The organism is Roseomonas sp. WA12, from assembly GCF_054165765.1.
In genome coordinates this window covers 4,490,564-4,721,249 of the sequence record NZ_CM135108.1, presented here as the reverse complement: position 1 = coordinate 4,721,249, position 230,686 = coordinate 4,490,564, and the positions used below count along the sequence as shown (strand labels likewise).

General features: G+C 69.6%; 180 protein-coding genes (2 of these 180 cut by a window edge). 81 read left to right on the top strand and 99 right to left on the bottom strand.

Going from position 1 to position 230,686, the window contains the following annotated elements; genetic code table 11:
* On the top strand, positions 1-1,418 hold the 3' portion of the coding sequence (locus tag ACVBD7_RS22170; protein ID WP_458095406.1) for an amidohydrolase. 181 nt of this gene lie to the left of the window's left edge; 1,418 of the gene's 1,599 nt are visible here — the last part of the coding sequence; the start codon falls outside the window, past its left edge; its stop codon occupies positions 1,416-1,418.
* A gap of 147 nt (positions 1,419-1,565) precedes the next feature.
* Here the strand turns inward: ACVBD7_RS22170 and ACVBD7_RS22165 are convergent, their stop codons facing one another.
* From ACVBD7_RS22165 to ACVBD7_RS22140, 6 genes are all read right to left on the bottom strand, one after another.
* Entirely contained in the window at positions 1,566-3,179 is a 1,614-nt protein-coding gene (locus tag ACVBD7_RS22165) for an ABC transporter substrate-binding protein (protein WP_458095405.1), read from the bottom strand.
* Positions 3,180-3,259: 80 nt separating this feature from the next.
* Complete coding sequence (locus ACVBD7_RS22160; RefSeq protein WP_458095404.1) at positions 3,260-4,162, bottom strand: ABC transporter permease; 903 nt, start codon at positions 4,160-4,162, stop codon at positions 3,260-3,262.
* The gene (locus tag ACVBD7_RS22155; RefSeq protein WP_458095403.1) at positions 4,159-5,112 is read right to left on the bottom strand and encodes an ABC transporter permease; all 954 of its coding nucleotides are present in this window, start codon (positions 5,110-5,112) and stop codon (positions 4,159-4,161) included. Before ACVBD7_RS22155 ends, ACVBD7_RS22160 begins: the two co-directional genes overlap by 4 nt.
* 12 nt (positions 5,113-5,124) lie before the next feature.
* The gene (locus ACVBD7_RS22150; protein WP_458095402.1) at positions 5,125-6,111 is read right to left on the bottom strand and encodes an ABC transporter ATP-binding protein; all 987 of its coding nucleotides are present in this window, start codon (positions 6,109-6,111) and stop codon (positions 5,125-5,127) included.
* A complete protein-coding gene (locus ACVBD7_RS22145) occupies positions 6,108-7,166 on the bottom strand; it encodes an ABC transporter ATP-binding protein (RefSeq protein ID WP_458095401.1) in 1,059 nt (352 codons plus the stop codon). The genes ACVBD7_RS22150 and ACVBD7_RS22145 overlap by 4 nt, the downstream gene beginning before the upstream one ends.
* Positions 7,163-8,776, bottom strand: coding sequence for an ABC transporter substrate-binding protein (locus ACVBD7_RS22140; RefSeq protein WP_458095400.1), 1,614 nt, complete (start codon positions 8,774-8,776; stop codon positions 7,163-7,165). Before ACVBD7_RS22140 ends, ACVBD7_RS22145 begins: the two co-directional genes overlap by 4 nt.
* A gap of 190 nt (positions 8,777-8,966) precedes the next feature.
* On the opposite strand from ACVBD7_RS22140, the gene ACVBD7_RS22135 reads away from it, so the two are divergent.
* The 4 genes from ACVBD7_RS22135 to ACVBD7_RS22120 all read left to right on the top strand — a co-directional run bounded on the left by ACVBD7_RS22135 (position 8,967) and on the right by ACVBD7_RS22120 (position 16,394).
* Positions 8,967-10,628, top strand: coding sequence for an ABC transporter substrate-binding protein (locus tag ACVBD7_RS22135; RefSeq protein WP_458095399.1), 1,662 nt, complete (start codon positions 8,967-8,969; stop codon positions 10,626-10,628).
* A gap of 166 nt (positions 10,629-10,794) precedes the next feature.
* Positions 10,795-12,063 carry a glucose-1-phosphate adenylyltransferase gene (glgC, locus tag ACVBD7_RS22130; protein WP_458095398.1) on the top strand — a complete coding sequence of 423 codons (1,269 nt, stop codon included), beginning with the start codon at positions 10,795-10,797 and terminating at the stop codon, positions 12,061-12,063.
* A gap of 313 nt (positions 12,064-12,376) precedes the next feature.
* Complete coding sequence (gene glgA / locus ACVBD7_RS22125) at positions 12,377-13,819, top strand: glycogen synthase GlgA (RefSeq protein ID WP_458097752.1); 1,443 nt, start codon at positions 12,377-12,379, stop codon at positions 13,817-13,819.
* Positions 13,820-13,907: 88 nt separating this feature from the next.
* A complete protein-coding gene (locus ACVBD7_RS22120; RefSeq protein ID WP_458095397.1) occupies positions 13,908-16,394 on the top strand; it encodes a glycogen/starch/alpha-glucan phosphorylase in 2,487 nt (828 codons plus the stop codon).
* A 41-nt stretch (positions 16,395-16,435) separates the two neighbouring features.
* Here ACVBD7_RS22120 and ACVBD7_RS22115 read toward each other — a convergent pair whose 3' ends face one another.
* Positions 16,436-16,681, bottom strand: coding sequence for a hypothetical protein (locus ACVBD7_RS22115; protein WP_458095396.1), 246 nt, complete (start codon positions 16,679-16,681; stop codon positions 16,436-16,438).
* A gap of 1,026 nt (positions 16,682-17,707) precedes the next feature.
* Here ACVBD7_RS22115 and ACVBD7_RS22110 point away from each other — a divergent pair.
* From ACVBD7_RS22110 to ACVBD7_RS22095, 4 genes are all read left to right on the top strand, one after another.
* Positions 17,708-18,526: a cellulose synthase operon protein YhjQ/BcsQ gene (locus ACVBD7_RS22110; protein WP_458095395.1), complete on the top strand. Its 819-nt coding sequence runs from the start codon at positions 17,708-17,710 to the stop codon at positions 18,524-18,526.
* A gap of 11 nt (positions 18,527-18,537) precedes the next feature.
* Positions 18,538-23,133: a UDP-forming cellulose synthase catalytic subunit gene (bcsA, locus tag ACVBD7_RS22105; RefSeq protein WP_458095394.1), complete on the top strand. Its 4,596-nt coding sequence runs from the start codon at positions 18,538-18,540 to the stop codon at positions 23,131-23,133.
* Between the two features lie 3 nt (positions 23,134-23,136).
* Positions 23,137-26,886: a cellulose synthase subunit BcsC-related outer membrane protein gene (locus tag ACVBD7_RS22100; RefSeq protein WP_458095393.1), complete on the top strand. Its 3,750-nt coding sequence runs from the start codon at positions 23,137-23,139 to the stop codon at positions 26,884-26,886.
* Positions 26,887-26,999: 113 nt separating this feature from the next.
* Positions 27,000-28,313: an LLM class flavin-dependent oxidoreductase gene (locus ACVBD7_RS22095; protein WP_458095392.1), complete on the top strand. Its 1,314-nt coding sequence runs from the start codon at positions 27,000-27,002 to the stop codon at positions 28,311-28,313.
* Between the two features lie 70 nt (positions 28,314-28,383).
* Here the strand turns inward: ACVBD7_RS22095 and ACVBD7_RS22090 are convergent, their stop codons facing one another.
* On the bottom strand, positions 28,384-28,848 hold the full coding sequence (locus ACVBD7_RS22090) for a hypothetical protein (protein ID WP_458095391.1): 465 nt from the start codon (positions 28,846-28,848) through the stop codon (positions 28,384-28,386).
* A 132-nt stretch (positions 28,849-28,980) separates the two neighbouring features.
* On the opposite strand from ACVBD7_RS22090, the gene ACVBD7_RS22085 reads away from it, so the two are divergent.
* On the top strand, positions 28,981-29,982 hold the full coding sequence (locus tag ACVBD7_RS22085; RefSeq protein WP_458097751.1) for an LLM class flavin-dependent oxidoreductase: 1,002 nt from the start codon (positions 28,981-28,983) through the stop codon (positions 29,980-29,982).
* Between the two features lie 7 nt (positions 29,983-29,989).
* Here ACVBD7_RS22085 and ACVBD7_RS22080 read toward each other — a convergent pair whose 3' ends face one another.
* The 7 genes from ACVBD7_RS22080 to ACVBD7_RS22050 form a co-directional block, all read right to left on the bottom strand.
* Complete coding sequence (locus ACVBD7_RS22080) at positions 29,990-33,037, bottom strand: PAS domain-containing protein (RefSeq protein WP_458095390.1); 3,048 nt, start codon at positions 33,035-33,037, stop codon at positions 29,990-29,992.
* Between the two features lie 174 nt (positions 33,038-33,211).
* A complete protein-coding gene (locus ACVBD7_RS22075) occupies positions 33,212-34,717 on the bottom strand; it encodes a Ppx/GppA phosphatase family protein (RefSeq protein WP_458097750.1) in 1,506 nt (501 codons plus the stop codon).
* A 104-nt stretch (positions 34,718-34,821) separates the two neighbouring features.
* The gene (locus tag ACVBD7_RS22070; RefSeq protein WP_458095389.1) at positions 34,822-37,194 is read right to left on the bottom strand and encodes an RNA degradosome polyphosphate kinase; all 2,373 of its coding nucleotides are present in this window, start codon (positions 37,192-37,194) and stop codon (positions 34,822-34,824) included.
* A 9-nt stretch (positions 37,195-37,203) separates the two neighbouring features.
* Positions 37,204-37,950, bottom strand: coding sequence for a chromosomal replication initiator DnaA (locus ACVBD7_RS22065; RefSeq protein ID WP_458095388.1), 747 nt, complete (start codon positions 37,948-37,950; stop codon positions 37,204-37,206).
* On the bottom strand, positions 37,950-39,122 hold the full coding sequence (locus tag ACVBD7_RS22060; RefSeq protein ID WP_458095387.1) for an AI-2E family transporter: 1,173 nt from the start codon (positions 39,120-39,122) through the stop codon (positions 37,950-37,952). Before ACVBD7_RS22060 ends, ACVBD7_RS22065 begins: the two co-directional genes overlap by 1 nt.
* Positions 39,119-39,775, bottom strand: coding sequence for a CDP-alcohol phosphatidyltransferase family protein (locus tag ACVBD7_RS22055; protein WP_458095386.1), 657 nt, complete (start codon positions 39,773-39,775; stop codon positions 39,119-39,121). The genes ACVBD7_RS22060 and ACVBD7_RS22055 overlap by 4 nt, the downstream gene beginning before the upstream one ends.
* On the bottom strand, positions 39,759-40,580 hold the full coding sequence (locus tag ACVBD7_RS22050; protein WP_458095385.1) for a hypothetical protein: 822 nt from the start codon (positions 40,578-40,580) through the stop codon (positions 39,759-39,761). The genes ACVBD7_RS22055 and ACVBD7_RS22050 overlap by 17 nt, the downstream gene beginning before the upstream one ends.
* A gap of 61 nt (positions 40,581-40,641) precedes the next feature.
* Here ACVBD7_RS22050 and purM point away from each other — a divergent pair, with 61 nt between their 5' ends.
* The 3 genes from purM to ACVBD7_RS22035 are packed head-to-tail and all read left to right on the top strand — an operon-like array spanning position 40,642 to position 42,580.
* A complete protein-coding gene (gene purM, locus ACVBD7_RS22045; protein WP_458095384.1) occupies positions 40,642-41,703 on the top strand; it encodes a phosphoribosylformylglycinamidine cyclo-ligase in 1,062 nt (353 codons plus the stop codon).
* Positions 41,691-42,377 carry a phosphoribosylglycinamide formyltransferase gene (purN, locus tag ACVBD7_RS22040; protein ID WP_458095383.1) on the top strand — a complete coding sequence of 229 codons (687 nt, stop codon included), beginning with the start codon at positions 41,691-41,693 and terminating at the stop codon, positions 42,375-42,377. The genes purM and purN overlap by 13 nt, the downstream gene beginning before the upstream one ends.
* 44 nt (positions 42,378-42,421) lie before the next feature.
* Positions 42,422-42,580 (top strand): preprotein translocase subunit SecE, encoded by a 159-nt coding sequence (locus tag ACVBD7_RS22035; protein ID WP_458095382.1) that lies wholly within the window; start codon positions 42,422-42,424, stop codon positions 42,578-42,580.
* 45 nt (positions 42,581-42,625) lie between these two features.
* On the opposite strand, the gene ACVBD7_RS22030 is transcribed toward ACVBD7_RS22035, so the two are convergent.
* From ACVBD7_RS22030 to ACVBD7_RS21990, 9 genes are all read right to left on the bottom strand, one after another.
* The gene (locus ACVBD7_RS22030; RefSeq protein WP_458095381.1) at positions 42,626-43,222 is read right to left on the bottom strand and encodes a hypothetical protein; all 597 of its coding nucleotides are present in this window, start codon (positions 43,220-43,222) and stop codon (positions 42,626-42,628) included.
* A gap of 111 nt (positions 43,223-43,333) precedes the next feature.
* Positions 43,334-43,810 (bottom strand): cupin, encoded by a 477-nt coding sequence (locus ACVBD7_RS22025; protein ID WP_458095380.1) that lies wholly within the window; start codon positions 43,808-43,810, stop codon positions 43,334-43,336.
* Complete coding sequence (locus ACVBD7_RS22020; RefSeq protein WP_458095379.1) at positions 43,803-46,385, bottom strand: DNA translocase FtsK 4TM domain-containing protein; 2,583 nt, start codon at positions 46,383-46,385, stop codon at positions 43,803-43,805. The genes ACVBD7_RS22025 and ACVBD7_RS22020 overlap by 8 nt, the downstream gene beginning before the upstream one ends.
* 228 nt (positions 46,386-46,613) lie before the next feature.
* Positions 46,614-48,029 (bottom strand): adenosylhomocysteinase, encoded by a 1,416-nt coding sequence (gene ahcY / locus ACVBD7_RS22015; RefSeq protein WP_458095378.1) that lies wholly within the window; start codon positions 48,027-48,029, stop codon positions 46,614-46,616.
* Positions 48,030-48,221: 192 nt separating this feature from the next.
* Positions 48,222-50,102 carry a phosphoenolpyruvate--protein phosphotransferase gene (gene ptsP, locus ACVBD7_RS22010; RefSeq protein WP_458095377.1) on the bottom strand — a complete coding sequence of 627 codons (1,881 nt, stop codon included), beginning with the start codon at positions 50,100-50,102 and terminating at the stop codon, positions 48,222-48,224.
* Between the two features lie 61 nt (positions 50,103-50,163).
* On the bottom strand, positions 50,164-50,481 hold the full coding sequence (locus ACVBD7_RS22005; protein WP_458095376.1) for an HPr family phosphocarrier protein: 318 nt from the start codon (positions 50,479-50,481) through the stop codon (positions 50,164-50,166).
* Positions 50,478-50,924, bottom strand: coding sequence for a PTS sugar transporter subunit IIA (locus tag ACVBD7_RS22000; RefSeq protein WP_458095375.1), 447 nt, complete (start codon positions 50,922-50,924; stop codon positions 50,478-50,480). Before ACVBD7_RS22000 ends, ACVBD7_RS22005 begins: the two co-directional genes overlap by 4 nt.
* A complete protein-coding gene (rapZ, locus tag ACVBD7_RS21995) occupies positions 50,921-51,931 on the bottom strand; it encodes an RNase adapter RapZ (protein WP_458095374.1) in 1,011 nt (336 codons plus the stop codon). Before rapZ ends, ACVBD7_RS22000 begins: the two co-directional genes overlap by 4 nt.
* Before the next feature lie 23 nt (positions 51,932-51,954).
* A complete protein-coding gene (locus tag ACVBD7_RS21990; RefSeq protein ID WP_458095373.1) occupies positions 51,955-52,383 on the bottom strand; it encodes an HPr kinase/phosphorylase in 429 nt (142 codons plus the stop codon).
* A gap of 189 nt (positions 52,384-52,572) precedes the next feature.
* Between ACVBD7_RS21990 and ACVBD7_RS21985 the strand changes: the two genes are divergently transcribed.
* Positions 52,573-53,541, top strand: coding sequence for a serine/threonine dehydratase (locus ACVBD7_RS21985; protein WP_458095372.1), 969 nt, complete (start codon positions 52,573-52,575; stop codon positions 53,539-53,541).
* A gap of 90 nt (positions 53,542-53,631) precedes the next feature.
* On the top strand, positions 53,632-54,558 hold the full coding sequence (locus ACVBD7_RS21980) for a manganese catalase family protein (protein WP_458095371.1): 927 nt from the start codon (positions 53,632-53,634) through the stop codon (positions 54,556-54,558).
* Positions 54,559-54,695: 137 nt separating this feature from the next.
* Here ACVBD7_RS21980 and ACVBD7_RS21975 read toward each other — a convergent pair whose 3' ends face one another.
* Entirely contained in the window at positions 54,696-55,691 is a 996-nt protein-coding gene (locus ACVBD7_RS21975) for a P1 family peptidase (RefSeq protein ID WP_458095370.1), read from the bottom strand.
* A 62-nt stretch (positions 55,692-55,753) separates the two neighbouring features.
* Positions 55,754-56,431 carry a DUF1028 domain-containing protein gene (locus ACVBD7_RS21970; RefSeq protein WP_458095369.1) on the bottom strand — a complete coding sequence of 226 codons (678 nt, stop codon included), beginning with the start codon at positions 56,429-56,431 and terminating at the stop codon, positions 55,754-55,756.
* A 134-nt stretch (positions 56,432-56,565) separates the two neighbouring features.
* Here ACVBD7_RS21970 and ACVBD7_RS21965 point away from each other — a divergent pair, with 134 nt between their 5' ends.
* Entirely contained in the window at positions 56,566-58,716 is a 2,151-nt protein-coding gene (locus ACVBD7_RS21965) for a YjbH domain-containing protein (protein WP_458095368.1), read from the top strand.
* Here ACVBD7_RS21965 and ACVBD7_RS21960 read toward each other — a convergent pair.
* From ACVBD7_RS21960 to ACVBD7_RS21930, 7 genes are all read right to left on the bottom strand, one after another.
* On the bottom strand, positions 58,704-58,958 hold the full coding sequence (locus ACVBD7_RS21960) for a hypothetical protein (RefSeq protein ID WP_458095367.1): 255 nt from the start codon (positions 58,956-58,958) through the stop codon (positions 58,704-58,706). The genes ACVBD7_RS21965 and ACVBD7_RS21960 overlap by 13 nt on opposite strands.
* Before the next feature lie 247 nt (positions 58,959-59,205).
* On the bottom strand, positions 59,206-60,189 hold the full coding sequence (locus tag ACVBD7_RS21955; RefSeq protein ID WP_458095366.1) for a Bug family tripartite tricarboxylate transporter substrate binding protein: 984 nt from the start codon (positions 60,187-60,189) through the stop codon (positions 59,206-59,208).
* 61 nt (positions 60,190-60,250) lie between these two features.
* Positions 60,251-61,069 (bottom strand): sugar phosphate isomerase/epimerase family protein, encoded by an 819-nt coding sequence (locus ACVBD7_RS21950; protein WP_458095365.1) that lies wholly within the window; start codon positions 61,067-61,069, stop codon positions 60,251-60,253.
* Positions 61,069-62,229, bottom strand: coding sequence for a dihydrodipicolinate synthase family protein (locus tag ACVBD7_RS21945; protein ID WP_458095364.1), 1,161 nt, complete (start codon positions 62,227-62,229; stop codon positions 61,069-61,071). Before ACVBD7_RS21945 ends, ACVBD7_RS21950 begins: the two co-directional genes overlap by 1 nt.
* Before the next feature lie 2 nt (positions 62,230-62,231).
* Entirely contained in the window at positions 62,232-63,386 is a 1,155-nt protein-coding gene (locus ACVBD7_RS21940) for a Gfo/Idh/MocA family protein (RefSeq protein ID WP_458095363.1), read from the bottom strand.
* A gap of 62 nt (positions 63,387-63,448) precedes the next feature.
* Positions 63,449-64,132 carry a TetR/AcrR family transcriptional regulator gene (locus tag ACVBD7_RS21935; protein ID WP_458095362.1) on the bottom strand — a complete coding sequence of 228 codons (684 nt, stop codon included), beginning with the start codon at positions 64,130-64,132 and terminating at the stop codon, positions 63,449-63,451.
* Positions 64,129-65,565, bottom strand: coding sequence for a mannose-1-phosphate guanylyltransferase/mannose-6-phosphate isomerase (locus ACVBD7_RS21930; RefSeq protein WP_458095361.1), 1,437 nt, complete (start codon positions 65,563-65,565; stop codon positions 64,129-64,131). Before ACVBD7_RS21930 ends, ACVBD7_RS21935 begins: the two co-directional genes overlap by 4 nt.
* Before the next feature lie 294 nt (positions 65,566-65,859).
* Here ACVBD7_RS21930 and ACVBD7_RS21925 point away from each other — a divergent pair, with 294 nt between their 5' ends.
* Positions 65,860-66,816, top strand: a complete 957-nt coding sequence (locus ACVBD7_RS21925; protein ID WP_458095360.1) for an SMP-30/gluconolactonase/LRE family protein — start codon at positions 65,860-65,862, stop codon at positions 66,814-66,816.
* 137 nt (positions 66,817-66,953) lie between these two features.
* Here ACVBD7_RS21925 and glpK read toward each other — a convergent pair whose 3' ends face one another.
* Positions 66,954-68,444 carry a glycerol kinase GlpK gene (gene glpK, locus ACVBD7_RS21920; RefSeq protein WP_458095359.1) on the bottom strand — a complete coding sequence of 497 codons (1,491 nt, stop codon included), beginning with the start codon at positions 68,442-68,444 and terminating at the stop codon, positions 66,954-66,956.
* A gap of 70 nt (positions 68,445-68,514) precedes the next feature.
* Between glpK and ACVBD7_RS21915 the strand changes: the two genes are divergently transcribed.
* The 4 genes from ACVBD7_RS21915 (at position 68,515) to ACVBD7_RS21900 (ending at position 72,688) form a co-directional block, all read left to right on the top strand.
* On the top strand, positions 68,515-69,207 hold the full coding sequence (locus ACVBD7_RS21915) for a glutathione S-transferase N-terminal domain-containing protein (RefSeq protein ID WP_458095358.1): 693 nt from the start codon (positions 68,515-68,517) through the stop codon (positions 69,205-69,207).
* A gap of 7 nt (positions 69,208-69,214) precedes the next feature.
* On the top strand, positions 69,215-70,144 hold the full coding sequence (locus ACVBD7_RS21910; RefSeq protein ID WP_458095357.1) for an AEC family transporter: 930 nt from the start codon (positions 69,215-69,217) through the stop codon (positions 70,142-70,144).
* 104 nt (positions 70,145-70,248) lie between these two features.
* The gene (locus ACVBD7_RS21905) at positions 70,249-71,247 is read left to right on the top strand and encodes a Bug family tripartite tricarboxylate transporter substrate binding protein (RefSeq protein ID WP_458095356.1); all 999 of its coding nucleotides are present in this window, start codon (positions 70,249-70,251) and stop codon (positions 71,245-71,247) included.
* Positions 71,248-71,584: 337 nt separating this feature from the next.
* On the top strand, positions 71,585-72,688 hold the full coding sequence (locus ACVBD7_RS21900) for a GNAT family N-acetyltransferase (RefSeq protein ID WP_458095355.1): 1,104 nt from the start codon (positions 71,585-71,587) through the stop codon (positions 72,686-72,688).
* A gap of 365 nt (positions 72,689-73,053) precedes the next feature.
* Here ACVBD7_RS21900 and ACVBD7_RS21895 read toward each other — a convergent pair whose 3' ends face one another.
* The gene (locus tag ACVBD7_RS21895; protein ID WP_458095354.1) at positions 73,054-75,321 is read right to left on the bottom strand and encodes a glycosyltransferase; all 2,268 of its coding nucleotides are present in this window, start codon (positions 75,319-75,321) and stop codon (positions 73,054-73,056) included.
* 421 nt (positions 75,322-75,742) lie between these two features.
* On the opposite strand from ACVBD7_RS21895, the gene ACVBD7_RS21890 reads away from it, so the two are divergent.
* The 13 genes from ACVBD7_RS21890 (at position 75,743) to xrtA (ending at position 96,202) form a co-directional block, all read left to right on the top strand.
* A complete protein-coding gene (locus tag ACVBD7_RS21890; RefSeq protein ID WP_458095353.1) occupies positions 75,743-76,903 on the top strand; it encodes a glycosyltransferase family 4 protein in 1,161 nt (386 codons plus the stop codon).
* A gap of 58 nt (positions 76,904-76,961) precedes the next feature.
* Positions 76,962-78,086: a glycosyltransferase gene (locus tag ACVBD7_RS21885; protein ID WP_458095352.1), complete on the top strand. Its 1,125-nt coding sequence runs from the start codon at positions 76,962-76,964 to the stop codon at positions 78,084-78,086.
* 323 nt (positions 78,087-78,409) lie between these two features.
* Positions 78,410-83,452: a M10 family metallopeptidase C-terminal domain-containing protein gene (locus ACVBD7_RS21880; protein ID WP_458095351.1), complete on the top strand. Its 5,043-nt coding sequence runs from the start codon at positions 78,410-78,412 to the stop codon at positions 83,450-83,452.
* Positions 83,453-84,410: 958 nt separating this feature from the next.
* Complete coding sequence (locus tag ACVBD7_RS21875; protein WP_458095350.1) at positions 84,411-84,923, top strand: XrtA/PEP-CTERM system exopolysaccharide export protein; 513 nt, start codon at positions 84,411-84,413, stop codon at positions 84,921-84,923.
* Positions 84,924-84,926: 3 nt separating this feature from the next.
* Positions 84,927-86,474 (top strand): XrtA system polysaccharide chain length determinant, encoded by a 1,548-nt coding sequence (locus tag ACVBD7_RS21870; protein WP_458095349.1) that lies wholly within the window; start codon positions 84,927-84,929, stop codon positions 86,472-86,474.
* Entirely contained in the window at positions 86,471-87,430 is a 960-nt protein-coding gene (locus tag ACVBD7_RS21865) for a hypothetical protein (RefSeq protein WP_458095348.1), read from the top strand. The genes ACVBD7_RS21870 and ACVBD7_RS21865 overlap by 4 nt, the downstream gene beginning before the upstream one ends.
* 19 nt (positions 87,431-87,449) lie before the next feature.
* On the top strand, positions 87,450-89,108 hold the full coding sequence (locus ACVBD7_RS21860; protein ID WP_458095347.1) for a TIGR03016 family PEP-CTERM system-associated outer membrane protein: 1,659 nt from the start codon (positions 87,450-87,452) through the stop codon (positions 89,106-89,108).
* Between the two features lie 13 nt (positions 89,109-89,121).
* Positions 89,122-90,102: an AAA family ATPase gene (locus ACVBD7_RS21855; RefSeq protein ID WP_458095346.1), complete on the top strand. Its 981-nt coding sequence runs from the start codon at positions 89,122-89,124 to the stop codon at positions 90,100-90,102.
* Positions 90,099-90,992 carry an XrtA system polysaccharide deacetylase gene (locus ACVBD7_RS21850; protein ID WP_458095345.1) on the top strand — a complete coding sequence of 298 codons (894 nt, stop codon included), beginning with the start codon at positions 90,099-90,101 and terminating at the stop codon, positions 90,990-90,992. The genes ACVBD7_RS21855 and ACVBD7_RS21850 overlap by 4 nt, the downstream gene beginning before the upstream one ends.
* Positions 90,989-92,035: a FemAB family XrtA/PEP-CTERM system-associated protein gene (locus ACVBD7_RS21845; RefSeq protein ID WP_458095344.1), complete on the top strand. Its 1,047-nt coding sequence runs from the start codon at positions 90,989-90,991 to the stop codon at positions 92,033-92,035. The genes ACVBD7_RS21850 and ACVBD7_RS21845 overlap by 4 nt, the downstream gene beginning before the upstream one ends.
* A gap of 1 nt (position 92,036) precedes the next feature.
* Positions 92,037-93,269, top strand: coding sequence for a TIGR03087 family PEP-CTERM/XrtA system glycosyltransferase (locus tag ACVBD7_RS21840; RefSeq protein ID WP_458095343.1), 1,233 nt, complete (start codon positions 92,037-92,039; stop codon positions 93,267-93,269).
* A gap of 444 nt (positions 93,270-93,713) precedes the next feature.
* Entirely contained in the window at positions 93,714-94,367 is a 654-nt protein-coding gene (locus tag ACVBD7_RS21835; protein WP_458095342.1) for a PEP-CTERM sorting domain-containing protein, read from the top strand.
* 422 nt (positions 94,368-94,789) lie between these two features.
* On the top strand, positions 94,790-96,202 hold the full coding sequence (gene xrtA, locus ACVBD7_RS21830; RefSeq protein WP_458095341.1) for an exosortase A: 1,413 nt from the start codon (positions 94,790-94,792) through the stop codon (positions 96,200-96,202).
* A 19-nt stretch (positions 96,203-96,221) separates the two neighbouring features.
* On the opposite strand, the gene ACVBD7_RS21825 is transcribed toward xrtA, so the two are convergent.
* The 4 genes from ACVBD7_RS21825 to ACVBD7_RS21810 form a co-directional block, all read right to left on the bottom strand.
* Positions 96,222-96,965, bottom strand: coding sequence for a YdcF family protein (locus ACVBD7_RS21825; protein WP_458095340.1), 744 nt, complete (start codon positions 96,963-96,965; stop codon positions 96,222-96,224).
* A 132-nt stretch (positions 96,966-97,097) separates the two neighbouring features.
* On the bottom strand, positions 97,098-98,099 hold the full coding sequence (locus ACVBD7_RS21820; RefSeq protein WP_458095339.1) for a glycosyltransferase family A protein: 1,002 nt from the start codon (positions 98,097-98,099) through the stop codon (positions 97,098-97,100).
* Positions 98,100-98,135: 36 nt separating this feature from the next.
* The gene (locus tag ACVBD7_RS21815) at positions 98,136-99,326 is read right to left on the bottom strand and encodes a glycosyltransferase family 4 protein (RefSeq protein WP_458095338.1); all 1,191 of its coding nucleotides are present in this window, start codon (positions 99,324-99,326) and stop codon (positions 98,136-98,138) included.
* Between the two features lie 38 nt (positions 99,327-99,364).
* Positions 99,365-100,333 (bottom strand): hypothetical protein, encoded by a 969-nt coding sequence (locus ACVBD7_RS21810; protein WP_458095337.1) that lies wholly within the window; start codon positions 100,331-100,333, stop codon positions 99,365-99,367.
* Positions 100,334-100,467: 134 nt separating this feature from the next.
* Here ACVBD7_RS21810 and ACVBD7_RS21805 point away from each other — a divergent pair, with 134 nt between their 5' ends.
* The gene (locus ACVBD7_RS21805; protein ID WP_458095336.1) at positions 100,468-101,466 is read left to right on the top strand and encodes a hypothetical protein; all 999 of its coding nucleotides are present in this window, start codon (positions 100,468-100,470) and stop codon (positions 101,464-101,466) included.
* 313 nt (positions 101,467-101,779) lie between these two features.
* On the opposite strand, the gene ACVBD7_RS21800 is transcribed toward ACVBD7_RS21805, so the two are convergent.
* Both ACVBD7_RS21800 and ACVBD7_RS21795 read right to left on the bottom strand, forming a co-directional pair.
* On the bottom strand, positions 101,780-102,751 hold the full coding sequence (locus tag ACVBD7_RS21800) for a glycosyltransferase (protein ID WP_458095335.1): 972 nt from the start codon (positions 102,749-102,751) through the stop codon (positions 101,780-101,782).
* Positions 102,752-102,915: 164 nt separating this feature from the next.
* Positions 102,916-103,938 (bottom strand): GNAT family N-acetyltransferase, encoded by a 1,023-nt coding sequence (locus ACVBD7_RS21795; RefSeq protein WP_458095334.1) that lies wholly within the window; start codon positions 103,936-103,938, stop codon positions 102,916-102,918.
* A gap of 316 nt (positions 103,939-104,254) precedes the next feature.
* Here ACVBD7_RS21795 and ACVBD7_RS21790 point away from each other — a divergent pair, with 316 nt between their 5' ends.
* Genes ACVBD7_RS21790 through ACVBD7_RS21780 form a run of 3 tightly spaced genes read left to right on the top strand, consistent with a single transcriptional unit; the run spans position 104,255 to position 107,438 of the window.
* Entirely contained in the window at positions 104,255-105,163 is a 909-nt protein-coding gene (locus ACVBD7_RS21790) for a polysaccharide pyruvyl transferase family protein (protein WP_458095333.1), read from the top strand.
* A gap of 44 nt (positions 105,164-105,207) precedes the next feature.
* The gene (locus tag ACVBD7_RS21785; RefSeq protein ID WP_458095332.1) at positions 105,208-106,716 is read left to right on the top strand and encodes an oligosaccharide flippase family protein; all 1,509 of its coding nucleotides are present in this window, start codon (positions 105,208-105,210) and stop codon (positions 106,714-106,716) included.
* Between the two features lie 20 nt (positions 106,717-106,736).
* Positions 106,737-107,438 carry a TylF/MycF/NovP-related O-methyltransferase gene (locus ACVBD7_RS21780; RefSeq protein ID WP_458095331.1) on the top strand — a complete coding sequence of 234 codons (702 nt, stop codon included), beginning with the start codon at positions 106,737-106,739 and terminating at the stop codon, positions 107,436-107,438.
* Positions 107,439-107,447: 9 nt separating this feature from the next.
* On the opposite strand, the gene asnB is transcribed toward ACVBD7_RS21780, so the two are convergent.
* The 9 genes from asnB to ACVBD7_RS21735 form a co-directional block, all read right to left on the bottom strand.
* Positions 107,448-109,376, bottom strand: coding sequence for an asparagine synthase (glutamine-hydrolyzing) (gene asnB, locus ACVBD7_RS21775; protein ID WP_458095330.1), 1,929 nt, complete (start codon positions 109,374-109,376; stop codon positions 107,448-107,450).
* Between the two features lie 442 nt (positions 109,377-109,818).
* Positions 109,819-110,790 (bottom strand): NAD-dependent epimerase/dehydratase family protein, encoded by a 972-nt coding sequence (locus ACVBD7_RS21770; RefSeq protein WP_458095329.1) that lies wholly within the window; start codon positions 110,788-110,790, stop codon positions 109,819-109,821.
* A 138-nt stretch (positions 110,791-110,928) separates the two neighbouring features.
* Positions 110,929-113,172, bottom strand: coding sequence for a hypothetical protein (locus ACVBD7_RS21765; protein WP_458095328.1), 2,244 nt, complete (start codon positions 113,170-113,172; stop codon positions 110,929-110,931).
* Positions 113,169-114,278, bottom strand: coding sequence for a glycosyltransferase (locus ACVBD7_RS21760; RefSeq protein WP_458095327.1), 1,110 nt, complete (start codon positions 114,276-114,278; stop codon positions 113,169-113,171). The genes ACVBD7_RS21765 and ACVBD7_RS21760 overlap by 4 nt, the downstream gene beginning before the upstream one ends.
* Positions 114,279-114,555: 277 nt before the next feature.
* Entirely contained in the window at positions 114,556-115,869 is a 1,314-nt protein-coding gene (locus ACVBD7_RS21755; RefSeq protein ID WP_458095326.1) for a putative O-glycosylation ligase, exosortase A system-associated, read from the bottom strand.
* A gap of 9 nt (positions 115,870-115,878) precedes the next feature.
* Positions 115,879-118,695 (bottom strand): XrtA/PEP-CTERM system TPR-repeat protein PrsT, encoded by a 2,817-nt coding sequence (gene prsT / locus ACVBD7_RS21750; RefSeq protein ID WP_458095325.1) that lies wholly within the window; start codon positions 118,693-118,695, stop codon positions 115,879-115,881.
* 14 nt (positions 118,696-118,709) lie between these two features.
* The gene (gene prsR, locus ACVBD7_RS21745) at positions 118,710-120,113 is read right to left on the bottom strand and encodes a PEP-CTERM-box response regulator transcription factor (protein WP_458095324.1); all 1,404 of its coding nucleotides are present in this window, start codon (positions 120,111-120,113) and stop codon (positions 118,710-118,712) included.
* Positions 120,110-122,128 carry an XrtA/PEP-CTERM system histidine kinase PrsK gene (prsK, locus tag ACVBD7_RS21740; RefSeq protein ID WP_458095323.1) on the bottom strand — a complete coding sequence of 673 codons (2,019 nt, stop codon included), beginning with the start codon at positions 122,126-122,128 and terminating at the stop codon, positions 120,110-120,112. Before prsK ends, prsR begins: the two co-directional genes overlap by 4 nt.
* A 28-nt stretch (positions 122,129-122,156) precedes the next feature.
* Positions 122,157-123,494, bottom strand: a complete 1,338-nt coding sequence (locus ACVBD7_RS21735; RefSeq protein ID WP_458095322.1) for an exopolysaccharide biosynthesis polyprenyl glycosylphosphotransferase — start codon at positions 123,492-123,494, stop codon at positions 122,157-122,159.
* Between the two features lie 684 nt (positions 123,495-124,178).
* On the opposite strand from ACVBD7_RS21735, the gene ACVBD7_RS21730 reads away from it, so the two are divergent.
* Positions 124,179-125,219 carry an SAM-dependent methyltransferase gene (locus ACVBD7_RS21730; RefSeq protein WP_458095321.1) on the top strand — a complete coding sequence of 347 codons (1,041 nt, stop codon included), beginning with the start codon at positions 124,179-124,181 and terminating at the stop codon, positions 125,217-125,219.
* 239 nt (positions 125,220-125,458) lie between these two features.
* Entirely contained in the window at positions 125,459-127,405 is a 1,947-nt protein-coding gene (locus tag ACVBD7_RS21725) for a hypothetical protein (protein WP_458095320.1), read from the top strand.
* Between the two features lie 43 nt (positions 127,406-127,448).
* On the opposite strand, the gene ACVBD7_RS21720 is transcribed toward ACVBD7_RS21725, so the two are convergent.
* Both ACVBD7_RS21720 and ACVBD7_RS21715 read right to left on the bottom strand, forming a co-directional pair.
* On the bottom strand, positions 127,449-129,761 hold the full coding sequence (locus ACVBD7_RS21720; RefSeq protein ID WP_458095319.1) for an NADP-dependent malic enzyme: 2,313 nt from the start codon (positions 129,759-129,761) through the stop codon (positions 127,449-127,451).
* 400 nt (positions 129,762-130,161) lie between these two features.
* Positions 130,162-131,757 (bottom strand): ABC transporter substrate-binding protein, encoded by a 1,596-nt coding sequence (locus ACVBD7_RS21715; protein ID WP_458095318.1) that lies wholly within the window; start codon positions 131,755-131,757, stop codon positions 130,162-130,164.
* Between the two features lie 125 nt (positions 131,758-131,882).
* Here ACVBD7_RS21715 and mutS point away from each other — a divergent pair, with 125 nt between their 5' ends.
* On the top strand, positions 131,883-134,582 hold the full coding sequence (gene mutS / locus ACVBD7_RS21710) for a DNA mismatch repair protein MutS (protein WP_458095317.1): 2,700 nt from the start codon (positions 131,883-131,885) through the stop codon (positions 134,580-134,582).
* Entirely contained in the window at positions 134,579-137,308 is a 2,730-nt protein-coding gene (locus tag ACVBD7_RS21705) for a [protein-PII] uridylyltransferase (RefSeq protein WP_458095316.1), read from the top strand. The genes mutS and ACVBD7_RS21705 overlap by 4 nt, the downstream gene beginning before the upstream one ends.
* A 72-nt stretch (positions 137,309-137,380) precedes the next feature.
* On the opposite strand, the gene hrcA is transcribed toward ACVBD7_RS21705, so the two are convergent.
* Positions 137,381-138,430, bottom strand: a complete 1,050-nt coding sequence (gene hrcA, locus ACVBD7_RS21700) for a heat-inducible transcriptional repressor HrcA (RefSeq protein WP_458095315.1) — start codon at positions 138,428-138,430, stop codon at positions 137,381-137,383.
* A gap of 477 nt (positions 138,431-138,907) precedes the next feature.
* On the opposite strand from hrcA, the gene rph reads away from it, so the two are divergent.
* From rph to ACVBD7_RS21675, 5 genes are all read left to right on the top strand, one after another.
* On the top strand, positions 138,908-139,666 hold the full coding sequence (gene rph, locus ACVBD7_RS21695) for a ribonuclease PH (RefSeq protein ID WP_458095314.1): 759 nt from the start codon (positions 138,908-138,910) through the stop codon (positions 139,664-139,666).
* A complete protein-coding gene (gene rdgB, locus ACVBD7_RS21690; protein ID WP_458095313.1) occupies positions 139,663-140,277 on the top strand; it encodes an RdgB/HAM1 family non-canonical purine NTP pyrophosphatase in 615 nt (204 codons plus the stop codon). Before rph ends, rdgB begins: the two co-directional genes overlap by 4 nt.
* Before the next feature lie 65 nt (positions 140,278-140,342).
* Complete coding sequence (locus tag ACVBD7_RS21685; protein ID WP_458095312.1) at positions 140,343-141,392, top strand: flagellar motor protein MotB; 1,050 nt, start codon at positions 140,343-140,345, stop codon at positions 141,390-141,392.
* Positions 141,389-142,255: a flagellar motor stator protein MotA gene (gene motA / locus ACVBD7_RS21680; RefSeq protein ID WP_458095311.1), complete on the top strand. Its 867-nt coding sequence runs from the start codon at positions 141,389-141,391 to the stop codon at positions 142,253-142,255. The genes ACVBD7_RS21685 and motA overlap by 4 nt, the downstream gene beginning before the upstream one ends.
* Positions 142,256-142,275: 20 nt before the next feature.
* Entirely contained in the window at positions 142,276-142,701 is a 426-nt protein-coding gene (locus tag ACVBD7_RS21675) for a PaaI family thioesterase (RefSeq protein WP_458095310.1), read from the top strand.
* Positions 142,702-142,766: 65 nt separating this feature from the next.
* On the opposite strand, the gene ACVBD7_RS21670 is transcribed toward ACVBD7_RS21675, so the two are convergent.
* Positions 142,767-143,534, bottom strand: coding sequence for an SDR family NAD(P)-dependent oxidoreductase (locus ACVBD7_RS21670; RefSeq protein WP_458095309.1), 768 nt, complete (start codon positions 143,532-143,534; stop codon positions 142,767-142,769).
* Between the two features lie 183 nt (positions 143,535-143,717).
* Positions 143,718-144,200: a redoxin family protein gene (locus ACVBD7_RS21665; protein ID WP_458095308.1), complete on the bottom strand. Its 483-nt coding sequence runs from the start codon at positions 144,198-144,200 to the stop codon at positions 143,718-143,720.
* A gap of 204 nt (positions 144,201-144,404) precedes the next feature.
* Here ACVBD7_RS21665 and ACVBD7_RS21660 point away from each other — a divergent pair, with 204 nt between their 5' ends.
* The 3 genes from ACVBD7_RS21660 to ACVBD7_RS21650 all read left to right on the top strand — a co-directional run bounded on the left by ACVBD7_RS21660 (position 144,405) and on the right by ACVBD7_RS21650 (position 147,871).
* Positions 144,405-145,016, top strand: coding sequence for a YqgE/AlgH family protein (locus ACVBD7_RS21660; protein ID WP_458095307.1), 612 nt, complete (start codon positions 144,405-144,407; stop codon positions 145,014-145,016).
* Positions 145,017-145,121: 105 nt separating this feature from the next.
* Positions 145,122-146,951, top strand: a complete 1,830-nt coding sequence (gene aspS, locus ACVBD7_RS21655) for an aspartate--tRNA ligase (protein WP_458095306.1) — start codon at positions 145,122-145,124, stop codon at positions 146,949-146,951.
* Positions 146,952-146,959: 8 nt separating this feature from the next.
* A complete protein-coding gene (locus tag ACVBD7_RS21650; RefSeq protein WP_458095305.1) occupies positions 146,960-147,871 on the top strand; it encodes an EipB family protein in 912 nt (303 codons plus the stop codon).
* A gap of 215 nt (positions 147,872-148,086) precedes the next feature.
* Here ACVBD7_RS21650 and ACVBD7_RS21645 read toward each other — a convergent pair whose 3' ends face one another.
* From ACVBD7_RS21645 to ACVBD7_RS21630, 4 genes are all read right to left on the bottom strand, one after another.
* On the bottom strand, positions 148,087-149,322 hold the full coding sequence (locus ACVBD7_RS21645) for an OprO/OprP family phosphate-selective porin (RefSeq protein ID WP_458095304.1): 1,236 nt from the start codon (positions 149,320-149,322) through the stop codon (positions 148,087-148,089).
* 124 nt (positions 149,323-149,446) lie between these two features.
* Positions 149,447-149,887 carry a hypothetical protein gene (locus tag ACVBD7_RS21640; RefSeq protein WP_458095303.1) on the bottom strand — a complete coding sequence of 147 codons (441 nt, stop codon included), beginning with the start codon at positions 149,885-149,887 and terminating at the stop codon, positions 149,447-149,449.
* 114 nt (positions 149,888-150,001) lie between these two features.
* The gene (locus ACVBD7_RS21635; RefSeq protein WP_458095302.1) at positions 150,002-150,427 is read right to left on the bottom strand and encodes a PaaI family thioesterase; all 426 of its coding nucleotides are present in this window, start codon (positions 150,425-150,427) and stop codon (positions 150,002-150,004) included.
* Positions 150,424-151,854 carry an MATE family efflux transporter gene (locus tag ACVBD7_RS21630; RefSeq protein WP_458095301.1) on the bottom strand — a complete coding sequence of 477 codons (1,431 nt, stop codon included), beginning with the start codon at positions 151,852-151,854 and terminating at the stop codon, positions 150,424-150,426. Before ACVBD7_RS21630 ends, ACVBD7_RS21635 begins: the two co-directional genes overlap by 4 nt.
* Positions 151,855-151,968: 114 nt before the next feature.
* On the opposite strand from ACVBD7_RS21630, the gene ACVBD7_RS21625 reads away from it, so the two are divergent.
* The 3 genes from ACVBD7_RS21625 (at position 151,969) to ACVBD7_RS21615 (ending at position 154,516) form a co-directional block, all read left to right on the top strand.
* Positions 151,969-152,364, top strand: a complete 396-nt coding sequence (locus ACVBD7_RS21625; protein WP_458095300.1) for a hypothetical protein — start codon at positions 151,969-151,971, stop codon at positions 152,362-152,364.
* Positions 152,365-152,583: 219 nt separating this feature from the next.
* Positions 152,584-153,627, top strand: a complete 1,044-nt coding sequence (locus ACVBD7_RS21620) for an alpha/beta hydrolase (RefSeq protein WP_458095299.1) — start codon at positions 152,584-152,586, stop codon at positions 153,625-153,627.
* A 46-nt stretch (positions 153,628-153,673) separates the two neighbouring features.
* Positions 153,674-154,516: a fumarylacetoacetate hydrolase family protein gene (locus ACVBD7_RS21615; RefSeq protein WP_458095298.1), complete on the top strand. Its 843-nt coding sequence runs from the start codon at positions 153,674-153,676 to the stop codon at positions 154,514-154,516.
* 88 nt (positions 154,517-154,604) lie between these two features.
* On the opposite strand, the gene hpxZ is transcribed toward ACVBD7_RS21615, so the two are convergent.
* Entirely contained in the window at positions 154,605-154,985 is a 381-nt protein-coding gene (hpxZ, locus tag ACVBD7_RS21610; protein ID WP_458095297.1) for an oxalurate catabolism protein HpxZ, read from the bottom strand.
* 14 nt (positions 154,986-154,999) lie between these two features.
* Positions 155,000-155,956, bottom strand: a complete 957-nt coding sequence (locus ACVBD7_RS21605) for an SDR family oxidoreductase (RefSeq protein ID WP_458095296.1) — start codon at positions 155,954-155,956, stop codon at positions 155,000-155,002.
* Between the two features lie 182 nt (positions 155,957-156,138).
* Between ACVBD7_RS21605 and ACVBD7_RS21600 the strand changes: the two genes are divergently transcribed.
* Positions 156,139-156,573, top strand: a complete 435-nt coding sequence (locus ACVBD7_RS21600) for a PAS domain S-box protein (protein ID WP_458095295.1) — start codon at positions 156,139-156,141, stop codon at positions 156,571-156,573.
* Positions 156,574-156,585: 12 nt separating this feature from the next.
* On the opposite strand, the gene ACVBD7_RS21595 is transcribed toward ACVBD7_RS21600, so the two are convergent.
* The 10 genes from ACVBD7_RS21595 to ACVBD7_RS21550 all read right to left on the bottom strand — a co-directional run bounded on the left by ACVBD7_RS21595 (position 156,586) and on the right by ACVBD7_RS21550 (position 164,867).
* Positions 156,586-157,341: an aspartate/glutamate racemase family protein gene (locus ACVBD7_RS21595; RefSeq protein ID WP_458095294.1), complete on the bottom strand. Its 756-nt coding sequence runs from the start codon at positions 157,339-157,341 to the stop codon at positions 156,586-156,588.
* A gap of 9 nt (positions 157,342-157,350) precedes the next feature.
* Positions 157,351-158,616, bottom strand: coding sequence for an NAD(P)/FAD-dependent oxidoreductase (locus ACVBD7_RS21590; RefSeq protein ID WP_458095293.1), 1,266 nt, complete (start codon positions 158,614-158,616; stop codon positions 157,351-157,353).
* Between the two features lie 5 nt (positions 158,617-158,621).
* Complete coding sequence (locus tag ACVBD7_RS21585; RefSeq protein WP_458095292.1) at positions 158,622-159,539, bottom strand: NAD(P)-dependent oxidoreductase; 918 nt, start codon at positions 159,537-159,539, stop codon at positions 158,622-158,624.
* Positions 159,540-159,612: 73 nt separating this feature from the next.
* On the bottom strand, positions 159,613-160,578 hold the full coding sequence (locus tag ACVBD7_RS21580; RefSeq protein WP_458095291.1) for a UDP-glucuronic acid decarboxylase family protein: 966 nt from the start codon (positions 160,576-160,578) through the stop codon (positions 159,613-159,615).
* 181 nt (positions 160,579-160,759) lie between these two features.
* Complete coding sequence (corA, locus tag ACVBD7_RS21575) at positions 160,760-161,749, bottom strand: magnesium/cobalt transporter CorA (RefSeq protein WP_458095290.1); 990 nt, start codon at positions 161,747-161,749, stop codon at positions 160,760-160,762.
* A gap of 132 nt (positions 161,750-161,881) precedes the next feature.
* A complete protein-coding gene (gene mtnC, locus ACVBD7_RS21570; protein ID WP_458095289.1) occupies positions 161,882-162,607 on the bottom strand; it encodes an acireductone synthase in 726 nt (241 codons plus the stop codon).
* Positions 162,607-163,146, bottom strand: coding sequence for a 1,2-dihydroxy-3-keto-5-methylthiopentene dioxygenase (locus ACVBD7_RS21565; protein WP_458095288.1), 540 nt, complete (start codon positions 163,144-163,146; stop codon positions 162,607-162,609). The genes mtnC and ACVBD7_RS21565 overlap by 1 nt, the downstream gene beginning before the upstream one ends.
* Positions 163,143-163,787: a methylthioribulose 1-phosphate dehydratase gene (locus tag ACVBD7_RS21560; RefSeq protein WP_458095287.1), complete on the bottom strand. Its 645-nt coding sequence runs from the start codon at positions 163,785-163,787 to the stop codon at positions 163,143-163,145. Before ACVBD7_RS21560 ends, ACVBD7_RS21565 begins: the two co-directional genes overlap by 4 nt.
* A gap of 82 nt (positions 163,788-163,869) precedes the next feature.
* Entirely contained in the window at positions 163,870-164,136 is a 267-nt protein-coding gene (locus ACVBD7_RS21555) for a twin-arginine translocase TatA/TatE family subunit (RefSeq protein ID WP_458095286.1), read from the bottom strand.
* A 212-nt stretch (positions 164,137-164,348) separates the two neighbouring features.
* Positions 164,349-164,867 (bottom strand): CHAP domain-containing protein, encoded by a 519-nt coding sequence (locus ACVBD7_RS21550; RefSeq protein WP_458095285.1) that lies wholly within the window; start codon positions 164,865-164,867, stop codon positions 164,349-164,351.
* A 184-nt stretch (positions 164,868-165,051) separates the two neighbouring features.
* On the opposite strand from ACVBD7_RS21550, the gene ACVBD7_RS21545 reads away from it, so the two are divergent.
* Positions 165,052-165,507 carry a carboxymuconolactone decarboxylase family protein gene (locus tag ACVBD7_RS21545; RefSeq protein WP_458095284.1) on the top strand — a complete coding sequence of 152 codons (456 nt, stop codon included), beginning with the start codon at positions 165,052-165,054 and terminating at the stop codon, positions 165,505-165,507.
* 2 nt (positions 165,508-165,509) lie between these two features.
* Complete coding sequence (locus tag ACVBD7_RS21540; protein WP_458095283.1) at positions 165,510-166,412, top strand: sigma-70 family RNA polymerase sigma factor; 903 nt, start codon at positions 165,510-165,512, stop codon at positions 166,410-166,412.
* Positions 166,413-166,422: 10 nt separating this feature from the next.
* On the opposite strand, the gene ACVBD7_RS21535 is transcribed toward ACVBD7_RS21540, so the two are convergent.
* The gene (locus ACVBD7_RS21535; RefSeq protein WP_458095282.1) at positions 166,423-167,190 is read right to left on the bottom strand and encodes a GntR family transcriptional regulator; all 768 of its coding nucleotides are present in this window, start codon (positions 167,188-167,190) and stop codon (positions 166,423-166,425) included.
* Between the two features lie 98 nt (positions 167,191-167,288).
* Here ACVBD7_RS21535 and ACVBD7_RS21530 point away from each other — a divergent pair, with 98 nt between their 5' ends.
* Positions 167,289-168,284 (top strand): Bug family tripartite tricarboxylate transporter substrate binding protein, encoded by a 996-nt coding sequence (locus ACVBD7_RS21530; RefSeq protein ID WP_458095281.1) that lies wholly within the window; start codon positions 167,289-167,291, stop codon positions 168,282-168,284.
* A gap of 20 nt (positions 168,285-168,304) precedes the next feature.
* Positions 168,305-169,657 carry a 3-carboxy-cis,cis-muconate cycloisomerase gene (gene pcaB / locus ACVBD7_RS21525; protein ID WP_458095280.1) on the top strand — a complete coding sequence of 451 codons (1,353 nt, stop codon included), beginning with the start codon at positions 168,305-168,307 and terminating at the stop codon, positions 169,655-169,657.
* Positions 169,658-169,667: 10 nt separating this feature from the next.
* Here pcaB and ACVBD7_RS21520 read toward each other — a convergent pair whose 3' ends face one another.
* The 5 genes from ACVBD7_RS21520 to ACVBD7_RS21500 form a co-directional block, all read right to left on the bottom strand.
* Positions 169,668-170,066 carry a hypothetical protein gene (locus ACVBD7_RS21520; RefSeq protein WP_458095279.1) on the bottom strand — a complete coding sequence of 133 codons (399 nt, stop codon included), beginning with the start codon at positions 170,064-170,066 and terminating at the stop codon, positions 169,668-169,670.
* A 16-nt stretch (positions 170,067-170,082) separates the two neighbouring features.
* Entirely contained in the window at positions 170,083-170,424 is a 342-nt protein-coding gene (locus tag ACVBD7_RS21515) for a hypothetical protein (protein WP_458095278.1), read from the bottom strand.
* Positions 170,425-171,027 carry a methionine biosynthesis protein MetW gene (gene metW / locus ACVBD7_RS21510; protein WP_458097749.1) on the bottom strand — a complete coding sequence of 201 codons (603 nt, stop codon included), beginning with the start codon at positions 171,025-171,027 and terminating at the stop codon, positions 170,425-170,427.
* 47 nt (positions 171,028-171,074) lie between these two features.
* Positions 171,075-172,226: a homoserine O-acetyltransferase MetX gene (gene metX / locus ACVBD7_RS21505; RefSeq protein WP_458095277.1), complete on the bottom strand. Its 1,152-nt coding sequence runs from the start codon at positions 172,224-172,226 to the stop codon at positions 171,075-171,077.
* Between the two features lie 177 nt (positions 172,227-172,403).
* Positions 172,404-172,610, bottom strand: a complete 207-nt coding sequence (locus ACVBD7_RS21500; protein ID WP_458095276.1) for a cold-shock protein — start codon at positions 172,608-172,610, stop codon at positions 172,404-172,406.
* 335 nt (positions 172,611-172,945) lie between these two features.
* On the opposite strand from ACVBD7_RS21500, the gene ACVBD7_RS21495 reads away from it, so the two are divergent.
* The 3 genes from ACVBD7_RS21495 to ACVBD7_RS21485 are packed head-to-tail and all read left to right on the top strand — an operon-like array spanning position 172,946 to position 175,809.
* The gene (locus tag ACVBD7_RS21495) at positions 172,946-173,788 is read left to right on the top strand and encodes a chorismate mutase (RefSeq protein WP_458095275.1); all 843 of its coding nucleotides are present in this window, start codon (positions 172,946-172,948) and stop codon (positions 173,786-173,788) included.
* Between the two features lie 55 nt (positions 173,789-173,843).
* Complete coding sequence (hisC, locus tag ACVBD7_RS21490; RefSeq protein WP_458095274.1) at positions 173,844-174,926, top strand: histidinol-phosphate transaminase; 1,083 nt, start codon at positions 173,844-173,846, stop codon at positions 174,924-174,926.
* Positions 174,871-175,809: a prephenate/arogenate dehydrogenase family protein gene (locus tag ACVBD7_RS21485; protein WP_458095273.1), complete on the top strand. Its 939-nt coding sequence runs from the start codon at positions 174,871-174,873 to the stop codon at positions 175,807-175,809. The genes hisC and ACVBD7_RS21485 overlap by 56 nt, the downstream gene beginning before the upstream one ends.
* A gap of 4 nt (positions 175,810-175,813) precedes the next feature.
* On the opposite strand, the gene ACVBD7_RS21480 is transcribed toward ACVBD7_RS21485, so the two are convergent.
* Both ACVBD7_RS21480 and ACVBD7_RS21475 read right to left on the bottom strand, forming a co-directional pair.
* Positions 175,814-176,053, bottom strand: coding sequence for a hypothetical protein (locus ACVBD7_RS21480; protein ID WP_458095272.1), 240 nt, complete (start codon positions 176,051-176,053; stop codon positions 175,814-175,816).
* Between the two features lie 151 nt (positions 176,054-176,204).
* Positions 176,205-176,717 (bottom strand): pyridoxamine 5'-phosphate oxidase family protein, encoded by a 513-nt coding sequence (locus ACVBD7_RS21475; protein ID WP_458095271.1) that lies wholly within the window; start codon positions 176,715-176,717, stop codon positions 176,205-176,207.
* 79 nt (positions 176,718-176,796) lie between these two features.
* Between ACVBD7_RS21475 and ACVBD7_RS21470 the strand changes: the two genes are divergently transcribed.
* Positions 176,797-177,618 (top strand): enoyl-CoA hydratase/isomerase family protein, encoded by an 822-nt coding sequence (locus tag ACVBD7_RS21470; RefSeq protein ID WP_458095270.1) that lies wholly within the window; start codon positions 176,797-176,799, stop codon positions 177,616-177,618.
* Positions 177,619-177,645: 27 nt separating this feature from the next.
* Here the strand turns inward: ACVBD7_RS21470 and ACVBD7_RS21465 are convergent, their stop codons facing one another.
* Together ACVBD7_RS21465 and ACVBD7_RS21460 are read right to left on the bottom strand one after the other, a co-directional pair.
* Complete coding sequence (locus ACVBD7_RS21465) at positions 177,646-178,269, bottom strand: DedA family protein (RefSeq protein ID WP_458095269.1); 624 nt, start codon at positions 178,267-178,269, stop codon at positions 177,646-177,648.
* A 2-nt stretch (positions 178,270-178,271) separates the two neighbouring features.
* Positions 178,272-179,948 carry an ArnT family glycosyltransferase gene (locus ACVBD7_RS21460; RefSeq protein ID WP_458095268.1) on the bottom strand — a complete coding sequence of 559 codons (1,677 nt, stop codon included), beginning with the start codon at positions 179,946-179,948 and terminating at the stop codon, positions 178,272-178,274.
* Between the two features lie 97 nt (positions 179,949-180,045).
* On the opposite strand from ACVBD7_RS21460, the gene ACVBD7_RS21455 reads away from it, so the two are divergent.
* Together ACVBD7_RS21455 and ACVBD7_RS21450 are read left to right on the top strand one after the other, a co-directional pair.
* Positions 180,046-180,264: a hypothetical protein gene (locus tag ACVBD7_RS21455; protein WP_458095267.1), complete on the top strand. Its 219-nt coding sequence runs from the start codon at positions 180,046-180,048 to the stop codon at positions 180,262-180,264.
* A gap of 259 nt (positions 180,265-180,523) precedes the next feature.
* Positions 180,524-181,186, top strand: coding sequence for an Mbeg1-like protein (locus ACVBD7_RS21450; RefSeq protein ID WP_458097748.1), 663 nt, complete (start codon positions 180,524-180,526; stop codon positions 181,184-181,186).
* Between the two features lie 180 nt (positions 181,187-181,366).
* On the opposite strand, the gene ACVBD7_RS21445 is transcribed toward ACVBD7_RS21450, so the two are convergent.
* Together ACVBD7_RS21445 and ACVBD7_RS21440 are read right to left on the bottom strand one after the other, a co-directional pair.
* Entirely contained in the window at positions 181,367-183,430 is a 2,064-nt protein-coding gene (locus tag ACVBD7_RS21445; protein ID WP_458095266.1) for a TRAP transporter permease, read from the bottom strand.
* On the bottom strand, positions 183,430-184,407 hold the full coding sequence (locus ACVBD7_RS21440) for a TAXI family TRAP transporter solute-binding subunit (protein WP_458095265.1): 978 nt from the start codon (positions 184,405-184,407) through the stop codon (positions 183,430-183,432). Before ACVBD7_RS21440 ends, ACVBD7_RS21445 begins: the two co-directional genes overlap by 1 nt.
* A 136-nt stretch (positions 184,408-184,543) precedes the next feature.
* Between ACVBD7_RS21440 and ACVBD7_RS21435 the strand changes: the two genes are divergently transcribed.
* Entirely contained in the window at positions 184,544-184,726 is a 183-nt protein-coding gene (locus tag ACVBD7_RS21435; RefSeq protein WP_458095264.1) for a hypothetical protein, read from the top strand.
* Here the strand turns inward: ACVBD7_RS21435 and ACVBD7_RS21430 are convergent.
* Together ACVBD7_RS21430 and ACVBD7_RS21425 are read right to left on the bottom strand one after the other, a co-directional pair.
* A complete protein-coding gene (locus tag ACVBD7_RS21430) occupies positions 184,723-185,970 on the bottom strand; it encodes an MFS transporter (RefSeq protein ID WP_458095263.1) in 1,248 nt (415 codons plus the stop codon). The genes ACVBD7_RS21435 and ACVBD7_RS21430 overlap by 4 nt on opposite strands.
* 19 nt (positions 185,971-185,989) lie before the next feature.
* The gene (locus ACVBD7_RS21425; RefSeq protein ID WP_458095262.1) at positions 185,990-190,774 is read right to left on the bottom strand and encodes an NAD-glutamate dehydrogenase; all 4,785 of its coding nucleotides are present in this window, start codon (positions 190,772-190,774) and stop codon (positions 185,990-185,992) included.
* Between the two features lie 183 nt (positions 190,775-190,957).
* Between ACVBD7_RS21425 and ACVBD7_RS21420 the strand changes: the two genes are divergently transcribed.
* Positions 190,958-191,950: a cupin domain-containing protein gene (locus tag ACVBD7_RS21420; RefSeq protein WP_458095261.1), complete on the top strand. Its 993-nt coding sequence runs from the start codon at positions 190,958-190,960 to the stop codon at positions 191,948-191,950.
* Positions 191,947-192,732 (top strand): OmpA family protein, encoded by a 786-nt coding sequence (locus tag ACVBD7_RS21415; protein ID WP_458095260.1) that lies wholly within the window; start codon positions 191,947-191,949, stop codon positions 192,730-192,732. The genes ACVBD7_RS21420 and ACVBD7_RS21415 overlap by 4 nt, the downstream gene beginning before the upstream one ends.
* Here the strand turns inward: ACVBD7_RS21415 and ACVBD7_RS21410 are convergent.
* Positions 192,729-193,553 (bottom strand): alpha/beta fold hydrolase, encoded by an 825-nt coding sequence (locus ACVBD7_RS21410; RefSeq protein ID WP_458095259.1) that lies wholly within the window; start codon positions 193,551-193,553, stop codon positions 192,729-192,731. The genes ACVBD7_RS21415 and ACVBD7_RS21410 overlap by 4 nt on opposite strands.
* A gap of 163 nt (positions 193,554-193,716) precedes the next feature.
* Here ACVBD7_RS21410 and ACVBD7_RS21405 point away from each other — a divergent pair, with 163 nt between their 5' ends.
* From ACVBD7_RS21405 to ACVBD7_RS21380, 6 genes are all read left to right on the top strand, one after another.
* Positions 193,717-194,691 (top strand): tripartite tricarboxylate transporter substrate-binding protein, encoded by a 975-nt coding sequence (locus ACVBD7_RS21405; protein ID WP_458095258.1) that lies wholly within the window; start codon positions 193,717-193,719, stop codon positions 194,689-194,691.
* Between the two features lie 91 nt (positions 194,692-194,782).
* Entirely contained in the window at positions 194,783-195,823 is a 1,041-nt protein-coding gene (locus ACVBD7_RS21400; RefSeq protein ID WP_458095257.1) for a sulfate ABC transporter substrate-binding protein, read from the top strand.
* A 10-nt stretch (positions 195,824-195,833) separates the two neighbouring features.
* On the top strand, positions 195,834-196,676 hold the full coding sequence (gene cysT, locus ACVBD7_RS21395; RefSeq protein ID WP_458095256.1) for a sulfate ABC transporter permease subunit CysT: 843 nt from the start codon (positions 195,834-195,836) through the stop codon (positions 196,674-196,676).
* A 5-nt stretch (positions 196,677-196,681) separates the two neighbouring features.
* On the top strand, positions 196,682-197,515 hold the full coding sequence (gene cysW, locus ACVBD7_RS21390; protein ID WP_458097747.1) for a sulfate ABC transporter permease subunit CysW: 834 nt from the start codon (positions 196,682-196,684) through the stop codon (positions 197,513-197,515).
* 54 nt (positions 197,516-197,569) lie between these two features.
* Entirely contained in the window at positions 197,570-198,619 is a 1,050-nt protein-coding gene (locus ACVBD7_RS21385) for a sulfate/molybdate ABC transporter ATP-binding protein (RefSeq protein WP_458095255.1), read from the top strand.
* A gap of 197 nt (positions 198,620-198,816) precedes the next feature.
* A complete protein-coding gene (locus tag ACVBD7_RS21380; protein ID WP_458095254.1) occupies positions 198,817-200,388 on the top strand; it encodes an ABC transporter substrate-binding protein in 1,572 nt (523 codons plus the stop codon).
* 12 nt (positions 200,389-200,400) lie between these two features.
* Here the strand turns inward: ACVBD7_RS21380 and rfaD are convergent, their stop codons facing one another.
* Positions 200,401-201,384 carry an ADP-glyceromanno-heptose 6-epimerase gene (rfaD, locus tag ACVBD7_RS21375; RefSeq protein WP_458095253.1) on the bottom strand — a complete coding sequence of 328 codons (984 nt, stop codon included), beginning with the start codon at positions 201,382-201,384 and terminating at the stop codon, positions 200,401-200,403.
* Between the two features lie 161 nt (positions 201,385-201,545).
* Here rfaD and ACVBD7_RS21370 point away from each other — a divergent pair, with 161 nt between their 5' ends.
* Both ACVBD7_RS21370 and hldE read left to right on the top strand, forming a co-directional pair.
* A complete protein-coding gene (locus ACVBD7_RS21370; RefSeq protein WP_458095252.1) occupies positions 201,546-202,679 on the top strand; it encodes an AGE family epimerase/isomerase in 1,134 nt (377 codons plus the stop codon).
* Positions 202,680-202,692: 13 nt separating this feature from the next.
* A complete protein-coding gene (gene hldE / locus ACVBD7_RS21365; protein WP_458097746.1) occupies positions 202,693-204,135 on the top strand; it encodes a bifunctional D-glycero-beta-D-manno-heptose-7-phosphate kinase/D-glycero-beta-D-manno-heptose 1-phosphate adenylyltransferase HldE in 1,443 nt (480 codons plus the stop codon).
* Positions 204,136-204,256: 121 nt separating this feature from the next.
* Here the strand turns inward: hldE and ACVBD7_RS21360 are convergent, their stop codons facing one another.
* Positions 204,257-206,323: a M3 family metallopeptidase gene (locus ACVBD7_RS21360; RefSeq protein WP_458095251.1), complete on the bottom strand. Its 2,067-nt coding sequence runs from the start codon at positions 206,321-206,323 to the stop codon at positions 204,257-204,259.
* A gap of 246 nt (positions 206,324-206,569) precedes the next feature.
* On the opposite strand from ACVBD7_RS21360, the gene ACVBD7_RS21355 reads away from it, so the two are divergent.
* Both ACVBD7_RS21355 and ACVBD7_RS21350 read left to right on the top strand, forming a co-directional pair.
* Complete coding sequence (locus ACVBD7_RS21355) at positions 206,570-207,562, top strand: Bug family tripartite tricarboxylate transporter substrate binding protein (RefSeq protein WP_458095250.1); 993 nt, start codon at positions 206,570-206,572, stop codon at positions 207,560-207,562.
* Between the two features lie 8 nt (positions 207,563-207,570).
* Positions 207,571-208,782 carry a pyridoxal phosphate-dependent aminotransferase gene (locus tag ACVBD7_RS21350; RefSeq protein ID WP_458095249.1) on the top strand — a complete coding sequence of 404 codons (1,212 nt, stop codon included), beginning with the start codon at positions 207,571-207,573 and terminating at the stop codon, positions 208,780-208,782.
* 12 nt (positions 208,783-208,794) lie between these two features.
* Here ACVBD7_RS21350 and ACVBD7_RS21345 read toward each other — a convergent pair whose 3' ends face one another.
* A complete protein-coding gene (locus tag ACVBD7_RS21345) occupies positions 208,795-209,961 on the bottom strand; it encodes a hypothetical protein (protein ID WP_458095248.1) in 1,167 nt (388 codons plus the stop codon).
* 103 nt (positions 209,962-210,064) lie between these two features.
* Here ACVBD7_RS21345 and ACVBD7_RS21340 point away from each other — a divergent pair, with 103 nt between their 5' ends.
* Entirely contained in the window at positions 210,065-210,445 is a 381-nt protein-coding gene (locus ACVBD7_RS21340) for a hypothetical protein (protein WP_458095247.1), read from the top strand.
* Positions 210,446-210,635: 190 nt separating this feature from the next.
* Here ACVBD7_RS21340 and ACVBD7_RS21335 read toward each other — a convergent pair whose 3' ends face one another.
* The 3 genes from ACVBD7_RS21335 to ACVBD7_RS21325 form a co-directional block, all read right to left on the bottom strand.
* A complete protein-coding gene (locus tag ACVBD7_RS21335) occupies positions 210,636-211,025 on the bottom strand; it encodes a Zn-ribbon domain-containing OB-fold protein (RefSeq protein WP_458095246.1) in 390 nt (129 codons plus the stop codon).
* A gap of 5 nt (positions 211,026-211,030) precedes the next feature.
* The gene (locus tag ACVBD7_RS21330) at positions 211,031-212,200 is read right to left on the bottom strand and encodes a thiolase domain-containing protein (RefSeq protein WP_458095245.1); all 1,170 of its coding nucleotides are present in this window, start codon (positions 212,198-212,200) and stop codon (positions 211,031-211,033) included.
* A gap of 186 nt (positions 212,201-212,386) precedes the next feature.
* Positions 212,387-212,968 carry a TetR/AcrR family transcriptional regulator gene (locus tag ACVBD7_RS21325; RefSeq protein ID WP_458095244.1) on the bottom strand — a complete coding sequence of 194 codons (582 nt, stop codon included), beginning with the start codon at positions 212,966-212,968 and terminating at the stop codon, positions 212,387-212,389.
* Between the two features lie 233 nt (positions 212,969-213,201).
* On the opposite strand from ACVBD7_RS21325, the gene ACVBD7_RS21320 reads away from it, so the two are divergent.
* From ACVBD7_RS21320 to ACVBD7_RS21310, 3 genes are read left to right on the top strand one after another with little or no spacing between them, the layout of a single operon-like run.
* A complete protein-coding gene (locus tag ACVBD7_RS21320) occupies positions 213,202-213,699 on the top strand; it encodes a (2Fe-2S)-binding protein (protein ID WP_458095243.1) in 498 nt (165 codons plus the stop codon).
* Positions 213,696-214,754: an FAD binding domain-containing protein gene (locus ACVBD7_RS21315; RefSeq protein ID WP_458095242.1), complete on the top strand. Its 1,059-nt coding sequence runs from the start codon at positions 213,696-213,698 to the stop codon at positions 214,752-214,754. The genes ACVBD7_RS21320 and ACVBD7_RS21315 overlap by 4 nt, the downstream gene beginning before the upstream one ends.
* A complete protein-coding gene (locus ACVBD7_RS21310; protein ID WP_458095241.1) occupies positions 214,747-216,996 on the top strand; it encodes a xanthine dehydrogenase family protein molybdopterin-binding subunit in 2,250 nt (749 codons plus the stop codon). The genes ACVBD7_RS21315 and ACVBD7_RS21310 overlap by 8 nt, the downstream gene beginning before the upstream one ends.
* Before the next feature lie 98 nt (positions 216,997-217,094).
* On the opposite strand, the gene ACVBD7_RS21305 is transcribed toward ACVBD7_RS21310, so the two are convergent.
* From ACVBD7_RS21305 to rfbD, 7 genes are all read right to left on the bottom strand, one after another.
* On the bottom strand, positions 217,095-219,167 hold the full coding sequence (locus ACVBD7_RS21305) for a glycosyltransferase (RefSeq protein WP_458095240.1): 2,073 nt from the start codon (positions 219,165-219,167) through the stop codon (positions 217,095-217,097).
* A complete protein-coding gene (locus ACVBD7_RS21300; protein ID WP_458097745.1) occupies positions 219,164-220,054 on the bottom strand; it encodes an NAD-dependent epimerase/dehydratase family protein in 891 nt (296 codons plus the stop codon). Before ACVBD7_RS21300 ends, ACVBD7_RS21305 begins: the two co-directional genes overlap by 4 nt.
* A 95-nt stretch (positions 220,055-220,149) precedes the next feature.
* A complete protein-coding gene (locus tag ACVBD7_RS21295; protein WP_458095239.1) occupies positions 220,150-221,418 on the bottom strand; it encodes a glycosyltransferase family 4 protein in 1,269 nt (422 codons plus the stop codon).
* A complete protein-coding gene (locus ACVBD7_RS21290) occupies positions 221,418-222,338 on the bottom strand; it encodes a glycosyltransferase family 2 protein (protein ID WP_458097744.1) in 921 nt (306 codons plus the stop codon). The genes ACVBD7_RS21295 and ACVBD7_RS21290 overlap by 1 nt, the downstream gene beginning before the upstream one ends.
* 77 nt (positions 222,339-222,415) lie before the next feature.
* Positions 222,416-226,915: a rhamnan synthesis F family protein gene (locus ACVBD7_RS21285; protein ID WP_458095238.1), complete on the bottom strand. Its 4,500-nt coding sequence runs from the start codon at positions 226,913-226,915 to the stop codon at positions 222,416-222,418.
* Between the two features lie 258 nt (positions 226,916-227,173).
* Complete coding sequence (locus ACVBD7_RS21280; protein WP_458095237.1) at positions 227,174-229,522, bottom strand: glycosyltransferase; 2,349 nt, start codon at positions 229,520-229,522, stop codon at positions 227,174-227,176.
* A gap of 253 nt (positions 229,523-229,775) precedes the next feature.
* A protein-coding gene (gene rfbD / locus ACVBD7_RS21275; protein ID WP_458095236.1) for a dTDP-4-dehydrorhamnose reductase crosses the window boundary here: on the bottom strand, positions 229,776-230,686 show its 3' portion. Its footprint extends 22 nt past the window's final position; only the last 911 of its 933 coding nucleotides appear in the window; its start codon lies beyond the right edge, outside the window; it ends in the stop codon at positions 229,776-229,778.

Genomic DNA, 230,686 nt, shown 5'->3' with positions numbered 1-230,686 from the left:
CGGGTGAGATGCCCACCGCCTTTGCCGCGCGTTGGGGGAATGGCGGGCCGGTGATCGCCGGCTTCTCGGAGTACGACGCAGTCCCTGGCAACTCGCAGCAGGTTGTGCCCTATCCGGCGCCGCGCGCCGGGCTGCACCCCTATGCCGCCGGGCACACGGACCCGCATTCAGTGCTCGGCACGGCCTCTCTGACCGCGATGCTGGCCACCAAGGCGGCCTTCGAGCAGCACGGGGTGAACGCCACGCTGAAGCTGTTCGGCGAACCGGCGGAGAAGGTGTGCGGCTCCAAGCCGATCCACGCCGCCAAAGGCTATTTCGACGGGCTGGATGCCGCGGTGGTCTGGCATCCCTGGCCCAGCAACACCGTGACCGGTGACATCCATTTCGGCGCTTATTGGAGCGCGGTGATCACCTTCGAGGCGGAGCACCCTGAGGGCTGGGTGGACCCCTCCCTCATGCCCACCCAGGCCGCACATGCCGTAGCCCGGTCGCCCGGTGCGCTGGACGCGATGTGCCTGATGTACACGACGACGAAGTACACCAAGGAAGCGATGTTCCCGCATAGCGGGTCCTGGACACTGAACGAGTATGTGCTGGGCGATGCCGGCGCGACCTCCGACAACCTCGCCCCGCGCTTCAGCCAAATCCAGTACTCCTGGCGCTCCTCCTCACTCGCGATCCAGGAGCAGATCTGGCGCGTGCTGGCGAACAACGCGAAGTCTGCGGCGATGGCGACCGGCACCCGCGCCTTCGTGCGCTGGGTGACGAAGACGCGTGTGGGCCTGCCCAACTCGGCGCTGACCGAGCTGACCTGGCAGAACCTGCAGGCCGTCGGTGCGCCGACCTACAGCGAGGACGCGCTGGGTTTCGGGCGGGAGATCCAGAAGAATCTCGGCCTGGAACCGATGGCGAACCCCTTCATCCCCAGCGTGACGACGCTGACCACCCCCGCCGAGAACGATGCCGGATTGCGGCGCACGCTGGCAGGCTGGCAGACGCATCTCAGCGCCGACGACTATGTGGAGTATTCCTGGCATTGCCCGACCGTGCGCCTGCTCGCCGCGCGTCCCCGGCTGCGGCCGCCCTCCCTCGGCTATGCTTACCCCAACTGGGCCTATCTCGCGCTTGGCGGCCATCCGGCGACGGTGGATCCTGGGATGTTCGTGGCGGCGAAAACGATGGCACTGACCATGGTGGACCTGGCGACCAAGCCCGGCGCGTTGGATAGCTGCCAGGCCGAGTTCCGCGAGCGTACCGGCGGCGGCGTCGGCGGCACGGACTGGGTCGGCCCGCTGCTGCCGACCGATTTCAAGCCGGCGGTCGATCTGCGCTGGCCGGAATACGTGACCACGCCGCGTGGCGAGGAGTGGACCTTCCCGACGCCGCATCAGGGCACGGGCGCTGGCGAACCGATCTGAAGAGAAAGGCCGGGGAGAAAGAATTCTCCCCGGACCCCTCATCTTCTTTTGCAAGTTTATCGTCGCGCCGATGACGCTGGTGCACCAGCGCTACCCACAGAAATAGAGGGGGGTCCGGCGGGATACCTCCCCCCTGCCTTCCCAGCCTCAGGCCAGCGTCGTCAAATCCTGGAACCAGTGCTGCGCCTGCACGTAGTTCCGCACATTGCGCCCGAGCACATGCGGGTTGGTGTCGTGCACCACGAAGACCAGAAGCGCCTGGTCCACCACGCGCTCATGCACGCGCGCCATCAGCCGGTCCTGCTCGGCCGTGTCGAAGGATTGCACAGCCTGGTCGATCAGCCGATCCGTCTCAGCGTCCTTCGCGTGGGACCAGTTCACCCCCACCGGCGCGATCTGGTTGGAGTGGAAGAAGCGCACGAGGGCGTAGAGCGGGTCCGAGGTGACATAGGCGACGTTGTTGGCGGTGATGCCGCGCATGGATTCATGCGCCGCGCCGTTGCGCCATGCGGTGTAGAGCACCTCCAGCTCCACGGGCTGGAAGTCGATCTCGATGCCGACCTCCTTCCAGGCCTGCTGGATGTACTCGTTCATCGGCATGGACAGCATCTGGCCTGAGCCGCCGGTCGCGATGAGGAACTTGGTTTTCATCGGGTTGCGCGGGGAGAAGCCGGCGGCCTGAACGAGGCGGCGTGCCTCGTCCGGATCGTAGCGCACCTTGAAGGAGGGGTTGCCGAACCAGGGGGAGGCCGGGTCCACCACGCCCGTCGCGGGCTTCGCCAGCCCGCCGAGAAGCTGGACGATCTCGTCGCGGTTGATGGCGAGGTTGGCAGCCTGGCGCAGCCGCAGGTCGCGCCAGGGTGAGCCCTCGAGCATCGAGAGGTGGTAGTTCCACACATGGGGGGTGACGTTCTCCACCACCCGGTTCCCGGCGGATTTCAGCTGCGGCACCATGTCCAGCGCCGGCGTCTCGATCAGGTCCACCTGGCCGGAGAGCAGCGCATTGCTGCGGGTGACGGCGTCGGGCGCGCAGACCAGCACCACGCGATCCACCTTCGGCATCCGCGCCGGGTTCCAGTAGGCCGTGTTCTTCACCAGCTCCGCCCGCTCCCGCGGGACCAGCCGCGCGAGGCGGAAGGGGCCGGTGCCGGAGGGCTCGGAGGCGAAGCGGTCCCAGGACCGGCCAAGCTTCTCGTACTGCGCGGGCGAGGAGACCAGGAACCACAGCAGCTGATAGGGGAAGAGGCTGTCCACGGCCTTGGTGGTCAGCTCGACCGTCGTCGCATCAAGCTTCTTCCAGCCGGCGAGCGAGGGAAGGCGCGGGCGCACCTGGGCAGCCTGGCGCTGGTCGAACTGCGGCGCCTGCGGGTTCATCACCTTCTCGAAGTTCCAGATGACCGCATCGGCGTCGAAGGCCGAGCCGTCATGGAAGGTCACGCCCTGGCGCAGCTTGAGAACCCAGCGCTTGCGGTCGGTGGGATCGGCTTCCCAGGAGGTGGCGAGGCCGGGGACGAGTTTGCCTGGCCGGTCCGCCACATTCATCTCCCAGGCCACCAGCGGGTCGTAGATGGTGTAGCCGGTGAACTGGTAGGCGCCCGCACCGCGATCCGGCTGGCCAGCGGTGAGCGGGATGTCGGCCATGGAGATGCCATAGCGCAGCACCCGCTCGCCAGCCTGCGCCTGGGCTTCGGGGATGATCAGGCCGGACGGAAGGGTGGCGAGACCGGTGGCGCCCAGCAGGGCGCGGCGCGACAGGGTCATTGGAGGCTCCCGGTTGGTCAGGCCGCTGAAGCAATGCCTGTGCCGCAACGAACCGGGCTGCGCCTCGCCCTCCGCCCTCCCTACCCCCGCACGTCCATCGCCGTGCGCAACCCGTCGCTGACCATGTTGAAGCACATGCTCGTCACGAAGATGCACACCCCCGGCAGCATAGCGATCAGCGGTTGGGTGTAGATCGCGGTACGCAGCGTGTTCAGCATCAGCCCCCATTCCGGTTCCGGCGGCTTGGTGCCGAGGCCGAGGAAGGACAGGCCCGAGGCCAGGATCATCGAGACGCTGATGAGGCTGGTGGCATAGACGAAGATCGGGCCGAGCACGTTCGGCAGCACATGCACCCGCACGATGGTCATCGCCCCGGCCCCGCTGGCGCGCGCGGATTCCACATAGTCGAGATTGCGGACGGAGGTGGTCGTGCTCTCCGCCACGCGGATGATCTGCGGGATGAAGACAAGGGTCAGCGACAGCATCGCGTTGGAGATGCCCGGGCCGAGCGCGCCGGAAATGGCGACGGCCAGCAGCACGGAGGGGAAGGCGTAGAACACGTCCGTGGTGCGCATGATCAGCATGTTGACCCAGCCACCCGCGAAACCCGCGATCACGCCCAGCGTGCCGCCGATGGCGAAGGCGATCAGCACGGGCGTGATACCCAGGAACCAGGAGAGGCGGCCGCCATAGAGAAGCCGTGTCATCATATCGCGGCCCAGCTCGTCTGTGCCGAGGGGATAGCGGCCATCCTGGAACCAGATCGGCCGCAGCCGGCGGATCATGCTGGTCTGGTAGGGATCATGAGGCGCGATCCAGGGCGCGAGCAGGATGGCCAGCGCCATCAGCAGCAGGATAGCCCCGAAGAACAGCGTGACGGGATCGCGCGAAAGGCGGCGGGCGACGCCTTGCCAATAGCCGCGCGTCCGAGCGGGCGGCGCCTGCGGAACGGTGAAGGGGGCTGTGGCGGCGGTCGTGCTCATGCGCGGCGAATCCGGGGATCGAGCGCGGTCTGAATCAGGTCGACCGCGAGGTTGAGCACCACGAAGAAGATGGCCAGTACCAGGATCGTGCCCTGCAGCACCGGCAGGTCGCGCTGGAAGATGGCGCTGTTCAGCAGGAAGCCAGTGCCCGGCCAGGAGAAGACCGTCTCCACCAGGATGGAGCCGCCCATCAGGTAGCCGAGCTGCAGCCCCATCACGGCCAGCACGGAGGGTGCCGCGTTCTTCACCACATGCAGCGCGATGCCCCAGCGGCGCAGGCCCTTGCCGCGAAGAGTGGTGACGAAATCCTGGTTTAGCAGCTCCATGACGATGCCGCGGACCGTACGTGTGACGATGCCCATGGGAATGACCGAGAGGGTAACGGCGGGCAGCACGAGGAACTGGATGTGTGCCCAATCCCAGGCCCAGGAGCCCGAGCCGCCCGGCCCCGCGCCCATGGCCGGCAGCCAGTTCAGCGTCACGCTGAACAGCACCACCATCACCATGCCCAGCCAGTAATGCGGGATGGAGACGCCGGCGGCCGCGAGGCCCACGGCCAGCTTGTCCACCCACGTGCCGCGGAACACGGCGGCGATGGTGCCGAGGAGGGAGCCCATGAGGAAGCCGATCCCGGCGGCCACGAGTGCAAGCCTCAGCGTGTTGCTGACCGCCGAGACCAAGTCCGCCGTCACCGGCCGCCCCGTGGCCAGGGACCGGCCGAGATCGCCCTGTACCACGCGGGAGAGCCACAGCCCGAACTGCACGGGCAGCGGCTTGTCCAGCCCGTAGTCGCGGCGGACCTGCTCCACCACCTCCTGCGGTGCATCGGCGGGAACGATGGCGTTGATGGGATCGCCCGGAGCGATCTGCACCAGCATGAAGCAGACGAGGCCGACGGCGAGGGCGATGGGAACGGCGTAGAGCACCCGCCGGAGGAGGTAGAGGAGCATCGGGCGCCCTCCTCAGGCGACTTGTGTCACGGCGTCATGCACGCGCACGCAGCGCGCGGCATGGCCGGGGACGGGGCTGCGGAATTCGGGCACGCGGGGCAGGCACTCTTCCCCCACGAAGGCGCAGCGGGGGGCGAAGGCGCAGCCCTGGGGCACGCGCTCGAGGTTGGGCGGCGCGCCAGGGATGGTGGTCAGGCGCTCGCCCCGCATCCCGGCATGGACGGTCGCGCCGAGCAGGCCTTGGGCATAGGGGTGCAGCGGGCGGCGCATCAGGTCGCGCACCGGGCCTTCCTCGATGAATTTGCCGGCGTACATCACGGCCACGCGGTCCGCGATCTCGCCAGCGACACCGAGATCGTGGGTCACGAAGATCACGCCCATGCCCATCTCCTGCTGCAGGCGGCGCAGCAGCAGCAGGATCTGGATCTGCACAGTGGCGTCGAGCGCCGTGGTGGGCTCGTCGGCCAGCAGCAGCTTCGGGCGGCAGGAGAGCGCGATGGCGATCATCGCGCGCTGCCGCAACCCGCCTGACAGCTCATGCGGATAAGCGGCCAAGCGGCGCTTGGCGGAGGGGATCTGCACCAGTTCCAGCAGTTCCAGCGCGCGCGCATCGGCGGCGGTCCGGCTCAGCCCCTCGTGGCGCATCACCGTCTCGGCGATCTGGCGGCCGATGGTGAAGACCGGGTCCAGCGCCGTCATTGGCTCCTGGAAAATCATGGAAACGGTGCTGCCGCGGATATCAGCCATCCGGCGCTCAGAGGCGGCGAGGATGTCGTGTCCGCCAACCCGCACCGTGCCGGTCAACTTCGTGCGGCGCGGCGGGTTCAGCCCCATCAGCGCGCGCAGCGTGACCGACTTGCCCGACCCGCTCTCGCCGAGGATGCAGAGGGCTTCACGCTCGGCGAGGTCGAAAGACACGCCGTTGACGGCATGAACCGTGGCGTCGCGCGTGACGAAGCGGACGTTCAGGTCCCGCACATGGACGAGGGATTCGGTCATGCGGCCACCCCATGGGTCAGCTGCGGGGCACGGCTATGCCCGCTGCCCGGCACCACCATCAGGCAGGCGGCCTGCTGGCCCGTGGGCGCCAGGTGCAACGGCGGCACCACCTCCGAGCAGACCGGCTCCGCATAGGTGCAGCGCGTGTGGAAGCGGCAGCCGGAGGGCGGGTTGATAGGGTTGGGCGGGTCACCCGACAGCGGCGGCTCGGTGCGGCGCAGGTCCGGGTCCATGGAGGGCCGGCTGGCCAGCAGGGCCGCGGTGTAGGGATGGGCGGCGGCGGCGTAGATGGCCTCCACCGGCCCTACCTCGGCCACCTTGCCGAGATACATGACCAGCAGGCGGTCCGACATGTACTGCACCACGTTCAGGTCGTGGCTGATGAAGATGTAGGTCAGGCCGAACTGGCCCTTCAGGTCCTGCAGCAGGTTCAGCACCTGGGCTTCCACGGATTTGTCGAGCGCCGAGACGGGCTCGTCCAGGATCACCAGCCGTGGGCGCAGGGCGAGCGCGCGGGCGATGTTGATGCGCTGGCGCTGGCCGCCGGAGAGCTCATGCGGGTACCGGCGCGCGAACTGGTCGGGGTTCAGCCCCACGGCCGCCAGAAGGTCCCGGGCGCGGGCGCGCGCATCGCCCTTGGCCAGCCCGTGCACCTGGGGGGCGAAGCCGATGGATTCCTCGATGGTCAGGCGCGGGTTCAGGGAGGCGTAGCTGTCCTGGAAGACCATCTGCACCTGGCGGCGATACTCCTTCAGTGGCAGCTCCCGGCCGCCCACCACCTCGCCGTCGAACACCACCTCGCCGGCGGTGGCGCCCATCAGCGCCATGATCAGGCGCGAGGTGGTGGATTTGCCGCAACCGGATTCGCCGACGATGCCGAGCGTCTCGCCCTTCAGCACGTCGAAATCCAGCCCGTCCACGGCCTGCACCACTCCGGCGCCACGGCCGAGGAAGCCGGTCTTGAGTGGAAAGTGCTTGGTCAGTCCGCGCACCGTCAGCAGCGGCTGGGCGGGGCCGCCGAGATCGGGCCGCGGGGCGAGAAGCGTCTCGGTCATGCCATCGTCACCGTACCGAAGTCCTGAAACCAGTTCCGCGCCTGCACGAAGCCGCGCACCTTCGGCGACATGGCCCGCGCGTTCAGGTCATGCGCCACGAAGAGGAACATCGCCTCGTCGACGATGCGCTGGTGGCCCCGCGCCATCAGCGCGTCCTGCGCGGCCGGGTCGAAGGTCTCGCGCAGGCCCTTGCAGACCGCGTCCAGCTCCGCATCCTTCAGGTAGCCCCAGTTGGTGCCGCGGGGGGCCACCAGATTGGAATCCACGTGGCGGATGAGGGCCGTGAAGGGGTCCTGGCTGAAGTAGGAGTAGTTCAGCGCGTGCGCTCCGCGCGAGAGCGGGTCCCGCGACCCGGCGCGCCAGGCGTTGATGATGGCGTTCCACTCCATCACCTCGAGCTCGACCTGGATGCCGACCTCGCGCAGGTTCTCCTGGATCGCCTCGTTCATCGGCATGGGCTGCATCATCCCGGAGCCGGAGCCGGGGATCAGCACCCTGGTCCTGGCCGGGTTGCGCGGGCCGAAGCCCGCCTCGGCCAGCAGCTTCCGCGCCTCCGCCGGGTCATGGCGGATCTTGAATGCGGGATTGCCGAACCAGGGTGAGGACGAGGTCAGCAGCCCCAGCCCGGGCAGCATCTGCCCGTCCATCATCCCGGCGATGCCGTCCCGGTCGACCGCGAGATTGGCCGCCTTGCGCACCCGCAGGTCGCGCCAGATCGAGCCGGGGGAGGTGAAATCGAGATGCCAGACCCAGTTATGCGGGTACTCGTTGGTCACGATGTTGAAGCGCGCGGCCTTCAGGCTCGCGGCCACATCCGGGGCGGGGGCCTCGATCCAGTCCACCTGCCCGGCGCGCAGCGCGGCGGCGCGGGTGTTGGACTCCGGGAGCGGGATCAGCACCAGCCGGTCCAGCTTCGCCCGGCGGGCGGGATTCCAGTACTCCCGGTTCGCCACCATCACGCCGCGCTCGCGCTGCACGAACTCGGTCATCCGGAACGGCCCTGTGCCCGAGGGCGCGTTGAGGAAGGCGTCCCAGGAGCGCCCGACCTTTTCCCATTGAGCAGGAGAGGACATGCAGATCCAGGCAAGGCCGTAGGGCAGCAGGGCGTCCGCCTCGGTGGTGCGGATCTCCAGCGTGCGGGCATCCAACGCCGTGGCCTTCGCCACGCTCGGGATGCGGGACCGGCCCTGTGCCGCCTGGCGCGGGTCGAAATGCGGGGCGGCGGGGTCCAGAAGCTTCTCGAAATTCCACTGCGCCGCCCGGGCATCGAAGGCGCTGCCGTCGTGGAACCTGACATCCTCGCGCAGGGTGAGGATCCAGCGCGTGGTGTCGGCCGGGTCCACCGTCCACGCGGTGGCCAGGTTGGGCACGAGGCGCGAGGGCTTGTCGGCGCTGGTGAGGTCCCAGAAAACGAGGCTGTCGAACACGGTGTAGCCGCAGAAGCGCTGCCCCTCGCCGCCCTGATCGGGCTGACCGTTGGGCAGCGGGACCGCCGCGGCGGTCATGCCGATCCGCAGCGTTCCGCCGGGCGCCTGGGCCATCGCCAGGTCCCAGGGCAGCGTGGCGGCCGCCAGGCCGGCGCCGAGCAGGGAACGTCGGCTCGTGGTCATCTCGCACTCCGCCCCTTTGCACCGTGATCGTCCGGCCGCGCGCATCCGCCGGCCGCTACACGTCCTTTGCAGCAAGCCTTGTGCCATCCGGGCGGGTTGTCATGCCCCGATCCGGCCCCGTTCTGGCATCGAACTTGCCTCGACATGGCCAGATCGTAACCTCGATCACCCTGCACGGAGAGAATTTCGGATGAGGAAGACCACGCGGCGGGCCTGGCTGATGGCCGGCGCCCTGTTCGCCGGCCTCGCAGCCCTGGGCGCCGGCCCCGCGAGCGCGCAGGAGAAGGTGCTGCGCATCGGCATGACCGCCGCCGATATCCCCCGCACCTCCGGCCAGCCGGACCAGGGCTTCGAGGGCAACCGCTTCACCGGCATCCCGATGTACGACGCGCTGGTGAACTGGGACCTGTCCTCCGCCGACCGGCCCTCCGTCATCATCCCCGGCCTTGCGACGGAATGGCGCGTGGACGAGGCGGACAAGACCCGCTGGCGCTTCACCCTTCGCCAGGGCGTCAGGTTCCATGATGGCAGCGCCTTCAACGCCGCCGCCGTGGTGTGGAACGTCCAGAAGGTGCTGGACCAGGCCGCGCCGCATTACGATGCCGCCCAGGTCGGCCTGACCGCCAGCCGCATGCCGACGCTGCGCTCCGCCCGCGCCATCTCCGAGTACGAGGTGGAGCTGGTGACGAGCGAGCCGGACAGCTTCCTGCCGATCAACCTCACCAACCTCTTCATCGTCTCCCCCGCCCATTGGGCGACGAAGCTGGCCGCGGTACCGGCGGGCGTGACCGACCCCCGGCAGCGCTCGAACCAGGCCTGGGCGGCCTTTGCGGCCGAGCCCTCCGGCACCGGCCCCTTCCGCGGCACCCGCCTCGTCCCGCGCGAGCGCTTCGAGATGGTCGCCAACCGCGAGTACTGGGACCCGGCGCGCCGCCCGAAGATCGACCGCGTGGTGCTGCTGCCCATCCCCGAGGCCAACACCCGCACCGCCGCCCTGCTGGGCAACCAGGTGGACTGGATCGAGGCACCGGCGCCGGACTCCGTGCAGCAGATCACCTCGCGCGGGTTCCGGATGTACCAGAACGCCCAGCCGCATGTCTGGCCCTGGCAGTTCTCCTTCGCCGAGGGCTCACCCTGGCTCGACCGGCGCGTCCGCCACGCCGCCAATCTCTGCGTGGACCGCGCCGAGCTGAAGACCCTGCTCTCCGGCCAGATGGAGATCCCGAAGGGCACCGTCGCCCCGGGCCATCCCTGGTGGGGCAACCCCTCCTTCGACATCCGCTACGACCTGCGCGAGGCGCAGCGCCTGATGCGGGAGGCCGGCTTCGGTCCGCAGCTCCGGCTCTCGGTGAAGGTGCTCACCTCCGCCTCCGGCTCCGGCCAGATGCAGCCGCTGACGATGAACGAGTTCCTGCAGCAGGCCCTGCGCGAGTGCTTCTTCGACGTGCAGCTCGAGGTCGGCGAGTGGAACGCCATCTTCAACAACTGGCGCGAGGGGGCGCGCAGCCCCGGGGCCCGTGGGGCAAACGCCACCAATATCAGCTTCGCCGCCATGGACCCGTTCTTCGCCATGGTGCGCTTCGTGGCCACGGGCGCGCAGCCGCCGGTCTCGAACAACTGGGGCTATTTCTCCAACCCCGAATTCGATCAGCTCATCACCGCCGCCCGCACCACCTTCGACGGGGCCGGGCGCGACGCGGCGCTGGCGCAGCTGCACAAGCGCATCGTGGAGGAGGCGCCCTTCCTCTGGGTTGCGCATGACGTCGGGCCGCGCGCCATCTCCCCCCGTGTCACCGGGGTTGTGCAGCCGCGGAGCTGGTTCATCGACATCGCCACGATGGGAATGAACTGATCGTCCGGCCCGGCCGGTCCGCCAGGCAACGCATGGCGGCACGGGGCGATCCCCCGTGCCGTTCGCGCCCCGGGCGCCTCACCAACTGATTGTTGTTCGCAACCCCCGTTCCCGACCGCCCAAAAGATGCCATAGTCCGGGCATCGCACGGGAGAAGCACAAAGGCATGTCGAAGAGGCCGGTTCATTCCGGGCCCCTGGCCCGCTCCGCCATGGCCTATGTCCTGGCCGGTGGCCGCGGTTCCCGGTTGATGGAGCTGACCGACCGGCGGGCCAAGCCCGCGGTCTTCTTCGGCGCCAAGTCCCGCATCATCGACTTCGCGCTGTCCAATGCCATCAACTCCGGCATCCGCCGCATCGGGGTGGCGACGCAGTACAAGGCGCACAGCCTCATCCGCCACATGCAGCGCGGCTGGAACTTCCTGCGCCCCGAGCGGAACGAGAGCTTCGACATCCTGCCCGCAAGCCAGCGCGTCTCCGAGACGGAGTGGTACGCGGGCACCGCGGACGCCGTGTTCCAGAACCTCGACATCATCGAGAGCTACGGCCCCCGCTACATGGTCATCCTGGCCGGGGATCATGTGTACAAGATGGACTACGAGGTGATGCTGCAGCGCCACTGCGAATCCGGCGCCGAGGTCACCGTGGCCTGCATCGAGGTTCCGCGGATGGAGGCCAGCGGCTTCGGCGTGATGCATGTGGACGATGAGGACCGGATCGTTTCCTTCCTCGAGAAGCCGGCCAACCCGCCCGCGCTCCCCGGCCGCCCGGATGTGGCGCTGGCCTCCATGGGGATCTACGTGTTCGAGACGCGGCTGCTGGCCGAGGAACTGCGCCGCGACGCCGCGACTCCCGGTTCCAGCCGCGACTTCGGCAAGGACATCATCCCGGCCATGGTCGCGCGCGGCACGGCAGTGGCGCATCGCTTCGAGGAATCCTGCGTCCGCTCCAGCGACCAGGCCGAGGCCTATTGGCGCGACGTGGGCACGCTGGACGCCTTCTGGCAGGGCAATATCGACCTGACGGACGTGGTGCCGGCGCTGGACCTCTATGACCGCGACTGGCCGATCTGGACCTATAGCGAGGTAATCCCGCCTGCGAAATTCGTGCTGGACGATGACGGCCGGCGCGGCATGGCGGTGGACTCCCTCGTCTCAGGCGGCTGCATCGTCTCCGGCTCTCATATCCGCCGCTCGCTGCTCTTCTCCAACACGCGCGTGCGCTCCTACAGCAAGGTCGAAGGCGCAGTGCTGCTGCCCGGCGTGGTGATCGGGCGCCATTGCCGGCTGACGAAGGTGGTGGTGGACAGCGGCGTGGTGCTGCCCGAAGGGCTGGTGGTGGGCGAGGATCCGGAGGAGGACGCGCGCCGCTTCCGGCGCTCCTCCGGCGGGGTCTGCCTCATCACCCAGCCCATGATCGACGCCCTGGACGCATGACCGGGCCGGCCATCGACCGGATGGTGAGGAGCGGCACGGCATACTCCGTCCCGCCTCGGCGGGAATGGCACGCCGGTGCTCCCGAGCGTCAGGGCGAGGACGGGTGCAAGGGCCGGGGACGGCATCGAGCACGGCCATCCCGTATCCGCCAAAGCCGTCTTGCACCGCCCGCGCTGCGAGGCGCGGGCGGAGGAGCCGCCGGCCTACGATACCGGCACGCGCCCCTGGATCCTTCCCGCCACCCGACGCGGCCGGACGTGGCTGCTTACCGTCCCCGCTTGTCGCTAGCGACGCCGGAGCGGCCCGCATGACCCTGCCCGTCCTGTCCGTCGCCTCGGAGTGCTTCCCGCTGGTGAAAACCGGCGGGCTGGCCGATGTGGTCGGCGCCTTGCCCGCCGCGATGGCGGCGGAGGGGGTGGAGATGCGCACTCTTCTCCCCGGCTATCCCGTGGTGATGGAACGGACTGGCGGGGGCGAGCTCGTCCACGCCTTCGACGACCTGTTCGGCGGCCCCGCCCGGGTGCTGGCCACTCGCGCGGCGGGACTGGATCTGCTTCTGCTGGATGCGCCGCATCTCTATGCGCGCCCCGGCAGTCCCTATAACGACACACAAGGCCGGGACTGGCCGGACAACCCGCAGCGCTTCGCCGCCCTCTCCTGGGCGGCGGCCGAGATCGGCCGGGGCGCCCTGCCTGGCTGGCGGCCGGCAGTGGTCCACGCGCATGACTGGCAGGCTGGGCTGGCCGCGGCCTATCTGCATTACGCCGGGGGACCGCGGCCCGGCACCGTGTTCACGGTTCACAACCTGGCTTTCCAGGGCTGGACGCCCGCCACCCTGCTCGGCGCGCTCCGCCTGCCGCCTGAGGCCTTCAACATCGATGGGGTGGAGTTCTTCGGCGGCATCGGCACGCTGAAGGCCGGGCTGCGACTTTCGGACCGCATCACCACCGTCTCCCCCACCTATGCGCGCGAGATCACGACGCCTGCCGAGGGCATGGGGCTAGACGGGCTGCTCCGCAGCCGCGCCGGCGTGCTGCACGGCATCCTGAACGGAATCGACGAGAGCGTCTGGGACCCGGCCGGGGATCCGAGTCTGGCCGCCTCCTTCGATGCGGCCCACCCCGGGGCCCGCGAGCCCAACCGCGCCGCCCTGCGCGCCCGCATGGGGCTAGCAGCCGATCCGGGCGCCCTTCTCCTTGGCGTGATCAGCCGGCTGACCGGGCAGAAGGGGATGGACCTGCTGCTGGAGGCGCTGCCCGCCCTGCTCGGCCACGGCATGCAGCTCGCGGTGCTCGGGGCTGGGGAGCCAGGGCTGGAAACCGGCCTGCGCGCCGCCGCCGAGGCGCATCCCGGGCGGATCGCCGTTCGAATCGGCTATGACGAAGCCCTGGCGCATCTCATCCAGGGCGGCTGCGACGCCCTTCTCGTGCCCTCGCGTTTCGAGCCCTGCGGCCTGACCCAGCTCTGCGCCCTTCGCTACGGCGCCCTGCCGCTGGTGGCGCGCGTGGGCGGCCTGGCCGACACGGTGATCGACGCGAACGAGGCGGCCCTGGCCGCAGGGGCCGCTACCGGCCTGCAATTCGCCCCGCCTACCGCCCCGGCGCTGGAGAGCGCCCTCGCCCGCCTTTCCGTGCTGTGGCGCGACCGTGCCGGCTGGAAGGCCACCCAGGCCAATGCCATGCGCTCGCCCGTGGGCTGGGCCCGCTCGGCGGCCCGCTACGCCGCACTCTACCGGGAGATCACAACGCAGGGTTGAAGAAGCGATGCAAATTTAACCTGTGATACGCCCGTTTTACGCTATGGTATGGTCCTGCCAGGATGAAATTTCTTGCTCAGGACGGCCGATGAACGACAGCCCCTTCCCTGCCTTCTCGGGAACTGATGCGCCCTCCGGGCTCGATACGCCGGACCAGGCAGCGGTCGTGGCTTTTCGCGAAAACATCCTCTCCAAGCTCGCCTATCAGGTCGGCGGGCGGCCCGAGCGCGCGAGCCAGCGGGACTGGTTCATCGCGACCGCCCTGGCCGCGCGAGACCGCGTCATGGATGAGTGGCGCCGCTCCAACGACCAGACGCGGGCGGAGCGCGGCAAGGGCGTCTGCTATCTCTCGATGGAGTTCCTGATCGGCCGGCTGCTGTCGGACGCGCTCGGCAATCTCGGCCTGACCGAGACGGCGCGGCAAGCCCTGCAGGGCCTCGGCGTCGATCTCGACGAGGTGGCGGGGCAGGAGGCCGATGCGGCGCTGGGCAATGGCGGCCTCGGCCGCCTGGCCGCTTGCTTTATGGAGAGCATGGCGAGCATCGGCGTGCCCGCCTATGGCTACGGCATCCGCTACGAGAACGGGCTGTTCCGCCAGATCATCGCCGGCGGCGTCCAGCACGAGGTGCCCGAGGACTGGCTGGCCCTGGGCAATCCCTGGGAATTCGAGCGCTCGGGCCTGATCCACGAGATCCGCTTCGGCGGGCATGTCCGTGGCGAGGTTTCGGTCGATGGCTCGACCCGGATGGTCTGGCATGCCGGCGAGATCGTGAACGCGCTGGCCTATGACACGCCCGTGGTGGGCTGGCGCGGCAAGCGCATCAACACGCTACGCCTCTGGTCCGCCCGCGCGACGGACCCGCTGCATCTAAGCGAGTTCAATCGCGGCGACCATGTGGGTGCCCAGGCCGCGCGGATGCGGGCCGAGGCCATCTCCCGCGTCCTCTATCCCGGCGACGAGTCCGAGGCTGGGCAGGAGCTGCGCCTGCGGCAGGAGTATTTCTTCGCCTCCGCCTCCCTGCAGGACATCATCCGCCGGCACCTGTCGCTCCATCCCAGCCTCGCCAATTTGGCCGAGCACGTGGCCGTGCAGCTGAACGACACCCATCCGGCAATCGGCGTGGCCGAGCTGATGCGCCTGCTGGTGGACGTGCACGGCGTGGCCTGGGGCGAGGCCTGGAGCATGACCCAGGCCGTCTTCTCCTACACCAACCACACGCTGCTGCCCGAGGCGCTGGAAACCTGGCCGGTACCGATGATGGAGCGGCTTCTGCCGCGCCACATGCAGATCATCTACCTCATCAACGCCGGCCACCTGGATCGCGCGCGTGCCGGTGGAGCGGATGACGCTCTTCTCTCCTCGGTTTCCCTGATCGACGAGGGGCACGGGCGCCGGGTGCGGATGGGAAATCTCGCCTTCGTCGGCTCGCACCGCGTCAACGGCGTCTCCGCGCTGCACTCGCAGCTTATGCGGGACACGGTCTTCGCCGACCTCAACGCGGTCTGCGGCGACCGGATCACCAACAAGACGAACGGCATCACCTTCCGCCGCTGGCTTCACCGCGCCAATCCCGGGCTGACCCGGTTGCTCGTCGATGCCATCGGCCCCGCCGTGCTGGACGACCCGGACCGGCTGGAGGACCTCGCGCCGCTCGCCGAGGATGCGGGGTTCCGCCAGGATTTCGCCGCGCAGCGCCGCGTGGCCAAGGAGCACCTGACCGGGCTGATCGCCTCGCGTATCGGATTGCAGGTCGATCCGTCGGCGCTGTTCGACGTGCAGATCAAGCGTATCCACGAATACAAGCGCCAGTTGCTGAACATCGTGCAAACCGTCGCGCTGTATAACGCGATGCGCGCCCGCCCGACCTCCCGCTGGGTGCCACGGGTGAAGATCTTCGCGGGCAAGGCGGCGCCGAGCTATCACCAGGCAAAGCTGATCATCCGCCTGGCGAACGACGTGGCAGCCACCATCAACGAGGACCCCACGCTCCAGGGAATGCTAAAGGTGGCCTTCCTGCCGAACTACAATGTCAGCCTGGCCGAGGCGATCATCCCGGCCGCCGACCTGTCCGAGCAGATCTCGACCGCGGGACTGGAGGCGTCCGGCACCGGCAACATGAAGCTCGCCCTCAACGGGGCGCTGACCATCGGCACGCTGGACGGCGCCAATATCGAAATCGACGAGCGCGTGGGCCGCGACAACATCTTCATCTTCGGCCTGACGGCGGCCGAGGTCGCGGAGAGCAAGCGCGCCGGCTACGACGCCCGCGCGGCGGCCTCCGCCTCCCCGGAACTGCGCGGTGCGCTGGATGCCATTGCCTCGGGCGTCTTCTCCCCCGGCGAACCCGAACGCTACCGGGGACTGGTGGAGGGGCTGCTGCGGGACGACCGCTATCTCGTCACCGCCGATTTCGACGCCTATCACGCGCGGCAGCGCGACGTGGCGACGCGCTGGGCCCAGCCCGATTCGTGGTGGCGCGCGGCGGTGCTGAACACCGCCCATGTCGGCTGGTTCTCCTCCGACCGCACCATCCGCGAATACGCTGCCGATATCTGGGGCGTGACCCCGCGATAGGGGCGGTGGCGCCGGGTACGCCCGGCGCTAGCCACCTGCCTTCAGTGATGCAGGCGGCGGATCATCTCCTGAGTCGCGGCTTCGACCTCGTCCACCAGGATCGCGCGAATGGCGGCACCGTCCAGCCGCCCGGGCGGGTTGCTCTGCTCGAACAGGATGACGAGCTGCCGGATCTCCTCGGCCGCCGAGCGCAGATAGGTAATGGGGTCATCGGCCTTCCGAAGACCCTCCTCGAGGACGATGCGGATGGCCGCGGCCATGTCCCTCCGCAGCTCCTCGTTTCCCATGCTTTCGTCCTGTTCCACGCCGGCCACGCCCCCCGGAAGCGCATAACATACAGACCGGTACACTGGAATGTTGCACATAGACTGAAGCATGGGGATTGCACGCAACAAGTCGCAAGGACAGTTCTCGCGTGTTACCGCGCAGTGGTTTCTTGAACACGTCAGCAGGTATGTTTTGCCTGTGGAGGCCTTTCTGAACCCTCCGCTGGGCCGAATGGTGCACCCTGCAGCTCCAGGACCGTCTCTCGCCCTCTACTCCTATCGGTTGAGCACCATCTCTCAACTTCCCTTTTAACGAGTGTGTCGTATCCTGGGCGCCAGCACGGGAAGGGACGCAGGGCGCGTGGAAGAGTCGATAGATCGCCTCATGCGTGCCTGTGGTCTGCGGAGTTTCGCCTACCGCCGGTATCCGCCGATTCAGATCGCCTCGCCCGGCCCGGCAACGGCCGTGCCGAAGGCAATCGGGACAGTTGAGGCCGATAATACCTTCGAAGAAGAAGTCGTCCCACCGCTGCCGGCAGAGGACCCGCCCGTCGCGCCGGATCCCTCCCCGGCAAAGGAAGCAGTCGCCGCGGGTCGGACCACCCTTCCGGCCGCGGTTCGGCTGCGCCGGCCGAAGCGGCCGGTGACGGCTCGCGCCGAGTTCATCCAAGAGCCTAGCGATCGGGCGGAACCGAGCCCGGCAACGCAGCGCGTCGTGCCGGTGCCAGCCCAGGCCCCGCTGCAGGAGCCGCCCGCGCCGTCCCCGGTCACCGCTCCCACCCGCCCCCACGCCGCGCCGCGCCCTCCACTTCCCCAGGCGGAGGATGAGCCCTCGCCCATCGCCCAGGCGCCCGCTGCGGTCCTGCCGCCCGCCGGAGCACCGGCACGGCGCTTCGCCCTGCTCGACGAGGTTTCGGCCCAAGCCACCGGCCCGCGCACGGGGCCTGGGCCGGGCCGGAGCACCCCCGGTCCCACGCAGGACCCGCCGGGGCCCGGACGGCCTCGTCCTCGTCCACGCCTCCACATCCGGAACGGGGGAGCCAACTGATGCCGCTGGTTGCTTTTGTCTCGCCCAAGGGCGGTGTTGGAAAGACCACGCTCGCCGCCAGTGTCGCCGCCCTGCTGGCCGCCCGCGGCCATGAGGTGATCGGGCTCGACCTCGATCCGCAGAACGCGCTTCGCCTGCATCTCGGCCTGCCCGTGCGGGAGGAGGGGGGCTTCATCTCGGGGCTGGGATCGGGCGCGACCTGGCAGGAGGCGCTGCACCACACCTCGCACGGCGTTTCCCTTCTACCGCACGGGGAGGTGGAGCCGCGCCGTGCCCTGGAGCTGGCACGCCTGCTGATGGATGAGCCGGATCTCCTGGCCAGTCCAATCAGGGAGATGCTGGAGGACCCGCACCGGATCGTGGTGCTGGACAGCCCGCCCGGCGCCTCCCCGGCCCTCTCGGCCGTGTTGCCGCTGATCGACCTACCCGTCGCTGTGCTCCTGGCCGATGGCGGCAGTGCCTCGCTCCTGCCGCAGATCGCGGATGGCCGATTCCTGGGGCGCGGCACCCTCGCCTCTCGGGCTGCGGAGCGCATGGTGCTGGCGCTGAACCAGATGGATCTCCAGGCGGCGCTCCCGCTCGCGGTGCTGGACTGCGCGGAATCGGTCATGGCCGGGCGGCTGCTCGGCGTGGTCGCGCGCGACACCGGAGTGGCGGAGGCCCTGGCCGACCGGCGCCTGCCGACCGAGCTCGCCGGCAACCGCGCAGCCGAGGATCTCGCCCTGCTGGCCGATGCCGTCCTCGCCCGTCTCGCCCAGCCGCGGCCCGCCGCGGCGCCGGGCCGTTCGATACCGACCTTCCGGGGGCTCCGACGCTGACTGCCATGCGAATGACCGCCACGTCGGAGCGCCTGCCCTCCTCGGGCCGGCTGCTGCGCATCGCCAGCATCCTGCTCGGGGCCCTGGCCTTCCTCCTCGTCGTGACCGTGCCGCTGAGTGGCGAGCGACAGGCCGTGCTGACCCTTCTGGGGGTGGCCGCCTTCCTCGTCATCCGCCGCTCGAAGTCGCGCCGGGCCACGGTGCTGCTCGTGCTGCTCTCCTTCGCCATCACCTCCCGCTATCTCTGGTGGCGGGTGACGGAGACGATCGAGTTCGACAACGCCCTGCAGGGCATGCTCTCGGTCGGCCTTCTCGCCGCCGAGTTCTATGCAGGCTCGCTGCTCTTCCTCTCCTACGTCCAGCTCACCTATCCGCTGAACCGCAAGCCGACCGCGCTGCCGCCGGACCCAGCGGACTGGCCGAGCGTGGATGTCTATGTGCCCAGCTACAACGAGAGCCTGGATATCGTTCGGCCGACCGTGCTCGCCTGCATGAACATCGACTGGCCGCGGGACAAGCTGAACGTCTACGTGCTGGACGACGGCCGCCGCCCGGAGTTCCGCGAGTTCTGCGAGCAGATTGGCTGCGGCTACATCATCCGCCCTGACAACAAGGGCGCCAAGGCCGGCAACATCAATCACGCGCTGCGCCACACCGATGGCGAGTACGTTGCCATCTTCGACTGCGATCACGCGCCCACCCGCGCCTTCCTGCAGATGACGGCCGGCTGGCTGGTGCGCGACAGCCGTCTCTCGATGGTGCAGACGCCGCACTACTTCTACTCGGCCGATCCGTTCGAGCGGAACCTGGCCCGCGGCCGCCCCGTGCCGAATGAGGGCCTGCTCTTCTACGGCGCCATCCAGCCCGGCAACGACCTGTGGAACGCGGCCTTCTTCTGTGGCTCCTGCGCGCTGATCCGGCGCGAGGCGCTGCTGGAGGTGGGCGGCGTCCCGCACGAGACGGTGACGGAGGACTGTCACTGCTCGCTGCGCATGCAGCAGAAGGGCTGGAACACCGCCTATATCCGCCTTCCCCTCGCGGCCGGTCTGGCGACCGAGCGGCTGGCCATCCATATCGGCCAGCGCATGCGCTGGGCGCGCGGCATGATTCAGATCATGCGGCAGGAGAACACGCCCTTCGCGCGCGGCCTCACCTGGGCGCAGCGGCTCTGCTACTTCACCGCCGGTTTTTCCTTCCTCTTCGCCCTGCCGCGGCTCGTCTTCCTCACCTCGCCGCTGGCCTTCCTCTTCCTCGGCCAGAACATCATCGCGGCCTCGCCATTGGCGATCATCGCCTATGCGGGCAGCCACATGTTCCACGCCTTCGGCACGGCCTCCCGCCTCAACGGGCGCAACCGCCACTCCTTCTGGTCCGAGATCTACGAGGCCTGCATGGCGGCGCCGCTCGTCGTCGTCACGCTCGCCACCCTCTGGGACCCGCGAAAGGGCAAGTTCAACGTCACCGACAAGGGCGGGCGGCTCGACGAGGGTTACCTCGACGTCCGCGCCGTGCTGCCAAACCTCATCCTTCTCGCCGCCCTCATCACCGGCGTCTGCATCGGGCTCTGGGGCACGCTGACCAACGAGGCGGGATCGCTGGAATTCCAGGCCTATCTGCTGAACACGCTGTGGTGCACGCTCTGCCTCGTGCCCGTCTCCGCGGCCGTGGCTGTCGGGCAGGAGCGCGAGCAGATGCGCGACCGCGCCAGGGCAGAGGTCACGCTGCCCGCCGGGCTGATCCTGTCGGATGGCCGCGAGGTGTCGGCGAAGTCCTCGGACATCTCGCTGTCCGGCACGCGCCTCCTGCTCGACCGGCCGCTTGGGATCGCCGATGGCGACGAATGCCGCGTCTCCTTCGATCTCGGCGACGAGTTGGTGGAGGTGAGTGCCACCCTTCTCCACTGGGAGGAGGGCGAGGCCTTCCTGCGCTTCCACACGGAGAACCTGGAGAACGAGGCTGCGATGGTGCGGGTGTTCTTCGGGCGCCCCGATGCCTGGCTGAAATGGGACCACTGGCCGCAGGACCGCCCGCTGCGCGCACTTAAGGACGTGGTCATGTCGACCCGCGATGCTGTGTTCCGCAAATACCGCTTCAAGATGACGAAGGTGCCGAGCCGCGTGAGCAAACCCGTTGCCGTCGATCAGGTCCGCGTCTCCGACGTGGTGCGGCCGAAGGCCCAGGTCGTGTCCGATGCCGGCACGGAGCGTCGGTCGGCGGTCACGGCGGCGGCGATCGCGCTCTCGCTGCTGCTGCCACTCGGCGCCGCCGCCCAGCCGGCCCCGCGCCTCGCGCCGGCACGGCCACCCGAGACGGCCATTCCCTCCTTCACGCCGCCCGCCCTGCCTGCACAGGCGCCGGCACCTCCCGCGCCGGTCGCGGCCCCGCCGGCCGTGGCGCCCACGGCGCCCGCTGCCCCGGCTGCACCCGCTGCTGCACCGGCTGCTTCACCGGCCCCACCGGGCAGCCGGCGGGAAGCACGGCTGACCTTCCGCGAGTTGGGGCTGACCGGCCCGATGCAGTTCCGCGGCACCTCCGACCTCCAGGGCGTGCTCTTCGGCCTCTCGCGGGACGAGGTGGTGACGGCCGCGCGCCTTTCCGTTCAGGGCGGCTCCTCTGCCGCGCTCATCCCTTCGCTCAGCCAGATCGCGGTGACGCTGAACGAGCAGTTCGTTGGCAACATCGCGCTTGATCCCGCGCGCCAAGCCTTCGGCCCGCTCTCCTTTGATATCGACCCGCTGAACTTCTCGGAGGTGAACCGGCTCAACTTCCGCTTCGCCGGCCGCTACGCCGCCGAGTGCAACGACCCGCTCTCGGGCCTGCTCTACGCCAACATCTCCGACCTCTCGACACTCTCGCTGACCATCGAGCGCCTGCCGCCTGAGCGCGACCTCGCCCGTCTGCCGGAGCCGCTGTTCGACCGCCGCGTGCTGCGCCGGGCCTTGACCCTGCCCGTCATCATCCCGGCCGAGACGGGGGCGCAGGGGCTTCGCGCGGCCGCCGTCGCCACCTCCTGGTTCGCGGTACAGGCGGATTACCGCGGCGCCAGCTTCCCCGTGGATCGCACCGTGCCCGCGACAGGCAATGCGCTGGTGATCGCCTCCGGCCCCGATACGGTGCCCGGCCTCACCCTGCCGCGGTTCGAGGGGCCCACCCTCGCCATGGTCGCAAACCCGGCCGACCCCTTCGGCACGCTGCTCGTGCTCGGCGGGCGGTCGGAGGCGGAGGTGGCGCAGGCCGCGCTGGCGCTTGCTGCCGGCCGCGGCGCGATCGGGGGCGAGCTGGCGCGCGTCTCCGCGCCGGTTATCCCGCCCCGCCGGCCCTATGACGCGCCGCGCTGGCTGCCGCCGGACCGGCCCGCCCAGATCGGCAGCCTCGTCGATCGCTCCGAGCTGCAGGCCTATGGTTACACGCCCGGCACCATCCGCGTGCCGCTGCGCACCGCGCCCGACCTCCTCACCTGGGCCGATCGCGGCATCCCCGCCGATCTGCGCTTCCGCGGCCCCAATGGGCAGGCGGTGGATGTCGGCGCCTCGCGGCTCGACGTGCTGGTGTCGGAAAACTTCCTGAAGTCGCTTCCCCTCGGCTCGGGCGAGCGGATCTGGCCACTGAACCTGCTGACCGGCTGGCTCTTCCCGGATTCGGCGGTCCGCACCGGGCGGGTGATGGTGCCCACCTACTACCTGTTCGGGCGGGAGGAGCTGCAGATGCGCTTCGACATGCGCCCGCTGAACCGCGGCGAGTGCACCGCCGTACCCGGCGACATCCGCGCCACCGTCGATCCCGACAGCACGATCGACGTCTCCCGCGCCTGGCGCTACGCGCGCCTGCCGAGCCTCGGCCTTTTCGCCTCCGCCGGCTTCCCCTTCACCCGCATGGCCGATCTCTCCGGCACCGCCGCGGTGCTGCCGGAGCGGCCGAACACGGTGGAGGCGGCCGCCTTCCTCGACCTGATCGGCCGCTTCGCCGCGCAGGTCGGCCATCCCGCCACCGGCCTCTCGGTGGTCTTCCCCTCGGGGCTGCAGAGCGTGGCGGGGCAGGACCTGCTGGTGATGGGCACGATGGGCCGCCAGCCCGCCGCCACCACGCTGCTGCGCGACAGCCCCATGCAGGTGCAGAACGACCGGCTGGCGATCTCGGCGCCCGACGCGCTGGCCGATATCCGCGCCCTCTTCCTCGACCGTCCGGGCTCCGACGAGCTCACCCGCGCCTCCACCGCATTGTCCGAGCTGGGCGAGGGCGCCTCGGTGCTGGTGGGCACCGAGAGCCCGCTCACCTCCGGCAAGTCGGTCGTCGCGATCCTTGGCGCGACGCCGGCGGCGCTGTCCGGCGTTGTCGCCGCGCTGCGCGACCCCGAGGCCTCGGCCCGGGTGCAGGGCGACCTCGTCCTCATCAATGGCGGCCGGGTGACGGGCCACCGCACGGCGGCCAGCTACGGCGTCGGCAGCCCGCCCTGGTGGGTGCTGCCCTATATCTGGCTCGGCACCAGTCCCTGGCGCGTGGCGGGGCTGATGGTCCTCGGCGCCCTGCTGCTCGGCCTTCCCTTCCACTGGCTCCTGCGCCGCCGCGCCGCGATGCGGCTGCGGGTCCGCACGCAGAGGGAGCGCTAAGCCATGGCCCGCATCCGGCAAGCGACGGCACGGCGCGCACTGCAGGCCGCGCTCGTCCTGGCAGCCCTCCCCGGCCCTGCCGCCGCACAGGACGCCGCATCAACCCCGCCCGCCGCGGTGGAGGTGCTCGTGCGCCAGGCGGAGCGGTGGCTCTCGCAGGACCGCGTGGACCTGGCGGCGCCGGCTGTAGAGCGTGCCCTCACGGCCGCCCCCGACAGCCCCGCGGTTCTCTCCGTCGCCGCGCGGCTGGAAGTCGCGCGCGGCAACCGGGAAACGGCGAACGCCTTCCTCACTCGCCTCCGCGCCGCGGGCGCCAGCCCGGAGCAGCGCTCCCAGGCCGAGGGCGCGGTCCGCAGCGCGGCCGTCGACCGGACCGCCATCGAGGATGCGCGTCGCCTGGCACGGGACGGCCGCACCGAGGAAGCGGCCCAGCGCTACCGCCAGATCTTCGGCGCCCAGGGCCCGACCGAGCCCTATGTGCTGGAATACAACCAGACCCTCGCCGGCACCGAAGCCGGCCGCACCGAGGGGCAGCGCGGGCTCGCCGCCCTCGCCTCCCGGCCCGGCGCCACGGATCGCTCGCGCCTGGCCTATGCCCAGGGCCTGACCTATGCCGCCTCCACGCGCGCCGACGGCATCCGCCGTCTGGCCGAGCTGGTGGACCGGCCGGAGGTGGGAACGGAAGCACGGCAGGCCTGGCGCGCCGCGCTCGGTTTCTCCGGCAACGACCCGGCCGCCGCGCCGGCGGTGGAAGCTTATCTGCAGCGCTATCCCGATGACGCGGAACTGCGCCGCCGGCTGGAGACGCTGCGCGCCGCACCGGCCGCGGCACCTGCCGATCCGAACGCCGCCACCCGGCAATCCGCCTTCGCCCGTCTGGAAGCCGGCGGTACGGCCGAGGCGGCGCGCGGGTTCGAGGGGGTGCTCGCCACCAATCCGAACGATGCGGATGCGCTGGGCGGCCTGGGCATCGTGCGTCTGCGCCAGGGCAATACGTCCGAGGCCCGGCGCCTGTTGGAGCGCGCCGTTGCAGCCGATCCGGCCCGTGCGCCGCAATGGCAGCGCGCGCTGGACGCCGCCGCCTATCCTTCCGACCTTGCCGACGCCCAGGCTCGGCTGCGCCGCAACGATCTGGACGGCGCGGATGCCGCCGCCCGCCGCGCCGCGATGCGCGAGGTCGATGATCGCTCCGATGCCGAGGTGGTGCTGGGCGAGCTGGCGCTGCGCCGCAACGACGCGCCGGGCGCCGAGGCCCGGTTCCGTGCCGCCCTCAGCCGCCGCCCGGGCTTCGGCCCCGCGCAGCAAGGGCTAAATTCGGCGCTACGGGCCCAGGGCCGGCCGGCTGAGTTCGCCACCCCCCGGCCCGCCGCGCCACGGGCCGCGACGGGCATTGCCAGCACCACCAGCCCCGAGGCCAACCAACTCCGGGCCGAGGCCGCCCGCGCGGCGGACCCGGCCGCCGCCGTCGCGCTCTTGCGGAACGCGGTCGCGGCCGCGCCCGAAGATCCCTGGACGCGGCTCGACCTGGCCCGCGCCCTGCGTCGCCAGGGCCGCGGCGCCGAGGCCCGGGCCACGGTGGAGGATCTCGCCGCGCGCAGGCCGAGCCCCGATGCTGCCTTCGCCGCCGCCCTGCTGGCCGAGGAGGACAACCGCACCGCCGATGCCGATGCCCTGCTCAGCCGCGTGCCGCCGGAGCGGCGCAGCCCGGACATGTCCCGCCTCGCCGCCCGCATCCGCGGCCAGCGCGAGGTGCAATCCGCCGCAGCCCTGCTGCCGCTGAGCCCGATCGAGGGCCGCTCTCGCCTGCTCACCCTTGCCGCCCGGCCGGACCCGACCGGCAGCACGGCGGTCGCTGTGATCCGCGCCTTCGGTGAGGCCGGGGATGCCGCTGGCGCCGGGGAGGCCGCGCGCGTGGCCATCGCCGGTCGCGGCGCAGCGGGCCCTGCCGCCCGAATCGCGGTGGCCGGCGCCCTGCTCGGCGCCGGGCTGGATGCGGAGGCGACGGCCTTGGCCGCGGGGGCAGAAACCTCCGCCGCCACCCCCGAGCAGCGCCGCGATCTCGCGGCCATCCGCGCCGGCGCCGCCGTCCGCGCCTCCGACAGGCTGAACGAGGCGGGCAACCAGGCCGATGCCTTTGAGCGGCTGCGCCCCGTGCTGACCGCGGATCCGGCCAGTAGCGACGCGAACCTCGCCCTTGCCCGCCTGAATGCCGGCGCCCGAAGGCCAGCGGAGGCGCTGCGCCTGGCCGAGGCCGTACTGATGCGCGACCCGCGCAACCTAGAAGCCCGGCGCACCGCGATCGACGCGGCGCTGGCCCTGGGCGACCTGGCGCGGGCCGAGGGAATCCTGGCCGGGGCGCAGGCCAACAGCCCCCGCGATTCCCGCGTGGCACTGTTGGATGCCCGCATCGCCCGTGCCGCGGGGGACGAGGACCGCGCCCGCCGCGCGCTGGAGACTGCGGCCGTGCAGCGCAGTGCGGAACTCGGCGGCTCCGGCCGGGCGACCGCCCAGCTTGGCGGCGCCCTGCCCATGGCGGGCCTGGCCAATCCCTTCGCGCGCTCCGGCTCGCTCGCTTCGGCCACGACCTCCCAGCCGGCCGACCCGGTGCTGCGCCAGATCCAGGCGGAGGGCGAGGCGCTGCGAACCGAGACGGGCAGCCTTCTCGCGGGCACCGTGGCCGGCCGCATCCGCTCCGGCGACCAGGGACTGGACCGGCTGACCGAGCTGAGCGCGACCTTCGGGGCCGAGTTCTCGCCTGGTACGCTGGGCGGGCGGTTGGGCGCCTCGGTGACGCCGGTGACCATAAGCGCCGGCTCCCCGCTCGCGGATGCGCAGGCGCTCAGGCGCTTCGGCACAAATGCGCTGAACACCTCCCTCCCCGGCAGCGCCGCATCCCTTGCCTCCGTGCGCGACACGAGCGCGGCCGGCGTGGCGGTGGCGGCCAGCTACACCCGGGGCGATTGGCTGAAGCTCGATATCGGCAGCACGCCGCTCGGCTTCCGCCGTACCAACATCGTCGGCGGGATCGAGGTCGCTCCGGCCCTGACCGACCGCCTGCGCCTCCGCTTCACCGGCGAGCGCCGTGCGGTGACGGACAGCCTGCTCTCCTGGGCGGGCGCGGTGGACGACCGCACCCGCACCGGCTGGGGCGCGGTGGTCCGGACCGGGGGTCGCGGGCAGGTGGAGGTGCCGGTGGGCACGGGCTTCGCCTATGCCGGCGGCGGCTACGCCACTTTCGAGGGCCAAGGCGTGGCCAGCAACACGCGGTTCGAGGCCGGAGCGGGACTCTCCCTGCCCCTGACCAAGAGCGCGGCCGGCGAGCTGACCGGCGGGGTGGACCTCGTCTATTTCGGCTACGATCGGAACCTGCGCTATTTCACCCTCGGCCATGGCGGCTACTTCAGCCCGCAGCAGTACACGGCGGTGAACATCCCCGTGGATTGGCGCGGGCGAGTGGGTGACGTCAGCTACCGGATCGGCGCGACGGTCGGTTACGCCAGCTTCCGCGAGGATCAGGCGCCCTACTTCCCGAACGACGCCGGCCTGCAACGGCAGGTGGAGGCAGCGGCCAGCCCCGGCGGCGTCACCGCCTTCTATGCCTCGCAGTCCCAGAGCGGCTTCGTGGGCGGGTTGCGGGCGGAAGTGGACTGGGCAATCAGCCCCACCCTCTCGCTCAGCGGCGGCGTCCGCTACGACAAGGCGGCGGATTTCGACGAGACGCGGCTGCAGATGCGGCTGCAGAACCGCTTCTGAGGGGGGCCGCCTTGCACGGCGGCACCCCGTTCATCATATCAATGCACGAACATTCTTCGTGAATTGAGCCCGCGATGCCTTCCTCCCCTCGGCGCCTGAGATTGGGTGCCTTCATGCGCCCGGTCAGCATTCACACCGCTGCCTGGCGCTATCCGGGCGCCTTCCCGGACGCCAACTTCAACCTCCAGCACCTCGCCCGCTTCGCCCGGACGCTGGAGGCGGCAAAGTTCGATGCCTTTTTCATGGCCGACCATCAGGCCGTGCTGAACATGCCGATCCAGGCGCTGAAGCGCAGCGCCACCACGACCAGCTTCGACCCGCTGACGCTCCTGCCCGCGCTGGCCATGGTGACGGAGCGGCTCGGCCTCATCGCTACCGCCTCCACCACCTATAACGAGCCCTGGCACATCGCCCGGAAGTTCGCCTCGCTCGACCATATCAGCGGCGGCCGTGCGGGCTGGAACGTCGTCACGTCAGGCAATCCGAACGAGGCGATGAATTTCGGGCGAGAGGAGCACTGGGAGCACGCGGCCCGCTATCGCCGGGCCCATGAGTTCATCGAGGTGGTGGAGGGGCTCTGGGATTCCTGGGCCGATGACGCCTTCATCCGCGATGTCGAGAGCGGCACGTACTTCAATCCGAACGGGATGCACGTGCTCGACCACAAGGGCGAGCACTTCTCCGTCCGCGGGCCGCTCAACGTCGCCCGCCCCATCCAGGGCCATCCCGTGATCGTCCAGGCCGGCGCCTCGGATGACGGGCGCCAACTGGCTGCCGAGACGGCCGAGGTGATCTTCGCCGCCGGTGGCCCGATCGCGGAGGCGCGCGCTTTCTACGCCGATGTGAAGTCCCGCACGGACCGTGCCGGCCGCAACCCGGACCACCTGCTCGTCCTGCCCGGCGCCTTCGTGGTGGTGGGCGACAGCGAGGGGGAGGCGCGGGAGAAGCGCGCCCTGCTCGATTCCGGCGTGCATTATGACAGCGCGATCGCGTCCCTCTCCATCGCGCTCGGCACCGATGCCTCGCTCTTCGATCCGGACGCGCCCCTGCCGCAGGACATTCCGGAGACGAACGCCAGCAAGAGCGGACGGGAGCGCGCCATCGGCATCGCCCGGCGCGAGAACCTCACCGTCCGCCAGCTCGCCCAGCGGCTGGGCGGCTATGCCGGCGCGGCGATGGTGGGCACGCCCCGGCAGATCGCCGACGAGATGCAGGACTGGTTGGAGAGCGGCGCCTGCGACGGATTCAATATCATGTTCCCCTTCCTCCCCGCCGGGCTCGACGACTTCGCAACGAAGGTAGTGCCGGAACTGCAACGGCGCGGGCTGCACCGGACGGAGTACGAGGGGCGGACCTTGCGGGAGAACCTGGGGCTGCCGCGGCCGCCCAACCGCTTCTTCTCCCCTCGTGAGGTCATCCCGACCTGAAACCCGGCCGCTCCTGACAGGGCCCTACCGCCCGGGAGCGGCCGGACCTAAGCGGCGATACCGCCTGGCGTTACAGTGCGAGAGGCTGGAGCGCCGAAGGACGAAGGCGATTGCACGGCGACAGGAACGCCAGTTCCCCACTGGACGCGCTGGTACGCTTGGCGCGTTCCGCCCGCCCTTCGTTGTCGATCATGTAGATCTCGCCGTACTCCTGCTCGCCGTGAAGCCAGTGGCGAGCCTTGTAGTAGACACAGACCATCCACGCGCTTGCCGCCACATGCTCGCTGACTGGGACAGAGTGAGGCGAGTAAGGGCTTCTGACGTAAGCTACGTTCCTCTGCTGCCCAGGAAAGGGCGGGGAGATCTTCACGTCACGGTAGTCCGTCGATCCCCCACCCATGTTGGCACGCAGGCCGTCCGCGATGAGTTCCCGGTAGTTTGCCGGAGGCTCGGCCGACCGGGTCGCGAGGCGTGCCGGAGTGCCGCATGCACCGAGTGCCACGCACGCAAGAAGCGCGATGTTGCCCTTGATCATGGTTCCACATCGAAGGTCGTTACGTGACTTCCATAGAGGCTTCACAACCATCGTCAACGGCGCTCGTCGTCCCATGCCGGAGATGGTCCAAGAGATCTCGAATTGCCGGGTCACACGCCCCACATCCCCTTCATGATCCCGTTCTCCGTCCTTGATCTCTCCCCCATCCCCGAGGGCAGCGACGCCGGCCAGGCGCTGCGCAACTCGGCGGATCTGGCCCGCCACGCCGAGGACCTCGGCTACGACCGGTACTGGATGGCCGAGCACCACAACATGCCCGGCATCGCCAGCGCGGCGACGGCCGTCTCCCTCGCCCATGTGGCGAACGGCACGAAGCGCATCCGCATCGGGGCGGGCGGCATCATGCTGCCGAATCACGCGCCGCTGACGGTGGCGGAGCAGTTCGGGACGCTGGCCGCCCTCTATCCCGGTCGCATCGATCTCGGCCTCGGCCGCGCCCCGGGGACCGATCAGGTCACCTCCCACGCGCTCCGCCGCACGCTGCAGGGCGATGTCGACTCCTTCCCGCAGGACGTGATGGAGCTGATGGCCTATTTCCGCCCGGCCCAGCCCGGTCAGCGCGTACAGGCGGTGCCCGGTGCGGGGCTGGACGTGCCGGTCTGGATTCTCGGCTCCTCCACCTATGGCGCGCAGCTCGCGGCGGCGCTCGGCCTGCCCTATGCCTTCGCCTCCCACTTCGCGCCCACCTCGCTGCACGACGCCATCGCGATCTATCGCGAGCGCTTCCGGCCCTCCGGCCATATCGAGAAGCCGCATGTGATGATCGGCGTGAACCTGCACGCGGCGCCTACGGATGAGGAGGCGCGGTTCATCTTCTCCTCGCACCAGCAGTCCTTCGTGAACCTGCGCAGCGGGCGCCCGGGCAAGCTGCCCGCACCGAAGGAGGGCTTCTACGAGAGCCTCGATCCCTATGCGCGGGCGATGATCGACAACTCGCTGGCCTGCACCATCGTCGGCGGGCCGGATGCTGTCCGGCGCGGGCTGCACGACATCATCGAGCGCACCGGTGCGGACGAGCTGATGCTGACCGGACACATCCACGATCCCGAGGCGCGCAAGCGGTCCTACGCCATCCTGGCCGAAGTCGCGGCCGCGCAGCCCGTTCCGGCCTAGCCCGAGGCTAGGTCGCCGCGGCGGCTCCCGTCGCGGCGGCAAGGGCCGCGGCCAGCGCGTCGCGCCCGAAGGGCTTGTCCAGCCGGGGCAGCTCGGGCGTCTCGCCTGCCGGCAGGTCGGCATAGCCGGAGGCGAGAATCACCGGCAGCCTGGGATGCAGGGCGGCGATCCGCGTCGCCAGCTCCGCCCCGGTCATGCCGGGCATGGCGTGGTCGGTCAGCACAAGGTCGGGCAGCGGCCCCTTCTCCAGGGCGGCCAGGGCAGCGGCGCCGGAATCCACCTCGCGCGCGGAGTGGCCGAGATCAGCGAGCAGTGCCGCGCTGCTCGCCAGGACCAACGGGTCGTCATCCACCACCAGCACATCGAGGCTCCGCACGTTGGGCTGCGCGGCGGGAATGATCTGCGGCGCCGGCGCCGGATTGCTGCCCAACTCGGCACGCGGCAGCCAGATCTCGGCCGTGGTGCCCCGTCCGGGCGCGCTGATCAGCCGCAGCGCACCGCCGGACTGAGCGCAGAGCCCGTGCACCATGGACAGGCCGAGCCCTGTCCCGCGCCCGACGCCCTTGGTGGTGAAGAAGGGCTCGGTGGCGCGGACCAGTGTCTCGTCATCCATCCCTGACCCCTCGTCCGAGACGGCGATAACGAGGCAGTCGCCTTCGGGCGGCGGGTCGCCGGCACCCGGCTCGTCGCGGGAACCGGCAGGGGCGTTGCGGGCCGCGATGCGCACATGCCCACCCGGATAACGGTCCGGCGGCATGGCGTCGCGCGCGTTCACGCAGAGGTTCAGCAGGGCGAGCTCAAGCTGGTTCGGGTCGGCTTGAACCCACCAAAGCCCTTGAGGCAGCTCGACTTCGAGCGGGGTGGCGGGCCCGAGGCTGCGGACCAGGATGTCGCGCAGTGCGCCGATGAGGGAAGCGGTGTCCACCGCACCCATCCGCAGCTCCTGCCGACGCGCGAAGGCGAGCATGCGGCGGGTCAGCGCGGCGCCACGGTCGGCAGCACCGGCAATCCCCTCCAGCAGCCGCCCCGCCCCCGGATCGGCCGCGATCGCCGCGCGCTTGCGGAGGAGCGCAGCTCCGGAGGCGACCACCTGCAACAGGTTGTTGAAGTCATGCGCCACGCCGCCGGTGAGCTGGCCGAGCGCCTCCATCTTTCGCGCCTGGGCGAGCTGGGCCTGGGCGCTCTCGGCGGCGGCTACCGCCTCCCTCACCCGTGCCTCCAGCAGTGCCTGGGCGGTACGCCGGTCGGTGACGTCGGCATAGACGCCGACGAAGCGGTCGGTGCCCGGCAGGCGGCGACCGGCAGCGGCGATCCAGCGCAGTCCACGCGGCGTATCGAGCCGGTGCTCCAGCAGTACCGTACTGCCCTCGGCCAGGGCGCGCTCCCAGGCCTCCTGCGTGATCGGCCGGTCGTCGGGATGCATCGCCGCCTGCCAGCTGGCGAGGTCCCCGCGCCCGTCCGCCGGCACGGGCAGGCCGAGCAGGGTGAAATGGGCCGGGGAGAAAACCCCTTTCCGGGATCCGAGGTCGAGGTCGAAGGCGATCAGCCCGCCGGCCTCAAGCGCAAGGCGCAGCCGCGCCTCGGCGGCGGCCAGGGCGGCTTGGTTCTCGGCCAGCCGCTCCTCGGTGTGGCGGAGGGCGGAGACGTCCAGATGCACGCCGTGCATGCGGATGGCGCGGCCAGCCTCGTCCCTCTCGATCTCGGCCCGGGCAGAAATCCAGCGCGTCTCACCCGCGGAGGTGCGCACGCGGTACTCCGCCGAGTAGTCCGGGCCAGTGCCCTCGACGGCAGCGATGAAGGTGCGGGCGGCGCGGTCGCGGTCCTCCGGGTGAACGCGGGCCACCCATGCCTCATGCGGCTCTTCCGCCGCCTGCGGATCCAGCCCGTGCAGTACCAGGTATTCGGGCGAGCGCTGGTTGTGGAAGCGGGGTTGGCCGGCCGCGTCGCGCTCGATCTCGATCTCAAAGCCTCCCACGCGGGCCAGGCGCTGGGTGCGGGCAAGCTGGGCCTCGCGCTCGCGCAGGGCGGCGTCGCGGGCTGCGATGGTGGAGGCCGCCTGCGCCAGGGTGGCGCCAACCGCATTCGCCTCGCGCAGCCCGGTGCGGACCGGGGGTACCGGTTCCCCCCGTCCCAACGCGGCCGCCGCGTCCGACAGGCTCATCGAAGCGCGCGAGATGTGGCGCGCGGCGAGGAGCGCGAGCAGCAGGGCGCAGGTCAGCAGCAGCGCCCCCACTCCGGCCAGTGCCAGCACGGCTTGCCGGACCGGCGCATCGACCACCCGGGCATCGAGGCTCACGCCCACGGACCAGCCCGAGGCCGTGCGGATGCGCGCGGCGACAACGGGGAGACCGTCCAGGTTCTGGCCCCGCCAGAGTTCCGGCGAGACGGTCCGGAAGGTCTCGCTGACATCGCGCCCGACCGCCAGCTCCGGCCGCAGACTCCGCGCGACAACCCGATGGGCCCGGTCCGCCACCAGGGCGGACCAGCCCGCCTCCGGCAGCTCCCGCCGTAGTTGCTCGGACAAGCGCTGGACCGGGAGGGTGGCGGCCAGCAGCAAGTGGCTCCCCGCCGCATCCTCCATGGACAGGAGCACGCCGTAGCTGGCCCTGCCGGTCCGGAATCCCGAGAACAGATCGGTTGCATACGGCTGGTTGAGCACCGGCGCCTGCTCCGCCCAGTCCGGCCGGCGAGGGGCAGCATCCTCCGTTCCCTGCGGCATGTGGCTGTGCAGGATCAGGCGGCCGGATGCATCGCGAATGCTGAGGCTGCCGCCGATGTCGCGCGCCAGGGGAACGAGATGCCGGTGCACCCGGTCCAGGTCACCCTCCTGGAAGGACGCCGTGCGGGCCACCGTGCGCAGGGTGGAGGCGAGCGTCTCGAACTCCGCATCCACCATCCGACCCAGCCCCGCGGCGCGCTCCACCACGGCCTGCTCGAGGATGTCGCGCCGGGCCTCCGCGAAGCGCCATAGGGCCAGGCCCGCGAAGGCCAGCACCGGCAGCACGGTCGCCAACACAAGAAGCAGGAGGCGCGCGCGGACGCCGAGCATGGGCATCGGGCCCGGCTCCCGTGCTGGATCGTGGCCGGCCGGTGGCGGCAGGCCCGGGGTCCGGGTGCCGGGACTCGGCGGGAGAGGGGTCCCGTCAGGCATGGTTCCGGGGAACCTGCACCGGGCGCACCGGCAGTGCCAGCCACAAAGCCGGTCTGCGGGCGCGCCCCGGGCCCGCCCTCAGGCCGCGCCTGAGGGAAGGGCCAGTTCCACGACGGCATCCATGCCCATGACAGTCGCCAGCGCCTCTACCCGTCGCTGCACGCTCTCGCCGGCGAAGACGCCGCCGCCCTCCTCCAGTTGCAGCACCAGACGGTTGCCGCGCGGAACCAGGGCGGTGCGGGCCAGCAGGGCCGGCGTGCCGCCAGAGAGGGTATAGGCCAGGCGCAACGCTGCGCCGATCCGCTCCGCCCGAAGCTGCGCGGCCGGGCCCAGCAGGGCGCGCGCGGGGGACAGGACCGCAGCCTCCTCAGCGTCGTAGCGAAGGGCGGTGGCCAGGGCCAGGAAGGCGCGGGCGTGGTGGTCCAGCCCGACGCCGGGCTGGCGCAGCACGCGCAGGAAGGCCTGCTCGGCGCGGTAGTCAGGGTGGTCGTGGCTGCCCGTGTCCGAGACCTGGCAGGCTGCGCGGCGCAGCGCGGCCTCGGCCGGGGATTCCCCGGGAAAAAGTGGCGCGGTCCAGGCAGTGAGAGCCGGCGGCATCTCGGGATCTCGCCCGAAGCGCGCGGCAAGGTCGGCGCCGGCGGCGAGGAGCGGGTCCTGGTTGCGGACAGAGTCGGGCAGGAGGCGGGCGTACCAGCCCTCGCGCAGACCATTTGCCGAGAACACCACGCGCCGCGCACCGGTGCGGCGGAGCAGGCGGCGCAACACGACGGCGGCATAGGGCAGGTCGGCCACACGCTTGGCCGGGGCGCCGGGCAGGCGGCTGGCGCGCTCGCCGGCCGCGATCACGGCGGCACAGAGATCGCGCGCCTCCTCCCGCCGGAGGACGTAGTGATGGACGATGGAGAGGGGATAGGCGGTCTGGGTGATGTGCACCTTCGCCAGGGCACGCCAGGCGCCACCGACGAGGTAGAGGTCCCTGCCCTGCCCGCGCTCCAGCCAGGGCACGGTGGAGAGTGCATCCTCCGCGATGCCGCGGGCGCGGGCGGGGTCATTGCCCGCGCGCTCGGCCAGGCGGATGACGCCGAGCGGGAGGCTGACGGAGGCGCTGGGCTGCCCGTTGGCAAGGTCCACCAGCTCCAGGCTGCCGCCGCCGATGTCGCCGAGGATGCCGTCCGCGCCGGGCACGCCCAGCAGCACGCCCTCGGCCGACATGGCCGCCTCCTCCACCCCGGTGAGGATGCGGAGCGGCACGCCGGGCATGCGGGCGCGTAGCGCGTCGGCGAAGGCGGGGCCGTTGGCGGCGTCCCGCATGGCGGCCGTCGCCAGCACCTCGATCGGGTTGGCGCCCATGGCATGGGCGATGGCGATGTAGCGGCCCATGATCGTCAGCGCGCTCTCCACCGCCGCGGCGTTCAGCCGGCCGGTGGATTGCAGGCCGCGGCCGAGGCCGAGCACCGCCTTCTCGTTGAAGATGGCGACGGGATTGCGGCAGCGCCCCTCGAAGACGACGAGGCGGACGGAGTTGGAGCCGAGATCGACGACCCCAGCGCGTGGCGGAGCCACGTCGCTCCCGGCGCGCGGCAGGACCGCGTCGCCCGCACGTGGCGGCTGCGTCTCTCCCGGGCGGAGCGCGGCGGTCTCACCCGCCTGCACTGCCGGTCCGGTTCCTTCGGGAAGATCCAAGCGTCTCAGTCCTGTGCCACGCGGTCCGGCCGGCGGCGCGTGGGGGCGCGGCTGCGGGGGGCGCGGTGCAGCGCGCTGCCACGGCCGGAGAGGGAGGGGTTGGTCATAAAGTACTCATGCGCCGAGAGCGGCTGGTTGCCCGGCTCGACACGGCGGTAGCTGGCATCGGGGTGCAGCTCCCAGGACTGGTCGCGGTCCTTCAGGTTCACGACCATGATCTGGTCCAGGATCTGCGCGTGCACGGTGGGGTTCTCCACCGGCACCATCGTCTCCACCCGCCAGTCCATGTTGCGCGCCATCCAGTCGGCGCTGCTGATGAACACGCGGGCGCGGCGGCTGGGCAGGCGGTGGCCGTTGGCGAACACGCAGATGCGGGAATGCTCGAGGAAACGGCCGACGATGGACTTCACCCGGATGTTCTCGGACAGGCCGCGCACGCCCGGGCGCAGGCAGCAGATGCCGCGGATGATGCACTCGATCTTCACCCCCGCTCCGCTCGCGCGATACAGCGCGTCGATCAGGGACTCGTCGACCAGCGAGTTCATCTTCAGCCAGATGCCCGCCGGGCGCCCCTCCCGCGCGTTGGCGATCTCCTGCTCGATCAGGCCCATCAGCGTCGGGCGGATGGTGAGGGGCGCAAAGGCCAGGCTCTCCATCGTCTCGGGGCGGGCGTAGCCGGTCATGTAGTTGAACAGCCGGGACGCATCGCGGGTCAGCCCGGGATCGGCGGTGAAGAAGGAGATGTCGGTGTAGATGCGCGCGGTGACGGGATGGTAGTTGCCCGTCCCGAAATGCGCGTAGGAGCGCAGGATCCCGCTCTCGCGCCGCACGACGAGCGAGACCTTCGCGTGGGTCTTGAGGTCGACGAAGCCGTAGACGACCTGCACGCCCGCCGCTTCCAGCTCACGGGCGAGGGCGATGTTGCGCTCCTCGTCGAAGCGCGCCTTCAGCTCCACCATGGCAGTGACGGACTTGCCGGCATCCGCCGCCTCGATCAGCGCGCGCGCGATCGGGCTGTCGCGGCTCGTGCGGTACAGCGTCTGCTTGATGGCGACGACGGCCGGGTCCCGCGCGGCCTGGCGCAGGAACTGCACGACGACGTCGAAGGACTCGTAAGGATGATGGACGACGATGTCCTTCGCGCGGATCGCCGCGAAGCAGTCGCCGCCAAAATCGAGGATGCGCTCGGGGAAACGCGGCGTGTAGGGCCGGAACAGCAGGTCCGGCCGGTCGTCCAGGATGAGCTGCGTCAGGTCCGAAATGCCGAGCAGGCCGTCGAGCGAGAAGATCTCGGCCCGCGGCGCGTCCAGCTCCTCGGCCACCAGTTCCACCATGTCGGCGGGCGTGTCCGAGGTGACGGAGAGGCGGATGGCGCGGCCGCGGCGGCGGCGTTTCAGCGCGCTCTCATAGGAGCGGACGAGGTCCTCCGCCTCTTCCTCAAACTCTACATCGGTGTCGCGAATGATGCGGAACAGCCCGCGCTCGGCGAGGATGAAGCCCGGGAACAGCCGGCGCAGGTTGAGGAGGATCACCTCCTCCAGCAGCACGAAGCGCGCGGGCTCGCGCCCGCCATCCGCGCGCGGCCCGGCGTTGGGCAGGCGGATGAAGCGCTCGATCTGTGGCGGCAGCGGCAGCAACGCCCGCATCGTGCCGCCATCCTCCTCCCGCACCAGCTTCATGATGAGGCAGAGCGCGAGGTTGGCGATGAAGGGAAAGGGATGCGCCGGGTCCACCGCGAGCGGCGTCAGCACCGGGAAGACCCGCTCCATGAACCAGTTGGACAGCCACTCGCGATCGGCCTCCGACAGCTCGGGGGGCTCGCTGACGCGGATGCCGGCCTCGGCAAGCTGGCCGCGCAGGTTGCGCCAACCCTGTTGCTGGCCGGCCAGAAGGCGGCCCGCCCGTTCATGCACGGCCTGGAGCTGCTGGGCGGGGGTCAGCCCGTCGGGCGAGAGGGCACCGACCCCTGCCCGCTCCTGCCCCATCAGCCCGGCGACGCGCACCGAGTAAAATTCGTCGAGGTTGGAGGAGGAGATGGCGACGAAGCGCAGCCGCTCCAGGAGCGGATGGGCCGGGTTGGCCGCCTCCTCCAGCACGCGCTCGTTGAAGGCCAGCCAGGATAGCTCACGATTGATGAAGCGCGAGGGGTCGGCCAGCGCCTCGGCCGTGGGAACGGCCTGGTGTACCACAGGAGCCGGCGGCTCCCTGGGCGCAATGGGCGGAGCAGCGGCCGGTCCGGCCGGGGGTGCGGCCTGGGCCTCCCGAGCGAGGGAGGCCCTTGTCGGGCGCACGGCACGAGCGCCGACCGGCCGGGCCTGCTCAGGCTTGGCGGAGTCGGATTTGACGGGCTCGGGCTTGGCCTCGGTGTTCGTGTCCATGGGCATAGATTACAGCAGGGTGCCCATGGAAGCGGAGGGCGCGCCAGAGGTTGCCACGGAATCGTCACCGAACCCCGTCCAGCCCTCCTCCGGCGCGCCATCCCCGCTGCCATCGATGAGGCCGGCCAGGGAGGCGCGGGCGAGCGCGCGGGTCACGCCGCCACCATCGGCCAGGGCCGCGCGGTCCAGCCGGGCCGCGGCCTCGGCCAGCACCGCGGCTTCCCGGGGCAGGCGGGCGAGCAGCCAGTCCTGGATGGCGGGCTCCACCCGAAGCTGCCGGCGCTCGAAATGCCGGGCGAGCAGGGCGCGCAGCAGGGCGTCCGTGGGCTGAGCAAGCGGCGCGGCGGCTGTGGCGCGCAGGCGGCTGGCGAGGTCCGGCAGCCGGGCCTCCCAGCGCGCCGGCGGTTCCCGCCCCGCCATCAGCAACAGGTGCCTGCCGGCGGCGCAGGCATTGATCAGGTGGAACAGGGCCGGTTCCTCTGCGGCGCAGTCGGCGTCGTCCAGCGCGGTCGGCGCGCCGTCGGGCACGCCGCGGAGGGCGGGGCCGGAAAGGCGGCGCAGGCCGAGGCGGCGGGCCGCCTGGGCCAGAAAGGCGGATTTCCCGCTTCCCTCCGGCCCGTGCAGGGCCAATCGGCCCGAGGGCCAGCTGCCGGGATCGCCGAGCCAGGTGCGGGCAACGGCGTTGGAGGAATCCGGGATGGGGTCGATCTCGATCCCGTCGCGCGGCAGCAGGGGCAGGGGCAGCTGGCGCGGCATCAACCACCCGTCCGCGGCGGGTCGAGATAGAGCGGGCTCTCGAGGTAGCGACGGAGCCAGTAGCGGGCGAGCACGCCGATCGCGGCCGCGATGGGCACCGCCAGCAGCACGCCGAGGAAGCCGAAGGCCACGCCGCCCGCGAAAAGCGCGAAGATCACCCAAACCGCGTGCAGCTCCACCCGGTCCCCCAGCAGGCGGGGATAGATGATGTAGCCTTCGACGATCTGGCCTGAGACGAAGACGGCCGCCACCATCGCCACGTCCCGCCAGTTTCCGAACTGGCCGATGGCCAGAAGGACGGCGGTCGCCATGCCCGTCATGGAGCCGACATAGGGGATGAAGGTGAACATCCCCGCCAGAAGCCCGACGAGCAGACCGAGCTCCAGCCCCACCGCCGAGAGGACGATGGCGTAATAGATGGCCAGCAGCGCGCAGCAGAGCAGCTGCCCGCGCAGCCAGGCCGAGAGCACCCGGTCGGTGTCATGCGCCAGCTGCCGCAGCACGGCGGCGTTGCGGCGCGGTAGCCAGGTTTCCACCCGCGCGATCAGCCGGGGCCAGTCCCGCAGCAGATAGAAGCCAACGATCGGCGTGACGACGGCAAAGGTGAACACGTTGAACAGGGCGTAGCCACCGCCGATCAGCCGGGTGGCCGAGGTGCCCAGCCAGACGAGCATGGAGCCGAGCTGCGAGACCGCAAGGTCCTTCAGCCGTGGGTCCAGCACCATCGGCCGCATCCGCTCCTCGGCCGCGGCTAGCGCGTCCTGCAGGGTGGCGCCGATACGGGTGACATAGGCGGGAAGCCGGGCGAGCAGCACGCCGATCTGCGAGATAAGCAGCGGGTAGAGCAGCAGCAGCGCGATCAGCGCCAGCGCCATCAGCCCGAGAATCAGCAGCCCCGCCGCCAGCCCGCGCGGCACGCCGATCCGCGCCAGCCGGCCCGCCACGGGGTCCAGGAAGTAGGCGATGCAGATCGCCAGCACGAAGGGCGTCAGGATCGCCGAGAAGAACCAGAGCGAGAAGACGAAAGCCGCGAGCAGCCCGAAGACCAGCCCCAGCCGCTGCGCCCGCGTCGCGTTGCGCGGGCCCGGGGGCCGCGGGAGATCCGGTCGGGCCGGCGGATGGGCGGGAGCCTGGACGGGCGGCAGGGCGGGCTGGGTCGCCGGCGCGGTCATGCCGGCAGGCTGCGGGAGGCATCCCGCACATAGGCCGCGCCGGAGGCGATGGTGGTGATCGTGACGCAGCCGATCAGCACCGGCAGGAGCCAGCCACCATCCAGATCGAAGCCCGCCAGCAGCAGCGCCATGGCCGCGAGGGCGATCTGCATCGCCGTGTTCAGCTTGGAAATCAGGATAGGCCGGATTGCCGGGCGCGTGCCCATCAGCGCCAGCACCAGCAGCCCACCGACGATCACCAGGTCCCGGAACACCACGAGGATGGCCAGCCAATCGGGCAGCACGCCGACAATGGCGAGAGTGACATAGACCGAGACGAGCAGGGCCTTGTCCGCGACCGGGTCCAGCAGGGCGCCGAGGAAGGACCGGGCATTGCGCACCCGTGCCAGCCAGCCATCCACCGCATCCGACACGCCGGCGCCGACGAAGAGCAGGAAAGCGAGGTCCAGCCGGTGCTGGATGACCAGCCACACAACCGCCGGCACGGCACAGAGCCGGGCCAGGGTGATGAGGTTAGGCAGGGTGAACAGCGCGCTTTCCGAGGCCGGGATCGTGGCACCGGAGGGCGCGGTGGCTTGCGTGGTGCCGGCGGTGCGGGCGGCGAGGCCGCCCTTCACATCCCGACCCAGCCCGGGATCAAGCCCCTCCGGCAAGACCGACTCGCCAGCCCGGGCCGGTGGCCGGGTTCGGCAGGCCGTTGGGCAAAGGCGGTTGGCTCGGCACCAGGGCGATCCCGCCCGCGGCCAGCGCCCCGGCCGCCGTCTCGGGCGGGCTGCGCAGGCCGATGCGGAGGCGGGCGCCTTCGGTGGAGATGGCCAGGATGTCCACGCTGCCCACCGAGGGCTGGGCGAGCAGGCGGCGTCGCAGGGTCAGCCACTCGTCGAAGGAGCGGAAGTTCGTCCCGGCCTCGAGATAGGAGGAGAGCGGCAGGATCGGCGGCGTGCCCGGCGGCAGGCTGGCCGAAGCGGCCGCCGGGGCCGAGGGCCCGCCGAGCGGCGGCAGCGCGCCGCTGTTCCCGCCACCCGAGCTCGCGACCGCCCCGGAGGAGGAGGAGCCGGCGCCGCGGAAGCGGATGGTGTAGCGGCCGGAATAGCCGTTCAGGGTGGAGCGTTCCTGCTCCACCACCATGCTCGTCACCATCGACTCGATCTGCGAGGCCGAGGCGTTGGGATTGGCGCCGGTCGCCGCAGCGTAGCGCTGGTAGGCGGCGCGCTGCGCGTTGGCGATCGCGCGCTCCTTGGCCAGCACGGCATTCGCCGCCGTGGCCTCGGCGGCCACGCCGCGCTGCACCGCCGGATCGTCCTGCGCCATGGCGGCCGGGGCGAGGATCAGCCCCGCTGACAGGGCTGCCGACAGGGCAGCGGCATGGATCACCGCCTGCATCCCCGCCTTGCGCCGGGGATGGATTGCGCGCGATGCCCGGACATGATGGGTAGCGCGACCGTCTGAACTGGGCATAAGCCGCTCCCCGTGGACCGCATTGTGGTTCGCCCCTGGGGATAGCCGATCAAGGACCGCCATGACCAGACTGACCTACCGCGACGCCGGGGTGGACATCGAGGCCGGCGACGCCCTGGTGGACCGCATCAAGCCGCTCGCCCGTTCCACGGACCGCACCGGCACCATGGGGGGCCTGGGTGGCTTCGGCGCGCTGTTCGACCTGAAGGCGGCCGGTTTCACGGATCCCGTCCTCGTCTCCTCCACCGATGGGGTGGGCACGAAGCTGCGGCTGGCGATCGATGCCAGGCACCATTCCACCGTCGGCATCGACCTCGTTGCCATGTGCGTGAACGACCTGGTCGTGCAGGGTGCAGAGCCGCTCTTCTTCCTCGATTACTTCGCGACCGGTGCGCTGGACGTGGCCCAGGCGGCCGATGTCGTGTCGGGAATCGCCGAGGGTTGCCGCCAGGCCGGCTGCGCCCTGGTGGGGGGCGAGACGGCCGAGATGCCGGGCATGTACCACAAGGGTGACTACGACCTGGCCGGCTTCTCCGTCGGCGCCGCCGAGCGCGGGGCGCTGCTGCCGGCCGGCGATGTCGGTCCCGGCGACGTGGTGCTGGGGCTGGGCGCCTCGGGCGTGCATTCCAACGGCTATTCCCTCGTCCGCCGGATCGTGGAGGCCGGGAATGCCGGGCTGACCGATCCTGCCCCCTTCGCCGCCAGCAAGACCCTGGGCGAGGCGCTGCTGGAGCCCACCCGCATCTATGTGAAGCCGGTGCTGGCCCTGCACCGCGCCGGGCTGATCAAGGCGGCCGCCCATATCACCGGCGGCGGGCTGCCGGGGAACCTGCCTCGAGTCCTGCCCGACGGCACCGTCGCCGTGGTGGACGCGACCTCCTGGCCCGTGCCGCCCGTCTTCGGCTGGCTGGCCCGCACCGGCGGGGTGGAGCCAGAGGAAATGCTGCGGGTGTTCAACTGCGGCATCGGCATGTGCCTGGTTGTCGAGGCCGGGAAGGCCGAGGCCGCGATCGCCATGCTGGGTGAGCACGGCGAGACCGCCCATCGCATCGGCCGCATCGAGGCCGGCGAGGGCGAGGCCGAGGTGCGCATGGAAGGCCTCTCCGCCGCATGGCCGAACTGAAGCGGCGCGTCGCGGTCCTCATCTCCGGCCGCGGCAGCAATCTGGGAGCCCTGATCGCGGCCGCGCAGCAACCGGACTACCCGGCCGAGCTCGCCCTGGTGCTGTCCAACAAGCCCGACGCGGCCGGGCTGGCGCGGGCGCAGGAGGCCGGCATTCCCACAGCCGTGGTGGAGAGTCGCCCCTTCGGCCGCGACCGCGCGGCCTTCGAGGCGGTGCTCCAGGCCCGGTTTGATAAAGCCGGGATCGGGTTGATCGCGCTGGCCGGCTTCATGCGCGTGCTGACCGAGGGCTTCGTTTCCGCCTGGGCAGGGCGAATGCTGAACATCCACCCGAGCCTCCTCCCCGCCTTCCCGGGGCTGGACACCCATGCCCGGGCCTTGGCCGCCGGGGTGCGGCTGCACGGCTGCACCGTGCATTTCGTCACGCCCGGCGTGGATGAGGGGCCGATCATCGCCCAGGCTGCCGTGCCCGTGCTGGCGGGGGATGACGAGGCCGCTCTGGCCGCCCGCGTTCTGGCCCAGGAGCACCGCATCTACCCCGCCGCCCTCGCCTGGGCCGCCTCCGGCGCCGCTCGGCTGGTGGGGGATCGCGTGGTGCTGACAGCACCGATGGCACAGGGGGCGCTCGCCAACCCCTTGCCCGGTGCGCCCGGCCTGCCTACAGAAACGGCCTGACCGCCGCGCCCGCCCGGCGCGGCCCATCATGCGAGGCAGACCCCATGGCCGAGGCCCAGCAGCACATCGACCTCGTCGAGGTAAAGGCGAAGGACATCCTGCCCGAGCGCCAGACCGGCTGGGCCATGTTCACCCGCGCGACCAGCTGGGTGATCGGCGCAGTGATCCTGCTGCTCGTGGCGCTGAAGGTCTTCTTCGGCTGAGTTGGCGCGGGCCCCGGCCCGCCTGACACCCCGGCCCGCCCCGGCCTACCGGCGCGGGCCGCCGAGGCCGAGGCTGCGCGCCATGTCGCCGAGATCGACGCGCCGGTAGCCCTCCGGCACGCGGAAGCGGGCGGGGTCCTGGCGGGCATATTCCACGCGTACCGCCTCCACCCCCTCGCCGCGCTCGTTCACGCCGCGCAGCAGCACGCCATCGCCGGTGAGGCAGGCGGTGCCGCGCTGGCCCTGCTCCTCCCAGCGGTAATTCGTGCAGGTCTGGCCGGCTTGGCTGGCCGTGCCGGCGCGCGTCAGCCGCGCGGTCTCGGCCAGGCGCAGATAGCGCATTGCCTCGTCCTGCCGCAGCGGGCTCGGGGTCACGACCCGCATGGAGTCCATCACCATCTCGGTGCGCCCGGTGCGGCGGTCCGCCAGGGCCCAGGCGGGCATGGAGGCCGACTCCACCCGCACCCGCTCCTCCGAGGCCAGGGCCGCGACCGTAAATTCGCGCGGGCCCTGGCCGGAGGTGTTGCCGAGCACGCGGTAGCTCACGACCACATCCCGTGTGGGAAAAGTCGCGGGCCGGGTCTGGGCCTGTGCGGCGGTGGCCAGCGTGGCCAGGGCGAAGGCGGCAAGTACGGGGCGCATCGGAGCCCTCCGGTTCGAGGCAGGGGCAGAGAAGGGGGCGTGGTCGGGACGGCGCAAGGGGTGCCTGCCCGTCTCACGGTCGTGCACGGCCGCAGGCCGCGTGCCGCTCGCCTACGCCCAGCCCGGCATCCCGCGGCCATCCACCGGATTTGTCTCCGGCAGCGGCAGGGAAGCAATATTGGCCTCCACCTCCGCGCGCTCGGCGGGCTCGCCGCGGCGGATGTCGTAGTCTCCGCCACCGGGATAGGCGCCGACGACCTCGAAATCGGCGCTCGCCCATTCCCGGCAATGCCCGACGCCCGCCGGAATCACCACCGCATCGCCCGCGCGCAGGGTCAGCGTCTCGCCGCCCGGCCCCCCGAAGCGGACTCGCGCTTCGCCAAGGGACACGCCCAGCGCCTCATGCGCGATACTGTGGAAGTGGTGGTAATCGAACACGCCGTTTGTCCATGCGTTGGACCAGCCGTGGCGTGCGAAATGCGCCGTGATCGCCTCCGCCCCGCGAGGCAGCGCCCCCCGCCACACCACGAGCGGCAGCCCCGAATTGGGAATGCCACCGGAGGGCGCGAAGCGGTGCTGCTCAGTCATCGGCGCTCGCGCGCGTCAGAACCTCGCGCTTGCCGACATGGTTGGCCGGGCCCACCACGCCGTCCCTCTCCATCTGCTCGATCAGCTTGGCCGCGCGATTGTAGCCGATGTTGAGATGGCGCTGGACGAAGCTGGTGCTCGCCTTGCCCTCACGCGAGACGAGGGCCACGGCCTGCTCGTAGAGACCCTTCTCGCCGCCGCCACCATTCGAGGTGGAGTCGAAGACGGCACCGCCCTCCTCGTCGTCCTCGATCTCGGTGACCTCCTCGATATAGGCGGGCTCGCCCTGCTCGCGCAGGAAGTCCACCACGCGCTCCACCTCCTCGTCGGAGACGAAGGGGCCGTGCACGCGGTTCACGCGCCCGCCACCGGCCATGTGCAGCATGTCGCCCTGGCCGAGCAGCTGCTCCGCGCCCTGCTCGCCGAGGATGGTGCGGCTGTCGATCTTGCTCGTCACCGCGAAGGAGATACGGGTCGGGAAGTTCGCCTTGATGGTGCCGGTGATGACGTCCACCGACGGGCGCTGGGTGGCCATGATGACGTGGATGCCAGCGGCGCGCGCCATCTGCGCCAGCCGCTGCACCGCCGCCTCGATCTCCTTGCCCGCCACGATCATCAGGTCCGCCATCTCGTCGATGACGACGACGATCATCGGCAGGGACTGCAGGTTGAGCGGCTGGTCCTCGAAAACCGGCTTGCCCGTCTCGGGGTCGAAGCCCGTCTGCACGCGGCGCGTCAGCTGGTCTCCGCGCGTGGCGGCCGCGGCCACCTTCTCGTTGTAGCCGCCGATGTTGCGGACGCCGAGCTGGCTCATCGCCTTGTAGCGGCGCTCCATCTCGCGGACCGTCCACTTCAGGGCGCCGATCGCCTTGGGCGGCTCCGTCACCACGGGCGCCAGCAGATGCGGGATGCGGTCATAGACCGACAGCTCCAGCATCTTCGGGTCGATCATGATGAAGCGGCACTCATCCGGCCCGAAGCGGTAGAGCAGCGACAGGATCATCGTGTTGATGCCCACCGACTTGCCCGAGCCGGTGGTGCCCGCGATCAGCAGATGCGGCATGCGTGCTAGGTCGGCGACGACGGGCGCGCCGCCGATATCCTTGCCCAGCGCCAGCGGCAGCTTGCCGGGATTCCGGGACCAGTCCTCGGCCTCCATCATCTCGGAGAAGTAGACCATCTCGCGCTTGGCGTTCGGCATCTCGATGCCGATGACGTTGCGGCCGGGCACGGTCGCGATGCGCACGGCCAGCACGCACATGCTGCGCGCGATGTCGTCTGCCAGCCCGATCACGCGGGCGGACTTCGTGCCCGGCGCCGGCTCCAGCTCGTACAGCGTGACGACGGGGCCGGGTCGGATGTCCACGATGCGGCCGCGCACGCCGTAGTCGTCGAGCACGGATTCCAGCAGCCGCGCATTCTCCTCCAGCGCCTCGCGGGAGGGGCCGGAGTCGCGGCGCGGCGGCGCGGCGGCGAGGAGGGAGAGCGGCGGCAGGCGGAACTTGCCGTCATCGCCCTTCTTCACCGTCTCGGAGATCGGCAGGCGACGCGGGGGCAGCACGCGCTCGGCAATGCGCGGTCCCTCGGACGCCTCGGAATCGGCGGGCGGCTCGGGCTGCGGCTTCGGTGCGCGGCGCGGCGAGGGCCTCGGGGCGGGCGCCTCCTCTGCCGCGGCATCGGCGGCGCGCAGCAGGGCGGAGAGCTGCGGCGAGGGCTCCGGCCGGCGCCGGATCAGCCCGGCCAGGCCGGAGGACGCGCCCATAAGCCGCGCAAGCAGGCCGGGCTGCGCTACCGGCGCCTCCTGTCCGGTCTGCCGCGCGCGGGCCTGGCGCGCTTCGGCAGCGCGCTGGCGGGCCGCGGCGCGGCGCCGGAGAATATTGCCGGCCAGCCCATGGCTGCGTCGCGCCGCGGCACCGCCCGCCCGGCGCCAGGAGGAGAGCGGGATGGCCAGGGCAAGCACCGTCGCCACCGCCGCCAGGCCCGCAATCCCCGCATTGCCGAGCGCGTTGCCCAACGGCCCGAACAGGGCACCGACCGTCTCGTCCACCGCCTCGCGCACCAGGGGTCCAACGGCGCCGCCGGCCGTGCCGCCCGGGAAGGGCGCCGGAAGCGGGCTGGAGGAAAAGGAGGCCGCCAGCAGCGGCAACCCGGCCAGCAGTGCCGCCATGCGTCCCGCGAAAGGCGAAAGGCCGCGATGGGTGGAAAGGCGCAGCGCCCAGGTCAGCAGGCAGGCGGCCGGCAGCAGCCCCGCCCAGCCGAAGCCCTGCAGCAGCACATCCGAAACGCGGGCCCCGAAAGGCCCCGCGAGATTGGTCGGCAGGCGGCTCGTGGCGGTGGAGAGGGAGGGATCGGCCGGGTTGTGGCTGGCCAGCGCGACCAGCACGGCCAGCCCCAGCAGCCCCGAGATCATGCCCAGAAGCTGCGCCCCCCGCCGCTTCAGCGCCGCCTTCACGGCGGGGGAGGCGAAGCGGCGGATCCCGGCCGGCGTGCCGAATGGGTTCATGCCGGCATGGTCGATAACGGGGGCGGTGCCCGCGGCGGTGCTGGCTGATCGGTCGGCGGAGGCGCGCGGCATGGTCTTCCCGGGCAGGATTGATGCTCTGGGAGAAGACTACAACCTAAGCCGTTGGTTTGTGTGACACAGTTCCTGATGAATCCGCTCAGCGCCGGGAAAGTGGCCCAGAAAATACAATCGCGCGGCCCTGCACCGCTTGCTGGTGCAGGGCCGCGCGATGGGCGGGCCGGTGATCGCCTGCCAGACGGGAACGGCCATAAGGAGGCCGTCCCTATCCGACGGGTCGGCTCAGTAGCGGTACATCTCGGCCTTGAAGGGGCCGGCCTGGGTCACGCCGATATAGTCGGCCTGCGCCTGGGTCAGCTTGGTGAGCTTCGCGCCCACCTTCTCCAGATGCAGCAGGGCCACCTTCTCATCCAGGTGCTTGGGCAGGGTGTAGACCTGGTTGCCGTAGGCGGCGCCGTTGGTCCACAGCTCGATCTGCGCGAGCGTCTGGTTCGTGAAGGAGGCGGACATCACGAAGGAGGGGTGGCCCGTGGCGTTGCCCAGGTTCACCAGCCGCCCCTCGGAGAGCAGCGTGATCTTCTTGCCGTCGGGGAACTGGATCTCGTCCACCTGCGGCTTGATGTTCGTCCACTTCAGGTTGCGGAGCGCCGCGACCTGAATCTCGCTGTCGAAGTGGCCGATATTGGACACGACGGCGCGGTTCTTCATGGCGCGCATGTGGTCGATGGTGATGACATCGACGTTGCCGGTCGCGGTGACGAAGATATCGGCGCGCGGGGCGGCCTCCTCCATCGTCACGACCTCATAGCCCTCCATCGAGGCCTGCAGGGCGCAGATCGGGTCGATCTCAGTCACCATCACACGGCAGCCGGCGTTGCGGAGGCTGGCGGCGGAGCCCTTGCCGACATCGCCGAAGCCGGCGACGCAGGCGGTCTTGCCGGCCATCATCAGGTCGGTGCCGCGGCGCAGCGCGTCCACCAGGGACTCGCGGCAGCCGTAGAGGTTGTCGAACTTCGACTTGGTGACGCTGTCGTTCACGTTGATCGCGGGGAAAAGCAGCTTGCCCTCCTTCGCCATCGTGTAGAGGCGGTGCACGCCCGTCGTCGTCTCCTCGGAGACGCCCTTGAGGGACGCGGCCAGCTTGGCGAACCAGCCCGGCTTCTCGGTCAGCAGCGACTTGATGAGGGCGAAGAACACGGTCTCCTCCTCGTTGGTCGCGCCATCGAGAAACTTCGTGTCGCCCTGCTCGGCGCGCAGGCCGTAATGGACGAGCAGCGTCATGTCGCCGCCATCGTCGAGCAGCAGGTTCGGCTCGCCGCCGTCCGCCCACTCCAGCGTGCGCTGCACGTAGCGCCAGTAATCCTCAAGGCTCTCGCCCTTGATGGCGAAGACCGGCGTGCCGGAGGCGGCGATGGCGGCCGCGGCGTGGTCCTGGGTGGAGAAGATGTTGCAGGAGGACCAGCGCACATCAGCGCCGAGCGCCTTGAGCGTCTCGATCAGCACGGCGGTCTGGATGGTCATGTGCAGGCAGCCGGCGATGCGGGCGCCCTTCAGCACCTGGGCCGGGCCGTACTCACGGCGCGTGGCCATCAGGCCGGGCATCTCGTCCTCGGCCATCTCGATCTCCTTGCGGCCAAAGGCGGCAAGGGAGAGGTCGGCGACGACGTAGTCGGTCTTGGGGGGGAGGGTATCGGGCATGGTGGGCTGGCCTTCCGGGATCGGCGCTCGCCTATCACGGCGGGGGCGGGCAGGCCAAGAGTATAAACCATATCAGGATATCTTTATGTGCTTCCCGGCGGGCGCAAAGCCTGCTCCGGGGTTGGCCCTCCGACCAGTTTCCTCTCGAAGTTCTCGCCCGACGGTGCCGCCGGAAAACCGTCCCCGCCGGCCTTACTGGCCTTTCTCTCCGGGCACGAAGTTCATCACCAGCTCCTGGATGCGCTTCGGGTCGCTCTGCTCCATCACCCGGCGGGCAAAGCGGGCGCAGTCATCCACGTTCAGCGCGCGTACCATCTGCTTCACGCGCGGAATCGCGCTGGCGTTCATGGACAGGCTGCGGATGCCCAGACCCATCAGGAGAGGCACCAGCCGCGGGTTCCCCGCCATCTCGCCGCAGACGGAAACGGGCATGCGCAACCGCAGCGCGGCCTCGGTGGCGAACTGGATCAGGCGAAGCACGGCCGGGTGCAGCGGGTCGTAGAGGTGGGACACCTCCACCTCCGCCCGGTCCACCGCCAGCGTGTACATGGCCAGGTCGTTGGTGCCGATCGAGAAGAAGTCGGCCTCCAGCGCGATGGCATCGGCCGCCAGCGCCGCGCCAGGCGTCTCGATCATCACGCCGAGAGGCGGCAGCTTCTCGGGCAGCGCCACGCCGCGGCGGCGCACGCGCTTGACCACGCGGTCGAACACCTCGCGGGCCGCCCGCACCTCCTCCGGCACCGTTACCATCGGCAGCAGCACGCGCACGGGGCCGAGGGAGGCCACGCGCAGGATGGCGGCGAACTGCACCTCCAGCAGCTCGGGCCGGCGCAGAAGCATCCGGATGCCGCGCAGGCCGAGCGCGGGGTTGGGGCCGGCATGGAAGGGCTCCACCCCCTCCGCCAGCGCCTCCATGTCCTTCTCGCCGCCCCAGTCGAGCACGCGGATGGTCACGCCCGCGCCGTCCGTGCCCTCCACGATCTGGCGATAGGCCTCGAAATGCGCCTCCTCGTCCGGAAGGTCCTGGCGGTTCATGAACAGGAACTCGGTGCGCAGCAGCCCGATTCCCTGGGCACCGGCCTGGGCGATCAGCGGCAGTTCGGCCGGAATCTCCAGATTGGCCTGCAGCTCCATCTCCTCGCCATCGGTCGTGACCGAGGGCAGGCGGCGCAGCTTGCCGAGGCGGGTGCGCTCCTTCGCATAGGCCGAGAGAGCCGCGCGGCCAGCGACCAGTGCCTCCTTGCCCGGCCGCAGCACGATGGTGCCGGCACCGCCATCCACCACCGCCTCATCCCCGCGGGAGAGCGCGTTGGTCAGGCCAGGCAGGCCCAGCACGCTTGGGATGCCGAGCGCGCGCAGCATGATGGCGGTGTGGCCGTCCGCCCCGCCCTCCTCGGTCGCCACGCCCGCGATGCGGGAGGGGTCGAGCAGCGCGGCATCGGCCGGGGTGAGTTCCTCGGCGACGAGGATGGAGCGCTCCGGCACGTCCTTGAAGGAATGGAAGCCCGATTGCGTGAGATTGCGCATCAGCCGCCGGGCGATTTCGTGCACCTCACCGGCGCGGCGGCGCAGGCCGGGCTTGTCGTCGTCGCGCGCCTGCATGATGGCGGAGGCGATCGCCTCCGCCTCGTCCTCCACCGCGGTCTCCGCCGAGAGCAGCTCCGCCTCGATGCGCTTGCGGGCGCCGCGGATCAGCCGGCTCTCGCCCAGCATCATCGCATAGGCATCGAGCAGCGGCTCCAGCTCCTCCTGCGCCTCCTCGGGCAGGATGGCCAGCCGGGCCTTCAGCTTGCCGATCTGCTTGCGGGAGGCAGCAACGGCCGCGTTCAGGCGGGCCCGCTCCTCCTCCACCTTCACTCCGGTGATGCTGCGGCGGGGCGCGGCGGCGGGGGCAGCGGCGGCATCGAAGACGGGACCGATGGCGACGCCAGGGGAGATGGGGATCCCCTTGATCGACAGCTCGCTCGTGCGCCGCCCACCTTTCCTCGGCTCAGGCTTCCGTGGCTCGGGCTTGCGCGGCTCGGCGGGCTTGCCGTCCGCGCCGCGGGCCGTGGCGGGCGCCTCCGTCTTCATCCATCCGCTCCTGCCGGCCTCTTGCCGGCGGCTCAAACCCTCGTGGCCGGTCGCATCCGGCCTATTCCTCGCCGAAGCCGGCCTCGATCAGGGCGGCCACCTCGTCCAGCGCCTCGCGCGCGTCCCAGCCCTCTGCCTCGAGGGTGACGGTCGCGCCCTTGCCGGCACCGAGCATCATCAGCCCCATGATGGAGCAAGCCGGCACCGTCTGCCCGTCATGCGTGATGCTCAGGCAGGAGCAGTGCTTCTCGGCCAGCGTCACCACCTTGGCGGCGGCGCGCGCATGCAGCCCGCGCTGGTTGCGGATCAGGATGCTGCGGCGGAGCACCATCGGGGAGCCCTCCGGCTTCATGGTCGCGGTCGCGGTGTTCTCGCTCATCGCCTGGTTCCCCCGTTCACCGTGGCTTCGCCGCGCAGCTCGCCGGCGGTGGCCATGTATTTGCGCCCTGCATTCACCGCGTGGCTCACCGCCTCGGCCAGCGGCTCGGTGCCGCGCAGCTTCGCCAGCTTCACCAGCAGCGGCAGGTTCACCCCCGCGATCACCTCCACCTGGCGGCCGCAGCAAACCGGCGGATCGCAGGTGCGGATCGAGGCGGCCAGGTTGGAAGGAGTGCCGCCGAACATGTCGGTCAGCACCACCACGCCATCACCCTGGTCCACAGTCTCCACGGCCGCACGGATGTCGCCCCGCCGACTCTCGAGGTCGTCCTCGGGGCCAATGCAGATGGTTGCGACATGCTTCTGCGGCCCCATGACGTGCTCCATGGCGAGGCGAAGTTCCTCGGCCAGGCGTCCATGGGTGACGAGGACGAATCCGATCATCGGCGGTCCGGAAGGGCCGCCCGCGGAAAGCGGGGTTGGGCCAAGGGTGTGTCCAGCTCAGGGGGATGGCCAGCGCGGGGCGCGGCCGGATTTGTTTCGTTCATGCTCAGGGGGTCGATATGGGGTGCGGGGGGGGCCGCTTGGAGTCGGGAGGCGGGAAAGGATTCCCGAATCCCAAGCTCCCTGTGAGACAGCTCCACGGGCCGGCCGGCCCGGGCGAAATGCCGCGCGAGGCGCTCTGCCGCGAACACCGAGCGGTGCTTGCCTCCCGTGCAGCCGAGCGCCACGGTCAGGTACTTCTTGCCCCCCGTTTCATAGGCCGGCAAGAGCGGGTCCAGCAGCGCCGTCATGCGCGCCCAGAATGGGGCCCATTCCGGATCTCCCTCGAGATGGGCGGCCACCGGCGCGTCCCGGCCGGTCATCGGGCGCAGGGCCGGGTCGTAATGCGGATTGCGCAGAAAGCGCAGGTCCAGCACCAGATCCGCCTCGCGCGGCAGGCCGTGGGGATAGCCGAAGGACTGCACCGTCACGGCCATGCCAGCCAGGCCCGCGGGCCCGTAGCGCCGCTCGATCATCCGGCGAAGCTCCGGCATCGGCAGCGCCGAGGTATCGATCAGCCAGTCCGCCGCCTCCCGCAATGGGGCCAGCGCCTCGGCCTCCAGTGCAATGCCGTCGCCCACGCTGGCGCCGGACGTCCCGGCCAGCGGGTGGCGCCGGCGCGTCTCGGAGTAGCGGCGCAGCAGCACGTCCTCGGCGGCGTCCATGAAGACCAGTTCGGGTGCCGCGGCCCCGCGGGCGCGCAGCGCGTCCAGCCCGGCCAGCAGCGCGGCGGCATCGAAGCCCCGCGTGCGCGTGTCCACGCCGATCGCCAGTGGCCGACCGCCACTCGGCCCGGCCATCAACTCGCCCAGGACGGCGAGCGGCGGGTTGTCCACAGTCTCGTGCCCGAGGTCCTCCAGCACGCGGAGCGCGGAGGACTTCCCGGCCCCGGACAGGCCGGTGACCACCACGACTGGGCGGGGCGAGGCGCTCAGGGGATGCGCTCCGGAGCACCCGGCTCAAGAGCGCCGGCACGGCAGGCGATCCGCCCGGCAATGGCGTCCAGCGCGAGCGCCAGCTTGCGAGGCGCCGAGGCGTCCTTCGCATGAAGCGCGATTCGCGGCAGGGCATGCCCTAGCGCCTCGAAGCGCGCGGGCTCCGGCAGGCGCGGCACGGCCTCTCGCGCCACGCAGTCCACCGCAAGGGCGAGCGGCGTCTCCGCCAGGTAGTCCAGCCCTTCCATCAGTCCAATCCCGCGCAGCTCAATCATCCCGCGCAGAGAGTCGGGGGCGGAGGCGCACAGGGCGTTCTCCCCGGCGCGCAGCAGCACCTGGTCATCGGCCACGAGGCGCCATCCCTCGCCCGTGAGGCGCAGGAGGAGATCGGACTTGCCAGCACCGGGAAGGCCGAGAAGGAGCACCCCCTGAGGGCACCCGTCCCCGTCCCGCGCGGCGCAACTGCCGTGTTGCAGCATGGCTGGATGGTGACACCCCGGACAGGCGGCGGACCGTGGCAGAAATCGGGCGAAGGCGAAAGCGTCACGGCGGGCGCGTCCCTTGGGAGGAGAGCCGGGCATGAAAAAATGACACCGGCGAGTGGAGGACGAGGCATGGACAGCCCCCGCGCCCTGCCCCATCCACCAGCCATGACCACGCGCCCCGAGATCGAAGCCGCCGCCGCCCGAATCGCTCCCTATATCCGCCGAACACCCGTGCTGATGCTGCCCAGCGCCGCGCTTGGCGCGCCCTGCGAGGTGGCGCTGAAACTGGAGCAGTTGCAGGTGAGCGGCTCCTTCAAGGCGCGGGGCGCCTTCAACGCCCTGCTGCAGTCCGGCGCGGGCGAGGTCGGAGTTATTGCGGCCTCGGGCGGCAATCACGGCGCGGCGGTGGCCCATGCCGCCGGCGCGTTGGGCATCCCGGCCGAGATCCATGTTCCCGCTATCTCCGCTCCCTCCAAGGTCGCGCGGATCCGGGAAGCAGGGGCCGTGGTGGTGCAGGGCGGCGCGACCTATGCCGAGGCCTTCGCCGCGAGCGAGGCGCGCCGCGCCGAAACCGGCGCCGTCTCGATCCATGCCTATGACCAGCCCGAGGTGCTGGCCGGCCAGGGCACGGTGGCGCGCGAGTTCGCTGAGGATGCCCCCGGCCTTTCCCATGTGCTGATCGCCGTCGGCGGCGGCGGGCTGATCGGCGGCGTAGCGTCCTGGTTCGCCGGCACCGGCACCCAGGTGGTGGCGGTGGAGCCCGAGGGCTGCCCGACCCTGTTCACCGCCCTCCATGAAGGCCATCCCGTGGACGCGCCCGTGGGCGGCTTGGCTGCCGACAGTCTCGGCGCGCGCCGCGTCGGCACTCTCATGTTCCCGATCGCACGCGACGTGGTCCGCGAGGCCGTGCTGGTAACAGACGAGGCCATCCGCGACGCCCAGCGCCGCCTCTGGTCCGCCTGCCGCGTGGTGGCGGAGCCAGGCGGCGCGGCCGCGCTGGCCGCGCTTCTGTCCGGCGCCTGGGTACCGCCGGACGGCGCGCGGGTGGGGGTTCTTGTATGTGGTGGGAACTGCGAGCCGGGGTCGGTCTCTGGCTGATCCAGGAGGTACGATCCGCACGAGTCCGTCAGGGCCCAAACCATCACCGGGGGGTGCCGTTTCAGACCCGCACTCTCCGGAGACCAATTCATGTTTATGCGCGTCGACAAGCTGCAGGCTGAACTCCCGCCCCCGAAGCGGAAGGACCCGAATGCCGGCGCTGCCCTCCAAGAGCTGCTGGGCGGCAAGTATGGCGAGATGTCCACGCTCGGGAACTACATGTTCCAGAGCTTCAACTTCCGTTCCAAGGACAAGCTGAAGCCCTTCTACAGCCTGGTGGCCTCCATCACGGCCGAGGAGCTGGGCCATGTGGAGCTGGTGAGCAACGGCGTCGCCATGCTCAACAACGGGCCTGACGTGCCGGATGCCGATGCTGGCAACGGCGGTGACATCTCCAAATCGCCGATGGAAGCGATGAAGGACATCCGCTCCTTCGCCAGCTTCGCCTCGAACGGCGGCGGCGCGCTGCCGGTGAACAGCAACTCCATGTCCTGGAATGCGGACATGGTGACGACGACGGGCAATGTCGTCGTGGACCTGCTGCACAACTTCCACCTGGAATGCGGCGCGCGCCTGCACAAGCTGCGCGTCTACGAGACCCTGTCGGACCCGACGGGCCGCGAGGTCTGCGGCTACCTCCTCGTCCGCGGCTCGGTTCACGCGCATGCCTATGCGCTGGCGCTGAAGCAGATCACGGGTGTCGAGCTGGAGAAGTTCCTGCCGACTCCGAACATCCCGCTGGACAAGATCCCCGAGTGCCAGAAGTACCTGCAGGAGGGCTCGCACCGCCGGCTCTATACCTGGAGCCCCGCGGACTACAAGGAAATCGCGGGCATCTGGGGCAATGGCGAGCAGGCCCTTCCGGGCGATCCGCCGGGCGAGCTGACGGTGGTGGACGGCATGCCCGAGGGCGGCAAGATCCACCAGCTGGTCGGCATCCCCTCCGCCTTCACGCCTGACTACGCGCCGGAGGAAATGTTCGAGATCGCCTCCAAGCTCTACAAGAAGTCCCGCTAAGCGAGGCAAGGCTGGGGGATCGAACGCCCCCAGACCTCCTCCTCCTGGGGTTTGAGGGTGCCGTCGCGAATGGCGCGCCAACAAACCGCCAAAAAAGGGATGAGGGTCCGGGAGAATACCGTCTCCCGGCCCTTTTCTTATCCGAGCTCCGACGCCCCCGGCGGGCTCGGCGCCACCGCCTTTGCCGCCCGCACCGCCCGCAGCACCGCCGCTGCAATCACATGTGGCACGATCGCGCCCAGCGCCATCATGTTCCCGGTCAGCCCGGCCCTCCCTGTCGCCAGCGCGAAGACCGTGTCGCCGTCCGACATGGTGTGGATCGGGTCGATCGTTCGTGCCAGCCCATCATGCGCGGAACCTGCCAGGCGCTGGCACTGCGCCTTCGTCAGCATCGCATCCGTTGCCACCACACCGATGGTGGTCGCCATCCCTGCCTGCATCGAAGCCGGCAACTCCCCCCGCAGAACGCCCGCGGTGGCACCGAACGGGCGGCGACCCTCCGCATCCCGCGCGCCGGCCACCACCTGACCGGTGGCGGGGTCGACGACATCGCCCACTGCATTCACCGCCACGACCGCGCCCACAGTGATGGCGCCGATCTTCACGGCGGCCGTGCCGATCCCGCCTTTCATCGCGCGCGCCATGCCGAACAGCTTGCCCACCGTCGCGCCCGTGCCAGCGCCCACGCTGCCCTCGGCCGGAGGCGCAGTGGAAGCGGCCTCGCAAGCGGCGTAGCCGGCGGCTGCATCAGGGCGGATGCGGTGGTCACCGAGGGAGAGGTCGAACAGGATTGCGGCCGGGACGATGGGCACGCGGGCGGGGCCGGCAGGGTAGCCGATGCCGCGCTCCTCCAGCCAGCGCATCACGCCCGTCGCCGCCTCCAGCCCAAAGGCCGAGCCGCCGGAGAGCAGGACGGCGTGAACCTTGTCGACCGCACCGGCGGGGTTCAGCAGGTCCGTCTCGCGCGTACCCGGGGCGGCGCCGCGCACATCCACTCCGGCTGTCGCGCCTTCTTCGGCGAGGATGACGGTGCAGCCGGTCGGGCGGCGCGCCTCGGTGAAATGGCCGACCCTGATGCCCGGCACATCGGTGATGGCGCCGCCCATCGGTGGGCGCCAGGGGGTCTGGGCCACAGAGCCTCCGGCAGCGATAGCTCCGAGGCTCACAGCAGGTCCGCGCTGCTTCACGCCGCGACTTACACGGACGCGGAGCCGGATGCGCCGCCCTGCGCCTGGTCGGGATCGGTAGCGCGCAGCACGAACTCGTCGATCCGTGGCGCCCATATCCGCCACAGCGCGGACAACTCGCCGATCGGGTCCGCCGCGCGGTCTACGCGCAGGTCGGCCAGGGCAAAATCCTGATCGCCATGCAGCTCGAGCACGGCCGAGATGACAGGCCCATGCTCGCCACCTGCCGCCTCCCCGGCTGCCAGCGCCGCGAGTAGGCGATCGCCCAGCGGTGCGGCGGGCTCGGCCTCGAAGCCGCGCACCATCGCGGCGGGAACTTCCGGGCTGGAAAGGATGTTGCCGATGGCCACGCAGTCCCGGCCATGGGCATCGCCCCGCTCGGGCTTCACCCGGGCGCCATGGTGATGCGCCGTTCCACCCCGGGCATCCAGAGCGGCCAGTTGGCGCCAGGCGGCATGCGGCGTTGAGGCGACGAGCCCCGCCACCACCTCCGCCGCCGAGCAGCCGCTGCGCAGCAGGGCAACGCCGCGCGGACCGAGACGCGGGTCGGTCCGGTGCTGGGTCAACACCGCGCCCCACCCCGCCGCGAGGTGCTGGATCCGCGACCCGACGGCGATGTCCGAGGTGGCGCCGGCTGCGCCGATCTGGCCGGTGCGGGCGCAGCGGCCGAGAAGCGAGAAGGTCATGCTCGCGAGTCTGGAAGCGTGTCCCGCGGGTGTCCATCCCGCTCGTTACGCGCGCAGGTAGCAGGACTCCCTTGCGCTCGCACCGTTGGCAGGGACAGAACGCTCTCGAAATCGAGAGAAACGTTCCGCGCTCCATGATGCGTGCCCTCTGGCTCGCCGTCCTGCTCTTGCTCCCTGCTCTCCCATCCGGGGCCGAGGAGGTTCCGGCAACCGGCAGCAACTTCGGCGGTGCCGGCCTGGTCGAGACGCGGAACGCCCGCTTCCGCGAGGATGGAACGTTGGAGGCCGGCTCCGCCATCCGCCACCAGCGCCGGTTCTTCTTTCTGAATTTCCAGGCCCTTCCCTTCCTGGAAACCACCTTCAGGCTGAGCGAGCGGCTGAACGCCACCACTGGCCGTGGCAGCACAACGGACCGCTCCGTCGACCTGAAGCTGCGTTTGCTGGAGGAAGGGCGCTGGAACCCCGCTGTGGCGATCGGGCTGCAGGACCTGGTCGGCACAGGGATCTATGGCGGGGAGTACCTGGTTGCCTCCCGCCGCTGGGGGCCGCTTGACCTCTCTCTCGGTCTCGGCTTCGGGCGGCTCGGCACGCGGGGCGACTTCGCCAACCCGCTGACCAATCTCTCGGATGGTTTTCGCACGCGCCCGCGCGATGTCGGCCGGGGCGGCACGCTGCGGCTGGACTTCTTCCGGGGCGAAGACGTCGCCCTCTTCGGCGGCGCCGAGTACAGCCTGCCGCGGTTGGAGACCCCCTGGGGCGAGTTGGACGGTCTGCGCGCCAAACTCGAATGGTCGGGCGATGCGCTGCGGGACGAGCGCGGCGGCTACCCCGTGCGGCGCGGCCCTCTGCGCGGAACCGCCCGCAGCCCGGTGAATGTCGGGCTGCAATGGTCCGGCGAGCATGTCGATGCCGGGCTGTCCTTCGTTCACGGCACGGACCTGCTGGTCCGCCTTTCCCTGCGGATGGACCCGGCCGATCCGCCCGCTGCCCCGCCCCTTCGCCCGGTTCCGCCCTTGCCGGCGCGCCCAGCCGCTGGGTTGGGTGGGGGCTTTGGTAGGGGTGGGGCCATGCCGGAGGCGGAGGACAACGCCGACGCACGCGCGCGTGCCGCCTTCACCCGGCTGCGCGCTGCCGGTTTTCGCCCCATTGCCTATGAGGAGCGCGGGTCGGAGGCGCGCATCGCCGTCTCGGAGGGGAACCAGCGCAGCCTGCCCCAGGTTGCCTCCCGCGTGCTGCGGGCGGTGAACGACATCGTGCCGCCGGAGCTGGAGGCCCTGCGGCTGTCCTGGTGGCAGGCCGGGGCGGAAATGGGAGCCATCACGGTGCCCCGCGCCGCCTTGGAGAATGCAGCCGGTCCCGCAGGGAGCGTCGAGGAGGCCTGGGGTGCCACCACCCTGATCCCGGCCGAGGGCATCCTCTCCCCAGAGGCAGTGACCGAGCCCGGTCCACATCTGGACTGGGTGCTGGAGCCTCGGCTGAACCTGCAGCTCGGGGATCCCTCGCGCACGCTGCGCTACCAAGGCGCAGCAGCGGCAGGGCTTCGAGTGGAGTTCGAGGGCGGCTACAGCCTCTCGGGCGCCGTGCAGCAAGCAGTGTTCGGCAACCTGGACCGCGGCCTGCCCTCCGACAGCCGGCTGCCGCGGGTGCGGAGCGACTACGCGGTCTATGCGCGGGAGGGAAAGACCTCCATCCCCGCCCTCTATGGCGAGCGCGTGTGGAACCTGGCGCCCGACGTGTTCGCCCGCGCCACCGCCGGACTGCTTGAGCCGATGTTTGGCGGCGTCTCGTCCGAGGTGCTGTGGCGGCCGGTGGATCGTGGCTTCGCGGTGGGGCTGGACATCAACCTCGTTCAGCAGCGCGCGACGGACGGGAAGCTCGGCTTTCGCAATTACGGGGCGGCGACCGGCCATGTCTCGCTCTATGCGGACCTGCCGGTGTGGAACCTCTACGGCATCCTGCGCGCAGGTCGCTACCTCGCCGGCGACTGGGGCGGCACCGTCGAGATCGGCCGCCGCTTCGACAGCGGTATCGAGGTGGGAGCATTCGCCACCCTCACGAACGTGCCCTTCTCCCGCTTCGGAGAGGGCTCCTTCGACAAGGGTATCTATGTGCGCCTGCCGCTCTCCCTGTTCGGCGCGGAGTCGCGGGGCAGCGGCACGGCGGTGATCCGGCCGGTGCAGCGGGATGGCGGGCAGCGCCTGGCGGTGGACAACCCGCTCTGGGAAGTGACACGCGCCGGGCGAGAGGATGCCGTCCGGCGCAGCATCGGCGGCTACGCGCGCTGAGAGACGTCCGCCAGATAGGCCCGCCGCGGCGGGCCGGTCCGACGCGGGCGGGCTGCCGGAAGGGCGGGCTGCGAGGAGGGCCGAACCTTTGCCTGTTGCTCGAGCAGCTCGGCCATGCAGCCCAGCATTCCCGACAACTCGGGCCGGCCGAGAAAAGCCGCGGCCCGTGCCAGATTTTCCAGCTCGCGTGCTACGCCCCGAATTTCGGTCTGGAGACCGAGTGCTACGCCGTCGTCATCCATGATCCATCCCCCGTCATCGCTCAGGGTGACCCCGAAAGCAGCCCGCCTGAACACTGGCCGGCGGCGGAACACCCGCCGCGCGGCCCATATCCCAGGTGGTCCACCCTCCCCCTCGCGGCCATCCAAGCAGCAGAAGGCGCATTAAACTGAGAGTGATGCACGCGAAATAAATTAATTTCGTACCGGCTCAACCAAATCGGAATTGTCACAGGACGCACCGCTGGACCCGGCGGTCCCGGGATCCTTTTCAGTTCACGGTGATACGGGCTTCCCTTACCACGCGGCCCCAAGTCTCGACCTCCTGCACCATCTTGCGCTGCAGCTCCTCCGGCGTGGAGGAGACCGCATCGGCACCGGCCGCGACCAACCGTTCCTGGATCTTCGGATCGGCCAGCGCCTCCCGCAGCACCGCGTTCAGCCTGGTAATCGCGGGCGCCGGCGTTCCGACTGGCACCATGATCGCGCCCCAGGAGGTCGCCTCGGCATCCGGCAGGCCGATCTCCTTCATCGTCGGCACGTCGGGCAGCTGGGAAGTACGGCGCGGCCCGGTAGTCGCCAGGGCGCGCACGCGGCCGCCCTGGATCTGGCCGATGGCGGAGGGCAGCTGGTCCAGCATGAACTGCACGTTGCCAGCCACCGTGTCGTTCAGAGCCGGTGCGCTGCCGCGATAGGGCACATGCGTCACCTCCACCTTGGCCGCAGCACGGAACAGCTCGGCGACCATATGGGTGGAGGAGCCGGAGCCGGCAGAGCCGAAGCTCGCCTTGCCCGGGTTGGCGCGCAGCCAGGCCAGGAACTCCTGCGCCGTGCGGGCGGGCACGCGGTCGTTCACGATCAGCACGTGGTCCGTGGCGAAGGCCATACCAACGGGAACGAGATCCTTCGCGGGGTCAAAGCCCATGCTGCCATAGAGATGCTGGTTGATGGTCAGCGTGCCGGTGGTGCCCATCAGGATGACGGTGCCGTCGGCGGGCGCACGCACCACGTTCTCGACGCCGATATTGCCGCCTGAACCCGCGCGGTTCTCCACCACCACGGGCTGGCCGAGGCGCTCGGTCATGCGCTCGGCCAGCACGCGCGCCACCACGTCGGTGGCACCACCGGCCGCGAAGGGCACGACGAAGCGGAGGGGGCGGGACGGATGCCAGTCCTGCGCATGGGCGCCGGTCGCAACGGTGGTGGCGGCAAGCGCGGCGGCGCTGCCCAGAAGGTGACGTCGGCCGATGATCATTCTTGATTTTCCTCCAGTTCTTCTTTGACGTTGGCCGATTCGGGCCGTTCTTTCGCCGAGCCTAGCAGTCCGTCGCGTGCCTCCGCTTGATCTCCTGCATCACCTCGTCCGGATCGGCGGCCCACCAGCGGCGGGAGAGAATTTCCACCTCGGTGTGGCCGCGATAGCCGCCGGCCTCGACCATGGCGCGGATGCCGGGGATGTCGATCACCCCCTCCCCTGGCAGGCCGCGGTCGAAGACGGTGTCCGTGGTGGGCACCAGCCAGTCGCAGACATGGAAGGCGGCGATTCGCGACCCCGCGCGGGCGATCTGCGCGCGAAGAGCCGGGTCCCACCAGACATGATAGACATCGAGTGCGACGCCGCTGCCCGCGCCCAGCTCGTCGCAGAGGTCCAGTGCCTGGCCGAGGGTGGAGAGCACGCTGCGGTCCGCGCAGGTCATGGGATGCAGCGGTTCCAGCGCGACCGTCACGCCCGCCGCGCGCGCCTCCTCCATGATGGCGTGCAGCCCGTCCCGCACCATCGCGCGGGCGCCGTCGATGTCCTTGGATCCCGGCGGCAGCCCGCCGCAAACCATCACCAGGCACGCCGCGCCGATCGCGTTCGCTTCCGCGATGGCGCGGCGGTTGTCCTCGATCGCAGCGGCGCGGCCGGCCGCATCGACGGCGGGGAACATGCCGCCGCGGCAGAGGCCGGAGACTTCGAGCCCGGCATCGCGGATCGCGCGCGCGGCCTGTTGCACGCCCATGGCCTGCAGCACGTCACGCCAGGGGGAAATTCCGGGAACTCCGTGGCGCGCGCAGCCCTCGATGCATTCCGCAAGGCCCCAGCGCTCCTTCACCGTGACGGTGTTGAGCGAGAGCGGTCCGGGGGCACCCATCACGCGACCCCGTGCAGCGCGAGGAGTGACTTCATCCGCGTCGCCGCACGCTCCGGGTCCGACAGCAGCCCGGCCTTGTCGGCCAGGCGGAACAGCTCGGAGAAGTGCTGGATGGAGCGGGTGGATTGCTGCCCGCCGACCATGACGAAATGGTCCTGGTGCCCGTTCAGCCAGGCCATGAACACCACGCCAGTTTTGTAGAACCGGGTGGGGGCCTTGAAGATATGGCGGGAGAGCGGGATGGTCGGCGCCAGGATCTCGTGGAAGGTGGAGAGGTCGTTGCGCGACAGCGCGGCGAGCGCCCCGCCCACCGCGGGGGCGATGGGATCGAAGATGCCCAGCAGCGCGTCCGAATGGCCTTCGGCGTCGCCGGCAATGAGCTCTGCGTAGTTGAAGTCGTCCCCGGTATACATGCGCACGCCCTTGGGCAGGCGCCGGCGCATGGAGATCTCCTTCTGGTCGTCCAGCAGCGAGATCTTCACGCCATCCACCTTGTCCGCATGGCTGGCGATGACGTCGAGCGCCACCTCCATCGCGGCCATGTGGTCGTGATGGCCCCAGTAGCCCTCCAGCGCCGGATCGAACATCTCGCCGAGCCAGTGAATGATGACGGGCTGCCGCACGGAGGACAGTACGCGGTCATAGACTCGCACATAATCGTCCGGCGACCTCGCCGCCTTCGCCAGCGCGCGGGAGGCCATGAGGATGATGCGACCGCCCATGCCTTCGACCGCCGCGCACTGCTCCTCATAGGCGCGGATCACGTCGTCCACCGTCACGTCCGGGCCGGGGGTGAGGTGATCCGTACCGGCGCCGGAGGCGATGAAGGCGTCGGGGAAGTCCTTCTTCGCGTCGAGCGAGCGGCGGATCAGCTCCTGCGCGCCGGCCCAGTCCAGCCCCATGCCGCGCTGCGCCGTGTCCATCGCCTCCGCGACGCCGAGGCCGAGGGACCAGAGATGACGGCGGAAGGCGATGGTGCGGTCCCAATCCACCTTCACGTCCAGCCAGGGATCCTGCTCGGCCAGCGGGTCCGCCACCACATGGGCGGCGGCATAGGCGATGCGGGGATAGGGCGGCTTCGCCACGGCGAAGTTGCCGGGCGCCCCGGTAGTGTAGGATTCCAGCGTGCCGGAGGCGGTGGGAAGGTTGAGGGTGGCCATGCTCAGGCCTCCAGCGCCGGAAGGTCGATCCAGCGGCGCTCGGCCCAGGACTTGAGCCCGGCCTCGGCCAGCTGCACGCCCTTGGCGCCGGCCATCAGGTCCCAGGGATAGTCCGCGCGCTCGCCCACCACGTACTTCAGGAACTCCTCCCACTGCACGCGGAAGCCGTTCGGGTAGGGCTGGGTGCTCGGCACCTTCTGCCAGCCCTCGTAGAAGTTGATGGTCTGGGGCTCGTCGGGGTTCCACACCGGCTTGGGCGTGCTCACCCGCGCCTGCGTCCAGCAATCCGTGAGGCCGCACACGGCGGACCCGTGCGTGCCGTCCACATGGAAGGTGACGAGGTCGTCGCGCCGCACGCGCGTGGTCCAGGAGGAGTTGATCTGCGCAACGATGCCGCCCTCCAGCTCGAAGGTGGCATAGGCCGCGTCGTCCGTGTCCGCGTCATACGGCTTGTTCTGCTCGTCGTAGCGCACGGGGATATGCGTGGCGCCCAGGCAGGAAACGGACTTCGTGGCGCCGAAGGTGTTGTCGAGCACGTAGCGCCAATGGCACAGCATATCGAGGATGATGCCGCCGCCCTCGTTCTTTTTGTAGTTCCAGCTCGGGCGCTGGGTGGGCTGCAGGTCACCCTCGAACACCCAGTAGCCGAATTCGCCGCGCACCGAGAGGATGCGGCCGAGGAAGCCGCTGTCGATCACCATCTTCATCTTGCGGATGCCCGGCAGGAACAGCTTGTCCTGCACCACGCCGTGCTTGATGCCGGCGGCCTTGGCCACCCGCACCAGCTCCAGCGCGTCCTCCAGGTTCTCCGCCGTCGGCTTCTCGGAATAGACGTGCTTGCCGGCAGCGATAGCCTTCTTCAGCAGCTCCGCCCGCATCTGTGTTGTTGCGGCATCAAAAAAAATCGTGTCGTCGGGGTTCGCCAGGGCGGCGTCGAGATCCGTGCCGACACGGTCGATGCCATGCGCCTTGGCCAGCGCCTCCAGCTTCTCCCGGTTACGGCCGACGATGATCGGGTCGGGCATGATGCGGTCGCCATTGGCGAGTGGCACGCCGCCCTCCCGGCGGATGGCGGCGATGGAGCGGATGAGGTGCTGGTTCATTCCCATGCGGCCGGTGACGCCATGCATGATCAACCCAACCCGACGCTGCGCCATTCGCGCTTCCCCCTTTATCATAGGTAACCGTGCGGTTACCTAAGACCGGGCGGAGCCTGCCGTCAAGGACGAAGCCAGCCGAGCACCACCTCCACCGCATGGGCCTCGCGCGCCTCGATCGCCGCCTCAGCCTCCAACCCCGTGCCGAAGATGGCCGAGAGCGTGTGAAGGTTCGACACGTAGAAATGCCCGAGCGCGACGATGGTGATGTAGGCCTGCATCGGGTCTGTCCCATCCCGGAACACCCGTTCCTCCGCACCGCGGCGAAGCACCTCCCGCAGGGTTTCGAGCAGGGGAGAGTAGAGGGCGGGCACGCTCTCGCTTCGGGCCAGATAGGCGGCGCGGTGCAGGTTCTCCTGGTTCAGCAGGGCCACGAATTCGGGGTGGCGCGCGGTATAGCGCAGGTTGAAACGCACCAGCCGCGCCATGGCCTCGGCCGGGGGCAGGCCGTCCACCTGAAGGGCGCGCTCCTCGCCGCGCTTATGGGAATAGGCGGCTTCCAGCACCGCCACCCACAGATCCTCCTTGTTACCGAAATAGGCGTAGAGCATCCGCTTGTTGGCACCGGCGCGCGCGGCGATCTCGTCCACCCGCGCGCCAGCCAGGCCATGGGCGGCGAACTCACGCAGCGCGGCATCCAGGATGCGCCGGCGCGTCGCCTCGGCACGAGGGCTCTGCGGGATGGTGCGGGCCGGGGCGTCCGTGCCTGGCGCCCGCTCCGCAGCAGGATCCACCGGCGTTGTCACGTGCGCCCGTATGTATCCTCGAATCGGACGATGTCGTCCTCGCCCAGGTATGCGCCGGACTGGACCTCGATGAGGGTGAGCGGGATCATGCCCGGGTTTTCGAGGCGGTGGACGCAGCCGAGCGGCAGGTAGACGCTCTCGTTCTCGCGCAGAAGGATGCGCTCGGCGTCGCGCTCGACGACGGCGGTGCCGTTGACCACCACCCAGTGCTCGGCGCGGTGGTAGTGCTTTTGCAGGCTGAGCTTCTCGCCCGGGCGGACGAGGATCTTCTTCACCTGGAACCGGTCGCCCTGGATCAGGCCCTCGTAGTGGCCCCAGGGGCGGTACATGCGGCGATGCGCGCCGGCCTCGGGGCGCTTCTTCGCCTTGAGCTGCTCGACGAGCTTCTTGACGTCCTGGGCGCGGTCGCGGTGCAGCGCCAGCACGGCGTCCTCGGTGCTGACCAGCACAACGTCGGAAAGGCCGATGACGCTGGTGAGGATGCCTTCCGAGCGGACATAGCAGTTGCTGGCGTCCAGCAGCTCGACCGGCCCGTGGGTGGCGTTGCCGGCCGTGTCCTTCGGCGACACCTGCCACAGCGCGTCCCAGGAGCCGACATCGGACCAGCCGAGATCAGCCGGCACCACCGCGGCGTGCGCCGTGCGCTCCATCACCGCGTAGTCGATCGAGATCGACGGCGCCTCGGCAAAGGCGGCGCCGAGGCGGACGAAGTCAAGGTCGCGGGCCGCGCCGTCGACCGCCGCGCGCACGCTGGCGACCAGCTCGGGCTGCAGGCGCTCGAGCTCGGCCAGCAGCGCGCTGCTGCTGGCGACGAACATGCCGGCGTTCCAGAGGTGCCGCCCGCCCTCGAGGAAGGCCTGGGCGCGGACGAGTTCGGGCTTCTCGACGAAGGAGGCGATGGCGGAGACGCCTTCCGCGTTCACCAGCGGCGCGCCGGCCTCGATATAGCCGAAGCCGGTCTCGGGCGTGGTGGGGCGCATGCCGAAGGCGACGATATGGCCGGCCCGCGCCGCGACCGACGCCCGGGCAAGGGCGGCGTGGAGGGCGGGCAGGTCCTGGATGGCGGCATCGGCAGCCATGATCCAGAGGAGCGCGTGGGGGTCGGACTCGGCCACGAGCAGGGCGGCGGCGGCGATGGCGGGGGCCGAGTTGCGGGCCGCGGGCTCGAGCACGATGCGGGCGCCGGAGGAGAGCCCGGCCTCGCGCAGCTGCTCGGCGACAAGGAAGCGATGCGCCTCGGCGCAGATGACCATGGGCGGCGCGAAGCCCGGGCCCGTGGCGCGCCCCACCGTCTCCTGCAGCATCGACTGCGCCGAGGTCAGCGGCCAGAACTGCTTGGGATACCCCTCCCGCGACAGGGGCCACAGCCGCGTCCCAACCCCGCCCGACAAAACCACGGGAACAACACGGTCGGCTGCATGGTTCTGGGGCATTCGCCACTCCCACCCGGGAAAGTCCGCCGAGGTAACGGAGCGGCAGGCAAAAGAAAAGCCGCCCCGCATCGGCGGAGCGGCCCTTCCCGCCCCTCCGGGCGGCAGTCCTTCATCGGGCGCGAAGCCCGAGGCGATTCAGCTCAGCACGCCAAACAGCCAGAGGAGGAGGATGATCGGGATAGGGATACCGATCAGCCACAGAAGAATACCACGCATCGTCAGACCTCCAGTGGATTTACCTCCTCGCAACGTGGAGGGCTTGCGGGAGGTTGCGTCCCCGGCCAGCCTCCATCCATGCATCCGATCATCGAGAACGAAACCCCCTGGGATCCCTCGCCCCGCATCCCCGATCCGCGGCTGCGGGATCTCGATCCCTCCTTCGCCCGCCTGCGCCTGATGAACGGCGCGGTGCAGAAGCTGGCCGGCGGCACGCGCTGGGGCGAAGGCCCTGTGTGGTTCGGTGACCACCGCTGCCTCATCTGGTCCGACGTGCCGTCTGACAAAATGTTCCGCTATGACGAGGTGTCCGGCGCCACCACCGTCTTCCGCAATCCGTCGAACAACGCGAACGGCAACTACCGGGATCGCGAAGGCCGCCTGATCACCTGCGAGCATCTCACGCGCCGCGTCACGCGCACCGAACATAGCGGCCGCATCACTGTCCTCGCCGACCGGTTCGAGGGCAAGCGCCTCAACTCCCCCAACGATGTCGTCGTGAAGTCCGACGGGACGATCTGGTTCACCGATCCTGCCTTCGGCATCCTCAGCGACAACGAGGGCGAGCGCGCCGAGCAGGAGTTGCCGCAGAACGTCTACCGCATCGATCCCGCGACCGGCACGGTGGAGTTGGCGGCCGACGGCATAGAGGGCCCGAACGGCCTGGCCTTCTCCCCCGACGAATCCATTCTCTACATCGTCGAGAGCCGCACCAATCCGCGCAGCATCCTGGCCTATGATGTCGGTGCGAACGGCCGCCTGTCTAACCGCCGCACCTTCATCACCGCCGAGCCTGGCGGCACGCCGGATGGCTTCCGCGTGGACGAGGAGGGCAATCTCTGGTGCGGCTGGGGCATGGGCAATGCCGAGCAGGACGGGGTGCGCGTATTCAACAGCGCGGGCGCCCCGATCGGTCACATCGACCTGCCGGAACGCGCGGCCAATCTCTGCTTCGGCGGGCTGAAGCGGAACCGGCTGTTCATCACCGCGTCCCGGTCGCTCTACGCGGTTTATGTGAACGCGCGCGGGATTTAGAGGCAGTAGGCCGGGGGGAGGCATCCCCCGGACCCCCTTCTATTTCTCTCAATAGCGCTGGCCTTCCAACGACGATGGCGCACCCGGCAAACTGACAAGACAAGGAGGGGGTTCGGGGGAGTTCACCTCCCCCGGCCTTACCGGGTCACGACCCGCCCCACCGCCTCGCGCCACGCCCCGTGCCGCCGGTCCGCCTCCGCCGCGGGCATGTCCGGCTCGAACCGCACGCGGCGCCGCCAGTGTGTCGCGTCGTCGCCGGGCGGCGGGCACAGCCCGGCCTGCACCCCGGCCAGATAGGCGGCGCCCAGCGCCGTCGTTTCCGCCACCGCCGGCACGTCCACCGGGCACTGCAGCGCGTCCGCCAGGAAGCGCATCGTCCAATCGCTTGCGGTCATGCCACCATCCACGCGCAGCACCGTCTCGCCCATGGCGGGCCAGTCCGCGCGCATCGCGTCCAGCAGGTCGCGCGTTTGCCAGGCCACACTCTCCAGTGCGGCGCGCGCGATCTCCGGCGCACCGGCCCCGCGCGTCAGTCCCAGGATCGCGCCGCGCGCGCCGGCATCCCAATGCGGCGCGCCCAGCCCAGTGAAGGCCGGCACCATCACCACACCGGAATCCGGATCCGCCCGCGCCGCCAGTTCCCCCGCTTCCGCCGCGCTGTGGATGATCCCCAACCCATCGCGCAGCCACTGCACCGCGGCGCCCGCGACGAAGATCGCGCCCTCCAGCGCGTAGGTGCGCGCGCCGCCGATCTGCCAGGCCACCGTCGTCAGCAATCGGTGCGCGGACCGCACCGGCGCATTCCCCGTGTTCAGCAGCATGAAGCAGCCCGTGCCATAGGTGGATTTCGCCATCCCCGGCCGGAAGCAGGCCTGCCCCAGCGTGGCCGCCTGCTGGTCCCCCGCCATACCGCGAATGGGAATCGCGGCACCGAGCAACGCGGGATCGGTGGTGCCGAACTCCGTCGCGCAATCACGGATCTCCGGCAGCAGCGCGCGCGGAATGTCCAGCGCGCGCAAGATGTCGCCATCCCACTCGCCGGTCCGGATGTCGCACAGCATCGTCCGCGCGGCATTGGTCGCGTCCGTCGCGTGCACGCGCCCGCCGGTCAGCCGCCAAAGCAGGAAGCTGTCCACCGTGCCGAAGGCCAGCTCCCCGCGCTCGGCGCGCGCCCGAAGGCCCGGGATTTCCGCCAGCATCCACATCAGCTTCGTCGCGGAAAAATACGGATCGGCGAGCAGCCCGGTCCGCTCCATCAGCAACGCCTCCAGCCCCTCCGCGCGAAGCCGCTCGCAGATCGCGGCGCTGCGCCGGTCCTGCCACACGATCGCGTTGTGCACCGCGCGTCCGGTGGCACGATCCCAGACCAGCGTCGTCTCCCGCTGGTTGGTGATGCCGATCCCGGCCACCTCGCCCGCGCCCACCCCGCCGCGCGCCATCGCGCCGCGCAGGCATTCCACGGAATGGGCGACGATCTCCTCCGGCGCGTGCTCCACCCATCCCGGTGCGGGAAAGTGCTGCGGCAGTTCCACCTGATGCGTGGCGCGCGGATGCAGCGCGGCGTCGAACAGGATCGCGCGCGTGGAGGTCGTGCCCTGGTCGAGCGCCAGCAACGCGTCCGCAGCCATCCATCCCCCCCAAATGCTGCCCCTGCGCTTTCCACGGGGCGATTCAGGGCGCACCATAGGCGGCATGGGCGTGATCCTCCATGACCTCTGCGGCGCCGACCCGAACAGGCGCTTCTCGCCCTATTGCTGGCGCGTGCGGATGGCGCTCGCCCATAAGGGCGTGCCGCACGAGGCATTGCCCTGGCGCTTCACCGACAAGGCGGCCATCGCCGATGTCGGCGCGAGCAAGGTGCCCGTCCTCCGCCACGGCACGCGCACGGTCCATCAGAGCTGGGACATCCTGGAGTACATCGAGGACACCTGGCCCGGCGCTCCCAGCCTCTTCGGCGGCGAGGGCGGGCGGGCGCTGGCCCGCTTCGTCAGCACCTGGTCGGATGCGGTGATGATCGCGGGGGGCGCGAAGCTCATCGTCTCCGACATCCCCGGCCATCTGGCACCCGAGGACGCGGAGTATTTCACCCGCACACGGGAGGCGCTCTTCGGCCGCTCGCTCGCCGAGGTGACCGCCGGACGCGAGACGACGGTGGAGGCCTTCCGCCGGGACCTGCACCCGCTGCGGATGGTGCTGCGTGAGCGCCCCTGGCTCTCCGGCCCCACCGCGGGTGCCGCGGACTACATCGCCTTCGGCCCGCTGCAATGGGCCCGCTGCGTATCCTCCTTCCCCCTGCTGACGCCGGACGACCCCATCCATGCCTGGCGCGGCCGGCTGCTCGATGCCTTCGGCGGCCTGGCCCGCGCTGCCCCGGCCGAAGACCTGACCTAGCGCCTCCATGGGACCCTGGCTGGATGCCTTCGTGCCCGCCTTCGGGCTGATCGCGCTCGGCGCCTTCCTCAAGCGCCGGCTGCTGCAGAACGATGCGATCTGGGCAGGAATCGAGAAGCTCGTCTTCTGGGTCCTTCTGCCCTGCCTTCTCGCCTCCTCCCTGTCCTCGGTGAACCTCGGAGCCCTTCCCCTGGGCGGCATGGCGGCGACGCTCTGGACGGCCCTGCTGATCGGCGCGGTCGCCTCCCTCTTTCTGGCCCGCGCCTTCGGGCAGGGTCACCCGGCCGCCACATCGGTGCTGCAGGGCGGCATCCGCTTCAACAACCTGCTCGGCTTCGCTCTCACCGGCGCGGTCTTCGGCGCGCCGGGCACGGCGCTGGCGGCGGTGACGGTGGGGCTGATCGTGCCCTGCGTGCAGCTCATCATCACCCCCGCCTTTGCAATCGGGGGCAGCGGCGCCCGCCCGCGGCCGCTGTCGGTGTTGCGGCAGGTGGCGGCGAACCCGCTTATCCTCGGCTGCGCGGCGGGCTTCGCGCTGGCCGCCCTCGGGGGGCTGCCGGCAGGGATCGGGCCGCTGATGCGCACCCTCGGCCAGGCCTCGGTCTCGCTGGGACTGCTGGCGGTGGGCGCGGCCCTGGGGGCGGATGCGATGCGGGACCGCCTGTCGCTTCAGGGCGCCACCACCGCACTCAAGCTCGTCGCCATGCCCGCTCTCACCCTCGCCCTGGCCCACGCCTTTGGGCTGGACCCGCTGCCGGCCACCATCGCCACCGTCTTCATGGCCCAGCCTACAGCCACGACGGCCTATGTCATGGCCCGGATGATGGGGGGCGATGCGCCCTTGATGGCGGCGATGACCACGCTGCAACACTTGGTTGCCGTGGCGACCCTACCGCTCTGGCTGTTCATTCTCTGGGCATGGGTGCCCCTGCCCTGACGCCCGAAGCCGTGCCCGCGCCGCGCAAATCCCGCGCGCAGCGCGATTGAGGACGCCCCGCCCCTGCCCCATGATACCGGCCCGACCCGATGGAACATCCTTTGATGCTGACGAGAGCCATGGTGACGCGAAGAGGCCTCGCGCGCGGGGCCCTGGGCCTCGGCGCCGCCGCTCTTGCCCCATTTTCGTCCTCCCGTGCCCAGGGCGCAGCTTGGCCCGATCGGCCCCTTCGTCTCATCATCGGCTACCCGCCCGGCGGGCCGTCCGATGTGTTCGGGCGGATGATTGCAACCCAGATGGGCCCCCGGCTCGGGCATAACGTCGTGGTGGAGAACCGCGTCGGTGGCGGTGCCGTGGTGGCGAGCGAGGCCGCGGCCCGCAGCCCGGCCGACGGCCACACCATGCTTCACGTCGACAACGGCATCCTCGTCTACAATCCCGCGCTCTACTCTCGCCTGCCGTACGACCCCGACCGCGACCTGACCGGCATCGGCTTTATCGGGCGCTTCCCGCTCTTCCTCGTCGTGCGGGCCGACAGCCCGGTGCGGGACCTGGCCGGCTATATCGCCGCCTCCAAGGCCCGGGCGCCCACCTATGGCACCCCCGCCGTCGCCTCGCCGCACCATCTGGCGATGGAGATGTTCAAGCGCCGCGCCGGCTTCGATGCGACGCATGTCCCCTATCGCGGCGGCCCCGCGGCCATGCAGGACCTGCTGGCCGGCACGGTGGACAGCGTTATGATCGACTGCGCCACCGGCACCGCCTTCATCCGGGACGGCCGGGTGCGGGCGCTCTGCGTGCTGAGCGAGGCGCGCTCCCCCACCAGCGCCGCCGTGCCAACCGCAAGGGAGCTGGGAGTGGATGCCGTTGCCTCTGGCTGGCAGGGCCTCTCGGTGCCGGCCGGCACCCCGGCCCCGGTGCTGGACCGCCTCGCGGCTGAACTGGCCCGCGCCAACGCCTCGGACGAAATGCAGGCCCGCTTCACGACGCTGGGCATCGAGAGCGCCAACCTCTCCCCAGCCGAGTTCGGTGCCTTCGTCGGGCGCGAGGCTGCAGAATGGCGCCCCCTGATCCGGGAGCTGGAAATCCGGCTGGACAGCTAGGCAGACCGCAGCGTGCCGGCCCTGCTGCGGACAGAGCGCGGGTCAACGCTGCCCAGGCCCTGTTTCGGTACGCCCTTCCTAACCATTGCCAGCACATCGGTTCCAGACGCCGCGGCGACCTTACACATGAGGTCGCCTACAGCGCCTCCCAAAGGTCCAGAGCCGGCCGGGATGCGCCGTTACATGCTTTTATTCGCATTGCCGCCCGCAGTGTGTCGTCGGCACTATGCCCGGCCCCACCAGCCGTGAGGTGATCGGGGAAGGCGGTTGATCAGGATCCGAAAAGTTCCAGGTTTACTAAAGGCAATCATAGATGCCGTCGAAAAGAGATCTGCCTATGACCGACGACATCGTAACCTATCGGGAGCACTCCCATGACATTGGCGAGCTTGGCAGAGCGTGGCGTACTCTCGAGGCAGCTGTTCCCCACTCGTTTTTCCAGAGCTGGACATGGGTCGGATGCCAGTTTTCGGAACGCTACCCTGATCCTGTAATCATTCGCGCTGAGCGAAACGGAAAACTCGTTGGTTTGGCTCTTTTCAATCGTCGTTCGACGAGGCTGCATCTTTCGGAAAGCGGCGATGCGGCGGCGGACTCTCCGTTTATTGAGCACAATGGGCCGCTTGCGACCGATACTGCAGTGTTATCTGCTTTATTTCGCGCCGCCTGGAAGGGCGCGTCCCGCTTGGTCCTCAGCGGCATTCCACCGGCACTACAACAAGTGGCAGGCGGCGCTTCGATTCGAAGCCAGGAACGAGTTGCGCCCTTTGTCGACCTGAGTTCACTGCACGCAACGGGCAACAGCTATCTCCAGAGACTCAGCGCCAACACGCGCCACCAGCTTCGACGGTCCGCTCGGTGCTACGGCGGCGAGGACGCAATCACCATCGCGCGGCCTGCCAACTTGGCGGAACTACGGTCCGAGGCGTCAGAGCTCATGCGGTTGCACGGGGCGAGTTGGAACCGCCGGGGCAAACAGGGAGCGTTTGGTACCGAGTGGCAACGCTGTTTTCATATGGCACTTATGGAACGCGCTTATGCTCGCGACGAGCTTGATCTACTGCGCGTAGAGGGATCAAGCGGCCTGATCGGTCTGCTGTACAACTTTCGCCTGAACGGATATATTTACGCCTACCAGAGCGGCTTCATGGAGGAGGGCCTGGATCCCTATGCCAAGCCAGGCATGACCTGCCATGTGACCGCCATCAACGAAGCGGTCGCGCACGGCCACGAAGTTTACGACTTTCTGGCCGGCGACCAGCGTTACAAACGAAGTCTGGCCCATAATATGAGTACGCTGACCTGGGTCGAGTTAGCCCGACCCTGGTCACCCACCGCAATTCTCTTCAGAACTGCCGCGGTGGTTAAAAGAAGACTTATTACGCATTTACCTGTTCGCGACGCCCAGAAACGGCAGATGCCGCCCCAGCCAGATTTTTAAGTTGATCGCCTCGGACGCGTGGCCGAAGCCGGATTTCCGAACGCAAACAGGGATCAACTGAGTAGCACTACGCCATCCAGAATAACCGCGCTTCCCGTGCCTGCAACAACAAGGTATCAAACGGCTTTTTTGGAGCGTACCGGTACCCCAGATACGCCAAGGCTGGCCAGTCTAATTCAGACCTGGACCTGTTGACGGATCGGCACTCCCTATGTGTTTGAAGGCCGAGAGAATGCAATGGTAAGGCTGTCCAACGGCTTTCGCCCTATATGGCCGAAAGCCGTTGCACGATGCCCTCACCTGCACGTGGGACGTCTGTTGAATCCCACTATGCTGGATCTCCTTGCCCTACCACGGCCGCCAACCTAACCGTGTGCTGAGTCGTGTAATGCCAGAAGTCTCTCACGCAATTCTGACGGAGCAGTAAATTTTCCCCCAAACTCTCCAGAGAAGAATGCAAGAAAGTCATCTACAGTCTGAATAAGACTTTGCACATCGCCATCTGACTTAACATAGGGTGTACCACCCACCCGAAAACTCGGGCTGTGCAAGCTCAACGTAAACACGCGCAGCCCGCCCCCGTGCAGGCGCTCAGTGATGCGCTTCATGTCAGACAGCTTGCTCCCCTCTGGAGACAAGCGCGCCGGTTTCCACAGCCCGACCCGTTTCGCAATCTGCGCCGTACGCGAACGGTTCCCCAGCCGGCGCCGTACCAGGTGAGACACCGCACTTCCGTAAGGCTCGAACTTGCCAACCATTGCCGCCGTTGTGGGCAAGGAAAGAAGTTGACGTGACCGGCCGAACCAACCGGGATTAGAACTGAAGCGGGAGAAGTCAGGCCCTCCGAGCGGACTGTAATCGTAATACGGGCTTATGCTGAGGTCGATATCGAAGTCGAGTTCCTCGATCGCCTCGACTGTATTGGGGCTCAGGCCGTAACGGCCTGCCTTAAAGATCCGAGACGGACGGCCCAGCAAATCTTCGACACGCAGTCTGAGGTTGGCAAGCTTGGTAAATTCCAGTGTAGGCCCCAGATTACCCGAGAAGGAGTGCCAACTATCCTTAATTTCCACCAGTGGCGGGGCTGTCCATGGATGCAGGTGCACACCAATCTCGCAGCCTTCCTCGGCGAGACCACGTACGATTCGGCCGCTCTGCTTCTGCGTTGCTATAGGATGGTCAATGACGAGGCATGGTTTGATCCCGTGCTTCCGAAACACATCGAATTTGGCGGCAAGCTCCAGAATTGACGACACGTCGCCCTGATCGGTCGCGACGCCCTTATCCCAATCGAAATCAGCCTCTGTGTCGATGACCACCTGCAACAAGGGCGGCCACTCTTCCGGTGTCTTGAATTCTCTCAACCCGATCGAGCTCGGACCGGCGGCCATTGCCGCAGTGAAGCGGATATTGAGGTTGGGAAATGGGGGAGAATGCTGCTCTACGCTTGGTTCGTGACCACACTTCTCCCTGTAGAGTTTGGCATAAGCCGAGGCCACCTGCCCCATTTCGAGATTGCGCTCCGCGAAGCGCCGATTTGCCTCCCCCATGGCGGTGCGCAGCTGCGGATTCGCCCGCAACCGAAGGATCGCTTCCACGAAATCTTCCGTATCTCGCGCGAGAAATCCAGTGCGCCCGTGTTCCACAATGAAGTCCGTCAGCCCCGGAAGAAAAAGGGTGATGATCGGTAGGCTCCAGGACATTGCTTCGAGGTAGACGTTCGGAAAGCCTTCCGATGTCGAGGCGAACACGAATGCGTCGGCGGCCATGTACCAGAGGGTCGGATCGGCCTGAAAACCTGCCATGATCACGCGATCTGCCACGCCATCGCGTTCCAGCCGCTCCTGGATCTCCGCCGCGTATTCCTTTTCCAGCAAAGGGCCGACGATCGCCAGGCGCACAGTCGGATCCTCGATCCGGGCCATCATCTCGGTCAAGAAGGCGACGTTCTTGCGACGCGAAACTGAGCCGACATTCAGCAAAAGCAGATCGTCGGGCCGAATGCCCAGTTCCTCGCGAGCTTTCGCGCGATCTTCGGCTGTCGCCCGCTTACGAAGAATAACGCCTTGCGGGATAAAATCCAACCGGCTGCTTGATGTGGTTTCCAGTGATCGCCGCAACAATTGAGGACTGATAACGACAAAGCTGCTGATCGTGCGCATAAGCAGCGCGGCCAGGCCTCGGTTGCGGTGCTGATAGGTCTGCAGCAACTCGGTCGGGCTGTCGTCCAGGCTGCAGGAGAACAGGATTGGGCGTCCACGAAAACGTGCGGCAGCGTAGGACACGAAGCGTCGATCGACATGCGAGTGAAGATGCACCAGATCGAACCTGTGAAGGTTACGCTGCATCCACCTTAACAGGTCCAGTTCATTCGATGTCCCGCTCCGGTTTGCGAGGTAATGAACTTGGATTCCCTCATGCACCGCAGTTTCCGTTCCTGCGTCGGTCCGAGTTTCGTAAGTCAGAACCTCGCCTTCTATCCCGTGCTCAGTAAGGTAGCGGATAAGGCGCGTATAATATATTCCATCCCCTGTATAATCGGGATAAAACCGCCGATAGATGTGAAGCACGCGCAGCGGGGCGCGGTTATCGCGCGCACCGGCTGCACCTGACCGTCTGGTATCATCACTCACGAATTTCGATCCTGCGGTCTGGACATGCTACGGCGCCTGCCGAGCGCTTTTCATATCAGGAGATCTGCCGCACGTAAGTAGATCTTTCACACTGCCCCACGACGAGGGTTCTGCGTCGCTACGGTTGATTTAGACCTCCAGCCCTGAGTCTTCTCGTATCCGAGATGATATACAGGATGAGTGTGGCAACCGGCGCCACTCACAAGGCGGAAGGAATTCACGTTCTACTCTGAGGTGATTCGCTGCACCTTAGATACGGTACGCGGCTAGCACTTGTCAGGCCTCACGGTTTCGTGCACCTCGGCGTCGTGGCCGTGCAGATCGCTCGACACACTCGTGCCCTCCCCCGGACGAATAGGGGAAAGGTCTCGACCGCGGGCAGACATCTGGATTGCTGGGTGAGTTGCGAAGGGAGCGTCGGGTGAGGGTTCTCTATAGCCATCGCATCCAGTCCCACGATGGACAGGGCGTGCATCTCCGGGCGCTGGTCGATGCCTTGCGGTCCCAAGGGCACGAGGTGCTGGTGGTCGGGCCGTCCGTCTTCGACAAGGCTGAGCTGGGAGGCGAGAGCTCGCTTGTTGCTGGCATCCGCCGCTGGCTTCCCTCCTTCGCTGTCGAGCTTGCCGAACTCGCCTACAGCGTGCCTGCCTATCTCCGCCTCCGGCGTGCCGCGGCACGATTCCGCCCGGATGTCATCTATGAGCGGTACAACCTGTTCTACATCTCAGGCGCGTTGCTGGCGCGACAGCTCCGCCTTCCCTTCCTCGTCGAGGTCAACGCCGCCCTCGCTCAGGAACGCGCACGCTTTGGAGGCTTGCGGCTTCACCGCCTTGCACGCTGGAGTGAGACCTTCGTCTGGCGCCGCGCCACCCACGTCCTGCCAGTCACCAAGGTCTTGGCGGAGCACGTCGAGGCTGCAGGCGTGCCGGAAGAGCGGATCGAGGTTATCGCGAATGGCATCCACCTCGAGGCGTTCCCCCCGCCGGCGCCCCCCTCGGCTTCCGCGGACGGGGAACTCGTTCTCGGATTCGTCGGCTTCGTACGTGACTGGCATGGGATCGACGGGCTGATCCGGGCCATGAACGCAGGAGATGCGCCATCTCTCTCCCTTGTGGTGGTGGGGGAAGGGCCGGCTCGGCCGGCGCTGGAGCGCCTCGCGGCCGAACTGGGCATTGGGGACCGCGTGCGCTTCACGGGGCTCGCCCTGCGCGAGGAGGTGCCTCGCCTGATCGCCAGTTTCGACATTGCGCTGCAGCCGGCAGCCGTGCCCTATGCGTCCCCATTGAAAATTTTCGAGTACATGGCCGCCGGCCGAGCAATCGTCGCTCCCGACCAGCCCAATATCCGCGAGGTGCTGGAGCACGGGCAAACCGCCCTCCTCTTCGATCCCGCCCGTCCCGGCACGATGTGGGATGCGATTCTGTCGCTCGTGAACGATGCCGATCTCCGGGCCCGTCTGGGCGCCGCTGCGCGCGCGGAAGTGGTTCGCCGGGACCTGACCTGGGAGGGGAATGCTCGCCGGGTCACCGCCCTGGCCAGGGTATCGGGGCCTAAGCCCGCAGCGGCGCGGATTTCCCCATGATGACCGTGCCGGCGCGTGGATACTGCAAAGTGCCGAGGTTGGAATGAGTGCAAGGCTGATGGTGCCGCCCGGCACAGCAAAGCTTCTGCTGCACGTTTTCCCGAGCTTCGCCGTAGGTGGCGCGCAGGTGCGTTTCTGCGCCCTTGCGAACCGGTTCGGCGCTCGATGGCGGCATGTCATCGTCTCGCTCGACGGCCGCACCGAATGCACGGAAAGGCTGTCGCCCGAGGTGCCATACACCCTGGTGCCAGCACCAGTGCCGCGCGGGCTCGATCCGATCCGCACCGCCCAGATCGTGCGTGCATTGCTGCAGCAGATCCGGCCCGACCTTCTGGTCACCAGCAACTGGGGCAGCATTGACTGGGCGATCGCCAACCTCGTCTCCTCGAGGCTACGCCATGTTCATATGGAAGATGGCTTCGGTCCGGACGAGGTAAATGGCCAGAAACTGCGTCGCGTCCTGACACGGCGCATCGCGCTCCGCTGGAGCGACGTGGTGCTTCCATCGACGGTACTTCTCCGCGCGGCCCGAGAGGTCTGGCGCCTGCCCGAGAGGCGGCTCCACCACATTCCCAACGGGCTCGACATCGGGCGCTTCCGCCCGGAGGGACCGCGCGCAGCCCTGCCGCTCACGGGCGCAGGTCCGGTCATCGGAACCGTCGCGGCTCTCAGGCCGGAGAAGAATCTTTCCCGCCTGCTGCACGCTGTGGCCCTGCTGCGGCAGGGGGGTGAAGCCTTGCAGCTCCTCGTCGTAGGAGACGGCCCGGAGCGGTCCCGATTGGAGGCGCTGGCAGCCGATCTCGGCATTTCCGACTCGGTGCTCTTCGCCGGTCATGTCCCAGATCCGGCGAGCACGTATCGAGCCATGGACCTGTTCGTCCTCTCGTCGGACACAGAGCAGATGCCGTTCTCGGTGATCGAGGCAATGGCGAGCGGCCTGCCCGTTGTAGCCACAGAGGTGGGGGACGTTCGTGCCATGCTGCCGGCCGAGGCGGCATCCTGCATCACCGAACCAACCCCGGATGCTCTCGCGGCCGCGCTCAGGCCCCTGCTGCGGGACGCCGCGCAGCGTCAGGCACTCGGCCGAGCGAATCGCGTCAGGGCGGAGCAGAGTTATGACCAAGAAGTGATGTTCCAGTCCTACGCGGCAATCTTTAGTGGCATATCTGCAACACACGTCTGAGAAGAGTTGCGGGCCGCGTCTACAACCTAAGATTGTCTGTACAGGCGATAACGTTTGTTTGAACCTGTCCTCATACAATCGTTGGTTGCATTTTTCGTAATTGGTGCTCGCGGAGGTATTCTACTTTGCCGACATCGTCGCACATCGCTTCCCAGACCCTTCCAGTAAACGCGAGCGGGATTGCCCGTCTCGTCTTGCAAAACGCTGGCTCATCCAGCCTGGCAGAAGGCATCACCACACTCGGCCAGAGCTTCCTTGCGGGGGAGTTGCCACCAGGGTCGAGCCTCAAGGCGTCGGTCGGGGGGCGGACCGTGGACGTCCAGATGGACGTGAAGACCACCTACGCGGACGGCTCAGTGAAGATGGCCGTCCTGTCGCTGGCGCGGCCAGAACTCACCGCCGGCGAGACGGTTGAGGTTGTGCTCAACCGGGGCTCGGGCTCCGTCGCCGCGCCGGCCGTCAATATGAAGGCGGCGATCCTGTCGCACTCCTTCGTTGTCGACATGCATGTTGCGGGCAAGCCCGCGATCCAGATCGACGTCATGGCCGAGCTGCAGCAGGCACTGGCTGATGGCACGGCCTCGTTCTGGCAAAAGGGCCCGCTCGCCAGTCAGGCGCGGGTCGAGGTTCTTCTTGAAGGCGCCCAGCGCCTCGTCTTCGATGTCACGGCATTCAAAGACGGCACCATCTCGGTGGACGCGCAGTTCAACAATGACCGGGCCATGGAAGTCTCCGGCGGCCGCGTGAAGTACACGGTCACGGCCGAGCTCGACGGCAAGACAGTTCTCGATGAGACGGTCAACCAGGGCCAGTACCAGAACTGGCACCGGGAATTCGTTTCGGGTGGCGCAAACGGCGGTCAGGGTCTTGGCAGCCCCAAGGAGGGCTGGCTGAACATCCAGCACGACGTCGCGCGGCTGGGCGCGATCGGGGCGGTGGCAGACTACGACCTGACACTGGACATCCCGGAGTCCACCTTCGCCCGCTACGAGAAGGAGATGGCGGACAAGAGCTGGGGCGACCCGCTCGCCAACAACGGTGTCACCAAGTACATGCCCACAGCGGGCTCGCGCGACGACATCGGTATCGTCACGCACGGCAACAGCAGCTGGCTCATCAGCCAGGACGCCCGGGCCGCTGAGTACGCGATGGGCCAGGCCGAGGCGGCCGGCTCGGTTCCCTGGAATTTCCGGGATGTGGCGAACGACGCCTGGCTGAACCCGTCAGACTACCCCAAGCTCTGGATGGATGTGCGCGGTGGGGTTGGGAAGCCCGGCGATGCGAACTCGAAAGGCCCGACGCAGCTCGCCGATGACCTGACAGGGTGGGGCGCAGACCGCGCCCACCAGCCCGAGCTGTCCTTCGTTCCTTACGTGCTGACCGGCGAGCGCTGGATCCTGGACAACCTGCAGGCGCAGGCGTCCTTCAACCTTGTCTCCGTCTGGACGGCGCAGCGCGGCGCCGATGCCAACGTCATCGTCAACAACCAGCAGGTCCGCACCATGGCCTGGGGTCTGCGCGAGATCGAGAACGCGCTGTGGGCGACGCCGGACAACAGCCCCGACAAGGCCTGGCTCAAGGCCGCCTCAGACAGCAACTGGAAGTGGCTCGTCTCTAAGATCCCCGAATGGACGAAGACGCAGGGTGAGGCGCACGGTTACCTGCCGACGAACACGAGCGTGAACGTTGCCCCCTGGCAGCAGGACTTCTTCGCGTCGACCATCATCTCCGCTGCCTCGCGCGGCAACGCGGACGCGCTGACCTACCTCAACTGGGCGAAGAACTTCCTTATCGGGCGCTTCCAGCACGGGGAGGACGGCTTTCCCATGCACGACGGCCTCGCCTACCGGATCCAGGTGCTGGATCCCGCGACGGGCAAGCCCTACGCGACCTGGGCCGAGCTTGGTGCAGGAAACATCGCGGCCGGGAACTCGAACGGTGAGGGCTGGGCCACGAGCGAGGGCTATTACGGACGCCTCGCCATGGCGACGCTCGCCGGCATCTATGAGCTGACGGGTGACAAGGCCGCGGCCGACGCATACTTCACGCTTGCGGCGGACAGCCCGCCCAACGCAAGCGCGGACTCCTATGCCAGGGATCCGCAATACGCCGTGACGATCCCCGGCATTTACGGTGGGACGGTCGCGGGAACGGCTGCCGATGACGTGCGCCATCTGACCAATCCGTCTCCCAAGCTCGTCGTCAACCTTGGCGGCGGCGAGGATCTCGTCATTCTTGCCGATGGCGGCAACACCGGCACGATCTCCAATACCGAGACCATCATTGGCGGCAGCGGCAACGATAACATCACGCTCGCGACCACCCTCGTCGGCGGCCGCATTGACCTGAAGGGGGGGACAGACCGCCTCACCCTGGCCGATGGCCGGAACATGGTCGAGGTTTCCGGAACCGAGACGATCATCGGCGGCGCCGGAGAAGACTATGTGCGCCTTGGCAACGCCGGTGGAACCGTGACGGTCTCGGGTGTGGAGGTGCTCGTCGGCGGCGACGGCGACGATATCGTCACCCTCAACGGCCTGACCGACGGCGTGTCCGTTAACCTCGGCGGCGGTACGAATAGCCTCACCTTCAACCCCGCGGCCGCGGTCGGTGCGCCCGCGGCGCGTCCCGGCGCTGCGCCTGCCCCGACCCGCGTGGGCAATGTGCAGAACCTGACCGGCAGCAATGGCGCGGACAGCGTCATCCTGACAACCGCGGTCGTCGGCGCCAGCATCGACCTGCGAAACGGCGCCGACCGTCTGCAGCTCTCCGACTCCGGCCCGAACAGCGTCACGCTGCGCAACGTCGAGACAGTGATCGGCGGCGGCGCGGATGACACTGTCACCTTTGCCGACACTGTCCGCGGTGTCGCCGTCGACCTTGGTGGCGGCAACGACCGCCTGATCCTGGCCGACGGCAAGAACCAGGTCACCGTGTCGGGCATTGAGCGCATCCGAGGCGGCTCCTCCTCCGACCAGGTTACCTTCGGTGGTTCGGACGCGCCTGCCACCATCGACCTTGGTAACGGCACGGACCGGCTCACCCTGGCCGGCTCCGGCCGAAACGACGTGACCGTCCACAACACGGAAACGATCGTCGGCGGGGTGGCGGACGACAACGTCACGCTTGGCACCGTTCTAGACGGCGGGAACGTCAACCTCGGCGGGGGCACGAATCGGCTCTCCCTCTCATCGAAAGGCGCGAACACGGGCCAGGTCGGCAACGTGTCGGTGCTCACCGGCGGCTCGGCCGCAGATGCCGTGACGATGACCACGGTACTTACCGGCGCCGAGATCGACCTGGGCGCCGGCGCGGACAGTCTTGTCCTCTTCTCCGGCAACAATTCCGCCCGGGTGTGGAACACCGAGTCGATTACTGGCGGTGGTGGCGCTGACAGCATTACGCTCGGCTCCGCGGTGAACGGGATCCGCGTGGACCTCCGGCTCGGCACGGACACCCTCACCCTTTCCTCGGCCGGCCCGAACGTCCTCTCGGTCCTCAACGTCGAGACGCTTCTTGGCGGCAGCGCCGATGACACCGTCCAGCTCGAGGCAGCCTCGGCGGGCATGACGGTGGATCTCGGCGGCGGCAACGACCGGCTGACCCTGTTCGCCTCCACCACCAACGTGCTGACGGTCCACAAGGTGGAAACGATCATTGGCGGCGGGCTGTCCGATACGGTCACTCTCGGCGGCGCCGTGGCGGGTATTACCGTCGACCTCGGGAAGGGAGCCGATCGCCTCCTTCTTTCCTCGGCGGGATCCAACAACCTGGTCGTGAGCAACGTCGAGACGATCACCGGTGGGTCGAATGCCGACACGGTGGTGTTCGGATCGATGGTGACCGACGCTGTGGTGGATCTTGGCGCCGGTCAGGACCGCCTGGAGCTCTCCTCTTCGGGGGCGAACAGTGTGACCGTCCGCGGGGTCGAGACGATCATCGGCGGTAAGCAGGCGGACACGGTAGTGCTTAGCGCCGCCATGACCGGCGGCACGGTTGATCTCGGCGAGGGGGCCGATCGACTCGTCCTCTACTCGTCGGCCAACGACCTCGTCGTCAGCAATGTCGAGACGATCATCGGCGGCGCACAGACGGATTGGGTGACCCTGGGCTCCGCGGTCAGCGATGCGCTGGTGGACCTCGGTGTGGGCGAGGATCGGCTTCAACTCTCCTCCGCCGGCAAGAACGTGGTGACGGTTCGCAACACCGAGATGATCACGGGCGGCAGCAAGGCCGATCAGGTCAAGCTTGAGGGCTCGGTGAACAATGTCAGCCTGGACCTGGGCAAAGGTGATGATCGCCTGATACTCGCCTCGACCGGTCCTGCGCGCGTCGTGGTGCAAAACGCCGAGACGATCATCGGCAGCTCAGCGTCGGAATTCGTAAGGCTGGACGGGGCGGTCGACGACATTGTCGTGAACCTCGGCGGCGGGACCGATATGCTGACATTGTCCTCGGCGGGACCGAATCGCCTGACGGTGAATGCGATCGAGACGATCATCGGCGGCACTGCCGCCGATACAGTCACCCTGAGCGGTGCCGCCAAGGATGTCGTCATTGATCTTGGTGGCGGTGCGGACCGGGTTGAGCTGTTCTCCGGGACGAACAGTGTCACGCTGCGCAATGTCGAGACAGTCATCGGCGGTGCCGGCGATGACGAGGTGAAGCTCGGAACGGCGATAACGCAGGGCGTCATCGACCTGGGTGCGGGGACCGACAAGCTCGTCCTCTCCTCGGCGGGCGCCAACACCCTCACTGTGTCCAACGTCGAGACGATCATTGGCGGTGTGCCAACCGACAGAGTAACGCTCGCCACGGCGAGCCAGGGCGGCAACTTCGATCTTGGTGCCAGCCTGGACCGCCTCGAACTCTCCTCTTCAGGGCCCAACAGCGTCACGGTCACGAATATCGAGCTGGTCGTGGGTGGTTCCGCCGCCGACCAGGTGACCGTCCGCGGTAACACGGGGGCCGTGCTTGAGGGGCGCGGCGGCAACGACGTGCTGACCGGATCGGGCGGCGCCGATACCCTGATCGGCGGTGCCGGCCAAGATCGGCTCACGGGCGGGAAAGGAGCGGATGTCTTCCTGTTCAACTTCGCTTCCGAGTCTTCGGTCAAGGCGCCGGACTGGATCACGGATTTCCAGGCTGGGACGGACAAGCTCGCCTTTGTCGGCCTGCTGAAGGGCGGCTTCGACTATCTCGAAGGAAGCGCCTTCTCCAGCGGTGGTCATACGGAGGCGCGCCTCGACGCCGCAACGAAGGTCCTTCAACTCGACTTCGACGGTGATGGCCGAACTGACCTCGCGCTGAACATGCAGGGCAGCTCGTTGTCCTCTCTCAGTGAGAAGGATTTCGTCTGGAGCTGACGCAGGCAACTGCAAGACCCTGTCAGCGCCAGAGGTGCCGCCCTGAAAGGGAGTTTCTTGCGCTCCCTGGAAAGCCGACGGCGCTGACAGACAACTGAGTTTTGTGCCCGGCCAGGGGCATGTCGGATCCCGCGTACGCGCAGGGCCGCACTCCTGCCCGGGGACATGAGTGACGAGAACTTTCTACACCATATCTGGCGCCGCTGCCCGACAAGGCCGTGCGGCTGCGTCAGAAACTCCGGGCAGCGCAGGACGTGCAGTGCTGGATTGTGCGAGGTCAGGGCAACATGGCCTCCGATGGCTGCATGTCGCGCCCGCCATCGCCGAGTACCGGTCCGAAGTCGGACGGTTCGCTAAGGCCGTCGGGACGCAACTGGCGAGGCTGCTAGAGGGGAGTCTGCGGGGCAGCCTGTGTTCAGCACAACTTCCAAGAACGCCACTCGCATTGAATATCAACTTAAGGTTGTTATCCCCCACAATTCTGAATGGGGCTTCGTGGTCGTTCCTGGGCGCTGGGTGGTTGAGCGCTCCTGCCCCTGGCTCGCCCGCTCCCAACACCTTGTCTAAGATCACAAAAGCTTATCCACGACAGTCGTAGACCTGCCCTCCCCTGCTGTTTTCTGCCGCTTCCACTCAGGCGCGCCGTGAAGTTCGCCATCATTGAGCCACACCCTCCGCGCAATACGCCTCCTCGGCGGAGGCAATCGAAATCGCACTTTTTGTTCGCCGGCCTATTCTTGGAACAAAAAATAAGATAGGTGAGTACAAGGTTGTAATGTATTTGTGGCCACAAGCTCGAGCGGCATCCGTAGCCGCGGCGGGACCAAGCCTGAGGCGGAATGTGATTTTGCTCCCGATCCGAAATCTAGCAGGACTCATCCTGGTAGTAGGACTGACGCTGTCCGGCTGTGCACGTCCGGAGCCGCGGGCAGTCGCCCCCGCTCCGACAGGAGCCGAGGTGCCGAGCTACATCATTGGGCCTGGAGACAGCATCCAGGTCTTTGTGTACCGGGCGCCCGAACTGAGCGTCGAGGTGCCGGTCCGCCCGGACGGCAAGATCTCCATCCCTCTTGTGGGCGATATCGATGCCTCGGGACGGAGTCCGATGGAACTCGGCAAGCAGATCGGGACTCGGCTCCGCGAGTACGTCCGCGAGCCCAACGTCACGGTCATCGTCCGCTCCTTTGTCGGTCTGACCGGCAGCCAGATCCGGATCATCGGGGAGGCGGCGCAACCCCGCAGCATTCCCTTCCAGGAAGGCATGACGGTCCTCGACGTGCTGATCCAGAGCGGCGGCCTGACCCGCTATGCGTCCGGCAACCGCGCCCGCCTGATCCGCCGGGACGCTGAAGGCGCGCCGACGCAGGTCATTCGCGTGCGCCTGAACGACCTCATCCGGGACGGCGACATCTCGCAGGATATGCCCCTACGTCCCGGTGACACGATCATCATCCCACAGGGATGGTTCTGAACCATGCAGCTTCTCGCTGACGCCAAGCGCCATGCCAGGGCTGGCTGGCGCCATCGCTGGAAGGCTCTCGCCCTGTCCTGGGCTATCTGCCTTGGGGGCTGGGCTTACGTCCACACGATGCCGGACCAGTTCCGGGCAAGCACGCGGATCTACGCCGACGCCGATGCGATCCTCGGTCAGCTCCTGCGCGGCATCGCGGTGGACAGCGCCTCGGCGAGCCAGGTGGAGCTGCTGCAGCGGACCCTTCTGAGCCGTCCGAACCTTGAATGGGTGACGACGCGCACGGGCATGGACCTGAACGCAAACAGCGCTGCCGCTCGCGAAGGGATGCTCGCCGAATTAGGGCGCAATATCCGTATTACCGCCCACGCGCGTAATCTCTTCTCCATCAGCTACACGGACAACAATGCCCAGCGTGCGCGGGACGTGGTCCAGGCCATGCTCACGCGCTTCATGGAGCAGGCTACCGCGAACGACCGGCAGCAGATGGATAATGCCCGGACCTTCGTGGCACAGCAGGTCGCCACCTATGAGGCGCAGCTTCGCGAGGCCGAGCAGCGCCGTGCGGATTTCAGGGCTCGCTACCTCGATCTTCTTCCGTCCGACGCGCAGGGCGCCTCGCGCCTTGATCAGGGACGGACCCGCCTGCAGAACCTGCGCGGCGAGTTGCAGGACGCGGTTGCTCGCCGGGAGAGCGTCCGCCAGTACCTCGCCTCCACGCCCGCTACCATAACCGAAACGGTTGGCGGCGGCGGTGGTGGCGGGACCGGGGATCCGCGCCTTCTCGAAGCAGAGCGCCAATTGCGGAACTTGCGCCTTCAGTACACCGATCAGCATCCGGCCGTTATCGCCGCACGCACCGCGCTTGCTGAGGCGCGCTCGGGCGGGTCACTGTCCGCTGGCCGGGGCGGGGCAGCCCGTTCGGCCACCAGCACCCAGCGCCCGAATCCTGCCCACGAACCAATCCGCGTGCGCCTGATCGAGGCCGAGGGGCAGGTCGCATCGCTCGAGCGACAGGTTCGGGACGAGGAGGCACAGGTGGAACGCCTGGAAAGCCTGGCCCGTTCCTCGCCGCAGCTCCAGGCGCAATTCCAGAATCTGGACCGTGACTACAACGTCCTGCGCCGCTCCTACGAGGAGTTGCTGGAACGGCGCGAGTCCGTGCAGATCGCCGGCGCTGCGCGCACCGGGGCCGATCGGGTGCGCCTGGAGGTTGTCGACCCTCCTTTCGTTCCGCCCACCCCGACCGGCCCGAACCGTCCTCTCTTTGCAGCCATAGTGCTTGCCGCGGGCCTCGGTGCGGGCGTTGCCTTGGCATTCCTGCTCGCTCAGTTTGACCGCAGCTTCTACACGATGGCCGATCTCAAGAAGGTCGGTCTCTCCGTCCTCGGCAGCATCTCGTCCGTCGATGCACCGCAACGCCGGGTCGTCGGCACGACGGTGTTCGCTGTCGGTATCGCTCTCCTGTTCCTGGCCTACGGAGCCCTCAATTTTGCCGGGCCCGTACTGATCGCGCGGCTTCCCGCGCTCGTCGGGCGCTTTATCACATGACCACCGCCGAGCCCCGTCGTCATCTGGTTGAGCGCGCGGCCGAGGCTCTCGGCCATGCCCGAACCGAAACTCCCGTCTCGTTGACCAATCCGGTGCCGGTGCCGGTACAGGTGGGCGTGCGGCACGAGGTGGACGCCGCCCCGATCCTCGCTACGCCTGCCGCGCCGGCCGCCGGTCCCGCACCGGCACGTGAGGCCGGAGAAGGGGTGCCTCGCCGCATCCGGCCAGCGCCGATCCCGGATGAAGCGCTTCGCCAAGCCGGCTTCGCGACGCTGCAGGGCCACGAAGCCAGAAGCCGGATCACGGAAGAGCTCAGCGTCGTCCATCATCAGCTGCTGCGCACCATCGATGCAGCCGAACCAGCTGAGGACCGGCTGTCCCACGCGGTGCTCATCACCAGCGCCAAGCCTGGCGAGGGGAAGAGCTTCTGCTCCGTGAACATTGCCGGAAGGCTGGCCATGGACACCGCAATGCAGGTGATCCTGATCGACGTGGATGGAACGAAGAAGGGCTCCCTATCCGAGTTGCTCGGGCAGGAAGCCTCCCATGGCATGGATCTCCTGGCCATCGATCCCCTCGTTCGCCCCGAGACCCTGATCGTGCCGACGTCGATCCCCCGGCTCGGCTTCATGCCCTATGGTCCCGTGCCGGCCGACTCGTCCGCGCGGCCCTCCGGCTCCCGGCTCGCCGACGCGCTCGCGCGGCTCGCGAGAGCGATGCCCGGGCGTGTCCTGATCGTGGATGCCCCCCCTTGCCTGGCCACAAGCGAACCAGCGGCGATCGCTTCCGTCGTGGGCCAGGTGGTAGTGGTGGTTCAGGCCGAGAGCACGCAACGAGGCGAGCTCGAATCCGCGCTCGATCTTCTCGATGGCTGTTCCACCCTGCATCTCCTGCTGAACCGGACGACCATGGCCTCCAAGGACAGCTTCGGTGCGTACGACTATAATGGCGGTTGACCTCTCCGCGAGGCACGTGATGCGGCTTGCACTCGGCGCGTTCCTGCTGGTCCTTCCAGCTGTGGGAGCACGGGCACAGCTGATTCCTGCGGACGCCTCCCTCGATCTTGCCGGACCGGGGATCTCGGAGCCGACCGACTTCGGTGCCGCCATTCCAAGTGGCGAATCCGCTGGTGTGGGCGCCCTGCCGGCGGCTCCGTCATGGTATGGTGACGGCGTCCTCGACACCGGGCGGCCACCGGCCGGCGTCCCGGCCGCGCCCTGGCGGCTGGTGCCGAGCCTGGAAGGTCAGGTTGGCGCCACGGACAACATTCGCAATGAGCGCACCAACCGGCGCGGGGACGTCTTTGTCCGGCTTGGCCCGCGCCTGACCCTGCTGGCTGATACCCCGACCGTCCGCGGCGCCGCCACCTACGCGCCCAGGCTGACTCACTACTTCATTGACGAGAGCCAGAGCCGGGTCGACCACCTCTTCAATGGCCAGCTCTTCGTCACACTCGTGCCGGATCTGTTTTTCGTAGACATGCGCGGCAGCGGCGACGCCCGGTCAGTCTTCGGCGAATTTGTCGGCTTCGAGGACACCTCGACGGACCGTCGCGATCGGGTTCAGACAACGAACCTCTCCATCCGCCCCTATTTCGAGCACCATTTCGGCGGGGACGCGACGGTCCGCGTCGGCTACCGCTTCCGCCAATCGAGCATCTCCGGCCGTGACGCCTTCGCCGAAGGCAGCAATCGTCCCTTCTTCTCGGGCCAGGATTTCGTCGCCCATGAGGGCTTCGCAGCCATCCGCTCGGGGGTGGATTGGGGCCCGTTTGCCTACTTCGCCCAGACAAGCAACACCGTCTACGAAGGGAGCGGCATTTATGAAGATGCGCACCGCTACATCCACACCCTCCAACTCCGCTACTCCCTGACGCGGGAGTTGGCTGCCGTCGTCGACGGCGGCTGGCAGGACGAGCGGTACGGAGGCCAGCGGCCTTTTATCATCCAGGACCCGATCTGGGGCTTCGGCCTGCGCTTCGCTCCGGCCCCCGATAGCCTCCTCGTGGTCCGTTACGGGGAGCGCGACGGCTTCACCTCCTTCTCTCTCAACGCCTCGCTCCCGATCGGCGTGCGGACTCGCCTCTTCGCCCGCTACAACGAGGGCATCACCTCTTCCGCGCTTGAGAACAGCGACCTGCTCAACACCGTCCGGGTGGATGCTCAGGGTAACGCCGTGGACAGCTCGTCCGGGTTGCCGGTTTCGGTCACCGGCGGCTCGCCGCTCCTCGCCTCCCAGAGTGGTCTGTTCAAGGTCCGCCGCGCCATCGCCGCCGCGAGCCAGTCCTGGACGCGCGACACCTTCACGCTGAGCCTGTTCCACGAGGAGCGGGAGCCAGTCCTGGCGGCCCCTGGAGGTATCGCCTTCGCCCAGGAGTCCACCTCGGCTTCCCTGGGCTGGTCCCGCGCCCTTGCGCCAGGCACGAATATCAGCTCCTCGGTTCGCTATGGCATCTCGCAATCCGACTTCGCCGGGCGGGGTACGAATATCGGTTTCCAGACGGTCCTGGCGCGGGCCCTCACGCCGACGCTGACCGGGTCGGTCCGCTACGCCGTGCGCAGCACTGAAAACGAGGGGCGGGCCGGCCGCGCCCTCCAGAACACCGTTCTCGTCTCCCTGCGCCAGTACTTCTGAGAGGACTGCCAGCGTGCAGATCGACACCTACGGCTTCCGCGAGCCGCCATTCCTGATGACGCCGGACGCCCGGCTCTACTTCCCCAGCTCGGTGCACAGCCGCGCCCACGCGCATCTCCTCTACGGCCTCTCCCAAGGGGAGGGCTTCATTGTCGTCACCGGAGAGGTCGGTGCCGGCAAGACGACCCTTGTCGAGCGCTTCTGCTCCGAACTCGACCCGGCCGCCTACATCGTCGCCCGCATCATGACGACCCAGGTCGCCGGCGACGACCTGCTTCGCCTTGTGGCGGACGCCTTCGGTTCCTCGCCCGAGGGCGACAAGGCCGCCGTGCTGCGCGGCATCATGGCCGCGCTGCGCCAGGGCGACCGCCGCCGCATTCTCATCGTCGACGAGGCCCAGGGCCTCTCGCCCGCGGCGCTCGAGGAGCTGCGCATGCTCTCGAACATTACCGAGGGTAGCCGCGCGCTGTTGCAGACGATTCTGGTGGGCCAGCCCCAGCTCCGCCGCACCATCGCCAGCCCCGACCTCGACCAGCTTCGCCAGCGCATTCTCGCCGCCTATCACCTCGGCGGATTGTCACGGGTCGAGACGCGCTCCTACATCGAGTACCGGCTTCGCGCGATCGGCTGGTCCGGCAACCCGTCCTGGGAGGACGGGGCCTTCGACGTTATTTTCCGCCACACAGGCGGCATCCCCCGCCGGATCAATCGCCTCTGCTCCCGCATCCTGCTCGCCGGAGCATTGGAGGAGGCGCCCCACATCACCGCCGCGATGGCCGAGGCGACCGCGGTCGAGTTGGAGGATGACCTCGGCCCGATTGGCGGACTCGCCGCCGAGGACACCGGTTCCGTGCGAGGGGCGCGTGGGCTGGACGCGCGGATCGAGGACCTGCTGGACCGAGTTGAAACCCTCGAGCGCACCTCCGCCCGCCGGGAGCGCGCCTTTTCGCAACTGATGGACCTCTTCGGCCAGATGGGGGGGCGACGCTTGTGAGCGTCTCCTCGCGTACCACCCTGAACGCCATGAGTGTGGACGTGGAAGACTGGTTCCAAGTCCAGGCCTATGCGGGCGCGATCCGCCGCGACACCTGGGAAACGCTCGACCGGCGCGTCGAGGCAAATACCGATCGTGTGCTCGAGCTTTTCGCCCGTGCCGGCGTGCGCGGGACCTTCTTCACCCTCGGATGGGTTGCGGAGCGCCACCCGGCGCTCATCCGCCGAATCGTCGCCGGGGGGCACGAGCTGGCCAGCCACGGCCACGGGCATGAACTGGTCCACGCCATCGGCGAGACTGCCTTCCGGGAGGATATCCGACGCGCCAAGGGCCTGTTGGAGGATGCGGGCGGGGTTGCTGTGCGCGGCTATCGCGCGCCCACCTTTTCCATTGGCCCGCGCATCACCCCCTGGGCCCACGCCGTCCTCGCCGAGGAGGGGCACCTTTACAGCTCCTCCCTCTTCCCGATCCGACACGATCTCTACGGTGACGACACAGCGCCGCGCGGCCCGCACCGGCCGCGGCCGGACGGCGTGATCGAGATTCCGATGACCACCGTCCGCCTCGCCGGGCGCAACCTGCCCTGCTCCGGCGGTGGCTGGTTCCGCATCCTGCCCGACGCTGCCTTTCGCCTCGGGCTGCGGCGCGTCAATGTCGTCGAGGGCCGGCCCGGCCTCTTCTACTTCCATCCATGGGAAATCGATCCGGACCAGCCCCGCGTACCCGACGCCGGCCGGCTCTCCCAGTTCCGCCACCGCACCGGCCTCGCCAGCATGGCCGGCCGGCTGGAACGGCTGCTGCGAGACTTCCGCTGGGGTCGCATGGACGAGGTCTTCCCCGAGGCCGTCGTAGCGCCCCGGGCGGCCGTCGCGGCAGGGGCCGCCGGATGACCGTGAAGCTGCGGGAACTGGATGCCGCCTCCGCCGGCGCGTGGGACGCGTTCGTGCGCACCGCGCCGGACGCGACCTTCTTTCACCGGGCGGCCTGGGCTGAGGTGATCCGCCGCGCCTTCCGGCACAGGACGCACTACACCCTTGCCGAGCAGGACGGGGCAGTGGTCGGCGTGCTGCCTCTCGCGCGCATGCGGACGCGCCTCTTCGGCGACCTGCTCGCCTCCACTCCCTTCTGTGTCTACGGCGGTGCGGTCACCGCAACCCCGGAGGCGGCAGCCGCCCTCGAATCGCACGCAATCGACCTCCGCCGCCGTCTCGGCGTTCCGGCCCTGGAATTCCGGCGACGCGGAGCGCCAGATCCTGGTTGGACCGAGCGCGCGCCTCTCTACTTCACCTTCCGCAAGCCGATCCTGCCCTTCGAGGACGATGTGAAGGGGATGGAGCGCAACATTCCCCGCAAGCAGCGCGCCGAGGTTCGCAAGGCCATCAACCGCCACGCCCTGCGCTCGGTCTCGGACAGCGACACGGACCGCCTGCACAGGATCTACGCCGAGAGCGTGCGCAATCTCGGCAGCCCTGTCTTCCCACGCCGCTATTTCCGCCTTCTGGCGGAGGCCTTCCCCGGTGAGCATGACGTAACCACCGTCCTGCATGAGGACCGGCCCGTCAGCGCCGTGCTGAACTTCCACTTCCGCGGCGAGGCCATTCCCTACTATGGCGGCGGCACGCGGGAGGCCCGCGGCCTGTCAGCGAACGATTTCATGTACTGGGAGGTGATGCGCCGCGCCCACCGCGAGCGCGGCGCGACGCTGTTCGACTTCGGCCGCAGCAAGATCGACACCGGCGCCTTCGACTATAAGCGGAACTGGGGCTTCGAGCCGGAGCACCTGCACTACTGCTACCAGCTGGCCGATGGCGCGCGGGTGCCCGACAACAATCCGAACAACCCGAAGTACCGGCTCTTCATCGCCGGTTGGAAGCGCTTGCCCGTGCCGGTCGCCAATCTTCTCGGCCCGCCCCTGGTGCGCGGCCTCGGCTAGGATGCCGCGCCTCCTCTTCCTCTGCCATCGCATCCCCTACCCGCCCGAAAAGGGCGAGAAGATCCGCGCCTGGCACATGCTGGATCACCTGGCGAACCGCTGGGATGTGGAACTCGGCTTCTTGGTGGACGACCCTGCCGATCTCGAGCATGTGCCGGTTCTCCAAAGCCGCTGCGCGGCGGTGGAGTGGCGGCCGGTCCAGGGGGGCTGGCGCGGCGCGGCGCGGGCACTCACGCGAGTGCGGCCGGGTCAGCCGCTCTCGCTCGGCTGGTTCCACCATCCCGGACTGTTCAACTGGGCGCAGCGCGGGCTGGCGGATGGCCGTTACGATGCGGCCTTCGTCTACTCCTCCGCCATGGCCCCCTACGCGATGGGCCCCGAGGCGGAGCGGTCCGGCGCGCGGCGCATCCTGGACATGGTGGATGTCGATTCTGAGAAGTGGCTTGCCTATGCCGCCGGCGGCCGTCCGCCGATGCGGCAGGTCTGGTCGCGGGAGGCGCGCACCCTGCTGGCCTTCGAGCGGCGTGCGGCGGCCAGCTTCGACCGTACCCTCCTCGTTTCCGAGGCTGAAGCGGACCGCTTCATCGAGCTCGCCCCGGAGGTCGCCCCGCGAGTGGATTACGTCGAGAACGGCGTCGACCTCGCGCGCTTTGATTCTGCCCAGAGCTACCCGGACCCCTTCACCAACGGGACGCCCGCGATCGTCTTCACCGGCACGATGGACTACCGCCCGAACGTCGAAGCGGTCACCTGGTTCGCCACCGAGGTCATGCCGCGGTTGCGCGCCGCACCGCCCAAGGGGATTGCCCCGCCGGAGTTCTGGATCGTCGGCGCCAGCCCCGCCCCCGCGGTGCAGGCCTTGGCGGCACGACCGGGGGTGCGGGTGACAGGGCGGGTCCCGGACGTCCGGCCGTATGTGGCCCACGCCGCTGCAGTTGTTGCCCCGCTACGAATCGCCCGCGGCATCCAGAACAAGGTGCTGGAGGCGATGGCCATGGCCCGCCCCGTCATTGCATCCCCCCAGGCCCATGAAGGCGTACGCGCGACCGCCGGGCGCGATCTGCTGGTCGCGGACGGGGCGGAGGAGACGGCGCGGTGCGTCGCCGAGGTCCTGGCCGGGGAACATCCGGGGCTGGGAGAGGCCGGCCGCAAAGCGGTGATCGAGGCGCATCGTTGGAGCGCGACCCTGCGACGCCTGGACGAGGCCCTGCCGACCGTTCGGGACGACGTGTAAACGCCGACGCCGCGGCCATGATCGTCGCCGAGGAGGAACAGTCCGCCTCCCTGGGAGTGGTGGGGCGATCCTGTTCGCAGCCCGAGACCAGTTGATCCGAGCTGCACGCGAACACCTCCGAATAACATGTTGCAGGTGCCTAGCTGGTGAGGGTCAAGGAAACTGGGGCGCGGCATCTCCTGATGCGTGCAAGCTGCTGCGTGAGATCGATCAGGACCTGAACGCGCGCCGCGCTGGCTCCCGTTTCCTACCGCCAGCCCAACGACACCTGTCAGGAAACTTAGCGGAGATGGACAAGCGTTTGTAAGAATCCTTTACACTTCTTGAAGCAGTTTAGAACGTTCCAAAATTTACTTTGTCTTTTCAACAGATTATAAACTGGCACGGGCGTTGCTATGTCTACAGAAAGCGAAGCCATGTGGCGGCGCCAGGAGATAGCAAGCTATGCTTAAGAACCTTCTTCTCGGTTCGGTGATGTCCGTCGCGATGGCGAGCGCCGCCTTCGCAGCCCCGATCGTCGGCGTCTTCAGCGCCACGGGCGACGGCCAGTACCTCAACAACAACAACACGGGCGTCCGTGTTGCCAACGCCACGCGCCTCGACTTCGGCAATGCCGGCGGTAACCTGGCCGGCAACGGCTTCGGCAATGCCGGGACGATCAACATCGAGAGCGGTGAGGGCTCCTTCGCCGCCTACGAGGGCACCACTGCGGTCATCAATGACCTTCAGTTCTCGGGCCCGGCGCGCCTCCCTGGTCAGAATGCCGCGACCGTGCCCGCGGGCGCGCCGCTGATCATCTTCAGCAGCCCGTTCCTGTCGCTGACGATCCTCTCGGGCCAGGTCAGCCTGAACAACCTGGTCCCTGCCAACGCCACCAGCGTCACCGTCTCCGGCACCGCACGGTTCACGACGGCCGAAGGTTCCGCGCTCGGCACCTACAGCCTGTCGACCAACAGCCGTAGCGGCCGGCCTGCGGAGACGCTCTTCTCCTTCACGACCAATGCGGGCGTGGCGGTTCCGGAGCCGGCGTCGATGGCTCTGCTCGGCGCCGGCCTGCTCGGCCTCGCCGGTCTGCGCCGCACGCGCCGCTCGGCCTGATCCAAGGCTGATACCGGCCGGGGAAGTGCTGTCGGCACTCCCCGCCGGAAAACGTCAGGAGGTGTCAACTATGTTGACACCTCCTTCGTCTTTCTCCCCGGCAAATCCTGAGACCACCGCGCCAGTCGCCCCGCCACTGAAGCAGGGCAAGTCGCCGGAATCCCCGAGAACCAGCACGCGTTTCGTCGGGAGATACATGTTCCGAGTCAGGACGATTTGCGCTACACGTCCCGCAAGGGAGTGTGGAGGCCCTTGGGCGCATGAGGATCGCAGCACGGCGGCCTGAAACGCTGTCCAGCGCACCAGACCAAGCGCAGATCGGTAAGCCTTCTTCCGGACCCGTTAGCCGCTCCACCCCGGCGGACCAGAAAACCCGGACGGCACTCCAAGTCGCGTGGTTCCCTGCCCTGTCAGCTGCCGGCTTGGCCCTCGCAGTCCTCGCCTTTGCCTTCTCCGAGGAGGTCGCGGCTGCAGTTCGGGTCTGGGATAATTCGGCCACCTACAACCATTGCTGGCTCGTCCTGCCGATCGTCGGCTACCTCGCGTGGTCGCGCCGCCATCGCCTGATCGGCCTCACACCCCGTCCCTCTCCCCTCCTCGCGCTGCTCGCCATCCCTCCCGCCCTCGCCTGGCTCGCCGCCGAGCGTCTCGGCATTATGGAGGGCCGCCAGCTCGCTGTGATCGGCCTCGTCTGGGCGACCGCGCTCGGCATTCTTGGCTGGCCGGTCTGCCGGACCATGGCCGCGCCGCTGGCCTACCTGGTTTTTCTCGTGCCTTTCGGTGCCTTCGTCACGCCTGCGCTGCAATCCGTCACTGCCCGGTTCATCGATCTCGGGCTCGACCTCACCGCCATCCCGCATTTTGTGGACGACCTGGTGATCGAAACGCCGGCCGGCACCTTTCTGGTGGCGGAGGCCTGTGCCGGCCTGCGCTTCCTCATCGCCGCCGTTGCCTTTGGCGCTCTCTACGCGCTCACCATGTTCCGCAGCCCGGGGCGTCGGCTGATCGTCCTGATCCTCGCCGTCATCATCCCCGTCATCGCCAATGGCCTGCGCGCCTTCGGCATCGTGGCGCTCGGCAGCTATCTCGGCAGTGCCGAGGCTGCAGCGGCGGATCACGTCATCTACGGCTGGGCATTCTTCTCGGCTGTCATCTTCCTGCTCACCCTTGCCGGACTGCCCTTCCGCGAGGACACGGCGCCGGAACCCGTCCGGATCGTTACGCCTGCCCCTGTCCGGCCGAGTTCGCTCGCGACCGCCGTCGCGATCATCGCGGTAATCACACTGGCAGGGCCGTCCCTTGGCGCGGTTCTGGGGCAGGCGGGCGGGCGCGCCCCCGAGCGCCGCCTCGTCCACATCCCCGAACTGGAAGGATGCGGCGCGCCTGCCGGACCGGGCACCCTGATCTGCGGCGGCGTGACCGTTCGGGCGGAGATGCTCGTCTTCCCGGGGCAGGTGACCTGGGGCGCCGTTTCTGCCGAGCGCGGCCGCCTTACGGGCGGCGACGATCAGGATCTTCTATTCACTCCCGTCGGCGCTCCGAACGGATCCTGGCGCGCTCGGCAATCCGCCGATCGTGGCACGACGATCGCCCTCGCCGCCTGGCTCAACGGACGTCCTGCCGGCACCGGAATGACGAGCCGCGCGGAGCAGGCCTGGAACAGCCTCGGGCTCGGAACGGGCGTACCCGTGCTGGTCGCGGTGACGCTGGGGACGGAGAACACCGGCTTCGATGGCCTGCGGCAGCGGGCAGTCCTCGAAACGCTGTTACGGGCGCGGGGTGGAGCGATCGCGGCCGAGGCTGCGGCGGCCTCCACCGGCCGTCCGCCCGGCTGAGTCCGCCCCGCCGCGCGGCTCATTCCCCGTCGCGGAGGCGATAGACGAGCAGCCCGGCCCATTCCCGCAGGGCAAACCAGCTCTGGGCGAGATGGTCGGGCCGCGGCACCCAATCCGATCGAACTCCGGATGGCCACGGATCCAAGCGTACCGGTGCGGCCCTGGCGGGGAAGCCCTGCCGCCCGAAGGCGGCCAGGGCGCGTGGCAGATGCCAGGCGTGACTGACGACCAGGGCCGATCCCACCCCCTCGGCCCGCAGCATCGCAGCGCTGAAGGCCGCATTATCGCGCGTGTCGCGGGCGCGCACCTCCACCCAGCGCGGCCGGATTCCGAAGTCCATCTCCAGGCTCGCCGCCATCAACGCCGCAATCGGGGGTGCACTGCCCGAGAGCGGCCCCCCCGTGACCAGTACGGGCAGTCCGGAGCGCCGATGTAGCGCGGCGCCGGCCCGAAGGCGTTCGAGGGTCAGAGGGCCGACCTCCGGCCCGGCATCGCCATGCGCCATCTCTCCGCCGAGAATAACGATCGCGCGCGGCTCCTCCTGGCCGGAGAGCGGGGTATCGCGCAGCCGGTCCTCCAGGGACGCGGTCAGCCACCCTGCCGCGAAGGGCGTGGAAAGCAGCAGCACGCCCAATGCGCCGGCCACCGCGGCGGCACCTGCCCAGCGCCGGCCGCGCCATGCGAGAAGGCCGGCGACCAGCATCGCGAGCACGAGACCCAACGGCGGTAGCAGGAGGTTCGTCAGGACGGCCTGTGCGGACAAGGGAGGACCTCGAAGACTCGGTTCGTCAGAACTGGCCGCAGGGGAACGCCTCATCCCGGTTGCCAATCACCCCCTCGGCACGAGTGGCATTGCCTGGATCGGCGGGAGCATGTGCCGCTGGGCCGAAGCCCGTCATGATGGTCGGGCGCCCCGCCACCGTTCAGGCAGGAAACGGTGCGCGACCGGGCTCAGCACGGTTCTCAGAAGATGGCGCGGACGTGCCGCAAGCCAGCCATGGCCGCTGCGCCCGGCCAGGCGCGCGGCCCGTATGTAGTCCCGGGGGCCGGATCGGGAGGCGAGGTAGAGATAACCTGAGAGGCTCCGCGGCAGCATTGCGGCCACGGCCTGCCGCTGTTCCGGCTGCAGGAGCACGCCCCCACCCTCCCCCCGCATCGCCAGCCCGGCGAGAACCTCCGATGTTCCGCGGGAGAAACGCAGCGCGTTACGCCCGTGCGAAAGATTGGTGTCGTGCACGCGCTTGTGGGTGACGGTCCCGCGCGTGAGGACGAACAGCCCCCGCAGAGAGAGGCGAAGGAAGAAATCCTGGTCCTCACTGTACATCATCGCTTCGTCGAAAAGCCCAGCGGAGACCGCGGCATCGCGGCGGAACAGGCAGGCCGAGGTGCAGAAGACGCCCGTGCGCAGTAGTTCATCGAACATCCTCGCCCCAAAGGTGAGGCAGCCGGAAGCGATCTCCTCGGCCGGCATCTCGGCAAGTCCGCTTACCGCGAACAGGCTCGGCACCACCGTTTTGTCGCCTGCGAAAATCGTGCTGTCGCCGAAGGCCAGCACCGCGTCCGGTGCCGCGCGCAGCAGCCCTGCCAAGCGGGCGTGATGGTCGGGCGCGAGAAGGTCGTCGGAGTCCAGAAGGGCGATCCACTCGGCCTCACTCGCGCGGATCGCGGTGTTTCGTGCAGCCGATGGACCCTGCGGGCCGGTGTTGCGCAGCACGCGGATCGGCAGGCGGCCGCGCAACTCGTCGGCGCAGCTCTCGGCCACAGCCACGGTGCCATCCGTGCTGCGATCGTCCACCACGGTCACACGCGCCGGCAGCAGCGTCTGGGCGGCCACGCTGAGCAGCGTCTCGCGCAGGAAGGGCGCGGCGTTGTAGGCGGGGATGACAACCTCGATCATGGATACTCCGCTAGCCGAACCGCGCTCGCGGCGCCATCATCCCGCCGGATCGTGCCCCTCGCAGATCGCGAGAAAGCGCCGCGTTTTTGCCTCCCAGCCGGCTCCGCGCGCGGCCTCCAGCCCGCCTGCCGAGAGCCGGGCGGCAAGTGCTCCATCCTCCAGCAGCCGCAATACGGCGTCGGCGATGGCGCCGGGGTCCCGGCCATCGAGGAGGAGGCCGTTCACCCCGTCCACGATCGCCTCGTCCGTGCCGCCCGCCTGCCCGGCCACAACGGGCCGGCCGCAGGCACCCGCCTCCAGCAGCACGAGGGGAACACCGTCGCTCTCGCCTGCCTCCGCCCGATTCGGCAGTGCGACGACCTCGGCCAGCGCGTAGAGGCCGGGCATCTCCGCCGCGGGAACAGCGCCAAGAAAGCGGGCGTCGTCCGGCCCAGCCATTCGCTCCAACGCCGCCCGCTGCGGTCCATCGCCGGCCACAAGGAGGATCGCGTCCGGGTGGCGGGCGCGGACCTGGAGCATTGCCTCAATCAGCCGGTCCACCCCCTTTCGGGGCACAAGTCGCGTCGGCGCGAGGATGACGCGCCGCCCTTGCAGCCCGAGCGCCGCGCGGTGCGCCGGGTCGGGCGGGGCCGGGCGGAAACGGGCAAGGTCCACCCCGTTCGAGAGTACGGTCACCTTCCCGGCCGGGACGCCGTAGCGCTCGACGAGTTGCCGTGCGGGAAAGTGGCCGGCGGCGATTACCCGGTCCGCCGACCGGAACCAGCGTCCCCGCGCGTCCCGGGCCGCCGCATCCTCCTGCACCAGATCATCGCCGTGGCAGTAGACCAGCGCGCGCCGCCCGAGTCGCCGCGCGAAGGGGACGAGCCAGCCCACCGTTTCATCGTCGCAGACGAGGATGGCCGTCGCGCGGTGCCGCCGCGCCATGGCCGCGACGGCAACGGCAAGGCGAATCGCGCGCGCGGCCCAGACCGCGTGCCGCAGCACCGGGTTCCGGTGCGCGGCCGAAGGCAGTGGCGGGCGCACAAGGCCAATCCGTGCGACCGCGTAGGACGCTCTCGCGTCGCTCTCGCGCCAGCCCGGCCGCTCCTCTCCCGTCGCGGCGTCCAACCGGGAGGTCAGCACCGCGATTTTCCCGTCCGCGTGCCGGGCGAGGGCTTCGTAAACGCCGGCAGACCCGCCCAGCATGGGCGGGAAGGTGTGGCAGACGATCAGGCAGCGCGCGGGCATGGCGGAGAAAACCCCGTAGCACCCGGGTGCGGCCGGCACTACGCCGCCGCGTGGTGCGCGGCGATCGCGGCAGCCAGCCCGGGATCGCGGTCGTACTGATGAACGACCGCGATCAGGCGTCCATCGGCGTCACGCAGGCGGTGTCCATCGCGAACCGCGAGGGAACCGAGGCCACCCGCGGGGATCGTCAGGACGTCCTGTCCGTTGGGGACAGACTCCGCGCCCGCAACGAGGCCGCGCCAGAGGATCGCGTTGTGGACGGCCTGATCAACGCCGGAGTGGCGATGCTCCGGCGGCACGTCAGCCAGCATGCGTCCCATGATACAGAGATACTCAAAGACGGCCTCCGCGGTGCCGAGAAGGGTTCCTGCGCAGGAAACCGGGTGGTGGCCGATCTCTGCCACCACCTCAGGGCCGAGGGCGCGCACGAGCCAGTCACTGTTAATGGGTGAGCCGGCAAGGTTGGGCGGCTCCTCCAGATGGAAGCGCAGGCGTGACGTGCCGAGAGCGGCGAAGGGGTCTGCCTGGAACACGACGTCGCGTGTGTCGGTGAGGAGAACGCGTCCCGGCAACTCGTCATCGGACAGGTTGAGGGCCGCCTCGGCCAGCGCATCGAGGTAGCGGTACATGCGCGACGAGTTCATCGACATGGCCATCGTGTGAATGGCAGTGAAGGGCAGGGCCCGTACGGCATGGCCGGCGAGGAAGTCGCGCGTGTCGGGCGGGACGGCCCCGGTCAGGAGCCAGACATCCCCACCGTAGCCGGTAGCGCGAAGCGAACCCAGAAAAGGCGCGAGCTCGGCTGGGCCGTAGTTGAGCGCGAGGCCCATGACGAGATCACGCCGCCCGTGCGAGAGGCGCGCGCGAGGGCCCTCGGGTGTCGCAAAATCAGCGAGCCCCGTGCGCAGGGCTGCCTCGGACCGCTCACGGGCCCGGGCGATTCGCTCCGCCTCGACCTGGCCCGTCGAGAGGCCGAGCAGCGCTGCCAGATGCTGACCGATTCGCATGCGGCCGAAACGGTCCCTATTACTGTAAGTGTCCCAGAATGGGGCCTGGGCCACCGCACAGCAAGCGGAGGGTGGGCCTGAGAGGTGACCGGCGCCCCTTTCTCGATCCGGGGCGGACCGGATAGGAAGAGAGCATGGCCAATCCTGTTTCGCGCTCCGCTGCCCGTCTGCGTGATCGCCTCACCGCATCGAGTTACTACCGGCGCCTGACGCAGGCGAGATTCGACCGCGCATGCCGCGACGTGCTTCGCACCCCGCCTGTCCGAGCCGCCGCCGGAGACGCCCCGGTGCATGTGGTCAGCATGGTTCGGACCGAGCACCTGCGCATGTATCTCCTGGCCATCAAGTCCTTCATGCGCCGTCTGGCGCAGGATGGGATCGGCCCGGTGGCGGTCACGGTGCTCGACGACGGCTCGCTGACCGAGGCCGACCGGGCCGTCCTCGGGCAGCATGTGGAAGGGATCGGGACAACGCGGCTGGACGGCCTGCCTACCGGTCCCTGCCCGCGCGGCGGCTGCTGGGAGCGGCTGCTCCATATCCTCGACCTCAGCGCGCAGCAGTACGTGGTGCAGCTCGACTCCGACGTCCTCACCATGGGCCGGATCCCGCAGGTGACGGAGGCAATCGCGGCGAACGCCTGCTTCACGCTTAATTCAGGCGAGGGGATGTTCATCGTCTCCCTCGAGGCGGCGGCAGCGGCGGTGGCGGCGGGTGACCAGGCCGCATTGCAGACCCGGGCCGAACTCGTCCTTCCCTCCCTCCCTGCGACGGGGGAGGACGGCATCCTCGGGCGCCGTTACGTGCGCGGGTCCGCGGGCTTCGCCGGCTTTGCCCGCGGCACGCTGACCCGGGCGGACGCTGAGGCCTTCTCCCGCGCGATGGAAGCGCGGCTGGACCGGGCGACCTGGTCGCGCTGGGGAACGGAGCAGGTCACCTCAAGCTACCTCGTGGCCAATGCGCCGAATGGCCGGGTGCTGCCCTGGCCAGACTATGCCTGCCTGGACCCGAGCGTGCCGGAGCCCGAACGCTGCGCGCTGCTGCACTTTGTCGGCTCGTCCCGCTTTGCCGGAGGCGTCTATGTCGCGTGCGGCCGACGCACCATCGCCGAACTCATGTCGCATGGAGCAGGTTGAGCCGCATCCCTCTGCCGGAGGCACGCGTGCATAATCCGTCAGGAAACTTTACACACCTGAGGACTATCGAAAACGCTCCCCCACGCGTCATCATTGCCTCTGGTCACCGCTCCCCTCTCATCCTGCCTCGCGCCTTGAGCCCCGGATTTGAGGTGACCTGAGGCCGGGGTGGTCGCGGTAGGGTCAGAGACCCCCTTCGACCATCCTATCCAAGGCAATCTTGCAAGAAGGCAGAAGGCTCCTGGCGGGTGAGGAGCGGAGGGCGATGCCCTTTTCAGTCCCGGATGCAGGGAAGAACCGCGCCCAGCCCCTTTCAACTGTAGAGATGCGCCCGCTCCTCTCCCTTCGCTGCCTCGGCCGCCGCCCCGTCGCGCAGGATGCGGTCCCGCGCGATTCGGTCGAACACCCCGTTCAGCCCGCCGCGCAACGTCATTGCCCCCAGATGCTCGCGGTAGAGGTCCACGATATGCACCGGCATGGCCTCCACCCCGCGCGAGAAGAGCAGTGGATAAAGCATGGAGGCCTGATGCCGCCGGACCGCGTAGCGCATCCGGCGGTTCCGGTAGATGCGCCAGTCCCCGGGCGATAGGGGGTTCAGGGAGGGATAGGCGAATCCGCCCTTGTGCGAGGCGGTGACGCGTCCGTCGTCCCGCTGCCCGAGCGTATCGAGGTCGTACTTGACCAGGGTCGTCACCAGCCCGTCCTCGCCGAAGACGCCGAATGGGAGGCGGATGTTCTTCGCCCGGAAGCCGGCGACCACGCCGCCGCGCAGGGCGTAAAGATTGCCCGCCATCTCGTGGTTCCGGACGAGCTTGTCGCGAAAGGCTTGGCGCGAGCGACCTGAAAGGGGCAGGCCCGCACAGCCATTCGCCCGGGGCTCCCTTTCGAAGGCTTCCATGAAGCCCACCACCGATCCTGGCGACACGATCATGTCGCCATCCGTGAAGACGTGCGCGGCCGCGTCGAGCGGCGCGATCTCGTGCACATAGGTGTTCCAGGCATTCGCCTTGTCGCCGCGCGCGATGACGACGGGGTGTATATCGACGCCAGGCGCGCGATAGGCCCGGACAAGCCCCTCTGTCCCGTCGGTGCATCCGTTGATGAGGACGTGGACGCGCAGATCCGCTTCCCCCGCCAACGCCGCGATGCCATCGAGGCAGCCGATGATCCCTGCCTCCTCGTTGTAGGCGAAGACCGCGAAGGAAACGGAAGGCCGCGATGGCCTGGCCGGATCCCCAGGGCGCTCGTGCCCCAAGGCGGCGGAGGTGTGCAGCGGATCGGGCAAGGCTTCACTCCCGGGAACGGATGCGACCACTTGCGCAGGATGTTGCGGCGGGCACGACGTGCTTTGCAGAAGGTGAGGCCGTTGCGCAACTGTCCGGCGCAGGCGACCCGCTCCAACGAGGGCACGTCGTTGAGAGGAGCAGCCCGATTCGCTGACCGGGCGCCTCAGGCCTGCACAGGGGGGGTCGGCGGGATTGCGAGCCGTTTTCTGAAGGCGCCGAAAGCCCCGCGCAGCCGCCCCGCCGCGTGGCGCGACATCTCGAGCAGCCCCGCCGGGTGCCGCGGGTCGACCAGGAGAACGCCGACCCTCTGCCGGCATGTCCCGACCCAGAGCCGCTTGTAGGCATCGTCACCACGCCCGAAATCGAGCTCCGAGACGCCGTCCTTCTCGAGGAGCGCGCGGATCATGCGGGCCGTCAGCACCGTGCCCGGGGATGAGGCCCGGCTTTCCTCAGTGTGGGCGAGCTTCAACACCGTCGCGCGCCGCCCGCCCCGGTCGAGGACCCAGTACTGGGCCGCCAGGGGATGACCACCCGCCCGTTCCCTCAGCACCCCAAGGCGCAGCCATCCCGCCGCTGCCGTTCTCCGGATCAGCGCGCGGTCGAAGGCCGGGAAGGGCTCGTCGGGCTTCCAGCTCCGCGCGCGAACGGCCTCGTAGGCCGCGATCCCGTTCTCAAGATCGCTTCCGGGAAGCGCGAGGAGCTCGAACTCCGTCTCACGCCCGGCACGGGCAAGCTTGCGGGCTATCGTATTCCGCAGCGCCGGCGGCCGCGTCCCGAGATAATCCTGCCAGCCGGTACCGCTATCCAGCACTTCGTGCCAATTGCGGGTGTGCATGTAGTGAAGGGAGCGCAAGCCCGCCCGCGCCGCCCCCTCCAGCAGCTCCGGCAGGCCCGGACAGTCCGGATCGAGGGTGTCCAGCGCGATCGGCCTTCGAAAGCGCAGGAGGCGGCCCAGCGCCCGCCCGGCCTCTCGCAGATCGCTCCCCTGGATGCCCGGTGCGAGGAGTGGCCGCCAGTCCAGCGTGTAGGGCGAGGTCATTGCCGAGAGCCGGCGGCCCTGACGGAGCAGAGGAAGGACCGCACCGTCCGCCACCGCCAGCAAGGCCTCGCCTCCCTGGGGCAGCCCTTGAGAGAGGAGAAGGTCGTACCAGGCGCGGGACGCGAAGAACTCGCCCCTCTCCGGCACGTCCAGGAAAGGCTCACACCAGCCGGGAAGTCCCCCGTTTCCTACTGGAAGAAGACGGGCCACGGGACGCGCGGCTCTCGGTGGCATGGTCGCGGCAACTCCCTCCAGTGGACGTGTGGCAAGGTGTCGCAGCCGGAGCGTCCCCCGGGCTAGCCGCCATGTCCCATCTCCGCACCGCACCGGCCAGGGCGATTGAGCGGCAGGACTTCAAATGCTAGGAGGAGACATAGCTAATCCGACAACAAACGTCTCGATATCCTCCCCCGACGATGCGGACACTTTGCGCGCAGATGTCGGGGATGGCAGCAGGTCCACGATGAACGAGGATATTCGCGGCTACCTCGCGCAGTTTTCAGGCAGCGAGGTGATGTTCCTGCCTAACCCCGGGAATGCCGGTGACAGCCTTATGTCCTCGGCCACCTATCAGGCCTTTGACAAGCTGGGCATCCGCTACCGGATTCCACATCTCGGCAGCTTTGACCCGGCGGGGAAGGTGGTCCTCTACGGGGGTGGGGGCAATCTCTACGAGAAGGGCCGGCACTCCTACAGGACCCTGGAAAGGATCCACCGGACGGCGAAGCGCCTCGTCATTTTGCCGCACACCATCAAGGACGTGGACGATCTGCTCGACGCGTTCGGCAGCAACGTGACGGTCATCTGCCGCGAGCCCGTGAGCCACGACTACGTCCGCGGTCGTGGAGGACGCTACGAAACCCTCCTGATGGAGGACCTCGCCTTCAGCCTGGATGTCGAGCAACTGCTGAACGGGGCGGAAAGCTTCAACGCGACGGCGATGCTGACCCATTTCCTCCTCCAGAAAGTCATCAGGCGAGACGGGCACACCTCCTTCGACAACGTCCGGCGTTACATGGCGCCCGGACCGGTTGCGGCCCGGCTGCTGGCACGCCCGCCGGGGGGCGTCCTGAACTGCTTCAGACGGGACGGCGAAGCGACCGACATCCCCATCCCCGAGGACAACGTCGACCTTCCGATCGTGTTCATGTACGGCGTTTCGCCCGCGCCGGTCGCGCATCACGCCTCCCGCTCGCTCCTGCGAACGCTGATGTCCTTCGACGAGATCCGCACCAACCGGCTCCACGTCGCCATCGCGGCTGGGCTGCTCGGTCGCCCGACCCGGCTCTATACGAATAATTATTACAAGATCCGCGCCATCTACGAGTTCTCGATGCGGCACCGCTTCCCGCACGTCACCTGGATGAGCTGACCCGGACCGTGCCGCTGCAAGAACCCTCCGCAAACGAGCCGGCCGTGAATGCTGCGGCCCCGCGGGCGGAGCCGTTGGCGGCCCTGGTCATGCGCGGCGCCGCGTTGATGGTGGTTCTTCGGTTCGTGATCCGGGCGATCGGCCTCGTTTCGGTGCTCTTCACCGCCCGCCTTCTCACCCCGGTCGATTTCGGCATCATCGGCACGGCAAGTCTGGTCGTCGGCCTTTTCGCGATCCTGCAGAGCATCGGCCTCGGGGATGCGCTGGTGAGACTGCGCCAGGTCGACCCCGAGCACGTGCACACGGCCTGGACGCTCAACCTCCTCTTCAGTGCGGGGGTGACCCTCGCCATCTGGCTCAGCGCGCCGGCCGCTGCTGGCTTCCTCGGGGAGCCCGCCCTGGTAGAGGTGCTGCGCTGGCTCGCCGTGACGCCCGTTCTGAACGCGCTGACCAGCCCCGGTTCTATGACCCTCATCCGCGACTTCGCCTTCGGCAAGGAGTTCGTGCTGAAGGTCTTCCAGAAGGTCGCGGTGGCGGTCGCCGTGGTTCTGGCCGCGTGGTGGACGCGGAGCTACTGGGGCCTTGTCTGGGGAAGCCTGATCGGCACCGTCCTCCACGTCGCCGGCAGCTACACCCTCTATCCGTACCGGCCGCGCTTCAGCCTGACGAAGACGCGCGACTTTTTCGCCTTCTCGTTCTGGACGCTCGTCCAAAGCCTCGCGACCTATGTCGCCATCACCGTGGACGAGGTCGTGGTTCGACGTCTCGTCTCCACGCAGGTTTTCGGCCTTTACCACGTCAGCCGCGACCTCTCCCGCACGATGGTCTCGGAGATGGTCGCCCCGGCCGCCGCAGCGCTTCTGCCTGGGCTCGCACGGCTGCGCGACGAGCCGGCCCGCTTTGCCGAGGCCGCACGGCAGGCCGTCGGCGCCGGCGCGATCGTCGCTGCCGCGGCCGGGCTCGGAGTCTCCGCCACGGCGCCGGAGATCACGGGACTGCTGCTCGGGCCGCGTTGGGCCGGCGCTGCGCCCTTTCTCGCCTGGACGGCAATCGGCGTGGCCGGGCAGACCGTGGCAGGGCTGAATCGCAGCATCCTCGCCGCGCTCGATCGCCAACACCAAGCCGCCTTCCTCTGGGGCCTCCGCGCGGCGGTGCTCACGGCCGCCTGCCTCGCCGCCGCCCTGCTCGGCGGTGTGCTCGCGGTCGCGATCACCTACGCCGCCGTGTCGGTGACCCTGACGGTGCTTGATTACGCCTTCATCTTCGCCCGTCTCGGCCGCCCCTCGGCGCTGGCCGGGATTTTCCTGCGACCGGTCCTGGCTGGCCTTGCCATGCTCGCCGGCCTGTCGTGGCTGCCCACGGAGGGATTGGCCCTGCCCGTCGCCGCGGCCCTCAAGGTTGCCCTCGGCGCCACCATCTATGTTGCCGCGCTTCTCGGCCTATGGTGGGCGATGGGCCGTCCGCGCAGTGCGGAAACGGCGCTGCTGCACCGCCTGCCCGGCCGCCTTGCCACCCCGCTGCTGCGGAGCAACACTGTTCCGGAAACGCCATAATCGACGGAGCGGGGACGGCGATGCTGAAACGATTGAAGCGGGCCATTCTCCTTGCGGCGCTCAGCCGGCAGGCACGCGCCGTTATGCAGGAACGCCTGACAATGCTCGGAGCGCGCAAGCTCCTTCGGTTGGAGAGGACTGCGGCCCGACTTCGCCGCCAGGGAGTCGCCGGCGATTTTGCCGAGTTCGGCCTCGCCCTCGGAGGCTCGGGCATCCTGCTCGCGGGGCGAGCTCTCCGCGATGGTCGCCAGTTCCACGGCTTCGACGTGTTCGGGATGATCCCCCCTCCCACCTCTGAAAAGGACGACCCGACCTCCAAGGCGCGCTACGAGGAGATCGCGGCCGGCCGATCGCGCGGCATCGGCGGCGACACCTATTACGGCTACGTCCCGAACCTCTTCGACGTGGTGAAGGAATCCTTCGCGCGCCATGGCGCACCCGTGGACGGCGAGCGGGTGGTCCTGCACAGGGGCCTCTTCGAGGACACCCTGCCAGACTACGCGAGTCGTTCGCTCGCCCTCGTCCACGTGGATTGCGACTGGTACGACCCGGCGAAATACGTGCTGACCACCCTCGCGGACCGCGTGTCGCCCGGGGGCGCGATCATCATGGACGACTACCACGCCTATGGCGGCGCCCGGACCGCCACCGAGGAGTTCCTCCGTGCGCGGCCCGACTACGCCTTTGAGGACGGCGACAACGTCATCCTGCGGCGGCGCTGACCGCCGCCCTCAGGCCGTGGCCACCGCCGCTTCCAGGCCGGGCGCCGCACCCTCCCCCGCCAGGAAGCCTTCCAGCACCAGGAGCTGCCAGATCGCCTGGGCGTGATCGGCGCCCCCCGAGGCGTGCTCTTCCACCAGCCGCGCCAGCGCTCCCGTGTCGAACAGGCCGCTGTCGCCCATTGCAGCCCCGGTCAGCCGCGCCCGCACCGTCTCTGCGCCGGCGCGAAACTGCCCGCCGATGCTGTCGGCGAAGCCGCGCTTCTTCCCCCAGAGCAGCTCCGCCGGCAGGAATGGCGCCATCGCCTCCCGCAGCACCCGCTTGCCGACGCCGCCGTTCAGCTTGACGGAGGCCGGCAGCGCCATCCCCCAGGCGACAAAGTCGTGGTCGAGGATCGGCGGCCGCAGCTCGAGCGAGGCGGCCATGCTCGTGCGGTCCGTCTTCACGAGGATATCGCCAGGCAGATAGGTGTGCAGGTCGGCATATTGCGCCTGCAGCAGCCCGTCCTCCGGGTCGCATTCGGCCATCAGCGCGGCGAAGCGCGCCGAAGGGTCATGCCCGTCGGTCGTCGCCCGCATCGATGCGGCGTAGAGCCCGCGTCGGCGGTCGTCGTGCAGCTTACAGACCGTGCGGTAGTACCCGGCCGCGCTGTCGAGCGCGATCTCGGTAAGCGTCGTCTTCGCCCGCAGCCAGCGCGGCGCCCAGGCGAGCCGTGGATAGGCCGATGCCAGCCCCCCAATCACCTGCCTCCGCATTCTCGCCGGCACGAAGGACCGCACCGCCTCGGACAGGCTGTGCCAGCGGTAGCGCCGATAGCCCGCGAAGACCTCATCGCCGCCGTCGCCCGACAGCGCAACGGTCACGTGCTTCCGCGCCAGATGGCAGACCGCGAGCGTCGGCACGGCGGAATGGTCGCCGAACGGCTCGCCGAAGATCCGCGCCTGCTCCGCCGAGGCGGCGATGTAGTCCACCCCTCCGGCCGCGTCGTGGTGCCGGGTGCCGAGGCGCACGGCGAGGGCCGCCGCTGCGGGCCGCTCGTCCTCCCTGCCCTCGAAGCCGATGGTAAAGGTGGAGAGCGGGCCGCCCCCTTCCTCTGCCGCCGCGCGGGCGGCGAGCGCAACGATCGCGCTGGAATCCACCCCGCCAGAAAGGAAGGCGCCAAGCGGCACGTCCGACATCAGCTGCGCGCGCACCGACGCATCGAGCCGTCGGGCAAGCTCGGCCGGCGCGTCCGCTCCCGCTGTGAGGGCGGTGGTCGGGGGCTGCCAGTAGCGGCGAGGCACGGGAATTCCGGCCTCACCACGGCGGAGGAGAAGGAAGTGGCCGGCCGGGAGCCGCCGGATGCCGGCATAGATCGTGGCCGGATCAGGCACGTAGCCGAGGGCCATGTAGTCGTCGACGGCGGCCGGATCGATCCGGCGCGACATCCCCGGAAGGGCAAGCAGGCCGGCGAGCTCGGACGCAAAGGCAATCGTGCCATCCGGTAGCTCACCGTAATGCATCGGCTTTTCACCCAGGCGGTCACGGGCGATCAGCAGTTCGCCGCGTGAGCGATCCCAGAGGCCGAAGGCGAACATGCCCTTGAGGTGGGTGAGCACGTCCAGGCCCCACTCGCGCCAGCCGTGCAGGATCACCTCGGTGTCAGAGCTTGTACGGAAGCGGTGGCCGGCCGCCTCCAACTCTCGGCGCAAGGTGAGGTGGTTGTAGATCTCGCCGTTGAAGCAGACGGTGAGTTCCCCTCCCTCCGTGGACATGGGCTGCGCCCCGCCCGCCAGATCCACGATCGCGAGGCGCAGGTGGCCGAATCCCAGATGGGCCTCGGCATGATAGCCCTCCCCGTCAGGCCCACGGTGGCGAAGCGCCTGGGCCATACGTCGCAACAGTCGTGAATCGGGCACCGTCGTTACGGTGGGGTTGAAAACCCCGACGACTCCGCACATAAGTGTTCCTCACAAACGTGTTATGCGCCTTAAGGGTGCGGACCCGGTTGGATCGTCAACCTTTGCGTGCAAAATGCACCTGCAACCCTTCCGGATCGCCACTATTAGACTAGATGAAGAGGTGGACGGAGATACCGGCCATCGAAAGTGAAGGGTCACAGGCTTCAGCTAATCCAACCCATATTCATCGCAGGATCGCCACCATGCCGGGTCTAGACGTCGAAAGGTCAAGCCTTCTCACCCTCCGCGCGCAGCCGATCGCTTCTTCGGAACGATTTGCGTGGCCGGTTGCGGTGGTGATCATAGCAGCCTTCGCTTTGGGCCTCTGGGCGTCGATTCTGATGCTACTCAACGCACTTACAGCCTGACTGCCCGTCCGGGCCTGAACTACCTGTCCGAGTCGGTGACGCGAGTATGAGAACGTCGCGTCACGTTGGCCTCCCTAGGAGCTAAGTTCCTTAGAGGCCGCGGGGGCGCTTGAAGCAGCTCCAGGGCGCCCGGCGTCCAGCCATGCCCTTACCTCTGCCAGGCCCTCATGCAGGGACCGCGTCTCACCGAGCCCGAGCCTCTCCCGCATCAGTGTGGAATCGCCGAGCGAATCTCGGATTTCGCCAGCGCGGGGCGCGGCGTGTGCAATCTCCAGCGGAACGCCAAAGACTGCGGCGACGGTTTCAGCAAGGGCGCGCACCGAAGTGGGTTGTCCCGTGCAGACGTTGTAGACCATCCCCAGAGGCGATGCTGCGGCCATCGCGGCGACGATCGCGGCGACCACGTCCTCGACATAGACGAAGTCGCGTGTCTGCCCGCCGTCACCGAACACGCTGACGCTCTCCCCACGGCTCACCCGGTCGCAGAAGATGGAGATCACGCCCGAATAGGGCGAGCGCGGGTCCTGCCGCGGGCCGAATACATTGAAGAAGCGCAGCCCAAGGGTCGGAATGCCATGCACCAGCCCACCGACGAGGGCGTGCTGCTCGCAGCCGAGCTTGTCCGCCCCATAGGCCGAAAGCGGCCGCTTCAGCACGTCCTCCCGGATCGGCAGCACAGCCTGGTCACCGTAGACAGCAGCGGAAGAGGCGTAGACCACTGGTACCCGCCGTGGCCGCGCGGCCTCGAGCACCGCGATCATGCCGGTGAGATTGACGCGGTGCGTCCCGAGCCAGTCCTGCACACCGCGCTCCACGGAGGCGATGGCTGCGAGGTGGAAGCACCCGTCCACCCCCTCCATGGCCTGACGCACGGTCTCGGCATCCGCGACATCGCCGACAACCAGCTCAGCCCCCGGGACGAGATTGTCCCGAGAGCCGGTGGACAGGTCATCGAGCACACGGACACGGTCGCCCCGGCCGATGAGAGCGGCCGTGAGGTGCGACCCGATGAAGCCGCAGCCGCCCGTGACGAGAAAGAGGGGCATGGGATTTCTCCACGAACGGGAAAGGGGGTTCTGAAACGCGCTGGGTCAGGCTTGCAGGTCGCCCGGGCCACGGGCCAGGATGGCCCCGTGCCGGAGCATCCAGATGCGCCACGGCGCGAATCGGGAAAGCCTGCGTTCTCATCGCCGGATCCCCGCAGCCTCGCAACTGACTGCCTGCTCCGGCAGACGCGGCAGGCCACGCAGCGAAACGTTATGGTTTGGCATGCGCGCGAACATGGCCGGTGCCGTGTAGGGCGCGCCCGACCCGGCGAGCCATGTGTAGGCTTCCCGCGCCCGCTCGTCACCCAGCGCGTGGTGGATCAGAGCAAGGGAAAGCATCGCAAGCCGGGCATACTCACCGTTGCTGGTGGCCCAGCCGTCGCCGTTGGCCAGGCCGCGCTCACGCGACTGAAGGGCCATTTCGGACCATGTGACGTAGGGAGAGGAGGAGGGCGGGGCCGGCTGGCGGGGCAAGGGGAGTGGAAAGAGGGCGAGGGTATAGGAAATGCCGTCGTTGCGGGTGAACCCGGACGCGGTCGCGAAGAAGCGCCCGACGATGAAGTTGCTCATCCAGGACAGGACGGCGCGCGCATCCTCCCTCCCCCGCAATGTCGCCGCCGCAGCAGTCGAGGCGAAGTAATCCTGCTGCCAGGGCGAGATCGTGGGCGTGTAGCCATAGTCCAGCGGTACGATGTAGCCGTGCAGGTCCCCTTGGCGCGCCGTCCATTCCGGCAGTTGCGCCCGCAGCCAGCTCCAATTGCCGGCCGCCACCTCCTCGACATAGGCGCGCGTCCGATCGGCGTCCGGGGCGATCCAGGCCGCCTCGTCGATCTGGCGCAGACTCCAGGCGGCACTCCGAACCTGACGCTGCTGGAGCATGTTCGCGTCGGCGATCACGCCCGAGCCCCCTACCGTCCGACGCGGACCGGACCGGACCGTGACGACGTTCCAGGCCGCCTGCGCCATAAGGTTGTCGAGGAAGGCCCGCCGCCCTGTTAGCACATAGGGAACGTAGGACAGATCCGGCTGATGCGAGGGGACCGGCCCGCTCCCCCAGGCGGTGTCGACGGCGAAGGGCTGCAGCAGCGTGCGCGGCGGCAGGCCTCCACGCGCGTCGGCCCAGAAGAGCGGCCAGTGCTGCACGTCCAGCCAGCCGCCTCCGCGGTGCTCGCCGCCGGGATCCCAGAAATGCCAGGGGATGGAGCCGGCCGCTTCGGCCTGCCCGATGCAGTAAGCCGCAGCGCGACGATCCCCGGTGATGACCCAGGCCGCGTTGTAGGCGGTGGTCTGCCCGAGGTCGGGCCGCGCGCCAGGCGCTCCCATGCGCGTCTCGATCCCACGGGATGCGAGTGGCTGTACCCAGGACGGGTCGGCCGCGGCCTGTCCCATCCTCGCGAGCAGCGCCTCCTCCACTCCCGTTGACAGGTCAAACGGGAGAACCGCGCTGGAGCGGGCCAGATAGGCCGGATCCTGCCGGACGCGGGGCTCCTCCGGGGCTTCGCGCCCGCCTTCGGCTCCGCCGACGAGGCGTCCCCAGGCCGCGTACTGCCAGTGACGCGGCACGTCGGCGACCAGCACCTCCCGCCCGTCGACGAGGATCCGCGCGGCGTAGCCCGTCTCCCCGCCACCCGGACGCATGGCCACGTCGTTGCGGAACCACAGGTCGGCGCGCATCGTGCGGTCCGCCCGCACCGACAGGTCGGCCACGAGGCGCAGCGAGGTGACCTCCCCCGCCCGAACCGGCAACTCGATCCGAGCCTGGACGACCAGCGGGCCGGACTGCCAGGCCCCTGTTGCGCCAGAGCCCCGCAGCGCCTCGACGAGATCGACCTGCCAGGGCACTCCGGCCCTGGACGCGACCTCGACCACAAGGCTGCGGCCCCGCAGTGCCGCGGCGGGGTCGAGCGGGGCACCTGCCATCACCCGCCCGCGCGACAGCACCACGCCTATAAGGCTTCCCACCGCCAGCGACGGCATCGCGAGCGAGACCAGGCCGAAACGTGCCGAGCCATCCGCGTGCCGGCGAGTGACGTCCAGCTGCGCCGGAACAGCCCGGTCGGTCCCCGCGAGCCGGGCCACGACTCCCGCATCGGAGGGCAGGTCGCCTGGCGCGAAGGCCTGGCCAAAGACCGTCACGGTCCCCTCGGGCGCGCCTGTTCCCTCCACCACCAAGCCGGCAATATCGTCCGCGCGGTCGGCGCAGGGCATCCGGGTGGGCATGACCACAGCCCTCGGGGTCGGTTCGGCGGACAGCGCCGAGCCGCCCGAAAGGCGGGCATCTTGGGCCGCGGTCGGAGCGTTCGGCGTGGTGAGGGTGCCGAGGAGGAGGGGCGCCAGCGCGCGGCGCCCTAGGCGTCCCTCCCCGGAGTACCCTGCTGTCATTCCTCTCCTCGCCCGCCGGTTACCCTGCGGAACAGGCGAAGCTGCCCTGCCGTCGTCTCGTCCCAGCCGAAGCGCTCCGCGTAGGACCGGGTCGCGGTGCGGGAGGGCGGGTTGGAGAGGACGGCACGCACCCCCGCGGCAATCGCATCCGGCGTTGCCTCGTCGAGCACGATCCCGGCTTCAGGCGCCGCCACCGCCTCGCGCGATCCCCAGGCAGGGCTCGTCACCACGGGCGTGCCGCATGCAAGCGATTCCAGCAGGACGTTTGCCCAGCCTTCCCGACTGGAGGCGAGCACCATCGCGTCCGCCGCGCCGTAGAGCAGTGAGAGCTGCGCATGCGGCTGCGCTCCCAGCAGCCGCACGCGGTCAGCCACGCCGATCCGCCGCGCGAGGGCGAGGAGCGCCTCGCGTTCCGGCCCCTCCCCTGCGATCAGCAGGGTATGGCCGGGCAGAGCGCGCAGGGCCTCGATCGTGTGGTGATGCCCTTTGCGCTCGATTAGGAGGCCGACCGAGAGCAGGGTCGGCCCGTTCAGGCCGAGACCGGCGCGCGTCGCGTCGCGGTCGATCGGCGGACGAAAAGCGTGCAGGTCCACGCCGTTGCGGAGCACCGATACCTTCCCGGACGGCGCGCCGAGTGCGAACAACCCTTCGGCAAGCCCCGCGCTCACCGCGATGAGGGCGTCGGCGCGCCGGATCACGCCGCGGATGAGGCGCCCGGGCACAGCATGCTGCGGCAGAAGGCTGGTGTCGGACCCGCGCGCGGTAACGATGACGGGCAGGCCGAACTCCTGTCCTAACCGAACCGCTGCGACGCCGTCGGGGTAGAGGTAGTGCGCGTCGATCGCGTCGAAACCGCGACCGTCCCGCAGCATCCGCCGAAGCACCCCTCGCGCGGTCGCGAGAAGCGACAGGGGGTTCGTGTACATGCCGAGCCCGGGTGGCGCGAGGAAGCGCGGATGATGCACGTCGATCCCATGGCGTTGCTCCTCCGCGGGGATCGCGCCGCGGGCTGGCAGGCGCCCTGGAAACCAGGGAACCGGGGCGAGAACGGTGCTTTCAGCGCCGCCGCTAGCGACGAGGTGGCGAAGCCTGTTCTCGACGAACACGCCATGATTGGGCTGGGCGGGATTGGGGTAGAGGGTGCTGAAGGTCAGTAGGCGCAGGGGGCGTCCGTCCGCCCCGTCCAGACGGTCGCGGACGGTTCGCGGGACCGGGCTGGTCGCTGTCGTCGGGAGCGTCCGGGGTTCGCATATCGAAGGGGGACCAGAGGCGGCCGACGCTGTTTGGGAAGGCCACCCAGGCGCAGAGCCACGCGACGCCAATGAGCATGAGGAGGTAGTAGAATCCCTGCATGCGAGGTCTCCCGCCTTTTCGTCGATCATGTCAGCGCACTCCGCCCATCGCGGCATTGCGTCGCCACCCCGTGGCCGCCGGTACCGGTGGCCGCGCCTCGCTCGCCGCCGGCACGGCCTGCACAAGCTGGTGGGCCGCAGCGACCACGACGAGGAGCATCCAGTAGAAGTCCCAGTAGGAGAGGGAGACGAAGGCGCCTCCGGTCAGGTATGCGACCATCGAGACCTGTGACATGCGGCCGAGATCGACCGCCCAGGCAAGATCCGGCCGCCCGCGCCCCAACCGGGTGAGCCGCCAGGCGTACCAGGCCCCTGCTACCGTCAGGCCAAGCCAGACGAAGAACGCCGGAAAGCCGTGCTCGCCGAGCGCCTCGAAATAAATGCTGTGCACGGCGCGGGCGGTGACCCCAGGAGCAACCTGATTGACGATCGCTTGGTAGTAGGGCCCGCGGAAGCCCACGCCCGTCAGCGGCCGGTCGAGCGCGAGCAGGAAGGACGCCTCCCAGATCCGGACACGCCCCATGGCGGACGCGTCCTCCTCATAGGTGCCGATCGTGTTCATGCGGTCGGTCCAGGACTGCGGCATGAAGTTGATCGTGCCGGCGACGCAGGCCACGATGAGGATGCCGCTGACCACCTTGCCGCGGCTCCGCAGCCACAGCATGAGGCCGGTTGCTGCGAGGGCGATCAGCGCGCCGCGCGACTGGCTGCCGACAGCGGAGACCACCATCAGCCCCATTGCCGCAAGCAGCCCCAGCCGCACGACCCTGTGCCGGGCCTGCATCCGCAGGTAGTTCACCAGCGGCACCGCGACGAGAATCGCAACGGCGAGGTGATTGCGGTCGGCGATCGTGGTGTCGGGCGGCCCGACCACGCGGTAGCCACCACCCGTCATGAAGGTGAAGATACCGCCCTTGACGCCGTAGTAGCCGAGCGCGATCGCCATCAGCCAGACGAGCGCGTGGATGCGCCGCCTGTCGGTCAGCAGGCACGCGACGAGCAACGAGCCGAGGATCGTCTTGATCACGCGATCCCACTGGTGCCAGGTCACAGCCTCGGGCGCGAGGGTGACGAACGAGGTGAGCGTGATCAGCACGGCAAGGGCGAGCAGCAGCCCTGTCACCGCGTTCAACGCGAAGCGCTTCGGCTCGCGCGCGACCAGGCAGGCGACGAGAGTCGCAAGGAAGGTGATGGAGGCGTAGGGGAGGTTGGTGGCGAAGCCCCAGACCTCCCGATGCGGGTTCATGAACGAGATCCATGACCACAGCAGGGCCCCGACGAAAGGCTGCGCCAGCGCGATCGGGACGAGCCCGCCGAAGAAGAGGACGAAGACGTAACTCCGCATCGCCCTGCCTCAGCGCCCCCCGCGGAGCCGTGCGAGCAGGCGCTCGGCCTCGGCCCGCTCGGGGAAGGCGCCCCCGCCCGCAAGGGCAGGCTCAAGCGCACGCACCGCCTCGTCTTTCCGCCCCGCGGCTTCGAGCGCGTAGGCGAGGCGGTAGGATTTGCTCGGATCGGCGGCCTGCCCTTGTGGCCTCGGCGCGTTCACGGCCTGGGTCAGCAGCACCACCGCGCGCTCCGCCTCTCCGCCCCGGGCAAGCACCCACCCGAAGGTGTCGGCCGTCTCCGCATTCGGCATGAGGAAGTAGGCTCGCTCGGACAGTTGTCGTGCGCGGGCGATCTCGGCCGCCCCGCCGCGCTTGGCAACGATCCAGGCCAGGTTGTTGAGCGCGACCGTGTTGTCCGGGGCGCGCTGGAGCACGACGTTCAACCGGCGCTCGGCCTCGGCATCGCGCCCCGCCGTGATGTCGTACCGTGCCAGAACCTCAAGGACGGCAACGTCGTCGGGCTGGCGGGCGGACCAGGCGCTCAGCGCGGCAACGGCCTGGGCCGTCTGCCCGGCCGCGGACAAGGCCTGCGCTTCCCGCAGGACAAGCACCGAGGATGGGGCGGTCGCCTGCGCGGCCTTGTAGGCGCGCGCAGCCTCTTCCGGCTTCTGGGCCGCGAGCAGCAGGTCGCCGCGGAGGGTCAGGGACGACGGCCTTGCCTCGGGAAGTGCGGCGAGGCGGTCGGCCGTGGCGAGCGCGGCATCCAGGCCGCCGATTCGCTGTGCCAACGCCAGGCGCATGCGCTGGGCAGAAGCATTCGCCGGATCGAGGCGCAGCCCCTCCTGCGCGATCGCCTCCGCCTCCTGCGGCTTTCCGGCTCTCAGGAGAAGCGCGATCAGCTGCTGCCGCACCGGCAGGGAGCGCGGCTCCTCCGAGAGGGCGAGCCGCGCGGAAGCCTCCGCCTCCTCCCAACGCTCAAGCGTGACGTAGGCCGTCGATCGAAGCAGGTGGAGATCCGGGCCGCCCTTCGGACCCTGCAGCTCCTCTCGCCCCAGGACGGCGAGCGCCCGCGCCGGCTCTCGCGCGTTGATGAGCGAGTTGGCCAGCACGATGGCAATCGCACGCTCGCCGGGCTGGGCAGCATGAGCCGCTTCCAGCACGGCGCGCGCAGCGGCTGCGCGCGGCCCGCCCGGGCTTGCGGACGCGCCCAGCAATCCGAGGGCTTCCGGGTTGGCCGGGGCAAGGCGGAGAACCTCTCCGAGCAGGCGTTCCGCCTCCTCCGGCCCACCTTGCGCGATCGCGACCCGCGCGAGGCCGACCCGGCCACCGATCGCGCGGGGATAGTCACGGATCACTGCCTCGAAAGCCGTGCGCGCCGCCGGCAGGTCAAAGCGCGCCAGCATCAGGAAACCACCAAGGGTGGCGCCGGACTCGGCCCGGCGCCCGGCAGCGTCGAGCCGATCCCACTCGGCCTGGGCAGCGGTAACCTCGCCGCGCAGAAGCGCGGCCATTGCCAGGAGTTCGCGCGCGCCCTCCTGCCCAGGGGCGAGGCGAAGGGCCTGCTCGGCCGCCTCGGAGGTCCCCGCCATGTCACCGACGGCAAGGCGGGACGCACTGAGGCGGGCGCGGATGCCAGCGTCCCCGGGACTCAGATCGGCAGCCCGCTGAAAGGCTGCGCTCGCGTTTCGGGCCTGGCCGGACGCGGCTTGGGCGCGGCCAAGCAGGTCGAAGACCTCGGCGTCCCGCTCGAAACGTTGTGAGGCGCGAGCGAGCAGCGCCGCCGCATCGGCGGCGCGTCCTCCGTCAAGCAGAAGGATCGCGAGCTGCTTCGGCCCGCGGGAGTCGTCGGGATACCGCGCGACGTGGCGCTGCACGGCTTCCTCGGCCTGGGCCCGCGCACCGAGCTCGCGCTTGACGGCGGCCAGCAGCAGCAGCCCGTCCTGAAAGTTCGGCAGGACGCGGGAAAGCCGCTGCAGGACCGTGTCCGCCGCCTGCCACTCTCGCGCCTGGGCGTGGAGCGCCGCGAGCAGAAAGGTCGCCGGCGCGCTGCCCGGGGTGGCGCGCAGCACCGCATCCACGTCCTGGCGAGCTCCTGAAGGGTTGTCGGCGCGCATCCGCAGCTCGGCCCGCATGAGCCGCGCCTGGCTGTAGGAAGGCGTACGCTCGATCAGCCCGTCCAGGACACCGAGTGCGGCACGCCAATCGCCACGCTCCACCTGAAGGACTGCCTTGCGGAACATCAGGGTGGGTGCGTCCGGATGCCGTGCCAGGCCGGCCTCGATCTCCGCCTCGGCTTCCGCCTGCCGGCCCTCGAGTTGAGCCAGCGCGGAAGCGACCAGCCGTGTCTCGACCGCCTCGGGCATGAGGCGGCGGGCCTCTTCGAGCGAGGCGCCCGCGGCCTGCCGCTCGTCAAGGGCGATTTCGGCCAGGGCGCGACCGGCGGCAATCTGCCCGGCAACGCCCGGCTGGGCGCGGTCCCGCGGAAGCGGCAGGTCGCGGAGCAGCTCACGGAAACGCTCGCGTGCGAGATAGGTACGCACCAGCAGCGACGTCGCTGCCTCGGCCTCCCGCCCGGTTTCCAGCGCCGCCCGCGCCTCGCGCTCGGCAGTGTCGGCGTCGCCGAGCTCGAGACTTACCCCGCCCAGGCCAAGGCGGGTCGCCGGATTTCCGGGCTCCGCCCGGACGGCGTTGCGGTACTCGATCTGCGCGGCGCGCAGGTCCCCTCGGGCCTGGGCAGCCCGGGCGCGCTCAAGCGGCTGGGCAAAGGCCGCGCCGGCGGAGAGCGTGGCAGCCACCACCCCGGCGAGGAGAAGAGCGCTCCGTTGAGGGCGTCGCGACACGCGCATGGTGGAAGTCTCCGCTAATCGAGGTCGGGCTTGGCGGCATCGAGCTGCGAGGCGGCCCGCACCGGCATGAGGCCGTGCGTTTCAAGCAGGTTGTAAAGGGTCGGCCGGCTGATGCCCAACAGGCGCGCAGCCCCGGCGAGGCTGTTGTGGCTCCGCGCGAGGGCTCGCCCGACTGTCTCGCGCTCCGCCCGCATCCGCGAGGCCCGCAGGTCGAGATCTTCCGCCTCGTCCTCGATCTGCGCCGGGGCCGAGAGCTCCAGGTCAGCGACGCTGACAAGCTGGTCGTCCGCCATCAGGGCGGCGCGGCGCACCCGGTTTTCCAGCTCGCGCACGTTGCCGGGCCAATGATAGGCCGCGATCGCCGCCGCTGCCGTGGGATCGAAGCCGCGCAGCCGGCGCCTCCCCTCGCGTGCAAAGCGGGCGAGGAACCAGCGCGCGAGCAGGAGCGCGTCCCCGCCCCGCTCGCGCAGCGGCGGGATGCGAACCGTCATCGCGTTCAGCCGGTACAGCAGATCGCCGCGGAACCGTCCGTTTCCGGCCTGCTCCTCCAGTGGCTGGTTCGTCGCCGAGACGATCCGAACCTGCACCCGAATAGGGGTGCGCCCGCCAACCCGCTCGATCACCTGGTCCTGCAGGAAGCGCAGCATCTTGGCCTGCAGGGTGACCGGCATCTCGCCGATCTCGTCGAGGAAGAGGGTGCCGCCATTGGCCGTCTCGATCCGGCCATTCACCTGCCGGACGGCCCCTGTGAAGGCGCCCTTCTCGTGGCCGAACAGCTCGCTCTCAAGGAGTGTCTCGGGGATCGCGGCACAGTTCAGGGGCACGAACGGCTTGCTGGCGCGGGGGCTGAGCTCGTGCAGAGCGCGCGCCAGTGCCTCCTTCCCCGTCCCGCTCTCGCCCAGCAGGAGGACGGGCGCCGAGGCGGCAGCAAGGCGCTCGATCGTGCGGCAGACCTTCACCATGCCCTCGTCGGCCGTGATGATCCCCTGGATGGAGGAGGCGCGCGGCGCCTCGGCAAGTCGCTGGTTCTCCTCCTGCAACTCATTGAGCCGCAGCGCGCGCTCGACCACCGTGCGCAGCACCGCGATGTCTGTCGGCTTCTCACAGAAGTCATAGGCACCAAGAGAGACGGCGCGGAGCGCGTTCTGCCGCTGCCCCTGGCCGCTCGCAACGATGACGGGCACGTTCGGGCAAACCGCGCGGAGCATCTCCAGCGTCGCGAAGCCTTCCGCGACGCCCTCCGCATCGGGCGGCAAGCCGAGGTCGAGGAGCACCGCATCCGGCGCCTCGCGCCGGACGAGCGCCTCAGCCGCCGCACGATCGTTGGCGAGGATCACGCGGCAACCCGGGAAAGCCCAGCGATACTGAGCGCAGAGGCCGGGATCGTCCTCGACGATCAGGAGGCGAGCCTTCGTCATGCGGCCTCCGCCAGAGCGCCGGTCCCGCCCTCCCGGAAGGGTAGAAGGACACGCATCGTGGTACCGGCGCCAGGGGAACTGAGCACGAGAAGCTCGCAGCCGGCTTTCCGTAACAGGTCGAGCGCCTGCCACGCTCCGATCCCGCTGCCGCCACGCTTGGACGTGCTGAGAGGGCGGAAGAGTTCGTCGCGGATGAACTCCGGTGTCATGCCCGGGCCACGATCGACCACCTCGACCACCACTTGCGCGCCCTCGCGCCCAACGAGCACGCGGACGTCCTCGCCGGGAGGCGAGGCCTCGACAGCGTTGTTGATCAGGTGCCCGAGCGCGGTGTCGAACGAGGTTGGCGGCACGGCCGCGAGCACGGCCGGCCCCGTCTCCTCGACATGCACGGGCAGGTGCTGCGCCGCCGCGATCCAGCGCAGGCGCTCGGCCGGCGCGATCGCGGTCTCCTCGGACGGCACGTCGCCCGGTTGGCCCAGGCGCTGGATCAGCGCGTTGATGCGCGTCGCGGCCGTGCGGACAGTCAGGAGCATATCCTGCTGGAACTCCGGATCATCGATGTTCTCCTCGGCATTGGCGAGGAGCAGGGAGAGCTGGCTTGAAACCGTCTTTACGTCATGCGCGACGAAGGCGAAGCGCTTGGCATAGTCCTGAAGCTGCCGGCCATCGGCCAGGCCCTCCGCCGCCCGCCGCTCGGCAAGGAACATTGCAACCTCGCAACCGAGGGTGCGGAGCAGCTCCTGCACCTCGGCGTCCAGCTCGAACGGGGCCCGGGGCGGAGCGAGCAGCACGACACCCGAGAGCCCCTCCCGCCCGTGCATCAACGGGACAGCCATCCAGAGCGGCCCATAGGCCCCACTGAGGGCCGCCGAGGAGGCAGCGGCGTTGTCGAGGACGAGAACCTCTGGATTGGCGTCGAGGGCAGCCACGATCGCATCTCCGGCTGGGACCTCGAGATAGATCGAGGCGCGGTTCCAGGAACCCGCCCACCGCATCCCTGGCCTGCCGGGCTCACGCACCAGCAGCACGCCCGCAGGGCTGTCCACGGCGTCGGCGATAGCGCGGACGGCACGGTACTCTGCAGGCGAGCGCGCATCCCCGGCGGAGAGCGCGTTCACGCAGCGGAGCCACTCCCGGCGATAGTCGTAGCGAGCCGTGAAAAAAGGATCAACGAAGAGGCGACGCAGGTGGGAACGGGCACTACGGGAACTCACCGCGACGAGGAGGCTGATCACGGCGCCCCCGATGAGGCTTGCCTGTGCGGCCGCAGCCCACTCGACGTCCAGGCGCCTCAACGCCTCCCCGAGCACGCCGATGGTGAGGAGGAAAGCGCCGGCCACGACGAGGGTCGCCCCCTGAAAGACGACCTGCCGGGAAACTGGCGGATCCCGCCGCCAGCGCCGGTCACGCATGGCCGCCACCGCGAGCAGCGGCGTCACGATCGCAGCGATTGCCGCTCGCGCATCCACCAGCACGGCAGAGGCAGATCCCCGGGACAGCCCCATATCGGCGAGCAGCAGAAGATCGTAGGCCGAAAGTCCGCCAAGGGCGATCGCGGGCAGGCCGAAATGCCAGCGCTCCGCCTCGTCCGACGCCCGAAACAGGTTCTCGGCCAGGATCACGACGAGCAGCGCCAGGATGAATCGGCCAAGCCCTGCGAGGGGTATGAGATCAGGCGCGAGAGAGCCGAGAAACACCGCACCCCCGGCAGTCGCCGCGCAGAGACCGACACCGACGGTAAGGGGCCGCGCGCTGTTTCCTGCAACCCGGCGGAAGAAGAAGAGCAGCACCGCGAGCCAGACCACCCAGCGGGCAGCTTCGAGAAGGACGGCGACCAGGGCGGGAAGGCCCACCGCCTCCAGGGCAACAGCGGCCGCCCAGAGAGAGGAGGACCCGCAAGCTGCGGCGAGAAGCCAGGCAGCGAGCCCCCGCCCGGTCGAGAGCACGAGAACCGTCCAGGCGAGGCAGACGACCCCTGCCCCTGCATGGAAGATGATGGAGGTGGAGCTCATACCCCTCGCCGGCGGGCAGTTTCGTGCCTCACCGGGATCCCTCCTGGAAAAGGACGACGCGGACCGTGGCGACAAGAATTAGCAGGTCGAGAAAGAGGCTGCGGCGCCGGACATAATAGAGATCGTAAGCAAGCTTCTTCCGCGCATCCTCCACGGACGCCCCGTAAGGGTAGTTCACCTGCGCCCAGCCCGTAATGCCGGGCTTCACAATATCCCGGTCGGCATAGTGCGGAATAATCTCCCGGAGCTGCCGGACAAAGGCCGGGCGCTCGGGCCGCGGGCCCACGAACGCCATGTCGCCGAGCAGCAGGTTGAGCACCTGCGGGATCTCGTCGATCCGGGTCAGGCGCAGGAACCGGCCCACCCGTGTCACACGCGCATCGCGCTTGCTGGCCCAGATCGGCGCGCCCCCTTTCTCGGCATCCACCACCATGCTGCGGAACTTAAAGAGCATGAAGGTGCGCCCACCCAGGCCTACCCTTTCCTGGCGATAGAAGATCGGCCCCGGACCATCGAGCTTGATTGCAAGAGCCGTGATCAGGAGGAGCGGCAACGTCGCGACGATGAGGACGACACCGAGCACGATATCGAGGAGCCGGCGAAGCACCGCCTCGAAGCGCGCCTCACGCCTTGCATTGGAGCGCGCCAGCCAACCCTGAGGAAGGCGCTCGATATCGACGCGCGCAAATTCCCGCTCTAGGAACTCGTCCTCGGTTAGGACCGGGATGCCTACGCTTTCCGCACCCGCACGGATGCCAGCGGACACTTCCGCTCCATCCGCCAGGATGATCGCCCGGATCGCGGAAGTGCGCAGTTCCGCGGGGTTCAGCGCCCTGGCCACCGAAGATCCCGAGCCGGCATCGAGCGCAATCTTGTAACCGCGATCACGCAGCAGGTTCAGGACCTGCGGCTCGTTCCCTGCCTCGCCTCGCACCATCGCAACCTGACGGTTCAGCCTGCCGCGCCGCAGAACCATGGTGAAGCAGAGCCGCGTGGTCATGACAGCCACGACGAAAGCAAGGGTTATCCCGAAAAGCTGGACATACAGGCTCACGCCCACGGGCGGGGCAGGGAGCAAGAAGAGAAGTAGCGGCAGAAGCAGCAGCAGGAGAAGCAAGCTGGCGACCACCGTCCCGAGCAGCAGTCGGCGAGCGACTGCCAGTGCTTCGGGCTGATAAAGTCCGCTCGCCCCCGACAAAAGGCCGCAAAAAGCCGCAATGGTCACGGCCAAAGCGCTTCCTGTCTCGACCGGGACATCGCCCTGCCAGAGAAGGAGCAAGCCAATCATTGCGGAAACGAGAAGAGCATCCGCAAAGAACAGCAAAAGCAGATCCGGGCGAATGTTGTGTCCCGAAATGCTCGTCATCGTTCGCTCCTCGGCTTTCGCCTACGCCTCATCGTTGTGCCGTACCAGAGTTTTTCCGACTACGGTCGGATAGTACTCAATTACTGCCTCTGCCTAACTTCTTAGACGCGTCAGGTGAGACTAGTGACAGCCCGGTCACCAGAGAACCTTAAGTCTAAAAAGACAGCAGGGTGTGAGACGGAGGGGTTCTTACGGGAACGATCCTCCCGATGCAATAACAAATCAGCTTATTACTGCAGGACGTGCAACACGAAAAAGACTACAACTCCAGATTGCATATATACCCTTATAGATTACCTTTCCGAGCTTCATCTGGTTGTAAAGCTGTGCAAACCACTACTGCTGCACACCTCAACATTCAAAAACAAAAGGCATCGAAACACGAAGCGCGCGGCAGAGCTGCCAGTCGACATGCCGCGGAACTCAACCAGCTCGCGAGTCTGACGACGCGCTCGCTCATTCCACTAAAGCGTCTCGGCAGCGCCGATCGCCGAATCCCTGCCGAACGCAGGCCCGTGTCAGTAAGGGAAGCCGTCAGGGCGCCCGTCCTCGGCCTCACCATCCCTCTCGCTGCCCCGGGCGTGATCCGGCACGGGGTGGTCACATCCCGGGCAGCCTATTAGGTAACGGGTGGCGGCCCCGCTCCTTCCGGGTGGTGGCCCACCCCTTTGGAACGACACGCCCTTGCTCCGTCGCCTCCGCTCCCTGGCTCGCGGCCTCAGCCGCGTCGATCCTGGCCAGATCCTCGGAAAGCTCCAGTCGCTGGAGGTGACGTCCGGCGCCGCTGCTCGCAATGCGGATCTGGCGGCCTGGAACACCAAGGTGCTGGGCTCGGCCATCGCCAGCCAGTTTTATGATGCCGGGCTGGCCGGGCACCTCGCCCCCCTCCCGTCCGATCCGGTGACGATGGGCTTCGGCGGTCGCCTGTGCCGGCAGGAGGACATCGAGAGCCACTGGCTGCGCTACTGGTGCGGCCAGATCGGCTTCGTGCCGATGTACCACCGCAAGGTGTGGGAGGACTGCTACGCCCTGCAGCTCCTGCATGAGCGCGGGATGTTCGTGCCCGGCAAACGCGGCCTGGGCTTCGCGGTGGGTGCCGAATGGCTGCCGAGCTTCATGGCTGCCCGCGGCGTGGAGGTGCTGGCCACCGACCTGGACGCCACCGACCTGCGTGCCCGTAACTGGATCGAGACGGACCAGCATGGCGGCAAGGTAGAGACCATCTTCAAGCCCGGGCTGATCGACCTGGAGACCTTCAACCAGCGCGTTTCGATGCGCGCGGTGGACATGAACGCCATCCCCGCCGACCTGCATGGCGGCTTCGACTTCCTGTGGTCCATCTGCTCGCTGGAGCATTGCGGCTCGATCCGGCAGGGGCTCGACTTCGTGCTGGAGGCGATGAGGTGCCTCCGCCCCGGCGGTATCGCGGTCCACACCACCGAGTTCAACATGAACCCCGAGGGCGCCACGCTAGAGGAGGGCACCACGGTTCTGTTCCAGCGCCGCCACATCGAGGAGCTGGAGGCGCGGCTGGCGCTGGCGGGCCACCGCATGATGCCGATGGATTTCGGCACCGGCGAGGGCATCCTCGACCAGTTCGTCGACCTGCCGCCCTATCCCGGCGGCGATTCTCCTCTCTCGATCCCCGAGCCGCCGCATCTGCGGCTCTCGATCCAGGGGCTGGTCTCCACCTCCATCGGCTTCATCGTGCAGAAAGGCGGCTAAGACCCGCGGGCGGCTTCGGCGCAAACACCGGTGCCGCTCTCCGGTCCTGAGCACCAGTTCCAGCATCCGGAACGACCGGTTCGGTCCTTCGCTGGACAGAGTTCCTCCACCCTGCGAACTGCTCGCCCGCTAGTCCCGGCGATTCGGATGCCGCCGCGGTAACGGCACAGGCGCGGGGACGCGGCAGGATCAGCCGCTGCCGGCCCCACCCTCGATCCCCCTTCGGAGAACTCCCGGTCATGGACGGCACGGCGCCCCACCCGGGCCCGCGTGGGACAGTGCCGGGCCGGCACACGCTCGCCCGCGTCTCGGGCAAGGCTGAAGTCGCCCTGACGCTTCCCTCCCTGCCGGACCGCCTGCGCGCCTCTCTGCCCGATGCCGTCCTGCTCGGTTTCGCCCTGGTCCAGCTGTGGCCGTTCCTCGCCGCCTTCCACCAATCGGCGGACGACAACTTCTCCCAGCTCTCCGCCCTCCTCGCCCTGGACAACCCCTGGTCGCTCATCGGCGAGATCCGCGGGCTGGCGGAGCGCCAGGGCCGCATCGGTATCTACCCGACCATGCCGCTGGAGTATCTCGGGGCCATGCTGGGCGACTACGCCTGGGGCCGGGTGCTGGCGGTGCTGCTGTTCGGCCTCGTGATCCTCGGCCTGTGTCGCCTGCTGGCGCGGCATTTCCGCCTGCCGCTCACCCGGCCGGCGCTGCTGCTTACCCTCTGCCTCACGCCGATGGCGGCGCATCACCTGCCGCCGAACGCCTATCCGCTGCTCATCACCGTGCCGCTGCTCGGGCTGATCGGGATCCATCTCTGGCTTGCTAGGGAGCGGGCGCTGCATCCGTGGAAACGGGCCGGTGCCGCTGTCGCGCTCACTGCGCTGATGCTGCTGCTGGAATACGCCTTCCTGGCAGGGCTCGCCCTTGCCGCGATTGCGGTGCTGGCCGCGGGCAGCGGGCGGCGGCTTCGCGTCCTGTGTCTGCACGGCCCGGCCGTCCTCGCCGCCGCCGCCCTTTATCTCAGCTACCGCGCGCTTTTCCCTAGCACCTATGGCGGCAACATCGCCCAGCTACCCTCGCCGCTCGACATCCTGTCACTGCAGATGCTGCACGGCGCGAACGGCACGATCTTCCCGCATCTCGCCCCCGCTTCTCCCGGGCGGACAGACCTGGTCATCGCCGCCTCGGTGCTGCTTGCCGGCGCTTGGCTTGCGGCCCGGCTGCTGCCCGCGCTGGCACGCGTCCTGCGGCCCGCGGCGGCGCTCGGCCTCCTGGCCGCCGGCCTGGGCTGGGCCTGGGTGAACACCATCGCGCACGCGCTGACGGCGAAATACCAGGCCTGGTGCCGCCTGGGCGACTGTACCTATGTTGATTCGCGCGTGGCGGTCCTCGCCCTCGGTGCCGTCGCGGCGGTGGTGATCGCGGCGCTCCTTCGCCGGCTTTCGCGCGCCGGCGGCAGCGCCCGGGCGGCGACGCTGGCCTGTGCCGCCGCGGTCGGGCTGCTCGGCGCGGCCACCTTCCTGCAGAACCGTGCCTCTGCCCGCGAGATGGCCGGGCGGGAGCGCGCGCTGGCCGTTCTGCGCGGTGCGGCCTGCGAGCCGGAGAGCGACGTCACCCGCAGCCCGGCGGTGATGCGCAGCCTGTCCCGAACCATCGCCTGGCACCTCCCGCCGGCCCCGGTTCCGCCTGCCGAGGTCTACCTCGCCGCCTACCGCGCGCGGATGGAACGGCTCGGCCTCGCCTGCCGGCCCATGCCCTTCGCGCCCAAGCCCTGGCCCGTGGAATTCATCGGCTGGACCCGCGAGCCGGAGGGCCGCTGGTCGCTCGGCGACGCGGGGGTGCTCCTGCTCACGGGCGGAGCGGGAACCACGGGGATGGTGCTGACCCTCGGCACCTATGTGCCGCCCGGCGGGGAGCCCCGGCGGGTCGGCGCGCGGGCCGCAGGCGGCGTGGCCTGCGACTTCCGTATCGGCACCTCGCCGCGGGAGGTCTTCCTGCCCTGGCAAGGAGCCGAGGGCGCGCGCGAGCTCATCCTTGCCCTGGAAACCCCGGATGCGGTGAGCCCGAGCACGGTGGGGGACACCGAGGACCCTCGCACCCTCGGGGTGTTCCTCTCCTCCGCGCGGCTGGCCCGTCCGGGCGAGCCGCCGGCCAATACGGCACTGAACCTGCGGCGCTGCGCCGAGGCCGGGTGAGCGGCCTCCTTCGGCCGCCCCCCCCCTGGGCAACGCGCGGCGGCTAGCGCGATAGAGAGTCGTGAGCGGCCAGGCAAGCCATGTCCAGGATCCCGTTCACTCCCGTGGCGATCGAGAGGATCTGCGCCGGCTTGGACAGCCCCATCAGCAGCGGCCCGATGGACGCTGCACTGGTCAGGCGCGGCACCGCCTTGGACAGGATGTGCGCCGCGTGCAGCCCGGGCATGACCAACACATTGGCGGGCCCGGTGAGGCGGCAGAAGGGATAGAGGGCGCGTAGCTGCGGATCGAGCGCCACATCTGCGGCCATCTCCCCGTCATACTCGAAGCCCACCTCTCCGCGAGCGTCCAGCAGCTCTACCGCGTCCCGCACGGTCGCCGGAATGACGCTGCCGCGCGGGTCGCCGAAGTTGGAGAAGGACAGGAAGGCCACGCGCGGCTCCAGCCCCAGGCGGCGGGCCTGGGCGGCGGATTGCACGGCGATCTCGGCCAGCGTCTCGGCATCCGGGCGCTCATGGATGGTGGTGTCGGCTAGCAGCACCGTCCCGACGCGGCGGGTGAGCAGCAGCGTCAGCCCGAACAGCACGCCCTTGCCACCGTGCGAGGCCGGGGCCGGGTCGATCGCCAGCGTGATCTGCTTCAGTGCTGCCGAGTAGGAGCGCGTGGTGCCGGTGACCATCGCGTCCGCATCGCCCATCGCTACCATGCAGGCGGCGAAGACGTTGCGGTCCAGGTTTACCGCGCGCTGCACGTCGCGGAACAGGAAGCCCTCGCGCTGCTTCCGCGAATACAGGTACTCGGCGTAGCGCCGGTTGCTGTCGGACAGCGCGGCATTGTGGATCTCGATGCCCTCGGGCAGCGGCACGCCGAGGGCGGCCACCGTCGCCGTGATGCGGTCCTCGCGCCCCACCAGCACGGGGGTGCCGTAGCCGGCGTTGCGGAAGGCGATCGCGGCGCGGATCGTCTTCTCCTCCTCCCCCTCGGCGAAGACCACGCGGCGCGGATTCTGCCGCACGCGCTCGGTGATCGCCTCCAGGGCGCCGCCGGCCGCGTCCAGCTTCTGCGCCAGCATGCGGGAATACTGCTGCATGTCGGTGATGGGCTTGCGCGCCACCCCGCTCTCCATCGCCGCGCGCGCGACGGCGGGCGAGACACGGGAGATCAGGCGCGGATCGAAGGCGTGGGGAATGATGTATTCCGGCCCGAAGCGCAGCCCGGCCCCGCCGCCGGCGCCCGCCACCTCCTCCGGCACGTCCTCCCGCGCCAGCATCGCCAGCGCTTCGGCGGCGGCGATCTTCATGTGCTCGTTGATCGTGCTGGCGCGCACGTCCAGCGCACCGCGGAAGATGAAAGGGAAGCCGAGAACGTTGTTCACCTGGTTGGGGTAGTCCGAACGCCCGGTGGCCACGATGCAGTCCGGCCGGGCCGCCTTCGCCTCATCCGGCGTGATCTCCGGATCGGGGTTCGCCATGGCGAAGATGATCGGCTTCTCGGCCATCGCCTTCACCATCTCGGCCGTCACCGCACCCTTTTTGGACAGGCCGAAGAAGGCATCTGCGCCCGCCAGCGCCTGGGTCAGAGTGCGCACATCCGTCTCGACGGCGTGGGCGGATTTCCACTGGTTCATGCCCTCGGTGCGGCCGCGATAGAGCACGCCTTTGGTGTCGCACATGATGATGTTTTGCGGGCGCATCCCCATGGCGCGCAGCAGCTCGGCGCAGGCGATGGCGGCGGAGCCCGCGCCATTGATCACCAGCCGCGTGTCGCGCAGCTCGCGCCCGGTCAGGTGGCAGGCATTGATGAGCCCGGCGGCGGCGACGATGGCGGTGCCGTGCTGGTCGTCATGGAACACCGGGATGTCCATGATCTCGCGCAGCCTCTGCTCGATCACGAAGCACTCGGGCGCCTTGATGTCCTCAAGGTTGATGCCGCCGAAGCTGGGCGCGAGGTAGCGCACGCAGTTCACGAACTCGTCCACGTCCGAGGTATCGACGCAGAGGTCGATGGAATCCACCTCGGCGAAGCGCTTGAACAGCGCCGCCTTGCCCTCCATGACAGGCTTGCCGGCCAGCGCGCCGAGATCGCCCAGCCCCAGTACCGCGGTGCCGTTGGAGATGACGGCGACCATGTTGCCCTTGGACGTGTAGTCATAGGCGAGCGAGGGATCCCGGTGGATCTCCAGGCAGGGTTCGGCGACCCCCGGTGAATAGGCGAGCGAGAGGTCGCGCGCGGTGGCGAGCGGCTTGGTGAGGCGGATCTCCAGCTTGCCGGGCTTGCCCTCGGCATGCATCGCCAACGCTTCCTCGCGGGTGATGCGGGCGGTGCGGGAATCTCCCGTGCGTCGCGCGTCGTCCATGACCGTGATCCTCCGCTTTCCGCCTCACTATGGGGCGCCAGGACCGCCGCGTGTAGCGGGTCGGGGGGCGCTCGGGAATGGTGGCCGCGGGTTTCTTGCATGCTGCATTGCGGCATCGCCGATCGGTGGCGCGAGCCGCCCCGAGAGAGGCGTTGCCTCTCTCGGATCATCTCCACCAAGGGAGAAGGAATCCTCCCCTGGCCCCCTCATCTTCCCCGGGACTGCCGTGGATACGCTGGTCGAAGGACAGCGCAGGGGCCCGGCACATCATGATGCACGCCGAATACCGGCCCACTGCAGACCGCAAGCTCCCCATCTTCCCGCAGCCCGATAGAAAAAGCTGAGGGAAAGATCGAACGTGTACCTCCGATGGAGGGAGAAGTCCTTCTCCCTCCTGCCATCATCCGCGCCGGATGTTCCACGGATAGGGCGAACTGCCCTCCAGCATGCCCGTGAGGTTCCGCCGGAAGGCGGTGCGGATGGTGAACTGGCCGAGCGGGATCGTCGCCACCTCGTCCAGCGCCAGGCGGCCAATCCCCTCGGCAAGGCGCATCCGGGTGGCGTCGTCCGGCGCGTCGATCCACTCCGCCGTCATCGCTTCGGCGCGGTCGCTCTTCCACCAGCCGAACCAGCCACCCTCGCCCTGGCCGCGAATCAGCGGCGACATGGCCGGGCTACCATAGGTGTTGGAGGAGCCGGTGGTGTGGAAGATGCTCCACCCGCCCTTCTCCACCGGCTCGCGCGAGTTGCGGCGCTGGATCACCGTGCCCCAGTCGCTCTCCGCCAGTTCCACATTCATTCCCACGCGGCGCAGCGCATCGTTCGTCACCTGGCCGAGCGGGCCGATGTCCGGGAAATCCGTCGGATTAATGATGACCAGCTTGCCATTGGTATAGCCGGCGTCCTTTAGCGCGGCGCGTGCAGCATCCAGGCTGCCCGGCATCAGGTCCGCATGGTCCTTGTAGTAGGGTGTGCGGCGCGGATAGAGGCTGCGGCACTCGCTCCAGAGGGCGGTGTCGTCGCCCTGGGCCGCGCGCATGTAGTTCTCCTGCATCACCGAGAGCCGCACGGCGCGGCGCAGACGCACATCGTCAAAGGGCGGCTGCAGGCAGTTCAGCCGCATCAGTGCCAGCCGCCCCTCCACGTCGAGGATCTCCTGCCGGACCTCGCGGCTGCGGGACAGCACCGGCCGCAGGTCCGACAGCGGCCGCTCCCACCAGTCGATCTCCCCGTTGGTCAGCGCGGCGGCGGCGGTGGAGGCGTCGGGGATCACCAGCCACTCGATGCGGCGCAGATGTGCGACCTTGCCGCCCGAGGCCCGCTCCGGCGCCTCCTGGCGCGGCACGTAGCCGTCGAACTTCTCGTACACCACGCGCGAGCCCGAGTTGTACTCGCCGGGCAGGAAGCGATAGGGGCCGGAGCCCACCATCTCCGTGATCGCGCGCGTGGACTCGGTGGAGGCGAGCCGCTCGGGCATGATGAAGCACACGCTGGCATCGGGCTTGGCGAGCGCGTCCAGGATCAGCGGGAAGGGCCGGTGCAGCCGCGCCTCGAAGCTGCGATCATCGATCGCGCGCCATTCCGCAACCGCGCGGGCGAGAAGCTGGCCGAAGGGATCGCGCGAGGACCAGCGCTTGATGCTGGCGATACAATCGGCCGAGCGCACCGGCGTGTTGTCGTGGAAGCGCAGCCCCTCGCGCAGGCGGAAGCGCCAGAGCTTGCCGTCCTCCAGCGTTTCGTGGCCCTCGGCCATCTGCGGGCGGGGCCGGTTCCCCGCATCCATCGCGTAGAGCGTATCGAAGACGTAGTAGCCGTGGTTGCTGGTCACGGTGGCCGTGGTCCAGACCGGGTCCAGGCTGGTCAGGTTGGCCTGGGGCACGAAGCGCATCGTGCTCGCGCGCGCATCCTGGCCGAGCGCCGGGGCGGCTAGGCCGCCCGCGAAACCGGTAACCAGGCCGGCGCCAAGCCCCGCGCCAAGAAAGCTCCTGCGATCCATCCCAAACATCTCCGCCGCCCGTTCATGGGCGTTCCGGACCGAGCCTGCCCCTGCGGCCCACCTGCCTGCAAGCGCGGCCGCGCAGCCGCTGGACCGATCCCCCGCCGGACCCTAGGAGTCCGGCCATGGACGCCGCCCTGCCATCCCCGCCCAGCGCCGAGGGCGCCACCCCCGCCATGGCCCAGTGGTTCGTGGCCAAGCACGCCCATCCCGATGCGCTGATCTTCTTCCGCATGGGCGACTTCTTCGAAATGTTCTTCGCCGATGCCGTCACGGCAGGCGAAGCGCTGGGCCTCGCTGTTTCCCATCGTGGCGAGCACCAGGGCCAGCCCGTGCCCATGGCCGGCGTGCCTGTCCATGCGATGGAGGCGTATCTCGCGCGGCTGATCCGCCGCGGGTTCCGGGTGGCGATCTGCGAGCAGATGGAGACGCCCGAAGCCGCCAAGGCCCGCAAGGCCCCGGCCGTGCGTCGGGAGGTGGTGCGCATCGTCACCCCCGCCACGGTAACGGAGGAGTCGCTGCTGGAGGGTGCCCGCCCTTCCTGGCTGCTGGCCCTCGCACCCGAAGCCGGCGATCGCGTCGGCGCCGCCTGGCTGGATGTCTCCACCGGCCATGTCTGCACCGAAAGCCTGGCCACCGCCGAGCTGGGTGCCCTCCTGGCCCGGCTGGAGCCCGCGGAGGTGGTTGCCCCCGAAGCCCTCGCCGCCGGTGACGCCCTCACCCCCCTCGGCGGTGTGGTGCGCGAAACCACACCGCCGCGGGATGGCGCCCGGCTGGCCGCCGAGGCATGGGGCGTTGCCAGCCTCGCGGCCTTCGGCAGCTTCACCGAGGGCGAGACGGCGGCGCTGGCCATGGCGCTGGATTACGTCCGCTCCGCCTCGGGCGGCACCCTTCCCCGCCTTGCGCCCCCCGAGGCCCGCAGTGGCGAGGGCACGCTGCGGATGGACGCCGCCACCCGCCGGTCGCTCGAGATCCTACGCGCCGAGCGCGGCGGCAAGGACTGCCTGCTCGGCGCCGTGGACCGTACGCTGACCGCCGCCGGCGCGCGCGAACTCGCCGCACGCCTCGCCACGCCGCTTGCCGAAGCCGCCCCCATCGCCTCGAGGCACGATTCCGTCTCCTTCCTCCTGGCCGCCGATTCGGTGCGCGCCGGGCTGCGGGAGGCGCTGAAGGGCGCGCCCGACATGGCCCGCGCCCTGGGCCGTCTCTCGGTGGAGCGCTTCTTTCCGCGCGACCTCGCGGCGCTGCGCGATGGCCTGACCCGGGCCGAGGCGATGCGGACCGCCCTCTCCGCCGCCGCCGGAGTGCCGCCCATCCCGCCCCTGCTGCGGGAGGCCGGGGAGGCCCTGGTCCCCGCCTCCTCTCCGCGGGCCGAACTCTCCCGGGCGCTGGCCGCCGAACTGCCGGCGCGGCTGGAGGATGGCGGCGTGGTCGGCCCCGGCTATGACGGCGAGCTGGACGCTCTCCGACGCCTGCGGGACGACGCGCGCGGCGCCATCCTCGCCCTGCAGATGGACCTGGCCCAGGCCTGGGGCGTGGCCAGCCTCAAGATCCGCCACCACCAGCAGCTCGGCTTCCTGGCCGAGGTCCCCTCTGCCGCAGGCGAGACGCTGCTGCGCGAGAAACCCGCCCCCGGCCCGATGGCGCCCATCCACCGGCAATCCATGGCCAATGCCCACCGCTTCACCTGCGGTGCGCTGTCGGACCTCGACCGCAGGCTGTCCCAGGCGCGGGACGAGGCGGCAAAGCGCGAGGCGATGGTGGTCCGGCACCTCCGCTCGCTCTGCCTGGGCGCCGCGCCCGGAATCGCCGCCGCCGCCCGGGCCGCGGCCGAGATCGACGTCCACGCCGCCTCTGCCGAGCTCGCAGCCGGTGGTGGCTGGTGCCGGCCGGACATGCCGGAGCGCCCCGATTTCTGCGTGACCCAGGGCCGTCACCCCGTGGTGGAGGCCGCGCTGCGCCGCAATCGCGGCCCCGCCTTCGTCCCCAACGACGCCGATCTCTCCCCCGGCCGCCGCCTCTGCCTGCTGACCGGCCCGAACATGGCCGGCAAGTCCACCTATCTCCGCCAGAACGCGCTGATGGTGGTCCTCGCCCAGGCCGGGCTGTTCGTGCCCGCCGAATCCGCCCGCATCGGACTGGTAGACCGCCTCTTCTCCCGCGTCGGCACCGCGGACGACATCGCCGGCGGCCGTTCCACCTTCATGGTGGAGATGAGCGAGACGGCGGCCGTGCTGAACCAGGCCGGCCCCCGCTCCTTCGTGGTGCTGGACGAGGTCGGCCGCGGCACTGCCACCTGGGACGGGCTGGCCATCGCCTGGGCGGTGCTGGAGGCGCTGCACGACCGTCTGCGCTCCCGCACCCTTTTTGCCACCCACTTCCATGAACTCACGGCACTGGCCGGCAAGCTGCCTGAGCTGGCCCCGGCCGCCATGAAGGTGCGGGAGCATCGGGGGCAGGTGGTGTTTCAGCACCTGGTGGGGCCCGGTGCCTCCGAACGCTCCTGGGGCCTGCATGTCGCGCGGCTCGCAGGCATCCCGCGGGAGGTGGTGGGGCGGGCCGAAACCGTGCTGGCCTCGCTCGAGGAGCGCGCTCGCGGCCTGGACCCGCTCTCGGGCGAATTGCCGCTTTTCGCCGCTGCCCCGGCCGGGTCTGCGCAACCCCAGGTGGCTGGCGACCCCCTCCGGGCAGCGCTGGAAGCCCTGGACCCTGATGCGCTGGCGCCACGCGAAGCGCTGGAGGCCCTGTATCGGCTGAAAACCCTGCTTCCGGGTCAAGGAACGACTGTTGCGTCGCAGCGCAACTCCTTATCTTCTGTTGGATGAACACCGCTGGCCTCGGCACGGCCGAAGCATCTGTCGCGTCGCAGCCGGGTCTGGATGGGCTGGATTCCCTCCCCACTCCTTCCCGCGATGCTGCGCTTGCCCTGCTGCGCCGCCATCTCAGCCGCATCCAGACGGGCATGCAGGAGCGCTTCGAGCGGGATAACCTCGCCGGCCTCGTGGCCGCCCGTGCGCTTGCCCAGGAAATGGATGGGCTGATCGCCGCAATCCTGCGCTACAGCCTTTCCGCCACCGCCGGGCGGGGGTCAGCGCCGGGTTTCGCCCTGGCTGCCACCGGGGGCTACGGGCGCGGCACGCTGGCGCCCTATTCGGATATCGACCTTCTCTTCGTCTCGGACGAGCCGCTGGACGCCACGGGCCGCCGCGCGGTGGAGTTCATGCTCTATCTTCTGTGGGACCTGGGCGTGAAGGTCGGCCACGCCACCCGCTCCATCGCCGAGTGCCTGGAGGACGCGAAGTCCGACACCACCGTGCAGACCGCGCTGCTGGATGCGCGGTACCTGGAGGGGGACCGCGGCGTCTACGCCCGCTTCGCCGAGGCCTATAACACCGCGCGCAAGGAATGGGGCCTCGGCCAGTTCCTGCATGCCAAGCAGATCGAGCGCGGGCTTCGCCATGCCCGCTACGGCGACAGCCCCTATCTCGTCGAGCCGCACATCAAGGAAGGGCGCGGCGGGGTTCGCGACCTCCAGACCATGTACTGGCTGGCCCGCTACGCCTTTGGCGTGGAGAAGATGTGGCAGATGGTGGGGCCGGACAGCCCCGGCGGCGGGCTGCTCACGGCACAGGAGGCCCGCGCCTTCCGCCGCGCCTGGTCCTTCCTCTGGACCGTCCGCTTCCACCTCCACTACGTCACCGGTCGCGCCGAGGAGCGCCTGACCTTCGACCTGCAGCCGGTGGTCGGCGCCCGCATGGGCTACACCCGCCATGGCAAGCAGGACGGGGTGGAGCGCTTCATGAAGCACTTCTTCCTCACCGCCCGTGAGGTGGTGCGCCTGAAACGCCTGCTGGAGCCGGCGATCGAGCGCGCCGCGCTGGGCATGCCCGCGCTGCAGCCCGCGCCGGACGAGGCGATGAAGCGGGCGGGGCTCACTCTCGCCGACGGCAAGCTGCTGTTCGCGCCCGAGACCGACATCGCATCCGATCCGGGGGTGATGTTCCGCATCATGCGGGTGGCGCGGGACCGCGGGCTGGAGCTGCATCCGCTGGGCCTGCGGGCGCTGATCCGCAATGCGCGCTACGCCGCCCGGCTGCGCGGGCAGGATGCGGCCAACACGATCTTCCTCGACATCCTCTCGGGCAAGAACAGCCATCGCTGGTTGCGCGCCCTGAACGAGGCGGGCGTCCTCTCCAGCTTCATCCCGGAATGGGCGCGGATCGTCGGACTGATGCAGTTCGACACCTACCATGTGTTCACGGTCGAGGAGCACACGATCGAGGCGGTGGGGGTGATGAATGCCCTCGAGCGCGGGGAGCTGGACACCATTGCTCCTGTGGCCTCGGAGCTGGTGGGCCAGCTGCAATCCCGCCGCGCCCTCTACGCCGCCATCCTCCTGCACGACATTGCCAAGGGCCGTGGTGGCGACCATTCGGAACTCGGCGCCGGCATCGCGCAGGACCTCGGCCCGCGCCTCGGCCTGTCACCGGAGGAGACCGAGACCGTCTCCTGGCTCGTGCTGAACCACCTGCTGGTCAGCCAGACCGCCTTCAAGCGCGACATCGACGACCCCAAGACCATCCTCGACCTCGCCGAGGTCGTGCAATCGCCCGAGCGGCTTCGCCTGCTGCTGGTGCTGACGGTCTGCGACATGCGCGCGGTCGGTCCGAAGGTGTGGAACGGCTGGAAGGCCACCCTGCTGCGCGAGATCTACTGGCGCGTGGCGGAGGTGCTCGCCGGCGGCCTCTCCGTGCCCGAGCGCGATGTGCGCGTGGCCCGCGCCCGCGAAGCCGCCGCTGCCGCACTGGCTGGCCGCCCGCAGGCGGAGGTGGAGCACTTCCTCTCCCTCGGCTACCCCGGCTACTGGCTCTCCTTTGACCCAGACACCCATGCCCGCCACGCCTCCCTCATCCGGGAAGCCGAGGCGACCGGTGCGCCGCTGACCGTTCGCACCGAGGTGTTGGAGGATCGCGCGGTGACGGAGGTGACGGTCTATGCCGCCGACCATCCCGGCCTGTTCAGCCAGATCGCGGGCGCGCTCGCGGTCGCCGGCGCCAGCATCGTCGATGCCCGCATCCACACCATGACCAGCGGCATGGCGCTCGACACCTTCTGGGTACAGGACGCGGCCGGTGGCGCGCTGGATGCGCCGCACCGCCTCGCCCGCCTCTCGGTCATGATCGAGCAGGCACTCTCGGGCCGCATGCGGATCAACGACGAGATCAGCAAGGTGAAGCGCGAGCCCGCACGCCTCCGCGCCGTCACCGTCCCGCCCCGCGTGGTGATCGACAACCACGCCAGCAACACCCACACCGTCATCGAGGTGAACGGCCGCGACCGGCCGGGCCTGCTGCATGACGTGACGGCCGCCATCTCCGGCCAGGGCGTGCAGATCGCCTCCGCCCATGTCACCACCTATGGCGTGCGGGCGGTGGACGTCTTCTACGTGAAGGACCTGTTCGGCCTGAAGGTGGAGAACGAGCGCAAGCTGGAGGGACTGCGTGGCGCGGTGCTGAAAGCACTGGGCACGGCGCCGGTCGAGCCGGCCTGAATCCAGGCTGGCCCTGCATGAGAAGTCCTGAGGACCCCTAGGGAAGAGAAGGAATTCTCTCTCCTGGGGCGGTCACCCCAGCATCCGCCCGATCACCTGCGCGGTGTAGTCCACCACCGGGATCACCCGCCCGTAGTTGATCCGCGTCGGCCCGATCACCCCGATGGCGCCGACGATCTTTTCCTGCCCGTTGCGGAAGGGCGCCACCACCATGGACAGGCCGGCGGTGTCGAATACCCCGCTCTCGGCACCAATGAAGATCTGCACGCCCTGCCCGCGCTGGGCCAGTTCCAGCAGGCGGAGCATCGTCTCCTGCGCCTCCAACCGGTCGAACAGGGACTGGATCTCGGCCACGCGCGTCGCCTGGTCGATGTTCTGCAGCAGCCGGGACTGACCGCGCAGGATCAGCGAGCCACCGCCACCGCCCGCCCAGGTGGCAAGGCCGGACTGGACGACCTGACTGGTCAGCGCGTCCAGCGCAGTGCGGTTCGCCGCGATTTCGGAGGAGACGAGGTCGCGGGCGTCGTCCAGGGTGCGGCCGTTCAGCCGGGCGTTGAGGTAGTTGCCCGCCTGGGCCAGGGCGCCGGCGGGAAGGCCGGCCGGCACCTCGATGATGCGGTTCTCCACCTGCCCGCGCTCCCCCACCAGCACGACCAGGGCGCGGCCGGGGCCGAGGGCCACGAACTCGATGTGGCGGATGTTCGATTCGGCGTTCGGCGCCACCACCAGCCCCGCCGCCCCGGCGAGGCCCGAGAGCATTTGGCCGGCCTCGGCCAGCGTGTCCTGCATCGAGCGGCCGGAGGCGGCGCAGCGGATGGAGATCGCCTCCCGCTCGTCATCCGTCAGGTCGCCGAATTCCAGCAGCCCGTCCACGAAGAGGCGCAGACCGCGCTCGGTTGGCAGGCGGCCCGCGGAGGTGTGGGGCGCGTAGAGCAGCCCGGCCTCTTCGAGATCCGCCATCGCATTGCGGATGGTGGCGGGGGAGAGAGCGAGCGGCAGGCGGCGCGAGAGGGTGCGGCTGCCCACGGGCTCGCCAGTCTCGACATACAACTCCACCACCTGGCGCAGGATCGACGCGCTGCGATTATCCAGTCCCGGCAGCAGGGCGCCCGATGAGGACACTCCCGCCGAAGATCCCAGGGTGGCCCTGGGCGGGAGGATGCCAGCTGGCTGCTTGGGCTGGGCGCCCATTCCGGGACAGAACTCCGCACTGATGATGGACCGCATAAGCTAGGAAGGGGTTGCCGTCCCGTCAACGCGTCCTGCCTGAACCATGCCTGCAATCCCAGGCGTTTCATTTATCGGTTGCAAAGCAGGAACTGCCACACTCCGTCACAGTCGCGACATCCTTCCGTCGCAGGCCGCACTGCCCAATGCGGGCCTGCAAAGCGCAGAGGACGCCATGGGCGAGGCGAAAGGCATGCCGGAACGCGCTGCCGGGGGACGCGGGCTTCCCTCCGTTGGGGCCTGGGCGACGATGCTGGCCCTCTGGCTGCCACCGGGGGAGGCCGGGGCTGCGGAGGCGGCACGGGTGGCCACGTTGACAGGGGCAGGGCCGGGCGTGTTCCTCCCGCCACCCTGCCAGGAGAGGCCCGCCGCATGTCCGACGCCCCAAGCGATGTCGAGGCCCCAGCCCTCCGACCCCGTCCCTCCGGCCGCGCACCCGACGACCTCCGCACGCTGAAGCTGGAGCCGGGCTTCGCCCGCCATGCGGAGGGGTCCTGCCTCATCCGCATGGGAGTGACGGAGGTTCTCTGCACCGCCAGCGTCGAGGGCCGGGTGCCGCCCTTCCTGCGCGGCAAGGGGCTGGGATGGGTGACGGCGGAATACGGCATGCTGCCCCGCGCCACCCATTCCCGTGGGGACCGAGAGGCGGCGCGCGGCAAGCAGTCCGGCCGCACGCAGGAGATCCAGCGCCTGATTGGCCGTAGCCTGCGCGCCGTGACCGACCGGGCGGCAATGGGGGAGATGACTGTCACCCTCGATTGCGACGTGCTGACCGCCGATGGCGGCACCCGCTGCGCCGCCATCACCGGCGCCTGGGTCGCGCTGCACCTGGCCTTCCAGCACTGCATCCGCGCCAACATCATGTCCCGCAACCCGCTGCGGGATCAGGTGGCGGCCATCTCCTGCGGCATCCATGGGGGCACGCCGGTGCTGGACCTGGACTATGCCGAGGACAGCGCCGCCGAGACGGACGGGAACTTCGTGATGACCGGCACGGGCGGGATCGTGGAGGTGCAGGCGACCGCCGAGGGCGCGCCCTTCACCGAGGCGGAGCTGACCGCCCTGCTCAGCCTGGCCCGCAAGGGCACGGCGGAGCTGTTCGCCGCACAGCGCGTGGCGGTCGGCATATGAGCCATCGCCGCCTGACCGAAACGCGCCTGTGCCTGGCAACCCACAATGCCGGCAAGGCGCGGGAGGTCTCGGCGCTGCTCTCCGGGCACGGAATCACCGTTGTTACGGCCGGTGAGCTGGGGCTGCCGGTGCCAGATGAAACCGAGACGAGCTTCATCGGCAATGCCACGCTGAAGGCCAAGGCGGCGGCGCAGGCGAGCGGGATGGTGTCCCTGGCCGATGATTCCGGCTTCTCCGTCGCCGCGCTGGACGGGGCGCCCGGTGTCTATACGGCCGACTGGGCGGAACAGCCCGATGGCACCAGGGACTACGCCGCAGCCATGGCGAAGGTGGAGCGGCTGGCCCGCCATGCGCCCGACCGAACGGCCTGGTTCTCCTGCGCGCTCGTCCTGGCCTGGCCGGACGGGCATGTGGAGGCCTTCCTGGGCGAGGCGCCGGGCGAGTGGGTCTGGCCACCGCGCGGGGCGAAGGGCTTCGGCTACGATCCGATGTTCGTGCCATCGGGCGAGGCGCTGACCTTCGCGGAGATGGACCCCGAGCGGAAGCACGCCATCAGCCACCGCGCCGCGGCCTTCCGTCAGCTCTCGGAGGCCTGCCTGCCGCCCCGCTGAGGGGGCGATCAACCCCGCCTTAACGTCCCTGAGTCACCTTGCGCCCGGATCTTGGATGCAGAGCCGTGGCAAAAGGCAGGGGCGAAGGCGTCACCATCGTCATCCGCAAGGAGGAGGGCGGGGAAGGCGGCCATCACGGTGGCGCCTGGAAGGTCGCCTATGCCGATTTCGTCACGGCGATGATGGCCTTCTTTCTCCTGATGTGGCTGCTGAACGCGACGACGGAGGAGCAGCGGCGGGGGCTGGCCGACTACTTCAACCCCACCAACGTCATGGGCCAGCGGATGAGCGGCTCCGGCCAGCCCTTTGGCGGCCGCACGCCGAACGAGACCGGGCAGATGGCCTCCAACGCCTCCTCTGTACGGGTGGAGACCGGGCCGCGCCCCGTCGTCTTCGACCTCGAGGAGGATGACAGTGACACCCCCGCCATGGCCGTCGAGCGGCGGGAGGGGCCGAGGGGCGACGACGAGACCGCCACCCCCGCCCGTCTCGCCGCCGATCGCGCCGGACCGGGCAGCGGCGCGGGCGATGGTGGCCCGAATGCCAATCCGCAGGCGCCTACACAGGCGGAACTTGCCCAGGCCTCGGCCGAGGCGTTGCGGGAGGAGGTGGAGCGGCGCGAGCGCGAGGCGCTGGACCGCATGGCCGAGCAGCTTCGCGCCGCGGTGCGCGACGACCCGGCGCTGACCGAGCTGGCGAAGCAGTTCCGGGTGGAGCAGGTGCCCGAAGGCCTGCGGATCCAGCTGATGGATGCGGAGCGGCAGCCGATGTTCGCCCTTGGCGGCAGCGCCCCTTCGGACAAGGTGCGCGCGCTGCTGGCGAAGGTGGCGGCGGTGATCAACCGCGTCCCGAACGAGGTGGCCATCGCCGGCCATACGGATGCCACCCCCTTCCGCCCCGGCGCGCGGTCCAACTGGGATCTTTCGGCCGAGCGGGCGAATGCGACGCGCCGGCTACTGGCGGAGGGCGGGGTTGCCGAATCCCGCATCCGCAGCGTCACCGGCCTTGCCGAGCGCGAGCCGCTGATGGCCGAGGACCCGCAGAACCCCGCGAACCGCCGGGTCTCCGTGTTGCTGCTGCGCGCCCATCCGTTGGCAAGGAATGCCTCTCCGTGACAACGATCATCGGCTTCGTCTTCCTGCTCGTCACCGTCTTCGGCGGCTACACCATCGCCGGCGGGAAGTTCGGCATCATCCTGCACTCTCTGCCCTATGAGGCACTGATGATCGGCGGGGCCGCGATTGGCGCCTTCGTCATGTCCAACTCGATGCACGATGTGAAGCACACGCTCGGCGGCTTCGGGAAGGTGCTGAAGGGCGCGCGGTTCCACAAGGCCGACTATGTCGAGTTGCTCTCGCTGCTCTACTGGTTCGTGCGCCTTGTGCAGACCAAAGGCGCCATGGCGCTTGAGGCGCATATCGAGAAGCCGGAGGAGAGCCCGGCCTTTGCCAGGTTTCCCAAGATCAAGGCGAACCACCACGCGGTGGCGATCATCTGCGACTATCTGCGCATGGTCGGCATGAACGCCGACGACCCGCACCAGATCGAGGATGTGATGGCCCGCGAGCTGAAGAAGCTGAAGGAGGAGGAAATGCACTCCTCCCACGCCATCCAGAACATCGCGGACGCGCTGCCGGCCCTCGGGATCGTGGCCGCCGTGCTGGGCGTCATCAAGACCATGGCTGCGATCGACCAGCCGCCCACCGTGCTTGGCGGCATGATCGGCGGCGCGCTGGTGGGCACCTTCCTTGGCGTGCTGCTCGCCTACGGGCTGATGGGGCCGATCGCGGCGCGGCTGAAGGGCGTGGTGGATGAGGAGTGCAAGTACTTTGAGGTAATCCGCGCCGTGCTGGTCGCCCATCTTCACGGCAACGCGCCGCAGGTCTCGGTGGAGACCGGCCGGAAGATGGCGCCCTCCACCCACATGCCCAGCTTCCAGGATCTGGAGGCGGCGCTGCAGGATTTGCAGATCGCCTGAACACCGGCTAGGCGCGGGGCATGGACGACACCGCCCCCTTTCACGACCTGATCGGCATCACCGTGGACGAATGGCGCGACGGCTTCGCGCGCCTCGCCCTCCTCGTGGAGCCCCGGCACCACAACCGCAGCGGCGTGCTGCACGGGGGCGTGCTGCTCTCAATGATTGACCAGGCCGGGGGCTATGCCGGGCTGTTCTGCACCGTGCCGGGGAACATGCGGCGCGCGGTGACGGTGGACCTCGACACACGCTTCACCGGCCAGGTGACGACGGGACGCATCATCGCGGAAGGGCGCGTGGTCACGGCCGGGCGCAACATCTTCTTCACCCGCACCGAGGTGCTGGGGCCGGACGGCAAGATCGTGGCCTTCGGGTCCGGCACGCATCGCTGGCGCAGTGGCAGCAACGTACCGGAAGGCGTACCGGCGGATTCGCCGCTCCGATAGGCAAGGCCGGGGGAAGTGAACTCCCCCGGACCTCCTCTTTTAGGGGTTTGGTGTTGCGCCGGGGATTAGGCGCCGCCCCAGTTCATGGTCAGGCCGCCATCCATCACCACGGTCTGGCCGGTGATGTATTCGGCGTCCGAGCTGGCGAGGAACAGCGCGAGCTTGGCGATCTCCTCGGGCTGGCCGGCGCGGTGCCAGGGGATCTCCTTGAAGGAGGCTTCGCGCTTGGCGGGGTCATCCAGCCTCTCCTGAGTCATCGGCGTCTGGATCAGGCCGGGCGCGATGCCCACCACGTTGATCTTCCGCGGCGCCAGTTCCACCGAGAGGCTGCGGATCAGTGAGCCGAGGCCGGCCTTGGACATGCCGTAAGGCGCGCTCGCATCCGTCGGCAGGTGCTGGGCGACCGAGCTGATGTTGATGATCTTGCTTCCCTCCGGCGGATCACCGCGCAGAAAGGCGCGGCAGCACCAGAGCGGGCCGAGCAGGTTCGTGCGGATCACCACCTCCGCATCCTCATCCGCCAGCTCGGCGACGGGCTTCTTGCCGCCCATCCCCTTGCCGGCATTGTTCACGAGGATGTCGATCCGACCCAGCGCGCCCCGAGCGGCCTCGAAGGCGGCGTTCACTGCGCCCGAATCCATCACGTCGAGCTGGGTAACGAAGGCGCGGCGGCCGGCAGATTCAATGCGCCGGGCGGTCTCGGCCGCGCCGGCCTCATCCGTGTGCCAGGTGATGGCGACATCCGCGCCCGCCCGCGCATAGACGGCAGCGATCGCCTGGCCGATTCCCGAATCCGCCCCGGTGACAAAGGCCACCTTGCCCTGAAGGACCATCCGCCGCGCTCCCATTGCTCGAAGCCGTTTCAACCGGTGGAAGAGGCGCTGGTTGCCTGCGAAGGGTCTGCGGGGCGGTGCATCAGCGCCGAGGAAGGCACAAAAAACCCCGCCGGCCATTCGGGCCGACGGGGCGGAAACAGCCGGACAGGGCCCTGGATGGGACCCGTTACGGCAAGCCGATCAGAGCTTGCCGAGAACCGCCTCGGCGCTGCTGACACCGAATGCGCCCGGCTCCTCGACGCCGACATAGGTCACGCGGCCGTCCTTCACGATCAGGGCGAAGCGCTGGGCGCGGATGCCCATGCCGCGGGCGGTCAGGTCCAGCTCCAGCCCGAGCGCCTTGGTGAAGGCGGCCGAGCCGTCGGCCAGCATCACCACCTCATCCGTCACGCCCTGGTCGCGGCCCCAGGCGGCCATCACGAAGGCGTCGTTCACGGCGACGCAGGCGACGGTGCCCACGCCCTTTGCCTTCAGCGCCTGAGCCTCCTGCACGAAGCCGGGCAGATGGCGGGCGGAGCAGGTGGGGGTAAAGGCGCCGGGAACGCCGAACAGCACCGTCGTGCCCGTGCCGAGCAGGGCGGCGGTGTCCACCTCCTTCGGGCCCTCAGGGGTGGCCTGCATGATCTTGACGGAGGGAACGGCGTCGCCGGTCTGGATGGGCATGGAAAGGTCCTTGGGAAAGGGGGGCACGGATGCGGGCGCAGTTTCGGCGCGGCTTCCGCCTTCCTGTCAACACGCCGAGGAACGGTATAGGGGCGGGTTGCAGCCCCCCGAAGCTGTCGCCATCTTCCGGAGATGACACGGCGCAGCAAGGACAAGGCCCCTCCCCCGCTCCCCCTCGATGATGACGAGGACGAGGAGATGGAGATGGACTCCCCCCCGATCCAGCTCTCCCGCATGACCAAGCCCGGCCCGGCCGAGGAGGGTTGGCTCGGCGGCCAGATCCTCATCGCCATGCCCAGCATGGACGACCCGCGCTTCGCCCGCAGCGTGATCTGCCTCTGCGCCCATTCGGCCGAGGGCGCGATGGGCATCGTGCTGAACCGCGCGATCGAGAATCTGACCTTCGACGAGCTGCTGAAGCAGCTGGACGTCTCCCCCATTCCGCCCCAGCGGCGCATCCGGCTGCATGCGGGCGGGCCGGTGGAGGGCGGACGCGGCTTCGTGCTGCACACCGAGGACTGGTCCAGCGACGGCAGCCTGCCGATCGAGGGCGGCTTCGCGCTGACCGCCAGCGTGGACATTCTCAAGGCCATCGCGGGCGGCGAGGGGCCGCGCCAGGGGTTGCTGGCCCTCGGCTATGCCGGTTGGGGCCCAGGGCAGCTTGAGAGCGAGATCCAGCACAATGCCTGGCTCTCCGTCTCGCCGGACGAGGCTATCCTCTTCACCGAGGAGGACCAGGACGCGAAGTGGCGCCGGGCCCTGGCCAAGCTGAAGGTGGACCCGTTGCTGCTGGTGGACACCGCCGGCCGGGCCTGAACCGGCCCCAGGTGCCTGGGCCAAGCGTCCGGGAGGGTTGACAGGGGGGGGCCGCCTGCCCCTCTTGCCGCCCCGAACGCGCTCCCAGACCAGGTTCCCCCGATCATGCATGCCTATCGCACCCATACCTGCGGCGCCCTTCGTGCGGCCGAGGCCGGCCAGACCGTCCGGCTCTCCGGCTGGGTGCACCGCAAGCGCGACCATGGCGGCCTGCTCTTCATCGACCTGAGGGACCATTACGGGCTGACCCAGTGCGTCATCCCCCAGGGATCCGAGGTCTTCGCCACGGCCGATGGCGTGCGGCCCGAGAGCGTGATCACGGTGACGGGCGAGGTGGTGGCGCGCGAGGCGGGCACGGTGAACCCCCGCCTGCCCACGGGCGAGATCGAGCTGCGGGTGCGCGAGCTGGTGGTGCAGTCCGCCGCCGATGTCCTGCCCTTCCAGGTGGCGACCGACGATGACGCGCCCGAGGAAATGCGGCTGCGCTACCGCTTCCTCGACCTCCGGCGCGAGCGCTTGCAGAAGAACATGATCCTCCGCGCCAGGGTCATCCACGACATCCGCGAGCGCATGATCGCGGCCGGGTTCAACGAGTTCCAGACGCCGATCCTGACCAGCAGCTCGCCCGAGGGTGCGCGGGACTTTCTGGTGCCGGCCCGCTTGCATCCCGGCAAGTTCTACGCGCTGCCGCAGGCGCCGCAGCAGTTCAAGCAGCTGACGATGGTGGCGGGCTTCGACCGCTACTTTCAGATCGCCCCCTGCTTCCGCGACGAGGCCGGCCGTGCCGACCGCACGCTGATGTTCTACCAGCTCGACGTCGAGATGAGCTTCGTCACGCAGGAGGACGTGTTCCAGACGATGGAGCCCGTCATGCGCGGCACCTTCGAGGCCTTCGCCGCCGGGCGCGGCATGGATGAGGGCGCCTGGCGCCGCATCCCCTATGCCCAGGCGATGCTGGAATACGGCTCGGACAAGCCGGACCTGCGCAACCCGCTGATCATCCGCGATGTCACCGAGCAGTTCGCCGGCTCGGGCTTCGGGCTCTTCGCCAAGATCGCGGCCTCGGGCGGCATCGTGCGCGCCATCCCGGCCCCTGGCGCCGGCGGCAAGCCGCGCGGCTTCTTCGACAAGCTGAACGACTGGGCCCGCACCTCCGGCGCCGGCGGTCTCGGCTACATCGCCTTCGATGCCGATGGCGCGAAGGGCCCGATCGCCAAGAACCTGGAACCCGAGCGCGTGGAGGCCATCCGCGTCGCCTGCGGCCTGAACCCCGGCGATGCCGTGTTCTTCGCCGCCGGCAAGGAGGACGAGGCGGTGAAGTTCGCCGGGCTGGTGCGGCTCCGCATCGGCACCGAGCTGGACCTGGTCGAGAAGAACGTCTTCCGCTTCTGCTGGATCGTCGACTTTCCGATGTTCGAGAAGAACGAGGAGACCGGGCAGATCGACTTCTCCCACAACCCCTTCTCGATGCCCCAGGGTGAGATGGAGGCGCTGGAGAACCAGGACCCGCTGACTATCCCGGCCTTCCAGTACGACATCGTCTGCAACGGCTACGAAATGGCCTCCGGCGCCATCCGCAACCACAAGGCGGAGATCATGGTGAAGGCCTTCGGCATGGCCGGCTACCCGGAGAGCGCGGTGGAGGAGCGGTTCGGCGGCATGCTGAACGCCTTCCGCTACGGCGCCCCGCCGCACGGTGGCATGGCCGCGGGCATTGACCGGATCGTGATGCTGCTCGCCGAGGAGCCCAACCTCCGCGAGATCAACATGTATCCGATGAACCAGCAGGGCGAGGACCTGATGATGGGCGCGCCCAGCACGGTCGAGCCCTCCCGCTGGAAGGAGCTGCACATCAAGCCCGACCTGCCCCCCATCAAGGAGACGGCGAAGGATAAGGACGCGGCGAAGGGTGCAACGGCGCCGAAGAGCGCCTAAGTCTGGGCGTGAACCCGAAAGGCTCCTCGATGCGCCTGCGCTCCTTCCTTGCTGCCACTGTCGCGTTGGGCTCGGCCCTGGCCCTTGCCGGGCCGGCCCCGGCCCAGACCTCTGGCCAGACCGCCGAACAGCCCGCCGCCCCGGCTCCTGCCGCCAGCCAGGCCCCGGCCAATCTGCCGGGCGCCGAGGCGATGACGGCCCATCGCGCCGCCTACCGCCTGAGCTTCGACAAGTCGCGGGACAACTCCGACGTGGCGCGCGCGGAGGGCGTGATGCTGTTCGAGGTGCTGGACGCCTGCGACGGCTGGGCCAGCCGCCAGCGCCTGACCATGCGCCTGCAGGACCGGGACGGGCAGACGATCGAGACCGCCTCCGACTACTCGACCTGGGAGAGCAAGGACGGCCGCCGCCTGCGCTTTTCCCTCACCCAGATGACCGCGGGCGCGGTGAGCAACCGCATCGCCGGCGAGGCCACGCTGCAGCCGGACGGCACCGGCTCCGCTACCTACGAGCAGCCCAAGCCGGGGCAGGAAACGCTGCCGGCCGGCACGCTTCTGCCGATGGCGCACACCATCCGCGCGATCGAGGCTGCCCGCGCCGCCCAGCGTATCCTCAACGTGCCCCTCATGGACGGCACGAGCGAGGACGGAGCGCAGGAGAGCACCACCATCCTCTCCCCCTGGCGCCGCGAGGCCGAGGCGCAGCCGCGCTTCCCGCTGCTGGCCAACCAGGAGAGCGGCCGCATGCGGATCGCCTTCTTCGGCAAGGACAATAACGGCGGCGGCGCCTCCTCCCCGGATTACGAGGTCGGGCTGCGCTACTACGCCAACGGCGTGGCGGACGAGCTGAACATGGATTTCGGCGAGTTCGCGGTGAATGGCCGGCTGGAGACGCTGGAGGCGCTTCCGGGCGGTTGCTGAGCGGCCACGGGGAGGGGCTGCCTCTCTCGGGAGTTCCGCAACAGGTTTAGTCGACCTGTGATTCTATCGCGGGTTAACGCCTGTCGGTGACTGAAAGGGCCGGTCTTCCCGGCCCTTTTTCATGTCTGCGATACGCCACCCCGACGCTGCTGCAGTGCAGGAGCCGAAGCGGGTCCGGGGGCACGGCTCGCCCGCCCCGGCGAGGGCTCTTGCAGCTAAAGCGTGAAGGCCGCGCGCAATCCCACCGCCTGGAAGTCCCGGTTAGGCCGCCCAGGCAGGTCCGTGTGCCCGTTCTCGTACTGCGCGGCGAAGCGCAGGCGGCTGGTCGGGTACCAGTTCACGCCCACCGTCAGGATGTCCTGGCGGGATCCCTGGCCGGCCTCGCGCAGATCGGTGCTGCTGTAGCGGGCGCCCAGTTCGATAGCGCCGAGCGGGCCGTCGCCGGAGGGGCGGCGCCAAGTGGCGGTGTCCCTGGAGCGCTCGCGCGGCTTGCCGAGGAGGGGCACCAGGGCCTGGGCGTACCAGCCGTCATATTCGCGGTCGGCGCCCGTCGTGGCGTTGATATGCACGTGCTGCCAGACGGCCTCGACATAGACGGGACCGACGCGCGCGGAGAGCTCGGGGCCGGCGGCCCAGGCGCTGTCGGCCCGGATGGAGCCGCTGTCGAGGAAGCGGCGTGTGTCCACGCGTAGCTCGGGGTAGTCCCGCAGGCGAATGGATTCCGGGCCGGGATTGGTGCCGGGATGGAACTGGGCAGCGACGTCGCCGCCGATCTGCAGCTGGAAGCCCGGACGATCCGCCGCCAGCAGCACCGCGCGACCGACAAGGCCGCGCTGCCGGTCGTCATGCGGCGTGGAAGCGACGCCGCCGGTGGCGTAACCGCTGATGTTGAAGCGGGCGCCGGCATCGCCGATGGCGCCGTTGGTCTCGAAGCCCACCGCCTCGCGCGTGTCGCCAGCGGCGAGGGAAGCAGCGACGTTGGTGATCGTCGATCGCTCGAGGAAGGGCAGGTCAAAGGAGGCACCGGCATATTCGGGCAGGTGCTGCGGCGTGAAGGCGCCGATGCGCAGCGTCGTGTTGCGGATGCCCGTGTAGAAGATCTGCCCTTCGTAGAAATTGCCGTAGTCGTTGGGGGCGGAGCCGCCGAGCTCCCAGGTGAAGGCGTAACCGAAATCCTGCAGGAACGTACCACCGAGGCCGAGGCGGCCGCGGCGGAGATTCACGCCACTGCGATAGCCGCCCGGATTGTCCTGGCCGAAGAAGGACCCGGCATCGGCGTCGAACCGCAGGGTGGGGCGGATGGTGAAGTTGCCGTCCGCGAGCTGGAGCGTGGGGATCGGCCCGTTCCAGCTCAGCCCATCCGGCCGGGGCTGGCGCGCGGGCTCCTGCGCCAGGGCGGGGGTTGCGAGCAGGAGAAGCGCGAGGGCCACGGGGTGGCGAGCAGGAGGCATGAGTGGTCTCGGGCGGTTGTGCGCCCTGTCCCTACCCGCCTCTGGCGCGGGCGGGTGTGACCTTCCCGTGATCGGGCACTCATAAAGGGTCGGCGCGGCCCGATGCTGGGCCGCGCCGGCCGGATCAGCGGTTCGGCAGGCTGCCGACCTTGTCGAGCAGGATTGCGGCGGCATCCACGCAGGCGCGGGTCGGCTCGTTCTCCGCGCAACGGATGTGGATCATGGAATCCTCGCGCTGCAGGTGGAAGCTGGCGGCGCGGGAGGGCGGCGGGCGATGGCGGAAGCCGTGCATCGGACCGTCCATCTCGGGGCCGCGCGGGCCGCCCATGCCAGGACCACCCATGCCGGGGCCGCGGGGACCGTAGCCGGGCCCCACGGCAGGACCACCGGGTGGGATCGGGGCCTGGGCCTGCGGGCCGGGGCTGCCCGGCGGCGAGACCGGGGCGGGCGCCTGGGCCTGCGGCGCCGGGCCGGTGGGCACGGGCGGTGGGGCAGGCTGGGCGAGAGCCAGGCCGGCCGCGCCGGTCAGCACCAGGGCAGCCGCGAGAAGCGAGGACTTGTGCAAGGCGTAACCTCCATGACCGGTGGCGTCCGGCAGGAAGCAGTCTGCCCCCTGCCCAGTTTCCCGTGTGGAGCATCCCGAAACGGATGGTAACGCGGGCCACCCCCGCGGCGCGGGTCAGTCCGGCAGGACGGCGCAGGTAATCCGGGAGACGCAGGCGAGGCGCCCGTCGGCCCGGCGGATCTCGGTCTGCCACACCTGGGTGGAGCGGCCGGTGTGCAGCGGCCGGCACTCGGCCGTCACCTCCTGCCCTTCCGGCACGGCGGCGATGTGGTTGGCGTTGATCTCGATGCCCACGCAGTGGAAGCCCTCGGGCACCGAGAGGAAGGCCGCGATGCTGCCCAGCGTCTCGGACAGCGCCACCGAGATGCCGCCATGCAGCACCCGCCAGGGCTGAACGTGACGATGGTCCACCGGCATGGCGCCGCGCAGGAAATCGGGCCCGACTTCCGTGATGCGGATGCCGAGATGGGCGACGGCGGTGTCCGTCAGCCGGGCCATCAGGCTCTCGGGGGTGGCGGTCTTTTTCCAGGGGCTGGTCATGCGGCGATGGGGGCAAGCCGGCGGCCCGCGGTCAAGCCACCGCGGCGGGAAAGCCGGGCCCAGCGCCAGGTCATCGCCGCCGCGACGCCACCCAGCCCGATGACAAGGCCGGCCCAGATCCCCTGCGGCCCGAAGCCGGCGGGAAAGCCGAGGACCAGGGCGGCGGTGAAGCCCAGCGCCCAGTAGCCGGCAGCGGCGATGAGCATCGGCGCCCGCGTGTCGTGCAGCCCGCGCAGAGCGCCTGCGCCTACCACCTGCACCCCGTCGCTCAGCTGGAACAGACCCGCATAGAACAGCAGCGCCGCGGCCAGCGACGCCGTCTCGGCCGCGCCGGGGGTGGCGGGGTCGAGGAAGATGCTGGCGATGGGTCCGGGGATGAGAAGCATGAGCGCCGCCATCGGCGTCATGAACGCGGTGGAGAGGGCCAGGGCGGTCCAGCCCGCGCGCCAGGCGGCACGGGGACGGGCGGCGCCGATGGCCAGCCCCACACGGGCCGTCGCGGCCTGGGCCAGGCCGAGCGGCACGGCGAAGGTGGTGCTGGCGACCTGCAGGGCGATGGCATGCGCCGCCACCGCCTGCGCCCCGAAGCCGCCCATGGCGAGCCCGACGGCGCTGAACAGCCCGATCTCCAGCAGCATCTGGGCCGCGATGGGCAGGCCCAGCCGCAGCACGCGCCACAGCCGCGACAGGTCGATCCGCCAGATGCGGCCGAAGAAGCGGTAGCGCCGCAACCGGCGGTCCCGCGCGACGACGATGGCCAGGGCGACGAACATGAAGGTGTCGGCCAGCGCGCCCGCGATGCCGGCCCCGCGCACCCCAAGCGCCGGGGCGCCGAGATTGCCGAAGATGAGCACCCAGCCGATCAGCGCGTTCAGCGGCACGGCCAGAAGGCCGATCACCAGCGGCGGCCAGGGTCGCTCCATTGCGGCCATCAGCCCGCGCAGGTTCAGGAACAGGCCAAAGGGGAGCACCCCCCAGAGCATGCAGCGAAGAAAATCCTCCGCCTGCTCGGCGAGGGCGGGTTCCTGGCCCAGGGCGCGCAGCACCGCCCCGCCATTCCAGAGCAGGACCATCCCCGGGATCGCCGCCAGCACCGCGGCCCACATCCCCGCGCGCAGGGTGCGGCGCATGGCCCGCACATGACCGACCCGCCGCCCCCGCTCCTGCGCCAGCATGGCCGCGGCCGCGAAGGAGAGGCCGAAGCCGGGGGCCAGCATCGTCCAGAACAGGGTGCCGGAGAGGGTGACGGCCGCCAGCGCCACGGTGGAGAGATGGCCGAGATAGATCGAGTCCGTCGCCAGCAGCGCCATCTGAGACAGGTTGGTGAGCGCCATCGGCCAGGCGAGCATCAGCGTTGCGCGCGCCTCTCCCGCCCAGGCCTTGCCGGGCCGGGCGGCCGTCTCTGCGGGCTGCGCGCTGTCCTCCATCGGTGCAGCCTATAGCCCAGGCGCGCCGGCTTTGGCACGCGCCGGCGCAGCTCCGTCCTGGGCGCGGCGCGCGAAGACCGGCATGCTGCGCCCTCATCCCCGCACCGAGATCCCATGACCACCTCCCTCGAGCAGTTCACCTCCATGGTGGCCGCCATCGCCGAGAGCGCCTGCCAGAGCCAACTGGGCAAGTCGCTTCGCGTCACCGGGCAGCCCGGCGAGATGGATCAGCTCGATGTGGACGAGACAGGCACGCCGAAGCCCGTGACCGGCCATTTCTCCGTGGTTGTGGACAGGACGCCGGGCAGCCTGATCGCCACCCTCCTCCCCACGGATGATCCGGAGCAGTTCGATTTCGAGCTGGTCATCGCCCTCGAGGGTAGCGGGGAGGAGATCATCTTCAGCGCCACGGTCGAGGATACGGTGGGGCTGGCCGACACCTACCAGGCGCTTCTGGCGGGCAAGCGCGATCCTGGCGAGGATACGGAACTACAGAACACCGTCGCCTAGCCGGTTCGCACAGACCCCGGGGCGCGGCGAGGAGAAACAGTTGCCGCCCTACCCGGTCCACCGCCCCGCGAGTGTGTCACGGGATACGGCGGATTGATTGGCGGAGGGTGGCGCCAAAAGGGGCCGGGCGCGCCTGTATTTGGCATCCGGCCGGATCGGGCTGGCCGGTAGCTGCGTTTCCGTCCCGGTGTTAGCCTCGGGCCTAACCGGGAGAGAACCATGTCGTTTCCACGTCGCACCGTTCTTGCCGCCCCCCTTGCCGCGCCGGCGCTGGCCTCCCTGGGCGGCACGGCTTCGGCACAGCCCGCAGGTGTGGTCATGGACGAGATCCTGATCCCCGGTGTCGAGCCCGGCAGCCAGCTCTACCTCCGCAACAAGCGCCAGGAAGGCAATTCGCCGGCCCGGCCGGACCGGACCATCCTCTGCGTCCACGGCGCCACCTATCCCGCCAGCACGGCCTTCGACCTGCCGCTCTCTGGCGTCTCCTGGATGGACTACATGGCCGGGCGCGGCTTCGATGTCTGGAGCCTGGACCTGACCGGCTACGGACGCTCCACCCGCCCGCCGGGCGACCGCACACCGCCCCCTTCCCGCGGGGAGGCCGCCGTGGCCGATATCGGCGCGGCGCTCGCCCATATCCGCCAGGCGCGCGGGGTGGCGAAGACCGGGCTGATCGGCTGGTCCTGGGGCACCACCCTCGTCTCGCGCTTCGCGGCCGACAACCCGGCCCTGGTGGACCGGCTGGTGCTCTACGCGCCGCTCTGGCTGCGCGACCCCGCCAATCGCGGCGCCGTGCCGGTGCCGGAAGGCCCCCTGCCCGCCTATCGCACTGTTACCCGCGCCCAGGCGCGGGAGCGCTGGATGGCCGGAGTGCCGGAGGCCAAGCGCGCCGGCCTGATCCCGCCCGGCTGGTACGAGTACTGGGCCGACGCCACCTTCGCGACTGATCCGGAGGGGTCCCGCCAGGTGCCCTCCGTCCTGCGCGCGCCGAACGGGGTGCTGCAGGACCTGCGCGAGCACTGGGATGCGGGCCGCCCGTTCTACGACCCGGCCAAGGTGACGGTGCCGGCGCTGCTGGTGCTCGGCGAATGGGACCGGGACACGCCACCCTCCATGGCAACCACCCTGTTTCCCCTGCTGGTCAACTCCCCGGGCAAGCGGCTGGTGATGCTGGCGGAGGGGACGCACTCCATCATGCTGGAGCGCAACCGCGGCGCGCTGTTCCAGGCCGTACAGGTCTTCCTTGAAGAATCCTTCGCCTGACCGCGGCGACCCACGACACCGAACCTCTAGGGCGGATACACGGACGATGAAGTTGCTGCGATACGGCGCGCCCGGCGCCGAGAAGCCCGGACTGCTGGACGCCGCGGGCACCATCCGCGACCTCTCGGGCGTGGTGCCCGACCTGGCCGGCGAGGCCTTGCTGCCCGAGGGTTTGGCGCGGCTGGCCGCGATCGATCCCGAGACGCTGCCCGCCGTGGCCCCGGGCCAGCGCCTGGGCCCACCCGTGGGCGGCACGCGGAACTTCGTCGCGATCGGCCTGAACTACGCCGACCACGCGGCGGAGAGCGGGGCAGCGGTGCCGAAGGAGCCGATCGTGTTCCTCAAGTCCCTGAACTCGCTGGCAGGGCCGGATGACGACGTCGCCATCCCGCCGGACAGCCGCAAGACGGACTGGGAGGTGGAGCTGGCCATCATCATCGGCCGCACTGCCCGGCGCGTCCCCCTCGACGCCGCGCTGGAGCATGTGGCGGGCTACGCGGTCTGCAACGACGTCTCCGAGCGCGAATGGCAGATGGAGCGCGGCGGAACCTGGGACAAAGGCAAGAGCGCGGATGGCTACGGGCCCGTCGGGCCCTGGCTGGTGACGGCCGACGAGGTGCCGGATCCGCAGGACCTGTCGCTCTGGCTGGAGGTGGACGGCCAGCGGATGCAGAACGGCTCGACCCGCACGATGATCTTCGACGTGCGGACCATCGTTTCCTATGTCAGCCAATTCATCACCCTGCATCCCGGCGACATCATCACGACGGGCACGCCGCCGGGCGTGGGGCTGGGGATGAAGCCGCCGGTCTATCTCAAGCCCGGGCAGGTGATGCGGCTGGGGATCTCGGGGTTGGGCGAGCAGACCCAGCGGCTGGTCGCGGGGTGATCGAAGGCCGGGGGAGGTGAACTCCCCCGGCCCCCCTCCTTTTCCTTGGAGGCTGCCGCGGATCAGGGGCGTTGGCGGGCTTGGCCTTCTACTCGGCCACGGTGCTCACATGGGCTGAGACCACCCGCCATCCCTCGGGGCACCGCACCCAGGCCTGGCTCTGACGCCCCACCTTTCCCGGTGCCGTATCCCGCCTGAACATTGTGTTGGCCGTGGCGAAGTCGCGGCCATAGGTGGTGATCTCGGTCCGGAAGATGCTGCGCATCAGCCCCACCGAAGGGCGGGCGCGGCGGAAGGCGCGGATCTCGTCCATGCCGTAGAGGTTCTCGGCCACGCCATAGCGGATGGTCTGCGGCGCATCCCGAAAGAGTTCCTCGAGCACAGGAACGTCGTTGGTGATCAGCGCCTGCTCGTAGCGGGCGAAGGCAGCCTCGACCTCGGCGCGCACCTCCGGAATGTTGATCTCCACGCGGGGCAATCCTTTCAGCGTTTGCGGACCAGCCAGAAGACGAGGACCCCGGCCGCGGCCATCCAGGCCTTGGTGGGAATCCGGACCGCCGGCTCGGTGCGGAAACCGCCATAGACGCCATGATCCCCAGGCGCCGTGAAGAGGTTGCCGTCAGTAGGCGAGGTCTTCGGGGCGCTTTCCAGGCCCTTTCGCATCATCCGCCCCGATGCCCAGCGCACCGGACCGGGCGCGATGGCCGCCACCAGGCGGATCGCCCGGGCGGACCAGCCGACCATCGCCGAATCACGCGGATGGCGGATGAGGGAGAGGATCGCGTCCGCCACCTCGAAGGGGGAGGAGATAGGGCCGCCGGCCTCGATCTTGTGGCCGCTATGGTTGGCCGCATGGCGCAGGCCCGGCGTGTCCACGATGGCGGGATAGACGTCACAGACATGGATCCCCGGCCAGTCCTGCAGCTCGGCGCGGAGGGATTCCGTGAAGCCGCGCAACCCGGCCTTGGAGGCGGCGTAGGAGGCCGCGTAGGGCGTGGGCACGAAGGAGCCGATGGAGAGCGTGTTCACCAGCACGCCGTGGCGCTGCTGCTTGAAGACCGGCAGCGCGGCATGGGCGCCATTCACCTGGCCGAGCAGGTTGATGCGGATGGTCTGGGCATGGGATTCCGCCGGTACTTGGTCGAAGGGGCCGACGACGCCCACGCCTGCATTGTTGATCCAGACATCGATCCGCCCGAAGCGGGCGCGGGCGGCCTCGGCCAGGGCCTGCACGGCGGTGGAGTCCGTCACGTCGGTGGGCACCGCGATCGCCTCGGCGCCCAGGCGGGTGCATTCGGAAACCACCTCGGCCAGCGTGTCGGCGCGGCGGGAGGCGAGGACGAGATGCGCCCCTTCCCGCGCAAGGCGCTGGGCGGTGGCGCGGCCGATGCCACTGGAGGCGCCGGCGATGACGATGACGGCGCCGGGAATGCGGGGCATTGGCTCTCTCCTGTGCGGGGCCGATCGGGCCGGGCAATCGGGGAATTAACCGGGCACCTCGCCGGGGGTTCCCGAATTCCACGAAGTCGCGCGCGATGGGTACGAGACTTGACGGTCTGCTGCGCGTTCACACATCGCAACACGCGCCGGGATCATCCGGCACGGGGTACGGGACCTCGATTTTGCTCGATCAGCGCTTCGGGCATGCCCTGGCGGATGTGGAGGGACGGTTCACCCAGGTGGATCAGACCCTTTGCGGGTTGCTGGGCTTCCAGCGACACGAGCTGCTGCAGCGCAGCATTCATGACATCACCCATCCCGAGGATTGGGCCAGCAATGGCCCGCTGCTGGAACGCCTGAAGACGCGGGACGAGTCCTTCACCATCGTGAAGCGCTACCTGCGCGCAGATGGTTCAATCATCTGGGTGCAGAACTACGTCTCGATGCTGCGGGACGACCAGGGCCGGGGGATGATTTCGGCTCTGATCCGCCCGGTGCTGCCGCAAATGACGATGGAAGGCCAGCGCGTCGGCGCGAGGCCTGTATCCAGGTTGGCCACACCGCGCCCGCCGATTCTGGACTGGCAGGACGTGCCGCCCGGTGAGGTCCTGCACTAGGTCCCGAAGGCGTCAGTCCCGCGCGAAGTCGCGTGGGCGCAGCCCCGCGTGGAAATAGGTGATCATCGAATAGATGTCGTAGACGGGTCGCCCCGTCGCGCGCTGTACGGCTGCGGCGTAGGGCGGCATGTTCGTGCATTCGAGTACGATGGCGCCCACCTCCGGATGGCGGGCGACGAGACGCTGAGCGGCCTCCACCACGTCCCTCTCGGCGAGATCCACGTCCATGTCGTCCTTCTCGGCACGGATCAGCACGCGGAAGAACTCGCGGCCGCTCTCGGTGCCCTCCATCGGGATGTCGAGAGGCACGCCGACGGCCTCCAGATGGCGCGGCGTCAGGGATGAGCCGGAGACGGTGACGAGACCGACGCGCTGGCCAGGCGGCAGCATCGCCTGCACCCAGGGCACCTGCATCATGCTGCTGGTGGCGACCGGCACGCCCACATGCGCCGCCAATTCCTTCTGGAACAGCGAGAGGAAGCCGCAATTCGTGGTGATGGCCTCGGCGCCCTGGGAGACGAGGTCGGCGGCAGCCTCCAGGAACACGTCCAGCAGGCCCTGTGCGCCGTTCAGCACCACCTTCTCGGGGCTAGCCCCGCGCACGAGGCGGTACAGCACCGGGAAGGGCCAAGTGCCGCCATTGCCCATGTCGCCATGGATGCGCGGGAAGCGCGCCTCCAGCATTAGGATGCCCAGAGGGGCGCCGTAGAGCGCCTTGCCCCCCTTTGCGATGCCGCGGCGGGGGCTGGCGGTGGGAATGGCTGTCATCGGGCGCCTCTACCGGAAACGGGTGGGGGAGAAGGGGGCGATCGGGATTTCCGGCGGCTGACCGGAGAGAAGCTGCGCCACGATCCGCCCGGTGCGCGGCCCCGCCACGAGCCCGACATGGCCGTGGCCGAAGGCATGGATTACATCCGGGCAGCGCGTGGATGGCGCGATCACCGGCATGCCGTCCGGCGTGCTGGGGCGATGGCCGAGCCAGGTGGTCACCAGCTCCGCCGGATAGGGGTTGGGCAGGCCGGGGAAGCTGCGCAGCAGGTGGTCGCGCAGGATCTCGGCGCGCTTCCAGTTGGGCGCGCCCTCCAGCCCCGCGATCTCCACCTGGCCCGCGGCGCGAAGCCCGTCCTCCATCGGGTTCACCACCATCTTCGCGGCGCCGAGGCTGATGGAGTGGCGCGGCCCGAGATTCGCGCCCCGCAGCATCACATGGTAGCCGCGCTCGGTTTCCAGCGGCACGCGGTCGCCAAGCTGGGCGGCCAGAGGCGCGGAGCGGGCGCCGCAGCAGATCACCGCGGCATCGCATTCCAGGGCGCTGCCATCCGACAGCACCACGGCCTTCAAGGCGCGCCCTTCCAGCCGGAAGCCGGTCGCCGCGGCCTTGCGCAGCGCGGCGCTGTTCCGCTGCGCATGCGCCACCAGCGCGGCGATCAGCCGGCCCGGCGACAGGCAGCGCCCGGCCTCCTCGGTCAGCACCGCGAAGGTGTAGGCGGGGTCCAGATCGGGTTCGAGCGCCCGCAGGGCATCGCCCTCGATCTCCGTCCAGCTGATCCCGACCTGCTTGCGGATGCGCCAGCCCATCGCCTCGGCCTCGAAGCCGGCGCGGGAGTGCCAGGCGTTCATCAGCCCCTTGTGCTCGATCAGCTCCGGCATCCCGGCCTCGCGCGCGAGGGCCGCGTGCAGCACCGGGCTGTCCTTCAGCAGCGGGCGCAGCGATTGCGCGATGCCCAGCAGCTTCGCCTCGCTCGAGCCGGCCGCGAGATAGCGCAGCAGCCAGGGCGCCACCTTCGGGAGGTATCCCCAGCGCACCGCCAGCGGACCCAGCGGATCCCGCAGGAAGGACGGCACCTTGCGCCACAGCCCGGGCGCGCTGGCCGGCAGCACGGAATGGGAGGAGAGCCATCCCGCATTGCCGAAGCTGGCCGCCTGCGGCCCGCCGGGCTCCCCCGGCTCGATGATTGTCACGCGGTGGCCGGCGCGCAGCAGCTCCACCGCGCTCGCCGCGCCCTCGACGCCTGCGCCGATGACGGCGACGTGGCGCGGCATCCCGGTCAGCCCTCGCGCGCGATGCGACGGCAGTGCTCGAGCGCAGCCTCGATCAGGTTGTCGCTCGCCTCGGGCGTGCGGAAGGCGGAATGGGCGGCGAGCGTCGCGTTCTCCACCTTGGAGAGGAAGTGGCCGGCCGGCAGCGGCTCCTCCGCATACACATCCAGCGCGATATGGCCGATGGCGCCGCTCTCCACCGCATTCGCCAGCGCCTGTTCATCCGTGATGGCGCCGCGCGCGGTGTTCACGAAGATGGCGCCGGGCCGCATCTTCGCGATGCGCTCTGAGGAGAGGAAGCCGCGCGTCTCGTCGCTCAGCAACAGGTGCAGGGAGACGACATGGCTTTCGGCCAGCAGCGTGTCCAGCTCCACGAACTCCACCCCCGGCACGTCCCGCGCCGTGCGGTTCCAGGCGATCACGCGCATGCCCGCGCCGTTGCAGAGCCGCGCCATCTCGGCCCCGATCCCGCCATAGCCGATCAGCCCCACCGTCTTGCGCGTCAGCTCCACGCCATCGGTGCGCAGCCACTTCCCGGCACGGATGCCGCGATCCATGAAGGCCAGGCCCTTGGCCGCGGCCCACATCAGCGCGAAAGCCATCTCGGCCACGGCCGTGTCGCCATAGCCCTTGATGATATGGGTCTGGATGCCGCACTCGGCCTCCAGCTCGTCCGGGTTCATGTAGCTGCGCGCGCCGGTGCCGAGGAAGACGACGTGCTTCAGGCCCTTGCACTGCCGGGCGATGGCGGTCGGGAGATGCGTGTGATCGATGATGGCGATCCCGGCATCCCCCAGCAGCGCGGGCAGGTCGTCCGAGGTGATGTCGGGCTGGACGTTTACCTGCACGGGGATGTCGCTGCTGCGGTGCAGGCGCTGCGCCACTTCGGCGAGGGTGGCGTTTGCATCCACGAAGACGGCGCGCATGGGGTCTCTCCCGATCCTGGTGTCCCGGGATAGCGGGGAAGGCCGGGGAGGTGAACTCCCCAGGCCTTTTCCCTCAGGAAATGGCGCGGGACGGCGCCTTGGCGCGCACGGGGCCGCCCTGGCGGAGCAGTCCCTCGAAATGCGCGATGGTGGAGCGCAGCCCCTCCAGCAGCCGCACCTTCGGCTCCCAGCCCAGCAAGCTATTGGCCTTGCTGATATCCGGGCGCCGCTGGCGGGGGTCGTCGCTGGGCAGGGCCTGGAACACCAGCCGGCTGGGGCCACCCACCTCCTCCAGCACCAGCTCCGCCAGTTCGCGGATGCTGAATTCCTCGGGATTGCCGAGATTGATGGGGCCGGTGACGCTCGGGTCGGACTCCATCAGGCGGATGAAGCCCTCGATCAGATCCGAGACGTAGCAGAAGGAGCGGGTCTGGCTGCCCTCGCCATAGATGGTGATCGACTCGCCGCGCAGCGCCTGGACGATGAAGTTGGACACCACGCGCCCGTCATTCGGGTGCATGCGCGGGCCATAGGTGTTGAAGATGCGCGCGACCTTGATCTCCAGCCCGTGCTGGCGGTGGTAGTCGAAGAACAGCGTCTCAGCGCAGCGCTTGCCCTCGTCGTAGCAGGAGCGGAGGCCGACAGGGTTCACGTTGCCCCAGTACTCCTCAACCTGCGGGTGGACGGTGGGGTCGCCATAAACCTCGCTCGTGGAGGCCTGGAACACCGGTACCCGCAGCCGCTTGGCCAGGCCGAGGACGTTGATGGCGCCATGGACGCTCGTCTTGGTCGTCTGCACGGGGTCGTGCTGGTAGTGGATGGGGGAGGCCGGGCAGGCCAGGTTGTAGATCTGGTCCACTTCCAGATAGATCGGGAAGGTGACGTCGTGCCGGATCACCTCGAAATACGGGTTCTGCAAGAGATGCGCGATGTTGTCGCGCGTGCCCGTAAAGTAGTTGTCGAGGCAGATGACATGGTCGCCGCGGTCGAGCAGGCGTTCGCAAAGATGAGAACCTAGGAATCCGGCGCCCCCGGTCACCAGGACCCTCTTTCTTGTGTGCATCACGGATTCCGATCGCAGTTCGTCTTCAACAGGATGACCTGGCCACGCTCCCCCCGGGAGTGACCGGCCATATGCCGCATCTTCTATAAACCTCGATCGGTCCGGGTGCCTAATCCAGCGGGAAACGAGCCGTCCCCGCCCCGGAGCGGGGCCCCGCCTAGAGCCAGCCCTTGCGCTTGAAGTACAGGATCGGCAGCAGCGCGCTCACCACCATCAGCAGCAGGGCCCAGGGATAGCCGAGCGCCCATTTCAGCTCCGGCATGAACTCGAAGTTCATGCCGTAAATGCTGGCGATAAGGGTGGGCGGCATCAGCGCCACGGACGCGACGGTAAAGGTCTTGATAATGCCATTCTGGTCCATGCTGATAATGCCCAGCACGGCGTCCAGCAGGAAGTTGGCCTTGCTGTTCATGGTGTTGGCGTATTCCACCAGCGAGCGCACGTCCCGAACCAGCGTCTTGATCATCACTTGGTTCTCCTTGCGCACGGCGTTCGCCTTCTCGGCGCCGACGAAGGTGAGGATGCGCGTCAGGCCCAGCAGCGTGTCGCTCGCGCGGCTCGTCACCTCGCCGACCTGGCCGAGGGCGATCAGGGCCTGGCGCAGGTCCACGTCCCGCTTGTTCGCCTTCACCTGCATGTTCCGCGCATTGCGGAAGGTGGTCTGGCTCGCACGGTCCATCTCGGAGGCCGTGCGCTCGAGAATATCGGCCAGCCGGTCCACGATCTGCTCGAACAGGTGCAGCATCACGCCGTCGGGCGTGCGCAGCAGCGGCAGGGCCTGGCGCTGGGCGCGCACGGCGAAGACCGAGAAGGCCTTGGGCGTTGCGTAGCGCACGGTGATGAGTGCGGTGGGCGCGAGGACGAAGGTGATGGGGGTGGAGCCGAACTCCCCCTCCTCGGCGCCGTAGAGGAAGGAGGCGGTAAGGAAGAGCACCTCGCCTTCCTTGTAGAGCCGCGAGGAGCTCTCGATCTCCTGCATCTCCTCGCGGGTCGGCACCTCGACATGCAGCGCCTGCTGGACTGCCTGCTCCTCCTCCGGAGTCGGATTCAGCATGTCGATCCAGGTGGCGGCGGCGATCGACTCCGCCGTGTCCAGCCCGCCATGCACGGCGCAGGCGGAACCCTGGAGGGAATAGGTGGTCATCATGGGCAGTGCCTCCCGGGATCCGGGCGAGGGGGAAGTTGGCGTGCGCGCGGGCGGCTCGGCCCTCGGCATTCCGCTCTAGCGGCCCGCAGGAGGGGTTGCCAGCGCGAGTATGTGACGGAGAGGAGCCCCGCCTCAGGCGAGGGGCGGCTCGTCCGGAGCAGGCAGGCCGAAGCGGTCGGCCACTTCGGGAAACGTGGCGCAGGTGGGGTGGCGGGAGGTGGCCACCGTGCCATCGCCGGGACGGACGAGCTGGCAGGTCCGCATTCCGGCCGCCGCCGCCGCGTCCAACTCCTCGGCGATGTCGGAGAGGAACAGCATCTCGCCAGGCGCGAACCCGGCCGCCAGCGCGATCGCGGCATAGGACCCGGCCTCGCGCTTCGGCCCGGTGCGGGTGTCGTCGTAGCCGGACAGGATGGGCGTCAGGTCGCCTGCCTCGGAATGGCCGAAGAGCAGCTTCTGCGCCTCGACAGAGCCGGAGGAGTAGATCCGGAGCGCGAGCCCCGCCCGTGCCCAGGCCCGCAGGCAGGGCGCGACATCGGGCCAGAGATGACCGCGCAGCGCACCGGACTCGAAGCCCTGGCGCCAGATCATGCCCTGCAGCGCCTTCAACGGCGTCACCTTCTCGTCCCGCGCCATCCAGCCGCGCAACGCCTCGGCCGGGTCCTGGCCAGGAGCCAGGGCGCAGACCTCGTTCAGGATGGCGGCGACATCGGGCTCGGCGGCGTGCTCGCGCAGGAAGCCGGCCAGCGCGCCCTCGGCGAAGGGGAACAGGGTCTCCTTCACGAAGGCGATCGCGCTGGTCGTGCCCTCAATGTCGCAGACGACCGCCCGGAGGGCGGGCGGGGCTGCGGTCGTCATCAAGCCACGGTGGCCGGGAAGCGCTCCGACATGTCGGTGCCAGTGTAATGCGGCGTCCAGCCGGTGGTGTCGGTGAAGATCCGCAGCGCGGTCACGTTCGGCACCGGCCCGGCATCGAACCAGTGCTGGGTGTCGGCGGGCACGGAGATGAGGTCGCCGCGCGTGCAATGGGCGTCGTACACTTTCCCGCCCACGTTCAGGATGAAGTTGCCCGCGCCCTCGTGGAAGAAGCGGACCTCATCCTCGGTGTGGATGTGCTCGGCCAGAAACTTCGTGCGCAGCGCATCGGCCTGCGGGTGATCCGCGGTCAGGCGGATCACGTCCGCTGTGCCGGCGCCGGTCTCACCCATAAGGGCGTCCAGCCGCGGCTTGTAGGCAGCGAGCACCGCGTCGGCCTCGGCGCCAGCGGGCAGGTCGGCCACCTCCCAACGCTCGAAGCGCACGCCGATGCCAGACAGGATGCGGGCGATCTCCGCCGCGTCCTGCGTATCCTGCAGCACGGCGTTGGTGGTGGCGTCGTGGACGACGAGGCGGCTCATGGCGCGGAACCTCCCGGCAGGGGATTGATGGACAGGGTGGCCATCTCGCAGGCCAGCATGAATTCCAGCCCCTCCAGGCGCGCCAGCGCGGCGTCCATGTCGGGGCCCCATACATAGACACCGTGGCCGCGGATCAAATACCCGGGAAGGATCGGGGCGGCCATGCCCTTCCAGCGCGCCTCAACCGCGCGTTGAAGGCGAGGGATGTCCTGGTCGTTGTCCAGCACGGGAAGCTCGATCGCCGCCTCATGGGTGGGCAGGCCGGGAAAGGCCTTCAGCAACTCGAAGCCCGAAAGGCGGATCGAATCGCCGGCGCGGCGGGAGAGGACGGTGTTGGCGATGGAATGGCCATGAACCACCGCGCCCACACCGGGATCGAAGCGATAAGCGCCGCAATGTAGGCCGGTCTCGGCCGAGGGGCGGAGGTATGGGTCCTCCGGCATCCCGTGCAGGTCGACGGCCATGACGGAATCGGCAGTCAGATGCGCCTTGTGGAAGCCGGAGCGGGTAATCGCCACGCGCCCGCCCGGAAGCCGGACGGAGATGTTGCCGGCGGTCGCCGGCACCCAGTTCCGCTCGGCCATGCGGCGGCCTGCCTCGACGATGGCGCGGATCGCGGAGTCCGGGATGGGATCGGCCATGAAACTGTAACCTGCCTCTCAAACGCAGCGCGCCGGCCACCCCTCAAGGGGAGACCGGCGCGCCTTGTGCCGAAGGGTGGGTTCAGACCGGGCCCGGGGGCTGCCGGACCACGGTGCGGTTCGGGTCCGCGGCCGCGTGCACGCCCGTCGGCGGCAGGGTGCCGGTCGGGGTCGTGGTGGTCGTCGTCTCAGCCATGGAGGCGTCGACATCGTCCTCCTTGATGTTCTTCTTGAAGGACTTGATGCCTGTCGCGAGGTCACCCATCAGCCCGCTGATCTTGCCGCTGCCGAAGAGCAGCAGCACGACCAGCAGCACGACGAGCCAGTGCCAGATGCTGAACGAACCCATGTGACGCCCCGATATCCTTGCGTGGTTTGGCGGGCCTGCGGCCTTCGCCCCCGTTTCCGGGTGATGGCCTGAGGGAGACTAGGGCGGCGCGCTCCGGGCGACCAGGGGCACCGCCTTGCCTCATTCCACAGGGGACATGGGCCATGCGGGGCCGCGGCGCAATGGGGAGATGACAGGCGCGTCATCCGACCCGCCCGGCGGCCCACAGGGGTTCAGCCGGCCGAGGCCCAGCGCCGGGCAGGCAGGATGAAGCCATGGGCGGGAAACACCGTGTTCCCCACCACCCCGGCCGGCGGATACCAGACGCGCACCTCGGACCAGTCGTTGCGGGCGGAGACGTCGATCACCGCCTGGTCCCGTGCCACCCGCCCCTTCAGCCCGCCCGAGGCCCAGTTGGCATGGTCCACCCGGATCTCGCGCGGGCCGAGCACGCGGGAGACCACGGCCACATGGCCGTCCCGCAGGCGCGACGTGCGCTGAAACACCAGCACGGCGCCGGGGTGCGGGCTCTGGGCGCGGTCGTAGCGGCCAGCGGCGGCCTCCCACCACTGCCAGCCATCGCCGCGCAGATCGATTCCCGAGCGCGCCCGGGCATAGGGCACGCAGGACTGGTAGCCATCGCTGGCCTCATAGCCGTAGCCGGCCGAGACCGGGCCGCGGCTGGACCCGCAGGCGGTGAGCGCACCGCCCGCGAGCGCGAGCAGCACGAAGCGCAGGATGAACCCGGCCACGAAGTGGAACCCCCAAAGGCCTCCCCCGAGGCCCGTGCCCAGGCTAGCGCGGCGCGCCCACGGGTGTCAGCGTCCTCGTTGCAGTGGCGGGCGGCACGGCGCGGGACGTGGAAAACCTGTCTCGCCCTGTCACATCCGGTGCCGCTGCCTCGTCCTATGGGCATCAACCCCATCGGAGGTCGCCATGACACCCCGCCTCGACTACTTCGCCGCCGCCCCCAAGCTCCTGCAGGCCATGCTGGGCCTGGAACGTGCCGTCGCCTCCAGCGGGCTGGAGCACGGGCTGATTCACCTGGTGAAGACCCGCGCCTCGCAGATCAATGGCTGCGCCTTCTGCATCGAGATGCACACGCGCGACGCGATGAGGGAGGGGGAGTCCGCGGCCCGGCTGTTCCTCCTCGACGCCTGGCGGGAGGCGCCCCACTACACGGCGCGCGAGCGGGCCGCGCTGGCCTGGACCGAGGCGCTCACCCTTATCGCCGAGACCCATGCGCCGGACGCCGACTACGGGGCCCTGGCGCCGCATTTCAGTGAGGAGGAGATCGTGAAGCTTACCGTGCTGATCGGCACGATCAACGCCTGGAACCGCCTTGCCATCGGCTTCCGCAGCGTGCCCGCCCAGCTTCCCGCGGCCGCCTGACCATGGGCTGCGAGCCCGACGTCGCCGAGCATTTTGCGCCGCTGCGGGCGGAGCTGATCGGGCTCGCCTACCGCATGACCGGATCGCTGGCGACAGCGGAGGATGTGGCGCAGGACACCTTCCTGCGCTGGAACGCCGCCGATCGCCGCGCCATTGAGACCCCGCGCGCCTGGCTGCTGAAGGTGGCCACCCGGCTGAGCCTGGACCACCTGAGATCGGCCCGGGTCCGGCGGGAACGCTATGTCGGCCCCTGGCTGCCCGAGCCGATGCTGGACCTGCCTGCGCTGGTGTCGGAGGACGCGCCGCAGGAAGCGGTCCAGGCGCGGGCACAGGACCTTTCGGTGGCCTTCCTGCTCACCCTGCAACGCCTGTCCCCCGCCGAGCGCGCGGTCTTCATCCTGCACGACCTGTTCGAGACGCCCTTCGCCGAGATCGCCGGCCTGCTGGGCCGGCAGGAGCCGGCATTGCGCAAGCTGGCCACCCGCGCCCGCGAGCGGCTGGGCGAGGATCGCCCGCGTCAGGCGGTGGAGGAGGCGGAGGCGCAGCGGATCGCCCGCGCCTTCCTCGCCGCATCGCGGGACGGGAACGAGGCCGGGTTGCGCGAGCTGCTGGCGGGGGATGTGGTGCTGCACACCGATGGTGGTGGCATCCGGAACGCCGCCCTCAACCCGATCCTCGGGCCGGACAGGGTCGGGCGCTTCTATGCCGGGCTGGCCCGCAAGCGGGCGCCAGCGCCGTTGCTGCATCTCGGCCGCATCAATGGCCTTCCAGGATATGTGACGCTGGAGACGGACGGGCTGCCGGAAACGACGGCGCTGGAGATCCGGGACGGGCGGGTGGCGGCGATCTATGTCGTCCGCAATCCGGAGAAGCTGGCCATGGTGCGGGCGCACCTGCAGGGGTGAGCCCCTCCCCTCAGGGCGGGGCATCCGCCGCACGGCGCAGGCGGCTGACATAGGAGAAGCGACCCTCCGGATGCAGGCTGACGCTGACGGCCAGCGGCGCGCCGGAAGGATCCAGGTAGCGCCGGGTGATCCGCAGCGCATGCGCGCCGGGCACGGCGTCGAGGCCCTCGGCAACCTCGCCGGGGGGGATTCCGGCGGCGCCGATCTCCTGCGCCACCTCCGCGATTGGCCGTCCGGACGAGGCCGCCAGCACCGAAGCGACCAGCTCTGCCGCATCCCGGCCGCGCAGGCGCCCCTCCAGGTCGGGCGGCGCGGCGTCGGCATCGGCATGGGTTTCGGTCCAGCAGAGCGCGGCGCCGCCGCCCGAGGGCACGCGGCGGCTGACGACGCGAAGCCACCGCCGGCCGGCCTGCAGCCCGAGCGCCTCCTCCAGCGCGTGGTCGGCGACGGCGGGCGCGACGGCCAGGATCTCGCGCCGCGTCTCCGCCGCGTATTGGAGAAGATCGCCGATCCCGGCGAGGGACTGAAGATAGACCCCCCGGCCGGTCGGCCCCAGCGCCGTCACCCGCGTCCCCGCGCGCCGGCGCCGGGAGATGAGGCCAAGGCTCTCCAGCCGGTCCAGCGCGGCCCGCATGGTGGTGCGGCTGACACCCCGCTCCGCCGCCATCTCCACCTCGGGCGGCATCTGGGAGCCGAGCGGGTGCCGTCCGGCAGCGATCTCCATGGCCAGTTCGCGCGCGAGGGAGACATAGCGCGGCTCGGAAAGGGTGGACGGCATCGGCCCATTGGTACGGCCTGCCCCGTTGTTGACAAGCGCGTCGGCCAAAGAATAGGACCGTACCAATCGAAAGGATCGAACCTTTCAGAGGGGGACCCATGTCCGTGAGACGCCGTGCGATCTTCTCAGTCTCACTGGCCGCAGCAGGGCTCGCCGCACCCCGGGCGCTCCGGGCCCAGGGCGCCGCCTACCCGGACCGGCCGGTCCGCCTGATCCTCCCCTTCTCAGCCGGCGGGCCGACAGACACGCTGGGCCGTGTCTTCGCGGAGCAGCTCTCGAAGCAGATGAACGGGCGCGTGCTGGTGGAGAACCGCACGGGCGCCGGCTCCACCATCGGCGCCGACGTCGTCGCGAAGGCGGCGCCGGATGGCTACACGCTGCTGTTCAACAACCTCTCCCACTCGATCAACCCCAGCCTCTACCGGCGCATGCCTTACGACTCCGTCGCGGATTTCATGCCGGTCAGCGTGCTGATGGAGGGGCCGGTGGTCGTGCTCGTCGGGGCGAACTCGCCCTACCGCACGCTGCGTGACCTGATCGACGCAGCCCGTGCCCGGCCGGACCATCTGGATTACGGTTCTGCCGGCAACGGCTCGGCGGCCCATGTCTCGATGGTGCAATTGCTTGCCAAGACCGGCGCACGGATGAACCACATCGTCTATCGCGGCGTGGCCAATGCGATGACAGACCTTCTATCGGGTACCATCGCCTCGGTGAACGACACCTCCACCACAGCGCTCGGCAGCATCCGGGGTGGCATGGTGCGCCCGCTCGCCGTCACCTCGCCCGCCCGCGTCCCCTTCCTGCCGGACCTGCCGACGGTGCGCGAGAGCGGCATCCCGGAACTGGCGGACTTCCAGATGTCCACCTGGAACATGCTCTTCGCCCCCGCCGGCACGCCGCAGCCCATCGTGGATCGCCTGCATGCCGAGGTACGGGCCGCGATGAAGGACACGGCCTTGGTCGCCAGGCTCGCCGAGCTGGGCAACGTGCCCATGCCGGATGCGGACCTCGCCGGCACACGCGCCTTCCTCGTCTCCGAGGTGGAGCGCTGGCGCGGCGTGATGAACCAGGCCGGCGTTCGCCCCGAATAGCTGCCAGACGGAGCCCGACCATGCCCAGCACCCCGCTCGATTCCATCCTGTTCCGCGACATGTTCGGCACGCCCGAGATGCGCGCCGTCTTCTCCGACGAGGCGCTGATCGCCCGCTATGTCGAGGTGGAGGTGGCGCTTGCCCGGGCCGAGGCCCGCTGTGGCGTCATCCCCGCCGAGGCGGCCGAGCACATCGCCGCGGCCGGTAACGACCCGTCCTTCGACTGGGACCGCCTGAAGCGGGAAACCGAGAATGTCGGCTATCCCATCCTGCCGCTCGTGCACCAGTTCGCGGAGATGGCGGGAGAAGCCGGGCGATACCTGCACTGGGGCGCCACGACGCAGGACATCATGGACACGGCGAGTGTGCTGCAGGTCCGCGCTGCGCTGGATCTCGTGGCCGCCGATATCGACGCGCTGCGCGGCATCCTCGCCGATCTGGCCGCGCGCCATCGTGATACGCCGATGGCGGGCCGCACCCATCTGCAGCAGGCCCTGCCCGTCACCTTCGGCTACAAGGTGGCGATCTGGCTGGCGGCGATGGACCGCCATGCGGAGCGTCTGGAGCAGCTGCGCCCGCGCGTGCTGGTCGGGCAGTTCGCGGGCGCGGCGGGCACGCTGGCCTCGCTCGGTGAGGACGGCTTCCGCGTGCAGGAGGAGTTCTGCCGCGAGCTCGGCCTCGGCCAGCCCGTGATCACCTGGCATGTGGCGCGGGACGGGCTGGCGGAGGCGGTGGCCTTTCTCGGTCTCGTCACGGGAACGCTGGCGAAGGTGGCGACGGATATCATGCTAATGATGTCCACCGAGTTCGGGGGCGAGGTGATGGAGCCCTTCGTGAAGGGCCGCGGCGCCTCCTCCACCATGCCGCAGAAGCGCAACCCGATCTCGTCCGAGATCATGCTGGCCACCGCCAAGGCGGTTCGGCAGCAGGTGGCGCTGATCCTTGACGCGATGGTGCAGGATTTCGAGCGCGCCACCGGCCCCTGGCACCTGGAATGGATGGCGCTGCCGGAGAGCTTCCTCCTCACCGCCTCCTGCCTGACCCAGGCGCGCTTCGCGCTCTCCGGGCTGACCGTGAACACGGATCGCATGCGAGTGAACCTCGACATGTCCGGCGGGCTGATCGTCGCCGAGGCGGTGATGATGGCTGCGGCCCCGGCCCTCGGGCGACAGCACGCGCATGACGTGGTGTACGATGCCTGCCGCGCCGCCCTCACCTCCGGCCGGGGACTGGCCGAGGCTCTGATGGAGGTACCGGAGGTCGTGGAGGCGCTCGGCGGCGCTGAGGGCGTGCAGCGGCGCTGCGACCCGGCCAACTATCTCGGCCTGGCACCAGCCATGGTGGATCGGGTTCTGGAGCGGCGGCAGGGCTGACGCCGCCGCGTCAGGCCGCCTCGGCCAGAGCCTCGGCGCGGGACGGCACCTCGGCCACGGGGGTACCGATGCCCGCGGTCCAGCTCGGGCCGGGCCGCGGGCGGGGCGCGAAATGGGCCCGCAGCGCGCGCGTGCCCTCAATGCGCGCGACATCAAACATGCGCCAGCCTTCCCCCGGATTCTCCGGACCACGGGCAAGGCCGGCCGTCTGCCAGGTGAGCAGCCCGACGCGGCCCGTGCCCATTCGGCCGATGGCGTGCGGGTGCACCACGCGCCAAGCGCCGCCATAGAGCAGCTCCAGCGCGCGGCGCTCGCGCACCGCCTGGGAAAGGCGGGCGACGCGGCGCTTCAGGGGCTTGGGAAGGGGCGGGAGCGCTTCGGTGCGCGACCCCGCGGGGAACTGTCGCATAGCCCCCATATGGGGATTAGCGCACTGATTTTTTAGGGCTTTGTTCATCCTGCGCGGCGAACCATTCGGCATAGGAGGTGTTGCGCGCCATGTGCCGGTTGAGGTCCGGCGCACCGTCGGTCCACCACACCGGGCCGCGCTCCCCTAGGGCGCGCTTGGCCGCGTCCACGGCGGCACGGGCGGCGCGCAGGGCGGGTTCGTCGCCGGATTTCAGGGCGGTGCCGACAGCACGGCGGGCGGCCATCAACTCCCGGGTGAGCACCGCGCGCTGCTCCTCCGGGAGGCCCGGATTCGCCAGCCGCCAGAGCCGGCCGCGGACGACGAAGTAGCGGCCGTCGGGCGTGACAGGATAGCGCAATCAGCCCTTCCGGCTGAGCAGGAACAGGGCCTGTTCCCCGAACAGGTTGGCCAGGCGCAGCCCGCGCCGCCAGGGCGCCTGCAGCCCGTGCTCATCCACCGCGAGCCAGCCATCCACGGCGTAGCCGTCCTTCTCGCAGAGCGCCACGAAGTCGAGGATCGTGCAGGGATGGATGTTGGGGGTCTCGTACCAGGGGCGGTTCCAGGTGTCCGTATCCGGCATCCGCCCGGTGGAGAGCAGGCGCCAGCGCATCTGCCAGTGGCCGAAATTCGGGAAGGAGACGATGGCGTGGGTGCCGATGCGCAGCATCTGCCGCAGCACCTCGCGCGGGCGCTCAACGGCCTGCAGCGTGCGGGACAGCACGACGTAGTCGAAGGCGCCGTCCGGGTAGTGCCGAAGGTCGGCATCGGCATCGCCATGGATCACGGCAAGGCCGCGGGCCACGGCGCGCGTCGCTTCGGCCATGTCGATCTCGATACCGCGGGCATCGGCGTGCTTCTCGCGGGTCAGGTGCTCGATCAGCTCGCCGTCGCCGCAGCCGATATCGAGCACCTTCGCGCCTTCGGGGATCATCTCCGCGATCAGACGCAGGTCGAGCCGCATGTTCTTGGCGACGTAGCGGATGGGTTCGCGCGGCTGGACGCCCATGGTCAGACCCCCACCGCATCGGCGGCACCGCGCAGGAAGCCGCCAAGCGCCGCGTGGAACTCCGGCTCGTCCAGCAGAAAGGCGTCGTGCCCCTTGTCGGAGTTCAGCTCGACAAAGGAGACGCGGGCGGCGGCCGTGTTCAGCGCGCGGGTGATGGCGCGGCTCTCAGTGGTGGGAAACAGCCAGTCCGAGGAGAAAGAGGCGATGAAGAAGCGCGTGGGCGTGCCCTGGAAGGCGCGCGACAGGTCGTCCCCGGCATCGGCGGCCAGGTCGAAGTAATCCATGGCGCGGGTGATGGTGAGGTAGGAGTTGGCGTCGAAGCGGCGGATGAAGGTGCTGCCTTGGTGGCGGAGGTAGCTTTCCACCGCGAAGACGTCCTCAAGGAAGGTTACGGCTTTGGCGCCCTGCAGGCGGCGGCCGAACTTCCGGGTCAGCGCGCTCTCGGACAGGTAGGTGATATGCGCCACCATCCGCGCCACCGAGAGGCCCTGGGCGGGGATGCGGCCCTCCTTCCAGTAGGCGCCACCGCAGAAATCCGGGTCCGCATGGACCGCGGCGCGGCCGACCTCGTGGAAGGCGATGTTCTGGGCGGAGTGATGGGCCGCGGTGGCAATAGGGGCGCAGGCGAAGACCGCCTCGGGGTAGGTGGCCGCCCATTGCAACGCCTGCATGCCGCCCATGGAGCCGCCGACGACCGCTAGCAGGCGAGTGATGCCTAGGTGCTCCACCAAGCGCTTCTGGGCACGAACCATGTCGCGGATGGTGATGGAGGGAAAATCGATGCCCCAGGGACGGCTGAGGCCCCTGCCCTGCGCGTCCGTCATCTCCTCGCGCGGGCCGGTACTGCCCATGCAGCCGCCCAGCACATTGGCGCAGATGACAAAGAAGCGGTCCGTGTCGATCGGACGGCCGGGGCCGACCACGGTTTCCCACCAGCCCGGCTTGCCCGTCACGGGGTTGGGCTCGGCCAGGTACTGGTCGCCCGTGAGGGCATGGCAGACGAGGACGGCGTTGCTGGCCGCAGCGTTCAGCCGGCCATAGGTGCGATAGGCCACGGCCAGCGGCGCCAACATCATGCCGGCATCCAGCATCAGCCCGTCCGGAAAGACGGCGCGCTGGTGATCGACATCCGGCAGGGACAGGGCCTGGCTCATGCCGGGAGGATTAGGAGCCCGGGCACGGGGGGGCAAGGCATGGCGTGAGCCCGGCAGCGCTCATCCCGCCCCCCGGACACAAAGAACCCCGGTCGGAAGATCCGACCGGGGTCCAAGGCGTGCCGCGGCGCAGGCGCTGCGACCGATGAGAGGGCGGCAGAACCGCCCCTCTCTTACTCAGGCCTGGCGCAGATTGCCGGCAGAGGACTTGCCCTGCTGGCCCTGCATGACCTCGTACTCGAGGCGGTCGCCCTCACGGGGCTCCTGCAGGCCGGAGCGCTGCACGTCGGAGATGTGAAGGAAGACGTCCTTGGAGCCGTCCTCGGGCTGGATGAAGCCGAAGCCCTTGGTCGCGTTAAACCACTTGACGGTGCCGATGGGCATGATGCGATTTCCGATCAAAACGGAAAACCTCCGGGCAACATTACCCGGGGGGTCATCTTCAATTTGAAACGGAAACCAGACCCGGCGCCCAGGATTTCTCCCGGACAGAAGAGGCAAACCGAAACAACGAAACTGACAATTTCTATATAGGCTTTTCCCCGGCACATTCAAAGGACTTTCGGGACCCTCTTTCTTTTTCGGGTAATTCAGACCGCCATTTCCTCGTTTCGTGTTCTTCGGCGTGGCCTCCATGCCGAAGAACTGGGCGACGGCCCGGCACCGGCGCCGCGATGCCTTGGCGCCTTGCGATGGGGGCGCTAGACCCGGCGAACCCCATGCCAGACCCTGCCCTCTCCGACCCCGCCGCCGTGCAGCCTGCCGCGCTCGCCGCCGCCCGCGCCGAGTTCGACGCGATCGACGACGCGCTGCACGACCTGCTGATGCGCCGCGCCGGACTGTCCGCCCAGCTCTCGGCCCAGGGCATGAAGATGGGCGGCGCCAGCTTCCGGCCGGGTCGGGAGGCGATGATCCTGCGCCGCCTGCTGGCCCGCCATGCCGGGCCGATGCCGCGCGCCACCATCGCCCGGCTGTGGCGAGAGGTGATCGCCTCCTCCCTGCGGCTGCAATCGGCCTTCTCGGTCGCCACCATGGCGGGCGCCGAGACCCTGGCGCGCGGGCATTTCGGCCTGGACATGCCGCTGCGCACCCACGCCACACCCTCCCGCGCCCTGGCCGCCCTCTCAGCGGGCGAGGCCTCAGTGGCCATTCTGCCTTCGCCGGCCGATGGCGAACCGCCGGAGGCCGCTTGGTGGATCAGCCTGGATGCGCCGCGCCTGCAGGTTGTCGCCGCCCTGCCCTTCCTGATGCAGCCCGGCCAGCTGCTGCCCAGCGCCCTTGTCGTAGCGGGTTTCGCGGCCGACGCCACTCCGGGCGACCGCGGGCTGCTCCGGCTGGAGCGCGCGCCCAATACCTCGCGCGATGCGCTGGTCTCGACCCTGGCCGCGGCGGGGCTGCCGCCGCTCCGGCTGATCCTCTCCGCCGATGGGATGCGCGCCCTGGCGGAGGTGGAGGGGCTGATCACAGCAGGCGACCCCCGGCTCGCCGCCGTCTCCGCCCTCCGTCCCGCGCCGATCGGTGGTTACGCCGCGCCCGTACCGGATGAGGCCGAAACCGGCTGATTTCCTCCTCACGCGGACCCCTCCCCGCCCCCTGCCTCTGACAGAGACGCTGCCCATGCCCGTGATGCCCCGCCCCTCCATCCTCTCGGTCGAGCCCTATGTGGGCGGTGAATCGAAGGTTCCGGGCGTGAACCGGATCGTGAAGCTCTCCTCCAACGAGGGCGCTTTCGGGCCGCCCCCGGCGGCGATCGAGGCGATCGCGGCGGCCGGGCGCGAGGCGCATCGCTACCCCGATGGCGGCGCGACCGCGCTGCGCGAGGCGATCGGGCGCCACCACGGGCTGGACCCTGCGCGGATCGTGGTCGGCAACGGGTCCGATGAACTCCTGGCGCTGCTGATCCTCGCCTATGGCGGCGAGGGGACGGAGCTGGTCATGTCCGCCCATGGCTTCCTGATGTACGAGCTGACCGGCCGCTGGGCCGGTTGCGGCATCATCAAAGTGCCCGAGAAGAACCTGGTGGCGGATGTGGACGGGCTGATCGCCGCCTGCGGCCCGCGCACCCGGCTGGTGATCCTGGCCAACCCGAACAACCCGACCGGCGCGCTGCTGCCGCAGGCCGAGGTGAACCGCCTGCGCTCCGGGCTGCGCGAAGACATCCTGCTGATCCTCGATTCCGCCTATGCCGAATATGTCGAGGACCCGGATTACGATCCCGGCCAGGCGTTGGTGGATGCCGGCTCCAACACGGTGATGACCCGCACCTTCAGCAAGGTCTGGGGCCTGGGCGGGATGCGGCTGGGTTGGGCCTACGGGCCGGCCGCCATCATTGACGTGATGAACCGCGTGCGCGGCCCCTTCAACGTGAACGCGGCCGCCATGGCCGCCGGCATCGCTGCCCTGTCTGAGCCGGACTGGGTGAAGAGAAGCGTCGCGCACAACGCCGAGTGGCGCGCGAAGATGACGCAGGGCATGGAGGCGCTCGGCCTGACCGTGCATCCCAGCCACGGCAACTTCCTGCTCGTTGATTTCGGCAGCGCGGACCGCGCGAAGGCCGCCGATGCCCATCTCCGCTCACGCGGGCTGATCGTGCGCGGAGTGGCCGTCTACGCGCTGCCGACCTGCCTGCGCATCACCATCGGCAATGCGGAGGAGTGCGGGATGGTGCTCGACGCATTGCAGGATTTCCCGCGTGGCTGAGGCACCGCTCTTCCAGCGTCTCTGCATCATCGGTCCGGGCCTCGTCGGTTCCTCCATGCTGCGAGTGGCCCAAGCGCGGGACGACATCGCGCGCGAGCTGGTGGCCAGCGCGCGCAGCGAGCACACGTTGGAGCGCGTGCGCGTGCTCGGCATCGCCGATGTGGTGGAGGGCGACGCGGCAAAGGCTGTCGCGGGCTGCGATGCTGTCATCCTCTGCGTGCCCGTCGGTGCCTATGCGGGGGTGATGGCGCATATCGCGCCGCATCTCGCGCCCGGCTGCATCCTGAGCGATGTCGGTTCCACAAAGGGCAGCGTGCTTCGTGACCTCCTGCCGCTGCTGCCGGAGGGCGTGCATCTCGTGCCCGCGCATCCCATGGCCGGAACGGAGCATTCGGGGCCGGATGCCGGCTTCCCCGAGCTGTTCAAGGGCCGCTGGTGCATCATCACCCCGCCGCCGGGAGCCGATCCCGAAGCCGTGGCCAAGATCCGCGCCCTATGGGAGCGCGCGGGCTCGATGATCGAGACGATGGATGCGGCGACGCATGACAAGGTGGTCGCCATCGTCTCCCACCTGCCGCATCTCATCGCCTTCACCATCTGCGGCACGGCGGACGACCTGGCGCAGGAAACGCGGGAGGCGGTGCTGCGATTCGCGGCTTCGGGCTTCCGCGACTTCACGCGCATTGCGGCCAGCGACGTGGACATGTGGCGCGACATCTTCCTGAACAACCGCGAGGCCGTGCTGGAGATGCTGGCGCGGCTGACGGAGGACGCCCAGGCCTTCGGCCGCGCCATCCGCTGGGGCGAGGCAGGGTTCATCGAGGACCGGATCCGCCGAGGCCGGAAGATTCGCCGCTCCCTGATCGAGCTGAAGCAGGCCTAAGGGGCTACCAGGGCCGGCTGGTCACCACCGCCCAGGCCTCCTCGAACCCGCCTTCAAGGGCGGCGGCGAGGACTGCGCGGTCACGGATGCCGTGCAGTATGCTCGGAAGGGCATTCGCATTCGCATCTGCAACCAGGAAGGCGCCCAGGCGGTCACGGGCGACCTCAAGGGCTGCGCAACGCTGGGCGATGCTGCCGTCCGGCGGAATAGCATCGAGAAGGGCAAGGCGGAAAGCGAGGCGCATAGCCGCGCGTTCCGAAGCCGGAATGGGCAAAAGGGGTCTCCGCATCCGCGAGCAGGATGGGTCTCAACCCTTCCTGGATCCCGCGTTCCGGGCACGCAGGGCGGGGTCTCCACAGGGTGGAGCCCCGCCACCGTCACAGCAACCCTTTTTATTACGCCCCCGAGAAGGAAACGCGCTCGTTCTCGCCACCCTTCGGCGGCTGGCCCGTCAGCGTGGCCTTTACATAGCCATAGGCGTGAAGCAGCGTGGAGGACGGGCTATCCCAGTACTCGGCTCCCGTCATCTCGACGGCGATGAGGGCTATGCGAGCATCCTCGGGCCCGTCCGGGAACCAGGTCTTCATGCTCTCCTGCCAGAGCTCCTTCTGCTTCGCCACGTCGCGCACCACCCGGGCCTTGCCGGAGACGGAGACGTAGTTCTGCTTCGAAGGATCGGAGTAGGACAGAAGGACGCGGTCGTTCTTTGCGATCTCCTCGGTCTTCTCCGTGCCGCTGCCCGAGAAGAACCACAGGGTCTTGCCATCGGGGTCCAGCCCGGCAGCGACCATCGGCCGCCCGCGCAGCCGCTCGTCATCGCCATGCGTCACCATCACGGTGGTCTGCACGTCCTTGATCAGCTCGCGGACCTTCTCGCGCTGCTCGTGCTCGGTCTTGGCTTCGGCCATCGGGAACTCCTTCCGGGTATGCGGTCAGGCGTTGGAACGGTCCCGGCGCGGCCCGGTTGCTCCATGAGGGTACGGGGGCTTGCCCGGGCAACCCCGCGCCCGCACCCTGCCCGGCACCATGAGCCACCCCGATCTTCACCTCACGCGCGAGGGCGGCCTCGCCACCCTCACCATCAATCGCCCGGCGAAGCGCAACGCGCTGACCATGCCCATGTGGCAGGCGCTGTCCGAGACCTTCGACTCCCTTTCGGCCGATGAATCCCTGCGCTGCGTCATCCTGCGTGGCGCCGGCGAGGACGCCTTCTCCGCCGGCGCGGATGTCACAGCATTCCGCGAGGAACGCGGCACGGCGGAACGCGAACGCGCCTACCACACGGCGCTGGTGAACGCCTTCCTCTCCATCGAGCGCTGCATGCATCCCGTGGTGGCGGCGCTGCGGGGCCATGCGCTCGGCGGCGGCTGCGGGCTCGCGCTGATGTGCGACTTCCGCGTGGGCGGACCCTCCACCCGCATGGGCATCCCGGCGCGGAACCTCAGCCTCTACTATCCGCATGAAGGGCTGGACGCGCTTCTGCGCATCGCAGGCGAGGCCGTGGCGATGGAGATGCTGGTGGAAGGCCGCACCTATTCCGGCGAGGAGGCACTTGCCCGCCGCCTGCTGACCCGGCTCGTCACGGACGATCAGGTTCAGGCGGAGGCACTGGCGCTGGCCGCGCGCATCGCGGAAGGCGCGCCGCTGGCCAACCGCTTTCACAAGCGCGCGCTTCGCGCCCTGCGCGGGCCGTTGCCGATCACGGCGGCCGATGAGGCGGAGCTGGACGACTTTCCGCGCAGCGCAGATTTCCGCGAGGCCGTAGCGGCCTTCAACGAGCGGCGGAAGCCGGTTTTCCAGGGACGGTGAACGGGTCGCACCGAGACGGTAAAGGCCTCACCCGGGGTCACCCGCGCCCTGTTTCCACCGTCCCCGTGTCCGCCACAGATGCCACGCATAGGTCAGCACAGCCGCCGCAACGACGGCGATGGCCAGCGGCTCCATCCAGTGCCCGATCCGTTCCCACTGCCCTTGCAGCAGCCATCCCGCGGTCATCAGGAACCCGGTCCAGGCGGCGGTTCCGATGATGGTGGCGAGATAGAAGGATGGTCGGCCCATGCGCGCGATGCCGGCCGGCACGGAGATGAGGGTGCGTGGCCCGGGCAGGCAACGGCAGACCAGCACGGCCCAGACGCCCCAGCGCACCAGCAGGGCCGAGGCGTCGCGCACGTCCTGGCCGATGATGCCGACATAGCGGCCGTAGCGGTCGGCGAAGTGCTCGACGCGGGCCTGGCCGACGGCGCGGGCTGCCTCGTACCAGATAGCATTGCCCAGGATGGCGCCGGCGGTGCCGGCCAGGAACACGGCCAAAGGATTGAGCTGGCCTTGGGCGGCGGCGAAGCCGGCCACGGGCATGATGGCTTCGGAGGGGATGGGCGGAAAAATGTTCTCCGCCAACATCAGCAGGAAGATGCCGGCGACGCCGGTGGCCGCCATGAAGTCGGCGATCGTCTGTAGCATGGTCAGCCGGCCCGGAAGAGGGTGATGACCACGCGGCGGCCACGGACATAGTTGAAGCCTTCCACCCGGCCGACCGCGCGGGCGCGCAGGCCGGTTGTGGAGGCCTCGGCCTCGAAGCGCGGGACCTCGCGGCCCTCCACGGCCACCACCCGATCCGGGGCGGTGGCCAGGTACCGGGCTGCCTCGGTGCCGTCGGTGAGGAGACGGGTGGCGGTGCCGGCCTCGAAGACGAGAGAGGGCTCGTGGAAGCCGGCAATGCCGAAGCGGTCGGCCGGCACACCCTCGGCCCGCAGCAGAGCGGCGACGCGGGGAGAGACCCAGGGCGCGGTCAGGTTGGGCAGCACCCCGCCGAGCACCACAGCGTAGAGCGGGACGGCGAGGAGAGCGGCGGAGAGACCGGCGCGCGGCCAGTCCCCGGCCCGCGCGGCATGGACAACCGCCCAGAGCAGGAGCGCGGCGGCGAGTGGGGCGAGCAGGCCGATGAGGGCGATCCGCCCGTCCGCGGCGATGGGCAGGGCTACGGCGCCGATGGCGAGGCCAATGGCGGTGCCGAACAGCGCCAGCCAGCCGAGCCAGGCCAGCCAGCGCGGCGCGGGTTTGCGGAGGGGGTCGCAGGCCCAGGCGGCGCCGAGCAGCAGCAGCGCGGGATAGGCGGGCAGGACGTAGTGCGGCAGCTTCGTCGCCACTGCCTCGAACAGCAGCCAGGTCGGCGCGGCCCAGGCGAGAAGGTAGCGTGTGCCCGGCCGCATCCGCGCCTCCCAGGCCCAGGGCAGGCCACGCAGGACAAGGAAGGCGCCGGGAAAGGCCGCGATGCCGAAGGTGAGCAGGTAGTAGCCGGGCGGCCCCCAATGGGCTTCCTCCCCAGAGCCCACCTTGTTCAGCATGTCGTCGCCCAGCGCCTGGGCGAAGAAGCGGCCTTCGGTGGCGATGCCGATGGCGACCAGCCAGGGCAGCGCGCAGGCGATCATCAAGGGCACGCCCCAGATCGGTCGCAGCGCGCGTAGCCAGGGTGCACCCCGCCATCCGCGATCCGCGACGAAAAGGGTGAGCCCGGCCAGCAATGGCACCATCGGCGCGATCGGGCCCTTCAAGAGCACCCCGGCGCCAAGGGCGAGCCAGAAGCCGAGCGCGGCGCGCGGTCCGAAGGCGGCCGGAGTGAGATAGGCGCGCCCCATCAGCCCCATGGCCGCGACGATGCTGGCCAGCAGAGCGGCATCAGTCTTTGCGATATGGGTCTCGACCAGCAGCAGCAGGGCGGCGGCGAGCAGCGCGGCAGCGAGAAAGGCGGCGCGTCTTCCGACCAGCGCGCGGCCGAAGGAGAAGGTGGCCAGCACCGCCAGCCAGGCGCCCAGCGCGGAAGCGAGACGGTAGCTGCCGATCCAGCGGCGCGCGGGCAGGCCGGCTGCCTCCAGCGTGTGGACGATGCCGGCCTGGGCCCAGTGGATGCCCACCGGCTTCTTGTTGCGCTCCACCTCTCCGTTGCGAATTCGAACGTAATCGCCGGTCTCTACCATCTGACGGCTGGCCTGGGCGAAGCGCGCCTCGTCGCGGTCCCCGGCCGGCAGGGAGAAGAGGCCCGGCGTCCAGAGCAGCAGGCAGAGGAGGGAGAGCCAAAGGCGGGGGCGCCGCGTCTCTGGCAGGCGGTCAAGGGCGCCGGTCAGGGAAGGGGCAAGGGCCATGGGCGGCGCCTTAGCGGCGGGCGTGGGGGGAGTCGAGAGCCGTCGCCGAACAACCGCCGGCCTCGGGCGTTCATGACGGGAGAAGAGGAGATACACCATGTCCGACAGTCCTGAGATCGTGCCGCCCGACCCCTCGCCGGCCCCTGGGCCCGGCCCAGGTCCGGAGACCACGCCTCCGGAGCCGATCTCCCCGCCCCCGGCACCCGGGCCGGAGTTTCCGGTGATCGATCCCATCGGGCCGGACAACGACCCGATCGGGCCGGATATTCCGCCGATCGGGCCGGGCCCCGGCGGAATGCCGCCGACCGTGATGTGAGCCTGTGACGGGGGCCGCGCCTCCCGGCTCTTAAGCGGGGCCTGCCGTGGGCAGCGGCCGGGGGTGGGGAGTGCAGGGCCCGTGAGACGGGTTCTGCCTCAACCCCTCCTGGTCCGGGTGTTCGTGGCGGATGCGGTCACACCGGCCAGTGCCGGCAAGATCGCCATGCAGCGCAGCTAGACAGTTGCGACGACGAAATTTAGCTTTTCACCCTTTGCCGGAACAAACCGGCTCCGGGGGAAACTAAGTCGTGGCGCACATGACCGTTCAGCACACGTCGCAGGCCGCAAACGCCATCTATAAAAACAACGATTTTGAGGGCTACACCCTGCTCGGGGGGTTCTTCGACCCGAAGAACGACAACCGGCTGGGCTGGAAAACAGAGGGCGACGCCGGCGGCGGGTCAGCGGGAATCTACAAGTTCAACCAGGGCGACAACCAGTACCTCCTCGCCTTCCGTGGCTCCAAGGGCGGCAAGGACTGGAAGGTCGACGACCTGCAGATCGGCCTTAACATGACGGTCGACCGGGCCAGCGACTGCATCGCCTATGCCAAGCGGCTGCAGTGGCAATACCCGAAGGCGTTCATCCTGGTGACCGGTCACTCCCTCGGTGGGTTCCTGGCGCAGGTGGTCGGCGTGGAGTGCGACATGCCCTTCATCACCTACAACGCGCCGCCGGCCGGGCGCGCCCTCGCTGGGAAGACCGACCTCTGGAAGTTCAAGAAGGGCGTGAACATGCGGATCAACTGGGATCCCGTGAGCCGCGCGCCGGGACGCCATGTCGGGCCGCTGATCACCATGCCACATGTGGGCGTGAACATCGCCAACGCGCATACGAACGGGGCGATCCAGAAATCCATGTCCCAGGCCAAGTACAAGGACAACATCGCCATGGCCTTCATCACCCGACAGAATATGTAGCCGGGAGCGTTCCGCAGTTCCGGAACCGGAGAGAGCGCCAATCTTTTTAGGCCTCTTGCCAGGAACCCGAGGCGCAACGTCGGTCCAGCGCTCCAACACGCAAACAAGGATGATGAAGTAAGGTCGGGAGGGAGGAAGAATTCCTTCTCCCTCCCCTCCGGACAGACCGAACGGAGGATGTCAGGCCACCGCCCGCCCCCGGCCCTGCCAGGCCAGCAGAGCAGCCCCAAGCGCCATGCCGATCCAGTGCGGCGCTGGCAGCCAGGGCAAGGCCCCCTCCAGCAGCGCGGGGAACACCAGCAGCAGCCCTGCCAGGGTAAAGCCCACGCGCTCCAGCCCGTTCAGCGCCCGCAGGAAGAAGCCCTGGCAGGCCGCCGCCAGTGCCGCGAGACCTGCGGTCGCCAGAAGGATCTGCCAGACCACGTCGAGCCAGGTCATCTGGGGCGTGAGGGATAGCAGCAGGCCCACGCCCTCGGGATCGGTGACGAAGACGAAGGGCAGCACGAAGGCCGGGAGGGTGTATTTCCAGGCCTGCAGTGTGGTCGAATACGGCCCTGCCCCGGTGATAGCCGCCGCTGCGAAGGGCGAGAGGGCGGTGGGCGGGGAGACCTCTGACAGCACCGCGTAGTAGAAGACGAACATATGCGCGGCGTAATCGGGCACGCCGAGTTTCATCAGCGCGGGCGCGGCCACCACGGCGCAGATGATGTAGCTGGCCGTCACCGGCACCGCGAGGCCGATCACCCAGACGATCAGCCCCGTGAACAGCGCCGTGCCGAGCACCGATCCGTTCGCCGCCTGGATGGCAATGTCGGAGAATTTCAGCCCCAGCCCCGTCAGCGTGATGACGCCGACGATGATGCCCGCGCAGGCGCAGGTGGCGGCAATGCCGACCGACTGGATAGCGCCGATCGCCAGCGCCTCGACCAGCTTGCGCGGGAATAGCGCCGTCTCCGGCCGAATGAAGGACAGCACCACCGCCACCGCCATCGCGTAGAGCACCGCGAGGGTGGAGGAGTAGCCCAGCACCATGAAGACGATAATCGCGACCAGGGAGGAGAAGTGGAAGCCGTACTTCTTCACCAGCTCGCGCGCCGGAGTAGCGGAGGGCACCTCCACCGCCTTGCCCGCGGCGCCCAGACGACGCTGGTCCAGCTCCACCATGAAGAGCAGCGACGCGTAGTAGAGGCAGGTGGGGATGATCGCCATCCGCAGCACTTCGAGGTAGCCGATCTTCAGATACTCGGCGATCAGGAAGGCCGCGGCGCCCAGCACGGGCGGCGAGATGATGGCGCCCAGCCCGCCGGCCGCGAGCAGCCCGCCCGCATCGGCGGCGCGGTAGCCCACCTTCTTCATCATCGGCCAGGCCACCGTGCCGAGCGTGACGGTGGTGGCGACGCCCGAGCCCGAGGGCCCGCCCAGCAGGAAGGAGGAGAGCACCACTGTACGCCCGGCGGAGCTCGCCTTGCCGCCCATCACTGAGAAGGAGAAGTCCACGAAGAACTTGCCCGCACCCGAAAGCTGCAGGATGGCGCCGTAGATGGTGAACAGGATGATGAGCGTCGCCGAGACATCGACCGCCGTGCCGAAGATGCCGTCCAGCCCCACCGCGAGATGCGGGATCAGCCGTTCTGAGTCATAGCCCCTGTGCGTCCAGGGTGCTGGCAGGTGGTTGCCGAAAAAGGCGTAGGCGATGAAGGCGATCGCGACCACGGGCATGATCCAGCCCGTCGTGCGCCGCGTCACCTCCAGCACCAGGGCGACGAGGATCCAGCCGACGACGAGGTCCATCGGCTCGGGGAAGATGACGCGATCCTGCAGGTCGTCGCCGCCCGAGATCAGGTACCAGATGACGTAGAGGCCGACCGCGATCAGCACTGCATCCCACGGCATGAAGCGGTGGCGGAAGCGGCGGGAAACGGGGAACAGGAAAAAGCCGAGCGCGAGGGCGAAACCCACATGCACGAACCGCAGCGTGGTGGTGGGCACGATGTCCCAGGCGGCCCAGAGATGGAACAGGCTCATCGCCAGCGCCATCGCCGTGCCGATCCCGGCGAGGACGCCGCGGAACCGGTTCTGGGCGCCCTCCTCCTCCTCAATCAGCGCCTCGACCCGCGCGGTGGTCGCGGCATCGAGCGAGCCCGGCACCACCTCGGGCGGCAGGCTCGCGCCGATGCCCGGCTCCGGCAGCGGCGCCGCGCCGGCTGGCCCGTCGGAAGGCGTCCCGATTCCCTCGCGCGGCATCAGCCGAGTTGCGCCCCGGTCTGGCGCCAGAAAGCTTCGGCAGCGGGGTGCCAGGGAATTCCGGCGGCGGCGGTCTTCTGGCCCTCGAGCTTGAAGTTGCGCGCCTCGGCATGGGTGCGGGCCAGGTCCTCGCGGCCCTCCCAGGTCAGGCGGATCAGCCGCGTGACCATCTCGGCCGGCATGTCCTCACGCACCGCGAGCACGTTGGCGACCGACATCTGCTTGTTGTCGGCGGACTGGCCGGGATAGGTGCCGGCCGGGATCACCTCGTTGAAATAGACCGGCCCGTACTTCTCCACGATCTTCGCCGTGTAGGTATCGTGGTCGATCATCTGCAGCTGCACACCGGGGCTCGCGCCCAGATCGGTGATCGCGCTGGTGGGGACGCCCGAGACGAAGAAGTAGGCGTCAAGCTTGCCGTCCTTCACCGCGTTGGTGGATTCCGCCGGAGACAACCGCTCGCGCGCGCGGAAGTCCTTCGCGGGGTCGAGGCCCGCGGCCTCGAGCAGCCGCAGCGCCATCACCTCGGTTGCCGAGCCGGGCGCGCCGGTGGAAATGCGCTTGCCGCGCAGATCGGGGATGCCCTTGATGCCGGTGGCCACCGTCGTCACCGCCTGCATGCGGTTGGTGTAGATCACCGCGATGGCGCGGGCGGGCACGGGGCGGCCGCGGAAGCGGTCATTGCCGCGTACCGCATCCACGGCCGCATCCACCTGGGTGAAGATGAGGCCGACGCGATCGGCGCCGAGAAGCTGGAGATTGCCCACCGAGCCGCCCGTCACCTCCACAGTGGCCGACATGCCCGGGATCTGGCGGGAGATGAGGTTCGCGAGCGCACCACCCAGCGGGTAGTACACGCCGCCCGTGGTGCCGGTGCCGATGGCAAGCTGCTGCGCCGTCTGGGCACGCAGAATTCGGGGTGCTGCCAGCACCAGCCCGGCCGCGAACACGCCACGGCGTGGGATTCCACCCATCATCCGAACTCCTTGGATCGTTTTCCTTGCGCCCACCATAGACCGGCCTTTCCGGCCGGAGGAAGGGGCGCGTCCGGGGCCGCAAAACCCGGCCCGCTCCCTGCGTTGTTGGGGCGGACCTGAGAAGAGGAGGCACGGCTTGGCCGAGGACGTCGCATCAAGGCAGAGCGCGAGCGTGGACCTGCGCTTCGGCCAGCACGTGCACCTTCAGGCGGAGGTGCGCGTGACCCCGACCGGGCTGCTGTCCATCGGGGCGCTCGTCTCCGGAATCATCCTGTCGGTGGCGCCGCTGGTGTGGTCGGCGCGGCGGCGGCCCTACTAGCGCCGCTCCTCCCGCACCCCCGCCAGCAGCATCGCACCCACCGCCATGAAGGCGGCGGTGGTGGCGATGCCGGCGCGCTGGCTGCCGCTGAATTGCGTCACCGCGGCGAGGACGGCCGGGCCGAGGAAGCCGGTGATGCGGCCGGACAGGGCGAACAACCCGAAATGCGCGGCGATCTCCCCCGGAGGTGCCAGCCGCGCCATCAGCGTGCGGGACGCCGCCTGTGCCGGGCCGAAGAACAGGCCGAGCACGAGCGCCAGCACCCAGAACATCGCCGTGCTCTCCACCAGTACCAGCGCCACCCCGATCACCACCAGGGCCCAGAGCGAGACCAGCACCATCCGGCGGGAGCCGACGCGGTCCTCCACCAACCCGCCCAGCGCGGCACCGAGCCCGGCGGAGACGTTCATGGCAATGCCGAACATCAGCACCTGCTGGAAGCTCAGCCCGTGCACGCCGGCCGCAAAGATGGCGCCGAAGGCGAAGAGGGTGTTGATGCCGTCCGTGTAGAACAGCCGCGCGATCAGGAAGCGCAGCATGTTCGGGCGCGCGGGCAGGCCGCGCAGAACGGTGCCGACCTCCTGCAACCCCGCCTTTGCCGCCGCCCCCCAGCCGGGCTTCGGCCCGGGCCGGTCGCGCAGCACCGCCAGCACCGGCCAGCCGAAGGCCAGGATCCACAGGCCTACTAGAAGTGCTGCGGCGCGGATCGGCTCGCCCGCCGCGCGGTCCAGCCCAAAGGGCGGCGGATCGGGCTGGATCAAGACAAAAAGGCAGATCAGCAGGCAGGCGAGCCCGCCCGCATAGCCCATCCCCCAGGCCAAGCCCGAGAGGCGGCCCATCCGGCTCTCGGTCGTCACATCCGGCAGCATGGCGTTGTAGAAGACTGTGCCCACCTCGAAGGCCACCGTCGCCAGCCCGACGCAGGCCAGAAGATAGAGCGACCAGTCCGGGTTGGGGTGGGCGGCCCAGATGGCCGCGGTGAAGCCCGCCGTGGCCAGGGTGCACAGGCCCAGCATCAGCCGGCGCCGCCCGCCAGCATCGGCCACGGCGCCGAGCACGGGCGAGAGCAGGGCGATGGAGACTCCCGCCAGGGTCTGCATCCATCCCCATTGCGCCTGGCCCGTCGCGGGGTCGGGCGCCAGGCCCTGGGTGAACCAGGTGGCGATGACGAAGGTGGTCACCACCGTGGGGAAGGCGCTGTTGGCCCAGTCATAGAGGGACCATGCGAATTCGCGGCGGTTCATGCCGTCGCCCCGCCCGCGCTCACGCCCGTTCCAGAGCGCGCAGCGCCACGGACACGGCGGCCAGCTCGCGCTGCCCCGCGGCTTCCCGGGCGAGGCGGACGGCCTCCTCGGGCGGCTTCGGGGCGGTGCCGGAGAGCGCGGCGCGGGCGATGCGGGCCTGGAAGGCCGTCAGGTCCTCCAGCAGGCCGGCCTTGGCGCGTGGGCCGAAGGCGCCCGGGGCAGGGGCGGCGCGGGCGGCGGCGCGCAGCGCTTCCAACCCGAAATCGCGGCCGGCCGCATCCCAGGCAGCGGCGGCCTCGGCGGGCTGCACCCCGGCGACGGCCGCCAGACGCACGATGCCGATCGCGGCGGAGAGGGCAGGTGCCCCCTCTACCAGCCGCGCGGCGGTCTCGGGCAGCGGGCTGCCCTCGGGCGTCGGCATGGCCGCGATGAGGGCGGAGACGCCAGGGCGGAGCAGGGACTCGGCTTCGCCGAGCGGGGCAGTGCCGCCGGAGGGCGCGCGGGTGGAATCCTCGGTCATCGTGCCGGTGGCGTCGTCCAGCAGGGAACGCGCGGCGTCCTCATGCAGGCGGCGGAGTACCAGAAGCGCGGCGCGACGGGTTTCCGGGGGCAAGTTGGTGCCGTCCAGCGAGTCCGCGGCCTCGTCCAGGCCGAAGAGGCGCTCCGCCAGCCAGGCTGCGCGCGCCACCGAAGCCGCATCCCCCTGCCCGGCCAGCCGCGCCAGCCCGGCCGGGCCGAGGCGGTTGGCGGCCCGGTTCGCCAGCATGGTGGCGATCAGGTTGCGGCGCAGGCGATGCGTCTCGATCAGGTCGGCGAAGCGCTCCTGCAGCGGGCGCGGGAAGTAGCTGTGCAGCAGCGGCAGGAAAGCCGGATCATCCGCCAGGGCGGAATCCTCGATCGCGTCCGTCAGCCAGAGCTTGGCCACCGGCAGCAGCGCCGCGATCTCCGGCCGCGTCAGCGCGTCACCCGTGCCGATGCGCTCGGCCATGCGGGCAGCGGAAGGCAGGCCGAGCACGGCGCGGTCCAGCAGCCCCGCAGCCTCGAGCCGGGTGATCAGCCCGGCTTGCGCGGGTAAGGCCTCGGCGCCGGCCGCCTGTTCCAGCGACAGCGCACCGAACTGGGCGGCGTTGTCGGCCAGCACGAGGGCCGCGACCTCGTCGGTCATGGATTGCAGCAGGTCGTCGCGCTGGAGGCGGGTGAGGCGACCGGCGCGCTCGGCCTCGGCGAGCAGGATCTTGATGTTCACCTCGTGGTCCGAGGTGCTGACGCCGGCGGAGTTGTCGAGCGCATCGGTGTCGAGCGCGACGCCCCTGCCATTGTTGCCGGCGCGCGCCGCCTCGATGCGGCCGGCCTGGGTGATGGCGAGGTTGGCGCCCTCCCCCAGCACGCGCGCGCGGATTTCCCCGCCATCGACGCGCAGCGCGTCGTTCGCGCGATCCCCGGCCTCGGCCTGGGATTCCGTGCTCGCCTTCACATAGGTGCCGATGCCGCCGAAGTAGAGGAGATCGACCTGCGCCTTGAGGATGGCGCGCATCACGGCATTGGGCTCCGCGCGCTCCTCGGCGATGCCCAGCATCGCGCGGGCCTGGGGCGAGAGCGGGATGAACTTCGCGTTGCGCGGGAACACGCCGCCGCCCTCGCTCACCAGCCGCACGTCGTAATCCGCCCAGGAGGAACGCGGCAGCTTGAACAGGCGCTCGCGCTCGTCGAAGGCGGTCTCCGCGTTCGGATCGGGGTCGAGGAAGATGTGGCGGTGGTCGAAGGCGGCCAGCAGTCGCGTCCTGCGCGAGATGAGCAGGCCGTTGCCGAAGACATCACCGGACATGTCGCCGACGCCGACGCAGGTGAAGGGATCGGCCTGGATGTCCAGCCCCTGCTCCGCGAAGTGGCGTGCAATCATCACCCAAGCGCCCTTGGCGGTGATGCCCATCTCCTTGTGGTCGTAGCCGGCGGAACCGCCAGAAGCGAAGGCGTCGCCCAGCCAGAAGCCGTACTCGATGGAAAGCGCGTTCGCGACGTCGGAGAAGGTGGCTGTGCCCTTATCGGCCGCGGCGACGATGTAGGGATCGTCGCCATCGCGGCGGATGACATCGGGCGGCGGCACCACGGAGCCGTCGGCGCCCAGGTTGTCGGTCACGTCCAGCATGGCGCGGATAAGGGTTTTGTAGGCGGCGGTGCCGGCGGCCATGAAGGCCTCGCGGTCGCTCGCCGGGGGCACATTGCCCTTAAGGATGAAGCCGCCCTTCGCACCGGTCGGCACGATGATGACGTTCTTCAGCCGCTGCGCCTTCATCAGGCCCAGGATCTCCGTGCGGAAGTCCTCCCGCCGGTCGGACCAGCGGATGCCGCCGCGCGCGACGGCGCCGGCGCGCAGGTGGCAACCTTCCATATGCATGGCCGAGACGAAGATCTCGCGCCACGGGCGCGGATCGGGCATCTCGCCGGCGCGCGCGCTCTCGATCTTGATCGAGAGGTAGTCCTTGCCCTGGAAGTAGTTGGTGCGGATCACCGCATCCAGCGCGGTGCGAAGGCGTGACAGGATGCGGTCCGTGTCGGGGTCTGCCACGCCTTCCAGCAGCGCGGCCCATTCGGCCAGGGCGCGGGATTCGGCGGCGTCGCGCTCGGTGGCTGCCGGGTCGAAGCGGGCGTTGAACAGGGCGACGAGGATGCGCGCGGCATCCGGGTTCGCGGCCAGCGCGGCCTCCACCGCCGGCTGCGGGAAGGCGAAGCCGACCTGCTTGCACCAGCGGAACAGAGTGCGCAGCAGCCAGGCCTCGCGCCAGGTGATGCCGGCGCGGAGAACGAGGCGGTTGAAGCCATCCGCCTCCACCCGCCCGTCGAGCAGGGCGGAGAGCGCGCCCAGCAGCTCGTCGAAGCGATCGTCGGGCGCCTCGGCGCCTGCTTCCACGGCATAGAGGTGCAACGCCACAGGCTCGGCGCCGGCGGGGTGCAGGCGCCAGGGCTGCTCCTCGATCGCGCGGAGGTCCAGGCTCTCGAACAGGGGCAGCATATCGGCCAGGGCCAGCTTGTTGCCCGGGGAGGCGAGGCGCAGCACCAGCTGGCGCGGGCCGGCTCCGGGGGTGCGGCCGATGGCGGCAACGGGATGGCCGGCGGCCAGGGCGGCCTCGGCGAGCCGCAGGTCGGCCACGCCCTGGGCGGGTGTCGCCACCTCCGGATAGGCGCCGTGGAAGGCATCGGCCCAGCGTGCGGCCAGGCGGGCGCCCTCAGCCTCCCCGGCCTCCTCCGCCAGCGCTTCGGCCAGGGCTTCGGGGAAGGCGCGGGCGGCGCGGGCAATGGCGGTTTCCAGCGCCGCGACATCCACCTCGGGCGTCGTCTCCGGCCGCGTGCCGATCACATAGTGCACGCGGGCCAGCGGGGTGTCGCCAAGCGCAATGTAGAAGGCGGAGAGACGGCCGTTGAAGGCGGCGGCGAGGATGCGCCCCACCCGCTCGCGCAGGCGGGTGTCGAAGCTCTCGCGCGGCAGCCAGGCAATGGCGGAGACGAAGCGGCCGAAGGGGTCCCGCCTGAGCGCCAGGGCCGGGCGGGGGCGGATGGCGAGGTCCAACGCCACCCGGGCGCCGGCCAGGATGTCGGCCTCCTCCGCCTGGAACAGCTCGTCGCGCGGCCAGGTGTCCAGCAGGGACAGGAAGGTGCGAGAATCGTGGCTGTCCGGCGCCGCGCCGGAGGCGGCGAGGATGCGGCTCACCTTCGGGGCTAGCCAGGGGATGGAGCGCGGGTTGCGGTTGTAGGCGGTGGCCGCGAACAGCCCCATGAACAGCCGCACCCCCGTCACCCGCCCGTCCGGGGCCAGGATGCGGGTGGCCACCACATCGGCATGGCTGGGGCGGTGGACGCGAACGCGAAGATTGCCCTTAGCGACCGTCAGCGCGACCGGCTGGGCGAGGGAGGCGCGCACGGCCTCGGGCACGGCCGAGAGGTCGCGCAGCGCGTCGAACACCGCCACCTCGGGATCGCGCAGAAGGCCGAGCCCGTCCTCGGCCGTCATCGGGCCGGTCTCGGGCAGGCGGATCAGGCGGTGGCCGAGCAGGACGAAGTTGTCCTCGGCCAGCCAACGCAGGAAGGCGATGGCCTCCGTGCCCTCCGCGGCGCCGGCCAGCTCGGCCTCTGCCTCCCGCAGGCGGGTGACCATGGCCGCATGATCCGACACGGCGATCCGCACCTCGGCCATGGCCTGCGCCAGGGCGGTCTCCACCCCCGGCCAGTCGGCGGCGGGCGGGGCCCCGGCGCCCAGGCGGCGGACCGCGCCGGGGGCGATCTCGATCCGCATCATGCTCTCGTTCGCGTTGCCGGGCACGGCCGGGCCGAGGCCGGTCATCCGGCCGGAGGCGTCGCGCGCGACGCCCAGGATAGGGTGCAGCAGTCGCCGCACGCCGCGGCCGGAGAGGGTGAGCGCGGCCAGGGCGCTGTCCACCAGGAAGGGCATGTCGTCGGTGACGATCTCGGCCACCGCGCCCGCCGTGCGGCCGTCGGCGCCGGGCGGGGATAGGCGAAGCTTCGATTCGCCGCGGCGGCGGGTCTCGGCCAGGGCGTGGAGGGAGGCGGCCTGCCCGGCCAGCGCCTCGGGCGCCATTCCGGCCAGTTCGGCGAGCGGAATCGCGGCGCCGAGAACGCGGAGCAGGACGCGGGCCGTCTCCGGCAGTCCGGGGGCCAGGCGGGCGAGCGCGGCCTCCGCCTCGGCCAGCAACACGGCCCGCATGCCGTCCGGCCCTGCGCCGGGTGTGGGCTGGGGCGGGGGGACGGGGGACGGAGTCGGGGCCGCGGGTGGCATCACATGGTCGGGCATCTGCGTTCCTCTCCGGGCCGGCAAGGGTATCGGTACGCTCGGGCGGGGACGCAAGCGCGGCCGGGTGAAGGAAGGCCCGAAAGATGATCCGCGAGACAAAACGGCGATCTCCGCCGTAACCGTCCCGATCCCGCAGCCTCCCCCTGGCCGCCCGACCAGGAACCGACCTATTTTGGCGGCATCATGGCCTTCACCCTCGCCGACCTGCTCGCCCCGATGGACCAAGCGCGGTTCTTCGGCGAGTTCCACGACCGCCAGCCGCTCCATATCAAGGGAGGCGCGGCAAAGTTCGCCCATGTGTTGTCCTGGGCAGGGATCGACCGGCTGCTGAACCAGACGCATATCTGGTCCGGCCAGTCGCTGAAGATGCAGATGGACGGGCAGCCCGTGCCGGCGGAGGCCTATTCGGCCCGCGCCACCAGCCGCGACAACACGCCCGTGCTGCAGCCCGATGCCCGCAAGCTGCGCGAATGGGTGGCGCGCGGCGCCTCCCTCGTCATGAACGACGTGGACAGCCTCACCCCCGGCCTCGCCTCGGTGAGCGAGGCGCTGGAGAATGCCGGGTTGGGGCGCGCCCAGGCGAATGTCTATGTCTCCTTCCAGGCCCATAAGGCCTTCCCCACGCATTTCGACACGCATGACGTCTGGGCCGTGCAGGTCGAGGGGGAGAAGACCTGGAACATCTGGTCGGGGCGGGCGGACTACCCGATTCCCCACTCGGCCTTTCGCAGCCTCGGCCAGGCGCATCACGATCGGGCCAAGGGTGTGCTGAAGGAGAAGGTGCTGCTGAAGGCGGGCGACCTGCTCTACCTGCCGCGCGGCTGGTACCATGACGCGCTGGCCGAAGGGCTGGCCTCGGTGCATGTGGCCTATGGCGTCCACGCGCCGATCGGGCTGGATCTGGCGAACCTGCTGGTGGAGCGGGCGCTGCAGGACCCGCCCTTCCGCCACCCCCTGCCCCGACTGGACGGAACGCCGGCCGCCCAGGCCGCGCTTGCCGCCCGCGCCGCGCAGCTCGGGCAAAGACTGGCCGAGCTGGCACGCGACCCGCAGGTGCTGCAGGTGCTGACGCGGCAGGTGTCGGAGGCGCGTTATCACCGCGGCGGGGTGAACCTGCTTGCGGCCCGGGGACTGCAGCCGCCTGCCCAGGCGACCAGCAAGGACGACGACGCATGAACCCGCTCCCCGCCGCCCTCCTCCTCCTGCTGGCCGCGGTTCCGGCCCTTGCCCAGCCGGCCCGGCCGCAGCCCGCCTTCAACTGCATCGGCGCGGAAGACCTGGAGGACGATGTCTTCGAGATTCCTTTCGCCACGGGGCGAGACCGGCTGACCGATGCCGCCCGGGCCAACCTGGCCGCCGCCGCCGCCCTGCTCAAGCGCGAGCCCGATCGCAACGCCTGCATCCTCGGCCATGCCCGGCGCGAGGGGGGGCAGCAGACGAGCGTGCAGCTCGCCGCCCGTCGCGCGCGGGCCGTGAAGGACGCGCTGGGCGCTGCCGGGCTGCCCGATTCGCGCTTGCGCTCCGAGGCACGGGTCGCCGGGTTCAGCCGCACGACCGGCACCACGGTGGCGCGCAGCGTCTCGATCGTGGTGATGCCCGTCGCGGCGCCCCGGCCTGAGAGGGCGGCGCCCGAGAGAGTGGCGCCCGCTGCGCCGCCGCTGCGCGAGGCGCCCCCGGCCCCGCCGCCGCCCGCGGCGGTTCCGCCGCGCGAGAGCACACCGCCGCCCGCGCCACCGCCGGCCGAGCCGCCGGCACGCGAGGTGACGCCGCCCCCGGCCCGCCCGCCTGCCGAGGCACCGGCGCGGGAGAGTACGCCGCCCCCGCCGCCACCTGGCGCTGCTCCGCCGCGCGAAACGACGGCGCCCCCTCCCGCACCACCCGCCGAGCCGCGCGAGAGCGTTGCGCCGCCGGTCGCACCGGCCGAGGAGGCGCCGGCTGCGCCCAGGAGGGCGGACTAGCCCTTCGGAAGCAGGGCCTCATTCACCCGGTCAGCCGCCTCGAAGGCCACCCAATGGCCGGCGCCGGGGATGACCAGGGGCTCGGTGCCGCGGGCGCGGAAGAAGTCGATCCGCGCGGCCATATGCGGGATGACAATCGCGTCCCGCTCGCCATAGATCACCCGCAGGGGCGTGCGGACGGTCTCGAGCGCGGTGCGCAGCGAGGTGGGATCGGTGACGTTGCGGCTGCGGTACCGGGCGTGGTCGCTGTTCCAGGCCTGGATGGCCAGGGCCTCGGCGTCGACCCGGGCGGGATCGGCGATCATCAACCGAGTCAGGTTTTCCCGATGCGCTTCGGTGCGCGCCTCGCCCTCGCGGTCCCTCACCGAGACGAGGGGCACGGGCTCGCGCGGCAGGCCCAAGGCGCCCGCGCCGAGCAGGGTGAGCGAATCCAGCCCCGTGGGCTGGCGCGCGGCCAGATGCCCGGCGAGGTTGGCGCCGAAGGAAAAGCCGACCAGGTCATGCGCTGTGGCGGGCCCGATCCGGGCCGCGATTCCCTCGGCGAGCAGGGCCGCGATCCCCCGGAGATCAGATCCCGGCGGCGGCAGGTCGGATTCGCCAAGGCCGGGGAGATCGGGCGCGATCACGCGGCGGGTGCGGGCGAGCGTCTCGATGTTGCGGGCCCAGTGACGCCAGGACCCCGCGCCGCCATGCAGCAGGATCAAGGGCTTGCCGGCGCCCCACTCGTGCCAGACGAGGCGGCCCGCGCCGTTGGGGGTTTCCGCCCGGGTGGCGGCACGAGCCAGGCGGGCTAGGCGGTCCTCGGTCGCGAAGGTCTGCATGGAGTGGTTCTCGGGGAAAAAACAGCGGAGTGGAACCTCCTACCCGGGCCATAATGAACGATTAGATTTTGTATTTACCTCAGCGAATAACTTGACATGGTAGTGAATAAGGAAATCCACTCCGCGCAAAGGTCCGGCCAGCGCCGGACCGCGGAGACTCGCAATGCCCTCCATATCCCGTCGCGCATTGCTGGCGGCCCTTCCGCTGCTCGCGGCCCCATCCATCCTCCGGGCGCAGGTTGGGCCGAGGCCGGTACGGGCGGTGGTGCCCTTTCCGCCCGGCGGCGGCGTGGATGTGTTCGCGCGCCCCTTCGCCCAGGCGCTCGCGGCGGTGTTGGGGCAATCCGTGGTGGTGGAGAATGTGGGCGGGGCGTCCTCCCGCATTGGTAATGCCAGCGTGACGCGGGCGCCGGCCGATGGGGGGACGCTGCTCTTCACCAACGACACGCTCGCGGCGGTGGAGGCACTGCCCGTGCCGGGCGGGGTGCCGGCCCTGCCGCAACTCGCCCCGGTACTGCTGGCAGCTGGGTCGCCACACGCCATCATCACTCATCCGCGCTCCGGCATCCCGGACATCGCGGCCTATGCGGCGCGGGTGCGGGACCCTGCGCGGCGGCCGAACATCGCCCTACCAGGGATCGGGACGGCGCATCACTTCGCGAGCGCACTGTTCGACCAGGCCGTGGGCGGGCGGGCGGAGGTGGTGCCCTATCGCGGCGGCGGGCCGGCGATCGCGGATCTGCTGGCGGGTGTGGTGGATGCCTCGCTGCTGACGCTCGGGGCTGTGGCGGGGCATATCCGGGACGGGCGGTTGGTGGGCTTGGCCGTGACCTCCGCGAAGCGGGCGGCGGTGGTGCCGGAGGTGCCGACGGTGGCCGAAACCGTGGCACCGGGCTTCGACGTCACGACCTGGATGGGCGTGCTGGCCCCGGCCGCGACCCCGGCCGAGACGATAGCGCGGCTGCTCGCCGCCGGCCGGACGGCGATGGAGGATGCGGTGCTGCGGGAACGGCTGGCCTCGCTGGGCTTCGAGCCGGCGGGGGGCGGGCCGGAGGCCTTCGGCGCCCTGCTGCGGGACACGGTGGCGCGGTTTTCGGCCGTGGCGCCGCTGGCGGGGATCCGGGCCGAGGAGGCCTGACCCCCTCGTGATCCACCCGGGTGTGTGCGGGCGCGCCGGGCAGGCTAGTCTGCGCGCCTGATCCGCCTGCTTTTGCAAGGAGCGACGATCAATGCCGAAGCCTTTCACGCCCACCATGGCGCGCCGCAGCCTGCTGGGCGCCTCGCTCGTTGTGCCGGCCCTGGCCCTGTCCCGCCCGGCGGGGGCGCAGAGCCTGCCGACGCTGCTCAACGTCTCCTACGACCCGACGCGGGAGTTGTACCGGGCCTTCAACACTGCCTTCGCGGCGCATTGGGCGAAGGAGAATGGCGGGCAGCGCGTGCGGGTAAACGCATCCCATGGCGGCTCGGGCGCGCAGGCGCGCACGGTGATCGACGGGCAGCAGGCGGATGTGGTGACGCTGGCGCTGGCCTATGACGTGGACGCGATCGCCGAGCGCGGGCTGATCGAGCGCGATTGGATCGCCCGGCTGCCGCACAACAGCGCGCCCTATACGAGCACCATCGTATTCCTGACCCGCAAGGGGAACCCGAAGGGCCTTCGCGACTGGGGCGACCTGGCGAAGGATGGGGTGAGCATCGTCACTCCCAACCCCAAGACCTCGGGCGGGGCGCGCTGGAACTACCTGGCCGCCTGGGCCTGGGCGAAGCGGCAGCCGGGCGGTTCGGATGCGACCGCGGAGGAGTTCCTGGGCAAGGTGATGCGCAACGTGGCCGTGCTGGACACGGGCGCGCGGGGCTCGACGACCAGCTTCGTGCAGCGCGGCCAGGGTGACGTTCTGCTGGCCTGGGAGAACGAGGCCTATCTGGCGTTGAAGGAGTTCGGCGAGGGCGGGTTCGACATCGTGGCGCCCTCGCTCTCGATCCTGGCGGAGCCCTCCGTGGCGGTGGTGGACCGCAACGTGGACCGGCGCGGCACGCGCGCGGTGGCGGAAGCCTATCTGCGGCATCTCTATAGCGCGGAAGGGCAGGAGATCGCTGCGCGCAACTTCTACCGCCCGCGAGAGGCCTCGGCGCTGTCGGCGGCCACGGTGCGCTTCCCGGAGATGAACCTCGTCACCATCGATCAGGAGTTCGGCGGCTGGGCGAAGGCACAGCGCGACCATTTCGCCGATGGCGGCAGCTTCGACCGCATCTACCGGCCCGCGCGTTGAGGTCCTCTCGTTGAGCCTGGCCCTTTCCGCCCCGCGCCGCCGGGACCCGCTGCCCGGCTTCGGTCTGTCGCTCGGCTTCACCCTCGCCTGGCTGTCGCTGATCGTGCTGGTGCCGCTCTCGGCGCTGGCACTGCGGCCCTGGGAGATCGGGATCTCCGGCGTGATCGGGGTGCTGTCGGATGCGCGGGTGCTGGCGGCGCTGCGGCTCTCCTTCGGTACCGCCTTCCTCGCGGCGCTGGTGAACCTTCCGCTCGGGCTGCTGGTGGCCTGGGTGCTGGTACGGCTGCGCTTCCCGGGGCGCCGCATCCTGGACGCGATGGTGGACCTGCCCTTTGCCTTGCCGACGGCTGTAGCGGGGCTGGCGCTGACGGCGCTGTTCGCGCCGAATGGCTGGCTGGGCGCGCCGCTGAAGGCCCTGGGCATCACCGTGGCCTACACCCCGCTCGGTGTCTTCGTGGCGATGATGTTCGTCGGCCTGCCCTTTGCCGTGCGCACGGTGGAGCCGGTTCTGCGGGACCTCGGCACCGAGGCGGAGGAGGCGGCGGCCACCCTCGGCGCCAGCCGCGCGCAGGCGCTGGCGCGGGTGGTGATGCCGGCGCTGGCGCCTTCGCTGCTGACGGGCTTCGGCCTCGCCTTCGCGCGCGCGGTGGGCGAGTATGGCAGCGTGATCTTCATCGCCGGCAACCGCCCCCTCGTCAGCGAGATTGCCCCCCTCGTCATTGTGCAGCGGCTGGAGGCTTTCGATTACGCGGGCGCCGCCGCCGTGGGGCTGTCGATGCTCGCGGTGTCCTTTCTCGTGCTGCTGGCGCTCGGCTTCCTCCAGGCCTGGCTGCGGCCGGAGCGGCGCCGGTGAGTGCGCTGCCCGGACCCGCCGCGCGCGATCATGCCGCCTTTCGCTGGGGCGCGGTGATCCTCGCCCTACTGCTGCTGACGGTGTTCCTCGCCCTGCCGCTCGCTGCGGTTTTCACCGAGGCGCTGCGGCGCGGCTGGGACACGGTGCTGGAGGCCTATGCCGATCCGGATGCGGTGGCCGCGATCCAGCTGACCCTGCTGGTGGCCGCCATCGCCGTGCCGGTGAACACGCTGGGCGGCATCGCCGCCGCCTGGTGCGTGGCGAAATACGAATTCACGGGCAAGCGGCTGCTGATCGCGCTAATCGAGCTGCCCTTCTCCGTCTCGCCCGTCATCTCCGGCATGGTCTTCGTGCTGATCTTCGGCGCGCAGGGCTGGCTCGGGCCCTGGCTGCAGAAGCATGACGTGCAGATCGTCTTCGCCCTGCCCGGGCTGGTGCTGGCGACCGTTTTCGTCACCTTTCCTTTCGTCGCGCGCACGCTGATCCCGCTGATGCAGGAACAGGGGCGCACGGAGGAGGAGGCAGCGGCCACCTTGGGCGCGAGCGGCTGGCAGAGCTTCCGGCTGGTGACGCTGCCCAACATCAAATGGGCGCTGCTCTCGGGTGTTCTTCTGTGCAATGCGCGGGCGATGGGGGAATTCGGCGCGGTCTCGGTCGTCTCCGGCCATATTCGCGGGGAGACCAACACAATGCCCCTGCATGTCGAGATCCTGTACAACGAGTACCAGTTCGCGGCCGCCTTCGCGGTGGCCGCGCTGCTTGCCCTGCTGGCGCTGGTGACGCTGGGCGCGAAGACGGTGCTGGAGCGCGTCTCGGGCCGCCGCGGAGAGATGGTTTGAGAGATGATTTGATCGTCACTTTGCCCGGACCGGCGAATGGGCGATGAGTTCGGCATGAACGACGGAAAAGCCGGCACGGGCGTCGAGATCACAGGCGTCACGCGCCGCTTCGGGGCCGGGGCGGCGGCGCTGGATGGCGTGAGCCTGTCGGTGCGCCCTGGGGAGTTCGTTGCGCTGCTCGGCCCCTCGGGTTCGGGCAAGACCACGCTGCTGCGCATCCTCGGCGGGCTGGACCATGCGGATGCGGGCGCGGTCGCCATCGGCGGGCGGGATGTGGCGGGGGTGCCGGCGCGGGAGCGCGGGATCGGCTTCGTCTTCCAGAACTACGCGCTGTTCCGGCACATGGACGTGTTCTCCAACGTCGCCTTCGGCCTGCGCGTGCGCAAGCGCGGCCGCCCCGCCGAGGCGGAGATCGCCAGGCGAGTGCGGAAATTGCTCGCGCTGGTGCAGATTCCGGAGATGGAGCGCCGGTACCCCGACCAGCTCTCGGGCGGACAGCGGCAGCGCGTGGCGCTGGCCCGCGCGCTTGCGATCGAGCCCTCCCTCCTGCTGCTGGACGAGCCCTTCGGCGCGCTGGACGCTCAGGTTCGCAAGGAGCTGCGGCTGTGGCTGCGCGGCCTGCAGGAGGAGGTGGGGATCACCACCATCCTCGTCACCCACGATCAGGACGAGGCGATGGAGGTGGCGGACCGCGTGGCGGTGATGCGCGCCGGCCGGATCGCGCAGTTCGATACCCCCGAGGCCCTGCTGGACCAGCCCGCCGACGCCTTCGTGGCCGGCTTCCTCGGCGAGGCGAACCGGGTGCCCTGCACGATTCGCGGCGGCATCGCGCATTTCGACGGCGAGGTGCTGCCGCCGCTCGCCGTGCAGGCGCCGGACGGCCCCGCGCTCGCCTTCATCCGCCCGCACGAGCTGCTGGCGCGCCCCGTGCCGGACGGGCCCTTCACCATCCGCGCCGTGCGACCGGCGGGGCCGAGCACGCGGCTGGTGGTCTCGGGCGCGCAGGGGTCCTTCGATGCGGTGCCTGCGCCGGATGCGCCCCTGCCCCGGCGGGGCGAGGCCTGCGTGCTGGATGCACAGGCGGCGCGGATCTTTCCGCGTTAAGTAAGCAAGGCCGGGGAGAAGGTATTCTCCCCGGACCCCTCATCTATTTCTTCGAGTTTGGGGCGCGCCAGTGCCGCACGCGCACCAACGCTAAACCTCAAAAGAAGGAGGGGGGTCCGGGGGAGTTCTCCCCCCCGGCCTTGCTTCCGGCATGTATCCTGCAAGTCCAACCGCGATCCCGCCGAAGGAATCCCGCCATGGCCTTGCATCGCCTCTCCCTGGCCATCGGCCTGGCCGCTGCCCTGGCCGCCGGCCCCGCCGCCGCGCAGACCACGCTGCGCATCTCGCTGACCCTTCCCGTCACCACCCTCGATCCCGTGCAGTCCACGGCGGCGACGGTGCGGAACCACGGGTTCTTCATCTACGATCAGCTCTTCGGGCTGGACAGCCAGGGCGTGCCGCGGCCGCAGATGGTGCAGAGCTGGACCGTCTCCGACGACCGGATGATTTGGCGCTTCACGCTGCGCGACGGCCTGGCCTTCCATAACGGGCAGCCGGTGCGTGCGGCGGATGCGGTGGCCTCGATCCGGCGCTGGGCGCAGCGGGATGTGGTGGGGCGGGCGCTCGCCGCCGCGACTGGCGCGATGGAGGTGGTGGACGAGAAGAGCTTCGAGATCCGGCTTTCCCAGCCCTTCGGCCTGGTGCTGGAGGCGCTGGCGCGGCCGACGGGCAGCGCGTTGTTCATCATGCCCGAGCGCATCGCGCAGACGCCGCCCAATGTGGCGATTACCGAGGCTGTCGGTTCCGGCCCCTTCATCTTCCAAGCCAATGAGTGGCGGGCGGGCGATCGCGCAGTTTACCTCCGCAACCCCGCCTATCGCGCGCGGGAGGAGGCGCCGGACGGGCTGGCGGGCAGCAAGGCGGTGTTCCTGGACCGCGTGGAATGGCTGACCATGCCGGACGCGGCGGTGGGGGTGAACGCGCTGGCGAATGGCGAGATCGACTTCCTGGAACAGCCACCGCCGGACCTAATCCCGACGCTGGAGCGCAACCGCCGCATCCGCGTGGCGCCGGTGAACCCGATCGGCAGCATGGCCTGGGTTCGGATCAACCACACCCAGCCGCCCTTCAACGACCCGCGCGCGCGGCAAGCGCTGCTGTACCTGATCAATCAAAAGGACGTGCTGGAGGGCATGGGCATCCGCGCCAGCGAGCAGGTGCCGTATTGCCCGGCCTATTTCATGTGCGGCACGCCGCTGGAAACCGCCGCGGGTGCGCGCGGGCTGCAGGCGGCCGATATCGGCCGTGCGCGTGAGCTGCTGCGGGAAGCCGGGTATGACGGGCGGCCGATCGTGTTCCTGAACGCGACCGACAGTGGGCTGAACAACGCGGCCACGCTGGTGATGGCGGAATCCTTCGGGCGCGCCGGGCTGAACGTGGATGTGCAGGCGATGGACTGGGGCACGCTGACGGCGCGCCGCAACCGTCGGGAGCCGCAGGCGCAGGGCGGGTGGAACCTGTTCATCACCATCGCCAACGCCTTCGACGCGGCGGACCCGCTGTCCAACCTCTATCTCGCCAGCACCTGCGACGCGGCGCCGGCCGGCTGGCCCTGCGACGAGGAGCTGGAGCGGCTGCGGCGCGCCTGGTCGCAGGAAGGCGACCCGGCGAAGCGGCGCGCGCTGCTCGAGCAGGTGCATGCGCGGGCCTACGAGGTGCTGCCCTATATCAACGGCGCGCAGTTCCGGGCCAATGCGGCCTGGCGCACCAATGTCACGGGTATTCGGCCGACGACCGTGCCGGTGTTCTGGGGCGTGAAGAAGGAATAGACAGCCCGCCAGTCAGCGGTAGGGATCTTCCTGGGTGAGGAAGCCTTTGACGGTGCGGGCGACGCCGTCCTCCAGCTCCGTCATCGGCGCGTTGTAGCCGGCACGGCGGAGCTTTCCGATATCGGCCTCCGTCCAGTACTGGTAACGGCCGCGCAGGGTCTCGGGCATCGGGAAGTACTCGATGTTCGGTTCCATCCCGAGGGCGGCGCAGACCGCGCGGGCGAGGTCGGCGAAGCTGCGCGCGCGGCCCGCGCCGATGTTGTAGAGGCCGGATGGCGCGCTGCCATGCAGCAGCCACAGGATGACGTCGCAGATATCGTCCACATGCACGAAGTCGCGGGACTGGCCGCCATCCTCGATATCCGGCCGGTCGGAGGCGAAGAGGCGCGCGGGGTCACCGCGGCGGAGCGCTTCCGCGATGTTGTAGACGGCGCTGCGCATATGGCCTTTGTGGAATTCGTTCGGGCCGTAGACGTTGAAGAACTTCAGCCCGGCCCAGCGCGGCGGGGTGGGGCCGCCCTCGGCGACGATGCGCGCCACGCGGCGGTCGAAGACGTGCTTGCTCCAGCCATAGAGGTTCAGCGGGCGGAGGGTGGCGAGGAAGTCCGGGTCGTCGCGGTCCTCGAAGCCCGCCTCGCCATTGCCGTAGGTGGCGGCGGAGGAAGCGTAGAGGAAGGGCGTGCCGGTCGCCGTGCAGTGGTTCCACAGGGCGAGGGAGGTGGCGAAATTCGCCTGCATCACCTGATCGCCGTCGCTGGCGGTGGTATCGGAATTGGCGCCGAGATGGATGACTCCGTCCAGCTTCGGGACGGTCTTCAGCCAGGTGGTGAGCGCCTCGATCGGGATGTGGTCGGCGAATTCGTGCTTCTGCAGGTTGCGCCACTTGCCCTGGGTGCCGAGCGCGTCGCAGATCACGACATCCGTGCGGCCGCTCTCGTTCAGGCGGGCGAGCAGGTTCGATCCGATGAAGCCCGCGGCCCCCGTCAGCAGCAGCACCTGCGCCTCCTTTTCGATGAAGGCGCTTCATAGCCACCCCCTGCCTTCCGCAGAAGCCTTCCCGCACACCCGCCTCCCCCGGCGCGCCACCAAACCCGCAAGAATAGAAGGGGGTCCGGGGGGATACCTCCCCCCGGCCTTTCTGCTCTATGCCCGAACCGATGCCGCCCCCCGACGCCCCCCTGACCTGGCTGCGCGACACCGTCTGGCCGCTCTGGCTGGACCAGGGCGTGGACTGGGAGCGCCGGGGTTACCACGAGAGCCTGGCGCTGGACGGCTCGGGTTGCGCCGCGCCCTTCCGGCGCCTGCGGGTGGCCGCCAGGCAGGTCTTCACCTTCGCCCAGGCGCATGCCGCCGGGCTTCCCCGCGCCGCGGAGGCGGTGGAGCTGGGGGTGGGGTTCCTTCTCGGCCGGGCGAGGCAATTGGATGGGGGATATGCGCAGCGCTTCGGGCTGGACGGGGCGGTGATCGACCAGCACCGCGATCTATACGACCACGCCTTCGTGCTGCTGGCCCTGGCGAGCGCGTCCCGGGTGATACCGGCGGAGCCGTTGCGGCGGGAGGCGCTGGGGTTGATGGGCTATCTGGAGAGCGAGTTTCGGCACCCGCTGGGCGGCTATATGGAGGGGTTGCCCCCTTCCCTACCGCGCCGGCAGAACCCGCATATGCACCTGCTGGAAGCCTGCCTGGCAGGGTTCGAGGCGTTCGGCGAGGCGGTGTTCCTGGAACGGGCGGGGGCGCTGGTGCGGCTGTTCCTCTCGCGTCTGCTGGATACACGGACGGGGACGCTGCCGGAGAGTTTTGACGAGGCGTTCACCCCGCTGCGCGAGGCTGGGCGGCATGAGGTGGAGCCCGGGCATCACTGCGAATGGGTGTGGCTGCTGGATTGGCACCGGCGCACCGCCGGGCCGATTGATAGGGCGGAGCAGGCTGCACGGGCGCTGCTGGACTTCGTGGACCGGCACGCGGTGAACCCGGCGACCGGAACGCTGCGGGACGTTTTGTGGAGCGACGGGGCGGTGAAGGAGGCAGGGTCGCGCCTTTGGCCGCAGACGGAGCGGCTGAAATCCGAGGCGCTGCGGCCGGATGGCGCGCCGGATCGGGCGCGGGCGGCGCTGTGGCGGCATATCGAGGGGGCGCCCGCCGGGCTGTGGTTCGAGCGGCTGGACGCGGCCGGGCGGCCCTTGGACATGCCCGCACCAGCGAGCAGCCTGTATCATCTCACGGCCGGGATCCTGGTGGCCCACCGGGCCGGTCCTGGGGCGGACGTGGTAGGCTCGGCGGCCGGGGTTTGAGAGGCGTGGGATGATCGATTTCGGGGACCGGCGCATCCTGTGCCTGGGCGACGTGATGCTGGACCGCTTCCATTACGGGCGGATCGAGCGGATCTCGCCCGAGGCGCCGGTGCCGGTGGTGCGGATGGGGGACAGCCGCGCGATGCTCGGCGGCGCGGGCAATGTGGCGCGCAATATCGGGTCCCTCGGCGGGCAGGCGGTGCTGGTCGGGGTGGTGGGCGAGGATGCGGCGGGGCGGGAGCTGCGCGGGCTGATCGCGGCGACCACCGGGCTGGTGGACGCCACCATCGCCTCCACCACCCGGCCGACCATCGCCAAGACCCGCATCATCGCCGGGCACCAGCATGTGGTGCGGCTGGACGAGGAGGTGACGGGCGCGATCGCCGAGGAGGACGCCGCCGCCATCCGCGCGCGGGTGGAGGCGCTGCTCCCGGGCTGCCACGCGCTGGTGCTCTCGGATTACGCCAAGGGGCTGCTGCGCGCCGATGTGGTGCGCCACGCGATCGAGCTGGCGCGGGGGATGGGGCTGCCGGTGCTCGTCGACCCCAAGCGGCACGATTTCGCCTTCTATGCCGGGGCGACGCTGCTGACCCCCAACCTGAAGGAGCTGCGGGCGGCGGCGCAGGGGCCGGCGGAGACGGAGGCGGAGGTGACGGCGGCCGCGCGGGCGCTGCTCGGGCCGTCGGGTGCGGAGGCAATCCTCGTCACGCGCTCGGAGAAGGGGATGCTGCTGGTGGAGGCGGATGGCGGGGTCCATGCCGTGCCGGCGCATGCAAAGGAGGTGTTCGACGTCTCGGGTGCGGGGGACACGGTAATTGCCGTCGCGGCGCTCTCGGTCGCGGCCGGGCATCCGCTGTCGCGCGCCATGCGGATCGCCAATGCGGCGGCGGGCGTGGTGGTGGGCAAGCTTGGCACCGCGACGCTGGACCGCGCCGAGCTTGCTGCGGCGCTGGCGGCCGAGGATGGCGAGGAAGCCGATATCGACGGCAAGATCGCCGTCTCGGCCGAGGGCGCGATCCCGATGCTGGATGATTGGCGGCGGCGGGGACTGGAGATCGGCTTCACCAATGGCTGCTTCGACATCCTGCATCGCGGCCATGTCACCATGCTGCAGGCGGCGCGGGCGCAGTGCGACCGGCTGGTGGTGGCGCTGAACACGGATGACAGCGTGCGGCGGCTCAAGGGCGCCTCCCGCCCCGTAAACCCGCTGGAGGACCGGCTGGCGGTGATCGCGGCGCTGCAATCGGTGGATCTGGTGCTCGCCTTTGGGGAGGACACGCCGCTGGAGCTGATCACCCGGCTGCGGCCGGACGTGCTGTTCAAGGGCGCCGACTACCGGGAGGACGAGGTGGTGGGTGGCGATGCGGTGCGGTCCGCGGGCGGGCGCGTGGCGCTGATCGATCTCGTGCCCGGGCGATCCACCACCGGCATCATCGCGCGCAGCCGGGCCGGCTAGGCACATCCCGCAAGGCGGCGGTGCTGCACGGGGATGCTCCTGCGCCATCGCTGCCTGGTTCGGCGATGCGCTGGAGGCAGCGACACTGTTTTGACCTGACGGAGTGCCGGCCGAGGGCTTCTTAGCCCTCGGCCAGCCCCCGGCTGCGAAGAAGGGCAGCGGTGCTGGGCGCGTGGCCGCGAAAGGCGATGTAGAGCTCCATCGGGTCCCGCGTGTCGCCGGCGCTGAACAGGGTGCGCAGCCGTGCGGCGGTCGCGGGGTCGAAGGGGTCACCCGCCTCGGTGAAGGCCTCGTAGCCGTCCGCATCCAGCACCTCGGCCCAGAGATAGGCGTAGTAGCTTGCCGCATAGCCGCCGCCGGCAAACAGGTGCTGGAAATGCGCGGGGCGGTGGCGGATGCCGATCTCGGGCGGCATGCCGATGCCCCGCAGGAACTCTGCCTCGAAGTGGTCAATGTCGATCGTCTCGGGCGCGGGATGGGCGTGCAGCGCCATGTCGATCAGGGCGGAGGCGGTGTATTCCACCGTGCCGAAGCCCTGGTTGAAGCCGCGTGCAGCCAGCAGCCGCGCGATCAGCGCGTCCGGCACGGGCTGCCCGGTCTCATGGTGCAGGGCGTAGCGGCGCAGGGTCTCCGGCAGGGCGACCCAGTGCTCGAAGATCTGGGAGGGCAGCTCCACGAAGTCGCGGCGGACGGAGGTGCCGGATTGCGCGGGGTAGCGCACCCGGCTCAGCAGCCCGTGCAGCGCGTGGCCGAATTCGTGGAACAGCGTCTCGGCGTCATCGAAGCTCAGCAGCGTCGGCTCGGCGCGCGCCAAGTTGTTGTTGTTGACGATGATGGGCGAAACCGGCCCGTCCATATCTTCCTGGTCGCGATAGCTGCTCATCCAGGCGCCCGAGCGCTTGTCGGCGCGCGCGAAGGGATCGGCGGTGAACAGGCCGACATGCCCGGCCTCGTCGCGCACCTCATAGGTCCGCACATCCGGGTGGTAGGCGGGCAGGTCCGGGCGCGGATGGAAGGTGACGCCGAACAGCCGCGTTGCCGTGTCGAAGGCGGCCTGCTGCATGTTCTCCAACACGAAGTAGGGCTTCAGCTCCGCCTCATCCAGCGCGTAGTCGGCGCGGCGCACCTTCTCGGCGAGGTAGCGCCAGTCCCAGGGCGCGAGCGGGCCCTCCATCCCCTCGGCACGCCCCGCTTCGAGCAGCCGGTCGCGCTCCACCGCGGCCTTGCGCTTGGCGGGTTCCCAGACCTGCGCCAGCAGGCCCTGCACGGCGTCCGGCGTGCCGGCCATGCTGTCGGCCAGACGGAATTCTGCAAAGCCGGGATAGCCGAGCAGCCGGGCGCGTTCCGCGCGCAGCGCGAGGATCTCGGGGATGAGGGGGCGGTTGTCGTGCTCGCCGGGATGCGTGCCGCGCGCGGTCCAGGCGCGGTAGGCCACCTCCCGCAGGTCGCGGCGGGCGGAGAAGGAGAGGAAGGGCTCGATCAGCGAGCGCGAGAGGGTGACGGCGAAGCCGGGAACCCCGCGCTCGGCCGCCGCCTGCGCCATGCCGTCGCGCAGGAAGGAGGGCAGGCCGTCGAGATCGGATTCCGTGAGCGCCAGATGCCAGGAGGTCTCGTCATGCAGCACGTTCTGGCCAAAGCTGGTGTGCAGCACCGCCAGACGCTCGGAGATCGCGGCCATGCGCGCCCGGCCCGCCTCGTCCAGCGCCGCGCCGCTGCGGATGAAGCCGAGATGGGTGCGGTCCAGCAGCCGCAGCCCGTCCTCCTCCAGCCCCAGTGCGTCGCGCTGCGCGTGCAGCGCCGCCACCCGGGCGAACAGGGCGGGGTCGAGCGAGACGCGCATGCCGTGCTGCGCGAGCCGGGGCGCCATCTCCCGGTCCAGCGCCTCCAGCGCGGGGCCGCCCAGGCTGACGACGAGATTGGAGAACAGGTTGCCGACACGCGCCAGGGCCCGGCCGCTGCGTTCCAGGGCCTCGATGGTGTTGGCGAAGCTCGGGGCCGCGGGATCGGTGCCGATCGCCGCCACTTCTTCCAGGTTCTCCGCCATTGCGGCCTCGAAAGCCCGGGCGAAGTGGTCCGGGCGAATGCGATCGAAGGGCGGGGCGCCGAACGGCGTGTTCCAGGCGATGAGGAGAGGATTGGGCTCCCCGGTCTGCGCCAACGGGTGAGAGGGAGGCGCGGGGATGTCCAAGAGGGCGATGCTTTCAGTCCTGCTGCCGCAATCTGTGGGAATCCCTTGTGCCGGGCAAGCGGTCGCCAGCGATGACCACCTCTCGTCCGCGGTCGCTTGTCGTGTGGCCCGGCATCCAGCCGATGCAGTAGCCGCACGACACGATCCGACGCCTAATGAGGGAGAGGACTCGCCGATTTCGAGCGAGATCATCCGGACGCAGAACATCACCCTCGGCTGATGCGGGCCGGGGAAAGGGAGCACTGCATGATCACCCGCCGCCTCGGTCTCGCGGCCGCGATGGCCGGGCTGTCTGCCAGCCGGGCCCGCGCCCAGGGCGGCGCATGGCCGGACCGCGCCATCACCTTCACCATTCCCTTTCCGCCGGGCGGATCGGCGGACCTGCTGGCGCGGCTGGTTGCGGACCGGATGGCGCCGTTGCTGGCCGCGGGCGCGCGGATGGTGGTGGAGAACCGCGCGGGCGCCGGAGGCGTGATCGGCAGCGACTATGCCCGGCGCCAGCCGGCGGACGGGCACGCGCTGCTTCTCGCCACGCCGTCCACCCATGGCACCATCCCGGCCCTGCAGCCGGAGACCACGCCCTATGATCCGATCGGCGACTTCGCGCCGGTGGCGATCCTGGGCCGCTCCCCGATCGCGCTCGCGGTACCCAACGCCTCGCCCCATCGCGATCCGGGCGCGCTGATTGCGGGGCTGCGGGCCAGGCCGGGGGCGGCGAGTTGGGGCAGTTCCGGCTCCGGCAGTGTCGGACAACTGGCGGGGGAGCTGATGAACCTCTCGGCCGGCGGGCTGCAGGCCGAGCACATTCCCTATCGCGGCGGCGCGCCGCTGGTGGAGGCGCTGACCAAGGGGGAGGTGCAGTACGCCTGGGAACCGCTCGGATCGCTGGCGGCCGGGGCGCGGGACGGGCTGTTCCGCCTCATTGGCATGGGGAGCGCCGCGCGGCACCCGCTCTTCCCCGATGTGCCCACGATGCAGGAGGCCGGGCTGGCAGGGTTCGAGGCCTCCACCTGGAACGTCATGCTGGCGCCGCGTGGCGTGCCGCCCGCGATCGTGGCGCGGCTGAACGCGGCCGCGAACGCCGTGCTCGCCATGCCGGAGGTGCAGGCTCGGCTGAGCACCGCCGGCATCGATGCCGTGAGCGAAAGCACCCCCGCCTCCACCGGCACCTTCCTGGCCGGCGAGTTGGCCAAGTTCAAGGATATCGTCGCCCGTGCCAGACTGAGCCCGGCGCGCTGAGGAAACCCATGACCGACACCACCGTGATCGCGGACCGCCTGAACCGCATCTCCCCGTCTCAGACCACGGCCATGCGCCAGCGCGCGCTGGCGCTGAAGGCGGAGGGCCGGGACGTGCTGGCCATCTCCTCCGGCGAGCCGGATTTCGACACGCCCGAGCACATCAAGGAGGCGGCGATCGCCGCCATCCGCGCCAACCAGACGCGCTACACCGACACCTCGGGAACGCTGGCGCTGCGCCGCGCCGTGGCCGCGAAGTTCAAGCGGGACAACGGGCTGGACTACACGCCGGAGGAGATCATCGTGGCCACCGGCGGCAAGCAGGTGATCTACGATGCGCTGATCGCCACCATCAACCCAGGGGACGAGGTGATCATCCCCGCACCCTGCTGGGTGTCCTACCCTGATATCGTCGGCCTAGCTGAGGGCACGCCGGTGCTGCTGCCCTGCGGCCCGAACCAGGGCTTCAAGCTGCTGCCCGAGCAGCTGGAGGCGGCGATCACGCCGCGCACCAAGTGGCTGGTGGTGAACACGCCTTCCAACCCCACCGGCGCCACCTACAGCGCGGAGGAGCTGCGCGGGCTGACGGAGGTGCTGCTGCGCCATCCGCAGGTGCATGTCTTCAGCGACGACATCTACGAGAAGCTGCTCTTCGACGGCCGCCGCTTCGCGACCTTCGCCCAGGTGGAGCCGCGGCTGCGCGAGCGCACGGTGACGATGAACGGCTGCTCCAAGGCCTATGCGATGACGGGCTGGCGCATCGGCTTCGGCGGCGCCCCGCGCCACATCATCAAGGCGATGGAGAAGCTGCAGGGGCAGAGCACCTCCAACACCTGCTCGATCGCCCAGGCCGCCGCCGTCGCGGCGCTGGACGGCCCGCAGGAGCCGACCGAGGCGATGCGCCAGGCCTATGAGGTCCGGCGCGATCGCGTGGTGGCGGCGCTGAACGCCACGCCCGGCCTGCGCTGCCACCTGCCCGAGGGCGCCTTCTACGCCTTCCCCGACATGACGGAGTGCCTCGGCCGCACCACCGCGGCCGGCACGCGGATCGGCAGCGACCTGGACTTCGTCCTCGCGCTGCTGTCGGAGGGCGGGCTGGCGACGGTGCACGGATCCGCCTTCATGTTCCCCGGCCATTTCCGCATCAGCTTCGCTGCCGCCGATGATGCGCTGGACGAGGCGTGCCGGCGCATCCGCAAGTTCTGCGAAGGGATGACCTGAGGCCGAAGGGCCTCAGTGCCGTATCAGCGAGAGCACGATCTCGACCGCGATCAGCAGCAGGATCGCGATCTCCAGCAGCTCGGCCCGCCCGCCGGCGGCTTCCCCGTGCAGGGCGGTGTAGGTCTGGCGGATGATGTCGAGCTTGCGGTCTACCGCCGCGCTCACATTCGGCACGCGGAACAGGCCCATGGCGGCGGCATAAACGCGGGCGAGATACACGTCCTCGGTCACCTGCAGGGCGTTATCCACCCGCTCCGCCAGTTCCGTTACCTCGGCGACGAGGGTGTGGAGCTGGCGCGCCAGGCGCGCGTAGCGGCGTGAGGCCAGGAGGTTTGTGCGGCTCCGCGCGGCCTCGACCAGGGCGCGCATGCGCGGCAGCTCGTCGTCCAGCATCTCGTCGTAGCTGCGCAACTCGAGGAGCTGGGCGTTTGCCATCTCCAGCACGTCGGCCACATCGGTTTCACGCCGCGGCTCGATGATGAGGGCTCGGTCCCAGGTGATCACGGCCAGGTCGTCGGGGTGGTAGGAGAAGCGCTGCGCCAGCAGGTCGCGACGCGCGCCCTCGGATAGCGGCCGCTCCTCGCCCGAGAGCAGCGGGACGACATCGACCCGCTGCTGCAAGGCATCAGCGGTGATGGGCTCGCCGAAGGCATTTACCACGGCGAGAAGATAGTCCTCCTGCAGCGGGTTCGCGGTCGGGCGGTCGAGCGCTTCGCCCAGCAGCTCGCGCGTCTGGGCCAGCAGGCCGTCCCACACGCCCGTCTCGGCCGCGAGGCCCACGGTCTCGTCCGTCCGGTTCACCAACGCCGTGAAGTCGGTCCAGGACAGGTTGTTGGCGGAAAGTTGGAGCGAGAAGGCCGCGATGCCGAAATCATAGAGCCGGACGCTCGCCTCGGCCGTGACTGCGGCCTCGCCCAGCCGGAGCGCCACGGGGCCGAGGGCCAGCGCCAGGGGCGGCACGCCGAAGGACACCGCCTTGGCGGGCGTGCCGGCCAGCCGGGCGCGCGCGCTGGCGCCCTGGGACCGGCGTGCCCAGAGGTCCTCGGCACGCTTCAGGTCGATTTCATAGGCCATGTCGAAGAGGCGAAGGGCGGCAACATGCCCCGACCGCACCACCAGTTCCTGCTCCGCCACGCTGCGCGCCCCCGATCCGTCATCCTCATAATTGCACGCTTGCACGCAAAAACCATCGGTCTTAGCCTTTGCCGACCAAGGCTTCACAGGCCTGTCACATGCCGTCCGGGCCCTGCGCCCGGGTTGGGGCGCCGAAAGGAAAGATGCTATGCAGGGTCCGATCAAGCGCCGGCCGGCCAGGTCCGCCGCCGCGAAGGGCGCAAAGGGCAAGCCCGCGGCGACCGTGAAGCCCGCCCGCACGAAGGCGGCGAAGCGGCCCGTGGAGGCCCTGATTCTCACGCCCGCCGCCCCGTCGGCACCGGCCGAGAAGAGCGCGCCCGTGAAGGATCAGGCGAAGGGCCCGGCGAAGGAGAAGAAGCCTTCCAAGAACCGGACGGAGCCGCTGAACTTCCGCGTCTCGGTGGAATTCCGCCGCGCCTTCAAGCGTGCGGCTGCGGCGCAGGACTGCAAGAAGGTGGAGCTGCTCGAGCGGATCTTCACCGAGTGGAGCGCGCGCAACCCGGGTTCGGACACCGCCGGCCAGGCCTGATCGGGAGGGCCGCGCACCGGTCCGTTCGGGCGCGCGTGCGGTGGTTGGGCAAGGGGGCAACGGCAGCGCTCCTTTGCCGCCGGTTGCCTTACACTCGGGGCAGCGTGCCGCAGCCGAGGCGGAGACGGCCGGGGCTCGTCACCGCGAGGCTTGCCCCTCCCCACGCCCGCGGGCGGGGGAAGGGCCTGCATCATCCCGCGTCCGGCATGAACATCGGCATGGGCGGGCCGCCCTCGCTCGGGCGGAAGGTCACCCGCACCGGCAGGCCCACGCGGATGGTGTCGAAGTCGCAGTCCACGATATTGGTCATCATGGTCGTGCCCTCCTCCAGCCGCACATAGGCGATGGCATAGGGCTCCGGCGCGCGGCGCATGATGCTGTAGCTGTAGATTGTCCCGCGGCCGGACGCCTCCTGCCACACGGTCTCGCCGCCGCAATGCGGGCAGATCGGGCGGGGGTACCAGTGCGCGCGATCGCAGGTCTGGCAGCGGCGGATCAGGAAGCGGCCCTCGGCGGTTGCCTCCCAGAAGGGAAGCGAGTCCGGCGTAGCGGGAGAGAAGGGGATCTTGCGCTCGGGCATCGCCATCACTCCCGTTCCAGGATCAGCGTCGCGCTGCCATGGCGCGTGCCGAGCGAGCCGCCCGTGCCATGCGCCAGCGCCAGCGCGCAGCCCGGGACCTGCACGGCCGGATGCGCCTCGCCGCGCAGCTGCCTCACGGCCTCGATCACCTTCGTCATGCCGCCGCGATTGGCGGGATGGTTGTTGCAGAGCCCGCCACCATCCGTGTTGAAGGGCAGCTTGCCGACGCCGCTGATGAGGTTGCCGTCGGACACGAAGCGCCCGCCCCTGCCCTTCTCGCAGAAGCCGAGATCCTCGAGCTGCATCACCACGGTGATGGTGAAGCTGTCATAGATGCTGGCGTACTGGATGTCCGCCGGCGTCACCCCGGCTTCCTCGAAGGCGCGCGGGCCGGACCAGCGGGCGCCGCTGAATGTCAGGTCCACATCGCCGCCGAGCTGTCCCTTCACCGCCTCGCCGGCGCCGCGCAGCGTGACGACCGGCCGCTTCAGCGTCCGCGCGATCTCCGGCCGCGTCACGATCAGCGCGCCGCCGCCATCACTGATAACGCAGCAATCCAGCCGGTGCAGCGGATCCGCCACCATCGGGGAGTTCACCACATCCTCCACCGTCACGACATCCCGCAGCATCGCGTGCGGGTTGTGCTGCGCGTGGTGGCTGGCCGCGACCTTGACCCAGGCAAGCTGCTCGGAGGTCGTGCCGTACTCATGCATGTGCCGCATCGCGCACATGCCGTACATGTTCGCGACAGTGGGGCCGAACGGATACTCCCACTGCACGTCGGGCTGGGAGGGGTTGCCGCCGCGCGGCGTGGTGCCGGTCGCCACCCCCTCGCTGCGCGGCCGCCCCGCGAGCGTGATCAACGCGATGTTGCACTTCCCCGCCGCGATGGCCTGCGCAGCGTGCGAGACATGCAGCAGATAGGACGAGCCGCCGATATCGGTGGAATCGACGTGCCGCACGCGGAGGTTGAGGTAGTCCACCATGGAGAGCGGCCCCATGCCCGGCGCGTCGCCGGCGCAGAAATAGCCGTCCACGTCGCGAAGGCTCAGCCCGGCATCGGCCAGCGCCCCGACCGCGACCTCCGCATGGAGCTGGGCGAGCGAGGTGTCCGGGGCCTTGCGCGTCGGATGCTCATAGGCGCCGACGATGCAGGCCGCACCGCGGAGACTCATGCGCCGTCTCCTGGCATGCGGAAGGAGGGCTGCGCGGCTCTGCGGCGCCAGCCGGCTCGATCACTCATCGAAGGCTTCTTTCCCACCGCACCGTCCCATTCGCCTGCCAACCTTATGGTCCGGATCAATGCTAGGTCAGGCACGCCGCCGACGACAAGGAGCCGCCCGCAGGACGTCTCGTGACGATCAGGCCTGCGAGCCGCCAGGCCCCGGATCCCGCCGTCGCAGCCCATCGACGAAGACGTCGAGCAGGCGCAGCACACTGGCCTTCCAGCCCGGCGCGTCCTGGGCGTAACACATGCCGACCAGGGCCCGGAGCACGTCCTCCGGGCCGATATCGTCGCGGATCTCTCCCGCGGCCATCGCCAGCCGCAGCAGTTCGCCCAGGGCGCCGCTGAGCCGGTCGAGCGAGTAGGCCATCAGATCAGGCGAACCTTTCGTGGCGAGGGCGAGCGCGACCACCATTCCCTTTTTCGTCGCGACGAACTCCACATTCGCCCGAAGCCAGCGGCGCAGCGCCTCGGCCGGGCTCGGCTCCGCCCGCAACGCCTCCGCCAGCTCGACCAGCTGCTCCACCTCGCGACGGTACACCGCCTCGAACAGCGCCTCACGCGTCGGGAAGTGCCGGTAAAGGGTGCCGATGCCGACGCCGGCCTCGCGCGCGACGGCCTCAAGGCTCGCGTCCGGGCCGCCCTGGCTGAAGACGGCCTTGGCCGCCTCCAGCACCCGGTCCCGGTTGCGGACGGCGTCGGCGCGCGGCTTGCGCACCCCCCTGGCCACGCGATCCGTCACCCCGCGAACCAGAGTTGCCCCTTGTAAACGGAGGCACCCTCCATATTCTAACCTCCATTCGCCGGGCGGGACCCTGTTCCACCCCGCGTCCTGACTTGAGAACGCAGCATTGGCAACGCCGTCCCACGGCGATCGGCCGATTGCCGCTTGTGCCGCCTGGCCGTTCTGCGCCCAGGTGGATGTCGAAGCCGATCCCATCGGAGGCCCGCATGAGCCTGTCCATCACCCTCACCGTGAACGGCGAGCCAAGGAGGATTGAGCTGGACGACCCAAGGGTCACCCTGCTGGACCTGCTGCGCGAGCGCCTGGACCTGCCCGGCACCAAGAAGGGCTGCGACCGCGGGCAGTGCGGCGCCTGCACCGTCCTGCTCGACGGCCGGCGGGTGAACTCCTGCCTGGCTCTGGCGATCAGCCATGACGGGGCGGAGGTGCTGACCATCGAGGGGCTGGCGAGGGACGGCACGCTGCATCCCATGCAGGCCGCCTTCATCGAGCACGATGCCTTCCAATGCGGCTTCTGCACGCCCGGCCAGATCATGAGCGCGATCGGCCTGATCGAGGAGGGGCAGGCTGGGGACGATCCGGAGAGGGTGCGCGAGGGCATGAGCGGCAATCTCTGCCGCTGCGGTGCCTATCAAGGTATCACCGACGCGGTGCTGGACGCGCAGCAGAGCATGGGCCAGGCCGGCCGGAAGGTGGTCGCGTGAACCGCTTCGAATACCTGCGCCCCTCGACGGTGGAGGAAGCCGTCGCGGCCGCCGCAGTGCCGGGCAGTGCTTACCTGGCCGCTGGCACGAACCTGCTGGACCTGATGAAGGGCGGCATCGTCCACCCCGCGCGGCTGGTGGATGTCAGCCACCTGCCTGGCCTAGATGCCATCGAGGCGCGGCCGGGTGGCGGCTTCCGCATCGGCGCGCGGGTGCGCAACTCGGACCTCGCCTATCATCCCGAGTTCAGCCGCCAGTTCCCAGCGGTGGCCGAAGCGCTGCTCTCCGGCGCCTCCGCCCAGCTGCGCAACGCGGCAACGGTGGGCGGCAACCTGCTGCAGCGCACGCGCTGCGCGTATTTCTACGACCCCGCAAGCGCCTGCAACAAGCGCGAGCCCGGCACGGGCTGCGACGCGCGCGGCGGCGAGAACCGCTTGCACGCGGTGCTGGGTTGGAGCGAGCACTGCATCGCCACCCATCCCTCCGATTTCTGCGTGCCGCTCGCGGCCCTTGGCGCCACTCTCGAAATCGAGGGTACGACAGGGCGGCGCGAGGTACCGCTGGAAGAGTTCCACTTGCTGCCTAGCGACAAGCCGGAGCGCGAGAGCGTCCTCGCCCCCGGCGAGCTTATCGTGGCGCTACGCCTTCCCGCCGAGGCGGCCCGCTTCGCGGCCCATTCCCGCTATCTGAAGCTACGCGAGCGCACCTCCTACGCATTCGCCGTCGTCTCGGCCGCCGCCGGCTTGCGGCTTGAGAACGGGGTGATCGCGGAGGCACGCCTGGCGCTCGGCAGTGTCGCCCTGAAGCCATGGCGCGCACACACTGCGGAAGCAGCGCTGGCCGGCATGCCGCCTGACGCGACGAGCTTCGAGCGCGCCGCGGAGGCCGCGCTGGCCGAGGCGCGCCCCTCCGGCGACAATGCCTTCAAGATCGAGCTGGCGCGCCGGATCCTGGTGCGCGCACTGACGCTCGCCGCAGCCGGCACGCCCGAGCGCGTGCCTGCGCTACCCGCCTCCCCCTTCGCCCCCATCACCGGAGGTCTTGTTCATGTCTGAGACCGTCCATGTCCGGCAGGGTTCCAGCATCGGCCAGCCGCTCACGCGGCGCGATGGCCCGCTGAAGGTCACCGGCGCGGCCCGCTACGCCGCCGACAACAACCCGCCGGGCCTTCTGCACGCTGCCTTGGCGGTGAGCAGCATCGCCCGCGGCCGCGTGACCGCCCTGAACCTGGATGCTGCCATGGCGCATCCCGGCGTCATCGCGGTGATGACGCCCGCCAACCGCCCGCCGCTGGCGCAGGACCCGGACGACAAGCCGGGGCCCTTCATCTTCCGGCTCGAGCTGCTGCAGAACGACCGCGTGCGCTATGCCGGGCAGTCGATCGCGGTGGTGATCGCCGAGACGCTGGAGGCAGCCAAGGAAGGCGCCGCGCTGCTCGCGCCGCGCTACGAGGCCGAGCCGGTGGAAACCGGGCTGGACGATGGCGAAGTGTTCGTCCCGCAGGCCATCGGCGTCGGCAATCCCCCGGAGACGCGGCACGGCGAGGTGGAAGCCGGGCTGGCCGGGGCCGAGACCCGGATCGAGGCCACCTACGAGACTCCCGCACAGTACCACAATGCCATGGAGCCGCACGCCGTCGTCGCGACCTGGGAGGGCGAGCGCCTCGTCGTGGACACGCCGAGCCAGGGCCTCACCTGGGCGCGGGACCGTCTGGCCAGGCTGTTCGGGATGCCCGCGGAGAACATCCTCATCCGCAGCCCCTTCCTGGGCGGCGGCTTCGGCTCCAAGGGCCTGCTCTCGGGGCCGCAGATCCTGGGTATCCTCGCCGCGCGCCTGGTCGGGCGGCCGGTGAAGCTCGTGCTGCAACGGGACCAGATGTACGGCCCGGTGGGGCACCGCGCGCCCACGCGCCAGACCCTTCGCATGGGAACGGACCGGGAAGGCGCGCTGACCGCCATCCACCATCACACCCGCACCACCAGCAGCCGGTTCGACGACTTTTTCGAGCCCTCGGGCGGCACCACCCACACGCTCTACGCCACCCCGGCCCTGGCCACGACGACCGACGCCGTGCGGCTGGACACGGGCACGCCGCTCTTCATGCGGGCGCCCGGCGAGGGCAGTGGCAGCATCGCCCTGGAAAGCGCGATCGACGAGATGGCCTGGGCCTGCGGCATGGACCCGCTGGAGTTCCGGCTGAAGAACTACGCCGAGGTGGAGCCGGGCAGCGGCAAGCCCTTCTCCTCCAAGGCCTTGCGCGAATGCTACGCGGAAGGTGCGGCGCGCTTCGGCTGGCAGGGGCGGCCGCTCGCCCCCCGGGGCATGCGCAATGAGAACGGGCTGCTGGTCGGCTGGGGCATGGGCACGGCGACCTTCCCGGCGTTAATGTTCCACGGCCAGGCACGCGCCGTCCTCCGCCGTGACGGCACCGGCCTGGCCGAGCTCGGCGCCCAGGACATGGGCCAGGGCGCATGGACCGCCCTCGCCCAGATCGCTGCGGACGGGCTGGGCCTGGATATCGCCCGGCTGGAGTTCCGCGCCGGGCATTCCGACCTGCCGGATGCCGGCATCGCCGGCGGCTCGGCCCATACCGCGACGGCGGGCGTGGCCCTTCGCGCGGCGGGGGCCGACGCGGTTGCGAAGCTTGCGGCGCTGGCGATGGAGGATGAGCGCTCCCCGCTGTTCGGCGCCGGCAATGCCGGGGTGGTGGCGCATGAGGGACGGCTGGTCCGGCGTGACGACGAGACACGGGGCGAGAGCTACGCCGACATCCTGGCCCGCGCGGGCCTGGACGAAGTGGAGGGACGCGGCAGCGGCGCCATAGATCCGGCAGTGCAGGAGCGCTTCGCGACGCACGCGCATGGCGCGGTGTTCGCCGAGGTGACGGTCGATCCCGATCTCGGGCAGATCCGGACGACGCGGCTGGTGGGCGCCTTTGCCGCCGGCACCATCGTCAACCCGCGGATGGTGCGCAGCCAGTATCTCGGCGGAATGATCTGGGGCGTGTCCTTTGCCCTGCATGAGGCAGCAGTGACGGATGCGCGCAGCGGCCGGGTGATGAATGCCAACCTAGCCGAGTACCACGTGCCGGTGAACGCCGATGTCCCCTCGATCGAAGCCATCCTGGTGAAGGAGCACGATCCGCATGTGAACGCTCTCGGCATCAAGGGCGTGGGCGAGATCGGGGTCACCGGCACAGCCGGGGCCATCGCCAATGCCGTGTGGCACGCGACGGGGGTCCGTGTGCGACGCTTCCCGATCGCGCTCGAGGAGCTGGTCGGCGCCGGGGCGAGGTGAGGCGCGCCGCCGGACCGCCTGGGTTCATGCACCCAGCCGGCAGACCGTCCGAATGCATCAAAATGGGGACAGCTGGGCGGCGGCGCCCAGCTGTTTTCTCACATACCGACCAAGGGGATCCCGGCCTCGGGGCCGACCCGCGGCGGGAAGGCGAGCTGCCACTCGAAGCCCAGGGTCAGGCCGAGATTGGGGTTGTGGAAGGGATCGGCAGCGGTCACCTCCGCCCAGCGGGCGCGCATCCGCCGGACCTCCTCAGTCTGGAAAGGCTGGCGGTCGCCGGCATAATGCGAGCCGTAGGTCTGCAACTCGTGATGGTGCAGTTCGGCCTGCGCCGCATAGACGATGGAATGCCCGGTCTCGCCCACGCGCAGTGCGAAATCGACATCGTTGAAAGCGCTTGGATAGCTCTCATCCAGACCGCCGACGCGCTCGAACAGATGTCGCCGAACGAGCATGCAGGCGGCGGTGACGACCGAAAGCTCCTGCGCCAGAACGGCGCGGGACATGTAACCCGGCTCCGTGCCGGGCAGGTAGCGATGAGCATGATCGCACAGGCCGGATAGCCCCATGATCACGCCGCCATGCTGCACCCGGCCATCGGGATAGAGCAGCCTGGCGCCGACGACCCCGACCTCCGGATCGCGCAGGAAGGCGAGCATCCAGCGCAGCCAGTCCCGCCCGATGGGCGAGACGTCGTCGTTCAGCAGCAGGATGTGGTCGCCGGTCGTGCGCTCCGCGATCAAATTGTTCGCAGTGGAGAAGTTGAATCGTGCGGCCTGCAGGGGCGTCACGGTCACGTTGGAATAGCGGCCCAGCACCTCGGCCGCGGCGCGCTGCTCGGCGTCGAGCGGCCCGGGCTGCATGACCGCGACATGCAGGTCCAGATTTTTGTGGTCCGTGCCCTCGAGAATCGCCCGAATGCAGGTCAACGAATGCGGCTGGCGCAAGGTCGAGGGGATGATGACAGTGACCCGCTCGTCATTGTTCTCCTCCCGTAGACGGAAGGACAGCGGCCAGCTCACCACCGGCGTGATCGCCGGTCCTCCGTGCTGCAGGTGGCGGGCAGTAATGGCGGCGAGCACGGCGGGAGGCGCCTCTTCCGCATCGGGCCGGCGATGCGTGAGGATGTAGGGAATGCGCGCGCTGAAAGGCTGCCCACCCACCGCGTGGCGCGTTAGCCAGAGATCGAGCCGAAGCGCCTCCGCCCACTCTACATCGGCAGGCGCGTGGCGAAGCAGGGTGTCGCGCCGCACGAGCCAGAGGCCGCGGGACAGCAGGCCCGACAGCATTGTCACGTGGCTCGGCGTTGGCTTGAACCGGGGTGCGTGGCGCGAGAAGTCGGGCGCGATGTCGTCCTCGTCCACGATGACCACCTCGGGCTTGCCGAGCTCCGCGATCTGGTCGGCCGCCAGCCGCGTGGTATGGGTCGGCACGACCTCGCCTGCCTGCAGGATGCCGATATAGTCGGCCTGCAGCCCCTCCAGCGCGAGCGGCACCGCACCTCCCGAGGTGTCGACCACCACGCGGGCCCCGGCATCCAGTTGCCCATCCATCTGGGCATCCAGGCTGCGCAGTGTGGCGGCGAGCGCTTCGGAGGACGCATCACGGGCGATGATGAGATACCCGATTGAAGGCTCCGCGGGCCGCGGCGGCACGTCCGCCGCGGACCACTGGTCGAACAGCGTCACCCAGGTGGCGTAATCCTGCTGCGGGATCTGTGCCTCATAGGCCTTTGCCGCGAGGACCTGGCGGATCTGACGACGCAGCATGCGCGGCCGGAACGACGCGCTGCGCAGCAGCTCGCGCATCGTGTTCCGCGGCGCGCTGAGCAGTAGGCGAACGGAGGCCAGTGCGCGGCTGAGCGGGCGGAGGGACGGCACCCCGGCCCGCATCGCCTCCGCGGTCGAGCCGATGGCGAAGAAGCGCGCCTCGATGGCCTCGGGCGGGATGAAGCAGATCAGCTCGGGCGCCGCGCTCTGCCAGAGCGGCGCAGAGCTGCGGGCATTGAGGAAGAGATTGCCGTTAAGGGCCTCTCCTTGCTCGTCATGCAGGGAGAGGAACAGGATTGTCGCCGGGCCCAGGCCCGAGACGGGCAGCCTGATCCGGTTCCACGCGCCCCGCGAGGGCCTGGCGATCGGCTGGGTGCGGAGCAGGGTCGGCCGGCGGCTCACCGCGCTACCCCTGAGCCGGTCATCGACTGGCCGAGGCTGCGAAGCCAGTCGGCGGTCCCACGCAAGCCCTGTAACCAATCGGTCCGCGCCGTCCAGCCGAGTTCACGCGCGATCAGCGAGACGTCCAGCACATTCGCCGGCACGTCCACCGGGCGGCCGTGCCTGTACAGGATTTCGGCGCCCTCGACACCCAGCACCCCGTCAATGGCCGAGACGACATCGCGGATCGAGCGGCCGATGCCGGAGCCGACATTCAGCACCCGGTGAGGGCCGTCATAGAGGGCCGCGTGGAGCATTGCCTCGACCAGGTCATCGACGTGCAGAAAGTCCCGAACGATTTGCCCATCTCCCCAAATCTCCACCGGGCGGCCTGTCAGCCGTCGCGCAATCAGGGCCGCGATCACGCCTTGCCCCCGATGCGGACTCTGAAAGGGACCATAAGGGTTCGCCGCCCGCAGCACGACAGAGCGAAAACCGTGCCGATGTGCCTGCAAGCCCAGATGCTTCTCAACCAGCAGCTTGTGAATGCCATAGGCCGAGATTGGGTCCGTCGGGTGGTCCTCGGCGATCGGCAGGCGCTGGGGCACGCCATAAACCGTTCCGCCCGACGAGATGAAGACGACCCGCCCGACCCCCGCCGCCCTGCAGAGCTCGAGAAGCCGGACCGAGGCCGCTGCATTTGCATGCAGGTCGGCGACCGGATCGCGCTCGGCCAGTTCCGGCACGCTGCCGCCGAGCAGGTGGAACACCACCTCTGCCCCTTCCAGCGCGGCCGCGAGCAGGCCTTCAGCCGAGAACTCGGCGTTGGTCCACCGGAGTGGCGGCAGCGCGTCGGGAAAGGCCGGGGCGCGGCCGAAACCGTGCACCACAGCACCGGCAGCGACCAGGGCACGGCAGAGATTGAGTCCGATAAAGCCGCCCGCCCCAAGGACCAGGCATCGCTTGCCGAGCAGCGCGGAGGCGGCACGGCCGGGTGCTATGGTCAGAACGGCCGGCTGAGGAATTGCTCCATCTCCCCAGCCATCCTCTCGAAAGTAAAGCGCCGACCGGCCGCCTGGCCCCGTTCCGCCAGGCGCGCGCGCAGCGCCGGGTCTTTTGCCAGCCGGGCGATGGCGCGCGCGAGATCCGCGGCATCCCCCTTCCCGAAGAGCAGGCCGGACTCGCCGTCCTGCACGATCTCCGGGTTGCCTCCGACGCGCGAGGCAATGGTCGGGATGCCCTCGGCGAGCGCATGGATCAGGGTGAGGGAAAAGGGTTCGTAGAGGGACGGGAACAGATAGATATCATGCGCGTCGAACAGGGTGGGAAGCTCGGCCTCCGCCACGACCGGCCGCATCTCGATCTCGGCCGCCCGCCCGCTCCGCGCAACCGCCTCGGCGAAGCGGCGCATATAGGCCACGTCCTGCTCGTCGCCCACGACAGTGAGCGTGATCCGCTCCACGCCCAGTTCCTCCGGCCGGAGTAGCGGCAGCGCGTCCACCGCCGTGTCGGCCCCCTTCAGGTCCACCAGCCGCCCGGCAAAGAGGAGCCGCAGTGTGCCCGGCTGCACCAGCCGGCTGCGGTCCGTTGCCGCGCCGCCTGCGCGTGGAGGTTGCCGCACGCCGTTATGGATCACGCGATGGGTGCGGAAGAGCGAGCCGCCCGCTGCGTAGAAGTCCCGCATGAAGCGGGAGCCGAACACCGCCTCCAGTCTGCGCGGTGGGGTGCTTCCGGCGAGGCGCTGCAGGCCGCGCTTCGCCCGCCCTGCCATGGCGCGCCATGCAGGGGGTTGGGGCGGCGGGACAAAGGCGGCACTTCCATGGACCATGTCGCGGAAAAAGCCGCCGACGAACTCCGGGTTGCGCATCACCAGCAGCCAGTTGTCCGTCAGCATGACCACAGTGCGATAGACGCTCGCTTCCAGCGCCGTCAGTAGCGAGGCATCCAGGAAGAACAGGTTCCACGCGAAGACGACATCCGGCCGCACCTCGTCAAGCACGCGGTGGAGCGTGGCCAGGTTGCGCGCATTGACCGCTGCACGATCCTCCGCGGTGCCTGCAAAGGGCGTGTAGATGTCGGGGCCCGTCAGCAGGTCTAGCTCGCGCAGGACGCGCTGGCCGGGATACTCCGCGACCTTGCCGCCATGACGGCTGGTGAGCACCGTGATGTCATGGCCGCGCATGGCCAGTTCGGTCGAGACCTCGTGGCAGAGGCGCTCATATCCCCCCACCACATTCGGCGGGTAGAGGTTGCTGAGAACAAGAATGCGCATCAGACCCAGCCCACCAGCCTGGCGCGGAATCCCTCGTCGGCCAGAAGCGGCGCGGTGTCGAGCCGCCCGCCGCCATGGCGCCGCAGATAGGCCATGCAGGGTTGCACGGCACGGGTCAGCGCATGGCGCACCAGCACCTCCTCCATCGAGCCGGCGGCATCCCAGTCGGGCTCCGGCGCGCCGGGGCGATCCCAGAGAAGGGTAAGATAGGCGGCGGCCGAGGCGGCCCACTCGGCGCGCACGCGGCGGTGGTCCTCCGAGATGGTGTTGCTGCCGTGCTGGCGGTACCGCAGCAGCGGCTCCTCCACCAGCGCGATACCATGCCTGAGAGCGAGGGCGCGCAGCGCGAAATCCAGGTCGTGCGTGTAGCGCAGCGCCGCGAACTCCCCGATCCGCGCGGTCAGATCGCGGCGGAACAGGAAGTTGGAGGTGGTCATCAGGAAGTTGGCGTTGACCAGCGCCGTGCCCATGTCTCGGCCGGCGTGGAAGGCCAGCGCCTCCAAGTACCAATCGTTGCGGATGGCCGCGCCCTGCCCGTCCATGAAGGAGATTCCGGAGGCGGCAAGATCCGCGCCGGGCTCCGCGTCCAGCCGCAACGCGAGCGCGTCGAGGCGGCCCGGCTCGTAGATATCGTCCGAGTTCAGGATGGCGACGAACTCGCCCGTGCAGTCCCGGATCCCCGCGTTGATGGTAGCATGCGCGCCCTGATTGAGCTGGGTACGAAAGCGGATTCGCGGGTCGCGCGCGGCCAGATCCCGCATCACGCGCGCGGAGTCGTCGGTGGAGCCGTCGTCGATAACCACGAGCTCGCGCAGCACGGCGCCCTGCAGCAGCACGCTCTCGATGGCTGGCGTGATATAGGCGGCATGGTTGTAGAGCGGCACGACGACCGAGACGCGCGCCTCACCGGCACGCCTGATGGCGGCGGGCGGTGCAGCAGGGGCGACAACGGGGGCCGCCGCAGGGGCAGGCCGCCTTTTGAACGGATTGAACAGGGTCAGAATCCCCGCTGCGCAAGTCGCTGGGCGAGACCGGGCGGCACCTGCGTCGCCATCGGCGCCGGCTCGGTGCGAACGGGCAGCAGGACCGGCCCCGTCAACGCTACGCCGTGCTCGCCCAGGAACCGGTCCAGCTCGGCCGGGCTGTGCGCCGTCACGATCGTGCCCGTGTTCGCGAGGAGCGCGGGCTGCGCGATCTTCAGCCAGGCGTGGCCGCTGCGCTCGCAGGCCAGGAAGTACAGCCGCTCGATGGCATGGGCCGGGGTGTGGTCCAACTGCGCGCCCTCGGTCGGGAAGTCCTCGAAGGCAAGGTTGAGATCGAGCAGCGGCTTCAGCGCGGCCGTGCGCGCCCAGAACATGGAGCCGGAGGGGAAATCCAGCGCGCGCACGGGCGAGAGCGTGATCCCCATGCGCCGCGCAAGATCCTGCGCCGCGTCGTAATTGCCGTTCCAGCCGATCCAGCGGCGGATACCCTCGTAATGCTGAGGCGCCACCATGCCGAGCTTCGGCAGGCGCGCGAAGGCATCGAGGATGCTGGAAACGGCCTCCTTCGAGCCCAGCAGATTCTCGAACAGGAAGCCGCGCCAGGGCGCGAGGAAGGACGCGTGGTCCGACTTCTTGGAGTGCAGGTGCAGCACCAGATCGTGGTCCGCATGGGCATCGGCGAAGCCCACCAGCTTCGGCGCGATGTCGCGGCCGCGGTTCGGCACCACGCGCAGCTCCACGCGGCCACCTTCCCAATCCGCGAAGGCGGCGCGGATCACCGCCGCCTTCTCCTTGGTGTCGGTGGAGAGGAAGAGGTTGGCGGGAACCGGCAGATTTCGCAGATAGGCCCGAACCTCCCGCCCGACCTCGGGGTGGAACAGGTGGCAGATCACCGCGATGCGTGGCGTGGGCGCCTGCAGCGGTGGGAAGTCAAAGGGAATCGCCAGGCTGTAGTCGGATTCCGCGGGGCGACTGGTGTGCGGCTCTGTCTCAGCCGGGGGCGGCACAGGGCGGCGGCGCTCCTCCTCCACAAGCGCCTCCGGCCGGCGGCGGGTGATCGGCACGCCCGCGACAAGGGTGCGCACCGCGCCAGCGAAGGCCTCCGGCGAGGAATCCTGCCGGACCCGCTCCAGCGCGTTGCGGCGCAGCGTCTCCCACAGAGTACGATCACCATACAGGCGGGCGCAGGCAGCGGCGAAAGCGGCAGCGTCATCGGCGACCAGCACCTCGCGCCCGTCCTTCCAGCCCAACTGGTCCGCGATGAGAGGGGTCACCACCATCGGGATGCCCAGCATGGCGGCCTGTAGGCCTTTCAGCGGGATGCCCGCGCCGAAGCGGCTCGGCACTACCATAACGCGCGCACCGGCCAGCGCCGCGTGCAGGTCGTCCACCATGCCCTTAAGGTCTAGCGCGGTGCCATCCAGCGCGCGCACGCTCGGCGCCTCGGCCATGCCGATGACGGTAAGCTTCACCTCCTCGCCCAGGTGGCGGCGCAGCCCGGGCAGGATGTCCTGGGCGAACCAGCGCACGGCATCCGCATTGGGCGCGTCATCCGCCTGGATCGCGCCGAGGAAGACGATCTGCTCGCGCTCCTCGTAACCGCCCGGCAGCGGCTCGTCCTCAATCGCGTGGCTGAGGATGTGGACATCCTTCGCGCCATAGGTCTCAAGCGTCTCCCTCTCGGCGGCGGAAACCGACACGGCGGAATCCGCAAGGCGCGTGAGCGCTACCTCGGCGGCGACCATCGCGTGCCGCTCCTCCTCCGTCGCAGCATTGCCCTTGGAGGCGCGGCGCTGCAGCGTCCGCGTCACGAATAGCGCCTCGGCGTCGTAGATCACGCGCGCCTGCCCGATCAGGTCCCGGTCCGCACCGATGATCTCCTCAAAGGCCGCCATGTTCGGCGGGCGGCAGACGATGATCGCATCGAAATGCCCGCGCCGCGCCTCGAGATAGGGGCGAAGGTCGGACATCTGGGCGTAGAGCAGCACCTCGATTCGCTTGTCCAGCGCGCGGCGGACCCCGTTCCAGGTCTCGGCATGCCGGTGCACCGGGAAGAAGGCGACATCGGCGCCGGCCCGCAGCAGCTCGTGCAGCATGCGGTTGGCGCGCGGGTAGCCGGTGCCCAGCTCCACCTTCGGGACGCGGTCCTCGATCACCAGCACGCGCGGCCGGTCCGACCGCGCGGTGCGCGCGGCGACCACATTCACGGGGTCGAGCGGGAACTGCCCGTCCAGCCACGCCCGGTGCTGCTCCACGAAGATCCGGTGGTTCGTCGCCTGCAGCGCGAGCGCATCGGCAGAGCTGGCCGAGCTGCCGAATTCGTAGTGGATGATGGACGCATCCGGGTCGAAGACCACGCGCTGCCCGCTCTCCCACAGGCGCAGGCAGTAATCGGTTTCCTCGTAATAGGCGGGGGCATAGCGCTCGTCGAAGCCGCCCATCTCCCGCCACAGATCCATGGAGGTGAGGAGGAAGGCGCCGGAGCAGTAGTCCACGTCGCGCTGGAACATGAAGTCGGGCGCGTTCGGGTCCTGCCCACGGCCGTAGCCGGAGGCGGCGCCGTTGCGCCAGAGGATGGAGCCCGCCTCCTGCAGCGTGCCGTCCGGCAGGATGATCCGCCCGCCCACCGCGCCGATATCGGGCGCGGAATCCAGCGTGCGCAAGGCGGAGGCGACGGCCCCCGGCAGAAGCTGCGCGTCGTTGTTCAGCAGCAGAAGCGCGCGTCCCTTGGCCGAGCGCGCGGCCTGGTTCACGCCCTTGAGGAAGTGCAGGTTCGTCGTGCTGCGGATGATCGTCGCGTTCTCGATGCGATCCAGCAGCGCCTTCGTGCGGTCGGTGGAGCCGTTGTCGAGGATCACCACCTCCACCCCGACATCGCCGCCCGACAGCGTTTCGATAATCGAGCCCAGGCACCCGAAGGTCAGCTCCGCCTGGTTGTAGAGAACGAGGACGATGGTCACGTCCGGCTGCGCCGCACGCGGCAGGCGCAGATTCGCCGTGCTGGCCAGGAAGGCGTCGAGCCGGGCCGAGAGGGTGGTGCGCATCGCCGTCTTCGCCGACACGGCCTCGGCCGGTGCAGGCAGCGCCGGCTGGGCCGTTGGCGCGGCCGCGGGCTCCGCCGCGGGCGGGGGGACGGGGTGGAACTCCGCCAGGGCCGGGGGCGCTGGAATGGGGGCCGGGCGCAGGCGTCCCTCCCGCAGCAGCCGCACGCCGATGCGAAGAGGCCGCGTCACACGCCAGGAGGTTGAGTTCACATAGCTGGCCCTGACCGCCTCGATAGCGCTCGCGGCAGCCTGGGCCTGGGCCTGCTGTGTGTGGACTGCGGCCTGCGCCTCGGCCTGCAGTTGGGCGAAGCGGGCCTGCACCTCCGCTGCCACCGCGTTGCGATGTGCCTCGGCCTGCGCGAGGCGCGTCTCATACTCGTGCCGCTGCTGCCGGAGATCGGCGTTCAGGCGGATGGCAAGGTTGTCCCGGGCGAGGATAAGGTCGTCGCGCGTCGCCAGCGCCGCGGCCCGCGCCGCCGCCGTGTTGCCGAGGAAAGCGATCATCGCGTCCTTTGCGGCAATCACCTCCCGCTCGCTGGCGAGGAGATGTCCCTTCCATTCCAGCTCCTCGCGCAGCGTGTCCGCCGTCGCGTTGAGTTCGTGGATCTGGCCGGCCAGATCGGCGGCCCGCGGACCCTCAGCCGCTGCCCGGATCTGGTCCGCCAGCTCCTCCGTGCGCGCGTCCCGCGCCCGGATCTGGCCGGTCAGCTCGGCGATATGGCCGTCCTTGGCCGCGATCTGCTCCCGCAGCGCCAGGATCTCCGCCTGGCGCTGGAATGCCTCGCCGCGGGCGGCGATCCGGCGGCGGAATATGGCCGCCTGATCCGGCCCGAGCTCGAACAGGGCGCGCAGGGCCGGCGCCTGATCCGGCCCGACGCCGAGTACCCCGAGGCCGTTGGAATGGTCGAAGGCGAAGCCGGGGTAGCGGCCCCGCAGCTCCTCCCACAGGCGCCACACGCCGAAGCCGCGCTCCCGGACGTTGATGTCATGGAACAGCACGACGCCGCGCGGGGACAGGGCGGAACGCCAGGTCTCAAAATCGTGGAGCACCGCCTCGTGGCTGTGCAGGCCGTCGATATGCAGCAGGTCGATCCCGCCATCGGGGAAGTAGCCGCGCGCATCGTCAAAGGTGGTGCGCAGCAAGGTCGAGAACTGGCTGAAATGCGCCGCGTTGAAGCGGCTGACATCGGCGAAGACCTCCTCGCCGTAATGGCCGGCATGCTCGTCGCCCTGCCAGGTGTCCACCGCAAAGGCGCGAGCGGTCGGGCAGAAGGCGTCGATCGCCTGACAGAAAGCGAAGTAGGAGTTGCCGGAATGCGTGCCCAGCTCGACCAGTGTGGTCGGACGCATCGCCTTCACCAACCAGAAGGCGAAAGGGATGTGTCCCGTCCAGGGGCCGGGCTGGACGATGCGCACCGGGTCCCAGGCCAGCTCGTGCCCCAGGGCAAGATTGTCCATCGGATCCGGCATGGCCCCACTCATACGCTCTCGCCTTCCTATCCGACCGGCCGGGTTGTTTACAGGCTGGGCACTCCGGACCGCAATGCACCCTGGCCCACGGCCCCATCCGCCCCTCACTCAGCGACGCGCGCGGCCTACCCAGGCGGCGGGCACAGGGGCGAGACCTGAGGAAAGGTGAGCGCTGAGCTGGAAGCCGCACCCGAAAGGCAGGTATCCCCGGATGGGCCGCTATCGAGGACCGCCCGATCGGGCGGCCCCGCGTGGTGCCTAAAGCCCGATCCGCTGGAGCAGGGTCTCGAGACGGTCCTGCCAGGCAGCAGGGGAGAGCGCCTTCCCTGCATGCTCCAGGCCGCCTACCGAGAGGCGGTTCCACAGCGCCTCGTCCGTATAGGCCTCGAGCAGGCGCGCGGCGAACGCCTCGGGTTCCGAGGCGACCAGGATGCCCGTGTCCTCCGACAGAGACATGCCCTCTGCGGCCACCGGCGTCGCGATGCAGGGCACGCCGGCGGCGAGGCTGGAGGCCACCTTCCCTTTGGCGCCGGCGCCGAAGCGCAGCGGCGCGACAGTCAGGCGCAGCCCTTCGAACCAGGGCCCGACATCCGGCACATGGCCGAGCGTCCGGATCCGGCCCGGCACGCCGTCCAGCATCTCCTCGGGGAAGTCCGGCCCGACAATGGTCATCTCCAGGTCAGGCATATCCCGGACGACCAGCGGCCAGATTTCAGCCAGAAAATAGCGCATCGCATCGAGGTTCGGCGCATGGGCGAAGCCGCCGATGAAGCCGATCCCGGTCCGGTCCGAAAAGGGCGTGACGGGCGGAATGAGCGGCCGCGCGAGCGGCAGTTCCACGGCCAGCGCCTCCGGAATCTCCTCGAGGAGAAGGTCGAGCTCGGCCTTGGAGACGACGACGGTGGCGTCGCTCGCGCGGATCACCTCCTCCTCGCGCCGGCGCACCTCGCGCGCCACGGCAAGCGCCGCCTCCCCCCCTTCGAGGCGCGCCTGGCGCTCCACGCGGAGGAAATTCAGGTCGATGGTGTTGAAGACGATCCGCGCCTTGCGGGCGTGCTGCAGGACAGGCTCCAGGAAGCGCCCCCCGCAATAGACACGGCAGAGCACGCAAAGGTCGAGCGTCGCACCCTCTCTCTCCAGGAACTCCTCGACCGAGGCGGCGTCGGAGGGAAGCAGGCAGCGGTGCCCTGCCCGGATCAGCGCATCCCGCGCCGGGACGTCTCCGTCATGCTCGCGCGCGGCAGCCAGGATGACGTCGAAGCCGAAATGGCGGAGCGCCTGGACGAGGTTCACGATCTCGACCGAGCCTGCATCCCGGTCAGGGCGCGGCCAGTGGTCGTCGATGACGATGGCGCGGCCACGCCAGGCCGGGGCGGAGGTCGTGGCAGGATCGGGCGAACCCGGCGCGACGGCCGGCTCCATGCCCCGGACCCGCCGGACCAGCTTGCGGAGGCCAGGCGGAAGGGTGGCGTATCGGCGCCGCAGCCGCTCATGAGCCCGGTAGGCCGACAAGCTCTCCAGATACCCGACGCGATCCTGCAGCGCGATGATCTCGCCCTGCGCCCGGGCCAGGCGCTCACGGTCCCGACGCATCTGGGCCGAGAGGACGGAAGCCTGGATCGCATCCTCCGGGGTGGCAGTCGCAGCACCGGAGGACGGTTCCACCTTGCCGAACCAGGCCGCGGGCACGGATGCCGTCCGGTTGGCATAGCTGCGGGCCGGGTCGAAGGGCGGCCTGCCCTCCTTCCAGCCATAGGCGAGATAATGGGCGAGGACGGAGGGGTAGGTCCCCGCCTCCACCGCCGCCACCACGTCGGGAAAGGCCCTGGCATACCAGGCCGCGTCGAAGCCGGGCACGCCCGCCTCGTCCTCGGCCTCTTGCGCCGCGCCGGACGGTGGCAGGGGGATGCCCGGCCGGTCCAGCCGCCGCGCCGGCATACCCCGGAGCTGGCTGGCCGCGGCCCGGCGGATTACCAGCACATCCTGGTGCTCGTCCCAGCCGCGCTCCTGATAGGATTGCAGGCGCAGGCCGCTTCCCACGAGTTGCGTCTCGTACCAGGCCCGGGCCGCGAGCGAGATGCCGTAGTCCGGGCTCCCGTCATAGCCGCGGTAGCCATACCCATGCATCAGGTACTGCGCGATCAGACCGCGCGCCGCCGGCTCGCTCAGCCCATAGTTCCAGGACCGCAGCCGCTCTGCGACATACTCGCCGTGGCTGGTGACCACGAGGCGCGATTCCGGGCCCATATGGCGCGCCGCGAAATCGAGGAACTGCCGGGTCTGGTGCTCCGGCAAATGCGTGAGCAGGGAACCGACCCAGATGAGGTCGAAAGGTCCGCCGAGATGCAGATCCCGGAAATTCGGCTCCGAATAGACCCCCCGCGCGTCGAAGGTCGCCGCCGCGAAATCCACGCCCGGCCGGTCGAGGTCGCAGACTGTGATGGCGGCGTCGGGATAGCGGGCGCGGAGCATCCGCGTGACGCGCCCGAAACCGCAGGGCAGATCCAGGATGGTGCGCGGCGGCGGCGCATCGGCCAGCGCGGCCTCGATAATGCCGAGCGCCGAAAGCCCGACCCGGAGATAATGCTCTCCACTTCCGTCAAACATCGTGTCCTGCGGGGACAGCTTTGTATTGAGGTTACCTAGAGCAAACCCATCTGGCAGCGTGAGAGACATCTGTCCTGTCTAATAACCGGTCAGCGGCCTTAACACGCGGCCGATGCGCCTGCCAGCGGCAAGGCGCCGCATCGGGATGTCCGCGATTTACTGTGCTGCTTGGGCCGGCCGTGAACCCAGTGGCAGCCATTTCTCCCGCCCCGGAACATGCCCAATGCAGGCCGGGCCCTCTCCGGCTGCCCCTTCAGGAACCGGTTTTGGCCGGTGGGATCAGCGCATCGAGGCAGTGCGAGAGGGAGAGGCGCCAGTCGGCGGGCCGGATGCCGTGGATCCGACCGATCCGCCCGCAATCCAGCCGCCCATCGGCCGGGCGGCGCGCGGGGGTCGGGTAGTCCGCGGTGGTGATGGCGCGCAGCTCCGGCGTCCGCAGCCCACGCCGGGCGGCCTCCGCGAAGATCGCGGCCGCGAAGTCGTGCCAGCTTGCATGGGGCGCGCCCGTGAGGTGGAACACGCCGAAAGCCTCGTCCCCGGCCGGCGACGCCACCAGCCGCGGCAGGATGCCGGCGATGGCCTCGGCTAGGTCGGCCGCGAAGGTCGGCGCGCCGCGCTGGTCGGCCACGACGGAGACGACCTCCCTCTCCTGCCCCACGCGCAGCATGGTCCGGACGAAGTTGTGGCCGTGCGGGCTGCACACCCAGGCCGTGCGGATGATGGTGCTGCGCGGGTTGGCGGCCAGAACAGCGCGCTCCCCGGCCAACTTGGATTCGCCGTAGACGCCGGACGGCCCCGTGGGCGCGTCCTCGGTATAGGGCGCGCCGCCATCGCCCGGGAACACGTAGTCGGTCGAGAAATGGACGAAAGGAATGCCGCGGCGGGCGGCGGCGGCGGCCAGCAGCCCGGCACCGGTCGCGTTCACCGCAAAGGCCAGGTCGCGCTCGCTCTCGGCGCGGTCCACCGCGGTGTAGGCGGCGGCATTGACGATCACGTCCGGCACCGCAGCCTCGACCGCGCGGAGGATGGAGGCGGGCTCGGCCAGGTCGAACTCCGGCCGTGCCTGCGCGATGACCTCATGGCCCGCACGGGTGAGGCGCTCGACCAGCTCGATGGCAAGCTGGCCGGTGCGACCGGTGACGAGGATGCGCAGGGAGGGGTGCG

Bases quoted from the DNA above. Each gene is read 5' to 3' on its own strand.
- ACVBD7_RS22165 (WP_458095405.1), bottom strand. From the start codon at position 3,179: ATGACCCTGTCGCGCCGCGCCCTGCTGGGCGCCACCGGTCTCGCCACC.
- ACVBD7_RS22160 (WP_458095404.1), bottom strand. From the start codon at position 4,162: ATGAGCACGACCGCCGCCACAGCCCCCTTCACCGTTCCGCAGGCGCCG.
- ACVBD7_RS22155 (WP_458095403.1), bottom strand. From the start codon at position 5,112: ATGCTCCTCTACCTCCTCCGGCGGGTGCTCTACGCCGTTCCCATCGCC.
- ACVBD7_RS22150 (WP_458095402.1), bottom strand. From the start codon at position 6,111: ATGACCGAATCCCTCGTCCATGTGCGGGACCTGAACGTCCGCTTCGTC.
- ACVBD7_RS22145 (WP_458095401.1), bottom strand. From the start codon at position 7,166: ATGACCGAGACGCTTCTCGCCCCGCGGCCCGATCTCGGCGGCCCCGCC.
- ACVBD7_RS22140 (WP_458095400.1), bottom strand. From the start codon at position 8,776: ATGACCACGAGCCGACGTTCCCTGCTCGGCGCCGGCCTGGCGGCCGCC.
- ACVBD7_RS22135 (WP_458095399.1), top strand. From the start codon at position 8,967: ATGAGGAAGACCACGCGGCGGGCCTGGCTGATGGCCGGCGCCCTGTTC.
- glgC (WP_458095398.1), top strand. From the start codon at position 10,795: ATGTCGAAGAGGCCGGTTCATTCCGGGCCCCTGGCCCGCTCCGCCATG.
- ACVBD7_RS22120 (WP_458095397.1), top strand. From the start codon at position 13,908: ATGAACGACAGCCCCTTCCCTGCCTTCTCGGGAACTGATGCGCCCTCC.
- ACVBD7_RS22115 (WP_458095396.1), bottom strand. From the start codon at position 16,681: ATGGGAAACGAGGAGCTGCGGAGGGACATGGCCGCGGCCATCCGCATC.
- ACVBD7_RS22110 (WP_458095395.1), top strand. From the start codon at position 17,708: ATGCCGCTGGTTGCTTTTGTCTCGCCCAAGGGCGGTGTTGGAAAGACC.
- bcsA (WP_458095394.1), top strand. From the start codon at position 18,538: ATGACCGCCACGTCGGAGCGCCTGCCCTCCTCGGGCCGGCTGCTGCGC.
- ACVBD7_RS22100 (WP_458095393.1), top strand. From the start codon at position 23,137: ATGGCCCGCATCCGGCAAGCGACGGCACGGCGCGCACTGCAGGCCGCG.
- ACVBD7_RS22095 (WP_458095392.1), top strand. From the start codon at position 27,000: ATGCGCCCGGTCAGCATTCACACCGCTGCCTGGCGCTATCCGGGCGCC.
- ACVBD7_RS22090 (WP_458095391.1), bottom strand. From the start codon at position 28,848: ATGATCAAGGGCAACATCGCGCTTCTTGCGTGCGTGGCACTCGGTGCA.
- ACVBD7_RS22085 (WP_458097751.1), top strand. From the start codon at position 28,981: ATGATCCCGTTCTCCGTCCTTGATCTCTCCCCCATCCCCGAGGGCAGC.
- ACVBD7_RS22080 (WP_458095390.1), bottom strand. From the start codon at position 33,037: ATGCCCATGCTCGGCGTCCGCGCGCGCCTCCTGCTTCTTGTGTTGGCG.
- ACVBD7_RS22070 (WP_458095389.1), bottom strand. From the start codon at position 37,194: ATGGACACGAACACCGAGGCCAAGCCCGAGCCCGTCAAATCCGACTCC.
- ACVBD7_RS22065 (WP_458095388.1), bottom strand. From the start codon at position 37,950: ATGCCGCGCCAGCTGCCCCTGCCCCTGCTGCCGCGCGACGGGATCGAG.
- ACVBD7_RS22060 (WP_458095387.1), bottom strand. From the start codon at position 39,122: ATGACCGCGCCGGCGACCCAGCCCGCCCTGCCGCCCGTCCAGGCTCCC.
- ACVBD7_RS22050 (WP_458095385.1), bottom strand. From the start codon at position 40,580: ATGCCCAGTTCAGACGGTCGCGCTACCCATCATGTCCGGGCATCGCGC.
- purM (WP_458095384.1), top strand. From the start codon at position 40,642: ATGACCAGACTGACCTACCGCGACGCCGGGGTGGACATCGAGGCCGGC.
- purN (WP_458095383.1), top strand. From the start codon at position 41,691: ATGGCCGAACTGAAGCGGCGCGTCGCGGTCCTCATCTCCGGCCGCGGC.
- ACVBD7_RS22035 (WP_458095382.1), top strand. From the start codon at position 42,422: ATGGCCGAGGCCCAGCAGCACATCGACCTCGTCGAGGTAAAGGCGAAG.
- ACVBD7_RS22030 (WP_458095381.1), bottom strand. From the start codon at position 43,222: ATGCGCCCCGTACTTGCCGCCTTCGCCCTGGCCACGCTGGCCACCGCC.
- ACVBD7_RS22025 (WP_458095380.1), bottom strand. From the start codon at position 43,810: ATGACTGAGCAGCACCGCTTCGCGCCCTCCGGTGGCATTCCCAATTCG.
- ACVBD7_RS22020 (WP_458095379.1), bottom strand. From the start codon at position 46,385: ATGCCGCGCGCCTCCGCCGACCGATCAGCCAGCACCGCCGCGGGCACC.
- ahcY (WP_458095378.1), bottom strand. From the start codon at position 48,029: ATGCCCGATACCCTCCCCCCCAAGACCGACTACGTCGTCGCCGACCTC.
- ptsP (WP_458095377.1), bottom strand. From the start codon at position 50,102: ATGAAGACGGAGGCGCCCGCCACGGCCCGCGGCGCGGACGGCAAGCCC.
- ACVBD7_RS22005 (WP_458095376.1), bottom strand. From the start codon at position 50,481: ATGAGCGAGAACACCGCGACCGCGACCATGAAGCCGGAGGGCTCCCCG.
- ACVBD7_RS22000 (WP_458095375.1), bottom strand. From the start codon at position 50,924: ATGATCGGATTCGTCCTCGTCACCCATGGACGCCTGGCCGAGGAACTT.
- ACVBD7_RS21985 (WP_458095372.1), top strand. From the start codon at position 52,573: ATGGACAGCCCCCGCGCCCTGCCCCATCCACCAGCCATGACCACGCGC.
- ACVBD7_RS21980 (WP_458095371.1), top strand. From the start codon at position 53,632: ATGTTTATGCGCGTCGACAAGCTGCAGGCTGAACTCCCGCCCCCGAAG.
- ACVBD7_RS21970 (WP_458095369.1), bottom strand. From the start codon at position 56,431: ATGACCTTCTCGCTTCTCGGCCGCTGCGCCCGCACCGGCCAGATCGGC.
- ACVBD7_RS21965 (WP_458095368.1), top strand. From the start codon at position 56,566: ATGATGCGTGCCCTCTGGCTCGCCGTCCTGCTCTTGCTCCCTGCTCTC.
- ACVBD7_RS21960 (WP_458095367.1), bottom strand. From the start codon at position 58,958: ATGGATGACGACGGCGTAGCACTCGGTCTCCAGACCGAAATTCGGGGC.
- ACVBD7_RS21955 (WP_458095366.1), bottom strand. From the start codon at position 60,189: ATGATCATCGGCCGACGTCACCTTCTGGGCAGCGCCGCCGCGCTTGCC.
- ACVBD7_RS21950 (WP_458095365.1), bottom strand. From the start codon at position 61,069: ATGGGTGCCCCCGGACCGCTCTCGCTCAACACCGTCACGGTGAAGGAG.
- ACVBD7_RS21945 (WP_458095364.1), bottom strand. From the start codon at position 62,229: ATGGCCACCCTCAACCTTCCCACCGCCTCCGGCACGCTGGAATCCTAC.
- ACVBD7_RS21940 (WP_458095363.1), bottom strand. From the start codon at position 63,386: ATGGCGCAGCGTCGGGTTGGGTTGATCATGCATGGCGTCACCGGCCGC.
- ACVBD7_RS21930 (WP_458095361.1), bottom strand. From the start codon at position 65,565: ATGCCCCAGAACCATGCAGCCGACCGTGTTGTTCCCGTGGTTTTGTCG.
- ACVBD7_RS21925 (WP_458095360.1), top strand. From the start codon at position 65,860: ATGCATCCGATCATCGAGAACGAAACCCCCTGGGATCCCTCGCCCCGC.
- glpK (WP_458095359.1), bottom strand. From the start codon at position 68,444: ATGGCTGCGGACGCGTTGCTGGCGCTCGACCAGGGCACGACCTCCACG.
- ACVBD7_RS21910 (WP_458095357.1), top strand. From the start codon at position 69,215: ATGGGACCCTGGCTGGATGCCTTCGTGCCCGCCTTCGGGCTGATCGCG.
- ACVBD7_RS21905 (WP_458095356.1), top strand. From the start codon at position 70,249: ATGCTGACGAGAGCCATGGTGACGCGAAGAGGCCTCGCGCGCGGGGCC.
- ACVBD7_RS21900 (WP_458095355.1), top strand. From the start codon at position 71,585: ATGACCGACGACATCGTAACCTATCGGGAGCACTCCCATGACATTGGC.
- ACVBD7_RS21885 (WP_458095352.1), top strand. From the start codon at position 76,962: ATGGTGCCGCCCGGCACAGCAAAGCTTCTGCTGCACGTTTTCCCGAGC.
- ACVBD7_RS21880 (WP_458095351.1), top strand. From the start codon at position 78,410: ATGGACGTGAAGACCACCTACGCGGACGGCTCAGTGAAGATGGCCGTC.
- ACVBD7_RS21870 (WP_458095349.1), top strand. From the start codon at position 84,927: ATGCAGCTTCTCGCTGACGCCAAGCGCCATGCCAGGGCTGGCTGGCGC.
- ACVBD7_RS21865 (WP_458095348.1), top strand. From the start codon at position 86,471: ATGACCACCGCCGAGCCCCGTCGTCATCTGGTTGAGCGCGCGGCCGAG.
- ACVBD7_RS21860 (WP_458095347.1), top strand. From the start codon at position 87,450: ATGCGGCTTGCACTCGGCGCGTTCCTGCTGGTCCTTCCAGCTGTGGGA.
- ACVBD7_RS21845 (WP_458095344.1), top strand. From the start codon at position 90,989: ATGACCGTGAAGCTGCGGGAACTGGATGCCGCCTCCGCCGGCGCGTGG.
- ACVBD7_RS21840 (WP_458095343.1), top strand. From the start codon at position 92,037: ATGCCGCGCCTCCTCTTCCTCTGCCATCGCATCCCCTACCCGCCCGAA.
- ACVBD7_RS21835 (WP_458095342.1), top strand. From the start codon at position 93,714: ATGCTTAAGAACCTTCTTCTCGGTTCGGTGATGTCCGTCGCGATGGCG.
- ACVBD7_RS21820 (WP_458095339.1), bottom strand. From the start codon at position 98,099: ATGATCGAGGTTGTCATCCCCGCCTACAACGCCGCGCCCTTCCTGCGC.
- ACVBD7_RS21815 (WP_458095338.1), bottom strand. From the start codon at position 99,326: ATGCCCGCGCGCTGCCTGATCGTCTGCCACACCTTCCCGCCCATGCTG.
- ACVBD7_RS21810 (WP_458095337.1), bottom strand. From the start codon at position 100,333: ATGCGAATCGGTCAGCATCTGGCAGCGCTGCTCGGCCTCTCGACGGGC.
- ACVBD7_RS21805 (WP_458095336.1), top strand. From the start codon at position 100,468: ATGGCCAATCCTGTTTCGCGCTCCGCTGCCCGTCTGCGTGATCGCCTC.
- ACVBD7_RS21790 (WP_458095333.1), top strand. From the start codon at position 104,255: ATGAACGAGGATATTCGCGGCTACCTCGCGCAGTTTTCAGGCAGCGAG.
- ACVBD7_RS21780 (WP_458095331.1), top strand. From the start codon at position 106,737: ATGCTGAAACGATTGAAGCGGGCCATTCTCCTTGCGGCGCTCAGCCGG.
- asnB (WP_458095330.1), bottom strand. From the start codon at position 109,376: ATGTGCGGAGTCGTCGGGGTTTTCAACCCCACCGTAACGACGGTGCCC.
- ACVBD7_RS21770 (WP_458095329.1), bottom strand. From the start codon at position 110,790: ATGCCCCTCTTTCTCGTCACGGGCGGCTGCGGCTTCATCGGGTCGCAC.
- ACVBD7_RS21765 (WP_458095328.1), bottom strand. From the start codon at position 113,172: ATGACAGCAGGGTACTCCGGGGAGGGACGCCTAGGGCGCCGCGCGCTG.
- ACVBD7_RS21755 (WP_458095326.1), bottom strand. From the start codon at position 115,869: ATGCGGAGTTACGTCTTCGTCCTCTTCTTCGGCGGGCTCGTCCCGATC.
- prsT (WP_458095325.1), bottom strand. From the start codon at position 118,695: ATGCGCGTGTCGCGACGCCCTCAACGGAGCGCTCTTCTCCTCGCCGGG.
- prsR (WP_458095324.1), bottom strand. From the start codon at position 120,113: ATGACGAAGGCTCGCCTCCTGATCGTCGAGGACGATCCCGGCCTCTGC.
- prsK (WP_458095323.1), bottom strand. From the start codon at position 122,128: ATGAGCTCCACCTCCATCATCTTCCATGCAGGGGCAGGGGTCGTCTGC.
- ACVBD7_RS21735 (WP_458095322.1), bottom strand. From the start codon at position 123,494: ATGACGAGCATTTCGGGACACAACATTCGCCCGGATCTGCTTTTGCTG.
- ACVBD7_RS21725 (WP_458095320.1), top strand. From the start codon at position 125,459: ATGGACGGCACGGCGCCCCACCCGGGCCCGCGTGGGACAGTGCCGGGC.
- ACVBD7_RS21720 (WP_458095319.1), bottom strand. From the start codon at position 129,761: ATGGACGACGCGCGACGCACGGGAGATTCCCGCACCGCCCGCATCACC.
- ACVBD7_RS21715 (WP_458095318.1), bottom strand. From the start codon at position 131,757: ATGGATCGCAGGAGCTTTCTTGGCGCGGGGCTTGGCGCCGGCCTGGTT.
- mutS (WP_458095317.1), top strand. From the start codon at position 131,883: ATGGACGCCGCCCTGCCATCCCCGCCCAGCGCCGAGGGCGCCACCCCC.
- ACVBD7_RS21705 (WP_458095316.1), top strand. From the start codon at position 134,579: ATGAACACCGCTGGCCTCGGCACGGCCGAAGCATCTGTCGCGTCGCAG.
- rph (WP_458095314.1), top strand. From the start codon at position 138,908: ATGTCCGACGCCCCAAGCGATGTCGAGGCCCCAGCCCTCCGACCCCGT.
- rdgB (WP_458095313.1), top strand. From the start codon at position 139,663: ATGAGCCATCGCCGCCTGACCGAAACGCGCCTGTGCCTGGCAACCCAC.
- ACVBD7_RS21675 (WP_458095310.1), top strand. From the start codon at position 142,276: ATGGACGACACCGCCCCCTTTCACGACCTGATCGGCATCACCGTGGAC.
- ACVBD7_RS21670 (WP_458095309.1), bottom strand. From the start codon at position 143,534: ATGGTCCTTCAGGGCAAGGTGGCCTTTGTCACCGGGGCGGATTCGGGA.
- ACVBD7_RS21665 (WP_458095308.1), bottom strand. From the start codon at position 144,200: ATGCCCATCCAGACCGGCGACGCCGTTCCCTCCGTCAAGATCATGCAG.
- ACVBD7_RS21660 (WP_458095307.1), top strand. From the start codon at position 144,405: ATGGACTCCCCCCCGATCCAGCTCTCCCGCATGACCAAGCCCGGCCCG.
- aspS (WP_458095306.1), top strand. From the start codon at position 145,122: ATGCATGCCTATCGCACCCATACCTGCGGCGCCCTTCGTGCGGCCGAG.
- ACVBD7_RS21645 (WP_458095304.1), bottom strand. From the start codon at position 149,322: ATGCCTCCTGCTCGCCACCCCGTGGCCCTCGCGCTTCTCCTGCTCGCA.
- ACVBD7_RS21635 (WP_458095302.1), bottom strand. From the start codon at position 150,427: ATGACCAGCCCCTGGAAAAAGACCGCCACCCCCGAGAGCCTGATGGCC.
- ACVBD7_RS21630 (WP_458095301.1), bottom strand. From the start codon at position 151,854: ATGGAGGACAGCGCGCAGCCCGCAGAGACGGCCGCCCGGCCCGGCAAG.
- ACVBD7_RS21625 (WP_458095300.1), top strand. From the start codon at position 151,969: ATGACCACCTCCCTCGAGCAGTTCACCTCCATGGTGGCCGCCATCGCC.
- ACVBD7_RS21620 (WP_458095299.1), top strand. From the start codon at position 152,584: ATGTCGTTTCCACGTCGCACCGTTCTTGCCGCCCCCCTTGCCGCGCCG.
- ACVBD7_RS21615 (WP_458095298.1), top strand. From the start codon at position 153,674: ATGAAGTTGCTGCGATACGGCGCGCCCGGCGCCGAGAAGCCCGGACTG.
- ACVBD7_RS21605 (WP_458095296.1), bottom strand. From the start codon at position 155,956: ATGCCCCGCATTCCCGGCGCCGTCATCGTCATCGCCGGCGCCTCCAGT.
- ACVBD7_RS21595 (WP_458095294.1), bottom strand. From the start codon at position 157,341: ATGACAGCCATTCCCACCGCCAGCCCCCGCCGCGGCATCGCAAAGGGG.
- ACVBD7_RS21590 (WP_458095293.1), bottom strand. From the start codon at position 158,616: ATGCCGCGCCACGTCGCCGTCATCGGCGCAGGCGTCGAGGGCGCGGCG.
- ACVBD7_RS21585 (WP_458095292.1), bottom strand. From the start codon at position 159,539: ATGCGCGCCGTCTTCGTGGATGCAAACGCCACCCTCGCCGAAGTGGCG.
- corA (WP_458095290.1), bottom strand. From the start codon at position 161,749: ATGATGACCACCTATTCCCTCCAGGGTTCCGCCTGCGCCGTGCATGGC.
- mtnC (WP_458095289.1), bottom strand. From the start codon at position 162,607: ATGACGACCGCAGCCCCGCCCGCCCTCCGGGCGGTCGTCTGCGACATT.
- ACVBD7_RS21565 (WP_458095288.1), bottom strand. From the start codon at position 163,146: ATGAGCCGCCTCGTCGTCCACGACGCCACCACCAACGCCGTGCTGCAG.
- ACVBD7_RS21560 (WP_458095287.1), bottom strand. From the start codon at position 163,787: ATGGCCGATCCCATCCCGGACTCCGCGATCCGCGCCATCGTCGAGGCA.
- ACVBD7_RS21555 (WP_458095286.1), bottom strand. From the start codon at position 164,136: ATGGGTTCGTTCAGCATCTGGCACTGGCTCGTCGTGCTGCTGGTCGTG.
- ACVBD7_RS21545 (WP_458095284.1), top strand. From the start codon at position 165,052: ATGACACCCCGCCTCGACTACTTCGCCGCCGCCCCCAAGCTCCTGCAG.
- ACVBD7_RS21540 (WP_458095283.1), top strand. From the start codon at position 165,510: ATGGGCTGCGAGCCCGACGTCGCCGAGCATTTTGCGCCGCTGCGGGCG.
- ACVBD7_RS21535 (WP_458095282.1), bottom strand. From the start codon at position 167,190: ATGCCGTCCACCCTTTCCGAGCCGCGCTATGTCTCCCTCGCGCGCGAA.
- ACVBD7_RS21530 (WP_458095281.1), top strand. From the start codon at position 167,289: ATGTCCGTGAGACGCCGTGCGATCTTCTCAGTCTCACTGGCCGCAGCA.
- pcaB (WP_458095280.1), top strand. From the start codon at position 168,305: ATGCCCAGCACCCCGCTCGATTCCATCCTGTTCCGCGACATGTTCGGC.
- ACVBD7_RS21520 (WP_458095279.1), bottom strand. From the start codon at position 170,066: ATGCGACAGTTCCCCGCGGGGTCGCGCACCGAAGCGCTCCCGCCCCTT.
- metW (WP_458097749.1), bottom strand. From the start codon at position 171,027: ATGCGGCTCGACCTGCGTCTGATCGCGGAGATGATCCCCGAAGGCGCG.
- metX (WP_458095277.1), bottom strand. From the start codon at position 172,226: ATGAGCCAGGCCCTGTCCCTGCCGGATGTCGATCACCAGCGCGCCGTC.
- ACVBD7_RS21500 (WP_458095276.1), bottom strand. From the start codon at position 172,610: ATGCCCATCGGCACCGTCAAGTGGTTTAACGCGACCAAGGGCTTCGGC.
- ACVBD7_RS21495 (WP_458095275.1), top strand. From the start codon at position 172,946: ATGCCAGACCCTGCCCTCTCCGACCCCGCCGCCGTGCAGCCTGCCGCG.
- hisC (WP_458095274.1), top strand. From the start codon at position 173,844: ATGCCCGTGATGCCCCGCCCCTCCATCCTCTCGGTCGAGCCCTATGTG.
- ACVBD7_RS21485 (WP_458095273.1), top strand. From the start codon at position 174,871: ATGCGGAGGAGTGCGGGATGGTGCTCGACGCATTGCAGGATTTCCCGC.
- ACVBD7_RS21480 (WP_458095272.1), bottom strand. From the start codon at position 176,053: ATGCGCCTCGCTTTCCGCCTTGCCCTTCTCGATGCTATTCCGCCGGAC.
- ACVBD7_RS21475 (WP_458095271.1), bottom strand. From the start codon at position 176,717: ATGGCCGAAGCCAAGACCGAGCACGAGCAGCGCGAGAAGGTCCGCGAG.
- ACVBD7_RS21465 (WP_458095269.1), bottom strand. From the start codon at position 178,269: ATGCTACAGACGATCGCCGACTTCATGGCGGCCACCGGCGTCGCCGGC.
- ACVBD7_RS21460 (WP_458095268.1), bottom strand. From the start codon at position 179,948: ATGGCCCTTGCCCCTTCCCTGACCGGCGCCCTTGACCGCCTGCCAGAG.
- ACVBD7_RS21455 (WP_458095267.1), top strand. From the start codon at position 180,046: ATGTCCGACAGTCCTGAGATCGTGCCGCCCGACCCCTCGCCGGCCCCT.
- ACVBD7_RS21450 (WP_458097748.1), top strand. From the start codon at position 180,524: ATGACCGTTCAGCACACGTCGCAGGCCGCAAACGCCATCTATAAAAAC.
- ACVBD7_RS21445 (WP_458095266.1), bottom strand. From the start codon at position 183,430: ATGCCGCGCGAGGGAATCGGGACGCCTTCCGACGGGCCAGCCGGCGCG.
- ACVBD7_RS21440 (WP_458095265.1), bottom strand. From the start codon at position 184,407: ATGATGGGTGGAATCCCACGCCGTGGCGTGTTCGCGGCCGGGCTGGTG.
- ACVBD7_RS21430 (WP_458095263.1), bottom strand. From the start codon at position 185,970: ATGAACCGCCGCGAATTCGCATGGTCCCTCTATGACTGGGCCAACAGC.
- ACVBD7_RS21425 (WP_458095262.1), bottom strand. From the start codon at position 190,774: ATGCCCGACCATGTGATGCCACCCGCGGCCCCGACTCCGTCCCCCGTC.
- ACVBD7_RS21420 (WP_458095261.1), top strand. From the start codon at position 190,958: ATGGCCTTCACCCTCGCCGACCTGCTCGCCCCGATGGACCAAGCGCGG.
- ACVBD7_RS21415 (WP_458095260.1), top strand. From the start codon at position 191,947: ATGAACCCGCTCCCCGCCGCCCTCCTCCTCCTGCTGGCCGCGGTTCCG.
- ACVBD7_RS21410 (WP_458095259.1), bottom strand. From the start codon at position 193,553: ATGCAGACCTTCGCGACCGAGGACCGCCTAGCCCGCCTGGCTCGTGCC.
- ACVBD7_RS21405 (WP_458095258.1), top strand. From the start codon at position 193,717: ATGCCCTCCATATCCCGTCGCGCATTGCTGGCGGCCCTTCCGCTGCTC.
- ACVBD7_RS21400 (WP_458095257.1), top strand. From the start codon at position 194,783: ATGCCGAAGCCTTTCACGCCCACCATGGCGCGCCGCAGCCTGCTGGGC.
- ACVBD7_RS21385 (WP_458095255.1), top strand. From the start codon at position 197,570: ATGAACGACGGAAAAGCCGGCACGGGCGTCGAGATCACAGGCGTCACG.
- ACVBD7_RS21380 (WP_458095254.1), top strand. From the start codon at position 198,817: ATGGCCTTGCATCGCCTCTCCCTGGCCATCGGCCTGGCCGCTGCCCTG.
- ACVBD7_RS21370 (WP_458095252.1), top strand. From the start codon at position 201,546: ATGCCGCCCCCCGACGCCCCCCTGACCTGGCTGCGCGACACCGTCTGG.
- ACVBD7_RS21355 (WP_458095250.1), top strand. From the start codon at position 206,570: ATGATCACCCGCCGCCTCGGTCTCGCGGCCGCGATGGCCGGGCTGTCT.
- ACVBD7_RS21350 (WP_458095249.1), top strand. From the start codon at position 207,571: ATGACCGACACCACCGTGATCGCGGACCGCCTGAACCGCATCTCCCCG.
- ACVBD7_RS21340 (WP_458095247.1), top strand. From the start codon at position 210,065: ATGCAGGGTCCGATCAAGCGCCGGCCGGCCAGGTCCGCCGCCGCGAAG.
- ACVBD7_RS21335 (WP_458095246.1), bottom strand. From the start codon at position 211,025: ATGCCCGAGCGCAAGATCCCCTTCTCTCCCGCTACGCCGGACTCGCTT.
- ACVBD7_RS21330 (WP_458095245.1), bottom strand. From the start codon at position 212,200: ATGAGTCTCCGCGGTGCGGCCTGCATCGTCGGCGCCTATGAGCATCCG.
- ACVBD7_RS21320 (WP_458095243.1), top strand. From the start codon at position 213,202: ATGAGCCTGTCCATCACCCTCACCGTGAACGGCGAGCCAAGGAGGATT.
- ACVBD7_RS21310 (WP_458095241.1), top strand. From the start codon at position 214,747: ATGTCTGAGACCGTCCATGTCCGGCAGGGTTCCAGCATCGGCCAGCCG.
- ACVBD7_RS21295 (WP_458095239.1), bottom strand. From the start codon at position 221,418: ATGCGCATTCTTGTTCTCAGCAACCTCTACCCGCCGAATGTGGTGGGG.
- ACVBD7_RS21285 (WP_458095238.1), bottom strand. From the start codon at position 226,915: ATGCCGGATCCGATGGACAATCTTGCCCTGGGGCACGAGCTGGCCTGG.
- ACVBD7_RS21280 (WP_458095237.1), bottom strand. From the start codon at position 229,522: ATGTTTGACGGAAGTGGAGAGCATTATCTCCGGGTCGGGCTTTCGGCG.